179 protein-coding genes and 2 tRNA genes (2 of these 181 running past the window's edge) are annotated in these 230,686 nt (G+C 46.0%); 106 read left to right on the top strand and 75 right to left on the bottom strand.

The genetic code is table 11. The features are described 5' to 3' along the window. The 3 genes in view from B5Z18_RS18485 to B5Z18_RS18475 are tightly spaced (at most 55 nt apart) and all read left to right on the top strand, a layout consistent with a single transcriptional unit that may run on beyond the window. Positions 1–181, top strand: partial view of a helix-turn-helix domain-containing protein gene (locus B5Z18_RS18485; protein ID WP_159454354.1) — the 3' portion only. 161 nt of this gene lie to the left of the window's left edge; the window shows 181 of its 342 coding nt (coding positions 162–342); the start codon falls outside the window, past its left edge; the stop codon is at positions 179–181. 47 nt (positions 182–228) lie between these two features. Next, a complete protein-coding gene (gene rhuM, locus B5Z18_RS18480; protein ID WP_079470949.1) occupies positions 229–1,212 on the top strand; it encodes a virulence RhuM family protein/type II toxin-antitoxin system death-on-curing family toxin in 984 nt (327 codons plus the stop codon). Between the two features lie 55 nt (positions 1,213–1,267). Beyond that, positions 1,268–1,957, top strand: coding sequence for a hypothetical protein (locus tag B5Z18_RS18475; RefSeq protein ID WP_200817296.1), 690 nt, complete (start codon positions 1,268–1,270; stop codon positions 1,955–1,957). 82 nt (positions 1,958–2,039) lie between these two features. Here B5Z18_RS18475 and B5Z18_RS18470 read toward each other — a convergent pair whose 3' ends face one another. Then, positions 2,040–2,774 carry a DUF4262 domain-containing protein gene (locus B5Z18_RS18470; RefSeq protein WP_159454353.1) on the bottom strand — a complete coding sequence of 245 codons (735 nt, stop codon included), beginning with the start codon at positions 2,772–2,774 and terminating at the stop codon, positions 2,040–2,042. Between the two features lie 502 nt (positions 2,775–3,276). Between B5Z18_RS18470 and B5Z18_RS18465 the strand changes: the two genes are divergently transcribed. The 6 genes from B5Z18_RS18465 (at position 3,277) to B5Z18_RS18440 (ending at position 13,038) form a co-directional block, all read left to right on the top strand. Then, positions 3,277–3,873, top strand: coding sequence for an RNA polymerase sigma factor (locus B5Z18_RS18465; RefSeq protein WP_079470946.1), 597 nt, complete (start codon positions 3,277–3,279; stop codon positions 3,871–3,873). Positions 3,874–3,939: 66 nt separating this feature from the next. Beyond that, on the top strand, positions 3,940–5,091 hold the full coding sequence (locus B5Z18_RS18460; RefSeq protein WP_079470945.1) for a FecR family protein: 1,152 nt from the start codon (positions 3,940–3,942) through the stop codon (positions 5,089–5,091). Positions 5,092–5,380: 289 nt separating this feature from the next. Continuing rightward, entirely contained in the window at positions 5,381–8,758 is a 3,378-nt protein-coding gene (locus tag B5Z18_RS18455) for a TonB-dependent receptor (protein WP_159454352.1), read from the top strand. Positions 8,759–8,787: 29 nt separating this feature from the next. Beyond that, positions 8,788–10,575: a RagB/SusD family nutrient uptake outer membrane protein gene (locus tag B5Z18_RS18450; protein WP_079470943.1), complete on the top strand. Its 1,788-nt coding sequence runs from the start codon at positions 8,788–8,790 to the stop codon at positions 10,573–10,575. Positions 10,576–10,984: 409 nt separating this feature from the next. Then, on the top strand, positions 10,985–11,896 hold the full coding sequence (locus B5Z18_RS18445; RefSeq protein WP_079470942.1) for a DKNYY domain-containing protein: 912 nt from the start codon (positions 10,985–10,987) through the stop codon (positions 11,894–11,896). A gap of 17 nt (positions 11,897–11,913) precedes the next feature. Beyond that, positions 11,914–13,038 carry a tetratricopeptide repeat protein gene (locus B5Z18_RS18440; RefSeq protein WP_079470941.1) on the top strand — a complete coding sequence of 375 codons (1,125 nt, stop codon included), beginning with the start codon at positions 11,914–11,916 and terminating at the stop codon, positions 13,036–13,038. Positions 13,039–13,044: 6 nt separating this feature from the next. Here the strand turns inward: B5Z18_RS18440 and B5Z18_RS18435 are convergent, their stop codons facing one another. From B5Z18_RS18435 to B5Z18_RS18425, 3 genes are all read right to left on the bottom strand, one after another. Next, the gene (locus tag B5Z18_RS18435) at positions 13,045–15,429 is read right to left on the bottom strand and encodes a TonB-dependent receptor (protein ID WP_079470940.1); all 2,385 of its coding nucleotides are present in this window, start codon (positions 15,427–15,429) and stop codon (positions 13,045–13,047) included. A 127-nt stretch (positions 15,430–15,556) separates the two neighbouring features. Next, entirely contained in the window at positions 15,557–16,573 is a 1,017-nt protein-coding gene (locus B5Z18_RS18430; protein ID WP_159454351.1) for a helix-turn-helix domain-containing protein, read from the bottom strand. 164 nt (positions 16,574–16,737) lie between these two features. After that, positions 16,738–19,281, bottom strand: coding sequence for a TonB-dependent receptor (locus tag B5Z18_RS18425; RefSeq protein WP_079470938.1), 2,544 nt, complete (start codon positions 19,279–19,281; stop codon positions 16,738–16,740). 503 nt (positions 19,282–19,784) lie between these two features. On the opposite strand from B5Z18_RS18425, the gene B5Z18_RS18420 reads away from it, so the two are divergent. Next, positions 19,785–20,855: a PDDEXK nuclease domain-containing protein gene (locus tag B5Z18_RS18420; protein WP_079470937.1), complete on the top strand. Its 1,071-nt coding sequence runs from the start codon at positions 19,785–19,787 to the stop codon at positions 20,853–20,855. 126 nt (positions 20,856–20,981) lie between these two features. Here the strand turns inward: B5Z18_RS18420 and B5Z18_RS18415 are convergent, their stop codons facing one another. Further along, a complete protein-coding gene (locus B5Z18_RS18415) occupies positions 20,982–22,010 on the bottom strand; it encodes an aldo/keto reductase (protein WP_079470936.1) in 1,029 nt (342 codons plus the stop codon). A 447-nt stretch (positions 22,011–22,457) separates the two neighbouring features. Between B5Z18_RS18415 and B5Z18_RS18410 the strand changes: the two genes are divergently transcribed. The 6 genes from B5Z18_RS18410 (at position 22,458) to B5Z18_RS18385 (ending at position 34,430) form a co-directional block, all read left to right on the top strand. Further along, positions 22,458–25,640: a SusC/RagA family TonB-linked outer membrane protein gene (locus B5Z18_RS18410; protein WP_079470935.1), complete on the top strand. Its 3,183-nt coding sequence runs from the start codon at positions 22,458–22,460 to the stop codon at positions 25,638–25,640. Between the two features lie 11 nt (positions 25,641–25,651). Further along, positions 25,652–27,334 carry a RagB/SusD family nutrient uptake outer membrane protein gene (locus tag B5Z18_RS18405; protein ID WP_079470934.1) on the top strand — a complete coding sequence of 561 codons (1,683 nt, stop codon included), beginning with the start codon at positions 25,652–25,654 and terminating at the stop codon, positions 27,332–27,334. 33 nt (positions 27,335–27,367) lie between these two features. Next, entirely contained in the window at positions 27,368–28,501 is a 1,134-nt protein-coding gene (locus tag B5Z18_RS18400) for a glycan-binding surface protein (protein WP_143313634.1), read from the top strand. A 27-nt stretch (positions 28,502–28,528) separates the two neighbouring features. Continuing rightward, on the top strand, positions 28,529–29,131 hold the full coding sequence (locus tag B5Z18_RS18395) for an IPT/TIG domain-containing protein (protein WP_079470932.1): 603 nt from the start codon (positions 28,529–28,531) through the stop codon (positions 29,129–29,131). A 111-nt stretch (positions 29,132–29,242) separates the two neighbouring features. Further along, complete coding sequence (locus B5Z18_RS18390) at positions 29,243–33,400, top strand: hybrid sensor histidine kinase/response regulator transcription factor (RefSeq protein WP_079470931.1); 4,158 nt, start codon at positions 29,243–29,245, stop codon at positions 33,398–33,400. Between the two features lie 13 nt (positions 33,401–33,413). Beyond that, positions 33,414–34,430, top strand: a complete 1,017-nt coding sequence (locus B5Z18_RS18385) for a glycoside hydrolase family 5 protein (RefSeq protein WP_079470930.1) — start codon at positions 33,414–33,416, stop codon at positions 34,428–34,430. A gap of 6 nt (positions 34,431–34,436) precedes the next feature. On the opposite strand, the gene B5Z18_RS18380 is transcribed toward B5Z18_RS18385, so the two are convergent. Next, positions 34,437–35,075, bottom strand: coding sequence for a Pr6Pr family membrane protein (locus B5Z18_RS18380; protein ID WP_079470929.1), 639 nt, complete (start codon positions 35,073–35,075; stop codon positions 34,437–34,439). 104 nt (positions 35,076–35,179) lie between these two features. On the opposite strand from B5Z18_RS18380, the gene yhdJ reads away from it, so the two are divergent. Both yhdJ and B5Z18_RS32720 read left to right on the top strand, forming a co-directional pair. Beyond that, positions 35,180–36,007 carry an adenine-specific DNA-methyltransferase gene (yhdJ, locus tag B5Z18_RS18375; protein ID WP_079470928.1) on the top strand — a complete coding sequence of 276 codons (828 nt, stop codon included), beginning with the start codon at positions 35,180–35,182 and terminating at the stop codon, positions 36,005–36,007. A 10-nt stretch (positions 36,008–36,017) separates the two neighbouring features. Then, positions 36,018–36,872 (top strand): tetratricopeptide repeat protein, encoded by an 855-nt coding sequence (locus B5Z18_RS32720; RefSeq protein ID WP_143313633.1) that lies wholly within the window; start codon positions 36,018–36,020, stop codon positions 36,870–36,872. Here B5Z18_RS32720 and B5Z18_RS18365 read toward each other — a convergent pair. The 4 genes from B5Z18_RS18365 to B5Z18_RS18350 all read right to left on the bottom strand — a co-directional run bounded on the left by B5Z18_RS18365 (position 36,867) and on the right by B5Z18_RS18350 (position 43,465). Further along, positions 36,867–37,502 carry a DUF5710 domain-containing protein gene (locus B5Z18_RS18365; protein ID WP_079470927.1) on the bottom strand — a complete coding sequence of 212 codons (636 nt, stop codon included), beginning with the start codon at positions 37,500–37,502 and terminating at the stop codon, positions 36,867–36,869. The two genes, B5Z18_RS32720 and B5Z18_RS18365, sit on opposite strands and share 6 nt — an antisense overlap. Positions 37,503–37,581: 79 nt before the next feature. Continuing rightward, the gene (locus tag B5Z18_RS18360) at positions 37,582–40,239 is read right to left on the bottom strand and encodes a CHAT domain-containing protein (protein WP_079470926.1); all 2,658 of its coding nucleotides are present in this window, start codon (positions 40,237–40,239) and stop codon (positions 37,582–37,584) included. A 26-nt stretch (positions 40,240–40,265) separates the two neighbouring features. Beyond that, on the bottom strand, positions 40,266–42,251 hold the full coding sequence (locus tag B5Z18_RS18355; protein WP_079470925.1) for a DUF7849 domain-containing protein: 1,986 nt from the start codon (positions 42,249–42,251) through the stop codon (positions 40,266–40,268). 107 nt (positions 42,252–42,358) lie between these two features. Next, complete coding sequence (locus B5Z18_RS18350) at positions 42,359–43,465, bottom strand: hypothetical protein (protein WP_079470924.1); 1,107 nt, start codon at positions 43,463–43,465, stop codon at positions 42,359–42,361. 117 nt (positions 43,466–43,582) lie between these two features. On the opposite strand from B5Z18_RS18350, the gene B5Z18_RS18345 reads away from it, so the two are divergent. After that, positions 43,583–44,173, top strand: a complete 591-nt coding sequence (locus B5Z18_RS18345) for an RNA polymerase sigma factor (RefSeq protein WP_079470923.1) — start codon at positions 43,583–43,585, stop codon at positions 44,171–44,173. A 3-nt stretch (positions 44,174–44,176) separates the two neighbouring features. Continuing rightward, positions 44,177–44,911 carry a hypothetical protein gene (locus tag B5Z18_RS18340; protein WP_079470922.1) on the top strand — a complete coding sequence of 245 codons (735 nt, stop codon included), beginning with the start codon at positions 44,177–44,179 and terminating at the stop codon, positions 44,909–44,911. 10 nt (positions 44,912–44,921) lie between these two features. On the opposite strand, the gene B5Z18_RS18335 is transcribed toward B5Z18_RS18340, so the two are convergent. From B5Z18_RS18335 to B5Z18_RS18325, 3 genes are all read right to left on the bottom strand, one after another. Further along, positions 44,922–45,386: a VOC family protein gene (locus tag B5Z18_RS18335; RefSeq protein WP_079470921.1), complete on the bottom strand. Its 465-nt coding sequence runs from the start codon at positions 45,384–45,386 to the stop codon at positions 44,922–44,924. Between the two features lie 92 nt (positions 45,387–45,478). Continuing rightward, entirely contained in the window at positions 45,479–46,576 is a 1,098-nt protein-coding gene (locus B5Z18_RS18330) for a hypothetical protein (RefSeq protein WP_079470920.1), read from the bottom strand. A gap of 185 nt (positions 46,577–46,761) precedes the next feature. Continuing rightward, complete coding sequence (locus B5Z18_RS18325) at positions 46,762–47,265, bottom strand: hypothetical protein (protein WP_143313632.1); 504 nt, start codon at positions 47,263–47,265, stop codon at positions 46,762–46,764. Positions 47,266–47,359: 94 nt separating this feature from the next. On the opposite strand from B5Z18_RS18325, the gene B5Z18_RS18320 reads away from it, so the two are divergent. Then, a complete protein-coding gene (locus tag B5Z18_RS18320; protein ID WP_079471011.1) occupies positions 47,360–48,991 on the top strand; it encodes a TPM domain-containing protein in 1,632 nt (543 codons plus the stop codon). A 54-nt stretch (positions 48,992–49,045) separates the two neighbouring features. Here B5Z18_RS18320 and B5Z18_RS18315 read toward each other — a convergent pair whose 3' ends face one another. Further along, positions 49,046–49,876, bottom strand: a complete 831-nt coding sequence (locus B5Z18_RS18315; RefSeq protein ID WP_079470918.1) for a DUF6515 family protein — start codon at positions 49,874–49,876, stop codon at positions 49,046–49,048. Between the two features lie 131 nt (positions 49,877–50,007). Continuing rightward, positions 50,008–50,961, bottom strand: a complete 954-nt coding sequence (locus B5Z18_RS18310; protein WP_079470917.1) for an ADP-ribosylglycohydrolase family protein — start codon at positions 50,959–50,961, stop codon at positions 50,008–50,010. A gap of 1,487 nt (positions 50,962–52,448) precedes the next feature. Between B5Z18_RS18310 and B5Z18_RS18305 the strand changes: the two genes are divergently transcribed. Both B5Z18_RS18305 and B5Z18_RS18300 read left to right on the top strand, forming a co-directional pair. Further along, a complete protein-coding gene (locus tag B5Z18_RS18305) occupies positions 52,449–53,345 on the top strand; it encodes an aldo/keto reductase (protein WP_079470916.1) in 897 nt (298 codons plus the stop codon). Between the two features lie 66 nt (positions 53,346–53,411). Further along, complete coding sequence (locus B5Z18_RS18300) at positions 53,412–54,116, top strand: DJ-1/PfpI family protein (protein ID WP_079470915.1); 705 nt, start codon at positions 53,412–53,414, stop codon at positions 54,114–54,116. Here B5Z18_RS18300 and B5Z18_RS18295 read toward each other — a convergent pair. Together B5Z18_RS18295 and B5Z18_RS18290 are read right to left on the bottom strand one after the other, a co-directional pair. Further along, entirely contained in the window at positions 54,064–55,095 is a 1,032-nt protein-coding gene (locus tag B5Z18_RS18295) for a fatty acid desaturase family protein (RefSeq protein WP_079470914.1), read from the bottom strand. The genes B5Z18_RS18300 and B5Z18_RS18295 overlap by 53 nt on opposite strands. 45 nt (positions 55,096–55,140) lie before the next feature. Then, complete coding sequence (locus B5Z18_RS18290; RefSeq protein WP_235015955.1) at positions 55,141–56,022, bottom strand: lysophospholipid acyltransferase family protein; 882 nt, start codon at positions 56,020–56,022, stop codon at positions 55,141–55,143. Between the two features lie 156 nt (positions 56,023–56,178). Between B5Z18_RS18290 and B5Z18_RS18285 the strand changes: the two genes are divergently transcribed. The 4 genes from B5Z18_RS18285 to B5Z18_RS18270 all read left to right on the top strand — a co-directional run bounded on the left by B5Z18_RS18285 (position 56,179) and on the right by B5Z18_RS18270 (position 62,910). Further along, complete coding sequence (locus B5Z18_RS18285; protein WP_079470912.1) at positions 56,179–57,012, top strand: N-acetylmuramoyl-L-alanine amidase; 834 nt, start codon at positions 56,179–56,181, stop codon at positions 57,010–57,012. A gap of 189 nt (positions 57,013–57,201) precedes the next feature. Beyond that, positions 57,202–57,588: a hypothetical protein gene (locus B5Z18_RS18280; RefSeq protein ID WP_079470911.1), complete on the top strand. Its 387-nt coding sequence runs from the start codon at positions 57,202–57,204 to the stop codon at positions 57,586–57,588. Positions 57,589–58,283: 695 nt separating this feature from the next. Further along, on the top strand, positions 58,284–61,466 hold the full coding sequence (locus tag B5Z18_RS18275; RefSeq protein ID WP_079470910.1) for a SusC/RagA family TonB-linked outer membrane protein: 3,183 nt from the start codon (positions 58,284–58,286) through the stop codon (positions 61,464–61,466). A 13-nt stretch (positions 61,467–61,479) separates the two neighbouring features. Next, positions 61,480–62,910: a SusD/RagB family nutrient-binding outer membrane lipoprotein gene (locus B5Z18_RS18270; RefSeq protein WP_079470909.1), complete on the top strand. Its 1,431-nt coding sequence runs from the start codon at positions 61,480–61,482 to the stop codon at positions 62,908–62,910. A 59-nt stretch (positions 62,911–62,969) separates the two neighbouring features. Here B5Z18_RS18270 and B5Z18_RS18265 read toward each other — a convergent pair whose 3' ends face one another. After that, positions 62,970–64,208 carry a glycoside hydrolase family 88/105 protein gene (locus tag B5Z18_RS18265; protein ID WP_079470908.1) on the bottom strand — a complete coding sequence of 413 codons (1,239 nt, stop codon included), beginning with the start codon at positions 64,206–64,208 and terminating at the stop codon, positions 62,970–62,972. Between the two features lie 176 nt (positions 64,209–64,384). On the opposite strand from B5Z18_RS18265, the gene B5Z18_RS18260 reads away from it, so the two are divergent. Then, on the top strand, positions 64,385–64,996 hold the full coding sequence (locus B5Z18_RS18260; RefSeq protein ID WP_159454350.1) for a hypothetical protein: 612 nt from the start codon (positions 64,385–64,387) through the stop codon (positions 64,994–64,996). 4 nt (positions 64,997–65,000) lie between these two features. On the opposite strand, the gene B5Z18_RS18255 is transcribed toward B5Z18_RS18260, so the two are convergent. Beyond that, positions 65,001–65,786 (bottom strand): SDR family oxidoreductase, encoded by a 786-nt coding sequence (locus B5Z18_RS18255; RefSeq protein ID WP_079470906.1) that lies wholly within the window; start codon positions 65,784–65,786, stop codon positions 65,001–65,003. Between the two features lie 105 nt (positions 65,787–65,891). After that, positions 65,892–67,013, bottom strand: a complete 1,122-nt coding sequence (locus tag B5Z18_RS18250) for an acyltransferase family protein (RefSeq protein WP_079470905.1) — start codon at positions 67,011–67,013, stop codon at positions 65,892–65,894. Between the two features lie 187 nt (positions 67,014–67,200). On the opposite strand from B5Z18_RS18250, the gene B5Z18_RS18245 reads away from it, so the two are divergent. Further along, positions 67,201–68,256, top strand: a complete 1,056-nt coding sequence (locus B5Z18_RS18245; protein ID WP_079470904.1) for a glycoside hydrolase 5 family protein — start codon at positions 67,201–67,203, stop codon at positions 68,254–68,256. 44 nt (positions 68,257–68,300) lie between these two features. On the opposite strand, the gene B5Z18_RS18240 is transcribed toward B5Z18_RS18245, so the two are convergent. Then, entirely contained in the window at positions 68,301–69,131 is an 831-nt protein-coding gene (locus B5Z18_RS18240; RefSeq protein ID WP_079470903.1) for a YitT family protein, read from the bottom strand. A gap of 1,104 nt (positions 69,132–70,235) precedes the next feature. Here B5Z18_RS18240 and B5Z18_RS18230 point away from each other — a divergent pair. The 6 genes from B5Z18_RS18230 to B5Z18_RS18205 all read left to right on the top strand — a co-directional run bounded on the left by B5Z18_RS18230 (position 70,236) and on the right by B5Z18_RS18205 (position 78,754). Beyond that, entirely contained in the window at positions 70,236–71,078 is an 843-nt protein-coding gene (locus B5Z18_RS18230) for an energy transducer TonB (RefSeq protein WP_159454349.1), read from the top strand. A gap of 354 nt (positions 71,079–71,432) precedes the next feature. Beyond that, positions 71,433–74,012: a phosphoenolpyruvate carboxylase gene (locus B5Z18_RS18225; protein ID WP_079470900.1), complete on the top strand. Its 2,580-nt coding sequence runs from the start codon at positions 71,433–71,435 to the stop codon at positions 74,010–74,012. Positions 74,013–74,160: 148 nt separating this feature from the next. Beyond that, on the top strand, positions 74,161–75,579 hold the full coding sequence (gene gndA / locus B5Z18_RS18220) for an NADP-dependent phosphogluconate dehydrogenase (protein ID WP_079470899.1): 1,419 nt from the start codon (positions 74,161–74,163) through the stop codon (positions 75,577–75,579). Positions 75,580–75,603: 24 nt separating this feature from the next. After that, the gene (gene zwf / locus B5Z18_RS18215; RefSeq protein ID WP_079470898.1) at positions 75,604–77,109 is read left to right on the top strand and encodes a glucose-6-phosphate dehydrogenase; all 1,506 of its coding nucleotides are present in this window, start codon (positions 75,604–75,606) and stop codon (positions 77,107–77,109) included. Positions 77,110–77,154: 45 nt separating this feature from the next. After that, positions 77,155–77,880 (top strand): 6-phosphogluconolactonase, encoded by a 726-nt coding sequence (gene pgl / locus B5Z18_RS18210; protein ID WP_079470897.1) that lies wholly within the window; start codon positions 77,155–77,157, stop codon positions 77,878–77,880. A gap of 115 nt (positions 77,881–77,995) precedes the next feature. Further along, a complete protein-coding gene (locus B5Z18_RS18205) occupies positions 77,996–78,754 on the top strand; it encodes an amidohydrolase family protein (protein ID WP_079470896.1) in 759 nt (252 codons plus the stop codon). Positions 78,755–78,802: 48 nt separating this feature from the next. Here the strand turns inward: B5Z18_RS18205 and B5Z18_RS18200 are convergent, their stop codons facing one another. Beyond that, entirely contained in the window at positions 78,803–80,386 is a 1,584-nt protein-coding gene (locus tag B5Z18_RS18200; RefSeq protein ID WP_079470895.1) for an FMN-binding glutamate synthase family protein, read from the bottom strand. Positions 80,387–80,765: 379 nt separating this feature from the next. Between B5Z18_RS18200 and B5Z18_RS18195 the strand changes: the two genes are divergently transcribed. The 4 genes from B5Z18_RS18195 to B5Z18_RS18175 all read left to right on the top strand — a co-directional run bounded on the left by B5Z18_RS18195 (position 80,766) and on the right by B5Z18_RS18175 (position 88,939). Continuing rightward, the gene (locus B5Z18_RS18195; RefSeq protein ID WP_079470894.1) at positions 80,766–83,378 is read left to right on the top strand and encodes a family 20 glycosylhydrolase; all 2,613 of its coding nucleotides are present in this window, start codon (positions 80,766–80,768) and stop codon (positions 83,376–83,378) included. 174 nt (positions 83,379–83,552) lie between these two features. Then, entirely contained in the window at positions 83,553–85,736 is a 2,184-nt protein-coding gene (locus tag B5Z18_RS18190) for a DUF5916 domain-containing protein (RefSeq protein WP_079470893.1), read from the top strand. 198 nt (positions 85,737–85,934) lie between these two features. Beyond that, positions 85,935–87,302 (top strand): TlpA family protein disulfide reductase, encoded by a 1,368-nt coding sequence (locus B5Z18_RS18185; RefSeq protein WP_079470892.1) that lies wholly within the window; start codon positions 85,935–85,937, stop codon positions 87,300–87,302. Positions 87,303–88,243: 941 nt separating this feature from the next. Next, on the top strand, positions 88,244–88,939 hold the full coding sequence (locus B5Z18_RS18175; RefSeq protein ID WP_079470890.1) for a LytR/AlgR family response regulator transcription factor: 696 nt from the start codon (positions 88,244–88,246) through the stop codon (positions 88,937–88,939). Here the strand turns inward: B5Z18_RS18175 and B5Z18_RS18170 are convergent. The 4 genes from B5Z18_RS18170 to B5Z18_RS18155 all read right to left on the bottom strand — a co-directional run bounded on the left by B5Z18_RS18170 (position 88,929) and on the right by B5Z18_RS18155 (position 93,588). After that, on the bottom strand, positions 88,929–89,645 hold the full coding sequence (locus B5Z18_RS18170) for an AcvB/VirJ family lysyl-phosphatidylglycerol hydrolase (RefSeq protein ID WP_079470889.1): 717 nt from the start codon (positions 89,643–89,645) through the stop codon (positions 88,929–88,931). The two genes, B5Z18_RS18175 and B5Z18_RS18170, sit on opposite strands and share 11 nt — an antisense overlap. 62 nt (positions 89,646–89,707) lie before the next feature. Then, entirely contained in the window at positions 89,708–92,287 is a 2,580-nt protein-coding gene (locus B5Z18_RS18165) for a phosphatidylglycerol lysyltransferase domain-containing protein (protein ID WP_079470888.1), read from the bottom strand. A 247-nt stretch (positions 92,288–92,534) separates the two neighbouring features. Next, positions 92,535–92,975 carry a universal stress protein gene (locus B5Z18_RS18160; protein WP_079470887.1) on the bottom strand — a complete coding sequence of 147 codons (441 nt, stop codon included), beginning with the start codon at positions 92,973–92,975 and terminating at the stop codon, positions 92,535–92,537. Positions 92,976–93,015: 40 nt separating this feature from the next. Next, complete coding sequence (locus B5Z18_RS18155; protein ID WP_079470886.1) at positions 93,016–93,588, bottom strand: TetR/AcrR family transcriptional regulator; 573 nt, start codon at positions 93,586–93,588, stop codon at positions 93,016–93,018. Positions 93,589–94,255: 667 nt separating this feature from the next. Between B5Z18_RS18155 and B5Z18_RS18150 the strand changes: the two genes are divergently transcribed. From B5Z18_RS18150 to B5Z18_RS18130, 5 genes are all read left to right on the top strand, one after another. Further along, entirely contained in the window at positions 94,256–96,052 is a 1,797-nt protein-coding gene (locus tag B5Z18_RS18150; protein WP_079470885.1) for an alpha-L-fucosidase, read from the top strand. 23 nt (positions 96,053–96,075) lie between these two features. Then, complete coding sequence (locus tag B5Z18_RS18145; RefSeq protein WP_079471010.1) at positions 96,076–98,235, top strand: alpha-galactosidase; 2,160 nt, start codon at positions 96,076–96,078, stop codon at positions 98,233–98,235. A 37-nt stretch (positions 98,236–98,272) separates the two neighbouring features. Beyond that, a complete protein-coding gene (locus tag B5Z18_RS18140) occupies positions 98,273–99,616 on the top strand; it encodes an alpha-L-fucosidase (protein ID WP_079470884.1) in 1,344 nt (447 codons plus the stop codon). Between the two features lie 148 nt (positions 99,617–99,764). After that, the gene (locus B5Z18_RS18135; RefSeq protein ID WP_079470883.1) at positions 99,765–101,225 is read left to right on the top strand and encodes a sulfatase family protein; all 1,461 of its coding nucleotides are present in this window, start codon (positions 99,765–99,767) and stop codon (positions 101,223–101,225) included. A gap of 341 nt (positions 101,226–101,566) precedes the next feature. Continuing rightward, the gene (locus B5Z18_RS18130) at positions 101,567–102,169 is read left to right on the top strand and encodes a response regulator transcription factor (RefSeq protein ID WP_079470882.1); all 603 of its coding nucleotides are present in this window, start codon (positions 101,567–101,569) and stop codon (positions 102,167–102,169) included. Positions 102,170–102,180: 11 nt separating this feature from the next. Here the strand turns inward: B5Z18_RS18130 and B5Z18_RS18125 are convergent, their stop codons facing one another. Both B5Z18_RS18125 and B5Z18_RS18120 read right to left on the bottom strand, forming a co-directional pair. Further along, a complete protein-coding gene (locus B5Z18_RS18125; RefSeq protein WP_079470881.1) occupies positions 102,181–102,846 on the bottom strand; it encodes a siderophore-interacting protein in 666 nt (221 codons plus the stop codon). Positions 102,847–103,075: 229 nt separating this feature from the next. Next, complete coding sequence (locus tag B5Z18_RS18120; RefSeq protein ID WP_079470880.1) at positions 103,076–103,957, bottom strand: helix-turn-helix domain-containing protein; 882 nt, start codon at positions 103,955–103,957, stop codon at positions 103,076–103,078. A 460-nt stretch (positions 103,958–104,417) separates the two neighbouring features. Between B5Z18_RS18120 and B5Z18_RS18115 the strand changes: the two genes are divergently transcribed. The 4 genes from B5Z18_RS18115 (at position 104,418) to B5Z18_RS18100 (ending at position 110,326) form a co-directional block, all read left to right on the top strand. Beyond that, entirely contained in the window at positions 104,418–106,940 is a 2,523-nt protein-coding gene (locus B5Z18_RS18115; protein ID WP_143313631.1) for a glycoside hydrolase family 95 protein, read from the top strand. An 86-nt stretch (positions 106,941–107,026) separates the two neighbouring features. Continuing rightward, a complete protein-coding gene (locus tag B5Z18_RS18110) occupies positions 107,027–108,826 on the top strand; it encodes an alpha-galactosidase (protein WP_079470879.1) in 1,800 nt (599 codons plus the stop codon). Positions 108,827–108,830: 4 nt separating this feature from the next. Beyond that, a complete protein-coding gene (locus B5Z18_RS18105; RefSeq protein WP_079470878.1) occupies positions 108,831–109,988 on the top strand; it encodes an alginate lyase family protein in 1,158 nt (385 codons plus the stop codon). Positions 109,989–110,089: 101 nt separating this feature from the next. Beyond that, positions 110,090–110,326 (top strand): hypothetical protein, encoded by a 237-nt coding sequence (locus B5Z18_RS18100; protein WP_079470877.1) that lies wholly within the window; start codon positions 110,090–110,092, stop codon positions 110,324–110,326. On the opposite strand, the gene B5Z18_RS18095 is transcribed toward B5Z18_RS18100, so the two are convergent. Continuing rightward, positions 110,327–111,625 carry an RNA polymerase sigma factor gene (locus B5Z18_RS18095; RefSeq protein ID WP_079470876.1) on the bottom strand — a complete coding sequence of 433 codons (1,299 nt, stop codon included), beginning with the start codon at positions 111,623–111,625 and terminating at the stop codon, positions 110,327–110,329. Between the two features lie 99 nt (positions 111,626–111,724). Between B5Z18_RS18095 and B5Z18_RS32930 the strand changes: the two genes are divergently transcribed. Next, entirely contained in the window at positions 111,725–111,859 is a 135-nt protein-coding gene (locus tag B5Z18_RS32930) for a hypothetical protein (RefSeq protein WP_262488114.1), read from the top strand. A gap of 120 nt (positions 111,860–111,979) precedes the next feature. Here B5Z18_RS32930 and B5Z18_RS18090 read toward each other — a convergent pair whose 3' ends face one another. From B5Z18_RS18090 to B5Z18_RS18075, 4 genes are all read right to left on the bottom strand, one after another. Next, positions 111,980–112,450, bottom strand: a complete 471-nt coding sequence (locus B5Z18_RS18090) for a MarR family winged helix-turn-helix transcriptional regulator (protein ID WP_159454348.1) — start codon at positions 112,448–112,450, stop codon at positions 111,980–111,982. Positions 112,451–112,758: 308 nt separating this feature from the next. Beyond that, positions 112,759–113,934, bottom strand: a complete 1,176-nt coding sequence (gene uxuA / locus B5Z18_RS18085) for a mannonate dehydratase (protein WP_079470874.1) — start codon at positions 113,932–113,934, stop codon at positions 112,759–112,761. Between the two features lie 84 nt (positions 113,935–114,018). Beyond that, complete coding sequence (locus B5Z18_RS18080) at positions 114,019–115,404, bottom strand: glycerate kinase type-2 family protein (protein WP_143313630.1); 1,386 nt, start codon at positions 115,402–115,404, stop codon at positions 114,019–114,021. 10 nt (positions 115,405–115,414) lie between these two features. Beyond that, positions 115,415–115,858 (bottom strand): hypothetical protein, encoded by a 444-nt coding sequence (locus B5Z18_RS18075; protein ID WP_079470872.1) that lies wholly within the window; start codon positions 115,856–115,858, stop codon positions 115,415–115,417. A gap of 189 nt (positions 115,859–116,047) precedes the next feature. On the opposite strand from B5Z18_RS18075, the gene B5Z18_RS18070 reads away from it, so the two are divergent. Both B5Z18_RS18070 and B5Z18_RS18065 read left to right on the top strand, forming a co-directional pair. Beyond that, positions 116,048–119,095 carry an amidohydrolase family protein gene (locus tag B5Z18_RS18070; RefSeq protein WP_235015954.1) on the top strand — a complete coding sequence of 1,016 codons (3,048 nt, stop codon included), beginning with the start codon at positions 116,048–116,050 and terminating at the stop codon, positions 119,093–119,095. Positions 119,096–119,136: 41 nt separating this feature from the next. After that, positions 119,137–120,423, top strand: a complete 1,287-nt coding sequence (locus B5Z18_RS18065) for an amidohydrolase family protein (protein WP_079470871.1) — start codon at positions 119,137–119,139, stop codon at positions 120,421–120,423. Positions 120,424–120,489: 66 nt separating this feature from the next. Here B5Z18_RS18065 and tyrS read toward each other — a convergent pair whose 3' ends face one another. After that, the gene (tyrS, locus tag B5Z18_RS18060; protein WP_079470870.1) at positions 120,490–121,773 is read right to left on the bottom strand and encodes a tyrosine--tRNA ligase; all 1,284 of its coding nucleotides are present in this window, start codon (positions 121,771–121,773) and stop codon (positions 120,490–120,492) included. A 178-nt stretch (positions 121,774–121,951) separates the two neighbouring features. Between tyrS and B5Z18_RS18055 the strand changes: the two genes are divergently transcribed. Further along, positions 121,952–122,647 (top strand): TapB family protein, encoded by a 696-nt coding sequence (locus B5Z18_RS18055; RefSeq protein ID WP_079470869.1) that lies wholly within the window; start codon positions 121,952–121,954, stop codon positions 122,645–122,647. Between the two features lie 588 nt (positions 122,648–123,235). On the opposite strand, the gene rfbD is transcribed toward B5Z18_RS18055, so the two are convergent. Genes rfbD through B5Z18_RS18025 form a run of 6 tightly spaced genes read right to left on the bottom strand, consistent with a single transcriptional unit; the run spans position 123,236 to position 129,208 of the window. Continuing rightward, positions 123,236–124,102, bottom strand: a complete 867-nt coding sequence (gene rfbD / locus B5Z18_RS18050; RefSeq protein WP_079470868.1) for a dTDP-4-dehydrorhamnose reductase — start codon at positions 124,100–124,102, stop codon at positions 123,236–123,238. Between the two features lie 9 nt (positions 124,103–124,111). Beyond that, positions 124,112–124,672 carry a dTDP-4-dehydrorhamnose 3,5-epimerase gene (gene rfbC, locus B5Z18_RS18045; protein ID WP_079471007.1) on the bottom strand — a complete coding sequence of 187 codons (561 nt, stop codon included), beginning with the start codon at positions 124,670–124,672 and terminating at the stop codon, positions 124,112–124,114. A 53-nt stretch (positions 124,673–124,725) separates the two neighbouring features. Next, positions 124,726–125,781 (bottom strand): dTDP-glucose 4,6-dehydratase, encoded by a 1,056-nt coding sequence (gene rfbB / locus B5Z18_RS18040; protein ID WP_079470867.1) that lies wholly within the window; start codon positions 125,779–125,781, stop codon positions 124,726–124,728. Between the two features lie 14 nt (positions 125,782–125,795). Further along, positions 125,796–126,740 carry a UDP-glucuronic acid decarboxylase family protein gene (locus B5Z18_RS18035; RefSeq protein WP_079470866.1) on the bottom strand — a complete coding sequence of 315 codons (945 nt, stop codon included), beginning with the start codon at positions 126,738–126,740 and terminating at the stop codon, positions 125,796–125,798. 17 nt (positions 126,741–126,757) lie between these two features. Next, positions 126,758–128,071: a UDP-glucose dehydrogenase family protein gene (locus B5Z18_RS18030; RefSeq protein ID WP_079470865.1), complete on the bottom strand. Its 1,314-nt coding sequence runs from the start codon at positions 128,069–128,071 to the stop codon at positions 126,758–126,760. A 9-nt stretch (positions 128,072–128,080) separates the two neighbouring features. Then, positions 128,081–129,208 carry a DegT/DnrJ/EryC1/StrS family aminotransferase gene (locus B5Z18_RS18025; protein WP_079470864.1) on the bottom strand — a complete coding sequence of 376 codons (1,128 nt, stop codon included), beginning with the start codon at positions 129,206–129,208 and terminating at the stop codon, positions 128,081–128,083. 109 nt (positions 129,209–129,317) lie between these two features. Here B5Z18_RS18025 and B5Z18_RS18020 point away from each other — a divergent pair, with 109 nt between their 5' ends. Beyond that, positions 129,318–130,580, top strand: coding sequence for a 3-deoxy-D-manno-octulosonic acid transferase (locus B5Z18_RS18020; protein WP_079470863.1), 1,263 nt, complete (start codon positions 129,318–129,320; stop codon positions 130,578–130,580). Here B5Z18_RS18020 and B5Z18_RS18015 read toward each other — a convergent pair. Continuing rightward, the gene (locus B5Z18_RS18015) at positions 130,550–131,530 is read right to left on the bottom strand and encodes a hypothetical protein (protein WP_079470862.1); all 981 of its coding nucleotides are present in this window, start codon (positions 131,528–131,530) and stop codon (positions 130,550–130,552) included. The genes B5Z18_RS18020 and B5Z18_RS18015 overlap by 31 nt on opposite strands. A gap of 90 nt (positions 131,531–131,620) precedes the next feature. Here B5Z18_RS18015 and B5Z18_RS18010 point away from each other — a divergent pair, with 90 nt between their 5' ends. Continuing rightward, positions 131,621–132,190 carry a thymidine kinase gene (locus tag B5Z18_RS18010; protein ID WP_079470861.1) on the top strand — a complete coding sequence of 190 codons (570 nt, stop codon included), beginning with the start codon at positions 131,621–131,623 and terminating at the stop codon, positions 132,188–132,190. A 36-nt stretch (positions 132,191–132,226) separates the two neighbouring features. Here B5Z18_RS18010 and B5Z18_RS18005 read toward each other — a convergent pair whose 3' ends face one another. Together B5Z18_RS18005 and accC are read right to left on the bottom strand one after the other, a co-directional pair. Beyond that, positions 132,227–132,709 carry a GtrA family protein gene (locus B5Z18_RS18005; RefSeq protein WP_079470860.1) on the bottom strand — a complete coding sequence of 161 codons (483 nt, stop codon included), beginning with the start codon at positions 132,707–132,709 and terminating at the stop codon, positions 132,227–132,229. A 77-nt stretch (positions 132,710–132,786) separates the two neighbouring features. Then, positions 132,787–134,277, bottom strand: coding sequence for an acetyl-CoA carboxylase biotin carboxylase subunit (accC, locus tag B5Z18_RS18000; protein ID WP_079470859.1), 1,491 nt, complete (start codon positions 134,275–134,277; stop codon positions 132,787–132,789). Positions 134,278–134,402: 125 nt separating this feature from the next. On the opposite strand from accC, the gene B5Z18_RS17995 reads away from it, so the two are divergent. The 4 genes from B5Z18_RS17995 (at position 134,403) to B5Z18_RS17980 (ending at position 137,578) form a co-directional block, all read left to right on the top strand. After that, positions 134,403–135,071, top strand: a complete 669-nt coding sequence (locus B5Z18_RS17995) for a heme exporter protein CcmB (protein ID WP_079470858.1) — start codon at positions 134,403–134,405, stop codon at positions 135,069–135,071. A 145-nt stretch (positions 135,072–135,216) separates the two neighbouring features. Continuing rightward, positions 135,217–135,879 (top strand): cytochrome c biogenesis protein CcsA, encoded by a 663-nt coding sequence (gene ccsA / locus B5Z18_RS17990; RefSeq protein WP_079470857.1) that lies wholly within the window; start codon positions 135,217–135,219, stop codon positions 135,877–135,879. Further along, a complete protein-coding gene (locus B5Z18_RS17985; RefSeq protein ID WP_079470856.1) occupies positions 135,876–136,112 on the top strand; it encodes a CcmD family protein in 237 nt (78 codons plus the stop codon). Before ccsA ends, B5Z18_RS17985 begins: the two co-directional genes overlap by 4 nt. 47 nt (positions 136,113–136,159) lie before the next feature. Next, entirely contained in the window at positions 136,160–137,578 is a 1,419-nt protein-coding gene (locus B5Z18_RS17980; protein WP_079470855.1) for a Glu/Leu/Phe/Val family dehydrogenase, read from the top strand. Positions 137,579–137,633: 55 nt separating this feature from the next. On the opposite strand, the gene B5Z18_RS17975 is transcribed toward B5Z18_RS17980, so the two are convergent. Further along, complete coding sequence (locus B5Z18_RS17975; protein ID WP_235015953.1) at positions 137,634–138,038, bottom strand: type I restriction enzyme HsdR N-terminal domain-containing protein; 405 nt, start codon at positions 138,036–138,038, stop codon at positions 137,634–137,636. Positions 138,039–138,171: 133 nt separating this feature from the next. Between B5Z18_RS17975 and B5Z18_RS17970 the strand changes: the two genes are divergently transcribed. From B5Z18_RS17970 to B5Z18_RS17955, 4 genes are all read left to right on the top strand, one after another. Then, entirely contained in the window at positions 138,172–138,942 is a 771-nt protein-coding gene (locus B5Z18_RS17970) for an AMP nucleosidase (protein ID WP_079470853.1), read from the top strand. Positions 138,943–138,962: 20 nt separating this feature from the next. Beyond that, entirely contained in the window at positions 138,963–140,711 is a 1,749-nt protein-coding gene (locus tag B5Z18_RS17965) for an ABC transporter ATP-binding protein (RefSeq protein ID WP_079470852.1), read from the top strand. A gap of 98 nt (positions 140,712–140,809) precedes the next feature. Continuing rightward, the gene (gene queA / locus B5Z18_RS17960) at positions 140,810–141,859 is read left to right on the top strand and encodes a tRNA preQ1(34) S-adenosylmethionine ribosyltransferase-isomerase QueA (RefSeq protein WP_079470851.1); all 1,050 of its coding nucleotides are present in this window, start codon (positions 140,810–140,812) and stop codon (positions 141,857–141,859) included. Between the two features lie 67 nt (positions 141,860–141,926). Continuing rightward, complete coding sequence (locus B5Z18_RS17955; protein WP_079470850.1) at positions 141,927–142,604, top strand: 2-C-methyl-D-erythritol 4-phosphate cytidylyltransferase; 678 nt, start codon at positions 141,927–141,929, stop codon at positions 142,602–142,604. A 99-nt stretch (positions 142,605–142,703) separates the two neighbouring features. On the opposite strand, the gene B5Z18_RS17950 is transcribed toward B5Z18_RS17955, so the two are convergent. Continuing rightward, positions 142,704–143,690 (bottom strand): Gfo/Idh/MocA family protein, encoded by a 987-nt coding sequence (locus B5Z18_RS17950; RefSeq protein WP_079471006.1) that lies wholly within the window; start codon positions 143,688–143,690, stop codon positions 142,704–142,706. Positions 143,691–143,736: 46 nt separating this feature from the next. Then, positions 143,737–144,444 carry a RadC family protein gene (radC, locus tag B5Z18_RS17945; RefSeq protein ID WP_079470849.1) on the bottom strand — a complete coding sequence of 236 codons (708 nt, stop codon included), beginning with the start codon at positions 144,442–144,444 and terminating at the stop codon, positions 143,737–143,739. 277 nt (positions 144,445–144,721) lie between these two features. Here radC and B5Z18_RS17940 point away from each other — a divergent pair, with 277 nt between their 5' ends. The 4 genes from B5Z18_RS17940 (at position 144,722) to B5Z18_RS17925 (ending at position 147,655) form a co-directional block, all read left to right on the top strand. Further along, positions 144,722–145,690: a ribose-phosphate pyrophosphokinase gene (locus B5Z18_RS17940; RefSeq protein WP_079470848.1), complete on the top strand. Its 969-nt coding sequence runs from the start codon at positions 144,722–144,724 to the stop codon at positions 145,688–145,690. A gap of 40 nt (positions 145,691–145,730) precedes the next feature. Next, a complete protein-coding gene (locus B5Z18_RS17935) occupies positions 145,731–146,321 on the top strand; it encodes a 50S ribosomal protein L25 (RefSeq protein ID WP_079470847.1) in 591 nt (196 codons plus the stop codon). A gap of 87 nt (positions 146,322–146,408) precedes the next feature. Beyond that, the gene (gene pth, locus B5Z18_RS17930; protein WP_079470846.1) at positions 146,409–146,990 is read left to right on the top strand and encodes an aminoacyl-tRNA hydrolase; all 582 of its coding nucleotides are present in this window, start codon (positions 146,409–146,411) and stop codon (positions 146,988–146,990) included. 53 nt (positions 146,991–147,043) lie between these two features. Then, the gene (locus B5Z18_RS17925) at positions 147,044–147,655 is read left to right on the top strand and encodes a fumarylacetoacetate hydrolase family protein (protein WP_079470845.1); all 612 of its coding nucleotides are present in this window, start codon (positions 147,044–147,046) and stop codon (positions 147,653–147,655) included. 50 nt (positions 147,656–147,705) lie between these two features. Here the strand turns inward: B5Z18_RS17925 and B5Z18_RS17920 are convergent, their stop codons facing one another. Beyond that, entirely contained in the window at positions 147,706–148,140 is a 435-nt protein-coding gene (locus B5Z18_RS17920) for a MarR family winged helix-turn-helix transcriptional regulator (RefSeq protein WP_079470844.1), read from the bottom strand. Positions 148,141–148,219: 79 nt separating this feature from the next. Here B5Z18_RS17920 and B5Z18_RS17915 point away from each other — a divergent pair, with 79 nt between their 5' ends. After that, on the top strand, positions 148,220–150,349 hold the full coding sequence (locus B5Z18_RS17915; protein ID WP_235015952.1) for an alpha-ketoacid dehydrogenase subunit alpha/beta: 2,130 nt from the start codon (positions 148,220–148,222) through the stop codon (positions 150,347–150,349). A gap of 108 nt (positions 150,350–150,457) precedes the next feature. Here B5Z18_RS17915 and B5Z18_RS17910 read toward each other — a convergent pair whose 3' ends face one another. The 9 genes from B5Z18_RS17910 to B5Z18_RS17870 form a co-directional block, all read right to left on the bottom strand. Then, a complete protein-coding gene (locus B5Z18_RS17910) occupies positions 150,458–152,089 on the bottom strand; it encodes a RagB/SusD family nutrient uptake outer membrane protein (protein WP_079470843.1) in 1,632 nt (543 codons plus the stop codon). A 20-nt stretch (positions 152,090–152,109) separates the two neighbouring features. Then, positions 152,110–155,085: a SusC/RagA family TonB-linked outer membrane protein gene (locus tag B5Z18_RS17905; protein ID WP_079470842.1), complete on the bottom strand. Its 2,976-nt coding sequence runs from the start codon at positions 155,083–155,085 to the stop codon at positions 152,110–152,112. A 561-nt stretch (positions 155,086–155,646) separates the two neighbouring features. Beyond that, positions 155,647–157,047: an ABC transporter permease gene (locus B5Z18_RS17900; RefSeq protein ID WP_079470841.1), complete on the bottom strand. Its 1,401-nt coding sequence runs from the start codon at positions 157,045–157,047 to the stop codon at positions 155,647–155,649. 271 nt (positions 157,048–157,318) lie between these two features. Beyond that, positions 157,319–157,741 carry an inner membrane protein YiaA gene (gene yiaA / locus B5Z18_RS17895; RefSeq protein WP_079470840.1) on the bottom strand — a complete coding sequence of 141 codons (423 nt, stop codon included), beginning with the start codon at positions 157,739–157,741 and terminating at the stop codon, positions 157,319–157,321. A gap of 151 nt (positions 157,742–157,892) precedes the next feature. Continuing rightward, positions 157,893–157,964, bottom strand: a tRNA-Met gene (locus B5Z18_RS17890). Between the two features lie 260 nt (positions 157,965–158,224). Further along, on the bottom strand, positions 158,225–159,874 hold the full coding sequence (locus B5Z18_RS17885; RefSeq protein WP_079470839.1) for a family 2A encapsulin nanocompartment cargo protein cysteine desulfurase: 1,650 nt from the start codon (positions 159,872–159,874) through the stop codon (positions 158,225–158,227). Next, a complete protein-coding gene (locus tag B5Z18_RS17880; RefSeq protein WP_079470838.1) occupies positions 159,861–160,784 on the bottom strand; it encodes a family 2A encapsulin nanocompartment shell protein in 924 nt (307 codons plus the stop codon). The genes B5Z18_RS17885 and B5Z18_RS17880 overlap by 14 nt, the downstream gene beginning before the upstream one ends. A gap of 237 nt (positions 160,785–161,021) precedes the next feature. Beyond that, on the bottom strand, positions 161,022–161,816 hold the full coding sequence (locus B5Z18_RS17875; RefSeq protein ID WP_079470837.1) for an SDR family NAD(P)-dependent oxidoreductase: 795 nt from the start codon (positions 161,814–161,816) through the stop codon (positions 161,022–161,024). A gap of 266 nt (positions 161,817–162,082) precedes the next feature. Then, positions 162,083–162,853, bottom strand: a complete 771-nt coding sequence (locus tag B5Z18_RS17870) for an NIPSNAP family protein (protein WP_079470836.1) — start codon at positions 162,851–162,853, stop codon at positions 162,083–162,085. Positions 162,854–162,950: 97 nt separating this feature from the next. Here B5Z18_RS17870 and B5Z18_RS17865 point away from each other — a divergent pair, with 97 nt between their 5' ends. The 4 genes from B5Z18_RS17865 (at position 162,951) to B5Z18_RS17850 (ending at position 166,227) form a co-directional block, all read left to right on the top strand. Next, on the top strand, positions 162,951–164,066 hold the full coding sequence (locus tag B5Z18_RS17865; RefSeq protein WP_079470835.1) for a suppressor of fused domain protein: 1,116 nt from the start codon (positions 162,951–162,953) through the stop codon (positions 164,064–164,066). A 153-nt stretch (positions 164,067–164,219) separates the two neighbouring features. Next, positions 164,220–165,095 (top strand): TraB/GumN family protein, encoded by an 876-nt coding sequence (locus B5Z18_RS17860; protein ID WP_079470834.1) that lies wholly within the window; start codon positions 164,220–164,222, stop codon positions 165,093–165,095. Positions 165,096–165,107: 12 nt separating this feature from the next. Further along, positions 165,108–165,611 (top strand): RNA polymerase sigma factor, encoded by a 504-nt coding sequence (locus tag B5Z18_RS17855; protein ID WP_079470833.1) that lies wholly within the window; start codon positions 165,108–165,110, stop codon positions 165,609–165,611. Beyond that, on the top strand, positions 165,601–166,227 hold the full coding sequence (locus B5Z18_RS17850; RefSeq protein ID WP_079470832.1) for a hypothetical protein: 627 nt from the start codon (positions 165,601–165,603) through the stop codon (positions 166,225–166,227). Before B5Z18_RS17855 ends, B5Z18_RS17850 begins: the two co-directional genes overlap by 11 nt. A gap of 67 nt (positions 166,228–166,294) precedes the next feature. Here the strand turns inward: B5Z18_RS17850 and B5Z18_RS17845 are convergent, their stop codons facing one another. Further along, on the bottom strand, positions 166,295–167,191 hold the full coding sequence (locus B5Z18_RS17845) for a glycerophosphodiester phosphodiesterase family protein (protein WP_079470831.1): 897 nt from the start codon (positions 167,189–167,191) through the stop codon (positions 166,295–166,297). A 41-nt stretch (positions 167,192–167,232) separates the two neighbouring features. Then, positions 167,233–169,188, bottom strand: a complete 1,956-nt coding sequence (locus B5Z18_RS17840) for a glycoside hydrolase family 97 protein (RefSeq protein ID WP_079470830.1) — start codon at positions 169,186–169,188, stop codon at positions 167,233–167,235. Between the two features lie 646 nt (positions 169,189–169,834). On the opposite strand from B5Z18_RS17840, the gene B5Z18_RS17835 reads away from it, so the two are divergent. The 13 genes from B5Z18_RS17835 to B5Z18_RS17775 all read left to right on the top strand — a co-directional run bounded on the left by B5Z18_RS17835 (position 169,835) and on the right by B5Z18_RS17775 (position 185,117). Further along, complete coding sequence (locus tag B5Z18_RS17835) at positions 169,835–171,613, top strand: type VI secretion system Vgr family protein (RefSeq protein WP_079470829.1); 1,779 nt, start codon at positions 169,835–169,837, stop codon at positions 171,611–171,613. Between the two features lie 18 nt (positions 171,614–171,631). After that, positions 171,632–173,131, top strand: a complete 1,500-nt coding sequence (locus tag B5Z18_RS17830) for a zinc-dependent metalloprotease (protein ID WP_079470828.1) — start codon at positions 171,632–171,634, stop codon at positions 173,129–173,131. A gap of 1 nt (position 173,132) precedes the next feature. Then, positions 173,133–173,618, top strand: a complete 486-nt coding sequence (locus tag B5Z18_RS17825) for a hypothetical protein (protein WP_079470827.1) — start codon at positions 173,133–173,135, stop codon at positions 173,616–173,618. 10 nt (positions 173,619–173,628) lie between these two features. Beyond that, the gene (locus tag B5Z18_RS17820; RefSeq protein WP_079470826.1) at positions 173,629–174,576 is read left to right on the top strand and encodes a hypothetical protein; all 948 of its coding nucleotides are present in this window, start codon (positions 173,629–173,631) and stop codon (positions 174,574–174,576) included. Positions 174,577–174,582: 6 nt separating this feature from the next. Continuing rightward, positions 174,583–175,065, top strand: a complete 483-nt coding sequence (locus tag B5Z18_RS17815) for a DUF4280 domain-containing protein (RefSeq protein WP_079470825.1) — start codon at positions 174,583–174,585, stop codon at positions 175,063–175,065. 11 nt (positions 175,066–175,076) lie between these two features. Beyond that, positions 175,077–178,046 (top strand): hypothetical protein, encoded by a 2,970-nt coding sequence (locus B5Z18_RS17810; protein WP_079470824.1) that lies wholly within the window; start codon positions 175,077–175,079, stop codon positions 178,044–178,046. Positions 178,047–178,129: 83 nt separating this feature from the next. Further along, a complete protein-coding gene (locus B5Z18_RS17805; protein ID WP_133256171.1) occupies positions 178,130–178,996 on the top strand; it encodes a hypothetical protein in 867 nt (288 codons plus the stop codon). 153 nt (positions 178,997–179,149) lie between these two features. Then, positions 179,150–179,617: a hypothetical protein gene (locus B5Z18_RS17800; protein ID WP_079470822.1), complete on the top strand. Its 468-nt coding sequence runs from the start codon at positions 179,150–179,152 to the stop codon at positions 179,615–179,617. A gap of 10 nt (positions 179,618–179,627) precedes the next feature. Further along, positions 179,628–179,978, top strand: coding sequence for a DHCW motif cupin fold protein (locus tag B5Z18_RS17795; RefSeq protein WP_079470821.1), 351 nt, complete (start codon positions 179,628–179,630; stop codon positions 179,976–179,978). A 377-nt stretch (positions 179,979–180,355) separates the two neighbouring features. Further along, positions 180,356–180,916 carry a sigma-70 family RNA polymerase sigma factor gene (locus tag B5Z18_RS17790; protein WP_159454347.1) on the top strand — a complete coding sequence of 187 codons (561 nt, stop codon included), beginning with the start codon at positions 180,356–180,358 and terminating at the stop codon, positions 180,914–180,916. Between the two features lie 367 nt (positions 180,917–181,283). Continuing rightward, positions 181,284–183,575: a TonB-dependent receptor gene (locus B5Z18_RS17785; RefSeq protein WP_227024515.1), complete on the top strand. Its 2,292-nt coding sequence runs from the start codon at positions 181,284–181,286 to the stop codon at positions 183,573–183,575. 228 nt (positions 183,576–183,803) lie between these two features. Continuing rightward, on the top strand, positions 183,804–183,962 hold the full coding sequence (locus B5Z18_RS32545) for a chryseobasin-related MNIO class RiPP peptide (RefSeq protein ID WP_159454346.1): 159 nt from the start codon (positions 183,804–183,806) through the stop codon (positions 183,960–183,962). A gap of 33 nt (positions 183,963–183,995) precedes the next feature. Continuing rightward, positions 183,996–185,117 (top strand): multinuclear nonheme iron-dependent oxidase, encoded by a 1,122-nt coding sequence (locus tag B5Z18_RS17775; RefSeq protein ID WP_235015951.1) that lies wholly within the window; start codon positions 183,996–183,998, stop codon positions 185,115–185,117. Positions 185,118–185,177: 60 nt separating this feature from the next. On the opposite strand, the gene B5Z18_RS17770 is transcribed toward B5Z18_RS17775, so the two are convergent. The 5 genes from B5Z18_RS17770 to B5Z18_RS17750 form a co-directional block, all read right to left on the bottom strand. Continuing rightward, positions 185,178–186,494, bottom strand: a complete 1,317-nt coding sequence (locus B5Z18_RS17770; RefSeq protein WP_079470817.1) for a sensor histidine kinase — start codon at positions 186,492–186,494, stop codon at positions 185,178–185,180. Positions 186,495–186,496: 2 nt separating this feature from the next. Then, a complete protein-coding gene (locus B5Z18_RS17765) occupies positions 186,497–187,168 on the bottom strand; it encodes a response regulator transcription factor (protein ID WP_079470816.1) in 672 nt (223 codons plus the stop codon). Positions 187,169–187,172: 4 nt separating this feature from the next. Continuing rightward, positions 187,173–188,033 (bottom strand): hypothetical protein, encoded by an 861-nt coding sequence (locus tag B5Z18_RS17760; RefSeq protein WP_079470815.1) that lies wholly within the window; start codon positions 188,031–188,033, stop codon positions 187,173–187,175. A gap of 19 nt (positions 188,034–188,052) precedes the next feature. Beyond that, the gene (locus B5Z18_RS17755) at positions 188,053–188,340 is read right to left on the bottom strand and encodes a hypothetical protein (RefSeq protein ID WP_079470814.1); all 288 of its coding nucleotides are present in this window, start codon (positions 188,338–188,340) and stop codon (positions 188,053–188,055) included. Between the two features lie 62 nt (positions 188,341–188,402). Next, entirely contained in the window at positions 188,403–188,852 is a 450-nt protein-coding gene (locus B5Z18_RS17750) for a hypothetical protein (RefSeq protein WP_079470813.1), read from the bottom strand. 202 nt (positions 188,853–189,054) lie between these two features. Here B5Z18_RS17750 and B5Z18_RS17745 point away from each other — a divergent pair, with 202 nt between their 5' ends. Together B5Z18_RS17745 and B5Z18_RS17740 are read left to right on the top strand one after the other, a co-directional pair. After that, entirely contained in the window at positions 189,055–189,819 is a 765-nt protein-coding gene (locus B5Z18_RS17745) for an SDR family NAD(P)-dependent oxidoreductase (protein ID WP_079470812.1), read from the top strand. A 64-nt stretch (positions 189,820–189,883) separates the two neighbouring features. Further along, the gene (locus B5Z18_RS17740; RefSeq protein WP_079470811.1) at positions 189,884–190,792 is read left to right on the top strand and encodes a helix-turn-helix domain-containing protein; all 909 of its coding nucleotides are present in this window, start codon (positions 189,884–189,886) and stop codon (positions 190,790–190,792) included. 11 nt (positions 190,793–190,803) lie between these two features. Here B5Z18_RS17740 and B5Z18_RS17735 read toward each other — a convergent pair whose 3' ends face one another. After that, positions 190,804–191,511, bottom strand: a complete 708-nt coding sequence (locus B5Z18_RS17735; RefSeq protein ID WP_079470810.1) for a VOC family protein — start codon at positions 191,509–191,511, stop codon at positions 190,804–190,806. 435 nt (positions 191,512–191,946) lie between these two features. Between B5Z18_RS17735 and B5Z18_RS32320 the strand changes: the two genes are divergently transcribed. Then, the gene (locus B5Z18_RS32320) at positions 191,947–192,528 is read left to right on the top strand and encodes a hypothetical protein (RefSeq protein WP_143313629.1); all 582 of its coding nucleotides are present in this window, start codon (positions 191,947–191,949) and stop codon (positions 192,526–192,528) included. Positions 192,529–192,624: 96 nt separating this feature from the next. On the opposite strand, the gene B5Z18_RS17725 is transcribed toward B5Z18_RS32320, so the two are convergent. Further along, complete coding sequence (locus tag B5Z18_RS17725; RefSeq protein WP_079470808.1) at positions 192,625–193,746, bottom strand: glycoside hydrolase family 43 protein; 1,122 nt, start codon at positions 193,744–193,746, stop codon at positions 192,625–192,627. A gap of 366 nt (positions 193,747–194,112) precedes the next feature. On the opposite strand from B5Z18_RS17725, the gene B5Z18_RS17720 reads away from it, so the two are divergent. From B5Z18_RS17720 to B5Z18_RS17660, 13 genes are all read left to right on the top strand, one after another. Next, a complete protein-coding gene (locus B5Z18_RS17720; RefSeq protein WP_079470807.1) occupies positions 194,113–194,712 on the top strand; it encodes an RNA polymerase sigma factor in 600 nt (199 codons plus the stop codon). An 89-nt stretch (positions 194,713–194,801) separates the two neighbouring features. After that, positions 194,802–196,001 (top strand): FecR family protein, encoded by a 1,200-nt coding sequence (locus B5Z18_RS17715; protein ID WP_143313628.1) that lies wholly within the window; start codon positions 194,802–194,804, stop codon positions 195,999–196,001. Between the two features lie 263 nt (positions 196,002–196,264). After that, the gene (locus B5Z18_RS17710; RefSeq protein ID WP_159454345.1) at positions 196,265–199,822 is read left to right on the top strand and encodes a SusC/RagA family TonB-linked outer membrane protein; all 3,558 of its coding nucleotides are present in this window, start codon (positions 196,265–196,267) and stop codon (positions 199,820–199,822) included. A gap of 15 nt (positions 199,823–199,837) precedes the next feature. Next, positions 199,838–201,295: a RagB/SusD family nutrient uptake outer membrane protein gene (locus B5Z18_RS17705; RefSeq protein WP_079470804.1), complete on the top strand. Its 1,458-nt coding sequence runs from the start codon at positions 199,838–199,840 to the stop codon at positions 201,293–201,295. Between the two features lie 108 nt (positions 201,296–201,403). After that, complete coding sequence (locus B5Z18_RS17700) at positions 201,404–202,690, top strand: TlpA family protein disulfide reductase (protein WP_159454343.1); 1,287 nt, start codon at positions 201,404–201,406, stop codon at positions 202,688–202,690. A gap of 72 nt (positions 202,691–202,762) precedes the next feature. Then, positions 202,763–203,680 carry a TlpA family protein disulfide reductase gene (locus B5Z18_RS17695; protein ID WP_143313627.1) on the top strand — a complete coding sequence of 306 codons (918 nt, stop codon included), beginning with the start codon at positions 202,763–202,765 and terminating at the stop codon, positions 203,678–203,680. Positions 203,681–203,773: 93 nt separating this feature from the next. Then, entirely contained in the window at positions 203,774–204,922 is a 1,149-nt protein-coding gene (locus tag B5Z18_RS17690) for a redoxin domain-containing protein (RefSeq protein WP_159454342.1), read from the top strand. 231 nt (positions 204,923–205,153) lie between these two features. Then, positions 205,154–205,732, top strand: a complete 579-nt coding sequence (locus B5Z18_RS17685) for an RNA polymerase sigma factor (RefSeq protein ID WP_079470800.1) — start codon at positions 205,154–205,156, stop codon at positions 205,730–205,732. Between the two features lie 85 nt (positions 205,733–205,817). Next, complete coding sequence (locus tag B5Z18_RS17680) at positions 205,818–206,765, top strand: FecR family protein (protein WP_079470799.1); 948 nt, start codon at positions 205,818–205,820, stop codon at positions 206,763–206,765. Between the two features lie 98 nt (positions 206,766–206,863). Beyond that, positions 206,864–210,295: a TonB-dependent receptor gene (locus tag B5Z18_RS17675; protein ID WP_079470798.1), complete on the top strand. Its 3,432-nt coding sequence runs from the start codon at positions 206,864–206,866 to the stop codon at positions 210,293–210,295. 17 nt (positions 210,296–210,312) lie between these two features. Continuing rightward, the gene (locus B5Z18_RS17670) at positions 210,313–211,104 is read left to right on the top strand and encodes a hypothetical protein (RefSeq protein ID WP_079470797.1); all 792 of its coding nucleotides are present in this window, start codon (positions 210,313–210,315) and stop codon (positions 211,102–211,104) included. Between the two features lie 11 nt (positions 211,105–211,115). Beyond that, positions 211,116–211,859 (top strand): hypothetical protein, encoded by a 744-nt coding sequence (locus tag B5Z18_RS17665; RefSeq protein WP_143313626.1) that lies wholly within the window; start codon positions 211,116–211,118, stop codon positions 211,857–211,859. Positions 211,860–212,213: 354 nt separating this feature from the next. After that, on the top strand, positions 212,214–213,539 hold the full coding sequence (locus B5Z18_RS17660) for a hypothetical protein (protein WP_079470795.1): 1,326 nt from the start codon (positions 212,214–212,216) through the stop codon (positions 213,537–213,539). A gap of 263 nt (positions 213,540–213,802) precedes the next feature. Here B5Z18_RS17660 and B5Z18_RS17655 read toward each other — a convergent pair whose 3' ends face one another. The 3 genes from B5Z18_RS17655 to B5Z18_RS17645 form a co-directional block, all read right to left on the bottom strand. Further along, positions 213,803–214,570 carry a hypothetical protein gene (locus B5Z18_RS17655; RefSeq protein ID WP_079470794.1) on the bottom strand — a complete coding sequence of 256 codons (768 nt, stop codon included), beginning with the start codon at positions 214,568–214,570 and terminating at the stop codon, positions 213,803–213,805. 72 nt (positions 214,571–214,642) lie between these two features. Continuing rightward, on the bottom strand, positions 214,643–216,508 hold the full coding sequence (locus B5Z18_RS17650) for an ATP-dependent helicase (protein WP_159454341.1): 1,866 nt from the start codon (positions 216,506–216,508) through the stop codon (positions 214,643–214,645). After that, on the bottom strand, positions 216,495–218,360 hold the full coding sequence (locus B5Z18_RS17645; RefSeq protein ID WP_079470792.1) for an ATP-dependent nuclease: 1,866 nt from the start codon (positions 218,358–218,360) through the stop codon (positions 216,495–216,497). Before B5Z18_RS17645 ends, B5Z18_RS17650 begins: the two co-directional genes overlap by 14 nt. A gap of 816 nt (positions 218,361–219,176) precedes the next feature. On the opposite strand from B5Z18_RS17645, the gene B5Z18_RS17640 reads away from it, so the two are divergent. Continuing rightward, the gene (locus B5Z18_RS17640; RefSeq protein ID WP_159454340.1) at positions 219,177–220,127 is read left to right on the top strand and encodes a recombinase family protein; all 951 of its coding nucleotides are present in this window, start codon (positions 219,177–219,179) and stop codon (positions 220,125–220,127) included. After that, positions 220,093–220,797: a hypothetical protein gene (locus B5Z18_RS17635; RefSeq protein WP_079470790.1), complete on the top strand. Its 705-nt coding sequence runs from the start codon at positions 220,093–220,095 to the stop codon at positions 220,795–220,797. The genes B5Z18_RS17640 and B5Z18_RS17635 overlap by 35 nt, the downstream gene beginning before the upstream one ends. A gap of 195 nt (positions 220,798–220,992) precedes the next feature. On the opposite strand, the gene B5Z18_RS17630 is transcribed toward B5Z18_RS17635, so the two are convergent. Then, positions 220,993–221,066 (bottom strand) — tRNA-Met (locus B5Z18_RS17630). Positions 221,067–221,190: 124 nt separating this feature from the next. After that, positions 221,191–223,725 (bottom strand): mechanosensitive ion channel family protein, encoded by a 2,535-nt coding sequence (locus B5Z18_RS17625; RefSeq protein WP_079470789.1) that lies wholly within the window; start codon positions 223,723–223,725, stop codon positions 221,191–221,193. A gap of 180 nt (positions 223,726–223,905) precedes the next feature. Between B5Z18_RS17625 and B5Z18_RS17620 the strand changes: the two genes are divergently transcribed. After that, positions 223,906–225,474 (top strand): glycerol-3-phosphate dehydrogenase/oxidase, encoded by a 1,569-nt coding sequence (locus B5Z18_RS17620; RefSeq protein WP_079470788.1) that lies wholly within the window; start codon positions 223,906–223,908, stop codon positions 225,472–225,474. A 45-nt stretch (positions 225,475–225,519) separates the two neighbouring features. Here the strand turns inward: B5Z18_RS17620 and B5Z18_RS17615 are convergent, their stop codons facing one another. From B5Z18_RS17615 to B5Z18_RS17600, 4 genes are read right to left on the bottom strand one after another with little or no spacing between them, the layout of a single operon-like run. Then, a complete protein-coding gene (locus tag B5Z18_RS17615) occupies positions 225,520–226,110 on the bottom strand; it encodes a nitroreductase family protein (protein ID WP_079470787.1) in 591 nt (196 codons plus the stop codon). A 12-nt stretch (positions 226,111–226,122) separates the two neighbouring features. After that, positions 226,123–226,563 (bottom strand): acyl-CoA thioesterase, encoded by a 441-nt coding sequence (locus B5Z18_RS17610; protein WP_079470786.1) that lies wholly within the window; start codon positions 226,561–226,563, stop codon positions 226,123–226,125. Between the two features lie 20 nt (positions 226,564–226,583). Beyond that, a complete protein-coding gene (rdgB, locus tag B5Z18_RS17605; protein ID WP_079470785.1) occupies positions 226,584–227,168 on the bottom strand; it encodes an RdgB/HAM1 family non-canonical purine NTP pyrophosphatase in 585 nt (194 codons plus the stop codon). A gap of 21 nt (positions 227,169–227,189) precedes the next feature. Continuing rightward, the gene (locus B5Z18_RS17600) at positions 227,190–227,687 is read right to left on the bottom strand and encodes a hypothetical protein (RefSeq protein WP_079470784.1); all 498 of its coding nucleotides are present in this window, start codon (positions 227,685–227,687) and stop codon (positions 227,190–227,192) included. A gap of 132 nt (positions 227,688–227,819) precedes the next feature. Here B5Z18_RS17600 and B5Z18_RS17595 point away from each other — a divergent pair, with 132 nt between their 5' ends. The 3 genes from B5Z18_RS17595 (at position 227,820) to rpsG (ending at position 230,086) form a co-directional block, all read left to right on the top strand. Next, on the top strand, positions 227,820–228,920 hold the full coding sequence (locus tag B5Z18_RS17595; protein ID WP_235015950.1) for a branched-chain amino acid aminotransferase: 1,101 nt from the start codon (positions 227,820–227,822) through the stop codon (positions 228,918–228,920). 288 nt (positions 228,921–229,208) lie between these two features. Then, the gene (gene rpsL, locus B5Z18_RS17590; protein ID WP_012789278.1) at positions 229,209–229,589 is read left to right on the top strand and encodes a 30S ribosomal protein S12; all 381 of its coding nucleotides are present in this window, start codon (positions 229,209–229,211) and stop codon (positions 229,587–229,589) included. Between the two features lie 29 nt (positions 229,590–229,618). Next, entirely contained in the window at positions 229,619–230,086 is a 468-nt protein-coding gene (rpsG, locus tag B5Z18_RS17585; protein WP_079470783.1) for a 30S ribosomal protein S7, read from the top strand. 180 nt (positions 230,087–230,266) lie between these two features. Here the strand turns inward: rpsG and B5Z18_RS17580 are convergent, their stop codons facing one another. Beyond that, positions 230,267–230,686, bottom strand: the 3' end of a protein-coding gene (locus B5Z18_RS17580; RefSeq protein ID WP_159454339.1) for a collagen-like domain-containing protein. 2,988 nt of this gene lie beyond the right edge of the window; only the last 420 of its 3,408 coding nucleotides appear in the window; its start codon lies beyond the right edge, outside the window; the stop codon is at positions 230,267–230,269.

The raw sequence follows: 230,686 nt of genomic DNA, 5'->3' as shown, positions 1-230,686 counted from the left end.
TGCGAATACTATTTATAACAAGTGTGCGAGGGGGGAGATGCCGCATTTTAGAATGGGGAAGCTGTTGAAGTTTAAAAAGTCGGAGATATTGGATTGGGTGAAGGGATTGGAGAATGGTTCGGATTGTTCAGTGGATGAATATGTTAATCGTTATATGCAGCAAAGAGTATTTAAAAGTTAAAATCATTTTATAGGCAAATTGCTAGCCAAACTTAATAGTTACATTTTATGGAAAGTAATCAGATTCTTATTTATCAGACAGTGGACGGCGAAACGACTATCGATGTAAAACTAGAAGACGAAACAGTTTGGCTAAGCCTGAACCATATTGCGGAGCTTTTTTCGCGTGATAAGTCTGTAATATCCAGGCATATATCTAATATATTCAAAGAGAAGGAGTTAGAGAGAAATTCAGTTGTTGCAAAAAATGCAACAACTGGAGCAGATGGGAAAATTTATCAAGTTGAGTACTTTAATTTAGATGTGATCATCTCAATTGGCTATCGTATCAAATCTCAAAGAGGTACTCAGTTCCGTATCTGGGCCAATAAGACGTTAAAGGAGTATTTAACCAAAGGATATGTGGTCAATAAGAAACAACTGCAAGAGAAATCAAGTCAGTTGGAGGAATTGAAGCAGACAGTGAAGTTATTGGGAAATGTGATGGAAAGTAAGCACCTTAATTCAGATGAGGCCATTGGCTTATTGAAGGTAATTACTGATTATACTTATGCGCTTGATGTATTAGATAAGTATGACCATCAAGTTTTGCAAATTGAATCAACAACACCGGAGAATCTTTTTGAAATTACCTACCATTCAGCGATGGATGCTATCAAGGGACTCCGCGATAAATTTGGCGGCAGTTCGCTTTTCGGAAATGAAAAGGACGAATCTTTCCAGGGATCGCTGGCTGCAATATACCAGACATTTGGCGGTCAGTATCTTTATCCAAGTGTTGAGGAGAAAGCAGCGAACTTATTATATTTTGTAACTAAGAATCATTCTTTCTCGGACGGGAACAAGCGTATTGCTGCATTTTTATTTGTATGGTTTTTAGAGAAAAACGGAATTTTATATCATTTTGACGGTTCAAAGAAGATCGCGGACAATGCCTTAGTTGCGCTTACGCTTATGATAGCAGAGTCGAAACCGGATGAAAAAGAGATGATGATAAAAGTTGTAGTAAATCTTATAAATCTTAGGAATTAGTTTTTGTTTCCTGTTCGCGAATTACAAATTCAATTTGTGTTTATATTTAATAACCATGAGTATGATAGGGATGTCTTATGACCTAGAAAAGAGTATTTGGACGGAAAAGGACTTTGAAATTATGGGCTGGCATGATTCGCAGATTTATAAGATGGCCCTAAAAGAAGACCTTGAATTTGATATTGACTATATATTCAAATGGAATCAGCCGGACCTTGAGGGGTTACCTTTTACATTCTGGGTTGCACCTGCAACATTGGTTTTTAAAAAAGCGAAAATCCTTTCTTTCGACTTTGAAATAGCAATGGAAGATGTTTTTGAGATTGACTATATAGAAAGACAAGTGGAAGAGGATAAAGCTATATGGCTAATTGTTACTCAACGGGGTGAAATTGAATTTACCTGTGAGGGATTTGATCAGTACATTCGTCAGAAGCCACTATTTCAATTTGGCCAAACTGTTCCATACAGAGAAAGAAGAGGAACTTCCCTGGAAAGAGTGGAGCTTCAGAATAATAGCTATTTATCAAGTAAAGAGTATCTCGAGGCCCAGGCGAAAACCTTTGAGCATTATGAGAACGTCAAGAAAAGACACTTGAAGAGGCAGGAAATGAAGGAGTTGAATTTGCGTAGGGAAAATCATCAGGTAGAAACGAAGGACTATCTTCTTAAGAAAAAGGAAATAAATGAAATGATAGATTTTTATGACTATTGGTTAAAGGGAACAAACTTTGAAAAATGGTAGTAGATGCCAATCTGCCTGAATTTCAATTATAGGGCCTTTTGAATAACTTTGGAAATACCGCAAGAATTTTGAAATAACTCCTTTATTCCCAATCCCACGGATCATTGATAGACTCTCGCCGGGCGCTTTTTCCCAAAGGCAGGTGGTAAAGTTCATTCACACTGGGGTCGATTTTGGTTATTTTTTCAAGACTAATCAGTTTCGAATCTTTAAGATCTGGCTCCTTCTCACTATGAAACTGCCATGCCCCATCGTTATTGTGGTAAACATACAAAATCGGCTTTCCCTCTAAAACCTGGCTAGTTGTAAATATCGCTACGTTTCTCTCTTCATAGAATCTAAAATCCGTGTTTCTATCAAGGAGTGGCTGTTTAAATTTCCAATCGGGATTGAACCCAGATTCCCAGGGAAATAATGATTGCTTGTCCGGCCATACGATTTGCAGTGCAGGGTAATCATCTGTACGATAGAAAATATTGCATATTGCCATGTAGTCTGAATAATATGATTTATTTACATTCAGGAATTGTATGGGGTAGTTTTTTATGAACTCGTCATATAATACGCCTGCATTTAGCTTATTATCACTTGTTATTGACGCACAAGCATTATTTAATAAATCCCCTAAGAGGGCTGTTGATAACCCAAAGCATATGATCTCCGGATGTTTGAATTTTTGGTGTAACCCGATAGTATATGCGTAACCTGGCAAATAATCATTTGGCTCAACCAATACGATATAGCAGCCATATTGATCAATTTTATTTTGTATTTCTTTACGGGTAACAGGACCGTGATTGAGTGGATCTTGAGTCAAAGGCTGTGGTTTAAACGTTTTTATATAAATTATGTGGGCAGTGCTAAGGTATTTGCTCATCCCGGATCTTCCAAATATTCTCATTATTTAGTATATCGGGAAATAAGGGCTTTCTTATAGGGGCAAAAGTGTAAGGGCCATACTTCTTTAGGCACTACATGAGAAATAGCTATATCAACACCTTGAGCATATGCTAATTAGTAATGATTCATCAAATCTAATCCTGTACCAGCTTAGAATAAAGTAGACTTAATACTTTGTTAATACACCCTCTGTCGTTACCTACATGAACTGTGATTAGTTTTGAAAAATGTAAAAGGGCAGTAACCACATCAGGACTGATGTCATAAAATATTGAACCAAAAAAAATAAAATTTATTTACGCCCAGGCACTGATTCAACGTACTATTTATTAAAACGGAGAAGTTTTTAAAAGAGATCCTTATCTTAAGGTGCATCTGTAATTCGTAAAGTGGCTAATGGGCGACCAATAATCTTATTTGTGAAAGCTGTTGATTATCAAACATATTGCGATAAAGACCTGGTTGGACTCCTGCTGGAAGACGACCATTTGGCGTACCTGGAAATATACAACAGACATGCAAAAGGTTTGTATATAAAAGGGAGTAAGAAATTGGATAATAATGACGAAGCCAAAGATTTATTACAAGATGTGTTTGTTGCATTATGGCAAAATCGTTATTCACTAACAGTAGACACGCCATTAGCGGGATATTTACATGCCACCCTGCGATATATGGTCATAAAGCGTATTGTTCACAAGAAGGTACAAATCACCTATTTAGATTCGCTCAAATTTTCGACACCTATAAAAAGTAGTTCTGCAGATTATTTAGCCCGCGAAAATGAACTTAAGCGGATAATTGAAAGTGAAATTTCTTCATTACCCGAAAAGATGCAGGAAGTTTTTCGCATGAGCAGGGAGCATCACCTTTCTCACAAGGAGATAGCCATGCAGTTAGGCCTTTCGGAAGCTACGGTTAAGAAGCATGTCAATAACGCTTTAAAGTCGTTGCGTGTTAAGTTAGGCCCCTTATTAATACTATCGAGCATTTGCCTGACTGAACATTTTTTTTAATTTTCTTTACGCCCATCGATGTACTAATTGTACTATACTTATGCAAACAGCAATATTGTGATAAGTATGGAACAAAATAATATGCAGGATCTGTTGAAACGCTATCTGGCAGGAAACTGTACTCCAGAGGAGTGTGCGCAGGTGGAACTATGGTACGAGCTGTTGGAGTCAAAGAAAGCCGCGGTTAATGAGGAGGATTTGGAAGAGGATCTCATAGAAGTCCGAACCCGGTTAGTAAAGTCTCTCAGAAAGGAGAGAAGGCCATTTAGATATCCGGCAGTAGCCGCTGCTGCGGCTGTTTTGATTACTATCTCCATTGGAACTTATTTCTATGTTAATTACAGGTCTTCCGGCAACCCCCCGGAAACAAATAAGCTGCTTTCCAATGCTGCAGATATCGCGCCCGGCAGAAATATAGCCACGCTGCAGCTTGGGGACGGGACCGAAATAGCATTGGATGATCAATCTAACGGAGCTATTGCCAAAGCAGGAAGTAATACCATCTATAAAAATGCGAATGGTCAGTTGACCTATGTGGCTACTGAATCAAAGGGAGAGGAGACGGAAAACCCGGTGTCCAATAGCCTAAAAACCCCACGCGGTGGACAATTCCAACTTACCTTACCAGACGGATCAAAAGTTTGGCTGAACGCAGCTTCACAGCTTACCTATAAAATTAGCAAAACATCTCACGAACGCTTAGTCGAGTTAAAGGGAGAAGCATATTTTGAAGTAGCCAAAGATGCCAGCAGACCATTTAAAGTGCTCTCCAAAGGTCAGGTTGTAGAAGTACTGGGCACACATTTTAATGTTAGCAGTTATGATGATGATCCCAGTGTAAAAACGACTTTGGCAGAAGGAACCGTCAAAATAGTTGAGACAGACAGATACCGGAATGTTGTCCTGGAACCAGGGCAGCAGGCCACGCTCGATAGCGGCAGTCGGCTATCTGTGGCTCAGGTAGATGTATCGGATGCTATTGCCTGGAAAAATGGAAAACTCAACTTCAATCAATCTGATATATATGCCGTTGCACGGCAACTTTCCCGCTGGTATAATATAGACGTGGTATTTAAAGGTAAAGCTGCTAACGTACGCTTATCCGGAGAAGTGTATCGTAATACCAATGCTTCCAAAGTTCTTGAGATCTTATCGTTCTATAATCTGAACTGTAGGATTGAGACAGATAACGGTGTTAAACGTATTGTCATTGAATAAAGTAATTGCATCTATCACCTGAAAAATCAACTAGCTTATGGAACGAGAAACTTAAAAACCGCCCTAAGCTCAATGAAAAACGTCTTCTGACTGCAATCAGAAGACGCAAGCGTATGAGCGATCATTCAAAAGATTAGTGTACTAATTAAATATCAACTCAAACAATACAAAGTTAATGAAATTCAGATTTCATACAACCACCGTCTGGTCGGGATGGTTGTTTTTTGGCAAACACCTTCATCGGAAATTTATTATGAGATTTCAGGTAATAGTTGGCCTTACTTTAGTCATGTTGATTCAGGTCAGTGCTAAAAGTCTGGCGCAGAGCGTGTCCATCAAGGTAAGTAACACGCCTTTGGAAAAGGTATTCAAGGTTATTGAGCAGCAAACGGGTTACTTGTTTCTCTACGACGATGTGGAATTAAAGAAACAAAAAGTCAGTTTATCATTTCAGAATGCGCCTATCGAAAAAGTATTGGAAGGTTGTTTAGAAGGCCTCCCGATCACCTATAAAATCGTAGACAAGAACATACTTATTAAAAAGAGGGTTGAACCAGGTTTGCAAAAGGTTACATTGGACCCCAACCAACAGCATTTAATCTCGGGGGTGATTAAAGATAGTACAGGCGGCTATCTTCCAGGTGTACAAATTGTAGTTAAAGGAACCAATCGCGTTGCTGTAAGTGATGCTTCTGGCAGATACCAGATTGATGCCTCTCCCGGAGAAGTTTTGATATTCAATTTATTGGGGTATAAAAGACAAGAGATTGCTGTAACCAATAATGTTCGGGTTGATATTGTACTAAAGGTAATCTTAACGGACCTGGAAGGAGTTGTTGTAGTTGGTTACGGCACTCAGAAAAAAATTAACCTGACAGGTGCTGTATCCCAGATATCCGGTAAAAGACTGGAGAACAGGTCTGTACTAACACTCGGTCATGCCTTACAGGGAGCTGTTTCCAATCTTAATATCAGCTCCGCCGGCGGTGGTGCTCCCGGACAGGCTCCGTCATTTAACATACGGGGATATACAGGTTTCTCTTCCAATGGATCTACTTCCTCTCAGGCTCCCTTGTTTGTTGTAGATGGTGTGCCCGGAGTGGATATTAATACGATCAACATGAACGATGTGGAGAGTGTGAGCGTGCTGAAAGATGCTGCCTCTGCTTCCATATACGGTTCCAGTGCCCCCTACGGGGTGGTCATTATCACAACAAAGCAAGGAAAAGCAGGACAAAAACCTACCATCACGTATAACAATAACCTGATGTTAATGGAACCCATCAACCTGCCAAAGTATATGAAGTCAATTGATTTTGCCAATTTATACAATGAAGCAGCGGCCAACGCAGGAGTGACCAAACCATTTAATGATGATGCCCTCAGACGTATCCAGGAATACCTGGATGGTAAAATCACGGATGAAACCATTGCCAATCCGACTCCGGGCACCGATGCCTGGTTCGAGTGGGGTAACGCCAACGCAAATAATGATTGGTTTGATATCCTGTACAAAAAAGTACAGTTCAGTCAGCAGCATAATCTCGGTGTATCCGGAGGGACAGACAAGACACGCTACTATGTAGGCCTGGGGTATATTCAACAAAATGGGATGTACAATTATGCAACTGACACATATGCCCAGTATAATGTCCGCGCCAACCTCTCTTCTGTTATCACAAGCTGGATGAACTTCAATTTCAGAGGCTCCTTCTCCAGAGGTGCCACGGAAACCCCCACCGCAGAAAGTAACTGGATGCAGACCTTGGCTGCACGCAACTGGCCTACTGAACCGTTATATACTCCTGGCGGCAGTTTTGCTTCTGAAAACCGGATGGAGGGGCTTGTAAATGGCGCCCGTACTAAGTCGAATAATGATAAGGCACTTATTACGGGTGAATTAGTAATAAATCCTCTGCGGGGTTGGAACATTACTGCCAATTACACATTTGATGGCTCGTACTTTGATCTGAGCCGGCATAACAAAACAGTGTATGTGACCCGTCCAAGCGGTTCACAGCAAGCTCTCTACGCTCCCAACAGTTTTGAAAGACAGTATAACAGGAACCACCATTATACGATCAATACATTTACATCTTATGAAAATGAGTGGAGCGGACATGCCGTGAAAGGTTTGATCGGTTTCACACAGGAGCTTTATGATAACCTGTCTATGGGAGGTCGTAATCAGTTTTTATTTTCCAATGATATTCCATCTTTATCCCTCACCTATGGAACAACTCCTTCCTTGACAGACAATGCCTCACAGCTTGCTATCCGTGGCGGGTTTGGACGCATCAATTACAATTATAAAGAGAAATATCTTGTTGAGTTTAACGGACGATATGATGGTACATCCCGTTTTCTGAAAGACCGGCGTTTTAAATTCTATCCGGGTATATCGGCAGGATGGGTACTATCGAATGAATCGTTCTGGAAACCTATAGCACGGGTAGCCAATTCGTTCAAATTACGTGCATCATATGGACAGCTGGGCGATCAGAGTTTTGCCAGCAATTATTATCCTTTTTATCCGGCACTCAATAGTGTAGTGCCTACCGGTAGCCAGTATTTATTTTCCGGTGGTAAAGAAGCATTCATCAGTCAGCCTCCATTGATCGATGGATCGCTTACATGGGTAACGGTGAAGACGTTGGATTTTGGAACGGATATCACCGCATTATCCAACCGGTTGACCGCATCTTTCGACTGGTACCAGCGTACGGCAGATGACTTTGTAGGCCCTGCAGATGCCTTGCCTGCGCTGTTGGGTACGGCTGCCCCACAGGTCAATAACGCAGCGATGCAGACCAGGGGTATCGACCTTACCATCGGCTGGAAAGACCGGATTGGAAATGTACAATACGGAGTGGATGTTGTGTTCAGCGACTATCAGAGTAAAGTACTTCGCTATCCCAATCCGGCTGGCCTGAACACCACCTGGTACAAAGGGCGTAAGTTTGGGGATGTTTGGGGATATCAGACGGAAGGATTTTTCCAGTCCCAGGATGAAATAACCACTGCGCCGAATCAGAACAAGATCTATAGCCGCTGGAGCCCGGGCGACATCCGTTATGCAGACCTTAACGATGATGGCATCATCAATTGGGGCAACAATACATTGGAAAACCCCGGAGACCGTCGTGTTATAGCCAATACCACTCCCCGTTATTCTTTTGGTCTGAATCTGAACGCTCAATACAAATCATTTGATATCACTGTTTTCCTGCAGGGTGTTGGTAAACGGGACGCCATCTTTTCCAATGCCAACGTTTGGGATGGAGCTTATTTCTGGGGTATCACAGGCGATTTATATACGGGAATGCTGACTACCGCACAATACGACCGCTGGACACCCGAAACACCCAATGGCTACTATCCAAAATTCTACATGGGAGGTGAGATGCAGAAAAATTCGCAGCCACAGACACGATATGTGCAAAGCGCGGCTTATCTAAGGCTCAAAAACCTTCAATTGGGCTATTCTATGCCGCAGCATATACTTCGCGCTATAGACAGCCAGAAAGTGCGCTTTTTCCTGAACATTGAAAACCTGGTCACCTTCACCAAGCTGTTGCACACGATGGATCCGGAATTTTCGTCCACAGATGGCCGGGTTTATCCGTTGCAGAGAGTTTGGGCTATGGGACTCAATGTGACATTCTAGCCATTTCTTAATTATCCAACGATATAAGTATGAAACGATTTATATACGCATGGGCAAGCTTAATACTACTATTGGTTGCCTGTAACGACAAGTTTTTAGAACGCTTACCATTGGCCAATATCAGCGACGCAGACTATTGGAAATCCCCCAATGATCTAAAGCTATATGTGAACAATTTTTATAATCAGGATGCCCTGTTGCCCTCACGCAGAGCCTGGGGAGCCGGCCCTTATACTATTGATGCCGGCGATGGTAGCGAAACCAATATCGGGATCAATTACAATAGACGCATGAATGGTGAGGCTACTGTTCCTTCTTCCGGTGGCGGCTGGTCTGCGGATGATTGGGCTGTACTGCGTAATATCAATTACTTTATGGATCATTATAAGAAGGTGAATGCTCCCTGGGATAAAGTGAAGGAGTACGTAGGCGAAGCATTATTCTTCCGTGCGCTCTTCTACTTTGACAAGCTGAAGAAATTTGGAGATCTGCCCCGGTCGTCCACCACATTGTCTCCGGCATCAGATCAGCTTTATGCGGGACGACTACCCCGCAACCAGGTGGTGGACTCTATCTTATTAGATCTGGACAATGCCATCAATTATCTTCCTGTCAGAGGAGGTGGTTCCTGGACGGGGCATGTCACCAAAGAAGTGGCATTAGCTTTACAAGCCAGAATCGCACTGTATGAAGGTACCTGGGAAAAATATCATGGTCAGAAAGGAACGCCCTTCAAAGTAGCTGGTTCCAATGGCACCAAATTTATTCAGAAAGCAGCGGCTGCTGCCGGAGAACTGATCCGTATGTCTGAAACTAATGGCTTCCCGGCGCTGGACAATATCGGGGTACAAGATGGTTATTGGATGTTATTTAACAGGAAAGATTACGCTGCCAGCAAGGAAGTACTCTTGTGGCACAAATATTCGGTAGCTGACCAGGTGACTCACACCTGGACACGTTATTCTGTAAACGGCGCAGGCATGGGGCTTTCTAAAAGCATGGTGGACTCTTACCTTTGCCTGGATGGTCTTCCTATTGCAAGCAGCCCGTTATATGCCGGGGACCGCACTTTAAAAGATGTTGTAACCAATCGTGATCCCCGGTTGAACCAAACGATTTGGGTGGATGATGGTAAACATGTGAAATGGTATGAAACCAAACTCTTTTTTACAACGCCCACCTTCGAGATCAATGGTGCTAATAATACTTCCACCGGCTATCAGGTGTATAAAGGGCATACCGGAGACTATACAGAATTCAATGCATCTCAAAGTACACAGGGATATATATACATACGCTATGCGGAAATTTTGTTAGCATATGCAGAAGCCCAGGCTGAACTGGGAACCATCTCCCAATCCGATATAGACAAAACGGTTAATGCTTTACGCAAACGGGTAGGTATGTCTAACGGCTTGTTACAATTAGCTAATATTCCATCAGATCCCAACCGGGAGTTTCCTACGCTATCGCCTATCCTGAATGAAATTCGCAGGGAGCGCAAAATTGAACTGGCGGCAGAGTGGTTCAGGATAGATGACATTTTCCGTTGGGCGGCAGCAGATGAGCTGCTTGTTGGCAAGCGCCCTTTAGGAGCATACCGGAAACAATGGGAAAACTATCCCGGTGCCACAGCCGATTTTCTCAGGGCGCTGGCTACTGTCCCCGTTAATGCACAAGGATATATTGACCCTTACAAGACCTATGGGGCCATGGATCAGGGGTATAGATTCAATCTGAAACGGGATTATCTGTTGCCTATCCCGACAAATGAAACCACGTTAAACCCAAAATTGGGTCAAAATCCAGGATGGTAAGTGTCCTGAATGAATGTTGACATCAGGTTAGTACTTTGATTATAAACATTCCAAGCCCGGATGACAGGCCGAGCGGGGGCGGCTTTCAGGAGCCGCCCTCAAATCACCTTCAGCTGCTGCAATAAAGAGTTGTGGTAGTGAGCGTAAAGGGAAAAGGCATGTTAAATATGCCAGGAGGTAGTTACCTACCGCCACCGGTTCGACAGTAACACACACTGAAGACCACCTGACATGGACTGGCGATGCCGTCAGGGCTGTCTATTTTAAGAAGGGACTACTTTGTAAAAAATAGTCCCTTCTTCCTATCTATCATAAATTTATCCTGTAATTTTATTATCTCGCTTCATAACGGGCACCGGAAGAATCCAGTATATTTATTGCTTAAAATTTCCCCAATAAATATTAATCTATGTTCCGTTGGCTTGCTTTTCTTTTTTGTTGTGTGCCTGTTTGTCTCTTTGCACAATCCAATCTCACAGTAGATGTGGGAGATACAGAAGTAACCTTTCACAGTACGAGCGCATTCGGGCTCCGCGGAAGCCGGAGCCAAACCCTAAAGCCTAAAGATATTGCTTCCTTCAGGTACCTGGGCGGGGCTTTTTCAAAAGATAAATTCCAGGTTTATTTTTACAAAAGCATCGTACAGGAAGCCAATCCTGCTTCTTTTTTCTGCCTCGGCAGCCGCGATAGCCTGTATCCCGAATTCAATCTTTTCCCAAAACTAAAATCAGTGATAGGAGCCGATGAAAAGAACATTTACTTTATGCCCGATTTCGGCCCTGTAGGCGACTATGTTGATCATGTAACCGTAATGGATCGGAAGACGTTTGGAATAGTAACCGTATTGGATTCTATGAGCGGAAGCTACCTGGTGAGAGATGGGAAAAATTTATCTGTTGTAATGAGAGATATGTACGACAGAACCAATATCGTTCCTACCGACCTGGAGGAAAAGAATATTACGTTGATCGGTGGAGGATATTTCCTGAACGGGCAGATACTCTATTATCAGATCTTTCCGATCTATAAAGTAAAGCCCGGGAGTATGAAGGTATACGCAGGCTCAAAGTATATCACCGACGGGAAAAAGGTTTACTACTATCAATACAACCTCGATCCACTGGTGGCAGACCATCCTTCTTTTAAAGTACATCCCGTATATAAAGCATTTGCCAAGGATAAGAAGGATTACTATTTTAAAGGAGAAAAAATATCCTCCTCCTTTTATGCGTTTGAAGTAGCAAAGAAAGTATTCAGCACGGCTGATATTGAGCCGGCGGATCACCGGCGTTACCTGGATATGTGTGCAGAAACTAATTAACGGCTTATAACATATTTATGAACAGGATCATCGTAACCATACTGCTAACCTTCCTGGGGGCAACCGCCTTTGCCCAGGATAGCACTACTGCTGTATTACAGAAGTTAACAGACAGTAAGCAATTTGACGCAGTTATCGGGCAATACGCTCCGGCGCCGGAACGGCTGTCTGCGGCAGCATTGTACTACGTGGGTTATGCGTATTTTATGAAACAGGAAGATGATAGCTGCCTGAAGTTTATGGATCTTTCTATTGCTAAGGATGCCAATGATCACAGGCCGCATTTTATAAAAGGATCTACGCTGAACTACATGCAGCAGTTTGACCAGGCAATTAAATGCTTTAAGGCTGCTATTGCCCTGAAACCTGATACAGCGGAGTATTACAGCGGCCTGGGTGATGCTTATTATAACCTTCATCTTTATGAATCGGCGCTTGAAAACTATAAAACGGCAAGAGAAAAGAACAGTCCCGGTGAGCGACCGTTCCTGATGGTTCCCCAGGTATACTTTAGTCTGCGCCAGGAAGCAAAAGCGCTGGAGGCGCTCCATTACAATACAACAAAGCTTCCCCGCGGCAGTGAAGGATATACTAAGTCGTGGTTTAACATCGGCCAGATTGAATCTTTAAGCGGCAACTATGATAAAGCAGAAACAGCTTTTCTCGCGGTGATCCAGTCCGATTCATCAGATTATCACGCCTATGCAAAGCTGATCCAGGTGTATTATCATAATAAAACCTATGAAAAGGCAAAGGTGTACAGGGCCGGTTTATATGATGCGCACAAACAAGGACGGCTAAAAGAAAACATGGAAGATATGTTCTGCTTTGACCAGTTTAAGTGGAAAGACAAATCCATCCAGGCTTTTGAACGATATGAAGAAGGTTCCAAAAGGATTTATAACAAACAGATATTTTATGTTCTTGATTCCATAGGAAATGTGGATTTCACTATACAAACGGAATATTCGCCCATTTCCGTGGAAATGGGCGGCCCGAAGTATATTCTTTGCGGGTCGAAGGGTGGAACACATTTTAATTATGGTATCGGGTTTAATGATGACGTAAAGTATGATGATCTGAAAAATACGGTTATTAATATCCTGGAGAAGAGATACAAAACAGCTGCGGATAATAAATAGACATTTTTATATACCGGCCCTGTTTTCTTCTTCATTTTTTGCGCGCTGCTTGCTGCTGTGGGTAGATTTTCCAAAGCTGTAGTTTAGCGTTAAAGCGGCTCTCCGGGCGCCAACCCAGTGTGTGAAAGCATTATCAATAATTTTTTTCTCCCGGAAAATATATCTTACGCGATAGGTATCAAACATATCATAAAAATTGATCCCGGTGTTTAATTTTCCCTTCAACCAGCTTTTCCGGATGCCTGCATCCACGCTGGCTAAAGACCTGGACACATACAACCCCGTACCACTCAGCGAGCGGTAGTAATACGAGATATCGACGGTGATCTGCTGGGGCAAAGTAAATACCTGGCTGCCGGTTAAATTGTAGTCGAATATAGGTATCGCATAGGTGACGCCATGATAGGGTGTTTGTTCTTTTTTATACCCGCCCCTGATATTATGACTCATCCGCCACCACTTGTTAACCGTCAGCGGAAAACTTATTTCAATGCCGGCAAAGTCGTTATAGGGAAGGTTTTTGCCCAGGTATTGCAGCACGTTGGTAACACTGTCGTATTCCGGGTAACGGGTCATCGGGTCCGACTCTCTTCCAACCTGCAGGGATACCTGCAGCGCTTTCCTGGTATAGGCGATGTTTAACATTTGTGTAGTGGATGGCTGCAGGTACGGGTTGCCTACAAAATAATTAAGCGGACTGTTATAAAACCGGAATGGATTTAGCTGTGCAAAGTTAGGCCTTGTCACGCGCCGGCTGTAGGAAATATGAAGCTGCTGCGAAGCCTTCATGGGAATGGTGACGCTCAATCCCGGCAGCCATGTGAGGTAGTCTCTCGTGGTAACTGTATGTTCAGTGATGGCATTGGCGGTGCTGTGCGTATGTTCCGCACGCAGGCTTACCGCATAACTCAACTGACGGTAGGTATTTTCATAAGAGGCATACGCTGCTGAAATATATTCATCGTATTTAAAGTTGTTGGAGCGACTGGCATCTGGTGCAAATATGCCGGAGGTATGGAGCGTATCATAGTATAGGTTGTTTTTTGTAGTGGTAAACGCAAACTTGCCACCGGCGGCCCATTTGCCCTTGCCTGTATTCCCCGAAAGGTCTGCCTGTACCGATCGTATCAGGATGTTGTTATACAGGTTGGTTTTCCAGTAATCGAGCAGATGATCTGTGATCGTGTTTTTGGTTTGAATGTCTTCCTTTTGCTGGTTGCAGATCATAAGGAATGTGCTGAGAACCTCCAGCGTAGTTTTCCTGAATTGGCCGCTGTAGTTCAGGCTGGCGGCATAGTTATCCTGTAGCGGAGTGGAATAGGTAAAAGTATTTGTATGGGAAACCAGGTGTTGCGCTGTGGAGTCGGTGGTGTGAAGGGTATTAAAGGCATCGATTTGCCGGTTTTGCTGGTAAGCTCTTCCCACAATATTTACCTGGTGATCTTTTGAGAGATAATAATCTATGCCCAGTTGATAACTAAGGTTGTTGTTCCGGGTAATTGTTTGGGTATTAGTGGCCATTATATTGGTATTGGCCAGATGCTGCAGTCCTTTATACCGGTAAATTCTTTCACCGGTCACATAACCCAGGCGGGCACTGTATACCAGCTTTCCCGTTTTATAAGTCAGCGAGAAATTATTATCGGCCAGGGTGTAGGCATTTTGTTGCAGTACTATATTGGCATTGCCTTTCCAGCCGAGTGTAAGGTCCTGTTTCAGTTTTATGTCGATGATCCCTTTGTATTCACCATCGTACCGGGACGAGGGATTATTGATCACCTCAATGGATGCAATCATACCGGGCGAAAGACTTCCCAGGTATTGTTGCAGTTCTTCCGGGCTCATCTGGACAGGCTTGCCGTTGATGAATATAACCGGGGTTATCCTGCCGGACATCTGGATAGTGCCATCGCTGTTCACTTCCAGCCCGGGTACTTTTTTCAGGATATCAAAAGTATTGGCGGCGGTATGGAAAAGCGGGTTCCCGGAAACAGACACCGCGAGTTTATCGCCTATACGCTGAAAGGTAGGTTTTTGTCCGGCCACTACTACTTCGCTCAACAACGTGAGATCCGCGGACATGGGGATATTTCCCAGGCTAATAATATCTTCTGCCGGTATCACATCTTTATAAATTTTTTTATAACCGTAAGAAGATAACAGCAGGATATATTTCCCCGTCGGGATATTCTGAAACATAAAGACACCTGCCGAATCGGTGACCTGTCCTTTAACCAGCCCGGAATCTTTTGCAGATAAAATACTAACGGAAGCGAACCCTATGCCTTGCCCGGTTTTTTCATCTGTTACCTTTCCGCTGATGATCATCTGGCCGTGAATAGAGGAATATAGGATTAGCAGGATGCAGAGTATCCCTGAAAACTTTATCATCAATAATGGTTTTCCGCAAACCTAGAATTCGTTTAGCCAGCAGGAGTTTCATTTGCTGAATTCAGGCGTACGGATTTATAAAACCGTACTGTACGGAATTTTAACTGGTTGGGTATCAGGATTTTGATCAGGAGATATTTTCTTTGTACAGGGCAGGAGTGGTGTCTTTTATTTTCCGGAAAGCGGCATAAAAAGTAGATTTCGAGTTATAGCCAACCTCATATCCGATGGCTTCAAACGTAAGGTGGTCGTTAGTTGTGATCAGCCGGCAGGCTTCATTGATCCGGTATTCATTAATGTAAGTGGAAAACCCTTTTCCGAGGTTATCATTCAGTAACTGGGATAACTGGTGTACAGAGATGTTAATAATCTTAGCCAGGTCGTTGAGTTTAAGGTTGGGATCTTTATAAAGTTCTTTTTCGCGGATGGCTGTTTCCAGTTTTTCTATCCACACCTGCGCATCGGGTGCTGCTATTTTTTTCTTTTCAGATTTTACTGGCAGTCCGTTTTCATACCGTGCTCCCTGTAAATTATAAAAAATGCTGAGGTATAGCAGGAACGAAAAGAGTACCGGGCCAATAATATATATCCCGCAAATAATATTCGCTAACGACAACAGGTAGGCCAGGAAAACAAGACAGTTGCCGGTGTACAGCAACAGGCGGAATTTATCTGTACTATTTAACGCAGAACGGTTCACAAGAAAAGTTTTCAACACCGTTTTCAATACAAACCCGGTAGCAATAAGGTAAATCATCCACTCCAGGTAAATGATATAAACGATTACATTATTCCAGATAGCCGGATAAGCGGGATAAGGAAGAATACTGCCTGTTAGTATAATAATCCCCAGCAATATTCCCCATACCCACTTCCAGGAGGTGGGTATCTTAGTGACATTTTCCTGCACCGATCTGAAAAAATAATAGAGGGCCGGGCCTATGAGAAAGCAGGCAGACAAGCCTATCTGCAGGTATATCCTGGGTATGGAAGGATTGAAATAGAGGAAAACGGATTTGGATACCCGGATGCTGAGGGCCAACAGCAGCGTAATCAGGAAGATAGTGGGAACAGATCTTTTCTTCTTCCCTAATAATAAATAAACACTAAGAACAATACCGTTAAACGCACCTAAAGCGCTCACAAAAAATAATATTTGCTGGCCAATATTCATGGATGAAGCAGGATGAGTTTTACTAATGAAATATAGGTGAAATTTTAGTAAAAGTCATCAGTACTATTGGCCGGCATCTATTAACATGCTGCTGCAAAGCGGTAAACTTTGCAACAGCATGCCGATAAAATTATTTATAAAGAATACCGTATTGTTACGCCATAGGTGCGCGGATCACCCAGTACACCGGCATAGTGACCTGCATTCCCGGCTCCGGGTAACAGTTGTTCAAAATAATCTTTATCGAGCAGGTTGCGGCCCCAAACAAAGAGCGACAAGCCGTTTGGCGCCCGGAATCCCACCCTGCCATTGAGCAGTACATATGAATCCACTACCAGGTATTTGGAAGGAGTAGGATTAGAAGAGAAGGAAGAACGGTAGTAACTATCCAGCGCCAGGAAGAAGTTGCCATCGTGGCCCAGCAGCTTTCCGGCAGCGGTTACCTCTCCGCCTAAAGATGCGGCCCATTTAGAGATACCGGGTAATTCGCCACCGGAAATATCCTTGAACGTAGGGCCACCGGTTTCTTCAAGTGGCGGTGGTGCGTTTTTGAATGTCACGTATTTACCATCAGTGTAAGCCAACGCTCCATAGAAAGAGAGGAAGTCTTTGATTTTTATATTGGCATCCAGCTCAGCGCCACGTACGCGAACTTTTTCTGCATTGGCGAGGTAGCCACGGTTTACAGAAAGATCTGCCGCCTGTACCTGGGTCTGGTAGTCGGAAATATCGGTATTATAAACCGTGAGGTTTACGGTTGAATTGGGGCTGGGCGAGGTTTTGATACCCACTTCATAATGACGTACTTCTTCCGGTTTGATCACGGCCAGTTCCAGCATTGTTTTGCCGGAAGCGGTGGGCAATCCGCCGAGGTTAAGGCCAATAGGTTTGAAGCCCGTAGAGAAGGTAGCAAAAGTATTGATCCGGCTGTTCACTTTAAATGCCAGTGTTAACTGACCGGATAAGTTGGTATCGTCGATATCTGTTTTAAATGCCTGCGAGGTGTAAACCAGATTTTTAAGCGCAATCAGTTGCGGGTCTTCTGTTTGTAAACCGCCATAGGTATCGCGGCGGAAGTCCACTTTTTTATCATCATAGTTGAAACGTAGACCGGGCAACAGGTTCAGACGATTGGAAATTTTCCAGTCGAGCTGACCAAAGAAAGCGCCGCTAAAAGTTTTAAGCCGGGGATAGGATTTGATACCATATCCGTCAAAAAGTCCCGGGGTTTTCCACAGGTCGCTGGTAGTGCTTTGAGAGAAGCGCCACTGATCGCGGCCGGATTCTTCAGTGTGGGCGCCATCCGGATCCAGCTGCTGGCCGAAGGCAAACACGCCAAACACTGCGCTGAGGCGGGGATGCAGTGATCCTGCCCAACGTACTTCCTGCGACCATTGTTTATGTTTCGATGGCGCCTGCGACAGTGCCAAAGCCTGTAGTCCTGTAAAGTCCCGGTCGTTGGAAGGATCCCAGTTCCAGTACCGGTAAGCGGTAGTGGACGTCAGTTTTCCGGGTCCCAGCTGGATATCAACATTGAGCGACACGCCGCCGAAGTCCTGGTAGGATTGCCATGGGGTATCGTGGTCAATTACCCGGTCGAATGGGTTAAGCGTTGGCAGTTTATAATTGAGGTCTGTGATGATGCTGTTGAATTGCCGGTAGCCTGCACGCAGGGTAGGAGCGGTGCCTGCATATACCTGTGCATATCCGTCGGGGCGCTGCCGGGTGGCATCTGCCGCCAGGATGATGTCTACTTTCTCTGAAGGCTTGAATAATATTTGTGCGCGGGCGCCGAGATTATTAAGGTCATTCGTTGGTTTGTTTTTGGCAACATTGTAAAGCAATCCGTCGCGTTGCGTACCTGAAAACGACAAGCGTGCGGCTACTTTTTTTCCTAAAGGCCCGGTGAGAGAACTCTTCGCCTGGATGTATCCGTAGTTGCCATAACTAAGCTCAAAGCTGGCGCCCGGCGTGAAGCTCGGTTTACGTGTGGTTACGTTAAATGCGCCGGCGGTGGTATTTTTTCCAAACAGTGTTCCTTGTGGGCCGCGCAATACTTCAATTTGTTCTACATCGAGGAAGTCGATGGTAGTAGCGGCAGTGCGGGCATAATACACGCCATCTACATAAAATCCTACACCCGGATCAATGCCGTCGTTGGTAAGACCGAAGGTAGTGCCAAGTCCGCGGATGCTCAGCCCCGTGTTACGCGGGTTAGAGGAATATAGTTGTACGGAGGGAACCAGTTCTTTTAAGCGGTTTACATTGAATGCGCCGGCATCTTCCGCCAGGGCGCCACTGATCACAGATATGGGAATGGGCACATTTTGCAGTGTTTCCTTCCGTCGTCTGGCTGTGATCACCACTTCCGACAGCAAATCATTTTTCGTAAGCGCTACCTGCAGGGAACCGGATGGTTGTTTGGGAACATGTAGTTCCTTTGGTTTATGACCAATGAAGCTAACCAATAGGGTGAACGGGGGATCTTTTTGTGTTTCAAGAGAGAAGCGGCCAACAGAATCCGCAAGTGCATGCACGTTGGTGCCTTTTACTAATATGGTGGCTCCCGGTAAAGGTGTGCCCTCTCCGTTTTTTATCACGCCCTGTAGGGTGGTTTGTGCGGCTGCTATGTTAGCTGCTAATAAGATAGGCAGGAATAATGGTAGTAGTTTTATCATTGTGGTTGAATTAATTGTTTTCTAATATGCGCGAGCTTTTGACAGCAGAAGAAATAGGGATGCACTGTTATCAGCTCATAGAAATAGCCCGGTAAAAAGCCTATAGGTCTTATGCCATGTACGTACAGAATGAAATTGGTTGAGGGGCGTTATTCCCGGATTAAAAATACAAAATATAATTACATATCCTATAGAATTAGTAGAGTAATTAATATTTAGTATTTGTATATAGATGATATATAGTTTATTAATAAGATTTTTGGCTTAAAATAAATGTTAGCTTGATAAAAAAGATTGATTGGTTGAGAAAATAATGTGCGAGGGGATTTCATTTAGAGGGGGGCAGGGGAGTTTTATTGGGCTATGACACGCACAACATTGCCCTCAAAAAATATAACGGTATCCGCAAGGTTACAAATTAGAATACGCCGGTAGAAACTGCAGTGTACCTTTTCTTTCGCCAATGTGTATATGTACTGGGTTTAAAAACTAATACACAGCATATGACCAAAGTGAGAACAACTGCGATAACAAGTAATATATTGATCAAACAAGCTGTTGATCTGTTGGAAGCTGCCAGACATCAGGCGGTGAGGAACACCAATAGTCTGATGGTATTCACCTACTTTCATCTAGGTAGGCTGATCGTTGAACATGAACAGGGCGGAAATACTAAAGCAGTATATGGTCAGGAAACAATCAAGCAGCTTAGTAAAGAGCTTTGCAAAAAATTCGGTAATGGCTTCTCTCAAAGGAATCTGGAGCAAATAAGAACTTTCTTCCTGATCTATAGAAACCGGCAAAAGAAGTTACCAATTCCGCAGACACCGTCTGCGAAATCTTCGCTGAAATCAGAAACGGCGTTTCTGGCTTCTTTCGCAGAAGTATTCCCCTTGTCCTGGTCCCATTATGTAGCGCTTTGCAGAATAAAAGATACAGCTGAGCGTTCTTTCTACGAAATCGAAGTCACACAGGGTAACTGGAGTGTCCGCGAGTTGCAACGGCAAATCAATAGCGGGCTTTTTGAACGGCTGACATTGAGCAAGGACAAAAAAAGTGTAAAGGAGTTCGCCAGGAAAGGGCAGCTTGTTGAAAAACCTGAGGATGTACTGAAAACTCCTTACATATTGGAATTTTTAGGGCTGGAAGAGAAGAACAGTTATACAGAATCGGATCTGGAAAAAGCCATCATAAATAAAATTGAGCATTTTTTGCTGGAGATGGGAAAAGGTTTTCTTTTCCAGGGGCGGCAGGTTCGGTTTTCATTGGATGGAGAAGATTTTTTTGTAGACCTGGTTTTGTACAATCGCCTGTTACAATGCTTTGTATTAGTAGATCTGAAAATAGGAAAACTAAAACATCAGGATATAGGTCAGATGCAGATGTATGTCAATTACTACGATCGATATATAAGAACTAAATCCGAGAAGGCGACAGTAGGTATCATCATTTGTAAAGACAAGAGTGATGCAGTAATAGAAATCACCTTACCGGAAAACAATAGGACCATTTTTGCCAAAGAATATAGACTATATCTACCCACCAAGGCTGAACTGAAAAGAATTGTTGAATAAAAAACTCTTTCAAACAAAGTCGTAGTAAGTTATACTGGGAGATAACTAATTCGGATACACTATCCGGAAACTGCAGTTTATAAGGTAATTAAAATAACCCGGCCCCGGAAGACCGGGTTATTTTAATCACTTAATCAACCCAGCTGCCACATGCTGAGGATCTGCCAGGTTGTGATTAAACCAGTGCGGATATAACGGCCCCGGAGCCGTGAGGCTGTCCAGCAATTCCACTTCCGCACTGGAAAGCTCAATGGCGGCTGCTTTCAGGTTGTCTTCCAGCTGCGGCACTTTGGATGCGCCAATTATTACGCTGGATACCACTGGTTTGGTCAGCAACCATGCCAGTGATATTTGTGCCGCCGTGGCGTTATGTGCGGCAGCTATTTCTTTCATCCGGTCTACCAGTACAAAGCCCTTTTCTTTGTCGAACGGAATAATATCAAAACCGGAAAGACGGTTCCCTTCTTCTTTCAGATTTTCACGGGTGTATTTGCCGCTCAGGAATCCACCCGCCAATGGACCCCAAACCGTCATACCTATTCCGGCCTGTTGCATAAACGGCACCACATCGTATTCTACGTCACGGCCAACAAGGGTGTAGTTCATCTGGCCATTGCAGAAGGTAGTCCAGCCATTATCGCGCTGCATCTGCCAGGCAAGCGCCGATTTCCATACAGACCAGTTGGAGAAACCGATGTACCGCACTTTACCGCTTTTAACCAACCCGTCCAGTGTGGCAAGGGTTTCTTCCAGCGGGGTTACGGGGTCTTCCCGGTGAACAATATACAAATCGATGTAGTCGGTGCCCAGGCGCTTCAGGCTCTGATCGCAAGAGTAAAGGATATGCCTGCGGGAAAGCCCCGACTGCGTTATTGGCGCACCATTGCGGAACCCCACCTTCGTGGCAATCACTACTTCATGCCGGCGGTTGGCCAGCAACCGGCCAAGCATTACTTCCGACTGACCACCGGCATATCCATCGGCAGTATCAAAAAAGTTAATGCCTGCCGCCAGCGATGTGTCAATCATTTTACGGGCTTCCTCATCAGATACCTTATATATAGTAGGCATAGATGGATCACTGCCAAAGGTCATGGCGCCAAAGGATAATCTGGAAACAATCAATCCGGTATTTCCCAGGGTGGTGTATTTCATAAGAAACTAAATTGTTGGGTTCAAAATATGGTTAAGCCATCAAAAAGAATCACAAATATCGCCGGAAATTTTATTCTCAGATACTACTATTGTTAATACTTATTTATCAATAGTAGTATTTTTCTGACCCTGTAAACTACCATTTTTTTAAATATTTTTTACGTAAATAATTGATTTTAAGTTTGTTATCGCCGGTTAACATTTGTGTTATAATCGTTATCAAAGCTGATATGGATTCTTATGAAAGAACAATAGCTTCATCATGAATTCCAGACGTTATGATTTGTAAAATTGGCCTATACCACTTTTATGATGCATTGTATGAATGCCATAAAACGAACGATTTCCATCTTACAAATTCCACTTTTTATATCAACCAGATACCGTCAGTATGTTTAAAACAAACGTTATGAAACACTTATTACCTCACCTCCAAATCATTCATCAATGAAAAAAACTCTAACAAGGTTAAAACCCGTATGCTGTTTTTTCCTCTGCTATTCATTGTTAATGATCAGCTGCTCCCTGACTGCATACAGTCAATCCCGTGCTGTAAAGGGAGTGATTACAGGTGAATCGCAGCCCTTGCCCGGTGCAACCGTGCTTGTAAAAGGAACCAAAACAATGGCGCTCAGCAATCTTAATGGAGAATTCACCATTACCGCCGCGAAAGGAGATGTGCTGGTCGTTACCTACCTCAGTTATCAAACCCGGGAAGTCCGTGTAGGAGAGGAAGATGTTATCCGCATATCCCTTACTTCTGCTACCAGTAAGCTCGATGAACTGGTGGTAGTGGCCTATGGTAAGGCCAAAAGAGCTAATCTCACCAGCGCGCAAACTACGGTTACCTCCAAAGAAATGGACCGTACCGTGAATACCACGTTGGAACAGGCCATACAAGGACGTTCTGCAGGTGTATATGTTACACAAAATTCCGGTCAGCCCGGCGGTGGCATCTCCGTTAATATCCGTGGCGTGAACTCTATTAATGGTACCAATGAACCGTTGTACGTAATAGATGGTGTGCAGATGCCCGGCGCTGCCATTTCCTTTGGGTCAACCAGTTCGTCCAATCCACTGGCCGGCCTTAACCCTGCAGATATTGAAAATATTGAAGTGTTGCAGGGGCCTTCTGCCACCGCGTTGTATGGCTCCAGGGCCACCAATGGGGTGCTGATTGTTACCACCAAAAGAGGTAAAGCCGGCGATACTAAAATGGATTATGCCTTCCAATATAATATACAAACGCCGCCACCACATGTAGCCGTAATGGACCTGCGCCAGTATGCACAAATGGTAAATGAATACCACGCGCTGGCAGGTGGCAATACCCAGGAAGAGTTTAAAGATCCCTCCCTGCTGGGCAAGGGTACCGACTGGCAAAAGGAACTTTTCAGAAACGCCCCCATGAGCAAGCACCAGCTGAGTTTGAGCGGAGGTACCGAAAAAACAACCTACTACCTTTCCGGCGAATACATGAAACAGGATGGTGTTGCCCTGGGCTCCGGCTTTAACAGGTATGGGTTCCGGTTAAACCTCGACAATAAACCCCGCAACTGGATCGCACTGAACGCTAATCTCAGCTTCAACCAAACAAAGGAAAATCTCACCACCAGCCAGGAGAATATCATTTCCACCGCGTTGATGCTCACACCACAAATTCCCGTGAAAAATATGGATGGTTCCTGGGGCGGCGGCGATGTTACTAATGGCGCCAATATCTATACCCCGGTAAATCCTATTGCCATTGCCAACCTGAATATCAACAGGGCAATAAGACGGCAGCTGATCGGTGGCATCGGCGCCAGTATAAATCCAATCAAAGATCTCTATATCAGAACTACGTTCAACACCAATTTTGGCTTTGCCAACACGGAAAATTATCTGCCCACCTATTCTATTGGCTGGGCGGTAAACGACCGGGCTAGTCTTACCAACGGAAGCAATGTAAGCACCTACTGGAACTGGAACCAGCTGATTGAATACTCCAAACAATTTGGAAAGCACAATGTCAATCTCATGGTGAGCCACGAGGCACAGGAATCCAACTGGAAAAATTTAACCGGCGGCAGGAAAGGGTTTCTTACCAATGATATCCTGGATCTGAATGCCGGTGATGCAGCTGATGCTACCAACTCCGGCGGTCAGGGCGACTGGGCAATGGAATCTTATCTCGGAAGAATAAATTATAATTACGACGACCGGTATATCCTGTCGGGATCCGTGAGGAGAGATGGTTCAGCAAATTTCGGAGATGAAAATATATGGGGCACCTTCTCTGCACTTTCGGCAGCATGGCGTGTTTCCAGGGAACGCTTCTTCCAGGTACCTTTTATCAGCGATCTTAAACTGAGATTTGAAACCGGTATCACCGGTAACTCTGGCTGGAGCGCCGGTATCTATGCGCCTATGCAGGCCGCTGCCACACCAACCGGTACGGGATTTTTAACATCCCGGTATGCTAATCCGGGGTTACAGTGGGAGTCTACCCAAACCAATAATATTGGTATTAACCTGGGCTTCCTGAATAATAAAATCAGCATCGAGGCCGATTACTACATAAAAAATACCGACAACCTCCTGATGGATATTCCATTGCCCTGGTACATGGGTACCAACGGAATTGGAGCCGTAGGAGCGCCTACAGTAAACATCGGCTCCCTGGAAAATAAGGGCTGGGCCGTAACTATCAACACTACCAATATCCGCACAAAAGATTTTAAATGGGAATCCAGTCTCAACCTCTCTGGATTCAAAACGAAGATCAAAAAGTTCAATACGGAAGCAGGAGTGCTGAACCGCACTTCGTGGTGGCTGGACAACTGGACCCAGCAATCTGTGGTAGGCCAGGCGCCCTGGCTGTTCCTGGGCTACATCCAGGAAGGTATTTTCCAATCGGTAGATGAAATCAATAAAAGCGCGGTACCGGTAGATAACACCGGGCAGCGTCTTCCTACCAATGTGGACAATATTTGGGTGGGAGATGTAAAGTTCAAAGATGTGAGCGGTCCGCAGGGAAAGCCTGACGGTATTATTGATGTAAATGATCAAACTTATATAGGTAATCCTTATCCGAAAGTATTCGGTGGTTTTACCAATACGTTCTCTTACAAAGGATTTGACCTGAGCATTTTAATCACCGGTACTTACGGCAATGATGTATATAATTACCTGGCGCGGGTGAACTCCAATCCCAACCAGGTCAATCTTAGCCGCAACATGATGGTGGAGGCGATGGACTACGCTAAACCGGTAACGGATAAAGACGGCAATGTTACCTTATCCAATCCGGGAACAAATATCCCAAGGATATCCAATGGCCCGAATGGTAACTACGGCCGGATCACCGACCGGTACGTGGAAGATGGTTCTTTCCTGCGGCTGAAAAATGTTTCCCTCTCTTATAGTTTGCCTGCTTCCCTGCTGGCAAAACAAAAAATAGTCAGGGGTGCCAGGTTTACTTTTGGTGCGCAAAACCTGGCCACACTCACGGGCTACACCGGATACGATCCTGAAGTAGGTGGTTATGTAGGAAGGGATGCCAGCTCCGCAAATCAGGCTATAGGACTTGATTTTGGACGGTACCCGCTCACCCGCATCTACACTTTTGCCCTAAGCGTTAATTTCTAAAATTGCAGGTTATGAAAAAAAGTACACTCAATATATATCACGGAGCGCTGCTGTTATCTGTTTTTTTACTGGCAGCCTGCTCAAAAGAATTTTTAAGACGTCCTCCCAAAGATGCCATTGTGGATGCGGGATTTTATAAAACGGATGATCAGCTGATGGCAGCTACCGCTTTGCTATACAGTAAAGTATGGTCTGATTACAACGGCCGTTCCGCCATCAGCATCGGTGATTTCAGGGCAGGTACTGCTTATTCGGGATGGAATGATAAAGAGAATGTGGAATTTAATACCACCGCTAATACTACGGCCAACGGCGCATCCTGGCGATCTTTCTTTATTGTGATCGGCCAGTCGAATCTCACCATTTCCAATATCAACAAATATGCAGGTCCGGAAGTTTCTGCTGCTGCAAAAAGAATGGCTATTGCAGAAGCACGGTTTATGAGGGCGCTGGCTTACCGTTACCTGGTAATGAATTGGGGAGAAGTGCCTGTTATAGAAGATAACCTGAAGTTAATCTCTGATACTTCTCTCCGGAAAAACACGGTAGAAAGTGTGTGGAAATTTGTGATCAGCGAAATGCGCGCCCTCTCGGAAGATCTGCCGGAAGTGCCTGCCCGCGAAGGCCGCATCACCAAATGGACGGCGGAAGGCATGCTTGCACGGTTTTATCTCACCCGCGCAGGACTGGGTGCAAACGGCTCCGGCGCCCGCAACCAATCGGACCTGGACAGCGCCAAATACTTCTCCCAACGGGTAATCACCAAAAGCAAATATTCATTACTCAGAAGTTATTACGATCTCTTCCTCTTTCCTTATGATAACAATGCAGAGTCGATGTTCTCACTGCAATGGGTATACGCACCGGGCGACTGGGGCGCCTCTAATGCTGCGCCGTCTGACCTGAACTACGACAGCAAAATGTGTAACGGCGATGGCTGGGGAGGCGATAAAAGCGCCACCTGGTGGATGATCAGCAAGTACGAAGGGTTCGTGAATTCCGGTGATACGCTGATCAGCGGCAGAACACTGGACCAGCGACTGAAAGCCACCTTTTTTATGCCAGGCGCCTACTACCCGGAAATTACCCAGAAGCTGGCAGATGGTACCACTCCTAAATTAATTTACCCTTATAATACCGGCGATAATAATTTCCTCTGCATCAAGAAATATGTAACCGGCAGGGCCGCGGATGTTGGCGGACAGTCAGCGCAGCAAAATTATGGCAACGATACTTACATGATGCGCCTGTCTGAAATGTACCTGATCTACGCAGAAGCCGTACTGGGCAACAGCGCCAGCACTACAGACGCTACAGCCCTGGAATATTTTAATGCCGTGCATACCCGCGCCGGATTGCCCCGTTTTGAAGATCCGCTCACCGCTGATGTGATCTTTAATGAGCGCATTGTAGAATTTGCAATGGAAGGAATGGCGTGGTACGACCTCGTGTCTCTTCACTATTATAATAAAGCAAAAGCATACGCCATCTTAAACTCGCAGGACAGGGGCCTGTTTGCCACGGCACCTGATAAAATGCCAGATCCTACATCGTGGAAATGTGTGAAAACATCATGGGCCTCTTTCCGGAAAATTATCGCCAACGACGGTAACTTCCTGATTCCAATACCTGCAGCAGAATTAAGCCAGGCACCGAATCTGAAGAAGCCGGCGGTAGATTATTATAACAAGTAGGCCTATACGTTTTTTACAAAAAATAATATACTCATGCAAAAGATATATAGCTCCATCGTAGTTCTTATTATGTGTATAGGAATCTTTTCCTGTACCAAAGATAACCTTCCCAACAACGGCGAACCGCGTATCAGTTATGTGCGGCTAACAGATCCCGCTACCGCAGATTCCCTGCTGGTAGAAGCCGGGCAGGGCGTGCTAATTGCCATTGTGGGTGAGAACCTGGGAGATGCCAGGGAAATCTGGTTCAATGATCAGAAAGCAAGTCTTACACAACCCTACATTACTGCCACCGTTATACTCGTAAGTATACCTTCCCAGATCCCGGTAGAAGTAGATAATAAACTAAAGATCATCTTCGCCAGCGGAAAAAAACTCGAGTATAATTTCCCGGTAAAGATCAGCAAACCACTGGTTACCCGGATGGATTGTGAATATGTGGCCGCCGGAGATGTAGCAGTGATCACCGGTGATTTTTTCTATCCACCTGTAACGGTAGCATTCACTGGTGGCGCTACCGGCGAAATAGTAGAAACAACAGACAAGCAACTGAGAGTAAGAGTACCGGCCGGCGCACAACCGGGGCAAATCACTATTAAAACCAATTTCGGCGAAGCTATTTCCGATTTCTGGTTCCGCGACAACAGGAACATATTTATCAGCAGCGACCCCTTCACCGGTTGGTGGAATTACTCCTTTGTAGTTACCAATCCGGGCGCAGATGATCCCGCCGCTATCAATGGTAACTACATCCGCGTAAAACAACCCATCAGCAACTGGGGTTGGGTGGAACTGGCCGGCGGACCGGCAGATGCAATGGGTCCCATCAGTAAAAATATCCCGGATGAAGCCATCCTGAAACCGGAGAATTATAACCTGAAGTTTGAACTGAACACGAAGAAACCCTACAACAATAACGGGCTTAAATTCTGTATAGGCGTGAAGAATGATGGCCAGGGCGATTTCTCCTGGAAGCCTCCCTACGACACGAAAGGCGTTTGGCAAACGGTGGTTATCCCCTACGAAGAAGTGACCGCCGCCTACGCCAAACAAACGGTGCAACCCAACGGATACTACACCAGGATTGTATTCAACGGCGCGGGTGAACTCGATTGCGATATGTCGTTCGACAATTTCCGCGTAGTGCCAAAAGTGATTAAGAAATAAGTGTTCACAAGTATTCAACTCATTACAATGAAAACTATTTTGCATACGCCACTGCTTTGGCTGCTCCTGCTCACCGTGGGTTTGATGTCCTGCAGTAAAGACGACGATGACGCCGTTAAAACGGATAAGGTAACTTTGCTGAGCTTTGGCCCTTCGGGGTCAAAGCCCGGCGACAAGATCAGCTTTATCGGCACCAATCTTAATAAAGTAACCGCCATCGCGCTGAAAGGCGCTACCGTAGAAGCCGCGGCTTTCTCAGAACAAACAAGCGATCATATCGTGATCACGGTTCCGCAGGAAACGGAGAAAGGAGTGGTTACCCTGAAAGCACCCGAAGGCGATGTAGTATCCAAAACGGTATTAAACCTCAACGTGACGGTAACCATTACCACCGTTCCGGCTTCCGCCGCCAAAGGCGCAACCATCACCATTAAAGGCAATTTTGTAAACTGGGTAACCCGGGTCACCTTTGGTAACGACGATGCTGCCGTAACGGAATTTGTCAGTAAGTCGCTGACAGACCTGGTGCTGAAAGTACCGGCCACGGCCACTACCGGCACCCTGGTGTTCAGCACCGATGGTACTGCGCCAACCGATATTGAGTCGGAAAATCCGCTGGTAATTGAATAACCCGAAAATAGCATACATTTTAAACAGAGGAATCGTATTTTCATATCGCCCGCTGTCGCTACCGGCAGCGGGGATATACCATCATTTTTTCAATTACGTCCGCGTTATAAGATGAAACTTGCCAATATAAAATACCTGCTGTTGTTATGGATGTACTGCACATCTGTTGCTGCGCAGGATATGCCGTATGCTTTCTCTCACCTGGATGTAAATAACGGGCTGTCGCATAATGGAGTTACCAGTATCTTAAAAGATGCAAAAGGATTCCTGTGGATGGGTACCCTGAATGGGCTCAACCGGTTTGATGGTTCTAAATTTAAAGTATATAAACACCGGCTGAATGATGCCACTTCTCTCAGCGATAATTTTGTCACCCATATTTATGATGCCCCCGGAAACCGCCTCTGGATTACAACACAGCTGGGATTTTCTATCTATGATCCGGAAACAGACAGCTTCAATGATGATGTAGCCAAATTGCTGCACCCGCTGCAGGTGTATGGCTACCAGGTAGAAAAAGTACTGAAAGGCGCCAACGGCGAATTTTATTTTTTACATGCGGATCATGGCATTATCATTCTTAATGAACACACCAAACAAATAAAAGCTTATGGCGTTGTGGCGAACGACAGCACCACGCTTCATTCCACCGCTGTATGCGATATGGCACTGGACGAACGTGGCGATTTGTGGATTGCTTACCTCGATGGATGGGTGGAACAATTTGATACCCGCACCCGTAAAGTAGTGTACAGGGCCACGCCTTTGTATACAACCCTGGCTAAAAAGAAAGCCACCAGGTACCGGCTGTACGTCGACCGCCAGCAGGATATCTGGGTTTTTACCGGCAGCAGCGACGGACTTTACTATTACAGTCCCGCCGGCAACCTGCTGAAACACTTTTATAAAGATGCGCCGGAAAACAGGATCAGTGCAAATGTAGTAACTGCGGTGATGCAGGATAAACAAGGCAAAGTATGGATTGCCACCGATCCCGGCGGCATCAACCTGCTCGATAAATCCGGGTTTCATATGCAGAACCTGGTGATGGACGAACGTAATCAGAACAGTCTTTCCCAAAATAGTCTTACCACGTTGTACAGCGATGCAGCCGGTATGATCTGGGCGGGGACGTATAAAAAAGGCGTTAATTATTACTATCCGGATCTCTTCAAATTCCCCTTGTACAGCCATAATCCACTGAAACCAGAAGGACTCAACTACAGCGATATAAACGAATTCGCGGAAGATGCAAAAGGCAACCTGTGGCTGGCCAGTAACGGCGGCGGCCTTACCTATTTTAACCGGCAAACCGGCACCTATAAGGCGTATGTAAACGATAGATTCAACCCGCAAAGCATAAGCACCAACGTGCTGGTAAGTCTTTGTGTCGATCACAAACAGCATTTATGGATTGGAACCTACCTCGGTGGATTGGACTATTTCGACGGAAAAACGTTTACCCATTATCGTCATGATGAACAGGACCCCAATAGTTTGTCTAATAACAGTATCTATGAAATTATGGAAGACAGCGAACACCGCATCTGGGTGGGAACCCTGTCTGGTGGCTTGGATATTTTTGATCCGGGAACAAAAACATTTAAGCATTTAAGAAGAGAGGATTCCGTCAGCATCCGTTCAAACTACGTTTTCACCCTGCTGGAAGACCGGCGCAAAAATATCTGGATCGGCACATCGAACGGTATCGATGTGTTGGAGAAAAAGACCGGCAAGTTTGTGCATTATCAGCATGAAAATAATAATCCCAACAGCCTGGCGAATGATAATATCCTTTCAATGATTGAAGACAGCAGGGGATATATCTGTATTGGTACACGTGAAGGGCTGAATATTTTTAACCCCGATACCAAACGTTTTTTACAGTTCCGGGAAGAAGATGGATTGCCCGACAATAACATTCTTGGTATCCGGGAAGATAAAAATCATCACCTCTGGCTCAGTACGGCCAATGGCCTTTCTAATGCGGTAGTGTCAGTGAAGAATGATGTGTACAAGCTGAACTTTATTAATTATGATGTAAAAGACGGCTTACAGGGAAAGCAGTTTAATGAAGATGCTTCCCTGGTAACTGTCAGGGGAGAAATGGTGTTCGGTGGAGGCAGCGGCTTTAATCTTTTCGATCCGGCAAGTATCAAGATCAACAACATCTTACCGGAACTGGTATTTACAGATTTCCAGTTATTTAATCATACTGTAAAAGCCGGTGAAAAAATAAACGGCAGAGTGATTCTTCCTGCTTCTATTACTATCACCAAAGATATTGTACTGAATTATAATCAGAATTTTTTTTCGATAGAATTTGCCGCGCTGGATTACCTGAATCCGGATAAGGTAAAGTACCAGTACAGGATGGAGGGTCTCGATGAAAACTGGGTGGCCTCTGATAACAAGATCCGCAAAGCCACTTACACCAATGTGGATCCGGGCAACTATGTGTTTAAAGTGAGAACATCCATGGCACATGATACCTGGAATGAAAAGGTGCTGTCAATAAACATCCGTATTCTTCCGCCGTTCTGGAAAACACAGGTTGCCTACATCTCCTATGTGTTGCTGGCTTTAGCACTTTTATTTTACCTGAGATACCGGGGCATCAAAAAAATACGCACACAGTTTTTACAGGAGCAGGAAAAACAGGAAGCACAACGGAGCCGCGAACAGGAGCGGGAAGAAGCCCGGCGGCTGCATGAGCTGGACCGGCTGAAGATTAAATTCCTGACCAATGTAAGTCATGAGTTCAGAACACCGTTGTCGCTGATCATCGCGCCGCTCGATAAAATGCTGAAAGACCCGCAGCTGGCGGAACAGAACGCACAGGTAAATATGATCAAACGTAATGTAAGACGTTTGCTGAACCTGGTAAATCAACTGCTGGATTTCAGGAAGATGGAAGTGTATGAGCTGAAACTGGATGCCAGGCCGGGCGACATCATTCGTTTCATTAAAGAAGTATCCTTTTCTTTCATGGATATTGCAGAGCAGAAGAATATTAAGTTTGCATTTGATACCGATATTTCTTCCCTCGAAACCAGTTTTGATTTTGATAAGATAGAAAGGATTTTATTCAACCTGCTTTCCAACGCTTTTAAATTTACACCGGCAGGCGGCCATGTGGGCGTGTTCCTGAATTGTCTTCCGGGCGATGATAACAGTAATACCGTAACCCTTCGCATCAATGTAATGGATTCCGGCATTGGTATTCCCGCAGAAAAAGTAGATAGGATCTTTGACCGTTTTTATCAGCATGACATTCCTGCTTCTCTCATCAACCAGGGCAGCGGTATTGGTTTATCTATTACGCGGGAGTTTGTGAAATTGCATCAGGGCAGCATCCGCGTGGAATCTATTACCAATGGCGGCAGTTGCTTTATAGTAGAGTTGCCACTAAAAACAGAACTGACGGAACAAGAACCGGTGATCACCGAACATCAGCCATCTGCTGTTACGCAACGGGAAAAGAATAAGAAGCCCACCGTTTTGCTGGTAGAAGATAACGATGATTTCAGATTTTACCTGAAAGATAATCTGCAGGAGCATTTCTGTTTGCTGGAAGCCGCCAATGGCAAGGAAGGATGGCAGAAGGCGCTGGCGCTGCATCCCGACCTGATTGTGAGCGATGTGAGTATGCCTGAAATGAACGGGCTGGAGTTGTGCACAAAAATCAAACAGGATAAAAGAACCTCGCATATCCCGATTATCCTGCTCACCGCATTGGTAGGGGAAGAGTACCAGATGAAAGGACTGGAAACAGGCGCCAACGATTATCTTTGTAAGCCATTCAATTTTGAAATGCTGGTATCAAAGATCCGGAATCTCCTCACTTTACAAACCACCATCAAAAAGGTTTATACCAAACAGGTAGACGTGCAGGTGGCAGATATTTCCATCCAATCCGTAGATGAAAAATTTATTGCCGCTGCGCTGGCCTATGTGGAAGAAAATCTGCAGAATGCTAATTTGAGTGTAGCTGAATTAAGCAAGCATCTTTGTATCAGCAGGGTATCCCTTTATAAAAAGATGTTGTTGCTCACCGGTAAAACACCGGTTGATTTTATACGGTCTATCCGCCTCAGGAAAGCCGCACAGATGCTGGAGAAAAGCCAGCTTAGTATTGCGGAAATATCATACGAAGTGGGATTCAACACCCCGCATTATTTCACTAAATCTTTCAAAGCAGAATTTGGCGTATTGCCCTCTGCGTATATCAAGCAGTCGGGCAAGGACTCACCGAAGAAAGCAGTATAAATTTATCCGGAGCATGAAAAAGTATTCATTATATCTCCACTTTTTTACATTTTTTTTGTGCGCCTTTGCCTGCGCAAGGCCTGTCCGTTCTGATGCTGCGGATACACTCCATCTTCCGGCGGAGTCATCGGTACAGCGGTATGGCGCGTTGCATGTATCCGGCCGCTACCTGAAGGATCAGCATAACAATACCATATCCCTGCGGGGGCAGAGCCTCGGCTGGAGCACCTGGTGGCCGCAGTACTGGAACGCAGGCGTGGTGAACTGGCTGACGGATGATTTTAAAACAGATATTGTCCGCGCGGCAATGGGTATTGATGCAACGCCTGCTTACCTGAATGATCGTGCCCGTCAGCTTTCGTTGCTGAAAAAAGTAATTGACGCTGCACTGGCAAAAGGCAGTTATGTAATTATTGATTGGCATTGTGAAGCATTCCACCAGGAAGAAGCGGTCGCCTTCTTTAAATCAATGGCGCAAACTTATGGTCATCATCCGCACATCTTGTATGAAATCATTAACGAACCCAATAAAACGCAAACATGGGAACAGGTGAAATCCTATGCCACTGCGGTGATTGCCGGTATCCGCGCATATGATCCGGATAATATTATTATTGTTGGTTGCCCGTACTGGGATCAGAAGATCCGTGAAGTGGCAGATGCGCCTTTAACCGGTTACAGTAATATTATGTATACAGTACATTTTTATGCAGCCTCTCATGGTCAGTGGCTGAGAAATGATTGTGCTTATGCCCTCAGCAAAAATATCCCGGTGTTTGTAACAGAGTGTAATGGCTCGGAAGCTTCTGGCAGCGGGCATATCGACTATCCGCAATGGGAGGCCTGGTTTACTTTCCTGGAAAGCAACCAGGTGAGCTGGATTAACTGGTCGGTATCTGACAAGCGAAATGAACTATGTTCTATCCTGTTGCCGGGAGCGCCCGCAAACGGAGGCTGGACCGCCGCTCAACTGACGGAATCAGGTAAATATATCCGTGCAAAATTAAGAGGGTATAGCACCCGTCCCTGACAACAACTACTTCCGGCGCGACCACAATTTACCGATGCCGATAAAAGCCAGCGACATCACCATAAATAAAATGGCGATGCCTCCCGCATTTATCAATGTTTGCTGCATGCCTATTTCACCTGCATGAATAAACGGATACGGATAAAATCCGGAGAAAGCCCCACGGATCAGGATAAACACGAGATAAATAAAAGGATACCATAGCCACGGCAGGAAGTTGTTCCATTGCAGCGTATGTTTCTTAACAAATACGCACCAGTATAAAATGAAAAGTACAGGTATAATGGTATGTAGCAATTGATCCAGCACTTTCTGTAAACCCTGGGGCTGCCAGAGGGAACGAAGCACAATATTATAGATCAACGCTACAATAGTAATGTAAACGGTAATGGCCGTAGCCGTTTGTGTCCGGGAAAAGAACGCGCCCATACGACTGCCGGGCGCCAGCCACAAAACAGTGCAGTAAGCAGCTACCATTAAATTAGTGAGCAGTGTAAAATAACTAAAGTACCGGGTAACACTTTCGGGAACAGATACCTGGTGACTGCTGACATTAAGGTACAATTGTGTAATCAGGGCAAACCAGCCAAGACAGGACAAGATGGCAAGAAGAATTTTTTTGGGAATGGATTTTTGCATACTCATCTTCCATTAGTATTTATACGAATGTAATAATATAATCCCCACTTCATGCATACATCGCGTGGATCACCTTTTTTTAGCTAAATTTATCAGCAGAAAAGAAGGAAATGGAAGTATTCGGTACCCACAGTCATACAATAATACATGGAGATGCGTTGCAGGCGCTGCAAACGCTGGTGCCGGATCATTCAGTGGATCTCATCTTTGCTGATCCTCCCTATAATATCGGCAAGAACTTTAACGGGCATATAGAGAAATGGGATACGGAAGAAGAATACCTTAACTGGTGCTACCAATGGCTGGATCTTTGTATCCGGAAACTCAAGCCTGCCGGTAGTTTCTATGTAATGACCGCCACCCAGTTCATGCCTTATTTTGATATTTATCTGCGTCAGAAAATAAATATCCTTTCCCGCATTGTATGGAGCTACGACAGCTCCGGGGTGCAGGCCAGGAAATATTTTGGGTCTATGTATGAACCCATCCTGTTTTGCGTAAATGACAAAAATAACTACACCTTCAATGCTGCCGACATCCTCATTGAAGCCAAAACCGGCGCAAAAAGAAAACTGATCGACTACCGGAAAAGTACGCCAGCTGCCTATAATACACAAAAAGTTCCGGGCAATGTATGGGACTTCGCACGGGTGCGCTACCGCATGGATGAATATGAAAATCATCCCACCCAGAAACCCATCGCCCTGCTGGAACGTATCATTAAAGCCAGTTCTAATCCGGGAGACATAATACTGGACCCCTTCTCCGGTACCTTTACTACCTGTGCGGTGGCTAAAGAACTGGGCAGGAATTGCATTGGTATAGAAATGCAGGAAGAATATGTGAAGATCGGGCTGCGAAGATTGCAGCTCGCGGAAGAATATAAAGGAGAAAAATTACAACGTGAAATCCGCTCTTTTGAAAGCGGTATCATCTGAACGAACATATATGGAATTACACGATCAAAAAATTGTGGCAGCTATTGAAGCCATCTGGGAGGAAGCAGAGGTGTTGTTTGAAAACAATGATCCGGCCCGGTACGCATTGAAGCTGGAAGAAGCATGGGACCTGTTGCCAGCGCCCAAAGAAGTGTATGATGAGAGCTATCATATAGCCCTTGCCATTGCAGAAACCTATCTCATATTAAAAGATTACCCGGCGCTGCTTCGCTGGGCAAATATCTTACAACAATGTGATACGGGGCGTGCAGATGATGGCGAACGTGAATTTGTACTGGGTAAAGCCTTTTTTGAAAATGGGAATATGAAAGAGGCTGAAACATATTTTACTACGGCCATGCATAAATCCGCCGGACGTGTGTTTGAAGGCGTGGATGAAAAATACCTGCACGTGTTTCCCGGCCTGGCTTCTGTAGTGGAAGAAGAGCTGCCGCCACATATCTACGAACGGGTAGAGGCTTTGTCTGAAGCCGGTAACGAACTGGCAGATGCAGACGATTTTGATGGCGCCATTGCCCGGTTTACTGAAGCATTGCAACTCCTGCCGGAACCGGCGCGGAACTGGGAAGCCAGTACCTGGTTGTTTGCCAGCATCGGTGATATGTATTACTTTAAGAGCGACTACCAGGCCGCCGCCAATAATTTTTTTGAAGCATTAAATGGCCCGGATGCACAGGCCAACGGCTTCGTTAATTTACGTTTGGGAGAAAGCCTGTATGAGCTGAACCAGCATGATCAGGCGCTGGAGTACCTGTTAAGGGCTTATATGCTGGAAGGGACGGAGATTTTTGCAGAAGAAGATCCCCGCTATTTTGTTTTCCTGAAAACACGGGTGAAATTATAGATCCGCCCTTTCTGCAAATTCATTGATGAGTCGCGCATGATCTCCTAAAGAATAAACCGCATCAATCAATGGCGCATATTTCAGGGTGTGGTTCCTGATCGTCAGCCGGGCAGCTTCCTCTCTTTCTGTAGGATTAAACACGCTGCCTGCTTCGTCAAACAGGAACCAGTCGCCTTGGATGCTGTCGCAGGATTCGCAGTGGTTAGACCAGTAATAGTTCCCCAGCGTATTAGACCACGCCCGCTTATAACGTGGATAGTAATCATTCAGGAAAGTTTGCAGGTTATCTGAAATGGCAGATACCTGCTGGAATACAGTAAAGAAATCCTGCGCCCGCCATACCGACTCGTCCCGCTCATTTATATCTTTCTCATAAAAATAATTACCTGCAAGCGCTATCACACGGTTGTTGTGCTGGCATTTCCAGCACGGCCTGCCGGCTTGCACAACACTTATTTCAGTAGGCAGAATGATAGCAGGGTGCTTTTCCGGAATCCACCGGGCCACCTCTATCAGCCGGTCGTACTGGTCTTCCGGTAAATACCAGGTGTGCGACACCTGGTCCCATTGGGCGCCCATAGATGCAGCATGCTCTTTTTCCGCGTTGGGAACATTCAGTAGTAATGACATAAAAGCAGGGTATGACTAAAGACTCTCTTCAATGAATTTAAGGAAAAAAAGGCGAATTCGGTGGCGTGTTCATGATTCCTTAACGAATCCACTTGCGTATCAGCAGAAAGGCGGGTATTGCCAGCAGTAAAAGCAGCCAATACCAGGAGAAACGGGAGGAAGACAGGATCACGGCCCCGGTATTTCCCTGGAAGCTCAATGCAGCCCAGTAGTAGGGGAGTTTATGCATCTCCGTTACCTCCGGATCTTTGAGCCAGTTGAGTTTGGCCTGTTGCAATGCGGTGGCTGTATTGTGTTGTATGGTAAGCTGTTGATAGAATTGTTGCATCAGCAGGGGAGCGGTAGCATCGTTTACATTCCAGGAAGCAGCTACCACTGCAGGGGTGCCGCCGGCCATAAAAGCATGCGCCATACTCTGGATGCCTTCCCCGGTTACGGGGCGGCCGTCGCCGGTTTTACAGGCACTCAGCACTACCAGGGCCGGGTGGCGGATAACACCGTTCAACTCAAATAAATAAAACGGCGCATCATACAGCATGATATGCGGTGCGGCGGTACTGTCTTTTTGGGTGAACCCATGCGTGCTGATATGTACAATGCCGGATTGCTCCAATGCGTCCCTGAATTGTTTGCTGTTTGCCTGTTCATTCACAAACCACTGACCGTTATTGATCACCGGCGCCAGCAACTCTTTTTCTTTCATAACTCCCTGCAGTTCCGGTAATCCTGCCCGTTGCCGCGAAATAAAAAAGCCGCTGAATCCTTCCTGGTTGCTGTGCGCCTGCATCTGCAGGCGCCAGGTACGCAATGAATAGGCATAAGATACCGTTGCCTGTTTCAACAGGAAAGGCCACTGTCCGATAGTTGGTTTATACACGCTGTCGGTTATCAGCGCCTCCACCGGGAGGGTGTTGAGCGGTCCGTCGGGCATCAGCAGGTAGGTATAGCCGGGCTGCAACGGATGCCCCGCAAATATTTGCGTATACAAGTGATGTGCTGCCTGGTAATAAGCTTTCGGATGGTTTACCATAGCTGCGGGCCCTTCTTCAAAAAAATGCTGTTTAAAATAGCGGATAGCATCCGGGTCCAGCGGGGTGCTATCCGCATATCGTATGCCCTTGTGGTCCGATTCTATGGTGTATAAGGTACGCTCCCCGGCAAAGTAAGTGCGGATCCGCTGGCGGGGCGCCAGGCGGCGCAGCAGGCTGTCCGGCGAAAATATTTCGTTGCCGGTATGTTCTGTTTGCCGTACTTTTTTTCTCAAAGTAGCCAGGTCCCAGGCCAGCCGTTGCTCGCGGAGCTGTAATAGGCTGTCGCTTTTGCCGCCCTGCAACGCTTCTTTGCGGTAGTAGAGTTGCGCCTGCTCCAGCAGCCGGATCCGTTTATGAATAGTATCGTTGCCGGCGTGAATGGACTGCTGCTGCATTTCTTCCCATAATAACTGCGACTTACTGTCTTCCATAAATTGCAGGATAGCCAGCTGGTATGCTGCCTGGTGCGTGGTTTGCCAGCACTGCCAGGCTAGTGCAATGGCCGCTTCATAACGATAACGGCTATCCGATATAGCCGCTTCTTTGGCAGAAGGGGATATATACTGATGACGCAGCTCTCTTTCCGCGGCAAAGCTCAACCGGTATAATGCCAGCGCTGTAGCGGGTTGCCCGATCGACTGGTACACCGATGCCGCCGTGAAAAGAAGATCCAGCAGCGTGTATTCTCCATAAATATCACTTGGTGTAATTTTACGTATATCCTTTCCCGGTAGTAATATCTTTGCGCAGCTATCCAGCCAGGGACGCGCTTTTTCCGGCTGTTTTGCGGCTACCTGCAATTTCCCGATGCGCAGAAACAGGCGGGCCTGCTCCCTCTTTCGCAGGGTACGCTGGCTTTCCGGCATGGCCAGCGCCCGGAAGTAATACTGTGCTGCGGTTTTGGGATCAGTAAGATAAATGTCGCCTGCCTGCTGATAAGCCATAAACAGCCAGTGCGCCGCCTCCGGGTTGCCGGCAGGTTGCTGTTGCAGGATCCGGATACTTTGCGCAATACTTTGCCGTGCAGCGGAAAATTGGTGTAGTTGCTGGCAGGCATCCGCCTGCTCAGATAAGAGCAAGCCGTAGGTAGCACTGTGTTTATCCGCCAGCAGCAAGCCTTCCCGGCAGTAACGAAGGGATTGTTCCAGCTGCCCCATATTAGCGGCTGTGTTAGCGAGATTGCTGTAAGTAGCTGCAGTAGCCTGACGGTCGTTTAACTCACGCGCAAATTCCAACGCTATCCGGTGAATAAACAACGCCTGCTCATAGTCGCCAAGCCGGGTGTAATTGTTGCCCAGCGGCTTCAGGATGTATTCCAGTACCAGCCCCGGATCAGTAACAGCAGTGTGTTGCCGGCCCCATTCAAAGGCTTGCTGGTAGGCATCTGTTGATGAAATAATATCCCCGCTTTGCAACAGGGAATATCCCTGGTTGATGAGCAGGTCCATCCAGGCCTGTATTTCATCAGTAGTGCGGGGCGCCCGCCAGGCATTGACGACAGCCCTTTTCAGCTGTGCGGCCTTTTCCGCAGGCGTAGCGGCGGGGCATTGAATATAGGTGTAGATCCACTCATCCAGCCGGTTGGCAGCCTGGTGTTTTTTCAATACAGCCGGCTCAGGGTCCTGCCAGGAAATCAACAAACCGGATACCGCCAGTAACAGCAGTACTTTTTTCAGGTAAGTGATATATGATCGGGCTCCAGCCATTGTATAATGACTGAAGTTATGATTTATTACAGTTTGTAGATAGCGTATACAAAGAAACGGTCGGGTGTATTACCGGTAACCTGCCGCAGGTAGCGCAATCCAATAGCTGGTCCGCTTTTTATCTTTCCTATCTGTATATCGGCAAAGGGCGCGGCATTGATGCTGGCAAGCCATTGTGAATCATCTTTGAGCGTTTTACTGAGGGTGTTGGTTACCACGTTCGGTTGCTGTATGTCGGTCAGGTACACTTTTGATTCAGTAGTAGTTTTGGTGGCAATGTTTATCTGGGCCATCGCGCCAATGCCCACACCAATCCAGTTGTTGAGGTTATACCGGAAATGCAGTGGTACCAGTTGCAGCGATTGCCGGGTGGTAGTGGTCACCTCATTCCTGCCCCGGATCAGGTATACCTGGCCGTTTACAGAGGTGTCCCTTTTTTCGCGTATGATGGCTGTTGCCGAAGATTCCTTTTCCAGTAAACCGGCAAAGGCTTCCACCTGGAAGTAGGGCCGGTCAGGCGCAAAGGGCGCCAGTACTGCGCCCAGCTGCAACGGGCCTTTCAGCGTATTGTCGCCGCTGTTAGGAGAAAACGTATAGCCGGCAATGATACCGGGTGAAAATCCTTTGATGAACCTGGCGGTGGCGCGATTGGTATAAATAGGTTCGTTTTTATCGAAGATGATCGCTGCACTGCTGCTGAAAGGAATCTTTTTGGGTTTCTTTTTAAAGAGGATGGAGTACCGCACAAACCCTTTGGTGGAGTCGGGATCGGCAACACCTTCCTGCTGGAGACCGGGCAGGTAAATATTTCTGAAAACAAAATAGATGCTGTCTTTCGTACGCACGGTATCTATACAGCTTTGCGTCTGGTACGCGGAGTCGCAGGCGATGCAGGCCGGGCTTACTTCTTTCAGTTGTATGGTTTCGGTGTTCAGCTGCCGTGGCACGGCGATGCCGATGGCTACTCTTTTTGCGGGTCCTTTACCGGTATTCTGGAATTGAATTTTATAGGTTAGTTCTTTTTTCTTTCCCATAAAACGATAGTTGATCCGGTGTTTCCGCAGCTGCAGCCGGTTAGGGTCGTGAGAGTTTACCACGGCCATTTCCAGCTCATATACTTCAGGTTGCATCAACGCATTGTCGGGTACCAGCATGGCGGTCATGGTAACGGTGGCGTTGGTGTCCTGTACCATTTCCGGCAGCGTATGCATATTGAGGAAAAGGAATTGTTCTGATGTTTTGCCGGCATTGCTGAAGTGCAATACGGTATGACTATTATACGCGCCCTGCATGGCCTGTAGCATGGCTTTGGCGGCAGCATTATTTACAGCGGGTGCGTTAGCGTGAGGGCCACGGGCCAGTGCTGCGTCAGGTTCTGTATCGGGCGTTTCCAGTTTAACGAGTAAGGATTGAAGGGAGCTGCTGTCTTCCCCGTGATAGCTTCTTTTTTCTGTAAGATCAAATGCTGCATGACCAAACTGCTTCTCGTTATAAAACAACAGGATGGTGCCGCTGCCTGCATCGCCGGCCATATTCCGGTAGCCGATGAGTGCCATGAAGTCTTCACCTGGTTTGGGATTACGGTTGATCTTCATCTCTATATTCCCATTTCCATGAAAGAAACGGGAAGCCCAGGTGCTGTTTTTTATTGGCTTCTTTACTTTAATGGGCCTGGGTTTGGTAGGCGGCGCCTTGCCATCGTCGTAGTTATTGGTAGCGTACAGGCGTACCTGGTAGGTGCCGGTATCTTTGTAGTGCAGTTCCGGCGTTGGACTAAAGCTAAAGGTGCCATCTCCGAGTTCCCAGAAATAGGTGTAGAAAGAAGCGGGGGCGCCGGCTATCTGGCGCAATGGACGCAGCTTTGCAACGAGGTGCATACTATCGTCAGTACCCTGCACTTCAATTTCCGGCGGAAGGGTATCCTGCGGAAATGATGGAGGTACAGGAGATTGCGCCATCACAACGCTTTGAAAGAAAAGGAATAGTGCTACTAGGGAAGCTGTAGGTTGCATATAACATAAATATAAATAAATATTATATAGAAAGCAGCAATAAGCCAACCGGGGGATTGACTTATTGCCTTCAACTTTGGAGTACTTGTAAACGGATAACAGGCCGGTTATTTGGAATTCATACTGTTTATGAGTGACAACAAAGTAGCCGCATCCACAGCCTGCAGGTCAAAGCTCACGGTGGAGTAGTTATCGCTGCCTGCCGGTGTGCTGATGGTAACCGTTTTCTGTTCTGCATAGAACTGGCCATTTACAGCGCTGATAGCGAGGAAGGTGCCTTCCAGTCCTACCGGGATGGAAGTCTGATAACTATGAAAGCCTTCTTTACCAGCGGGAGGCGTCATAATAACGTTGTAGAATTTTACGAGTGTATTGTAGTTTTTGGGTTTGAAGAACAGCATGCTGGGTTGTTCGCCGCCATAGCTGCTGGCTGTTTCGTTATTAAAGTGATTGGTAAAATAAGCCATCACTGTGGTTTTGGGATTGGGCATGGCTGCCAGGCCATCACAATTCACCCACCGGATAAGGCTGTCCAAACGAAAGTTCATGGTACCGCTGGACGTATTGAACAGCGCATAACTGCTCTGGATCTGGTTCCACAACACGCCCCTGGTAATGGTTTGCTGGGTGGTAATGGTTACTGGCTGGTTAATGTAGTTAAAACCATGCTGCGTAACAGACACGGTGGTGTCGCCGGTCCACATGGGCACTTCTTTTACGCCATTCATCACGTTATCTGCCGGCCTTGCGGGTACCTGTACCATGATGCCTTTGCCGGTGTCATTCTTCGGTCGCAGGCCAAGGTCCTGGTTGTTCTGAACCGCTCTCACAAAAAACTCTCCGAATGATACCAGCATCTTCCCATCGGCAGTAACAGTTGCTTTGTCCGACAGGATCATACTGCTCACATCCCTGATCTCTTTGATACTGATATCCACTGCGCCCGTAACAGGTGCCCCGCCGGCAGTAATAAAAACATTGGGAGGAATATTGAATTTTGTTCCCTGGCTGGTGGTGATAACGCCACCTGCCGCTGCATTTATACTAAAGTGTTCAAATGGTTTGGCATGACTGTCGAGAAATTCCGCCAGCATTTTAGCGTCCTGTCCTTTTTCCGGACCGGGTACTTCCTGGCTGTTATTTTTTTTACACGAAGAAATAGCTAATGCGGCAGCTACCAGGCAGGTGATCGATGTTAAGGTAATCGCTTTCATAAAAGATATTTTTGTTTAGAAATGTTTTTGCTTGTTTGATAGTAGATCAACAGCCCTTTTATTTTGTTACCCCCTTTTCGGAATATTTTTTTAGAAAGATGTACTTTTAGTCACAGCATGTTCCTATCAACCCATGCGAAGCACTTCCAGATGAGTATTCACCCCGACCAGCGATACCTTGAGGGCCTGTTACAGAACGATACGTTGCTGGTGCAGGAGATCTATCAGCGTTTTGCGGGAAAGATCAAACACCATATCCTGCAACACCAGGGTACGGAAGATGATGCCGCCGATATTTTCCAGGAGTCTATTATAGATGTATATCACCAGGCAAAGCACAAACAGCTACAGCTTACCTGCCCTTTTGAACCGTTCTTTTTATTGATCTGTAAAAGGAAATGGCTGAATGAATTAAAAAAAAGAGGCCGCCAGCCGGTAACAAAAAGGCTGGATGATTTATATGATGTGGGAGAAGATGTATTTGCCGCGGCCGAACAGGTGGTAAAAGAGGAAGCCCAGGCTGGTATGTACCTGGCGCAGTTTGAGCGGTTGGGGGAAAAGTGCCGGGAAATTCTCCGGTTATCACTGACCGGGGAAGCCCAGGAAAAAATTGCGGCGGCGATGGGTGTTACCTATGGCTATCTGCGGAAGAAAAAATCGGAGTGCATGGCTACATTGTTATCCTATATTCAGGCTCAGAAAACTTAGTGTATGGCTGCTTATAACCAGGAAGATATTATCCGTTACGTGGAAGGCGACATGCAGCCGGAAGAACTGCTGCAATTTGAAGCGGCCCTCCGGGAAGATGCCGCTTTGTCGGCATCGGTACAGCAATACCGGGAGGTAGCTGCTACCTTATCGGAGCGCTTAAAGCCAGATCCGGGCCTTCACCAGCTGAAGGCCACCCTGCAGGAGCAGCGCGCTGAACATTTTCAACGCACAGGAAAAGTGGTGGGCTTTAAAAAGTACCTGGTCACAATCGGTATGGCTGCAGCAGTGCTGGGAGGAATTTTCCTGTTCCGCTTTTATTCCCGCGATACCAGCTATATGGACACCTATGGCAATATTGAAATGCAGGTAGCCGCTGAGCGCGGAAATAGTGAGGATACGTTGTTACAGTCTGCCGCATTATATTTTAACGAGAAGGCCTACACGAAGGTCATTCCTTTGCTGGACACTTATCTCAAAACAGATAGTAGCAGTCAAACTGCCCTTTATTACCGGGGCATTGCCTTTACCCAAACGGGCGCCGTGCAGGCAGGTATGAAAGATCTGGTGAAAGTATACGAAGGCGAATCCGTATTTAAATACGATGCCGCGTTTTATATTGCCCTGTATTATGCACAGGCACAGCATAAAAAAGAGGCATTGACCTGGTTAAAGAAAATCCCTGCCGATGCGGCTGCTGCAGCGAAAGCCGCCGCACTGGAAAAAGAATTGAAATAAGTGGGTATGATCAGTATTTATCGTCATTGATCTCCAGCCAGTAACCATCCGGGTCACGGAGGTAGATCTGCTGCACGCCGTCTACTCTTTTATTAATAGCGCCGGCTTTGCCTGGCCAGTCTTCAAAGGCAATCTGGTGCTTTTTCAATACTTCCACGAAAGCCTGCATATCAGGCACGCTGAAGCAAAGGTGCGTGTTTTTGTCGTGCGTGGTGGCTTTGGCTGCACCGGAAATTACGTGTACATGGCTGTTCTGCCCTACTCTGAACCAGCTGTGTCTCCCATCTTTAAAAGGTTCTTCCATTGGTTCCAGTCCAATAATATCCCGGTAAAAATCCGTGCTTGTTTTCAGATCAACTACATACAACGCCATATGGTTCAGCGATGGATACTTCTTTGCTTGTCCGCTCATGTGAATAGAAATACCGGTAAGCGCCAAAAAGAGGAGGCCGCCGGATAATAGAAATTGTTTCATACAAACAAGATAATCAGCACAAATGAAAAGTGCAAGCGCGGATGTTGTCTTTCTCCCTCTGATCCCGGGAAAGACAACATCCGCGGCGGTTTTTAATTCGCTGCTTTAAACGCCACTGATTCGATGATTACATCCAGCTTTTTCAGTGCCGGCATATCGGAGCGGAGAATTTTGTCGCCGGTGGCCTGGTCATATTGTTTAGGATCGCCGGTGTTATTGGCTTTCAGCACAATGATCACGCCTTTGCCTTCCAGGGCGCCGCCATTCCAGCTGGATACCATTCCGCCGTTGGTCCACTCAAAGGCGTTCAGTTTAAAGGGGCGGCCATTTACCTTGATGAGTTTGTCCAGCGGGTCGCCGGCTTTGATGCCATAGGGCGATTTCCATTTGGAAGGGTAGTGGGAGAAGGTGAGGATATTCCCGTTTTCTCCGTCAAACTGTACTTCCAGTTCGTTGTCGGTGTCAGGATAGATCAGGTAAGCCTCGCCTTCTTTTTCGCCGGAGAGGTTTACGGCATCGTGCTGGGTAACGTTATTGGCGCCGTACATTTCCACCAGTTGTTCCGGGGTGCGAACCTGGAACAGGGGGCGCACTTCCCAGTTGCGTGTATCCGCTGCCGGGGCAGTGGAGGTGGTCGCGTCGGTGTTGCCTGTTTCTGTAGTAGTGGCGGTTTCATTTCCGGTGGTGGTGCTGGCCGGCGCGTTGGCTGCTGCCTGGTTGGCGGCGGCAACTTCTGCAATGGTAGCAGGCGGCTTCTTACCGGTTACCGGTCCTGTATAGGTAGCCAGGAAATCAGTTTTATCTTCCAGGAGGGCTTTCACTTCGCCCTTGTACTTATTGGCTGTGTAGGTGGCAATGGGGAATACGCTGTTGGTTTGAAGTCCCATGCTGCGCAGGTTGGCAATAAACCGTTGCCGGTTACAATCACTGTACTGGTAAAGGTATTTCAGCGCGGCGTCGAAAGCTACCGGATCTTTTTTCAGATCAAAAACAGTAGAGTCGATATCCAGGCCGGCGTTACCGCTGCGGGTGAGCTGTTCGGCAATGTACCCGGTGATGGAGTCATGCGGCAGCTGGTAGTGAGCGGCTACCCGGGCGGAGAAATCGTCTACGATATTTTGACTGAGTTTCGTTTGCGCGGTGAGTACCACCGGAACGAGAAGGGCAACCAATATGAAAAACCTTTTCATGTGAGCTGTATTGAGAATCTTTAAAACTAACAACGTTAACTGGTTTGAGATCACTAATTTATGTAATCTTTGCCACAGCAGTTACCATTACCGCAATAATAGCGGGAATTAGTAAAACGTATGGATACTGAAATATAGTATTTTTAGGGGCAGGGTACGCCAAAGAAATGCAGGTACGCCATGTTTTATGGTTGAGACGGCACACTGTCGCGGGTTTTAATAAACGCTCCGTAGTACTTTTTTATTTCCGCATAGATGTCGTAGTCGGAGGCATTTTTAATAAATGAATATTCCGGCCGGTAGTACTGCATAAAAAGCCGGAGGCTGTCGCCATCAAGCCGGGTCACTTTATTCACCAGCGAGGGGGTATATACACTGTTTACATACATCTCCTGTTCTTTATCCAGCAACATATGTTTGAAGGCGATCTTCTTTTTATTCTTCTTAAACTGCGTAACCCGGTATAGTTTGTTGATATCCACGGCAGTGATCTTGTAAACTTCAAACCATTTCGGACGGCGGAAGGTCATCTCTTTACTATATTCCTCCCGGAAGGCAGCAGAATCTTTAAAAAAATTATACCGGACAATATTCACTGTTTTCAGTTGTACCGGAGGTTTTACGGTGGTGTCGGCAGTTTTGGCCTGTGCAAAACTGCGGGTCGCTGCAAAGCATAATATGATTATCAAGGTCGGTACAACGGGCTTCATCGGCGGTTAAAATACTTTCTTCTGTTGAAAGAAAAAATTAAATAAACATATCTTCGGCATAGAAAATATTCTGATGAAGTATCAACCGTTTTTATTGAGATGCTTGTTGCTGGCATTGCTGATTGGTTTCCTGGCGTCGTGTAATCAAAGCAAAAAACAAAAATTCAGTGTGGAAGATGTACCGGATCCGAAAAAATCCGGCGGTGGCTATGTGAGTAATCCCGACCACCTGATTTCCGACGCAACGGTAACGGAACTGAATGAAAAGTTATCTACCCTGGATAATGCCGGCAAGGCGCAGGTAGCGGTAGTAATATTACGCAGCATCGGCGACAATGAAACGCGCGATTTTGCCCATAAGCTGTTTAACTACTGGAAGATAGGAGATAAGGAGAAGAATAACGGGTTGCTGATCCTGATGGTGGAAGATGCCCGCAAACTGGAATTTGAAACGGGATATGGCCTGGAGGCAGACATGCCGGACATTATCTGTTTCCGTATCCAGCAGGAATACATGATCCCGCGCATTAAAGAGCACAACTACGATGCAGCGTTTACAGACGGCGTTAAGTCTGTCGCCTCCCTGTTCGACAACGGCAACTATGCGTATGATATGCTGCCGGATCTGCCAGGGGCGGATGCTTCCCTGATGGCTACCGATAGCGAAACTGTTGCAACAGATGAAATCCCGCCACCGGTGACCGCTGGAGACGCTATAGACGTAGCTCCCCAGTCATTTGCCAGTACAGAGGAAGCCACCAGTTCCGCTTCCAATGATTATACCGGCGATTTTTCCTTTATGGCCATTATTTTCTGGTTATTCATATCGGCGGCAATGATGCATGTTTTCTTCGGGAAAAAAGCAAAGCGGCGGAAAGAGAATGCTGATGAAGAACCATTGGCCGTAACGGCTGTTCCGAACGAATTCCTGCGTCCCCGCTGGATTGGACTGATCATTATCCACGCCATCGCTTTTTATACCATTTTCTATCTCATTACAAAACGGCATATGGATGTGGGATTCCTTAAAGTATGCCTGATCTATTACCTGGTGTGGCTGGTATTTATGCACGTGGCCGTACTGCTGATCATGCTCCGTACTGCGGTGATGCTGAAAAACGACGACCGCCACCTGAAATGGCTGCGGCTGGAGGTGTTGAGGAGGGATCTGCGGATTGCAGGATACATATTCCCGTTGCCGTATTTATGGCTGTATATCATGTGGCTGAAGAACAGGCTCAATCATCTGCGCAACGACGTATATGACTGCCCGCAGTGCGCCCAGGCCATGCACAAACTGGATGAAGCAGAAGATGATACTTACCTGGAAAAAGGCCAGGTAGTGGAAGAAAAGCTCGATTCGGTGGATTACGACGTATGGCGCTGCGATACCTGTAATACGCAAACGGTATTGAATTATACCAATATGCGGTCAGCGCTGGCAGACTGTCCTTCGTGCAAACATAAAACCTATAAGTGCAAGAAAACGGTGACTAAACAGCGCGCTACTACATCATCTGAAGGATGGGGCATAAAAGAATATGTTTGCGCCTTCTGTGCCTATGCGCATGATTACCAGTTTGTAATTCCGAAGATATCTGAATCATCATCTTCTTCCTCTTCCGGAAGTTCTTCGTCGTCGTCCTCTTCTTCCAGCTGGGGTGGCGGATCTTCGGGCGGCGGTGGCGCCAGCAGCAGCTGGTAAAAAAAAGAGCCGGTATAATACCGGCTCCCTGTTAATCTGAATAACTATATCGTTTTAATTATCGGCATTCATTTTACCAACCACTTTATATCCTGCGATAGAATTATCGCTGTTCAGAACAGGCTGATAGTACATGCCGTCTGGTGATAAATAGTACTGCTGACCGTTGATATTTACGGAACGGCTGTTATCCGGTAATTGTGAAATCATATCTGTATTACCTGTGCCGTTGTCGGGGTTGTTATTTCCCTGGTCATCAGTAATGGTCACTGTTTTATCGCCGATCTTACCATTTTTGCCCACTACTATATAACGTCTGCCGTTATCTGTCATGGACTCCTGGTAATAGGTACCATTCAGTTCGTAATAGGTGTTTCCGTCTACCTGTATTTCCTCTGCACCTTCCGGCAAATCCGGTACTGCTGCGCCGAGGGGAGCTTCTACCACTTTATAGCCTTTGGTATCGCCGGTCGACTGGTAATAAGTTCCTCCGTAATAGTACATCGGACCAAAGGAGGCGCCCAGGGAGAAGTAACCAAAAGGCAGTGAAGAAACATATAATCCTAATGGCGGGAAGAACGGGTTGTAGTAAGGCCTGTACCAGGGACGTCCGTAATATACGCGTCCGCCGTAAATGGGACCACGATAACCGTGATAATACCCCCTGTTTACGGGAGCCACTATGCGGGGAGAATACATACGTTGGGAAGTGTATACCCTGCCACTACCGCCGCCGGAACGGAATCCTCCGCCTCCGCCATAATGGTAGCCACCACCACGGCCTCCGCCCTGGCCTGAGCTAACACGTTGCGCGTAGGCGTTGCTTACTGTAAATGTGCCCAACAGGCCAACCAGCACAAACAGTATATAAATTCTGTTTTTCATTTTTTTAACATTTGGTAATCGTCTCTTCAGTTTCTCTTTCTCTGTCGTTTATTAGACGGTAAAAGGGGCTTGAAGTTTAACTGCATACCACTTATTGCAAAAATGCGGCCGGTTTACTGAAATATGCCTGCTTATTGAGGGCTGGTAGTATTAATGGCTGCCATAAAGCGTTTGGCGAGATTCCCTATTTCGGCCGACTTTACCACCTGGCTTATCCATTGGGCTGGCAGCTGGTCATAGCCGTAGTGGAGGCCCGCTGCGGCCCCCGCCACCGCGCCGGTGGTATCGGTATCTCCTCCCAGGTTTACAGCGGTAAGCACGCAGGTAGGGTAATCCGGTGTATTGAGCAGGCACCAGAGGGCGCTTTCCAGGGTGTATACCACGTATCCTGAGCTGATGATCTGTTGTTCGGGTACAGCGGCTATATTTTGCTGTAATACGCGCTCATAGAGCTTTATTTCCGTGGGGTTGAAGGGTTGTGTGCCCAGGTAGGCATTTACGCCCCGCTGCATCTGCAAATAGGCTTCCCGGAGATCTTTCAGGGACAGCAGGGCACGGAGGAATTCCACGTAAATGAAACAACCCAGTACTGAACGGAAATGCTGGTGCGTTATGCAGGACACTTCCCGGACGATCTGGTAGCGGATATGGATATCATTTTCGCTGGTGAGGAACAGGGCCAGCGGCATCATGCGCATTAAAGATCCATTGCCGTTTTCAAATTCCTCAAATCCGCCGCTCACCAGCGGGGAAGTGCCGCTACCCACCCTCAGCAACGCCCGGCGGGTGGTATGGCCAATATCAAATACCTCATTATGCGCGCCCCAGTAACCTTCTGATGACCAGCGTACAAACGACTGCGCCATGTTTTGAAGGTTGTAACCTGCTATGAGGCTTTCCGCTGTGCAGAAAGTGAGGGAGGAATCATCTGAAAAGGTGCCGGGAGGCTGATTCCAGCATCCGTACCCGGTGAGGGTGGTAATAGGATTTTCTGAGAGATAACTACGCGTTTTGAATTCTACCGGTACGCCCAGTGCATCGCCGATAGCGATACCGTAAAAAGCGCCTGTAATTTGTTGTTGCATGGGATAGAATATCTAACGTTAAAGTATGTATGAAATACGGTAATGAATATACGGTTGATTTGTTAATTCTGACAATCACGCTGCGATATTTATACAATAATTTTTTTAATCGCCGTTGTTCATTTTATTCAGCATTTTTGAGTTCCGTTCAGAATTGTTCATTGTTATAATGGCCATAGAACATGCTTTACGGTAATGATAACTTTCTACCTTTGCATTATCACGATGAACATATCGTTGAAAAGAATTACCGGAAATCTGTTTTTTAGTTTGTCAGGAGCATTATTATAACCTTGTTGTCACAGTTAACCCAGTCACAATAAAAAGGTTATTCAACCATTATTAGCAGCGCGAAACAGCTGGCTATTCCTTGCATTTATTTATTGAAAACGAAAATTAACCCACATGCAATCTTTTTTGTTCAACAGGCATTTTCAAACATGCACATTTCTTGGACATTACCACTACCAGTTATTTCTTTTTGTATTGAATTAGCGGAACAGCTGTTGCTTTCGGTAGGCCAGGTCCTGATCAGGGCTAAGGAAGATCAGGCATAGGAAGAGCGTGACAGATCACCGGCATTGATACGCCGGTAACTGGTCAGACCTGGTATTACCAACGGCCGGCAGGGAACAACATGCACACTTGCAGCTTAAGGTATTCATTGTTTGTTCCCGGCTACAGTTAACCAATCAAATCCTATTCACATGGGGTGATAGTACATACAAGAACGGACCGTTTTTCCAGGCAGTCCGGTTTTTTAAACATTGAGATGAACATTTAGTTGAAGTCTTTGCGACGCATGCTAAACGGGGCCACTTATTCAGGTAGTCCCCTGATTTTTAATCCCATAAAACTTTTATATGAAAACATTATTGGAGTGCAACATACACGATGGAAGCTTTATGCCCCGGACCGTTTTTCTAAGCGGTCCCCATTACCGGAATCACCAATATGAAGGCGCATACCCTGCATATTGTTTAAATATAAAGCCATACGTTAAAACGGTCAGTGTAGAAACGTGATCATTTATGCTGCGATTGATTCGGAAAACCGGGGGACTGTTTTTCCAGACGGTCCCCATCTTTAAAAATCAGGCTGGTAACAGTCTTACTCATAGAACGCTTTTCATAGGTTCAATTTGATTTGGGAAAGGAAGGGACCATCTTTCCAGATGGTCCTGATTTCTTCCTCCGGATCATAAAACAAATAACATTCAACAATGGATCGGACATACTAAAAAACAGGGGCTGTTTTTCCAGGCGGCCCCATCTCCTGACTAACACATGGTAATGCAGCGGTAATACCGTGCTTACTGCAACATAGCTCATTTTTGAGGTGGACGTAAATAGATACCGGGGCTGTTTATCAAAACAGCCCACTATTTTAAACCGGATTTATAGGAAAAATGAAAGTTTTGGTGATAACTTCGTTACCTGCACTTTCAAAGAAAGTGCCTGTTGATAACATCGTAAATCCGGAAACTCATGCAATATCATCTCCTCGGAAAATCAGACCTCTCTGTCAGTGAAATCGGATTCGGCTGTATGTCGCTCGGAAATGATGATGCCGCTAGTGCAAGCCTCATTCATCACGCCTGCGACCAGGGAATCAATTTCTTTGATACCGCCGACCTGTATGAGCACGGACAAAATGAAACCACCGTGGGCAAAGCCCTGAAGGACAGAAGATCATCCGTGATCATAGCCACCAAAGTAGGGAATCAGTGGAAAGAAGATGGCAGCGGATGGGACTGGAATCCCCGCAAAGCATATATCATAGCCGCTGTGGAGGCGAGTTTACAACGACTGCAAACAGATTATATTGATCTGTATCAGCTGCACGGCGGCACCATTGACGACCCGATAGATGAAACCATTGCTGCCTTTGAAACCCTGCAGCAGCAAGGAAAAATAAGGTACTATGGGATCTCTTCCATCCGGCCCAATGTGATCCGCGAATACGTACAGCGGTCAAACATCGTGAGCGTAATGATGCAGTACAGCCTGCTGGACCGGCGCCCGGAAGAAACAGCTTTCCCTTTACTACAGGAAAACAACATCGGCGTGCTGGCGAGAGGAAGTGTGGCGAAAGGCCTGCTGGTAAACAAACCCGCCGCGCCTTACTTGAACTATACCGCGGAAGATGTGGCTGTTGCCGCTGCTGCTGTAAAATCGGTAAGCAGCGCTTCACGGGATGCTGCGCAAACAGCCCTGCGGTTTGTATTGCAGCAACCGGCTGTAACCAGCGCTGTTGTGGGCATCCGCACACCGGCGCAGCTGGAGGATGCGCTGCGCGCTGTGCAAGCCATCGCATTATTGCCGGATGAAATAGAAAAACTGCAACAGGCAGTAGCCATCAACAGGTATGATCAGCACCGGTAGCAATATACGCTGCTCCCTGTCTTCATGCTGCCTGCATTATATTGTACCCCATTTAAAGCTGCTGTTATGCAAAAACTGAAAGTAGGAATGTTATTGTTCCCCGAGTTAACGGTCCTCGATTTTACAGGCCCTTACGATGTATTTGTAAAAGCGTCCTGTTTTGAGGTGGTTATTATCGGGGAAACAACGGATATCATCCGGGCGGAGGGCGGTTTACTGCTGCAGCCACAGGTGGCGTTGGCAAACTGTCCGCAGCTGGATATTATTTTCGTTCCCGGCGGAAGAGGTGTCAATGCATTGCTCACCAACCCGGTAGTATTACAGTTCCTGCGGGATCAGGCGGTAAAAGCAAAGTATGTTACATCGGTTTGTACGGGAGCATTGGTACTGGCGGCAGCAGGATTGCTGGACGGCTTCAAAGCCACTACACACTGGCGTTCGCTGGAACTGTTACGGATGTTTGGCGTGGAAACGGTAGAAGAAAGAGTAGTGCGGGACCGGAGCCGCATCACCGGTGGCGGCGTAACCGCCGGCATCGATTTCGGATTGGTGCTCACAGCCCTCGTAGGTGGAGATGAAGCGGCTAAAATTATTCAGCTGCAACTGGAGTATAACCCGGCGCCTCCGTTCAGGGCAGGATCGCCGCACACAGCCGGTTTGCCGGTATTACAGAAAACAAAAGAACTCACCGGGCTGATGCTGGAAACCAGGAAGAAAATTATCCGGCAACTATTGCAGGATCGCGCTCCCTCCGCAGCTGGGCCCTCCTGATAGTACGTACTTCACGCAGGCTGATCATCCGGTTCTGTTCCGGGTCCCATACCTTCAGCCGGAAACAGGCGCATACATCCCGGAAGCCCAGGCTGGTAGTTTTAACACGCTGCATGGCCGGGATCTTTTGCATTACTTCCGGCAAACGGTAAAAAGGAATACGTGCATTCAGGTGATGAATATGATGATAGCCAATATTACCGGTAAACCATTTCATTACCGGATTCATCACCATATAGCTGGAAGATAACAGTGCCGCTTTATCATAGCACCATTCCTTATTTACATTAAACGTAACGCCCGGAAAGTTATGCTGCGCATAGAAAAGATAAGCGCCCAGTCCGCACGCAATGGTAAACGGAATCAGGATAAACAGCAGCCAGCTTTCCCATCCGAGGAAATAAGCTACCGCTACGCTGCCACCGATATGGATGATCAGCGCCAGTAAAGAATCCAGGTGTTTACGCGGACTGCTTACAAAAGACTGCACACACATACCAATCATAAACATCGACAGGTAGCCGGCTGCAATGGTTAGCGGGTGACGGCTGAACAAATAAGTTCTCCTCTCCGCCGGTGTGATGGATTCAAATTTCTTACGGGTAATGATAGGGTAGGAGCCGATGCTGGCGCTGAACAACTTTGAATTATGTTTATGATGGTAATCGTGCGAACGCTTCCAGATACTGGAAGGCGCCAGTACATATATACCGAAGGTAACCATGATCGCTTCCGCTAACCATGATTTATGCAGAATAGCATGATGCTGATGATCATGATAAATAACAAACATTCTTACAATCAGCAATCCAGAAAGGATACTGGACATTATTTTCAATACCAGGTAAGGTAATACCAGGGTACCTGTTAAGGCCAGCATCAACAGTAATAATGTTGATATTGTATAGAGCCAGCTTTTGGCTCTCTCTTCGCGCGCATATGGCTTGGTAGCCAGTATCAGTTCTTTACCTTCCAGCATATTGTTGTAGGATAATCTATCTAAAGTTGTTGTTGCGTAAAATGATTAAATAACGGCAGTGCGTTTGTGTTTCCATCTTTTGTGCGACCAAAGCCACGTTGCCGGCTGGGAAACAATGTCCTCTTCCAGTTTGCGGGTATGTGCGGAGGTAATGGCGCCGTCTTTTTCTTCAGCGGGTGTGGCGGTCAGTAATTCTGCCGATACGGTGTAGTAGCCTCTCTTTTCGCGTTGCACGGTTACATACACCACCGGGTAATTCATTTTCTGTGCTATTTTTTCAGTACCCTTGAAAACAGGGGTATCCTGGTGCAGGAAGTTGAGCCATTGCGCTGTTTTAGGCTGTGGCGCCTGATCAGCGATAAAAGCAGTGGCATTTACTTCGCCACGGTTTTGCACCATGTCGCGGAAGGTATCCTGCATGGCAATCAGCTTGGTGCCAAAGCGGGTGCGCATGCGGTACATAAGACCGTTAAAGTGTTTGTTAGCCAGCGGGTGATAGATCACATACAACTGCTGACGGCACAGGATACTGAATGTATTTCCGGCCCATTCCCAGTTGCCTTTATGTCCCATCACCAGTACTGCGCTCTTTTTCTCTGCTTCAAGCCGGTTAAAAAGCTCCAGTGTAGCCGGTGTAAAGCTACAATGCTGCACCATTGCTGTTTTGCTGATGGTGAGGGTTTTAAACGTTTCCAGGAAAAGATCACACAGGTAATGATAGAAATCTTTACAGATGCGTTGGATCTCTGCGTCACTCTTTTCAGGAAAAGAATTCCGCAGATTCTGAAGAACCACCTTTTTGCGGTAGCCCATCACGTAATACAACAACACATATACTGCGTCAGAAACCAGGTAAAGCACACGAAATGGCAGCAGCGATAGCGCGTAAATCAGTGGTAACAGTAAGTAGTAGGCAATTGCAGACAATGTGGCACAGGTTTTTGATACTTCGAAAAGTATTATTGAAAATGTAAATGTATATCTTAAAGAACACTTTTCATAGCAGTATCCGTGAAAAAAACGATGCATCAGTTCATTTAGTATCTTTATCGGGTAGTGTTGTCTAAACTTTAACAGTTCCAGATGAAGACCATAGCCCGATTTGCGAGATACGGCTGCCTGCTGGCAGCGATTGGCGGCCTTTCTTATTGCGCCCGTAATCCATACGCCGGTACCAATAAGGTATACCGGCAGGAAGCTAAATCCTACGCGAAGGTGTTGCGTCAGCAACCGGGAGCGCTGAATGGCGCTGGTGGCGCAGAAGCTCCCTCCTGGGTAGGTACGGTGAACTTCAATATGCGGAAACCCAGTATTGTTATCATACATCATACCGCTCAGAATTCATGTGAACAAACATTGAAAACGTTTACCCTGCAAAGAACACAGGTAAGCGCTCATTATGTGATATGCCGCAACGGAGCCATTCATCATATGCTGAACGATTATCTCCGCGCCTGGCATGGAGGCGTTGCCAAATGGGGCAACCTCACGGATATCAATTCTTCTTCCATCGGTATAGAGCTGGACAATAACGGCAAGGAACCCTTCGATTCCGCCCAGATCCGTAGCCTGCTGGTGTTGCTGGATACCTTGCAGCACCGCTACAATATCCCTGCGGCCAACTTCATCGGTCATGGCGATATCGCGCCCGGCAGAAAGGTAGACCCCAGTGCCTGGTTCCCCTGGCAGCAACTGGCGGATAAAGGCTTTGGCCTCTGGTATAAAGACACCAGCACCACTGTTGTACCTGCAACATTCGATCCGATACTATCGCTCCGGATTATCGGATACGATGTGAAAGACTCGTCTGCCGCTATCATGGCCTTTAAACGCCATTTTATGCCAGACGACAGCCTCCCCGGTCTTAATGATGCCGGCAGGAAAATAATGTTCAATCTGCAGCAGCAATACCAATGATCTGTTAAGAAGACACCCAACTTTACTTTTACCCCTACGTCTCCACAAGATTATTTTGTGATGTGAGATAAATGTCATATTTTAATAATGAGTTAAAAAGAGATATAAACCAAAATCAGCAATCAAAGAGATCATTTTCCCGGACTTGTTATTATACCTATTCTCCATGTTATACTAATCTTTCTTGTTATGAAACGTTCATTTAAATTCCCGTTACTGCTGGTAGCAGCCAGTGCCGCATTGCTATGCTGGCCACGTGAACAGGCTGCCGCCCAAACAGATCATCCCGTAAAAGATTCTTCCTGCCTGGTAAAAACAGATGTCAGCTACGATTTTGCAGATAATATGCATAAAAAAGTAAACGACATCATAGAAGATAAACTCGCTGGTGGTATCGAAGAAAATGGTAAGGTTACCTGGGAAAATTCTCCCGACGCCCCGGAATACTACCAGGTAGTGTTACGCAAAACAAAGGTGACCATCAAATACAAAGGCACCATCTGCGAAGACAGAATGATCTGGCAGAATATTGAAGACTGTAAAGCAGCCCTCAAAAAACTGCTGGAAGCGAAATAGAATGATCTTTTAATTTTAATAAGATGGAATTTACCGGGAAAGCCCGGTAAATTTCCTGAAGTCGTTGTACCCCTCGTCTCACCTGCTGCCCTCACTCAAGGCCGCATAAGATTGCTGTCGCCTGCCGCCGCAACATGATCGCATAGAGTTGTGCATTGATATGTAAAATCTGTTATTTGAACCGGTAACAGGATTAAAATGCTACCCGGCAACGGGGCTTATCCCTCTTATGCGTTACCCCTGTCATACCCATAAACCTGGATTATTCACATTGCACCTATAGAAAAGACAGTGATAAGCCGTATCTCTATAGGTACGGGTTATCTACGGCTTAGATACGGGTTATATACGGCTTATCTACGGCTTATCCTATAATGGCGTACACCCAGGCACCAGGCAAGGCAGGTACTAATGATGCCGTTTTAGCTTTACATACACGTACTCATAATACCGTTTAAACTTTACATCATTGCCTGCAAATCACCTCCGGACGGCCCTTTTCAGCTAAATATTTAGCAACAATACAAAGCTGTTTTTACAATCTATATAGTCTATAAATTTTGTAGATTAATAATTGTGCCTTACTTTTGCCGCGATATCACCACTGATTATACACCAAAAAATAAATGCCAAAATCTGAACGGTGTAACCATCTCCGCAAAGATCTGAGTCAACTTATAAATCAAGTACAAAGCATGAATTACGTAAAAAGGCTGTTATGCCTGCTGCCCGGCTTACTGTGGCTGCAGCAGAGCATTGCCCAGGAAATCAGGGTAAACGGGGTAGTAACATCCCGCTCAGACGCACAACGCATACCCGGCGCAATTATTCAGGTAAAAGGAACCGGACGCGGTACACAATCCGATCCGGATGGAAAATATTCGATCAGCGCCCAGGTAAATGATACGCTGCAATTTTCTTCACTAGGCTTTGAAACAACGTTTGCCGTAGTTGGAAACAATAAAGTGATCAACATCTCCCTGGAAAACAGTAACCGGAAACTGGAAGAAGTAGTGGTTACTGCACTGGGCATTTCCCGCGAAAAAAAATCACTCGGATATGCGGTACAGGAATTAAAATCAAAAGATATTGCTGAAGCAAAGGAAACCAACCTGGTAAACGCATTGTCCGGAAAGATAGCAGGGGTGCAGGTTACAAACAGCCAGGGCAATCTCGGTTCTTCCCGTATTGTGATCCGTGGTGAAACCTCCATCGCCGGTTATAACCAACCACTGTTTGTACTGGATGGGGTACCGATAGACAACAGCCAGCTTGGTATTGGTACCGGCCGCGATTTTGCCAACGCCATTTCCGATATCAACCCGGACGACATCGCCTCCATCAGCGTGCTGAAAGGCCCGAATGCCGCGGCTTTGTACGGATCACGCGCTTCCTCCGGTGTAATTGTGATTAAAACAAAAACAGGAAAAGATACCAAAGGCGGCATGGGCGTTACCGTAAATTCTGGTGCCACCTTTGAAAAACTCCTGATCCTGCCCGACTTTCAGAACTCCTACGGTCAGGGTACCGGCGGACAATTCTCCTATAAAGACGGTAAAGGCGGCGGTATCAACGACGGTGTAGATGAAAGCTGGGGTCCGAAAATGGATGGCCGCCTCATCCCGCAGTTCTTCTCCAACGGTGAAGCAGTACCGTTTGTAGCGCATCCTGATAACGTAAGGGATTTCTACGTAACCGGCTATACACTCAATAACGGCTTATCGGTAGGCGGTACCAACGAAAAACTGGATTACCGTTTCTCTTATAACAACACCAAACAAGGCGGTATTTTACCAAACACTGGTATCACCCGCAACACTTTCACCGCCAGTAATACTTTCCGTATTACACCAAAACTTACTCTCAGCACCTACGCCAATTATGTGCGCAGCGCTGCAGATAATCTGCCCGGTGTGGACGGCCGCCGTGGTAACAGCGTTACCCTCCAGTTCATCTGGTTTGGCCGCCAGGTAGATGTGAGCAAACTGAAAAACTATAAGAATGCAGATGGTACCGATTACAACTGGAACCATAGTTACTATAGCAACCCTTACTGGATCCAGAATGAGAACACAGTAGGTATGCTGCGCAACAGGTTCCTCGGTAATGCCCGGTTGTCGTACCAGATCCAGGACTGGCTCACCGCCAGCTTCCGCATCGGTACCGATTACTACCAGGACAGACGCAAGTATAAAATTGCTTACTACACCAATGGTACGCCATTCGGTTCTTACACGGAAGATGCCTACGCGGTTAGCGAAACCAATGGTGAATTTACATTGAACGCAAAGAAAAAGCTGAACAGCGATTTTGATATCGATGTACTGGCCGGCGCCAACCTCCGCTCCAATCAGCTGGAACAAAACTACCAGCAGGCGCCACGCCTGGCTGTGAAAGGAGTATACACGCTGAACAACTCCCGCGATCCGCTCATCTCTACCAGTTTACTCACCAGGCAAAAAGTATACAGCGGCTTTGCGGCAGCACAGGTAGGTTTCCGCAATTACGCGTTTGTGAATTTAACCGCGCGTAACGACTGGTCCTCCACACTCCCACGGGGCAGCAACTCCTATTTTTATCCTTCGGTAAATGCCAGCCTGGTATTGTCTGAAGCGCTGCATATCCAGGGCGATGTACTCTCCCTGCTGAAGTTGCGCGGCGGATGGGCACAGGTGGGAAAGGATACAGATCCTTACCAGGAAATCAATACCTATCCTTTCAACCAGCCGTTTGGCTCGCTGCCGTTACTCACTGTATCGGATAAGTACCTGAACAAAGACCTGAAACCGGAAATTACCACTTCCACAGAAGTAGGTGTGGAAGCCGGGTTTATTGATAACCGCGTGCGACTGGATGTTACTTACTACAACTCCCGCAGCCGCAACCAGATCCTGCTGGCGGATGTAAGCTCCACTACCGGTTATCTGAAGAAATTACTCAACACAGGTGAACTCAGTAATCATGGTGTGGAAGTAATGCTGGGACTAACGCCTATCACTACACGCTCCGGGTTCCGCTGGGATGCGAACATCAATTATGCACGTAATGTGAGTAAAGTAATAGAACTGGATGCAGATGGATATCTCACAAACTATGTACTCGGCAGCTCCGGTAATATGCAGGTACTTGCCAGCAAAGGCCAGCGCTATGGCGCTCTTTATGGCACTGCTTATAAAAGAGACAGCGAGAACAGGATACTGGTAAATGCAGATGGTACGCCATCAGTAGATCCAAGTAAAAAAATATTAGGCTACTACACACCAAAATGGACTGGTAGCATCAACAATAATTTTTCCTTTAAAGGTTTTAACCTGAGCTTCCTGATAGATACCAAACAGGGTGGGTCCATCTGGTCGGGTACCAATGCCACCGGTATGAGTACCGGCGTGCTGGCGGCTACTATGCCGGGTCGTGACCAGGAAAATGGCGGGTTGCCTTACTATAACGATGGCACAAAAAATGTGCAGCTGCCGGATCATAACGCCACCGCACCAGGCGGCGCCACGGTAAAGCACGACGGGATCATCTTTGACGGCTACACGGCAGATGGCAAGAAGAACACCGCTATTCTTTCTGCACAAAACTATTATAAAGCCGTATACACCAGCAACCTGAACGAAAGTGCGGTGTATGACGCCTCCTTTGTTAAACTGCGTGAAATAAAAGTAGGTTATACTTTACCGGTTTCCCTGGTGAAGAAATGGGGATTACAGGCGGTGAATGTAGCGCTGGTAGGAAGAAACCTCGGATACCTGCACAAGAATACACCAAACATAGATCCTGAAACAGCCTTTAATACCGGTAATGGACAGGGACTGGAAACGCTGCAGATACCCACCACCCGCAGCTTTGGCTTTAACCTGAATGTTTCATTTTAATGATTGATTGATTATGAAAAAGTTGTTGATACCTTTCTCTTTAATATTCGCTACAGTATGGCTGGCCGGTTGCCAGAAAGACCTGGAGCGCACCAATATAAATCCGAACGAACCCACTGCCGTACAGCCGGATTACCTGCTGAGCAATGGTATTAAAGCCAACGTGGATACTTACTGGGGCAGCGATGCCACGATGGAAACATCCCTGTTGTATATCCAGTATTGGGCTAAAATCCAGTATCCGGATCCGGACCGTTATATTCCGGCCACTACCAACATCCAAACGGTGTGGAATAATTTCTATGCGCAGGGGATTGCTGATTTCACCAAGCTCGCGGAGCTGGGCGATACACTGCATAACCCCAATTATAAAGCTGTAGGCATTATCATGCGTTCGTGGATTTTCCAGGTGCTCACCGATTTGTACGGAGATATTCCTTACACACAGGCGGGCAATATTGATAAGTATCTTACACCGGTGTACGACAGTCAGCGGGTGGTATACAGAGGATTGCTGGCTGAACTGAAGAATGCCGCGAACACTATTTCGCCGTCAGACAATCCTATTCTCGGCGACTCTTTACTGGCCGGAAATATGAATGGCTGGAAGAAATTCGCTAACGGCCTGCGCTCACGCATTGCATTACGGCTGGCCGATCGTGACCCGGCTACCGCTAAAGCAGTGTTCGCAGAACTGGCTGCAGAAGGCAACTTTTTCCTCACTGCCAGCGATCGGGAAGTGAAACTGAACTATCTCACTTCTCCCAATCAGAACCCGGTTGGCAGAAACAGGGAAACACGGAACGACTACCGCATCAGTAAAACGGTAGTGGATAAACTGAAAGCGCTGAACGACCCACGGTTAAGCATATACGCAGCACTGCCGGCCGATACCAATGCATATATCGGCGTTACCAATGGATTGTCTGCCGACTCCGCCTCACGGTTGGGCTTCAGCAAAACTTCCGATGTGGGGGCTGCCTTCACCGCTACCCAGGCGCCTGCTTTTGTATTTACGTACGCAGAACAATTGTTTATCCTGGCGGAAGCGGCGCAGCGTAACCTGATCAGCGGCAATGCAGCCGATTTGTATGCACAGGCTATCCGTGCATCTTTCAAGCAATATGGCATTACCGGTACGCAGGTAGACACTTACCTCGCGCAACCTGCAGTAGCATACGACGCCAATAATTATAAGAAATCAATAGGAGAGCAGAAGTGGCTGGCGTTATTCAGTGAAGGTCTGGAGGCTTTTGCAGAATGGAGGAGACTGGATTATCCGCAGTTGAAGCCAGCTTACACCGGTGCGCTGCAGGGTAAAATGCCGCTGCGTTTAACGTATCCTTCCAGCGAGCAGGCGTTGAACGGCGCCAACTACAAAGCAGCGGTGGCCCGCCAGGGTGCGGATCTGCTGACGACAAAGGTTTGGTTTGATATGTACTAACAACCGTTATTATAAAAGAGGGATTTGCAGAAAATGATTTGCTGCAAATCCCTCTTTTTTTATTTTTTATTATTCGCGTGGTAGCGCATAATCTCAATGCCTGCTTCTATCACCGGTCCGATACCGTGAAAATCGTTCAGTTCTGTAGGACGGTTATAGTAAAAAGACAGATCCGCTGAAGTGTTTGTGCCGATGCAAACATCTTTCAGTTGTCCATCTTCCTGAATTTTCTCCTTTACCAATCCTTCCCAACCCCTTTCTGCTATGGAGATATAGCGTTTATCGAGCCATCCCTCATTTACGCCGCGTGCAATGGAATAAACAAACATTGCGGTGCAGGAAGTTTCCGTATAGGAATCGGTACGGTCCAGTACCTGGTGAAACAGGCCGCTGGCCGACTGGCATTTTGCGATGCCCAGGATTTGCCGGGTAACATCTGCAATCACCTCATTCCTGCCGGGATGATTGGCGGGCAGGTCGTTGAGCAGCTGTACTTTTGCCAGCATGATCCAGCCGTTGGCGCGGCCCCAGTGGGCAACGCCCTGTCTTTTCAGGTCTTCGTAATAATAGTGCACATACAATTCATTCCGTTCATCCCAGAGGTAGTGCGAAAAATGTTTTACCTGGGCTACGGCATCATCAAAATAAGCGTTGTTGCCGGTGAGCTTACCCATACGCGCGAGGAAGGGAACACTCATGTACAGATCATCTCCCCAAAGGGTCCATTTATAAGGCGTTGGACGGCATAAGGTGCCATCTGCCAGTCTTTCCTGTACCTTGCTGATATGATTGGCTGCTTTATCGATATAGGCCCTGTAATCGCTTCTTTTTACTTTTTGGTAGACGTCTAACAGGCTGGCCCCCATAGCGCCGCAATCGTCCAGTACGCGGGTATTGATTAGCTGATTGAACGGAAAGCCTTTGTACTTCACTCCTTTCTTGCTGAGGGCTTCAAAGTAGGCGTAGTTGTCGAAGGCAAAGGCAACATGTTGCTGCGCAAAGGCAGTGTATTTTTCGTCTTTCAGGTAATTGCCGAGGTCCGTCATGGCGATGTTCAATACCCCATTTGGATAATGCCATTCGCTCAGGTGGTCGGATATCCTGGCTGTTACGCCGGCTGGTATTTCCTTGCTGGTGTTCCAGGTTTGGTTGTTATCTCCTGTAAACCGGAAGGCGGCATGGGCAACAGCATAGTCTGCTACTTTTTTTACCACCGCTGCGTCAGCGGAATTATCCTGCGCCAGCCCGGCCAATGGCAGGCTGATGCCCAGGAATAAGAGAAGGGTTTGCTTTTTCATATGTGGAACTTTGTGTGTACAATATAGTCTGCATTCGTCATTTATGCAAACGATTGCAATAAAAATAACTTGCTTCTTAATATAATTTATTTTAATTATGTGTTCTGGAATTAAGTTTAAATTTTATCGGGATCATGCGGAATATACGGTATCGGCTGAACGAAAACAGAAAGCGCGTGTTCAGTATCGTCATGTTGCTGTCGTTAACAGCTTGTCAGCAAAGCAGAACAGAAGAAACGGATAACATCGCAGTAGCGGCGCCCTCGGAAACTATCCGGCCGCTTACGGAAGACGACGACTCCCTGCAGGAAATACAGCGGAATATTGCCTGGGAGCAGATAGAAGTTTTTCCCTTTGGCAAAGCGCTTATCAACAACAAAGTGCCGTTATTTACCAGCAGGCAGCGGCTGGAAGCTGCCATAGGAGTGGCCGACAGCATTATATCTGCCAATGGCGAGGATATTTGCGGATCGCAGTTTGACGAGGATTTTGATTTTTTCTATAAAGATGGATCTACTTTCGAACACTGTAAAGATTCACTGGCCTGTGAAGAATTTATTTTTACAGACAGTAATTCGCTGACCTCCGGTAAAATCACCCTTAGCCGCCGTACCACCTGGGAAGACGTAAAACGGTTGTATCCCAATGCCGTATTGCAGGCAGAAAATGAGGGTAAGAAAGATATGATCATCCTCCGTGATTCTTATAATAAAGACAGCGAAAGCAGCGTACAGTTATATTTTGAAAACGGCAGCCTGGTGCGCGTTGTGAATTTTATTCCCTGCTGATTAGTTACATCACCGGTGTTTTACCGCCGTCTACCGCGGTGCTGGTGCCTGTAATATAAGCCGCAGCGGGCGATGCCAGGAAGGCTGCCAGCGCAGCTATTTCACGGGCTTCTCCAAAACGCTGCATCGGAATTTCTTTCAGCCATTCTGCTTCTATTACTTCCGGAGATACGTTACGGGCGGCAGCGCTGCTCTTAAATAATCCTTCCAGTCGTGCGGTAGAAGTAGAACCGGGCAATACATTGTTCACCGTAATGCCATGCGGCGCCAGTTCTGTGGCAAGCGTTTTAGACCAGGCAGCCACTGCCCAGCGGGTAGTATTGGATACGCCGAGATTTTTTATCGGTGCTTTTACAGAAGTGGAAATGATATTGATGATACGGCCAAAACCGGCACTGATCATACCCGGCACAAATATCTGCGCCAATGCCTGGTTACACAGCAGGTGTTGTGAAAAGGCCGCGGTAAATGCTGTTGCGGTGGCTTCTAAAATGGGTCCGCCTGCCGGTCCGCCGGTGTTGTTAATGAGTATATGCACGGGGCCGCGAGCAGCTATCTTTTCCGCTGCTGCTGTAACCTGCGCTACATCTGAAAAATCGGCGATGGCATAACTGTGTTGTTGCCCGTTGGAAGTACTGAGTGTGGGCAGCACCGATTTTAAGCTGTCTTCATTTCTTGCAAATAGAATACACGTAGCGCCTAACAATGCCAGTTCCGTTGCAGTGGCCAGTCCTATTCCCTGTGAGCTGCCGCACACCAGCGCTGTTCTTCCTTTGAGTGAGAGATCCATCCGTGATAGTTTTATGTACAATTTAGCGAAAAATGTTTGATGCATATAAAAGCAAAGGGAAGGCCATTGAGCCTCCCCTTTGCTTTTATATTTAGTAAGATAACGTTATACGCGGACGTAGATCTTTTTCCTGTCGAGAATAAATCCTACCACCCAGCAGGTGAGCATGAAGGCCAGTGAAAACAGCAGCGATCCAAACTTGCCCGGCGACAGTGGCTGGAAGATGGTGTCGTTGATCCATTTATAGAGCGACACGCCATTGACCATAAAGAAATAGAACAGGATGGCCAGTACTTCCGACAGCAGGTAGAGGAACAACGGGTTTTTACCGAACACCGTAAAGAAGCCGGTGCCTTTGGTAACGCCGAGGATATCTATCACAAAAATCAGGAGTGATAACAGCAGCAGGTCTATCCCGATGGTGAGCAATACATAGGAGCTGGTCCACAATTTTTTATTGATAGGGAATACCGTGTTCCATGCATATGCCAGCAGCAGGAATAATACCCCGGCGCCAACCATACGGAGTAAGCCGGGTTTTGTTCTGCCCTGTTGCTGAACAAACAGGCCGGTGTAATACCCTGCCACCACGTTTACTACAGCAGGAATGGTGCTGAGAATACCTTCCGGATCAAAGGCAATGCCTTCGCCATGGTACATGTGGTTATCTCCCAAAATAAGTTTATCGAGCAGGATGCCGGCATTGCCGCCCATGCTGTACTGTTCGCCGGGAGTACCAAAATACCACATAACGCCCCAGTAACCCAGGAGGAATACGGCACTGACAATCCATACCACTTTCTTAGAGCAGTAGTGAATCAGGAGAGAAGCAATACAGTAGCACAATGCAATACGTTGCAGCACACCCAGTATGCGGGTATGACTAAATGGTTTGAATTGAAGTCCGGTATCGGTATGTTCTACAAACGGGAACCAGTACATCAGGTACCCCAGCAGGAAAATGATCAGGGTGCGTTTGAAAATCTTTCCCAGCACCGCTGAATTTCCCAGTTGTTCGTATTTCCTCATGCTGAAGCTCATGGCGTTGCCCACAGCAAAAAGAAAAGAGGGAAATACCATATCGGTGGGTGTCCAGCCATGCCAGGCAGCATGGTCAAGTGGCCAGTAAGTTCCACCAGTGCCGCCTGTGTTCACTATAATCATGAAACAAACAGTCAGTCCGCGGAATACGTCCAGCGGTAAAAAGCGTTGAGAGCTTTGTGTCATTTCCCTTTAATTGTATTGGTTGATAAGATGGTAAGGATAGAAAAGAGCGTTGAGCTGCCTACAATATATACATCTAAATGTCAAAATCCAAATATGAATTCTTTCCGGAAAAACAAATTGAGACATATCGGCTAACGTGAGACACGTATAATCACTATTTTGGAGACTCCACTAAAAAAGTTACGTTATGAATTACAGATTTATTGCGTTGTGCGTGGCCGTGCTGGTTCAGATGAGCTGTAAGCAACCCGAAAAGGGGCTGTGGTCAAAGGAAAGGGCCAATGCCTGGTATGCGGGTAAAGACTGGATCAGGGGAAGCGATTTCATTCCCAGCACCGCTATCAACCAGCTGGAAATGTGGCAGGCCGCTACTTTTGATACCGCTACAATTAACCGGGAACTGGGTTATGCAGAAGGGATCGGGCTGAACACCATGCGGGTGTATTTGCATCATGTGCCCTGGGTGGTTGACTCCGCGGGGTTTAAGCAGCGGATCAGTACCTACCTGGATATTGCAGACAGGCACCACATCTCCACTTTATTTGTGTTTTTTGATGATTGCTGGGACAGTACTTACCAGGCCGGCCCGCAGCGGGCGCCAAGACCGGGCATCCACAATTCCGGCTGGGTGCAGGACCCGGGATTGGCTATCCACCAGCGTCCTGCGCTTGTGGATACATTGGAGAGATATGTGAAAGATGTTATGACTTCCTTTGCCGACGACAAGCGAATCCTGTTATGGGACTTGTATAATGAACCCGGTAATTCCGGTCATGGTAACAAAAGTTTGCCCCTGCTGGAAAAAGTATTTGCCTGGGGCCGGGAGGTAAATCCTTCACAGCCATTATCCGCCGGGATATGGGACTGGAAGCTGAAGGAGCTCTCCAAATTCCAGGAAACACATTCCGATGTAATTACCTATCACAACTATTCCCCGCCGGAAGAGCATCAGCGGGATATTGATACCCTGCGTCCGTTGGGAAGGCCGCTTATTTGTACGGAATATATGGCCCGTACGCGCAGCAGCCGTTTTGATAATATAATGCCGTTGCTGAAAAAGGAAAATATCGGCGCCATTAACTGGGGGCTGGTAGCGGGTAAAACCAATACCAAATATGCCTGGAGCACGCCTATGCCGGATGGCAGCGAGCCTCCTACCTGGTTTCATGATATTTTCCGGCCGGATGGAACGCCTTATAGTGAAGAAGAAGTGAAGGTGATCCGCGGGTTAACCGGTAAGTAATGATGGTTGCCGGCTTTCCTGGTACAGGAAGCCGGCAGCTAATACTATTTTGAAAATCCTCTTCCCAGTACTTCATGTACTTCGTGTATTACCACAAAGGCCTCCGGGTCGGTTTCCTGCACCAGTGATTTAAGTCGCATCAGCTCCTGTTTGCCGATCACTACATACAACACTTCTTTGGGCGCGCCGGTATAGGCGCCATGCCCGTGCAATACGGTGGCGCCGCGTTTCATTTCGCCGGTGATTTTTGCCGCAATGGCTTCCGTGCGTGCGGAAATAATGGTGATGGCGCGTTTGGTGTTAAGACCATCCACGATATAATCCACCGTTCTGGCGCCAATGTATACGGCAATAAAAGTGTACATGGTTTTTTCTATGCCTATAATAAAGGAAGAAGCCATGATCACAACAATGTCGAAAATGAGCATGGCGTTGCCCAGTGTCCATCCGAAATACTTGTTAAATAGCCGGGCTACAATAGCCGACCCGCCGGTGGTGCCGCCGGACAGGAATACCAGGCCAATACCAATACCTACCAGCAGCCCCGCAAAAATAGCGGCCAGCAAAGGATTGGTGGTAACCGGGGCGAGTTTGTTTTCTGTGAGATACAGGAACAGGGAACAGAACAGGATGCCGAGGATGGTATATACCATACTTCTTTTATCCAGGAGCCGGTATCCCGTTACAATGAGGATAGCATTGATGATGAAGTTGGTTACACCCGGTGACCATCCCCAATAGTAGTAGGTTACAATGGTGATACCGATTACGCCTCCCTCAGATAATTTGTTGGGGATGGCCAGGTAGTTGATGCCTGCTGCAAAGATGAAGGCACCTGCTATAATGAGTAAAATGTTTTTCACATGCTCTTTCATGCCGCAAAAATACGCTTTTGTCGTACGCGGGCGCTGACTCCCCCTCCGGGATAAAACAAAAAATCACAAAAAAAATTGTGCAATTATTTGGAATTAATAAAACTCGATGTATATTTGTCTACCAAATCAGTAGACTAATAAGATCTACCACCACAGGGAAGCATCAGGCAAACGCTTCCGGCATCCTTTGACCACCAGCAAGGTGTTGCTGCCATCATTATTGAAAATGTGTAAATAAAAAATACACTATGAAAAGGCACACGCTAACTAGTGGAATGCGTTACCACACGCAAAATATCGTGGTAAATATCACCTGTCCCCGTTACATTCAAATGGCGGGCTGTTATTGCAGCCGCTGTTGAAAAGAAAATCTTGCGTTCTGTAAGCTGTAAATAGAATGCCTGGTCAGGCTTGCGGGAAAGGTGTGCTGCAAATTTATTGGTGGTAAATTTATCAGCAACGTACCTCCCCGCATCCTCCTGGCATTTATCAACTGAAATCTTAAACCGGTCTCTCTCATTTTATTTAACATGAAAGCAATCATCAACTGTTCAGCCTTGATGCCTTTACCCGGCAGACCGGTAATAACAGCTGTGTAAGATAATATAACGTATACGGATACACGTATTACGAGTGTATTGGTAACGGAATAGAATTGGGTTACTATCCATTGAAATTAAACGATCAACTTCAGTTCAAAAGGGGCGTTGTCTCAAACAATACTGGTGGGTTTTGTCGGCAATTGCCCCACGGACTGAAGCCATCATCGGATCATTAAAGACTGCTTCCAAACCAACTGTTATTAAGATATTATCCGGAAGCGGTCGGGCAACATACGAAGTAACGTATACGCCTATACTTTTTTCGGAAAGCCTAATTAAAATGAAGGAACCACTTGTTTTCAGGTAAGGTCCCCAGTGCCAGCAAGTCCCGACACGTGTCGGGACTTCTATTTTTAATACTATCTCCATTATATATATTATAGCCTGTTCCATTACCCCGGTTTCATATACCCCGCCCCGTTATCCATCTCCCTGAAAATATATTTTCAAAAACCTTATGGAAAATATTTTACTATCTCATCTAATTAAAAAACATATTACCATGGACTCAGCTAAAATCCCGGGGAATGATTTCCTCGACATTCTCTTCTATGGAAGGAACAAAGATTATGGGGCCTATGAATTACGCAGTCGCTACGACCGGCGTGTTCGCAACGCAGTAATGGGCACCGCTTCTATTATGCTGGTAATGATCGGCGGCTACGTGTTGAACAACACATTGATGGCCGCAGAAAATGTACACCGGCCTGTATTGGCAGAGAAAAAAATTGAATTACAGGCATTGGAGATCCCACCGGAACCTCCTGTTACCATTCCTCCTCCGCCAGTAACTTCAGCGCCGCCGCCAATGGCTGCTTCTGTCAGGGTAACTACACCGGTGATTGTTGATTCGGATGTTCCACCGGATGAAATGCCTCCGAAGAATGCCGATATTGGAACCAAAGTAGTAGGCTTTACTACCTCAGAAGGAGTGGAAGGAGGTATGGACATTGATCTGAACGCCAGTGGTAACGGCAATTCCGGCGTAATAACAGTAGCAAACAAAGCTGCCGATGCCGACGGCCCGCTTATTACCGTGGAAATCATGCCCGAATTCCCAGGTGGTGAACGTGCATTAGCAAAATATCTCGGTAATAATATCCGGTATCCACACCTCGCCCAGGAAAATGAAATACAGGGAATCGTATATATCCAGTTTGTGGTAAACCGTGATGGCACTATTTCACAGGTAAAAACAACAGGCGCAGCTAAAGGCGGTGGGCTTGAAGAAGAAGCGATCCGCGTAATCAGCAAAATGCCGAAGTGGAAGCCTGGTAGACAGAACGGACAATATGTGGCGGTATATTTTAACCTGCCGGTCAACTTCAAATTAAGCGGCAACTAAGTATCCAGGTAGTTTCACGTTTCTTTCATTTCAATAAACACTTTTATTAATAACCCGGAAAAGTTCTGTCATCGTTTGACGGAGTGACTTCCTATATTATTATCTCTTTAATTCTTAATTCCTGTTTATCCGGCTTACATCCATTTAACCTGCGCATTCTGATTCCTGATACCAGTCCCGGCCCGCATATAGCGGCCGGGATTGCTTTTTAATCCCTCTGCTTCTTATTAGATAATATTCAAACATTATCACTTTCTGTAAAACAAAAATCAAAAATCTAAGAAATTAACATAATAATTATTAATTTAACAGCCGCTTAGTCTTCTTCTTTAGCACTATAAACGGATAATTAGTATGGAAGCGCCGGTAAATAATTCGCTGCAACAGTTCAAAAACCTTGTTGGGACCAAGTTTCAGCTGTATAATAGCCTCTTCACCTCTTTGCCTTTCCACCGGGTGGAAAAGACAGGGATCTTCCTGTCCCTGTTCCTGCTTCACTGTGAAGAAGGATATGCCAAAGGCAACAGCCCCCAGGAAATTATGGACTCCTTTTTTTCCCAGTATACCACCTATACGGATGAAAAGCAACGAACAGACCTGTTGTTCCGCTTTGTGCAATACGCTGAAAGACAGGTAGTACTGTTTGATGCACTGGAAGATGCAGCGTTCCGGAATATCCGCGACCTGCAGGGCGCCGGTACTTTGCGCCACCTGCAGTCTGAAGTGATCCAGGAACAAGCCCAGGATAAACTAAAGGATAAACTGAAGGATTTTTCCGTGAGACTGGTGCTGACCGCGCATCCTACACAATTTTACCCCAGCGAGGTACTGGGTATTATCAACGATCTGTCTAAAGCCCTCATCGACGAAAATACCAGCCAGGTAAATATGTACCTGCAACAGCTGGGGAAAACACCGTTCTTCAAAAAAGAAAAACCCACCCCGTATGATGAAGCCATCAGCCTGGTGTGGTTTCTTGAAAATATATTTTACCAGTCGGCCGGCCGCATCCTGTCGTCCATCCGGGCGCAGTTTCCAGGCGCCATCAGCAGCGAGAACTCCGTGATCCGTATGGGCTTCTGGCCCGGTGGTGACCGTGACGGGAACCCGTTTGTGAAAGCGCCCACCACTGTGGAAGTAGCTGCCGCCCTGCGGGCATCTATTATGAAATGCTACTTCCGGGAAGTACGCAACCTGCGCCGCCGCCTTACTTTTAAAGGCGTGGAAAACGTAGTAGCTGCACTGGAATCAAAGTTATCCCGCAACCTCTTTATTCCCGGGCACAAAGCGGATATCAGCCGCCAGGAAATACTGGACACGTTGTCGGATATACGAAATACTATTATCGCCGATCTGAACGGGTTATTTGTTCATCTCGTAGATAACCTGATCAGCAAAGTGGAAATATTCGGATTGTTCTTTGCTTCCCTGGATATCCGCCAGGACAGCTCAGTTCATGAAGCCGTACTGGAAGCGGTAGCCGCTAAAACAACCGCGCTGCCGGATAATTATACTTCCCTGGGAGATAAAGAAAAGATCAGTGCATTACTGAATATAAAAGAAGCCGCAGATCCAATGGCATTGGAAAACCCGCTGCACCAGGATACCCTTCAAACCATTGCTTCCATTAAGGAAATACAGGCTGCCAATGGGGAAGAAGGCTGCAACCGTTATATTATCAGTCATAGTACCAGTGTACTCAATGTAATGGAAGTATACGGTTTGTTCCTCCTGAGCGGCTGGAAAAAAGAAGAGATGACGGTAGATATTGTACCGCTGTTTGAAACCATTGATGACCTGCGTCATGCAGGACAGGTGATGAAAGAGCTGTACGAAAACGCTGACTACCGCGAGCACCTGCGTCGCCGCCAGTGCAAACAAACCATTATGCTCGGCTTCTCGGATGGCACCAAAGACGGTGGCTATCTCATGGCCAACTGGAGCATCTATAAAGCAAAAGAAGAACTCACTACTATCTCCAAAGAATATGGAATCAACGTGGTGTTCTTTGACGGCAGGGGAGGTCCCCCGGCCCGTGGCGGCGGAAAAACGCACCAGTTCTATGCTTCTATGGGCAGGAATATTGCCAATAAAGAAATACAGCAAACCATACAGGGGCAAACCATCAGCTCCAACTTTGGTACCGTGGATGCCGCACAGTTCAATATGGAACAACTGATACACGCGGGGATCAGCAATGAACTGTTCTCTTCCCGTGAAGTAACACTGAGCAAATCGGAAGAAGATTTGCTGCAATCACTTGCGGATGAAGGGTATAAATCTTACAATAAATTAAAAACACATCCTCATTTCCTGGCTTACCTCGATCATGCCAGCCCGCTGCGTTACTATGCGGAGGCTAATATCGGCAGCCGTCCCAGCAAACGTAATGCTTCCGCCAAACTCAATCTCAACGATCTGAGAGCAGTGCCTTATGTAGGTGCGTGGAGCCAGCTGAAACAGAATGTACCGGGCTATTATGGCGTGGGCAGTGCGCTGGAACAGCTGGAAAAACAAGGTAAATGGGAAGAAGTACAGGCGTTATACGTGCACTCTCTGTTTTTCAGGACATTGCTCGATAACTGTGTAATGGCGATGAAGAAGAGCTATTTCCCGCTCACGGCTTATCTGGCTAAACATCCGCAATACGGCGAAGTATGGCAGATGATCTATAATGAATTTGAGCTGACAAAGAAATACCTGCTGTTGCTGACCAATGAGCCGGAACTGATGGCCGGCAGCCCGATTGACCTGCTGTCTATCCAGATGAGGGAAAGAATTGTGCTGCCTTTGCTTACCACCCAGCAATATGCGCTTACGCGTATCCGGGAGCTGGATTCACATCCCGACAACGGGCATGGCAGGGAAACCTACGAAAAGCTCATCATGCGTTGCTCTTTTGGTATTATCAATGCCGGCAGAAACTCGGCATAAAAATTATTCATAAATACAACTACGGAGTTATGTGGAAATAGTGACGGTGAACAACATCAGCTGCTATCTCCATATAACTCCGTAATTCGTAATTTGTATTTCGTAATTCTTCCCTACTTTTACACCTCCTTAAGTAACTTCTCTATATATGGCAAACAGCTTATATGACTTTGGAATGATCGGCCTCGGCGTAATGGGCAGAAACCTGTTACTGAATATGGCGGATCATGGCTTTTCCGTTATCGGCTTTGATAAAGACGCTGCCAAGAACAGCGCACTGGAAGCAGCCGCTACCCCCGGTACTACCGTTAAAGGTGTTGCAGAGCTGGCCACTATGGTACAGTTGCTGGAACGTCCCCGCAAATTAATGATGCTGGTACCCGCCGGTCAGCCGGTAGATGACGTGATAGCTTCCCTGTTGCCGCTGCTGGAGCAGGGCGACGTAGTAATAGATGGTGGTAACTCCCACTATACGGACACTTTACGCCGTGTGAAACAACTCCGTGAAAAAGGTATCCATTTTATGGGTATCGGCGTTTCCGGTGGTGAGCAGGGCGCGCGTACCGGTCCGAGCATTATGCCCGGTGGCGACCTCGATGCCTATGCAAAGGTACAACCCATGCTGGAAGCGATTTCCGCCAAAGTAAAAGGTACGCCTTGTGTAGCTTACCTGGGTAAAGAAGGCGCCGGCCATTATGTGAAAATGGTGCATAACGGCATTGAGTATGCCATTATGCAACTGATCAGTGAAAGCTATACCCTGTTGCAAAAGGGGGCTGGCCTCAACAATGATCAACTGCACGAAGTATTCAAAAGCTGGAACCAGGGCGCATTACAATCGTTCCTGGTGGAAATTACCGCAGATATCTTCCTCCAGAACGACGATAAATCAGACAAACGCCTGGTAGACGTGATCTCCGATAAAGCAGGTTCCAAAGGAACCGGTAAATGGACTTCACAGGATGCGATGGAATTGCCGGTAGCCGTTCCCGTGATTGATACCGCGGTAGCTATGCGCACCCTTTCCGGTTACAAAGAGCAGCGCCTGGAAGCAGAAGCGATCTATAAAGCACCGGAAAATACTATTCATGCCGACACGGAAATGTGGATTAAACAGGTACACGATGCCCTCTACTTTGCCACCATCCTGAGCTATGCACAGGGACTGGCTATGCTGAGAGAAGCCTCCTCTGACCTGAAAATGGAAATCCCGTTACCGGAAGTGGTGAAAGTATGGAGAGGTGGTTGCATCATCCGTTCTTCCCTGCTGGAAATATTTACACAGGCTTACCAGAAAAATGCTGATCTGGCCAACATCCTGCTGGATGAAGGCGTAGCTTATCTCGTACAATCAGTTGAAAGCAACACCCGCAGCGTAATTGCGCAGGCCGCCTCCGCAGGTATCCCTGTAGGCGGATTCATGTCTGCTTTATCTTATTTCGATGCGTTCCGTACCGGCCGCATGGCTACCAACCTGATTCAGGCACAGCGAGATTACTTCGGCGCACACACCTATCAGCGTATTGATATGCCAGGCACTTTCCATACGGAATGGCAGCAGCACTAAAAATGTTCATCTTTAATTAAACATATGCAGATCCATAAACGCCCGCCTGCATCCATCCTGTTCATATTCGGAGGCAGTGGCGATTTAAACTACCGGAAACTAACGCCTGCGTTATATAATCTCTTTTTAGATGACTGGATGCCGGAACAATTTGCTATTGCAGGTTTAGGCCGTAGTCCATACAGCAACGAAGACTATAATAAACACCTGCTGGAAGGAATCAGCAAGTTTTCCCGCCGGAAGGGTGAGCAGAATGGTCACTGGCAAGATTTCAGTAATCATGTTACTTACCTGCAGATGGATGCGGAAGATCCTGCATCTTACAGCAAGATCACCGATTTTGTAACGCAGAAGGAACAAGAGTGGGGCGTACATCCAACCGTTATCTTTTACCTGGCCGTAGCGCCGCAACTGGTACCGAATATAGCCACCCGTTTGGGTGAACTGAACCTTTGCTCCGATAAGCATTGCACCCGCATTGTAGTGGAAAAACCATTTGGTCATGACCTGCAAAGCGCGCATGAACTGAATGAACTGCTGGCGAAGAAATTTACAGAAGAGCAGATTTACCGTATTGATCACTACCTCGGTAAAGAAACCATTCAGAATATCCTGGCTTTCCGCTTCGCAAACGCATTGTTTGAACCGGTATGGAACCGCAACTATATCGATAACATCCAGATCACTGCTGCTGAAAGCGTGGGACTGGAAGGTCGTGGCGGTTACTACGAAAGGGCAGGAGCGCTGCGCGATATGGTGCAGAACCATATCCTGCAGATCATGTGCATCCTGGCAATGGAAGCGCCGGTATCTTTTGATGCCAATGAAGTGCGCAATAAGAAAGTGGATGTGCTCAACGCTATCCGCCGTATTACACCGGATAAGGTGCATGAGCATGCCGTACGCGGACAATATTCTGCTGGCTGGATGAAAGGAAATAAAGTGGCCGGCTACCGCGAGGAAAAAGGTGTGGATCCCAAATCCAATATCGATACTTACGCTGCCGTTAAATTTTATATCGACAACTGGCGCTGGCAGGGCGTTCCGATCTATGTGCGCACCGGTAAATACCTTCACCAGAAAGCTACCAATATCATTATCACCTTTAAGGAAGCACCTCCTTATTCCTTCCCGATAGAAGCTGCACAAACATGGCGCCCTAACAGGCTCACCATCAGCATTCAACCGGAAATGGATATACGGATCCGCTTCCAGGCGAAACGTCCCGGACAAACCATGACGCTGGACCCTGTAGACATGACCTTTAACTACGATGCCGCCAATGGCGAGCATGCACCGGAAGCATACGAAACTTTGCTGCTGGATGTAATGGAAGGCGATGCTACCCTGTTTATGCGCGGCGACCAGGTAGATGCTGCCTGGAAAGTGATCATGCCTATCCTGGAAACATGGGAAAACCGCACTCCGCAGGACTTCCCGAACTATGCACCCGATTCATGGGGCCCCGACGATGCAGACGCACTCGTTGCCCGCGACGGTCATACCTGGATTAATTTACCTACTAAATAATAATTACGGACCATTTGTGAAAATGGTCCGTAACTTTTTTATCTTATGGAACTACATATCGCAAAAGATCCTGCCCAGCTGAGTGAAAATGTAGCCGCGTGGATCAGCAACTACATACTGGAAGTATTACAAACACAGGAACGGTTTACGTTTGTGCTGTCTGGTGGTAATACGCCAAAGCAGCTATACAGCCTGCTGGCGAAAGCTCCCTACAACATGGTGATACCCTGGGAGAAAATACATTTTTTCTGGGGAGATGAAAGAGATGTGGCCTTTGAAGATGAGCGCAACAACGCCCGCATGGCATTTGAATCATTACTGGATAAAGTAAGTGTAAATCCTGAAAATATCCATGTAATGCGTACCGATATCGGCCCGGAAGAATCGGCTGCCGAATATGAAAAGATCCTGAAATCGTATTTCGGAAAAGATGATACCACGTTTGACCTGGTGTTACTGGGTATGGGAGACGACGGGCACACCCTGTCACTGTTCCCCGGATTACCCATTGTACACGAAAAGAAAGCCTGGGTGAAATCATTTTTCCTGGAAGCACAGAATATGTACCGCATTACCTTAACGGCACCGGTAGTCAATAAAGCTGCCTGTGTGCTGTTCCTCACCACCGGCGCCAACAAGGCCATTACGCTGAAAAGCGTGATCGAAGGCACTTTCGATGCTGAGAAATACCCTTCCCAGTTGATCAGACCGGAAGAAGGTGAGCTGCATTGGTTTGTAGACGAAGCTGCTGCCGGCGCAATGGAAATTTAACAAAACATAAAGCAATTGCTGTAAAGGGCTGAGCGGATTAAGAGATCCACTCAGCCCTTCTGCTTTCTGCTTTCAGCTATTTTCTGTAGCTTGTGATTGTAACAACGATGAGATTATGTTTGATAAGCCCATATTCGACGCACACCTGCATATCATTGATCACCGGTTTCCTTTGCAGCCAAACGAAGGCTTTTTGCCATCGGAATTTTCAGTAGCCGACTACCAGCAACAGGTAGCGCCGCTGAATATCGCCGGCGGGGCAGTGGTTTCCGGCTCTTTCCAGGGATTTGATCAGGGATACCTGCTGGAAGCGCTGAAGCAGCTGGGGGCCGGTTATGTTGGCGTAACGCAGATACCAGCCGGTACCAGCGACGAAGAAATTATAGCCCTGCATGAAGCAGGTGTACGCGCCGTAAGATTTAATGTACAGCGCGGCGGTTCCGAAAGTGTAAAACACCTCGAACGGCTGGCGTTACGTGTATATGAACTGGTGAAATGGCATGTGGAGTTGTATGTGGATTCCCGGCAACTTCCCGGGCTGTCTACCACCCTGCATAAATTGCCTGCCGTGGTAATTGATCACCTGGGTTTGTCAAAAGCCGGGTTCAAATATTTATTGCCATTGGTGGAGAAAGGAGCGAGGGTAAAGGCGACGGGGTTCAGTCGTTGTGATTTTGATGTATTAACCGCCATGCGCCAGATTACGGCTATTAATGCAGGCGCTTTATTATTCGGTACAGATTTGCCCTCTACCCGGGCGCCGCGGCCATTTGCTGCTTCGGATCTGCAACTGATCCTCCAGAATTTCCCGGCAGATATTGCCGCTAAAATATGCAGGGAAAACGCATTGGCGTTGTACCAGCCACGTGGTTAAGCATTCCGGCTTTTATCCCGCAAGGGATAAAAGCCGGAATCTTTTGTATTAAATCCAGGTATCAATTCCCACCGTTTCCATTTCTCTTTTCAGATGTTCCGGCATTAGTCCGTTTAACAAGGTACCCGGCGCAGTACTCGGGTATATGTCTTCAAAAGTTTTCACCTGGTTCATAAATACCCGGCGGAAAATATGCCGCCTGGTAATATCATGCGGATCCTTCAAACCTGCTGCACCAGCAAGTTCTATAGCGCTTTCAATAGTATCACGGTGATAGTTGGCTACGCGGTGTTTTTTGTCGTCCACCACCAGGCCGGCAGATAACCATTTATCCTGTGTTGCCACGCCGGTAGGACATTTATTGGTGTTACATACCAATGCCTGTATGCATCCCAGTGCCATCATCATTGCACGTGCGCTGTTGCAGGTATCGGCGCCCAGGGCCATTGCCCGCAGCATGTGATAGCCCGTGAGTATTTTACCCGATGCAATGATCTTCATATGATGACGGATATTGAACCCGGTAAGCGTGTCGTGTACGAAAGAAAGTCCATCCATGAGCGGCATACCCACAGAGTTGGAAAATTCCGGCGGAGCTGCGCCGGTGCCGCCTTCTCCACCATCTACCGTAATAAAATCAGGGTAGATATCTGTTTCTATCATCGCCTTGCAGATAGCGTAGAATTCGCGCTGCTGGCCAATGCATAATTTGAATCCAACCGGTTTGCCTTTGCTGAGATCGCGCAGGCGCTGAATAAACAGCATCATTTCCCGCGGACTGTTAAATGCTTTATGATAAGGAGGAGAGAATACAGTGGTATGTGGTTTTACATGACGGATGGCTGCAATTTCGGGCGTGTTTTTAGCCGCCGGCAATATGCCGCCATGACCGGGTTTGGCGCCCTGCGAAATTTTCAGTTCTATCATTCTGACTTGTGGCAGCGCGCTTTTTTCTGCAAACAAACTATCGGAGAAATTGCCATCATCATCGCGGCAACCGAAATAGCCGGTACCTATTTGCCAGATGATGTCGCCACCCTGTTTGAGGTGAGCTTCACTGATACCGCCTTCGCCGGTGTTATGCGCGAAGTTGCCTATTTTGGCGCCCCCGTTTAAAGCCTGCACCGCGTTGTTACTGAGCGATCCATAACTCATGGCGCTCACATTCAGGATGCTGCCGGAATAAGGTTGTTTACAGTCTTTCCCGCCAAAGGTTACACGCGGGTCCTTTTCCAGGTGATCAAAATTCTGTGGCTGAATGGAATGCGCCATCCATTCATATCCTTCCGCGTATACATTAAACTGGGTGCCAAATGGCTGGGAATCCAGTTCCCGCTTGGCCCGCTGGTAAATGGTGGAACGGTCTACCCGGTTGATCGGGCTGCCATCAATATCGCTTTCCACAAAGTACTGGTAGATTTTGGGCCGCAATGCTTCCATCCAGTAGCGCATCCGCCCCACTACAGGGTAGTTGCGGATAATAGCGTGTTTGGTTTGCAGGAGGTCAAGCACGCCCATCACAACAATGGGCAATACCAACACCAGTAACCAGAATACCCAGGGGAAAAATAATCCTAAAACGATGATAACACCTAAACTCACACATGAAAATCCGATAAATGCTTTAACCATAGACTTTAATTTTTTGATTTTTTGATGCTCCTGGTTACAGGAGATTGCCGAATACTTCCTTAGCTATTGTTCTTATAAATCTACTTAACGTATGGCAGATAAATTTGTTAAATCTTGCGGAGGTTGTCTTTCTCAGGATTAAACTTATTACATTGATTTAGGGATTTGATCACTTTTGATTTTAAAAGATTTGGGGAGATATAAGCGGATATTCGCTTATATCTCCCCAAATCTTTTAAAAATCCCAAAAAATAAAATCAAGCTAATCAGTGTAATAAGTTTAATCCTGAGAAAGACAACATCCGCAAAAATCTCTGCCTCAGTTTTTAAATTATTTTATTATCTTTCAAAATAAGCCAATCTTCAATCAATCCACCACATGAAAAGATACATTCATCCTGGTAAGCTGGTAGCAACTTGCCTGTTCTTATTTAGTACTGTAGCAGGTGTCCGGGCACAACAATCCACGCCTTATGATGCCGCCCGGCTGAAAACCAGTTGGGAAGTGATAGAAAACCACTACCAGGGCAGCGACAATTTCCAGTCGGCCTTCACCTTTGTAAATACAGCCGGTAAACCGTTTCCCTCCAAAGGATGGCAGTTGTATTTTAATTTTATCAGGATGGTGACACCGGGCGAATTGCCGGGTCATGTGAAAGTGGAACATATCAACGGTGACCTGTACCGTTTTACACCGGCAGATGGTTTTAACGGTATCGCCGCCGGCGACTCCCTGAAACTTGCCATTACCGGCGATGCCTGGGCGGTGAACTTCACAGACGCGCCTACCGGGTTGTACCTGGTATGGGAGGAACAACCGGAAAAAGGTTTCTCTATTAAAGACTATAGTATCCGTCCTTCTACCACCGCAAAACAACTGATGCGTTACCCCGGTGATAAAACCGCGGTAGTAACGCCAACGGATATATTTAAACAGAATGCTGCAGTGAAAGATATCCCGGCATCGCAGCTGCCGCTGGTTTTCCCTACACCAAAATCATATACAGCTACCGGTAAAGGCCTGGTGCTGGATGCTTTCCCGGAAGTGAAAGCCGATCCGCAGCTGTCTGCCAGCGCAGCAGCACTGGATGCTGAGTTGCTAACGTTACTGGGTAAACGAAAAAAGGGAACAACCGTTATTAACCTGGTGTATGACGCCGCTATTACTGCGCCGGAAGGTTACCGTTTGAAAGTAGCGCCCGAAGGAATTACCATTACTGCGGGTACTGAAACCGGCGCTTTCTACGGCATTCAGTCTTTAAAAACACTGATTCCTCCGGCCGCATTCGCAGGCAACCAGAAAGCCATCACCATACCGGGAGTAGAGGTTACAGATGAACCCCGCTTTGGCTACCGTGCCTTCATGATAGATGTGGCCCGTAACTTTCATAACAAGCGTGATATGTTACGCATCATCGACCTGATGGCCCTGTATAAATTAAACATATTACATTTTCATTTCAGCGATGATGAAGGCTGGCGCCTGGAAATCCCTTCCCTGCCGGAACTCACTACTGTGGGGGCTAAACGTGGTCATAGCAGCGACTGGAAAAATATGCTGCCGCCATCTTATGGCTCCGGTCCGGATACTACCAACACCGCCGGCAGTGGCTATTTTTCACGCAACGATTTTATAGAGATCCTCCGTTATGCAACGGCAAGGCATATACGTGTTTTACCGGAAATAGAAAGTCCGGGGCATGCCCGCGCTGCGGTAAAAGCAATGGAATCCCGCTACTACCGCCTCAAAGCGGCTGGCCGTGATCAGGAAGCCAATGAATACCTGCTCACCGATTTGCAGGATAAATCTGAATATCATTCTGTTCAATATTGGAACGATAACGTGATGAACGTAGCGCTGCCTTCTACTTATCACTTCCTCGATAAAGTGGTGGAAGAATTGCAGTCGATGTATAAAGAAGCCGGCGCTCCACTTGAATCCGTGCATATGGGTGGTGATGAAGTGCCGGGCGGCGTGTTTGAAAAATCGCCTGCCTGTATCGCATTGATGCAGCAGGATAAATCACTGAAAGATGTAAATGATCTCTGGTATTATTACTACCGGAAAGTGAATGATCTGCTGAAAGCCCGCGATTTATCAGTAGCCGGATGGGAAGAAGCAGGTATGCGTAAAACAACCGTCAGTGGCGCATCGCAGAGTATCCCTAACCCTGATTTTGTAAACGACCACTTCCAGCTGAATGTATGGAATAACGTGATTGGCGGGGGACAGGAAGACTTATCCTATCGCCTGGCAAATGCAGGATACAAAGTAATTCTGTCTGGTGTAAGCAACTTTTATTTTGATATGGCTTATATGAAATCTTTTGACGAACCCGGATTTTACTGGGGCGGTTTTGTAGATGTGGATAAGCCATTTTATTTTATTCCGTTCGACTATTACAAAAATTCAAAAGTAGATGGCAGGGGCAATCCTGTTACGCCGGAGTTGTTTGTGGGCAAAGACCGGTTAACAGGTTTTGGCGCTTCCAATATTCCGGGTATCCAGGGGTTGTTGTGGAGCGAAACAGTAACCAGTTCCGACCGCATGGAATATATGATGTTGCCTAAGTTGCTGGGCCTCGCAGAACGGGCATGGGCACAGGATCCGGAGTGGGCTACCGAAAAAGATTCCGCAAAGGCCGATGCACTGTATGCGCAGGCGTGGAGTGTATTCAGCAATGTAATGGGCAAGCGCGAAATGCCGCGCCTGGATTATTACGAGGGCGGTTTCAACTGGCGCATTCCTACTGCAGGCGCGAAAGTGGAAAATGGTGTATTGAGCGCCAACATCCAGATGCCGGGTTTGGTGATAAGGTACACTACTAACGGTGACGAACCTACGTTGAAGAGCCCGGTATATACTGCACCTGTTGCGGCGGGTGGTAAAACTGTGAAGCTGAAAGTATTCAGTACCAAAGGCCGCAGCAGCAGAACCACCACTATAAAAGTGCCGGTAGCTGATACACAGATGAAGAATAATAAATTATAATTTTCCGGGAGAAAGGAAGACGGTGAGCAACGTGGATCTCCTGTTGCTCACCGTTTTCATTTACCTTCTTATCCCGGCAGGATCATGTAAATCCGCTGCATTTACCCTTCATCCATTTTCTTCTTCCTCCTTTTGCAATTTTTGTATTTTGTTCGTTAAACCCATATCAACCTGATGTTTCGCATAATTCCACTTATTATTAGCTGTTGCGTTGTTGGTTTCTCCGTGTGTGCACAAAAGAAAAATGATGCTTATCAATTGCAGATCCGCAAGGCGGTTTTCCCTGTTAAGATAGACGGCGTAATAGATGAAGCCGCGTGGCTGCAGGCCGATGTTGCTACCGGTTTTCATATGGTGCTGCCAATGGATACCAGCGCCGCCCGGTTGCGTACAGATGTGCGTATGACCTACGACGATAAGAACCTGTACCTGGTAGTGGAAAACTATACCATTGGCGACGGGCCGTATATGGTGGAATCATTGCGCCGCGATTTTGCTTTTCTGAAGAACGATAACTTCCTTTTGTTCATGGACCCGTTTGATGATCAGACCAATGGCTTTTCGTTTGGCGCCAACGCTGCCGGAGCGCAATGGGACGGTTTAATGTACGATGGCGGAAAGGTGGACCTGAGCTGGGATAACAAGTGGACATCAGTAGTAAAAAACTATCCGGATAAATGGGTTTTTGAAGCAGTGATACCTTTTAAAACCATCCGTTATAAAAAAGGAATCACCAAATGGGGAATTAACTTCAGCCGGAACGATCTGAAAACAACCGAGAAGTCGGCCTGGGCGCCGGTGCCGCGGCAGTTTCCCACGGCTTCGCTGGCCTATACGGGCAACCTGGTATGGGATGCCGCTCCTCCGGCTGCAGGGGCAAATGTATCGCTGATCCCGTACCTGTTGGGAGGCATGTTAAAGGACTATGATAAGGCTACTCCCACCAAATACCGGCGGGATGCCGGTTTGGACGCAAAAGTGGCGGTTACTTCTTCACTGAACCTCGACCTTACAGTGAACCCCGATTTCTCGCAGGTAGATGTGGATAAACAGGTGACCAATCTTGATCGTTTTGAATTGTTTTACCCGGAGAAGCGGCAGTTTTTCCTTGAAAACGGCGACCAGTTTTCCAACTTCGGCTATTCTACGATCCGTCCTTTTTTCTCAAGGCGTATTGGTCTTGGCGGCGTGCCGATCCGCTTTGGCGCGAGGCTGAGTGGTAAGCTTAATAAAGACTGGCGTTTGGGCGTAATGAATATGCAAACCGGGAAACAGGAGGAAACCGGGCTGCCGGCGCAAAACTTTACCGTGGCAGCTTTACAGCGCCGGGTATTTTCCCGCTCCAACCTGGGTTTTATCTTTATTAATAAGGAGTCGGTAAATTATGATCCGGCGAAAGTAACAGATAAGCCTGTTTACAACAGGTATAACCGGAACATGGGATTGGAGTATAACCTGGCATCATCCAATAATTTCTGGACTGGAAAGGCCATGCTGCTGAAGTCGTATACGCCGAATAAAACCGGCCATGATGTTGCGCATGCGGCCAATCTGCAATACACCAGCAAACAGTGGAATATTGGCTGGCAGCATGAGTACGTGGGGCGCAATTATAATGCGGAAGTGGGATATGTGCCACGCCAGGGATATATCAAGATAGCACCGCAGGTGACCCGTCTTTTCTTCCCGTTATCCGGTTCTGTATTGAGCCACGGGCCGCAGGTAACCAGCACCTGGTTTTTTGATGAGGCGAATATGCATCGTACGGATAATGAAACCATGCTTAACTACGGCATTGTGTTCCGGAAGCGGAACACGCTCAATGTATGGGCGTCCAATACCTATATCAAACTGTTGCAACCTTTTGATCCGACCAACACCGGTAAGGATAGCCTTGTAAACGGGAGTCAGCATAACTGGAACACGGTGGGTGCTGATTACGTGTCCAAGCCACAAAGCTTGTTTACCTATTCATTGTCGGCCCGCTATGGAGGCTATTATGCAGATGGCAGCCGGCTGATGACCAATACCGAACTGGGATATCGTTTCCAGCCGTATGTGAGCATTGCATTGAGTGCTAACTATAACAATATCAATTTACCAAAGCCCTGGGGTAATAATTCTTTCTGGCTGGTTGGCCCCCGGTTGGATGTAACCATGACCAACACTTTGTTCTTTACCGGGTTTATGCAGTACAATGGTCAGCAGAAGAACATGAACCTGAATACCCGCTTCCAGTGGCGCTACCGGCCGGCGTCCGACCTTTTTATTGTTTATACCGATAATTACCTTCCTGAGCCGTTTTATGTAAGGAACCGGGCTTTAGTGCTGAAGCTGGTGTATTGGTTTAATCTCTAATAAATTCCGTTTCGTATTAACAGTTAAGATTCGATTAACACTTTCCAGTTTTATACCACTTAACATTGCACCACAAGTTTGGCGTAAGGAACGGGTATGTCCGTTAAGATATATATAAAGTTTTCATTTACTATCGTTGTGAATATTATCTCCCTGTGGTTTTTACTACGGGGATTTTCACCATTTTAAAATCTAATTATGAACCGTCCTCCTATGATGAAGCAGCTGCTGCGTATCAGCTGTATTTTTCTGATGCTGGCAGGAACAGCTGCAGCACAATCCGCCACGGTGATTACGGGCAGGGTAGTGGACCGTCCTGTAAGGAAGATATCATTGTCTTACTGGTATGACCCGGGAATATCTCCGGCAGTTACGCAGGATACCTTATTAAAAACGGATTCTTTTTATTTCCGTATATCCGTTCCGGTTGAACGGATGATATTTTTTTATGCAGATGCCGGTAATGGATATAATTTTTATGGGATGATCCGTGGGGGAGATAGTTTGCGGATGATGATGCAGGGCGACAGTATCCTGTTTGGCGGCAGTGCCGCAGTGCTGAACAGGGCGGTTTATACGGCTAAGCGGGAGCAGGCGGCAGTGGCGATGCCTGAATTGCCTGATGCGGCACGGCTGGCAACGGCTTACGGGAAGCGGTTACAGGTGGCGGGCAGGGTATTGGCTGTTTACCGCGATAGTATAAATACTGCCACATGGGCGTTGGCGAGAACACATGTGCTGGCGGAAGCTGCATCCGGGCTGGTGAGTACTTTATGGAAAGTGGCTGCTGCGCCGGATAGTACGCTGGAAGAGAGACAGGTGCTTTTTTATAAGGATAACATACTACCTGCATTACCGCAACTCATTTCTTCAGATACAACGGTAACGTCTATACGTTATTTGAGTTACCTGCTGCATAAAGCAGAGGCAGATTATTTTATTCAGCATCGTTATGAATGTAATAACAGGGCGATTTATGAATGGCTTAAAACGCATTACAGTGGCCGGTTACGCGACAGATTACTGGCGCATTCACTGATGCTGGGTTTTGCAGCAGGCAATTCGCCGGAGGAACAGGAGTGGTGTGTACGCGATTACCTGGAAGTGGTGCAGGATGAAGCATGTAAACAGGCCATCGCAAAGCTTTACGGACGATCCAGGAAAGGGATCAGCAAAGGTGTAATGGCGCCGGCTTTTAGTTTCCAGGATGTGCAGGGCAACCTGGTGAGCCTGCGGCAATTCAGCGGAAAGGTAGTACTGCTGCATTTTTACAGTGCAACAGATCCGCTGCAGCCTGTGCTTACAGAAATAAAAAATTGCTTTGATGATAACGTTACGTTTGTGAATATATGCTGCAATGGCAATGCTGTAAAGGATTTGCCGGGATGGTTATGGCAGCTGGATGAACAACATCGTGATGTGCTTACGCAATACAATATTAGTAAGTATCCCTCATTTATTATCGTTGGAAAGAATGGTAAAGTGTATGCTACGAGGCCTCCGGATCCCGCAGTGGATCACGGTACAGCCCTCACCAACATTATCTATGAAGCATTATTGCAGTGAGCTTTTTTTCAGCGTATTTAGCCAATAAAACCGATGTAAGAACGTTTAGTAAAAGTACGCAGCTAATCCGCATCAGCGCCATTGTTCCGCAGCTAAATTTTCGAAAACCCGTTTAAACCAGATTGTTAATATTTACGTTTAAATATATATATGATAATGCTGGTTTAATAAAGACACAAATCGTATATTCAGTAAATAACCGTTAAGACCCCTCTATGCCACATGCCAAAGCGTTATTTTGACAGACTACAGACCATTGATTACCTCATTAGGATCAAAGGGACCGGTAAGCCCGCTCAGTTAGCCAAGCGGCTTCGTATTTCCGAAAGAACACTCTATGAATTCCTCAAAATGATGAAGGAGTTAGGTGCTCCCATTGAGTACGACCGGTACAAAGAAAGTTACTTCTACTCAGAAAAAGGCGGCTTCAACGTCAGGTTCTCAAAAAATCTGATCGCCGCGAGTACGATGTTTCTTTTATGCTTCCTTATTTGGTAAACATGGTCCGCGCACTGACCAGTTAACCGGCCTCCCTGTTAGCTCTCCCTGCGCCCACGCTGCCCTTTCAGGGCCTTAGATCTGTTGCACAGCTGTGACGCAGCTGTTCCAGGATCTTTTATGTAATCTTCCTTAATGGGTGGACAGGGAAAGTATTGTCTTTCGGGACAGTGGCTTTATCTGTCCACTTTTCTTTTTCCAAAATACTTAACATTCGATTAACTGTTGTCCCCAGGAATAGATCCAATTTTACGACTGAAATTATTGTCAGCTTTGATGAAGATCTTATGTGAACAATAACTTTTTTTTCATAACGCGGTTTAGATTAGATTTTAGATTATACGCGGGTTTCTGTTCAGTCACCTGCCCTACTTGAATCGTCTGCTTCCGTGGCAACTGACTGGAGTAAATTTACGTACCCATATTTGACTTAAATCAGCTCTATGGTACTAAACTGTATTATTTTGGGTAATAACCCGGAGGGATTTGAAGAGCTGGAGGATTTTTTGTCTGCTATCCCCTATGTTTACCTGGTTTGCAGAAGCCGGACGATGGCCGAAGCACGTTTTTGGCTGGAAACGCAAACCATTCATGTACTGATAGCAGGAGATTATGACGATCCGCTTTCCCTTCCAATGACCATTACGGGCGTGTTGCCCGTTCTAATAATGGCGTACAATGATACACCACCCGGTGGATTTGATTTCCTCCCGGCGGCACTCATGCACCTGCCATTTACCGCCGAAGCCTTAAACAATGTGTTCTCTAAAATTTATAAGACTATAGAAATGAACGCAATCACTTACCCCACCAAATATTCAGCGGATTACTTCACGCTGAAAACACAGCACAGCTTTGAAAAAGTATTTTATGAGGATCTGCAATACGTAGAAGTAATGGATGATCATATCATGCTTCACCTCCGCGATCAGAAACTGGTTACTACCGAGAAACTGGACTGGATCATTTCACAGCTGCCAGCCAGCGCTTTTATGCGGGTGCATCACTGGTTTGTAATAGGATTCCGCCATATTACATCACTGGCCGATGATCATGTAATGATTGGAGCAGCCAGGATTGCCCTGACTAAAGAAATGAGAAAGGAACTGGCTAAAAGATATCAGCTGCCTATGGAGTAACACCTGCGTGTAGTGCCGCCAGTATCTTACCCGCCACGCCACCGGCATCTTCGTCGTAAGCATGCCCGCCGGGCAGGATCATTTTTTCATACCGGACATTCAACGCTGAAAAGTTGAAGTCTTTTTCTTCTGCCCCAAATACCAGCAGTAATGGCTTATTGATAATTTTATTGATCTCGGCCGGAACACTCATCCCTTTATTACCGGATCTGCCCAGCATATCAGAAAGATGTACTTCGAGATCTGTATAAAGAGACGGCGACAGGAATACCAGGTGCTTTACTTCCCCGGCTATTTCCGGTGGCAGGCTGGTGTAAATAAACGGCAGCACATCAGCGCCCAGCGAATACCCCACCAAAACCACTCCGCGGTGACTGCCCCACTGCGCCTGGTAATACGTAATCAGCGAGGTTATATCCTTTGCCGCCTGCTGCGGCGATTTTTTACTCCAGAAATATTTCAGTGCATTCAATGCCACTACGGGGTAATTCTGCTGACGGAACGATTCAATCACGTTCGCAGAAAACTTCTTCATGCCTCCGTCCCCGGTTATATACACGATCAATGGTGCGGTACTGCCTGCGGGAGGCGCTTTGATCACCACCGGCAGGTTATTAACCCCGCTTTGTGCCTTTAACTGAAACGCTGTAAAGAAGAGAAAAAAACTGAGCAGCTTTGCTGCATGAAATAATTTACCTGGTATCATATACTCAACTCAATTAACGCCTCTCTGTAAAACAAAATCCGTTCCGCTATTGTTCGTCGGCCTCAGGGCTGCATTACCTTACTGAGTGCAGAAGGTAATTGTATCAGGTCGAAATCATGTTCGTATACGAGGTATTTATTAGTCCACTCGGTGGCATATTTCTCTTTAAACTCCCGTAAACCCTGGTAATGCCGGAAGAAGCGCAACTTCTCATATGCATACTTCACCATTTTTTCCGCGGTATTTTCCGGCTGGATAATGCCGGACATCGGTACCATGCCCAGGTTCAGGTAATGCAGTTCTTTTTGCTGCGCATCCTGGATCAGTGCAATGATCAGCGCATCCATTACGCCACCCGGCGCATCGGCACGTTTGCGGATCAGGTCATAGGTGCATTCCCCCGGGGCATAGTCAGGGATAATATTGAGGAACGCCGCTACTTTTCCTTCTGCATCAGTTACGGTAATGATGTCCTGGTTACGGATCACATCTTCATCAAATAATCCCTGTGAAAAAGTGAGTTCCTTTACTTCATACTGATGCAGCCATTCATCGCTCACTGATTTTAAAGCATGCAGCATAGCGGGCGATTGCGGCGCCGCGTGAAAAGCAGTAACATAGCCCTTGTTAGCAAGACTGTTCAAGCCGTTACGCAGTGATTTCTTGTCTTTGCCACTCAGCGTGAAGTCCCGTATATCCATAATCGCTTCCTGTCCGATCAGCATCTTTTTCTTTTTAAGATGACTGAAATAATAGGTACTGTCTTCATCCACCCGGTAGAAAGCAGGTCGCAGGCCCATCTTCCGGCATTGGTGTTCAAATTCTTCCAATACCAGCAGCTTATTATCTTCGCTGCATACCGGTTCTTCCAGTACAATAGCAAAACTGCCTGCCACGCGGTAAGCGATGAAACCTTCGTATTGTTCAGACATAAACAACAGTTTGTCCTGTCCTATTTTGAAGTAATCCATTGGTGAATCGCCATACTGGCTCAGGTAAAACCGCGCTTTCTCCAAACTGGTATTAGTTTGCTGCGTAACATGCAGGTAAGGGCGTATAATAGTATAAAAGAGGAAAGCCCATGCACTCACGCCTAACACCCGGATCGCCGACATAAATTCCTTTCCGAACCTGGTAACGGGTTGCAGGCCGTCGTCTTCCAGCAACATAAAACAATGGAAAGCATGACGGATAGATTGCTGCCAGGTGAAATCGATCCCAAAATGTCTCACATCTAAAAAATAAAAACCGATGGTGCCAAAAATAAGGACGACGAACAGTGTCGCCAAAGCCGTAACCACGCCGATATTGACCAGCTGCGGATTACTCTTTACCCGGTATTGCCGCGAAGTGATGAGCAATATTATGCTGGTAACCAGTGCCAGCGAGGCTTCTTCATAATCCAGCGCCTTCCCGATATGACCAAATACCGATAACAGGGAAACCGCCAGCGCCACAATCCAGGCGCTGCGTAAGCCCCGGAATAAAAAGGTGGCGGTAACCAGCAGCACCAGTCCCAGGAATACCACCAGTAAGTTGGTAGCATGGATGGAAGTACCGGGAATATAAGCGCGCAACAGATGCATACGGTTGGCAAGGGGAGGGGTGAGTACAGAAAAAATATTCACCATGCCCAGCAGGAAGATCAGGATAGGAGGCAATAACCGTAATACCAGCTCTCTGCCTTTCAGGGCAAAGGCTATCATCCCTGCAATCAGCGGCAGCCAGAATTCAAACAACCGGAATAATAAAGTGATTTCCAGCGCTTCCAGCGTACTGAATCCATAGTTGCTGAGGATATAGGCCAGCGATAATTCGATGGCGCCCAGTCCGCGGAGAAAAGGGGAAATAATTAAAAAGATGGTAGCTACTATATATCCTACACAGGCCGCTTCCAGCGACGGTGTAACGCCCACTGCCAGCATACTCAGGTAAAGATGCCCTACGCCGGCTACTTCTATCAGTACGGATGCGAGTACGGTATTCATAAAAGAGGGCACCGACAATTGAAATGTAAATATTTCATCTGCCTGCCGTGCTGCTCCCGGAAAATATTTTACCAGCCACTGGTAGGCTTTGCCTTTCAATTGCATGGAACGTACCAGCCATACCACGCCGAGCAGCAGTGCACAGATGGCAATGAGTCCCCACAAAGCATCTTTCATAGTGGCTGCATGCAACATGGCATACGCTACTACCGGAATGCCCACCAGGAAAACAGACAGGATGCCTACAAAGCCATAGATGCCGGAAGCCTGGTGGATCTGTTGTTTATGTAAACCGGTGCGGCGTAAGCTTTGTGGCAGATAAGCCAGTGAGCTGATACCACCTGCCGGGAGGAATACAGATAAAAGATTGCGCTTCAGGAATAATTCGGTGCTTCTGCCGGTATCCAGTTTTGCGCCCACTGCACGGAAACTGAATACATACATGGCTGCCTGTAATAAAATATAGGCCATCGTTACCACCACTCCCAATACTACCCAGCTTCTGTGTGCTTTTTCAATAGCGGGGATCAGGGAATATAATTCATGACGCTGTGAGCGGAAAAAATAGATGGCCAGTAATATGAATAACACCGCCAACAGCTCTTTCAGGTGGAGCTTACGCAAAAATGCTGCAGTAAAAAATTTCTTTTTCAAAGGTTCGTGGGTTTCGTTAGATCTGTTGTTCGCATTGATTACAAAGTTATGCCAACTTTTAAACGAATCCCTGTAGCTGTGGGGAGTTTAAGGGTATTTTAATCTCCTGGCACCAGGTATAATTTTGCGGGAGTGATGTTTTTCATAGTAATGGTTTAAAAGTGAGGAGAAGCGTTTTGTGCGTAAAAAAACTCCCGGTAGCACCGGGAGTTTTCCACTGTTGAGTATCAATTGTTGCGTGTTGTGCTTAGTGTTCTTCCTGGTTATAGGGAACAACCAATACGGGTATACGGGAGTGGCGGATGATATATTCCGCATTGCTGCCCAGCAGCATATGATCCAGGCCGGTTCGCCCGTGGGTACCTACCACCAGCATAGTGGCGTTGCTTTCATGTGCCTGTACCAGTGTTTCATTTTTAGGATTCCCGGTGCCTACCACAATGCTGATGTTCTTGTTATCCGGGTAATTTTGTTTGTAGGCTTCCAGTCTTTCCTCCACTTCCCGGATACGTGCCGGAATATCGTCGGTAAATACCGGTCCGCCTTCCGGCAGGCCTATGCCGATGCCTATTTCTACTACGGAGAAAAGGGTAACGGAAGCATTCATTTTATCGGCCAGTTCCAGGCCGGTCCTGATCAGGTTTTCTGAAAAGCTGCTCAGGTCTACTGCGATCATGATGTCTGACATATGCAGAGGTATTAATTTGTGAACATTTATTCATTTATCATTATGCTTTCAGGGCATCCCAGCAAAGGTCGAAAGTACTGTTGATCCGGCTTCTGTTAAGAGTGATGCCACTGTAGTGCGTTTGTTTTACCAGTTCATTCATGGCGCCCAGCATAAAGATGAGCAATAGCCCCGTATCTGTTTGCTTGATAAGTTGTTCTTTCTGCCCTCTTTCCATCAATGCGTAGAAGGGGGCGGACAGTTGCTGGGCCTTTTCCCTTGTACCGGCAGTGATAAAGGGAGAATGATAACATTGCTCCATAAAAATCACTTCTTCAAAGTGTTGCAGCTTATAGCGCAGGATATTCAGCCAGATATTTTTAAACCCGGGTTTGAAGGGTAATTGCGGGTTGTAACCTTTAAAAGATACCTGTACCGAGTTTTCCCTGCAGGCGGCGAATAAGGCATTGATCAGCTCATCTTTCCCTTTGAAGTAAACATAGAGCGTGCCTGTGGCAATGCCGGCTTCCCGGGAGATGTCGCCCATTGTAACGCCGGACAAACCTTTTTTGGCCACCAGCTTGAGGGCTGCCTGGAAAATCTGGACTATTTTTTTATCGTCTTTCAGTTTCACCCTACAAAGATAAGCGAATAAATATTCATTTTCAATATCAAAAAAAGCCTCCGCAGTGGAAACCGCAGAGGCGCTGTAGCTAGATGATGATTAAATCAAAAACCCATTGATCGTGAAACCGGTGGGTGATTGTTTAAACGCAACCGGTGTTTACAAAGTGCACCGTCGGCCTGAAAAGGCCAACAGGTAAGATATTTATTAGTTGTATGCATTTCAGATACTACTGAACATAAAACGGTAAAACAATATTAGCCGGATAGCTGGTGCAGAGCGTTAACTAAACCTAAACAAGAATTGAAATAACGGGGGATGGGTTAAAAAAAGAAACCCCTGCTGATGACATACAGCAGAGGTCTTTAAAACATTCACATGGCACCTGCGGCATTGCGTCAGATGCTGATAACACATTATAGCCTGTTATTAAGCTAAATAAGATGATTGCTGAATTTGGAAAGTTACCATAATGCTTAGTTATTGTAACTTGTCTGGTATCGAAATTAAATATTACTACCCGGAATAATCGTTAATCATTGGTTAATGACGCGATGAGCCCGCCCATTACCTTTGATTGTAGCATTTTCCCTTTCCCTGATACCATTTTCCATGCATTTGCATATGCCGCGGGATATGTATATTTTTTACGGGTTGTACTACTAAACTTAGCTATATGTTTCACCGGATTCCAACGTTATTGCTATTCCTATGCCTGCTCACCCCGCTAAAAGGGAATGCCCAGGACATGCCGGATATGTGGAATAAAGGTGCCATAGCCAATAAGCTCCACCCGGGGCTGAAATGGTTCGGGGAAGCAAAATTCGGGTTGTTCATTCACTGGGGACTTTACTCTAAACTCGGTGGCCGCTGGAAAGACAGCAGTTACTACGGCAGCGGCGAATGGATTATGAACCGCGCAAAAGCACCGGCGGCAGAATATGCCAAAGTAGCGCAATCATTCAATCCTACCGGGTTTAATGCAGAAGAATGGGCGGAAACAGCCCGGCAATCCGGGATTAAATATATGGTGATCACCGCCAAACACCACGAAGGCTTCAGTATGTACGATTCCAAAGTAACAGACTTTGATATTGTGGACGCCTCTCCCTATAAAAAAGACCCCATGAAGGCGCTATCCGACGCCTGCCGTGCAAAAGGCATACAATTCGGATTCTATTACTCCCAGTTCCTCGACTGGCACGAACCTGACGGCGGAGGCAATAACTGGGATTTTAAAAATAAAGAGAAAGATTACCAGCAATACTATCGCACCAAATCGATCCCGCAGCTGAAAGAACTATTAACCAATTACGGCCCGCTTGGCCTCGTTTGGTTTGATATGCCCGGCGGGTTAACAGCAGCACAAACGAAACAAATGATCGATAGTCTCCGGTTACTGCAGCCAGGCTGCTTATTCAGCAGCCGTGTAGGTCATGATCTTGGCGACTACCGCGACTTTGGCGATTCTGAAGTGCCCCCGGTTCCCATCCCCGGCGCCTGGGAATCCATTTATACACATAACGACTCCTGGGGCTATATCCGGCACGACCTGAACTTTAAATCACCTGAGCAAATCATCCGGCTCCTCGGTAATGTGGCCTCCAAAGGAGGAAACCTCATGCTGAATGTTGGTCCCGATGGCAATGGCCAATGGCCCGCCTATTCCATAGCATACCTGAAAGCCACCGGTAAATGGCTGCAAACCTACGGCGAAAGCATTTACGGCACCACCTGGGGACTGATCCCGGCACAGCCCTGGGGCGTAACCACCAGTAAGCCCGGAAAGTTATTCCTGCATATCTGGCAAATGCCCGCCAACAGGAAGCTACGGGTACCCGGACTCACCGCAAAAATTAAATCGGTGAAAATTATGGGCACTAAAAACCTGCTTGTATGGAAACAGCTGCCGGAAGAAACCATTATCCACCTGCCGGTAACGTTGCCGGATACACGAAGCACCGTGTTGGAAGTGGAATATACGGGGCCGCAAACCGACTTATCACAGCTCCGCACGCAAACCGTGAGCAGCGAATATCCGCAGGCGGAAATCCCCGCCGTATGGGCCGTCTTCAATGGCGCCGCCAAAAGCAAACTCTTTACTTATTCTCATTACTTTGGCGACTGGAAACATGATAACTGCATCACCGGTATGGTAACCCCGGACGATGCCATCGTATTTCCGCTGGAAGTGCAGGACGCAGGCGACTATAAAATCATACTGGATTACGCGTGCGAACCGGGCAGCGCCTCGCAACAGGGACTGGTAACCCTCGGCGGACAACAACTGCCTTTCCTCACGCTGGTAACCGGTAGCTACGACAGCCACAAACCCATGAACTTTATTCAACACGCAATAGGCATTATACATATCGATAAGGAAGGAAAACAAAACCTGACAGTGAAACCGGTTTCCGGTAACAAAAATGAACTATGCTGGTTACGGAAAGTAATCCTGCAACCAGTGAAATAATAATTTATCAGAAGAACAAGAACATGAAAAAAACACAACTCCTGTTTGGACTGGTTACCAGTCTTTATTCCGGTATAGCGATCGCACAGGTGAAAGCCCCTGCGACCGACTGGCTCATCAGCCACCAGTCGTATACCGCCACGGTAACTGAAAAAGATAAGGAAATTACGCTCAGCAACGGGTTGCTGAGCCGGAGTTTTCGTATAACCCCCAACGTGATATGCACCGATTACCGTAACCTGGTCAGCGGTGAACAGTTGCTGCGCGCCATTAAACCGGAAGCCCGGCTTACTATTAACGGGCACGACTATATGATTGGCGGCGCACAAGGGCAGAAACAACAGGCGTACCTGCTCCCCGCGTGGCTGGACAACCTGAAAGCCGGTTCAACAGATTTTATATACAGCGGCCACCAGGTAACCTCCATCTCTCCCTATTTAAAATGGCAGGCAAACGGCTGGTGCAGCAATCCAAAGCAGCCCACCGGCAAGGAGCTTACCTTTTCCTATGAAGCGCAGGCGCCTGAGCTGAAAGGGATCCATGTTAAAGTACATTACGATATATTTGATGGTATTCCACTCATCTCGAAATGGCTGGAGATCACCAACCAGGGCGGGCTACCCGTAAAGCTGCAACAGGTAGTAAATGAAATACTGGCAACACCGGAAGAAGAATCTGCAGTAGTAGGTGGTGTGAATAAAATGCAGGTGCCGCACGGAATTTATATTGAAAGTAATTATGCTTTCAATAATGCCATGAAGGCAAATCTCAGTGATCAAACCACTCACTGGAAAGCAGACAGCACCTACACCTCCCAGGTAAACTACGATCTGCAAACGCCCTGCCTGCTGGAAGTATACCCGATTGTACCGGTAGGCATTACCTTAGCTGCCGGTGAACATTTTGAATCTATCCGCACCTACGAGCTGTTGTTTGATAGTTATGACCGCGAAAGAAATGGATTGGCTAAAAGAAGATTTTACCGCACCATCGCACCCTGGACCACAGAGAATCCCATTTTTATGCACCTGGTAAGTACCGAGCCCGTGAAGGTCAAGGCGATCATTGACCAATGCGCTGCAACCGGCTATGAAGGCGTGATCCTTAGCTTTGGCAGTGGTTTGAATATGGAAGATACCGGTGCTGCCAACATCGCTAAGTTCAAAGCACTGGCGGATTATGCACATAGTAAAAAGATACTGCTGGGCGGTTACTCCCTGTTTTCGAGCAGGCGTATCAGTGAGGAAGATGACGTAATTAACCCGGCTACCGGCAAAACAGGCGGCGCATTTTTCGGCAATGCTCCCTGTATGGGAAGTAAATGGGGCCTGGGTTATCTGCAGAAAATTAAAAGTTTTATCAGCGCTACCGGCTTCGATATTTTTGAAAACGATGGTCCTTATCCGGGAGATGTTTGTGCATCCACTACACACCCGGGTCATACAGGCCTGGAAGATTCCCAGTGGAAGCAAATGCAGTTGCAGAAAGGACTTTATCACTGGCTCAATGAAAAAGGCGTGTATGTAAATGCGCCCGACTGGTACTTCATGGATGGTACCAACAAAATAGCATTGGGTTACCGGGAAGTAAATTTTTCCCTGCCGCGCACAGAACAACTGATCCTGAACAGGCAGAATATTTTTGACGGCACCTGGGAGAAAACCCCTTCCATGGGCTGGGGCTTTGTACCGCTCAGCGAATACCAGGGTGGTGGTGCAGCTGCTACCCTTGAACCGCTGAAAGATCACCTGGATGCGTACGACCAGCTGATGGCACAGTACTACGGCGCCGGCGTTCAGGCATGCTACCGCGGTCCGCGTTTATACGACACCGATAGTACCAAAAACCTGGTGAAGAATATGATCACCTGGTATAAAAAGTATCGTAACATTCTTAATACTGATATCATTCACCTGCGCAGGGCCGATGGCCGCGACTGGGACGGGATTATGCACGTAAGCGCACAATTGCCGCAAAAGGCCTTTGTGATGCTGTATAATCCAACTCAACAGGCCATTGCCCGTGAAGTGGCTTTGCCCTTGTATTACAGCGGGCTCACACAAAGCGTACGTATCCGGGAAAAAGAAGGGGCGCTAAAAACGTATACCCTTGACCGTAGTTACAACGCGCATGTTAAAGTAACCATCCCGGCAAATGGTTACACCTGGCTGGTAGCCGAATAACCTTGTATCAAACCAAATTTGTATAATTTATTTAGTTATGAAGAAACTATCGCTTTGTATCCTCACTTTCCTGGTTTTCCTGTCGGCAGTAAATGCACAGGAGAAGAGAATATTCAATGAAACGGATGCACAAAAAGAACAGCGGCTGGCCTGGTGGGTGAACGACCGCTTTGGCATGTTTATTCACTGGGGACTGTATTCCATGCCTTCCCGCCATGAATGGGTAAAGAGTAATGAGCACATCACCGACAGCGCCTATCAGAAATATTTCGACCTCTACAACCCGGACCTGTACAATCCACGTGAATGGGCCCGGCAGGCGAAAGCCGCAGGTATGAAGTATGCGGTGATCACCACCAAACATCATGAAGGCTTCTGCCTGTTTGATTCCAGATACACCGATTATAAAGCGCCTAACACCGCAGCTAAAAGAGATCTGATCAAAGAATGGGTGGAGGCTTTCCGGGCAGAAGGATTGAAAGTAGGGTTTTACTATTCGCTGATCGACTGGCATCATCCGGATTATACCATTGATCGGGTGCATCCGCAGCGCCCTTCCGATCCAAAGGATTATGACAAGCTGAATAAAGGCCGTGATATGGAAAAATACCGTACTTACCTGAAGAACCAGGTGAAGGAACTGATGACCAATTATGGAAAGATAGACATCCTCTGGACTGACTTCTCTTTTCCCGGTGAACATGGGAAAGATCATAACGACTGGAATTCGCTGGATCTTATTAAAATGATCCGCAAACTGCAACCGGGTATTATCATCAACGACCGCCTGGACCTGGGCGAGTACGAAGATGGTGGTGATTTTGCCACACCGGAGCAATATAAAGTATCTGAATGGCCTACCCGCAACGGTAAACGTATCCATTGGGAAACCTGTCAGACTTTCTCCGGTTCGTGGGGGTATTACCGTGATGAAACATCCTGGAAAGATAACAAGCAGTTACTGGTGCTGCTGATTGAATCCGTGAGCAAAGGCGGTAACCTGCTGCTGAATGTAGGGCCAACCTCCCGTGGTACTTTTGATGCCCGCGCACAGGACAGGCTGAAAGGAATGGGCGAGTGGATGCAGGTGAATGGCCGTTCCATTTACGGTTGTACCGAAGCTCCCGCAGAGTTCAAACGTCCGGATAACAGTTTGCTTACTTACAATCCAACTACCAAACGTTTATACGTGCATCTGCTGGATTATCCGTTACAGCGTTTCGAGCTGCCGGGCATGAAAGGCAAAGTGAAATACGCGCAGTTACTGAATGATGGTTCGGAAGTGAAGATGCGTGGCACTGATAAAGGCGACCTGGCGCTGGAACTGCCGGTGCGCAAGCCTGATGTGGAAATTCCGGTAATAGAATTGATTTTGCAGTAAGCGAAGGTTGTCCTGGTTCAGGAAAATCAGCCTAATCCTGAACCAGGACAATTTACCATCGCCGAAGGCGATCTCATAAATTTTTCTAGAAAATCTCAGGAAGATGTATATTTTTATACTCACCATCTTTTATTGTTAAACGTCCTGGATGAAAAAAGCTTTTTTTTGCCTGAGTACATTAATACTGGCGGCTGTATTATTCAGCTTTGCATCACTGCCGCCGGTAGCAAAAAAGCCGAATATTGTAATCATCTTCATGGATGACATGGGTTATGGTGACCTTGAATGTTATGCCGGCACTCCCTGGCACACACCTAATATCAACCGTATGGCCGCACAGGGCATGCGTTTCACTTATTTTTATGCGGCGCAGGCAGTTTGTTCTGCATCAAGGGCGGGGTTACTCACCGGCTGTTATCCGAACAGGGTAGGCATTAATGGCGCCTTGTTTCCAATGTCTCCTATTGCGCTGGACACCGCCGAACAAACCATTGCATCTGTTTTAAAAGCACAGGGTTATCACACCGGCATGGTAGGCAAGTGGCATTTGGGTAGCAAGGAACCGTGGCTGCCTTTGCAGCATGGATTTGATGAGTACCTGGGGCTGCCTTATTCCAATGATATGTGGCCGGTGCATTATGATGGGAAGCCTTATTCGGATACCTCTACACATCCGCGGAGCAAGTTTCCGCCGCTTCCGCTGATAGAAGGTAACAAGCCACTGAGATATATTAAAACACTGGAAGATCAGTCGCAGCTCACCACGCTTTATACGGAAAGGGCCTGCCGTTTTATAAAGAATAACCGGCAGCAACCGTTTTTCCTGTACCTGGCGCACAGCATGCCGCATGTGCCTATTGCGGTTTCAGAGAAACATAAAGGAAAGAGTAAGGATGGACTTTTTGGAGATGTGATAACAGAAATAGACTGGTCTGTTGGCCAGGTATTAAAAACGCTGGAAGAGAATGGTTTATCTGATAACACCCTGGTGATTTTTACCAGTGATAATGGTCCGTGGTTGTCTTATGGTAATCATGCCGGAAACACTGGTGGCTTGCGGGAAGGCAAAGGTACTTCCTGGGAAGGAGGTACGCGGGTGCCGTGCATTATGCGGTGGCCCGGGAAAATTCCTGCTGGTACTGTTTGCAATAAGATGGCTGCTACTATTGACCTGCTCCCCACTGTGGCCAATTTATGCGGGGCTGCATTGCCGGTCCGCAAAATTGATGGAGTGGATATGAAGTCATTATTATTTAATGAACCGGAAGCAAACCCACGGGATGAACTGGCCGTATATTACCAGGTGAATAGTTTGGAGGCCATCCGGAAGGGGCCGTGGAAACTGGTACTCCCGCACAAAGGCAGAACGTATAAATTAAATCTGCCGGGATATGATGGTTTCCCCGGGGCACAACCGGAAGTAGATGTGCCCATGGCACTGTATGATATGCGACGCGATCCGGGTGAGACATTAGACGTGCAGAAGCAGTTTCCGGAGGTGGTGAAATCCTTGCAGGAAATAGCAGAAAAGTACCGGTTAGCGCTCGGAGACGACCTCACCGGGGCAAAGGGAACTGAGCGAAGAGCAGCCGGAAAGGTACAAATGTAATATATATGCTAAAGTATAATTTGTTTTAAATGAGAGAAGTGCCGACTTTTAAATAGTTGATTAGTAATTGATTGTATTCCCGTTAATCCTTTAAAAGACTACCAGATACCACGTTATATTTTCGTTTTATTGTTAATATAAAAGGAATTGTATATTAATATTTATTGAAAAACCATATATGTATCCGATTGACTGCTGCATCTAATTGTTTCAAATTTGTTACGGGTATGGGAACCGTGTAATCTTTCCATTTATAATTTATCAACCATACCAGCTTCCGGGAACTTGCAGTTATCAATGGGAGATTTCATATGAATTATATATAACCCAAAAGGAATATTATGAAAAAAGTGCGGCCTATAAGTCCTGGTAGTCTAGGAGGAGCGCGTGTTTTGGAAGTTTCAGGATTGCACAGCGAATCATCAGAAACGTTACAACAATTAGCAAAAGATATCTGCAACCTGGTTTTTATGGATATAGAGATACCCGGATTGACCGCGATAGAAGCCGCCAGCATAGTAAAAGCAGCTTACCCTGATATAAATGTGCTATTGCTTACCCTGAACGAAACGGAACAGGGATTAACGCAGGTGCCGGCAGCAACCGAAGCGTTTAAAATGGATCATGTACCGCCGGTCTCCCTGACTGAGTTTATTTCTCAGATTTATGAGACGGCCCTGCAGTCGAATTTAGTGGCGGTTAACAAAGTACTGGCCTTTTTTCGTAAAGAGAAACAGGTTTATCAGGATCCCTATGGATTATCGCCGCGGGAGAAGGAAATTTTACGTTGCCTGGTAGATGGCGACACTTACAAGCAGATAGCCGAAGGGTGTCATATCAGTGTGGGAACAGTTCGTTCCCATATCATGAATATTTATCGCAAGCTCGATGTAAATTCCCGCTCCAACGCTATTGTAAAGGCAATGAAAGAACACCTGGTCTGATGCCATATGCTTTAGCCCCAGAAACCCTGCGCCTTTACTTGCTTGCCTTGCTGACGTAACGATTTACGCACCTGTACCACCATCTGCTGATTACCTGCCACATAATAAGTTGTATCTGCCACCGGGAAATCATAATGGTACAACCATTCATGCAGATCGGTGAAATAATGTCCGTTATTGGAAAGCGGTTGCACCTGCATTTGTAATAACTGCTTCGTAGCTGGATCTTCCAATTGCAGGAAACAATGAAATTGCTGTTGGGCGGTTTTACGCAGATACAAAGAATGGAAGTGCCCTGCGGCGCTGGCATCGCCTATGCATACCAGGTGTTGTGCGCCGGAGGGCTGATGCAGGCCACCACCGGGTCCTGCATAATACACTTCATCACCCGGCTGAAGCCCCAACGCCCAGGAGCTGCCCGCCCCTTCATGTCCGCAATCCACTATCAATGTGGCGGTTTGTGCAATGGTATTCCAGGATGCAACGGTATAGTCGCGGTAAGTATATGGAGCCACCTCACATTTGAGGTGCTGGGTGCTGCGTTCGGGCAATGCCTGCGGCAGTTGCAGATCTATCTCTAATAAAAAATTTCCTATGCGCGCTACGCTTAGTACGTGCGCAGTTTTCCCTATGCGCGACATCAGTAAACTGGTCGCCCTGTCTTTAATTGAAGGCATTTATTAAATGTATTTGATGGTGATAATGCGCCGGCTTGCGGCGGGGTAAGCTTGCAGAACAAAGAGGCTGATATTTCCCGGGGCCAGTGGAAAACCGTTACAACGCTTCTTCCGGGGTTTGCCCGTTTATTTCCGCAGGGTTAGCATTGGCTATAAAAAGTACTGATGGTTTCATAAGTCAAAAATTATTTCTGCAAAGCTACCGGACCCGCGCTTCTCCGTTATTACACTATTCCGGGTTATAGTTATACTTTTCCCGGCTCGAGATCCGGAAGGCTACCGGCGTTTGACCAGTGTGCTGTTTAAAGAAACGGTTGAAGTACGTGACTTCGTTGAACTGCAGATACCAGGCTATTTCCTTGATGCCGTGCGTGGAATGCAGTAACATCCGCTTCGCCTCCAGTATCCGTCTTGCAGCCAGTAAAGCAGAAACCGTTTGTCCCGTTTCCTGTTTTACTACTTCATTCAAATGGTCTGTGGTTACATGCAACGCCCGCGCATAGTCTCCCGGGCTGCTCCAGCTCAATAAGTGCTGCTCCATCAGTTCACGGTAACGGGTTAATAACTCCGGTTGTAAGGAGGATCTCCGGGTACTTTCCGGAAGATAACGCATAAACTGGGTCAGCAATACCGCCAGGTAATGCTGTAGCACCTGCTCCTGCAGCGCCTTGCGCGTATTGAATTCCCGCAGCAGCTGGGCGCACAAATGCCATATTTCCTGGTAAGCAACACTGTCGGGCGTTACCGGGTGCTCCATACATAGAGGCAATGCAGGGAAGCCGGCAGGTAAAAAATCAGTAGTGAAAGAAATCAGGTACACATCCAGCACCTGGTCTTCATCCGTTGACAGGTGCACCTGCCACGGCGCCAATAAAAACATGCTCTCCGGTGGCATGTCTATCAGTCTGAAATCTACCATATGCCGGCTCCGCTGTTTGCCTGTTACCGCCAATGTGTAAAACTCGTGCCGGTGGGCCATTGTGAAATCAGCATTGGGGTGGTGGACCGGTTCCCCGGCCCGTTTATAATGAACATCTATCATCAACCCCGGAACAACCAAAAGCTCTTCCAGCCGGTATGATGCAATGATGGATTGTTTTCCTTTTTTCATAATAACATCCTCACCCTATTATCTGACGATTGAACAAAACAATTATTGTATAATTTTATTTTTTTGCTTTTGCAGAACAGAAAGATTACCTGATCTTTTCTTTTTGCGCTGTCTTAAAAAGATACCTGAAATGGGTAAAATTGCATACATTTATTTGCAACCGATTGCATAGTTTCGGACTATATTAGCACAACAAAGTTTTGGAATACCTGTAGAAGTGGTAGTAATGTTGATTTAAGATGCTCAACGATGTTGCAAACGTTTGCTGAAAACCGATGAATTCCATGATGAAAGAACGAATGTCAGGTAACTGATACACATTCCCCCTTTCTCCAACATGCCACGAAAAGAATTAATAAAGAATACCCACCTGCCTGATCACCATAGTTGGACGGTACAAAATCCGGCTGGTGCAAGGGAATGGAAACAGGCAGGACGCAACCTGAAAAATAATATATTGATGATAAAGTATCTGTTAGCAGTTTCACTGATGTTCCTGGCCGGAAACACCGGCGCCGCCACTCCGGCAGATTCCCTGCTAAAGCTCTGGTACCGGCAACCAGCCAAACAGTGGATAGAAGCGCTGCCCGTAGGAAATGGCCGTATTGGCGCCATGATCTTTGGAGGCGTACAGGAGGAAGAACTGCAGCTTAATGAAGGCTATCTCTGGTCAGGTGTTCCCCGCGATGGTAATAATCCGTCCGCTAAAGAACTGCTGCCTGTTATCCGCCGGCTGCTGACTGAAGAAAAATACATGGAAGCAGACCAGGTGGCCCGTAAAATGATGGGTACCTACAGCGCCCGGTATCTCACACTGGGAAGTCTTTTTATAAGTAATGATATACCGCAGGAAGCCACACAATATAAACGTGAACTGGACCTGAACAATGGAATAGCCCGCGTTAGTTACCTTGCTAACGGTATTGCCTATACGAGAGAAGTGTTTTGCAGTTACCCGGCGCAATTGCTGGTAATACGCTATACCGCCGGCAAAGCCGGGCAGCTTAGTTTCAGCACCCGCTTTGCTAACCCGATGCCACATACCAGCAGTGTAGTGAACCCGCATTACCTGGTAATGAAAGGCAGATGCCCGGAATACGTGGCTGCAAGGGCCTATGAGCCAAAGCAGATTGTTTATGGCGATAAAGGGATCAATTACGAAGTACATCTCGATGCCCGCGTAAGTGGGGGACAGGTGAAAACAGATACCGCCGGCATACACATTTCCGGCGCAACGGAAGCGGTGCTCCTGTTATCCATAGGAACCAGTTTTAAAGTTGGATTGCCTAACGGGAAAGATCCACATATGGCTGCTGTGGCGCCTTTGCAGAAAGCAGGCAATTACCTGCAACTAATGGGCGGACACGTAAACGATTATACGTCGTTGTTTAACCGGGTGTCGCTCAACCTCGGAAGCGACACCTCCGCATCGTTGCCAACAGATGAAAGGCTGAAAGTATATACCCTCCACGGTGGCAACCGCGATCCGCAACTCACCACCCTGTTATACCAATACGGCCGCTACCTGATGATATCCGGTTCCCGCAAAGGCGGACCAGCCATGAACTTACAGGGATTGTGGAATAAAGAAATGCAGCCGCCCTGGGGCTCCAACTATACCATCAATATCAATACGGAGATGAATTACTGGCCGTCCGAAACAGCAAACTTATCGGATTGCGGTAGTCCTTTGTTTGATTTTATTGGCCAGCTGGCGCAACACGGACGTGTAACCGCTGCCGTTAATTATGGCGCAAATGGCTGGACGGCGCATCATAATTCAGACATATGGGGTATGACTAACCCGGCCGGTGGCATTGATTTTTCAGACCCAAGCGGTAACCCCAAATGGGCAATATGGCCAATGGGTGGAGCCTGGCTAAGCCGCCATCTGTGGGAGCACTACCAGTTTACCGGCGATAAGAAAATGCTGCAACAGGTATATCCCGATCTGAAAGGCGCTGCGCTGTTTATGCTCGATTGGCTGGTGAAAAACAAAGACGGACAATGGATAACCAGTCCTTCTACCACACCGGAAAACAATTTTATGGTGAACGGCAAACGCGAAGGCTCTGTGAGTATTGCCACCACAATGGACCTTTCTATCATTCACGACCTGTTTAACAATACGATTCAGGCAGCCGAGGTGTTGCATCAGGACGCGGCGCTGGTGGCCCGCATCAGGCAAACCATGAAGGAAATGTATCCTTTCCATACCGGTCAGTATGGACAGTTGCAGGAGTGGTACAAAGACTGGGACGATCCAAAAGATTCCCACCGCCACGTATCTCACCTGTATGGCCTGTTTCCCGGAAATTTCATTTCGCCACGAAGAGATACGGTACTATCGGCGGCGGCTACACGTAGTTTGCTGCTGCGGGGCGATGGTGGAACCGGCTGGTCTAAATCATGGAAAATAAACTGGTGGGCGCGCCTGGAAGATGGCAATCATGCGTATACCATGTTGAATAAACAGTTGTTTCTGGCTGGCGGTCAAACCATGAGCGTAGCCGATAACAGCGGCGGATCTTATCCCAACCTGTTTGACGCGCATCCCCCGTTCCAGATAGATGGCAACTTTGGAGTAACTTCAGGCATTACAGAAATGTTGCTGCAAAGTCATGATGGTGTATTACACCTGCTGCCCGCATTGCCGGATGCCTGGCCTTCCGGCAGTGTGAAGGGATTAAAAGCAAGAGGTGGTTTTGAAGTAGATATGGAATGGAAGAACGGGCAGCTCACGCATGCCGTGATCCGTTCTGCACTTGGAGGCAACTGCCGTATTCGTACGCGCGTGGCCGTTAAGATAAACGGGAAGGCCGCAAAAGCGGCCGTTGGTAATAATGCAAATCCGTTTTACCAGTTACAGATCCCCGGAAACACCATTGTAAAAGATCCAACGAAATTACCGGTGTTGCAGTTGGAAAAAGTTTTTGAGTATGATTTTTCAACTGCACCTGGTAAAACTTATGATATCTTATGAAAAGGCAAATGATATAACAGGTAGGGAGTTGATGAAATTATTTAAACTCACCATGTATTGAACCCGCAACCAAAATAATATCCACGATGAAAAAAATGAGTTGGCTTTTAACTACCGGTTTATTATGGCATGCCTTCACCACGTTGGCCGGAACACCTGCACAGTTTGTACAGGCGCTGAAAAGCAGTGCCGCTGTGGTGTATACCTCCAATGGCAGCATAGCGCCGGATGATATTAAAGTGATCCGCAACTGGAAAAATGACCGCTGCGAAATACGTATAGTCAACACCGGTAGTACGGCGGTACGATTGAAAGAAGTAGTAACTGGTGTAGCAGGTAAGATTTTGTTGCCCTCCACACCCTTTTATGCAGAAGGTTTCCAGATGCTGACGCAAACAGCCGGTACCCTTGCTCATCCTGAAACATTGGGTAATTATACGGATGCCGGCCACTATAAAATTCCGCAGCCGGATGGATACCTGGCAGTATACAACCTGCTGCGTTTATATCCTTCAAAGGAAGAACAGGTATTATTAGGCTACACCTCCAGCAGGCGTTTTGTGGGTAAGTTTTATATTTCTGCAGATACCATCAAAACAGTAACTGATCTGGAGAACCTGGAACTCGTTCCCGGAGCCGATTTTAAGCTGGAAGAATTAATGGTGATCACTGGTAAGGATGGCAACGCATTGCTGGATCGCTTCGCCGCCAGGATCCAGGAACAACATCCGCGACTTGAATTTAAGCAGCCACCTACCGGCTGGTGCTCCTGGTATTGTTTTGGTCCGAAGGTAACGGCACAGAATATTTATGATAATCTTGATTATATAAAAAGTAATATTCCGGCGTTAAAGTATATACAGGTAGATGACGGCTATCAACCGCATATGGGCGATTGGCTGGAGTCGGGCAATTCTTTTGGCGGCAATGTACAGCAGGTGCTGAAAACCATCCGGGAAAAGGGTTTTGAGCCAGCCATTTGGGTGGCGCCGTTTATTTGCGACAGCAATTCCACTATTTATAAGAATCATAAGGACTGGCTGGTGAAAGACGCTTCCGGCGCACCTTTGCGCAGCGACCTGGTTACATTTGGCGGGTGGCGGCTAAAGCCCTGGTATGTGCTGGATGGTACGCATCCCGCCGTGCAGCAACACCTGGAGCAACTATTCCGTACTATGCGCAACGACTGGGGCGTTACTTATTTTAAACTCGATGCTAATTTCTGGGGCGCTATTCACGGCGGCAATTTTTATGACGCCAGAGCTACGAGGGTAGAAGCATACCGGCGGGGTATGGAAGCCATTCTCAAAGGCAGCAGGGATGCTTTTATACTTGGTTGTAACCACCCGCTGTGGCCATCATTAGGGCTGGTGCACGGGAGTCGCAGCTCTATGGACATCAAGCGCAGCTGGCCGGTATTTGAGCGTTCGGGCCGTGAAAACCTTTACCGCGCCTGGCAAAACGGCCGCTTATGGTGGAATGATCCGGATTGTTTGGTGCTTACCGGCAACATGCCCGGTAACGAATTTAATTTTCATGCAGCCCTGTTATATGCTACCGGCGGCATGTTATTAAGTGGAGATGACCTTACTAAGATATCACTGGAACGGCTCAACGTTTTGAAGAAGGCTTTGCCTCCCACCGCAAAGGCAGCTGCTTTTGAAGGTGCTGATTTTGAAATAGGAAGAGTTACTACGGACGCGGGTAAACAGGTAATTCTTCTCAACTGGCAATCATCTTCCAAAAAAATAACCGTAAAACTTGATCGGTCATACAAGGTATCAGACTATTGGACAGGCGCAGATCTTGGCACACACAACGGTTCCTTTGTGATGGAGTTGGCAGGACATGATGGCCGGGTATTATTGTTAACACCAAAAAAATAATTCCATGCGTACGTTCCTGGCAGCCTTATTCATTGGTATCTCCTGTATTCTACAGGCGCAATCGCCCTATCAGCAAACGGTGCTCAAAGATACACGGCCGGCAGTGATGAGACGGGCCGCATGGGCAATGCAACAGGCGCCTCAAACGATTACTGCCTTCCAATGTGATCGCAGCGCTGGCGGCATACACGATTTCTATTCGGAAGGGGATTACTGGTGGCCCGATCCGGCGAACCCCAACGGGCCTTACATTCAGCGCGATGGCCAAACCAATCCTGAAAATTTTGTGGCGCACCGGCAAGCCATGATCCGCTTCAGCCGGGTGATGGGCGCACTGGCGGCAGGATATATTGCTACCAGAGATAACACCTACCTGCAGCGGGCGTTGCAGCATGCAAAGGCATGGTTTGAAACACCTGCTACGCGCATGAATCCTTCGTTGCTGTATGCACAGGCTATCAAAGGAAAAGTAACCGGCCGGGGTATCGGTATTATTGATACCATCCACCTGATGGAGGTGGTACAGGCATTGAGTATTATGGAGAAAGCCGGCGCCATTCCGCCGGAAGATCTTGCAGCTTTTAAAAGCTGGTTCAGTGAGTACCTGCAATGGCTGACCACACATCCTTACGGGAAAGATGAAATGAATGCCGCCAATAATCATGGTACCTGTTGGGTGATGCAGGTAGCGGCTTTTGCACGTTTTGTGAATGATAAGGAACTACTGGCGTTTTGCAGCAACCGTTATAAAACTGTACTGCTGCCCCGGCAGATGGCCGCTGACGGCAGCTTTCCGCTGGAACTGAAACGGACTAAACCTTACGGCTACTCGTTGTTTAACCTCGATGCCATGAGTACCATCTGCCAGTTGCTGAGCACGCCGGATAATGATTTGTGGCGGTTTACAGCAGACAGTAGTAAAAGTATCGCCAAAGGGATTGCCTATCTCTATCCATATGTAAACAATAAAAACAGCTGGCCTTTTGCGCATGATGTGATGTATTGGAACAGCTGGCCGGTGGCGCAACCCTTCCTTATTTTCGGTGCGGCCGCTTTTCAGCACCCGGAATATTACCGCTTATGGCTGTCGCTCAATAAGGATCCGGAGGAAGAAGAGGTGCTGAGAAACCTCCCGGTGAGGAATCCTCTGATCTGGTTATGAATGCTTTAAAATTTACAATTATTTAAGATTCAGATGTTTTATTTTCTTAATATAAATCCTTAACTTTAGGAGACTATACACTATGTTTAAACTTTAGAGAAATGAGTTGGATGGACGACTTGTATGTTATTTACCAGAAGCTGGATGCCACCGGTTGTGAAGAGGTAAAACATGACATTTTAAAAGCCCAGATTGATGGCTGTAACCGCGGAGAAATCTATTTCCTGGTATTACAACAACTGGTACAGATCAAAACAGGGAAGGCGCCTGTTTATGAGTTAATTAAGGGAGAAGTAGAAAATATTATCCACTACAGTAAAGGACAATACCTGAGTTAATTATTTTAATTCTTCTATCAGTTTCTGCACTTTGAGATAATTAGGCGCGCCGGACGGGATTTTTAATAACCATTCGAGGCATTCCTGCTTACGTCCTTCTCTCAGGTAGCTCAACGCCATATAAAACGCTGCTTCATACCGGAGTTCGCTGCTGTTGTTAAAAACAGTCAGCAGATCCTGTCGTGCGCTCTCCATCTGGTTTTGGTCGATCAGCGCCACGCCGCGGTAGTAACGGGCGTATAAGTTGCCGGGGTTGGCCGTCAGCGCTTTATTCAGCAATAAAACTGCTTCGTTGAAGTGTCCGTGATTGAACTGTACAATGGCTTCTTCCGGAAGCCGCAGGCTGTCTATATCCGGGATCTGCATTTCTGTGGAGGCGAACTGCCGGTAGATATTCTTTCTCCAGGGACTTACATACAGCAATATGGCCATTCCTGCCGCTATCAGCGCAGTAAGGATCACATAGTTGCGGATGGGAATGGGCGAATTATCTTTTAGCGTGTACCAGGCATTGCGATGGGTAAACAGCAAATGTTGCAACTCATCCCGGTTGGTATCGTTACAGATCTTCTGAGCCAGTAGTTGCCGGACTGCATCAAAGCGTTTTACCTGTTGCGTAAGGAGAGCGTCGCCCTGTAGTCTTTCAGAGAATGCCTTGCGTTCAGTTTCGCTCATTTGTCCGCTGAGGAAACGGTCTGTTTCCAGCAGGTCTTTTTCAGAAAGGCTATTGGCTTTTAGTTTTATATCGATGTCCCTGAACAGGCTGCGGAAACAATCGGCTCTTCTGCCGGGTAGCTCGTTAACAGGGATATTGGTTTCTGCGGCAATGTCTTCCTGCAGGCAGCCATCTGTGAGCGACCAGCGGAGCAGCTCTTTACATTCGTCGGAGAGGGTCAGGTAGTAGTGATAGGCGAGTCTCCTTTTTTCCCCTTCTTTCAGCACATCTTCCACATCCTGGATATCGTCTCTGCTCATAGTGGAGAGTTCTTCTGCCTCCAGGCCGGGAATACGCTGTCCTCTTCTTTCCAGTTGCTGTTCCCAGATACGCTTGCATAACAGTTGCAGAAAGGGCTCAAAGTCGGTGACTTTCAGCGGGTGACGGCGGGCGAAGTAATAAATGTCCATCAGGGCTTCTTCGAAAATATGGGCCGCATCTTTTACGTGACCGCTTTTTTGCAGAATGAACCGCTTTTCTTTGGAAGCAAACCGCTGATAAATATTTTCAATTACTGCTGGTGTATGGTGAAGCAATCCCTCAATATATTCCTGGTCGTTATTTATTAATTGTTCAGGTGACATACATATCGTTTTTGCCGGTTCCTCTGTACTAAAAATATTAAACCTTGCCGAAGTGACCTAATTATTTATTCCGGTCTGTACAAATGCGATGCCTGTGCGGTGGAACGCATTCCCCCCGGTATCCTGTTGCTGCACCCGGGCTGTACCGTGGCGTTTCGTTCACGCTATGCTGCCTTTGGAAGAAATCATGGTGGTGAACAGCCGGGCGCCACCTTCTGCAGCCAGCCTGTATAAATGCAGCCTGATTGTTGACTTTGAAAATAAGTTTGCAGAAGAAACGCCGGAATTACTGCAAAAGATGCTAAAGGTACCTTTGGTGAAAGAGGTATTACATAACGTTGAACTAAAGAATGGTCAGCTCAGGTTTAAGCCTGCTGTTAATTGTTTAAGGATCGTTTTCAGCTGTGTAAATGCTTCTTCTCCTATGATGCCGGCGTACAGGTCCTGTACTTCATCTACCGCTTCATAGGCGTTGATCATAAACTCTTTTCCTTTCTCTGTCAGGAAGATAATGCTGGCGCGGTTGTCGGTATCATGTTTGCGGGTGCCGATATAGTTGTCTGCTTCCAGGTTCTTTACCACCTTGCTCATGGCTTGTTTGCTGATACGCGCTTTCCTGGCGAGGTCGTTGTTAATGGTACCCTGCGCATCGATGTGTACCAGGAGTACCATATCTCCCAGTTTAAAATTTTTGTATCCGCGCTCCAGTAGTTTTTGTGTAATACGCAGGTCTATATCTTTTTTGAACAAATTTATCAGGCGGGCGAGGCTATCCGGTCTTTTGGCCAGGCATGCCTCATATCTCGCATCTATAGTTGCGCTCATCATATTGTAGGTTTGGTAAAAGTGTACAGTTGATAAAATCTTGTCCTGATGCAATGCTACAAAAAAGCAGTGATTTTTTGCGCGCTGCTTTTTAAAATTTGTGCCTGCACGGTACTAAAAACAGGAAGACCCGCCGGTAAGGCGGGTCTTTAATATATTTTCAGGGTAGTGTTATTTGTACACGTAATCAGCCATTACGGTATATGTTCAAATACGCTTTCTGCCCTGGTGTAGCATCTCAGTCCGACGATGGTATTGCTTATCCCCACCTTTACTCTTTGTGCAGACCTGATACTGGTAGACGTCAGTCAATCAGAGCCTAAAGCCCCCGCGATACCCATTTCCAGTCCACGCAGTTCTGCCAGTCCGCGTAAACGGCCGATAGCGCTGTATCCCGGGTTGGTTTTCTTATGCAGGTCATCCAGCATCTGGTGGCCATGATCCGGGCGCATAGGAATGGAAACATTGCGGCGTTTCATGGTGAGCAGGATGTTTTTCACCACGGCAAACATATCTACGTCGCCTTCCAGGTGGTTGGCTTCGTGGAAGTTGCCCAGCGCATCCCGTTGTGTGCTGCGCAGGTGGATGAAGTAGATATGATCGCCCAGGCGCTCTATCATGCCGGGAAGGTCATTGTCGGCCCGTACGCCATAAGAGCCGGTGCAAAAGCACAAGCCATTGGAGGTATATGGTGCAGCAATGAGGAGTTCGCGGGCATCCTGTTCGGTGCTTACCACACGTGGCAGCCCGAAAATAGGGAATGGAGGATCATCCGGATGGATGGCCAGTTTAACGCCGGCTTCTTCTGCAACGGGCGCTATTTGCTGAAGGAAATAGAACAGGTGCAGTTTCAGCTGGGTGGCATCAATGCCTTTATATTTATCTAATGCGGTCTGGAACTGTTGCAGCGTAAAGCTTTCTTCAGATCCGGGTAATCCGGCAATGATATTTTTTTGTAAGAGTTCTTTGTCGGCCGCAGTCATGCTGTCGAAATGTTCCTTCGCGCGGGCCATTTCTTCTTCACTGTAATCTTTCTCTGCATCTGGTCTTTGCAACATAAACAGGTCGAATGCCATGAACGCTGCTTTTTCAAAGCGCAGCGCTTTGGAGCCATCTTCCACGGTATAGGACAGGTCGGTGCGGGTCCAGTCGAGTACCGGCATAAAGTTGTACGTAACGGTACGTATACCGCATGCTGCCAGGTTCCGCAAGGTTTGCTGGTAGTTGTGGATATAATCCCTGAAACGGCCGCTTTGCGTTTTAATATCTTCATGTACCGGCACGCTCTCCACAACAGACCAGGTAAGTCCTGCTGCTTCTATGATGGCTTTCCGCTTTTGTATCTCCTCCTTCGTCCATACCACTCCATTAGGCACATGGTGCAATGCGGTTACAATTCCGGTAGCTCCTGCCTGTTTAATATCAGACAAGCTAACCGGATCATTGGGCCCGTACCACCGCCATGTCTGTTCCATTCTCAGCATAATGCAAATACGTTTAGTAAATCCAGAATTTCTAGTTCCAAACCCCAAAAATATAATCTATCCACACATATACAAACTTTGATTTCAAATTTTAAGGCCGTCTGCGGTGATCAGGGTGATCATGAGGTCCATCACATTTGTTTGGGTTGGCCCCGTAATCATTAACCCGCCTGCTTTTGAGAAGAAATGCCATGCATCGTTCTGTTGTAAAAAACTATTTGGATCGAGCTGCATTTTTGCAGCATTTTTCATCGTTGATGCATCTACGATAGCTCCTGCAGCATTGGTAGGACCATCGCTGCCATCGGTACCACCGCTCAGGAAAGTAAGCGCAGGATGATGGGCAAGGGCGATGCCTGCTGCCAGCGCCAATTGCTGATTCCGGCCACCACGGCCATTCCCGGTTACTTCCACCGTAGTTTCTCCACCTGCCAGCAAACAGGCCGGCAAAGGACCGTTATACCGGAGCGCTGTTTGTACCAGGTCATCAGCTACGGCATGTACTTCTCCCGTAATAGTATCAGACAACAATACCGGGTGATAGCCCAGCTGCCGGGCTTTTGCAGCCGCAGCTTCCAATGCCACGCGGTTGGTACCGGTAAGATAGTTGTGGGTATGCTGCAGGGAAGGATCACCAGGTTTAGGCGTTTCAGGTACCCTGCCTGCAACACCGTTTTCAATATGTTGGAGGAGGGAAGCGGGTATTTTTTCCGGGAGATGATATTTGCGGAGTACATTCATAGTATCCGCAAAGGTAGACGGGTCGGCCACTGTGGGCCCTGATCCTATCACGCTGAGGTCATCGCCCACTACATCGCTGAGTACAAGGGTACATAACGTAGCCGGATATATGCTTTTTGCCAGCTGCCCGCCTTTGATACCGGAAAGATGTTTTCGTACCGTATTCATTTCCCGGATATCGGCGCCGCTTTTCAGTAAGGCATCAAACAGTTGTTGTACTTCGGGTAAACTGCTGTGTGCCGGTACATCCGCCAGCAGTGCGGAGGCGCCGCCGGAAAGTAAAAAGATCACGAGGTCGTGCGGCTGCACTTTAGAGGCCATGTCCAGCAGTTTAACGGAAGCGGCTACACTCTGTTCGTCGGGTACGGGGTGACCGGCTTCCACCAGTGCTACCTGCTGTAACGGTAACGCATGTCCGTACTTTGTAACTACCATTCCCTGTACCGGGAAATGCGCTATCAGTATGTTTTCCAGCTCCTGTGCCATTGCGGCGGCAGCTTTGCCCGCCCCCAGTATCCAAACAGCCGCCTGCTCCGGGATGGCGTAGCTATCTCCCGAAATATTAATAACACGGGTAGCAGGTATTACCTGCACATTTTTCCTGATCAGCTGCTGTGGATGCACTGCTGCTACGCCCTGCAGGAAAATATCTTTTATGTCGGCGGTGGTGTTGCTCATTTTTCCAGGCATAAAAAAAGCAGTGAGACAACTCACTGCTAATATCTTCAAGTTAAGAAATTTATTGCGGTTGGGTGGAGTCTTTGGCTTCCTTCTTTTGCCGCTTTTTTTCCATTTTTTGTTCGAGGTGTTCCTTTTTTGTCATTTCCCAGTCGTTCCACTTCTTATACTGTGCAGGCGTAAACACGGTTTTAAAGCGCTGGCTGCGTTCTGTATCCAGGGCTTTAAACTGTGTCATGCGCTCCTTTTTGGAGAGGGAAGGATTGTTTTTCACGGCATCCATCCTGCGCACAATATCCTGGTTGATCACCAGGATCTTTTTTTCCTGGTCTTTGCTCAGATTTACCTTGTGGGAAATCTTATCCGTTATTTTATCAGCTCTTCCTTCCGCAGTCCAGCGGCCTTTTGTATTGGTAGTATCTTTTACCTGGGCACTGGTAGTAAAGGTAGTTGCTGCAAAGAAAACGGTCAGCAGCATCCATGTATAAACAGAAATAAACTTCATAGTCAGCAAGTATTATACGAATTTAAACAAACTTAAGCTGTAAACCCTTTTCAAATTATCCCTTTTTCGTGTGAATCCAAAATACACTTACCACTCATAAAAAATATGCCGTTTTATTTAGTCCCGCCTTAATGATTTATTACATTTAGCCGATCAACTGAATCTGAACCGAAAAAATAAAAGATTTACATGAAAAGAGCTTTTGAGAAACCCGGGACAGCCCTGCTGTTGCGGTGTATTACCTATGCTATGAAGCGGCACCGCGGTAAACTGCTGTTACTGACCCTGCTGGCAACCGGCCAGGCAGCCAGCGCACAGGAAACCTATCCGCTCAACGGGATTGCCGATCCCCGCGAAGGGTGCTTTGCTTTTACACATGCAACCATTGTAAAAGACCCGCAAACCACCCTGAACAATGCCACACTGGTGATCCGCGACGGGAAAATAGTGTCTGCCGGTACATCGGCCGCTATTCCGAAAGATGCCGTGATAGTGGATTGTAAAGGCAAATACATCTATCCTTCTTTTGTGGATATCTTCAGCAACTATGGCTTGTCGGAGCCCAAACGGGGAGCTTCCGCATGGAATGCACCACCCCAGTTCCTGTCTAACACTAAAGGCGCCTATGGCTGGAACCAGGCCATCAGAAGCGAAGTGAATGCCGTGGATCTTTTTTCGGCAGATGATGGAAAGGCCGCGCCCCTGCGTGAAGCGGGATTTGGCACCGTGCTTACCCAACAGCCCGATGGCATCGCCCGCGGTACCGCTGCACTGGTAACCCTGGCCACCGCAAAAGAAAATAAAGTCATTATCCGGGAGAAAGCCGCTGCGGCCTATTCTTTTGATAAAGGCACCTCCACGCAAAACTACCCTAACTCGCTGATGGGCTGTATCGCCCTGCTGCGACAAACTTTCCTGGATGCGCAGTGGTATAAAACCCAGCCCGCAAAGGAAGGCGTGAACCTCAGCCTGGAAGCATGGAATGCCAGCCAGCAGCTACCTCAGCTGTTTGAAGTTACCGATAAATGGGATGCGCTCCGCGCAGATAAAATAGGAGACGAATTTGGTGTGCAATATATCATCCGGGCCAGTGGCAATGAATACCAGCGTATCAGCGAAATGGCTGCCACAAAAGCCACTTTCGCGTTGCCGCTTAACTTCCCCGGCGCTATTGATATGGAAGATCCCGCAGACGCCCGCTACGTTTCACTGGCAGAGATGAAACACTGGGAAATGGCGCCTACGGAGCCCGCCGCATTTGAAAAAGCAGGTATTCCCTTCTGTTTAACCGCTGCTGATCTGAAAGATGTAAAACAATTCCTGGCCAATGTGCGGAAAGCCATCAGCTATGGCCTCAGCGAACAGAAAGCACTGGAAGCATTAACAAAAACTCCGGCCACACTCATCAAGGCTTATGATAAAGTAGGTAGCCTGGAACCGGGTAAACTGGCGAACTTCCTCATTACTTCCGGTCCCGTTTTCAGCGAAAAAACTATCCTGTACCAGAACTGGGTACAAGGAAACCGCTACACCATTAAGGCCGACGGCTGGAATGATATCCGCGGTATCTATACCGTAAATCTCACTCCCGGCGGCAGCTACTCCGTAGAAGTGAGAGGCACCGCCGCGGCTCCTTTGCTGTCTGTTTTACAGAAAGATACCCTTCCGGGCCGCATCGATGTAAACGGAAAACTGGTATCGCTGTCGCTCGCGCTGGCAAAGAACAGCAAAAGCAATGTTCGTCTCAGCGGTATCATCGGCGATAACAGCTGGAACGGTACCGGCGCCGACACCAGCGGCAACCTCGTAAAATGGACCGCCGTATTTGTAAAGGCAGTCCCCGAGAAAGCTGATTCTGTAAAGAAAGAAACACCATTGGCCATAGGCCCGCTGTATTATCCGTTTAATGGCTACGGCTGGGAAAAACTACCCTCACAGCAGGATCTGCTGATCAAAAATACCACCGTGTGGACCGGCGAAAAAGAAGGGAAACTGGAAAATACAGACGTTTTAATCCGCAATGGTAAAATTGCACAGGTAGGTAAGAGCCTCGCTGCCGGCAACGCCCGGGTGATCGACGGTACCGGCAAACACCTGAGTGCCGGCATCATCGACGAACACTCGCACATTGCACTCAGCAGGGGAGTGAACGAATCATCGCAGTCGGTTACTTCCGAAGTAAGGATCGCAGATGTACTCAATCCCGATGATGTTAACATTTACCGCCAGCTGAGCGGTGGCGTAACAGCGTCCCATTTATTGCATGGCAGCGCCAACGCCATCGGGGGGCAGTCGCAGCTGATCAAACTCCGCTGGGGACAAAATGCAGAAGACCTGAAAGTGACCAACTGGGACCCTTTCATCAAATTTGCATTGGGTGAAAACGTAAAACAATCCAACTGGGGTGATCGTAATACCGTGCGTTTCCCGCAAACAAGAATGGGCGTGGAACAAATCTATACAGATGCGTTTACCCGTGCGCTTGACTATGAAAAGCAGGGCCCCGGCAAGCGCCGCGACCTGGAACTGGACGCACTCGTGGAAATATTACACCAGAAACGTTTTATTACCTGCCACTCTTATGTGCAGAGTGAAATCAATATGCTCATGCATGTAGCAGACAGCTTTCACTTCAAAGTAAATACGTTCACACACATCCTTGAAGGATATAAAGTAGCCGATAAAATGAAAGCGCATGGCGCAGGCGCCGGCACCTTCGCCGACTGGTGGGCCTATAAAATGGAAGTACAGGACGCTATTCCTTACAACGCCGCCATCATGCAGGGAGCAGGTGTGCTCACCGCCATCAACTCCGATGATGCAGAAATGGCCCGCCGCCTGAACCAGGAAGCCGCCAAGAGCATCAAATACGGCGGCATGACCGAAGAGGAAGCGATTAAGCTGGTGACCATCAACCCCGCTAAGCTGCTGCATGTAGACAACCGCATGGGAAGCATCAAAGTGGGTAAAGATGCGGATGTGGTACTGTGGAGCGATAACCCGCTGAGTATTTACGCCAAAGCAGAAAAGACTATCGTGGATGGTATCGTGGAATTTGACCGCGACAACGATCTGCAATTGCGCAAGCGTATTGCAATGGAGCGTAATCGTCTTACCCAGCTATTGCTGGCAGAAAAGAAAAAAGGCACGCCTACCCGCAAAGCATCGCTGACGCCGGAAGAAATTTATCATTGTGAAGATCTGCAGGGCGGACATCAGCAAGCTATTGGTTATTGATCTGTTAGAAATTTTTTAAGCACCGCTAAATGCTACAAGCGATGAAAAGACAATTAATTTTATTAAGCCTTACCCTGGGAATGTATACCGCCCGGGCACAGGAAACGATATCTCCGGCAGCCCCGCAAAACAAACCCGTATACCTTACCAATGCCACTATTCATGTAGGCAACGGGCAGGTAATTGAAAACGGCACCATTGCATTCAGCAATGGGAAAATTACTGCAGTAGGCAGTAACATCGCCGCTGCCGGTGGCGATGCCACGGTACTGGATATGAAAGGCCAGCATGTATATCCCGGTATCATTGCGCCCGAATCCAACCTGGGCCTGGTGGAGTTTGAGAGCGTACGTGCCACCATCGATGCGCGCGAGGTGGGAGAAATAAATCCTTCCGTACGTTCCATCATTGCGTATAATGCCGATTCCAAAGTAATCAACACCCTGCGTTCCAACGGAATCCTGCTGGCACAGGTAACACCGGAAGGTGGTATTATCAGCGGCGCTTCTTCTGTAGTACAGCTGGATGCCTGGAACTGGGAAGATGCCGCCTATAAAACAGATAATGCGCTGCACTTTTTTATGCCGCCACTGGCCCCGCTGGGTGGTGGTCGTGGCGCCGTTCCCAACGACCGGCTGAAAGCAGCACTGGAACAAATAGAAACGGTGAGAACATTTTTCCGCGAGGCGAAGGCTTATCAGCAGGAAGGCAAACATACTGCTACCAACCTGAAGTTTGAATCGATGCGGAAGCTGTTTAACAGGGAGCAGAAACTGTTTATCCACTGCGACCTGGTAAAAGAAATGCTCGTAGCGATAGACTTTGCCAAAGAGTTTCAGCTTGATGTAGTGATTGTTGGCGGAGCTGATTCCTGGCTCATTGCAGACATCCTGAAGCAAAATAATATCCCGGTAGTACTGGCGCAGCCACATGCTTTGCCGGTAATGCAGGACGATGATGTGGATCAGCCTTATAAAACTGCCGCGCAGCTGCAAAAAGCCGGTGTGCTGTTTTGCCTGAGCAACGAAGGCTTCTGGCAACAGCGTAACCTGGGCTTTGAAGCAGGTACTGCCAGCGCTTATGGTTTAACAAAAGAAGAGGCCCTGTCGGCAGTTACACTCAACGCTGCTAAAATCCTGGGGATCGATAAAACTACCGGCTCACTGGAAACCGGCAAGGACGCGAATATTGCCGTGAGTACCGGTGATATCCTGGATATGAAGTCGAGCGTAATTACACGGGCGTTTATCCAGGGCAGGGAAATAAACCTGGATAATAAGCAGAAGCAGTTGTATGAGAAGTATGAGAAGAAGTATGGATTGAAATAGCAGGAATGGCTTATAGAAAAGAAGGGCTGGTATCAATACCAGCCCTTCTTTTCTATAAGCCTAATTTTATACTGCTTTTACGAGATAATAGTTCTTCTTTCCTTTCTGAAAGAGAATATACTTATCACGCAGCAAAGCATTGGTATTGATAACGGTTTCTATACCTTCTATTTTATTTTTATTCATACTCACGCCGCCGCCCTGCACTGTTTTGCGGGCTTCTCCCTTACTGGGGAAAATACCGGTTTCCGCCAGCAGGCTTACTACATCTTTCCCGGTTTCGAGGTCGGCTTTAGCTACCTCAAATTGTGGTACACCGTCCATTACATCGAGGAGTTGCTCTTCTGTGAGAGATACCAGCAGTTCAGCAGTATCGTTGCTGAAAAGCAGGGAAGAAGCTTTTACTGCAAATTCATAGCTTTCTTCTCCGTGTATAAAAATAGTGACTTCTTTTGCAAGCCTTTGTTGTAACTGGCGTAAGTGTGGTGCCTCGCGGTGTTTGGCAATCAGTTCATCTACTTCCGGTTGTTCCATGAAAGTAAATATCTTAATATAGCTTTCTGCATCTACGTCTGTAGTATTCAGCCAGAACTGGTAGAACATATAAGGAGAAGTCCGCCTGGAATCCAGCCATACCGTTCCCTGTTCTGTTTTACCGAATTTAGTGCCATCTGCTTTTTTTATGAGCGGGCAGGTAAATGCGAATGCCTCACCACCAGCTTTACGGCGGATCAGTTCTGTACCGGTAACAATATTACCCCACTGATCTGAGCCACCCATCTGCAGTTTACAGTTTTTAACAGTATACAAATGATAGAAATCGTAACCCTGTATCAGTTGGTAGGTAAATTCAGTGAATGACATCCCGTTGTCGCCTTCGATCCTTTTCTTAACGGAATCTTTGGCCATCATATAGTTAACGGTGATGTGTTTACCGGTATCACGAATAAAATCGAGGAAGGAAATATGTTGGAACCAGTCGAAGTTATTCACCATCTCAGCTGCGTTTGGCTTGGCAGGATCAAAGTCGAGGAAGCGTTCCAGCTGGGCTCTGATACCGGCTACATTCTTCTGCAGGGTATCCAGGTCCAGCATTTTCCTTTCTTCCGCTTTAAAGGAGGGGTCGCCTACCATGCCGGTAGCGCCGCCCACCAGCGCCAGGGGTTTATGTCCTGCCTTTTGCAGGTGCACCAGTAACAGGATGGGTACCAGGCTACCGATGTGTAACGACTCTGCGGTGGGATCAAAACCAATATAAGCAGTGGTCATTTCCTTTTTCAGTTGCTCTTCTGTGCCAGGCATCATATCCTGTAGCATACCCCGCCAGCGCAGTTCTTCTATCAGATTCATGATTTTAATAACAATTTTTGCAAACCTACATAAAATTCGCAGGATTCGCCCATTTTAAGGATTCCGGCTGGTATTACAAATATCTATGTAAATTTATAAAGAAGACCGGCCGTTTGCACCTGCTGCCGGTTAGAGATACAGATGTGATCATATTCTTTCTTACCCCAAACAAAATATTATGAAAAAAGCACTCGTTTTTTTAGTGGCACTATGTTTTGCGATACCGGTACTGGCGCAGGATTGCAAAGGGTACTATTACCTGCTTAACAACGCGGAAATTGAAATGACCATCCTGGATGCGAAAGGCGTGGCCAGCGGGAAAACCATTTACAAGGTCACAAATGTGCGCAAAGATGGGGCTGGCACCGTGTCTGACTTTACCAATACTTTTTACGATAAAAGCAATAAGCAGGTAACCTCCGGCACCGGGCAATTTAAATGCAGTGGAAACGGCGTAGCCATAGACATGAAGATGAGCGTTCCCTCGATGCCTCAGATGAAAGACATGAAAATGGAAGGCAAAACCAACGCCTCTTTTCTTGATTATCCCTCCGGAATGCACGCCGGACAAGAACTACCAGGTGGTACCTTTGAAATGAACGGTAATGTGAAAGGAATGGAGATGGGTATCAGTTATGTGATCAGCAATAGAAAAGTGCTCGGAAAGGAAAAGGTAACCACACCCGCAGGCAGCTGGGATTGCTTCAAAATTGCTTATGATATTAATTTTGAGATGAAAATGATGGGGCAGGGGATTCCGATGAAGTTCAGTGCCATAGAATGGTTTGCCCCTGATTTCGGACCGGTGAAAACCTCCTCCAGTAAAGATGGAAAAGACATGGGAGGAACAATGATCACAGCGCTGAAGAAATAAAAAGAGCCCCTGATTACTTTTTGTGATTTTCGCGGAGGTTGTCTTTCTCAGGATTACCCTGATTTTACTGATTAACTTTTGTGATTATGGAGGGATTTGAGAAGATTAGTGCATTGGTGAGATTTTAATCCGGGTATTGATATTTTCTCTGGAGAATTGGTTTATTTTCGTTTTTTGTATGATTTCCGGAAAATTCAGTGAAGTTAAAAGGCTTTTATCATCGCCATCCCTAAAATAATTAAAAAGGGTGAGCGGCATTTAACGGCAATGATTTATTGAATACCGCTCACTTATTTTTGCCAGGATGTCAGTTTTATATGGCAGTGCCCGCATAAACACCCTGTGTGTTTTCGCCTGTAATGCTCTGTAGTAAAGGGTTTCATGATCAAGTCCACGTCCCCTCCACGTCCCCTCCGGGGAATCTCCATGTATTAAGCATCTGCTAAGCATCTGCTAAGTATCTGCAAAGCATCTGCTAAGTATAAATGAAGCATCCCCCAGTCAATCTTTAAGCATCCACTCCAATCTCCCAAGTCACAAAAAGCTAATCTGTAAAATCAGGGTAATCCTGAGAAAGATAACCTCCGCTTAGATGTTCTTGAGGCATTTGGCCAGACTGTCTCTCCAATAGGGGATAGTAATGCCAAAAGTGCTTTTGATTTTTTCCTTGTTTAATACGCTGTATGCCGGGCGTTTAGCGGCCGTTTTATATTTATCGGAAGTAACGGGGTATATGGCAGTAGTGGCGTTGGTCATTTCTTTAATGGTCACTGCAAAGTCGAACCAGCTGGTCACACCCTCGTTGCTGTAATGATATACGCCGCCGATGGCTGCATCCGGATTGGCAGATTTATACTGCAATACATCCAGGATCGTTTTTGCCAGGTCGCCTGCATAAGTAGGAGTGCCGGTTTGATCAAAAACAACATTCAGTTCCTGTTTTTCCTGCATCAGCTGCTGCATTCTTTTAACAAAGTTAACTGCGAATTCGGAGTAGAGCCAGGAGGTGCGGAGTATAATAGTGTCCGGGTTATAACCGGCAGCAGCGGCTTCACCACGCACTTTGGAAGCGCCGTAGATGCTTTCCGGATCAGTTTCGTCGGTTTCTTTATAAGGTACATTTTGTTTTCCGCTGAATACGTAATCCGTGGAAATATGCAGCAGCTGGGCATTATGCTGGGCGCATATTTCCGCCAGGCTTAATACTGCCTGGAAATTCAGCAGAAACGCTTTGTCTTCATCTTCTTCTGCTTTATCTACGGCTGTATAGGCGGCACAGTTGATACAGGCGTCGATCTGCTGAGCGGAAAAATAAGCTGCCAGGGCATCCGCGTCAGTGATATCCAGGTCCTGGTAATCGGTATATAACAGGTTGAATTGCGGATAATCGCCTGCCACTTTTTGCAGGGCTTGTCCTAATTGGCCGTTTCCGCCGGTAACAAGAATATTCTTCATAGCAAATGATCAGCTGTTAAAAATAAAATTATGTTGAATCTCTGCAAGTGTGGGCAGGATCAGGTCTTTGTCTGAAACTACCGCATCATCCAGGTTGATGCCCCAGTCGATGCCCAGGGCGGGATCGTTATAGATGATACCCCCTTCGCTGCCTTTATGGTAGAAGTTATCACATTTGTACATTACTTCTGCTGTTTCACTGATCACTGCATAGCCATGCGCAAATCCTTTAGGCACCAGTAGCTGCAATTTATTGCTGGCGCTTAATTCAATTGCAAAAGATTTCCCGTAAGTAGGAGAGCCTTTGCGGATGTCTACTACGGCATCAATAATGCTTCCTTCCAGTACCCGTACCAGTTTCGTTTGGGCATAAGGTTCCAGTTGATAATGCAGTCCGCGTAGCACACCATAGGTAGAACGTGCCTGGTTGTCCTGTACAAATTTGTACTCAATACCTTCCGCGCTGAAGGTGCTGGCGTTATAGCTTTCGAAAAAATAACCACGATGATCGCCAAAAACTTTTGGCTCGTAAATTAACAGATCGGGTATTCCGGTTTGTTGAAAAGGCATGTGTAATAAACTATAAGCTGTGAGCGGTCGGCTTAAAAGCCAACCGTTCATCGCTATCTTTTTTGATATTGTTCGTTATAATATTGTTGATAGTTTCCGCTGGTAACGTTGTTGAGCCAGGTTTCATTTGCCAGGTACCAGTCAACCGTTTTTTCCAGCCCTTCTTCAAACTGGAGAGAGGGTTCCCAACCCAGTTCTTTATTGAGCTTGGTAGCATCAATAGCGTAGCGGAGATCATGTCCGGCCCTGTCTTTTACAAAAGTGATCAGCTGGGCAGAAGTACCTTCGGGACGGCCCAGTTTCTTATCCATGATTTTACACAGTAACTGAATCAGGTCAATATTTTTCCACTCATTGAATCCGCCTACATTGTAGGTTTCACCTACTTTTCCATGATGGAAAATGGTGTCAATTGCGCGTGCGTGGTCGTTTACATATAACCAGTCGCGTATATTTTCACCCTTTCCGTAAACAGGTACCGGCTTACTATTTTTGATATTGTGAATAGCCAGTGGTATCAGCTTTTCAGGGAAATGATGAGAACCGTAGTTATTGGAACAATTGGATATAACAGCAGGTAAGTGATAGGTATGATAATAAGCCATTACAAAATGATCCGAACTGGCCTTTGAAGCGGAGTAGGGCGAACGAGGATCATAGGCGGTGGTTTCAAGGAAAAATCCTTCATCTCCCAGTGATCCGTATACTTCATCAGTAGATACATGATAGAAAAGCTTCCCGTTCATATCATCTTTCCAGTGTTTCCGCGCATTGTTCAGCAATACTGCAGTACCCAATACATTTGTTTTGATAAATGCCAGCGGGTCCATAATGGAGCGGTCTACATGGCTTTCTGCAGCCAGGTGAATAACGCCGTCGAACTGATATTTCGCAAAAAGTGCATCAACAAAGGATTCTTCCGTGATATCACCTTTCTCAAAAATGTAATTCGGTTTATCTTTTACATCTGTCAGATTTTCCAGGTTACCGGCATACGTCAGGGCATCGAGGTTTACGATCTGGTAATCGGGATACTTATTGACAAATAGCCGTACCACATGTGAACCAATAAACCCGGCGCCGCCTGTAATTAATAGTTTTCGCTTCATTCCTGAGAAAAGTTTTATTTTAATAAGGCTTCTTTAAAATATTCATAAGTGATCTTTAACCCTTCCTGTCTGCCTACTTTCGGCTCCCAACCCAACAGGGTCCGGGCTTTGGTAATATCAGGCTGACGTTGTTTCGGATCATCTTTTGGTAACGGATGATAAACAATTTTTTGCTTTGAACCCGTTAACGCGATAATTTCTTCTGCAAACTGGTTCAGTGTGATTTCCTGCGGATTACCGATGTTAACAGGCAGGTGGTAATCGCTTAACAATAAACGATAAATGCCTTCTACCAGGTCATCGACATAACAAAATGAACGGGTCTGGCTGCCATCACCAAATACCGTGAGGTCCTGGCCATTCAGCGCCTGGCTCATGAATGCGGGCAGTGCACGGCCGTCATTGAGTCGCATACGTGGACCGTAAGTATTGAAGATACGGATGATACGTGTTTCTACGCCGTGGAAATTATGATAAGCCATCGTAATAGATTCGAGGAACCTTTTGGCTTCGTCATATACTCCCCTGGGGCCAACTGGATTTACATTTCCCCAGTATTCTTCCGGTTGCGGATGCACGTTTGGATCGCCATACACTTCAGATGTGGAAGCTACGAGGATACGCGCCTTTTTTTCCTTTGCCAGTCCCAGCAGGTTATGCGTTCCCAGTGATCCTACTTTCAGTGTCTGGATAGGCATCTTCAGGTAATCGATCGGACTGGCCGGAGAGGCAAAGTTCAATATGTAGTCCAGCTTTCCCGGAATATGTACAAACTTGGTAACATCGTGGTGATAGTATTCAAATTCCGGCAAAGGAAAAAGATGTTCGATATTTTTGATATTGCCGGTAAGGAGGTTGTCCATGCCAATTACATGAAAGCCTTCTTTTATAAAGCGATCGCAAAGGTGGGAGCCAAGAAATCCGGCAGCACCGGCAATAAGTATTTTTTTCTTTTCCATGTTGTTGTTATAAATAGTTACAATATTGCTGGTATACGCCCTACACTTTCATAATGATAGCCAAGTTCTTTCATGCGGGACACTTCAAAGAGATTTCTGCCGTCAAAAATAGCCTGATTTTTAAGACTGGCTGAAATTTTATGAAAGTCAGGAGTCCTGAATACGCTCCATTCAGTAGCAATGATCAGGGCATCTGCGTTTTCCAGGCAGGTATATTGATGCTCGGCGTAAATAATTTTATCTCCCACTACCTGCTTTACATTTGCCATAGCTTCCGGATCAAAAACGCTTACAGTAGCGCCTTCGGCCAGCAGTGCTTCAATGATGTACAATGCCGGCGCTTCCCGGATATCATCTGTATTAGGTTTGAAGGCAAGGCCCCACAGTGCAAAGTGTTTGCCCTTCAGATCGTTTTTAAAGAAACTTTTTATTTTCGGGAGAAGGAACAGTTTCTGATTCTCATTTACATCCATTACGGCATTCAGTATCTTAAATTCATACTGTGCATCCTGGGATGATTTTACCAATGCCTGTACGTCTTTCGGGAAACAGCTGCCGCCGTAGCCGATGCCGGGGAAAAGAAAACGCTTGCCAATACGGTCATCACTACCAATACCCTTGCGTACCATATCCACATCTGCACCGAGTTTTTCACATAGCACTGCAATTTCATTCATGAAGGAAATTTTTGTAGCCAGGAAGGAATTGGCGGCGTACTTGGTAAGCTCCGCTGATTTTTCATCCATGAACAGGATAGGATTTCCTTGTCTTACAAAAGGAGCGTACAGTTCTCCCATTACTTTGCGCGCTCTTTCAGACATGGTACCAATTACAACTCTGTCTGGTTTCATGAAGTCATCTACAGCCACGCCTTCACGCAAAAATTCAGGGTTGGAAACCACATCAAACGGGGTTTTGCAATTTTGCGCGATGGCGGCGGTTACTTTTTCCGCAGTACCCACCGGTACGGTGCTTTTGTCTACAATTACCTTGTAGTCTGTCATAATTTTACCCAGGTGGGCTGCTACGTTCAGCACAAAGGAAAGGTCTGCAGCTCCGTCTGCTCCCGGCGGGGTAGGCAATGCCAGGAAGATTACTTCGGCATCTTTAATACCTTCTTCCAGGCTGGTTGTAAAGAACAAACGTTCCTCCTTGAGATTGCGTTCAAATAGTTTTTCCAGCCCAGGCTCATAAATAGTAATCTGACCTGAAGAAAGCTTTTTTACTTTGTTGGCGTCAATGTCTACACAAGTGACGTCATTTCCTGTTTCGGCAAAACATGTCCCGGTTACAAGACCTACATAACCAGTTCCTACTACTGTAATTTTCATGCGGGGTAATTATTTTAAAAATGATTTAACTGACTGGATAATATGCTCCAGCTGATCGGGATCCATTTCAGTGTGTATTGGCAAGGAAATCACCTTTGTGGTGAGACTATCGGTTACGGGGAGATTAAAGGCTGCGCCACCGAAATGCTCGAACATTTTCTGGCGGTGGGCAGGAACAGGATAATAGATCATGGCAGGTACTTCTTTTTCTGCCAGGTATTTCTGCAGCTCGTTTCTATCAGCGCCGTCTAACTGCAGCGTATACTGATGAAATACATGATAACTGTAAGGAGCGCGATAAGGTGTTGTTATCTGTGGCATATCTGCAAATGCAGCATCATAAGCATCTGCCACCGCACGGCGTGCCGTAATATATTCATCCAGTAATGGAAGTTTAATGCGTAATACAGCTGCCTGTACGGAATCAAGACGGGAGTTGCAACCTACCACATCATGATAATAACGTGCCGACTGCCCATGATTGGCTACCATGCGGATTTTTGCCGCCAGCTCGTCGTCGTTGGTGAAAATTGCGCCGCCATCTCCATAGCAACCCAGGTTTTTGGATGGGAAGAAAGAGGTACAGCCAATATGACCAATAGCGCCGGCCTTTTTCTTTGTGCCGTCACTAAAAGTATAATCAGCGCCAATAGCCTGGGCATTGTCCTCAATTACATACAGCTTATGTTTTGCGGCTAATGCCATCAATGGTTCCATATCCGTTACATGACCGTACAAATGCACCGGCACTATGGCTTTGGTTTTAGGAGTAATTGCTTTTTCTATGGCAGCTACATCCACGCAGTATGTCTGGGGATCTACATCCACAAAAACGGGCTTCAGTTGCAGCAAGGCGATTACTTCTGCGGTAGCTATAAAGGTAAATGAGGGGGTTATTACTTCATCGCCTGGTTCCAGTCCGAGCGCCATCATGGCAATTTGAAGCGCATCCGTACCATTTGCACAGGGAATCACATGCTTTACGTTCAGGTACGACTGCAATTCACTGCTAAACTTCTGAACCGCGTCACCATTAATAAAAGCGGAACTATCCAGCACTTCGCCGATGGCTGCATCTACCTGTGATTTAATCTTCGTATACTGGCGTTTCAAGTCTACCATCTGAATAGGAACCATATGATCGTATATTTTTATTTTGTTTAAAGTGTGCAAATTTACAAATTTTGGGATTGGCTGGGGATTATCTTTGCATTCAACTGAAAATTAAGTAAAAGTACGCAGGCGAATGATAGCAACAGGAATTTATAATGCAGGGCTTCAGTTATATAAAGCGGGAGTGTACCTGGCCGCACTGGCAGGTAAAACCAAAGCCAGGCGCTGGCTGGAAGGCCGGCAGCACTGGCAGTCGCGTATGCGGAAGAACGGAATCGGCTCGCAGCCGGTAGTATGGATCCATGCTGCCTCCCTGGGCGAATTTGAGCAGGGAAGGCCGGTCCTGGAAGCTATCCGTGCTGCCTGGCCCTCGTATAAAATTTTGTTAACTTTTTTTTCGCCTTCAGGGTATGAGGTCCGGAAAGACTATAAAGGCGCCGATTATGTTTGTTACCTGCCCTTGGATACCCGCGGCAACGCCCTGGATTTCCTGGATATTGTACAGCCCGCCCTGGCCATCTTCATAAAATACGAATTCTGGTATCACTACCTGACTACCCTGCACCAACGGAATATTCCTACACTGCTGGTATCAGGCATCTTCCGCCCCGACCAGGTGTTCTTTAAAGGTTATGGTGGTATGTTCCGTGGCCTCCTGCAGCAGCTGACACATATATTTGTACAAAATGAAGCGTCGCTCCAATTACTCCGCGGCATCGGGCTGCAAAATAGCAGTATCAGCGGTGATACGCGGTTCGACCGGGTAGCCGCATTGCTCAATGAACACCGGGAATTGCCTGAAATTTCCATTTTTGCCGGCGAAAATCGATTGGTCGTTGCCGGTAGTACCTGGCCAGCCGATGAAAAGATATTGAGCGACTGGTGGAAAGAAAAGGAAGAAACAGACATAAAGCTGATCCTTGCACCACATGAAATTGATGACAACCATATCCAATCGGTGCTGGCATTGTTTCCCGGCGCGCAGCGCTTTTCAGAATTGAAGAACGGGAATAGCAGGCCGGGCGACGTACTGATCATAGATAATATTGGCATGCTCACCACCCTCTACCGCTATGCGGTTATCACCTATGTGGGAGGCGGCTTTGGGAAAGATGGCATACATAACATACTGGAGCCGGCGGCTTACAGCAAGCCGGTGATCATAGGACCGGAGTTTGGAAAATACTTCGAAGCGGTAGAACTGGTGGCAGCGGGAGGGGCGTTGGTGGTTCATAATTACAGAAATCTCCACACCCAGATGGAACGACTCCTGGCCGACAGGAAGGCTTACGCCGAAACTGCCGCCATCGCCGGAAATTATGTAGCCGCCAATACGGGCGCTACTCAAAAGGTATTAAATTATATTCAGGAGAAACGCTTTCTGAGCAACGAATAGAAGTGCTGCACCAGGTGATGGTCATCTTCCCATCCCTGTATAATTTTTATTTCACGCTGGATCCAGTAATCTGCTTCCTGGAGGTTACCACACTCATTGATGGTTTTAATGGAACGTTCGTACAGGTCCCGGTCGCCCCGGAACAGCTCCTGTATAAACTGGTATTTTTCGTTGATGCCAATGGCCTGCCGCAGGTCATTAATGGGCATCTCCCCGAGTTTCTGCGCTACTTCTACCTGTTGTTGCCGCAAACGGTCGTTCAGTGAAGTGCCGTTGCTGCCAACAAGTTCATTGAGATCTTTTCTAAGCTCGCCGTTGTTGGTAACGGGCGCTGTATTTTTTACCGGTGGTATATCATCAAACAGGGTGGCTGCCTGTGCGGGTTTGGGTTTTTCCACAGGAGGTTGATTAACCGCCAGTGTAGGGATAGGTTGCGCTGTAACAACTGGTTCCGGTTTGGGAGGTACCAGGTCGGCCGCCGGAGGTACTGCTGCCATAGGCGTTTCCAACGGTGTTGTTGGTGTTTCTACAGGTTTGGGCGCTTCAGCCGGTTTAGCAGCCGGAAGTTCCTCCGTTCTGGACGCCCGGCCATTAATATCTTCCGTAAGGATTACCGTGTTACGGGTAGGCGTATCGTTTAGCCTGGCTGCGCGGGTATTGATATCTTCAGGTTCCGCGGCGGCAACTGGTGCTTCCGCCGGTTTATTTGAAGGTAATGTTGTAGTTTGCGGCGCAGTTGCTGCCGGTGCAGGTACGGTTACCGGTTGTTGTGCCGGCATGATCACCGCAATATTTCCCTGCGTGGATTGCACCTGTTGCTGATGTAGCTTGTTACGTGCATGCAGCACCTCTGCCTGGAGCAATTGCGCGTAATACGAAATTGCAGAAAGCTCAGCCCCGGAATTTTTTAATTCCTGTAGTTTTTCAATTAATGCATTAATTTTTTCCATGCCTTAATTGTTAACGGGTTAGTGATAGAAATTATTTTATTTTCATAAAATTAGAATATTTTAATTAATTAGTAATCAAATTAGTATAATATGTTTATTGAACCTTCTCTTGCAGGAGGGCGGAGGGGCTGGATTGAAGTAATTTGCGGCTCTATGTTTTCGGGAAAAACCGAGGAACTGATCCGCCGGCTCAAACGGGTACGTATCGCCAATTTAAAAGTGGAAATATTCAAGCCTGCGGTAGATACCCGGTATGATGAAGGCAATATTACTTCCCACGATGAAAATAAAATCATTTCCACGCCGATAGAAAATTCCCAGCAAATACTGCTGCTGGCCCAGGAAGTAGATGTGGTGGGTATTGATGAGGCCCAGTTTTTTGATGATGAGTTGCCAAATGTATGTGATCAGCTGGCGCTTCGCGGGGTACGTGTTATCATTGCCGGGCTGGATATGGATTTTACAGGGAAACCGTTTGGGCAAATGCCCTTCCTGCTGGCAAAGGCAGATTATATTACGAAGTTACACGCCATCTGCGTAAAGTGCGGTCATATTGCCAATTACTCTTACCGTAAATCGGCGTCGAAAGAAACGTTGCTGTTGGGGGAGAAAGATCTGTATGAGCCGAGATGCAGGCACTGTTATTATGAGAACGTATGATAAAGAAAAAGGAAGGTCAGCGACCTTCCTTTTTCTTTATGCCTGTTGTTTTACTTTAAACGTAAATTTCTTCTGGGTAAGATAGCTGAAAGTTACCACCAGCGCGGTAGTACATATCTTACCTACGGTGGCATAAAAGTGTAGCTGATCTACAAATATCTTCATTAATAAATAGTTCAGTACAATACAGATCCCTACCAGCATGAAGTAACGGAACAATTGCACGCGTCCGCGTAAATTGGATTCAGAGAACACTACATATTTGCTGAGCAGGAAACCGGTGGGAAAGGTAACGGCCATTGACATGAAGAGGGCGGCGATATGCGCGCTCATACTAACCGGTCCGAGATGCACCATCTGCTGGTGCAGTACAAAATTATAACACACATAATACAGGCATATATCCAATACAGTATTGCCCCCGCCACATGCGAGGTAGCGAAAGGTTTGCCAGGGCATCACCTTCGAAAAGGGCTGGTAAAAGAACTGAAGGATCTGTAATATGATGTTACGTAACATAATTAAAATTGGCGCAAAGTTATGCGTTTTCGGGTTTTTTCGGAAACACTTTAACGAAAGTTAACAACTGTTTTGGCTTATCTTAACATATTCCTTTTTTTCCAGGCAGATTCACGTGGATTGCTGCTGACAGCCGCTTCCTGTAAATTTATGTTGTTTTGCTGCCATACGTACGCAGCCAGGATGGCCGCCAGTTTATTGATATCTGTTTCGTTTGTAAGCAGCGACTGTGGCGTAAAGTATTTATTGATAAAATTGGTATCGAAATTACCTTCAATGAACGCCGGCTGCTGCAATGCCCATTTACCAAAGGGCAGTGTGGTTTTGATCCCTTTTACCTGGTATTCTTCAATAGCGCGGATCAGGCGAAGCCGGGCTTCTTCCCGGTTGCTGCCCCAGGCGATGAGCTTGGCAATCATAGGATCGTAGTAAATGGGAATATCCATTCCCTGCTCGTACCCGTCATCCACTCTTACGCCGTAACCCTGCGGACGGATATAGGTTTCCAGTTTACCGGTATCCGGCAGAAAGTTATTGGCCGGATCTTCCGCGCAGATGCGCAGTTCGATGGCATGACCGTTTATTTTCAGGCTTTCCTGGGTAAAAGACAGTTTTTCTCCCCGGGCTATTTTAATCTGTTCTTTTACGAGGTCGAGGCCGGTGATCAGCTCTGTAACCGGATGCTCTACCTGCAGGCGGGTATTCATTTCCAGGAAGTAGAAATTCAGTTGTTCATCCACCAGGAACTCCACGGTACCGGCGCCATAATAGTTACAGGCTTTGGCTACATCTACGGCACATTGTCCCATAGCAGCGCGGATAGCCGGTGTAAGACAGGACGACGGCGCCTCTTCAATCAGCTTCTGATGGCGTCTTTGAATAGAACACTCCCTTTCAAATAAATATACACAGTTACCGTGACGGTCGCCCAGTACCTGTATTTCTATATGGCGGGGCGAACCCACATACTTCTCTATAAATACAGCATCGTCGCCAAAAGCGCTAAGGGCTTCACTTTTAGCCATTCTGATCTGCTCATCCAGTTCTTCAGGTGTATTTACCACCCTCATCCCTTTACCGCCACCGCCGGCGGATGCTTTGATCAGGATAGGAAACCCTGTTTTCTTTACTACCTCCCTGGCCTCTTCCACACTGCGTAAAGGCGTTTCTGTGCCGGGCACCATAGGTACGCCAAATTTCTGCGCGGCCTGTTTGGCTGCCAGCTTGCTACCCATTACCTCAATGGAAGCCGCAGACGGCCCAATGAAGGTAATGCCGGCATCAGTTACCTGTTGCGCAAAGCGGGCATTTTCACTCAAAAATCCATATCCCGGGTGAATGCCATCCGCTCCTGTTTCTTTTGCCACGGCAATTATTTTTTCGCCCAGCAGGTAAGATTGATTGGAAGGTGCAGGACCAATGCAAACGGCTTCATCTGCATATTGTACAAAAGGCATGGTACGATCAGCTTCGGAATATACCGCCACTGTTTTTATACCCATTTCCCGCGCAGAACGCATGATACGTAATGCGATCTCTCCCCGATTGGCAACCAGAATTTTCTTCATCAGCAGTTTGCTTTTAACAAGGCCCCTTTGCTATGGGGATGTCATTTTTTAATGAGGGGCTAAATATACTTAAAAATGACTAACGGCTGAAAGCTAATTGTGAATAACTATCTTTGCGCCTGATCATGAAAAAAAGCAATCCTATACATCAGACATTCACCCTTGTAAAAAAGGATCTTACGCTGGAATTACGCCAGCAGTATGCTTTTTATGGGGTACTGCTCTATATCGTGTCTACTGTTTTTGTTATCAACCTGATGATGGGAAGACCAGACGACAAAGTATGGAACGCCCTGTTCTGGGTGATACAGCTGTTTGTAGCGGTGAATGCGGTCGCTAAAAGTTTTATGCAGGAAAGCCGGGGCCGGCTCCTGTACTTCTATTCCCTGGTGAATCCCCGTTGTTTTATTGCGGCCAAACTGATCTATAATGTGATATTGATGACCCTTATGAGCATTATTGCATTGGTTTGCAGTATTGCTTTCCTGGGGAATCCCATCATCAACCCCGTTTATTTTGTGGGCATGGTATTGTTGGGCGGTACCAGTATCTCCCTGCTGTTTACCATGCTGGCGGCTATTGCAGCCCAGGCCAATCATAATGCCGCCCTGATGGCGGTAATGGGTTTCCCGCTGATCATGCCGGTGCTGATGCTGCTGGCCAACATCTCTTTATCTGCCTTTGTAACGGTATATCAGCCGGAACTGCCTAAAATGTTCCTCTTACTCGGGGGAATGGATATACTGGTTATTGCCCTGACAATGATCCTTTTCCCTTTTTTGTGGAAAGACTGATATTAGAAATATCAAACAAAAAGCTCACTTCTGTAAAGGATATTTAACGGGGAATTACTGCCGTTGGATAAACTTAAAATCCCCGAAAATCTTTGTGATTAGGTTTAAAACGTGTAGGTTTGCCCCCGAATATAGCTATTAAAAAATGGCCAGACATTGGTGGAAAGCATTAGCGATACTGCTTCTTTTATATGTAATTATCGCCGGGTTCACTGTTAAAATACCTATAATAGGAACCAACGGACAATCATCCCGCGGATTGTTCTTTCACGTACCGATGTGGATATGTATGTATACCATGTACACCATATCTATTGTCAACTCCCTGCTTTATCTGTCGAAATATGATTTAAAGAGAGATGTACTTGCCTCCAGCGCTGCCGGAATAGGTACTTTCTTTGGCGTATTGGGTTTTGCAACGGGTACACTCTGGGCTACCTATACCTGGGGCGGCACGCTGACAGACGATCCCAAACAGATGTGTACGGCCATTGCCATTCTTATCTACATGGCTTATCTGGTGCTGCGCATGTCGATACACGACCTCGACAAACGGGCACGGATATCCGCAGTTTTTAACATTTTTGCCTTTGCATTGCTGATACCATTAACCTACATCATTCCCCGCATGGTGGATTCCCTGCATCCGGGAAGCGCTACCACACCAGGCTTTGCATCAAAAGATACTGATGGCTCCATGAAACTGGTGTTGTACCCGGCCTTTATCGGCTGGACCCTGCTGAGCGTGTGGATATTCACACTGGTAGTACGTTATAGGAAATTACAGCTTAAAAATATTTTTAAATGATCAATAGAGCGTTTTCATTTTGCCTGACCCTGGCCTTGCTATTCATTTCGGTACTGGCAAATGCACAACAGCAGAATACAGAGAAAGGACCGGTCAACGAATTCTTCCGCAGCAACGATAAAATTTATGTGATCGTTGGTGTTTTAGTGATCATTTTCCTGGGAATCGTGTTATTCCTTATCAATCTGGACAGAAAGATCGGTAAACTGGAAGAAAAAGATAAAAATCAGTAACCCAAAAACGTTTAAAATCTAATCGTTATACCAAAACAATAATTTTTATGTCGCAAGATCAGCATTATAGCTTCTTCCAGAGTGTGGAGAAAAGCTTCGACAAAGCAGCTGCATTCACCAAATGGGACAAAGGTATCCTGGAGCAGATCAAGGCCTGCAACGCCGTTTACCAGATTAAATTCCCGGTGAGAATAGGCGATTCTGTACAGGTAATTGAAGCTTACCGCGTACAACATTCACATCATAAACTTCCCTGTAAAGGTGGTATCCGCTTCAGCGATGAAGTAAACCAGGACGAAGTAATGGCACTGGCATCCCTGATGACCTACAAATGCGCCATTGTAAACGTACCGTTTGGTGGTGCCAAAGGTGGTTTGAAAATTAACCCCCGCAACTATACGCCCTTCCAGCTGGAAGCGATTACCCGTCGCTATACCGCGGAACTGGTAAAGAAAAACTTTATCGGACCCGGTACAGACGTTCCCGCTCCCGATTACGGTACCGGCGAAAGAGAAATGAGCTGGATCCTGGATACTTACATGAGCTTACGCCCGGGTGAAATAGATGGTTATGGTTGTGTTACCGGTAAACCTGTATCACAGGGCGGTGTGCGCGGTCGTACCGAAGCAACCGGTTTGGGTGTATTCTACGGCTTACGCGAACTGTGTAATATCAAGGAAGATATGGACCGTCTCGGTCTTACTACCGGTATCGAAGGAAAAAGAGTGATTGTGCAGGGTATGGGTAACGTAGGTTATCACGCTGCCAAATACTTCCACGAAGCCGGCGCTAAAGTAATTTGCCTGATCGAGTGGGATGGTGCTATCTATAACGAACAGGGTATGAATCCTGATGAAGTACTGATGCACAAAAAAGCTACCGGTTCTATCGTAAACTTCGCCGGCGCTACCAACCTGAATAAAAATACAGATGGTCTGGAACTGGATTGCGAAATCCTGATCCCTGCTGCCCTGGAAAATGTAATTGATAAACACAACGCTCCCAACGTTAAAGCAAAGATCATCGGTGAAGCTGCCAATGGTCCTTTAACACCGGAAGCCGACGAAATCCTGAATAAGAAAGGTGTGATCGTTGTTCCGGATATGTTCCTGAACGCCGGCGGTGTAACCGTTTCTTATTTCGAATGGCTGAAAAACCTCAGCCACGTGCGTTATGGCCGTTTGGGCAAACGCTTCGATGAGAATATGAACATTCATATCCTGCAAACCATCGAAGAGCTGACCGGCAAAACCGTTTCTGATAAAGAAAGAAAATTCATTGCGCACGGTGCGGATGAAGTGGACCTGGTATATTCCGGCCTGGAAGAAACCATGCACGCTGCACTCCATGAAGTACGCGACGTAATGATGGCTAATCCGCAGATCCATGATATGCGTACAGCCGCTTACGTAGTAGCCATTAATAAAGTAGGTGCTGCTTACGAGCAACTGGGTATTTTCCCTTGATGCGCAGCGACAGATAATTTTTGTAGAAGGGCCTCCGTGTATGCGGAGGCTTTTTTTATATAAATACCGGCAGCTGGTTCAGAAACCGCCATTTATTTTCGGTGGCCACATAGTTGCCGCAAAAAGTGTTCACACCGTTGGTGATCACGAGGTAAGTAGCCGGGATCACCATGTTATAGCGGATCACCTGCTGCATGGTATGCTCGGTGAGGGGCACATTCATTTCTTTGCATTCCACCAGCATCCAGGGTTGTGTGGCACGGTTGTAGATCACAATGTCGTACCGCTTTTTCATCTCTCCCAAAAAAATTTCCTTTTCAATACCTATCAGGGAAGCAGGATATGCCAGCACTTTTACCAGGTAGTTCAGAAAGTTTTGTCTTACCCACTCTTCCGGCGTGAGTACCACATATTTTTTACGGAAGCGGTCAAAGATGAGTTCTTTGCTGCCTTCTTTCATAATTTTAAAATCGGGTGGGGGGAAGCTGATAGCGATCAAGATATAACTGATTTTAATACTGCTGCGAAGATAGTTACATTAGGATAATATTGAGGTTAGCGAACAAAACCTTATATTTGCTTGTCAAAAAGCTATGAAGACAAAAGACGAAATTGTAGCTAACTGGCTGCCCCGCTACACGGGTGAGAAACTGGATCAATTTGGCTCCCACATCCTCCTCACCAACTTCAGTAATTACGTAACAATGTTTGCCGAATGGAACAACGTGGAAATCGTTGGTGCAGGCCGGCCTATGCAGTGCGCTACTGCAGGCGATATTACCATTATCAACTTTGGTATGGGAAGTCCGGGCGCTGCTACCGTGATGGACCTGTTGTCTGCCATCTCCCCGAAAGCTGTATTGTTTCTTGGTAAATGCGGCGGATTAAAAAAGAAGAATAACATCGGCGACCTCATACTGCCTATCGCCGCTATCCGCGGGGAAGGTACCAGCAATGATTATTTCCCGCCGGAAGTACCCGCACTGCCTGCATTTGCTTTGCAGAAGGCCATTTCCACCACTATCCGTGATTCCGGTTACGATTACTGGACCGGCACCTGCTACACCACCAACCGACGTGTATGGGAGCATGATGCCGCGTTTAAACAATATCTGGAAAAAATACGGGCAATGGCCGTGGATATGGAAACTGCCACTATCTTTTCTGTTGGTTTCTTTAATAAGATCCCTACCGGCGCTTTATTGCTGGTATCTGATCAGCCAATGGTGCCTGAAGGCGTAAAAACGGAAGAAAGCGACAAAAAGGTGACCACTAAATTTGTGGAACGCCATCTTAAAGTGGGTATCGACTCCTTACAGAAGCTGATTGAAAGTCACCAGACCGTGAAGCACCTGCGTTTTTAGAATTGTTGTATCTTCCGGGTATGCTTTCCACGCGGGTAGAGATACAGGACCTGGAAGTAACTTTCAGGTCCGGACAAACAACAACAACAGCTGTTAATCAGATTTCCCTTTCCATAGGCAAGGGCGAAATTGTAGGCGTAGTAGGAGAATCCGGGTCCGGAAAATCCGTTACCGCCCTTTCGCTCATGCGACTCATTGATATGCCTGGCACCATTTCCGGTGGGCAGATCCTTTACCAGGCAGCGGATGAAACAGCAGTTAACCTGCTGCAGTTGCCCGATGCTACCATGCGTAGCTACCGGGGCAACGAAATTGCCATGATTTTTCAGGAACCCATGACGGCGCTGAATCCCCTGCATACCTGCGGAGAGCAGGTGGCGGAGGCTATCCGTTTGCATACCGGTGTAAGCCGCAAAGCAGCACGGAATGAGGTAATCGCGCTTTTCGAAAAGGTAAAACTGCCTGATCCTGCCGGGATCATGGATCGTTATCCCCACGAAATTTCCGGTGGACAGAAACAGCGGGTGATGATAGCAATGGCTATCTCCTGTCATCCCCGCCTGCTGATCGCCGACGAACCCACTACAGCGTTGGATGTTACCGTGCAGAAGGCAATACTGGAGCTACTCCGCGAGCTACAGCAGCAAATGGAGATGAGCGTTATTTTTATTACCCACGACTTAGGCGTGGTGGCGGAAATAGCGGAAAGGGTAGTGGTGATGTATAAAGGGAATATTGTGGAAGAAGGAACAGTAAGAAACGTGTTCCTGCATCCGCAACATCCGTACACAAAGGGGTTGCTGGCCTGCCGGCCCCCGTTGGATAAACGTTTGGTAAGATTGCCTGTGATCCGTGATTTTATGGAGACGGACTCACGGGGACAGATACACGAAAAAGCCGGCGCCATCCGGGATGTGATGCAGTCGCTGGTAATTCCTGAGGCAGCCCTCCGTCAGCGGGAGCAACAGCTGGTTGCAGCAGCGCCTTTACTGGAGGTGCATCAGCTGAAAACCTGGTTTCCTGTGAAAAGGAGCATCACCGGCAAAGTACTGCAATGGGCCAAAGCGGTAGATGATGTGAGTTTCCGGGTGATTACCGGTGAAACACTCGGCCTGGTAGGTGAATCGGGTTGTGGTAAAACTACGCTGGGCCGGTCGCTGTTAAGGCTTGCAGAGCCAACAGCAGGAAGCATTATTTATAAGGGGCAGGATATACGAAGTTTGTCCGCCGGCGGGATGCGTGCGCTGCGGAAAGATATGCAGCTGATTTTCCAGGATCCTTATGCTTCGCTGAATCCGCGGAAAACCATCGGCGCCGCTATCCTGGAGCCGATGAAGGTGCACGGGCTGTATGGCACGGAGCGGCAGCAAAAAGCAAAGGTGCTGGAATTGCTGGAGAAGGTAAACCTGTTGCCCGAACACTTTAACCGTTATCCGCACGAGTTTTCCGGCGGACAGCGCCAGCGGATTGTAATAGCGCGTGCGCTGGCGGTGGAGCCATCTTTTATTATCTGTGATGAGTCGGTGGCGGCGCTGGATGTAAGCGTGCAGGCGCAGGTGCTGAACCTGCTGATCCGTTTAAGGGAAGAACTGGGCTTTACCTGTATTTTTATTTCGCACGATCTTTCCGTGGTGAGGTTTATCAGCGACCGGATGATGGTGATGCAGAAGGGAAAAATTGTAGAACAGGGCGCAGCCGACAGGGTGTATAATCACCCGGAAAATCCGTATACCCAACAGCTGATAGCAGCTATTCCTAAAGGGATATAATATATAATTACCTGATTGTTATGCATTATATATCATTTTTTGATGATGTAGATAATAATCGGTAACTTTGCACCTCTAAAATTTATTCATACCGTAATATGAAACTATCACAGTTCAAATTCGATCTTCCTTTAAATCTGATCGCCCAGCACCCTACCAAGACAAGAGATGAATCACGTTTAATGGTGGTACATCGCAATACCGGCAAAATTGAGCACAAAGTATTCAAAGACATCCTCGGTTATTTCAACGATAAGGATGTAATGATTGTGAACAATACAAAGGTGTTTCCTGCAAGGTTATATGGCCGTAAAGAAAAAACAGGAGCAAAAATTGAAGTATTCCTGCTGCGTGAGCTGAACAAGCAAAACCGCTTATGGGATGTAATTGTTGACCCGGCGCGTAAAATCCGTGTAGGCAACAAATTGTATTTTGGCGACGACGAGACGCTGGTAGCAGAGGTAATTGATAACACTACTTCAAGAGGCCGTACCATCCGTTTCTTATTCGAAGGTAATGACGAAGAATTCAAACAGGTGCTTGATCAGCTGGGAGAAACGCCGTTGCCTAAGTATATCAAACGTAAACCGGAAGATGAAGACAAAGAGCGTTATCAGACCGTGTATGCCAAGTACGAAGGCGCTGTAGCTGCACCTACTGCAGGTTTGCACTTCAGCCGTGAGTTGATCAAACGTTTGGAAATTAAAGGTGTTAAGTTTGCAGAAGTAACGCTGCACACAGGTTTAGGTACTTTCCGCCCTATTGAAGTGGAAGACCTGAGCAAACACAAAATGGATGCGGAGTATTTTCACATTGAAGAACACGCCGTGAAAGTGGTAAACAAAGCAAAAGAAGAGAACCGCAAGATCTGCGCTATTGGTACTACCTCTGTACGTGCCGTAGAATCTTCCGTAACTGCGCAAAACCACCTGAAAGCAGCTGAAGGATGGACTAACACGTTCATTCATCCGCCGTATGATTTTGCTATTCCAAATGCGTTGGTAACAAACTTCCACCTGCCAAAAACCAGCCTGCTCATCATGACCTGCGCTTTTGCAGGATATGATCTGATCATGGAGGCTTATCAGCAGGCGATTAAAGAGAAATACCGTTTCTTCAGCTATGGCGATGCCATGCTGATCGTTTAATTACAAAGCATTTTTCGGGGATTTTCTTATTCAGCCAGCTGGATAAGAAAATCCCCGATCTTTTTATATGGAATATAAAAAAGTTGCTATCATAGTTGCCGGCGGGTCCGGTACCCGGATGCAGAGCGCTGTTCCCAAACAGTTCCTGGAGCTATCCGGTAAACCTGTATTGTACCACACCATCGCCGCTTTTGCGGCTGCTTTTCCTGACATGGAAATTGTGCTGGTGCTTCCTGAAGCCCATTTTACTTTCGCCAACCACATTCTGCAGGCTTTTGACAAACTGCCGGACATCACCATCATAAAAGGGGGAAATACCCGCTTTCATTCTGTACAGAATGGCTTGCAGCAGGTAAAACACCCGGCTGTAGTATTTGTACACGACGGGGTGCGTCCGCTGGTATCAACTACGTTGATCCGTGCCTGTTATGAAGCCGCCATTATTCACGGCAGTGCTATCCCGGTGATTGATATGAAAGATAGTATCCGGGAGATATCAGGCGGTAACAATGCTGCTGTGGACCGTGATCGTTTCCGGATTATCCAGACGCCGCAAACTTTTCTTTCAGAATTGATCCTGCCTGCCTTTGAACTGCCCTATGATCCGCTGTTTACGGATGAAGCCACTGTTGTGGAACGGCTGGGGCATCCTGTGCATCTGCTGCCGGGAGAAGAATCCAATATTAAAATTACCAAACCACTGGACCTTGTTATTGCGGAGGTGTTGCTGCGGGAGCGGGGATAACCATCTACCGGAGGCCGCTGTCAGTACAGAAAGGATTCGTTTCATAAATGGTTTGTAATATGAAAACGGACCGACAGCGGCTTTCGTTATACGTAATAATTATTTAGCGGAGGCTGTTTCAGACAGACCCTTATTTATTTTTGCCAGGATCTGATGGGCTACATCCATTGCCTGCAGGCCATCGATAGCGTTTACGGCTACCGGTTTGTTTTGCAGGATGCTGTCGCGGAACATTTCCAGTTCCATGCGGATTGCATTGGATTGCTTTATTTCCGGGTTATCGATGGCGATGGTTTTTCTGCCGCTGTTGGTTTCAATATCCAGGGTGAATAAGCCTTCGTCTTCCGGTGTTTTGAGTTTAATGATCTCTGTTTTTTTGTCGAGGAAATCGATACCGATATAAGCATCTTTCTGGAAGAGGCGCATTTTGCGCATCTTTTTCAGGGAAATCCGGCTGGAAGTGAGATTAGCAACACAGCCATTATGGAATTCGATGCGTACATTGGCAATATCCGGTGTGTCGCTCATCACAGCTACTCCGCTGGCGGAGATGCGGCTCACGGTAGATTTTACGATGCTCAGCACGATATCGATATCATGGATCATAAGATCGAGGATCACGCTTACGTCTGTACCGCGGGGATTGAATTCTGCCAGGCGGTGTACTTCAATGAACATGGGTTTGAGATCATATCCCCTGAGTGCGAGATAAGCAGGATTGAATCTTTCCACATGGCCTACCTGGAATTTAATATTTGCTTCTTCCACCAGTTTAACCAGTGTTTTGGCTTCATCCATTGTATTGGTCATGGGTTTTTCCACGAATATGTGTTTGCCGTTGCGGATGGCCAGTTCACATAATTTGAAGTGGAGGGTGGTGGGCGCCACAATATCAATGGCGTCTACCGACAGTATCAGTTCTTCCGCGGTGGTATACCGTTGAATATTATATTGCTCGGAGATGCTGGCTGCATTTGCATTGTTGGGATCATAGAAGCCTACCACTTCTACGTCTTTCATAGTGGCCAGTTGAGAGAGGTGTATCTTACCTAAATGTCCTACGCCGAAGAGTCCTATTTTGAGCATATGGAAAATGAATAAATATGTGCGAAAGTAAAACACATTTCGGGATTTATATCATCCCTTCTTCCGCAAGGCTGTAATAGCCGGTTTCGGACACAATGATATGGTCCATCACCTGGATATCGAAGAGCATTCCCATATCTTTTATCCTGGTGGTAATCCGGAGATCGGCCTGGCTGGGGCGGAGGCTGCCGGAGGGATGGTTATGGCAGAGTAATAACTTGGTGGCGCCTGTATCCAGTGCTTCCCTGAAAATAATGCGGGGATCTACCACGGTGCTGGTAATGCCGCCGGTGCTGAGATGGCGGTAGTGCAGCACCTTGTTGGCATGGCTGAGAAACAGGACATGGAATGTTTCAAAGGGCTGATCTGCAAGCATGGGCTTGAAAAACATGGCGGCATCTGATCCGTTGTTGATCACTGTTTTTTTATGAATGGTACCGGCTTGCCGCCTGCGGGCCAGCTCCATAGCGGCCAGTATGGTAACAGCTTTGGCGTAACCCACGCCACGGAGTTTTTGCAGTTTTTTTACGTTTATTTTTCCCAGTTCGGAAAGATTATTATTGGCCAGGCGCAGAATTTCTTTTGCCAGTTCGAGGGCAGATTTGCTTTTATGCCCTGTATGCAGCAGGATTGCCAGCAGCTCAGCATCGCTTAAGGCTGTAGCGCCGATATTGATCAGTTTTTCTCTGGGCTTTTCATTATCAGGCCACTTATGAATAGCCAGGTGGGGAGCCGGGTTAACATCAACAAACATGACTTATTGCATTTGTTCAAATATACGAACCTATCATGACACCCTTCTTCTTCCTTCACATTTTTCTTTTCCTTTTTCCAGCGGATCATTATAAAATCGTTATATTCGATACTAATCGTTATGGGAATTTTCGGGACCTATTATCTTTTAAAACGTTATGATAATGTGATAATTATAGTTGCTTTTTAACAGCTATGTAATATGTATTTGAAAAAAAATCAGGCGGGTACTCCCAAAAAATCCTAGTTTTGCAACCTCTTTTCCACTAGTATCTAGTATGCAACCTTCAGTAAAAATTTTCACAGGCAACAGTAATCCGGCATTGGCCGAGAAAATTGCCAAGAAATATGGCAAGGGTCTTAATGGCGGTCTTGGCAAAGTAAAGATTCAGAAATTCAGCGATGGGGAAATCCAGCCTGTATTCCTGGAGAGTATCCGGGGTGATTATGTTTTCCTGATCCAGGGAACCAGCGCACCTTCAGATAACCTGCTGGAGCTGCTGTTGATGATTGATGCCGCAAAGCGGGCTTCCGCCGGCTATATTACCGCCGTAATTCCTTATTTCGGATATGCCCGCCAGGACAGAAAAGACAAGCCCCGTGTGGCTATTGGCTCAAAACTGGTGGCTAATCTGCTGACTTCCGCAGGGGCTAACAGGGTGATAACCATGGACTTGCATGCACCGCAAATCCAGGGATTCTTTGATATCCCGGTAGACCACCTGGATAGTTCAGCTATTTTTATTCCGTATATAGAGAATTTAAAGCTGGAAAATCTTACCTTTGCGTCCCCTGACGTAGGTAGTACCAATAGGGTACGTGAAGTAGCGTCCTACTTTAATGCTGAGATGGTTATTTGCGACAAACATCGTAAACGTGCCAATGAAATAGCATCCATGGTAGTGATAGGAGATGTGACCAACAGGGATATCGTGCTCATTGATGATATCTGCGATACCGCAGGAACACTTTCCAAAGCCGCTAACCTGTTAATGGAGAAAGGCGCCAGAAGTGTACGTGCATTTTGTACCCATCCCGTTTTCAGCGGAAATGCGTACGAAAATATCGAGAAATCAGTACTGCAGGAGATAGTGGTATGCGATACCATTCCTATCAAACCGCAGGGAGCCGGTTCCAAGATCAAGGTGATATCAGTTGCAGAGCTTTTTGCGGTAGCCATCCGTAATATGCACGAAAACAAATCTATCACCAGCCTGTTTATTCACAGCCACCGCCGGGGAGATTGATAACAACGTATTTTAATCATCAATATAAATTGTCTAAACAATGAACACAATAACCATCGAAGGACAACTCAGGAGCGAATTCGGCAAAAAAGCCACCCGCCAGATCCGTTCTGAGGAACAAGTGCCTTGCGTTATTTACGGGGGTGCAGAAACTGTTAATTTTTCAGCTCCTGCCAAAGCATTCAAAACACTGGTTTACACTGCAGCTTTCCAGATTGCAGAAATTAAGCTGGGTGCTAAAACTTACAGATGCGTATTGAAAGATATGCAGTTTGATGTAGTTACTGATGCACTTGCTCACATCGATTTCATGGAACTGGTAGAAGACAAACAGGTTGCTGTTACCATTCCAATTAAACTGGTTGGTTCTTCTGTTGGTGTTAAAGCCGGTGGTAAACTGGTTAGCAAACTGAAAGCGCTGAAAGTGAAAGCTTTACCTAAGCACCTGGTAGAAAATATCGAAGTTAACATCGATAACCTGGAACTGAACGCAAACATCCGTGTAGAAGACGTGAAAATTGAAGGTGTTGAAATCACCAACTCTCCGCGTATTCCTATCGCTTCTGTGGTAATGACCCGTCAGCTGCGTCAGGAAGAAGCAACTGCTGAAAAAGATGCTAAAAAGAAATAATCTTTTAGATATATTTTTCCAAAAAGCCTCTCTACTTTTAGAGGGGCTTTTTAATTTTGGAAATCTCCAGGTACGAAAACGACCCGTATGAAATACTTAATAGCAGGATTAGGCAATATCGGCGAGGAATACCGGCATACCCGTCATAATATAGGGTTTGATGTGGTAGATGATTTTGTTGCCAGGCATAAAGCCACTTTCAGGAACGACCGCCTCGCTGATGTGGCGGAATGTAAATGGAAAGGGAAAACATTTATTGTTATTAAGCCTACTACTTACATGAACCTGAGCGGTAAGGCTATCAAATACTGGCTGGATAAGGAAAAGATTCCCGTGGAAAACCTGCTGGTGATCCTCGACGACCTGGCCCTTCCGCTGGATGTGCTCCGCTTACGCCCCGGAGGCAGTGATGCCGGGCATAACGGGCTGAAAAGTATCCAGGAATCACTGGGCACCAATCAGTATCCGCGCTTGCGCTTCGGGGTAGGCAATAATTATCCCAAAGGCCGCCAGGTGGAGTTTGTACTCAGTAAATGGAAAAATACAGAAGAACGGACCGTAGAAGAGAAAATATGGAAATGTTCGGATATCATTGAAAGTTTTGCCAGTATAGGTATTGCCCGTACTATGAACGACAGTAATAAACTGACCTTCCCGTCTGTGAAATAAATTTGTTCATCTGATTCCTATCTGCTTTTTTTATACCTTAAAACAAACGCATTATGAAAATTATTTGCGTAGGCAGGAATTATGCCGACCATGCCAAAGAGCTGAAGAATGAGGTGCCTACAGAACCGGTGTTATTTATGAAACCAAAGAATGCGTTGCTGCAGAATGGCCACCCGTTCTATTACCCGGAATTTACCACCAACCTGCACTACGAATGCGAGCTGGTACTCAGAGTAAGCAAAAACGGTAAACATATCCAGGAAAAATTTGCAGATAAATACTACGATCATATCTCCGTAGGGATCGATTTTACTGCCCGGGATCTGCAGGATAAGCAAAAGGCGAAAGGGTTACCCTGGGAAATAGCCAAAGCTTTCGATAACTCCGCAGTAGTGGGTAATTTCATACCTATTACCCCTGAAATGGATAAAAAAGATATCAATTTCTGCCTGTATAAAAACAAGGCGCTGGCGCAATCGGGTAATACGCAGGATCTTTTGTTTTCCTTTGATTTCCTGGTGGCTTATATTTCCCGCTTCTTTACCCTGAACATCGGGGACCTCATTTTTACCGGCACCCCGGCCGGCGTAGGACCCACAGAAATAGGAGACGACTTCGAGGCATTTATTGAAAATGACAGCCTGCTGGAGTTTTCTGTTAAATAAGAAGAAATTACAGAACGGTGGTTTTGCCAGGATAAGACAAAACCACCGTTTTATGGAATATTTGCATAAATCGTGTCCAGGATCCGTGTTAATTCGGCATAATCCGTTTCTGTCAACGTTTTCCAGCCAATTTTACGCATATCATATACCAGCGACTTCACATCTTTATATTTTTCCACTCCTTCAGGGGTCAGCTGTAAATACACCTTCCTCCGGTCGTACACATCGGCTTCCCTTTTTACCAGCCCCTTTTTTACCAACAGTTCAATAATGCGGGAAATGGTGGTAATATCCTTCGAGGTATTACGGGCCAGTTCGTTATGGGTGGTTTTTTTGTGTTTGTACAGGTTCTCAATCAGTAGCCACTGGTCCACTGTAATGTCCTTCTGTTGGGCATCGAACGTTTTTTGCCAATAGTTGCGCAATTTTTTGAGCGTAGCATCCAACTTAAAAAAAGAGGGATTACTGACGAAAGTATCAGCCATATTAATTAATTTGCATTAGCAACTGTTGCTATGGCAACTATTGTTTTTAAATTACCATCATCACCAAAACAGTCTTATTGTGTTTAAAGATAGCACAAGCGTTTCAACTTTAAAAACGCCTGCCTCCAATACGGGTGGTAACGCCGGCGAACTGGCTGAATTATTAACAGCCTGGCGATTGATGTGTGAAGCCGGCAGTATGGCCGCCACCTATGAGGCTAACAGACCAATCTGTAAATATGTTCACTCTACTTCCCGTGGACATGAAGCCATACAAATAGCCACCGGACTGCAATTGCGGCCGTGGGACTTTGTAAGCCCCTATTACCGTGATGAGAGCATGCTGCTCGCCATCGGCTTTACGCCTTATGAATTAATGCTCCAACTGCTGGCGAAAGCAGCCGACCCTTTTTCTGCCGGAAGATCTTATTACAGTCACCCTAACAGCAACACGGCCGATAAGCCGCAGATTCCCCACCAGAGCAGTGCCACCGGTATGCAGGTAATTCCCACCACGGGCGTGGCGCAGGGACTGCAATACCTGGAACAAATTAATTCTCCCCTGCTGAAAACCGGTCCGGATGGAGAACTGCCGGTAGTGATCTGTTCCCTCGGAGATGGCAGCGTCACAGAAGGAGAGGTGAGCGAGGCCCTGCAATTTGCCGTGCTGAAACAGTTGCCGGTAATTTACCTGGTGCAGGATAACGACTGGGGCATTTCAGCCACGGCAGCAGAAGTAAGAACAATGGATGCGTATGAATATGCCGCCGGTTTCAAAGGACTGGAACGCATGCGGGTAGACGGCAGCGACTTTACCGCCAGCTACGCTGCTATGGAAACCGCTATCAGCTATGTAAGGCATGAACGCCGGCCCATACTGGTACAGGCCAATGTACCCCTGCTGGGACATCATACCTCCGGTGTACGGAAAGAATGGTACCGCTCTGCGGAAGACCTGGAAAAGCACGCTGCCAATGATCCTGTTCCAAAAATGAGAGCCTTGTTATTGAAACACGGCGTAACTCCGGAACGACTCGATGAAATTGAAAAGACCGCTGCCAGCGATATACAGGCAGCTTTTGATAAAGCGGTGCAGGCACCGGAACCATCACCGGAAACTGTGCAGGAACACGTATTTGCGCCTGCCGCAGTAACAGCAGAAAGCGGCACCCGCACACCAGCCGGGAAGGCCAAAGTAGTGATGGTAGATGCCGCCCTCCACGCCGTGGAAGAAATCATGCAGCAGTATCCCGAAGCTATTTTATTCGGGCAGGATGTGGGCGTAAGACTGGGAGGCGTTTTCCGCGAAGCGGCCACCCTGGGCGAAAAATTCGGACCACACCGCGTATATAACACCGCGATACAGGAAGCGTATATTATAGGCGCCACAGCAGGGCTATCTGCCGTAGGCGTAAAACCCATTGTGGAAGTACAGTTTGCCGATTATATCTACCCGGGATTCAACCAGCTGGTAACAGAAATATCAAAATCATGTTACCTGAGCAATGGTAAGTTCCCCGTACAAACGCTCATACGCGTGCCTGTGGGCGCCTATGGTGGCGGCGGGCCTTATCATTCCGGCAGTGTGGAATCCACGCTGTTAAGCATTAAAGGGATCAAAGTAGTGTACCCCTCCAATGCCGCCGATATGAAAGGACTGATGAAAGCCGCCTTCCTGGACCCCAACCCGGTTGTAATGCTGGAGCATAAAGGATTGTACTGGAGCAAAGTGCCCGGCACGCTGGACGCCATGACCATTGAGCCCGCAGCGGATTATGTACTACCGCTGGGAAAAGGAAATATCATACAACGCGCACATCCAAAAGATACGGCCCAGGGAAATGCGCTTTGCATTATTACTTACGGAATGGGTGTATACTGGGCCAAAGCGGCTGCCAAAGCCTATCCGGGGCAGGTAACCATTGTGGATCTGCGTACCCTTTTTCCAATGGATGAAGAACTGGTATTTGACATGGTGAAGCAACACGGGAAATGCCTGATCCTGACAGAAGAACAACTCAATAACTCTTTTATACAGGCACTGGCCGGACGCATTCAGCAAACCTGTTTCCGGTTTCTCGATGCACCGGTATTTACCGTGGGCGCGCTGGATCTGCCGGCCGTACCGCTTAATACCGGCCTGGAAGCAGCGATGTTGCCAACGCCAGCAAAAGTAGCCGCAGCTATCAGTGAATTACTGGCTTACTGACTATCATTCTACAAAATAGAAAACGGCCATCTCAGTTAAGAGACGGCCGTTTTAGGTTTTCCGCATCCGGGTTAAAGCTGTTTACTACTTTGCACCCAAATCAGTTTATCAGTAACCGGGGTTTTGAACCAGGTTAGGATTAATACTTGTTTGTTTGAAAGGAATCGGGAACAGCTTGTACTTATCAGCCGATGGCTGATGATCCCACCAGGTGCTTGTGGTAAATTTGCCAAAGCGGATCAGATCCGAACGGCGTTTGCCCTCAAAGATGAACTCACGGCCTCTTTCAGCGAGGAGTTCATTCATGGTGAGGCTGGTGGTTGTATAAGCTTCAGCAGCCCAGTCAGCCGCCTTAAATGCGCGTTTCTTGCAGGTGTTGATAAGGTCAACAGCATCTTGTGTAGCGATGCCGTTATTTTTTCTCATCAATGCTTCTGCCTTGTTGAAATAAATTTCTGTCAAACGGTATAACACAAAGTCATTGCCCCAGTAATTAGGATCGGCCTGTGTGCCGGGTACATATTTCGCAAAACGTGCCCCGCTGTTCTCTTCACCTTCCGTCATACTACCGGCGCCGCTTTCACCTTCAGAATTCCTGCGGATCTCTTTCACAAATACAAGTGGTTTGCCGTTGTATTCTTCTGTGCCGAGTACCAAACTGTCGCCAACGCTGGTGCGTAGCGCCGGATCTTTTTTCTGTGGTCCGATCAGCATCCAGTTTTGTTTGCGGAGGTCATTGTCTTTATACGCATCATAAGCAGTAGGAATAACAACGATACTGTTGTTTCCATCTACATCAGCGTTATAGATCTGGCGTTGACGGTAGTGCCAGAAATCACCCTGCCATCCAAAGCGGGAGTTACCGGCTCTCAGGTCATAGGCGAGCTGGAACAGGTCTTCCGGAGAGGTGTTATTATTGTTGGCAAAGGCGCGGAAAATATCCGGTTCCAGTGCAGGCACTGCGCCGCTCAGGGAACCGCCGTTACCAGCAATGATCTTATTGCAATAGTTGATACAATCATCCCAGCGTGGGGTGCCAGTCCATTCCTGTGCATTGAGATACAGTTCTACCAGCATGGCGTAGCCAGCTGCTTTAGTAGCGCGGCCCACCATATCAGCAGATAATGGTTTCAGTAGTTCCACATTTTCTTTCAGTTCTTTTTCAACGAACTCAAATACTTCCTTGCGGCTTTTGGTAGCCGGGGACGCCGGCGCACCTACTTCCGTTACGATGGGAATGTTACCATACAGGTCCATCAGTTTCAGATAATGCCAGGCACGCACCACTTTTGTTTCTGCAAGAAATGAGGCTTTGTCTTCATTGGTCATACCAATTTTGGTGAAGTCCATAGCCGCCAGATCTTTCAGCGTATTGTTACAGAAGCCCATTCCCCAGTACATCAGTCGCCACGGGTTCCAGGCATTGTCTTCATTAGCAATCCAGGTGTGGTTATGCAGGCGGATCCAGTTACCGCCATCATAGCCGTGCTTGCCTTTCTGTGGCCATGCCAGCTGATCGGCGGAGAGTTCCTGCAGGCGCCAGTAGCCGGTTTGACCGGTAGGTGCCGCCCATGCACCGGCATGGGTAAATGGCCGCAGTACGGCAGACAGGACTTCTTCTTTATTATGATAAAAATTATCAGAAATAATTTCGCTGTATGGTTTTTCATCGAGCTTGGTGCAGGCGCTCAATCCGAGAGCCAGCAGGGCTGCGCTGATATATGCTTTACTTTTTTTCATACGTTACAATTTTGCTGCTTTTAAAATCCAAGGTTCAATCCGATAGTATAGGAGCGGGTGCGTGGGTAAAATCCTCTTCCATCTATACCGGAATCCAGCGCGGTATCCTGCAGTTCAGGATCAAGGCCGCTGTATTTGGTAATGGTGGCGATGTTACGGCCGCTGGCATATACGCGCAGGCTGCGGATATATTTGGTTTTCAGTTGGAAATTATAACCGAGGGTGATGTTATCCAGTTTCACGAAATCACCTTTTTCCAGGTAGTAATCAGAGAACTGCGGATCGTCGTTCAGCTTATCATTTTTACCGATAGCAGATGATAACATATTATTCGGTTTCCATTTTTTGTTACCGAAGTACATATCCTGCAGGTTGAGGATATCGAAACCGAATTTGCCGCGGAAGAAGATACTCAGGTCAAAGTTTTTATAACGGAAAGTATTGTTCCAGGAAGCCATGTACTTGGGAATACCATTTCCGATCACTGTTTTATCGTCCGGATTAATTTCAGAGGTAGTGGCTTTGCTGCCGTCCTTTTTATAGAACAGCCATTTGCCATCGTCGGTAAGACCGGCATAGCGATAACCATAGAAGGTACCCAGCGGACCACCTTCTACTACGCGGATGGCCTGGCCAAGATTACCCGGAGAAGGGAGATCTCCATAAAATTGTTCCGTGGCTTTATAAATATCGTTGGAGAATGACACCATTTTATTCCGCTGGGAATTGAAGGCGACGTCACTGTGCCAGGAGAAATCTTTGGTTTTTACAGGTACGGTGTTGATCACTACTTCCACCCCGTTGTTGGAGATTTCACCTACGTTGGTAAAGATATTATCCAGGATGTTGGAAGGCAGCTGTGCGGTGTAATTGAACAACAGGTCTTTTGTTCTGCGGCTGTATACATCAACGGAACCGCCGATCCTGTTTTGCAGCAGGGAGAAGTCAACACCTACGTTGAATTCTTTCTTCTTTTCCCATCTCAAATCCGGATTCGGATTTTTGTTAGGTCCGTAAGTCTGGATCCATTTACCATACTGGAGATAAGCGCCACCTGTTCCTAATGTAATCAGCGACTGGTAGTTAGGAATGCCCTGGTTACCGGTAACGCCATAGCCGGCGCGGAGTTTCAGGTTATTGATTACGGTGATGTCCTGCATGAAGGCTTCTTTTGAAATTACCCATCCTGCAGATACAGCGGGGAAGTTACCCCATTTGTAGTTGGCACCGAAGCGGGAAGAACCTTCATGACGCAGGATAGCCTGCAACATGTATTTCTGTTTGTAGTTATAATTCAACCTGCCGAAAAATGCAATGAGGGTGTTGTCTACCTTGTTGCTGCTTTGTGAAGGGCGGGGCAGTTTTGGATCATTTAATGCGTTGCCGGCAGAAATGTTCCAGTCTTCAAACGCATCGGTGAGGAAGCCGTTGTTATCCATTGCATACTTTTCCAGGGTGCTGTACTGATAGCTGTAGCCACCGAGTACATTGAAAGTATGGTCTGAATTGACTGTTTTTGTATAGTCGACGGTAGCTTCAAAAGTCTTATCCATAGCGGCGTAATTGGCTTTATACGCATAACCGCCACCCTGGAAGTCCTGGATGGAAGAGCGGGAAGCCTTGCTTTTATACTGGCGGTCGGTGTATTCATCGCGGACAATAGCGCCGAAGGCAGAGAATTTCAAATCACGTATAGGCTCCAGCGTTATACGTGCATCTCCTGAGTAGGTTTTCTGATCCCTTTCATATAACTCCTGCTGTAAACGGGCCAGTGGATTATAGTTATTGAAACCGTTTGTTTCAACATATTTACCATCGGGCCCAAAGATGGGAGCTGTAGGATTCCGTTGTACTGCCTGCTCGAAATCGGCGCCTGCGCTACCGGCTTTGTCATCGCCACCACCGCTGTTTCCACCGTTTAAGTTGGCTTTGTTAAAATTACCTGCCAGGTTAAACTGCATGGTGAGCATACCCTGTAAACCGGTCTGGTTTACATTCACTCTTCCACCATATTGTTTACGGCCGTTTTCAATGGCAATACCGTTGGCATCGTTGTAATAAAGGGATGCACGGTAGTTGCTGTTCGCAGTACCGCCAGAGGCCGCGAAGTTGTGGTAATGACTAAGATTGTTTTTGTCGAGCAGGAGATCGTACATGTCTACATCGGCGCCCTGGTTGTTAGTGGCGCCGGCTACTTTTACATATTCTGCTGCGCTCAGTATGCTGGGTCTTTTGGCTACTGCTTCGCGTTGCAGGTAGGTAGAGTAGGTGTATTGCGGATCGCCTGCTTTACCTTTTTTGGTGGTGATGAGGATCACCCCGTTGTTACCACGGGTACCATAAATAGCCGCTGCGGAACCATCTTTCAATACATCGAAAGTGGCGATATCGTCCTGTTGCAGGAGGTCGAGGTTACCTCCGGGAATACCATCCACAACAATCAGCGGGTTCATATCGCCGGATATGGAACTGATCCCCCTGATTTGTATAGAGGCGCCGCTGTTAGGGTTATTACCCTGGGTTCTGGTAACAGATAAGCCGGCTACTTTACCCTGGATCAGATCCATAGGAGAGCGCGAACCGCCCTGGTTAAAGTTTTCCGCTTTTACGGTGGCTACTGAAGTGGTTACCTCATTTCTTTTTTGTGTACCGTAACCCACTACCACAATGTCTTGCAGCGATTTTACTGAAGCTGCCAGTTTTATGTTCATGGCGGTAGCTGATGCTGGTACTTTCTGTGGCAGGTAGCCAACAAAAGTAAATATCAGCACGGCGTTTTCCGGTGCCTGCAGGGCAAAGGTTCCATCGGCTTTGGTGATAGTTCCGGTGCTGGTTCCTTTTATCTGAACAGATACGCCGGGAACAGCGGTGTTGTCATTGGCATCCGTTACTTTTCCGGATACGGTTTTGCCTTGTGAAAAGGCAAACAGCGAGAAGAGCATCAGTACCATACTGGCAAAGCAGGTCCGTGCCCAAAACGTGGATCGTTTGTGCATATACGTTAATTGAAGTTGGTTAATAAAGAAAAGCCGGATCGGCTTATTGAAAAAACGATTTAGCAATAAGCCAGCAGGCTAATTTTTAAAATTTTTCAGATACTGGTTTAGTCATTTAAATAGTGAAAAAAATCTCCTGAATGAAGATGCTGCCTGGTTTCCGGTCAGGCAGACAATGGTTCCCATTATATTCGCATAAGCAAAATGTACGATTCTTTACAGTACTGTTTTAGTCAGTAGTATATCGATTTAGCAAACAATAAAAAATAACAAGTTAGTTTAGCTTTTTACCTGGAATATATTTTTAATTACAATACTTTTTTTCTTCATACACGGGTGGGTAATACATGGATTTCCCGGTGTTCATCCTGGTTCCTATTAAAAAATCGATTTAGCAATAGGTTCCAAAAAAAAGATTCGTGGGAATCTTATTGAATAACAAGTCAAAAATAACGCAGCACTTTTTCTCTTGCCCGGAATAAAAGTAATATTTATTTGTATTAAATGAAATCATTTTTAACATTTTTTTTAAGATCCGGATAAACAGGGGGATACGCCGGATTAATCGCCGCTATACATATCCCTGATTTCTTTCAGGATGTCATAAACGGTCTGCTGATTACCTTCATTATAACGTCTGGCCCAGAAAGAAACCAGCCAAACATTCATCCGGCGGGCATTCAGGTCATTGTTGTTGAGAGATGGATCTATACGGTCCATGTTATTCAGCACCTGTCTTACATCACCAATGAAATCTTCGGATGCAGTGTAATCTGTAGTGACAGCCATCTTTGTGTAGAGTTTTTCCAGCTTTACAGTTACATCTTCCTGTGCCTGCAAGGCACTATAAGTGAGCAATAATTTTTCCACATAGTAACGTACAAAAGAACGCTGGTAAGTATTATACGGCAGCATCTCGTGCAACAGGTTTTTATATCCGGCGAAGGACTCACGCAGCCGGGCTTCATCGCGGCCAGCCCAGGCAAATTGCCGGATAGCGGACTCCAGCCCGTGATTTTTCGTATAGGCGGGCGTGTCGTACGGATCTTCTGCTTCTCCTTCATAGTATAGGGGTTGTACATACGAATGCCACATCAGCGCGAGGTCCGAAGTTTGCCTTTTTTTCACAGCGGTGCTGTCCAGTTCAAGCTGTTCATGCAGCAGATAGGCGGCTGCTTCCCGGAGTTGCGAAACGCTGAGCGGAAACTCCTCTGGTGTTTTTATTTCATAGGTAACGCTGTCTGTCGCCAGGGCGGCGGCATCCAGCTCAGTCGCTGCAGCTGTTTCCACTCCGTCAAAAGGTGAATATTCCGGACGATCGCTTTTACGCACGGTTTGCACGGCAATAAAAATAACCACCAATGCAGCAATCCCCGCAGTGCTGGCGATAATGATACCAAACAACCGGTTGCGTGTCCATAATTTTTCAGCGGCCCACCACATCGTGCCCAGCAGGAACGAACAAAAGATGGTTAATCCAAGTACCCCCATATATAACAGGTAATTCCCACCGGTATCTCCATCCGTATTATGTTTGCTCAGCAGGAAGATAAACGTAAAAGAAACAAGGGAAATAAGAAGATCCGACAAGAATATTTTCTTCCAGTATTCGTTCCCGGATACGGGAGCAACAGCCTGATTTTTCTTCATCAGCGAAATCAGCCAGTAAAAAACACCGCACCACATACTGCAGGTTAACAGGAAAATAATGGGGGTCAGAAACGCGTCGGCCACGGAACCATTACTATCCTGAAGAGCAACTATATTCGTAAACCTATCCAGTTCATACAGCAACCCAAAAGGCAGGGTGAACGTACCGGCATTTTCTAAAATACGGTTGGCAAATCCCTCAACGGCGGCCGGCACCGCAACATGAACCTGGGAAAGGAACAGGGGCGCAAACAACAGGACAACTACCAATATCTTAACGATGATAATATGCTTATAGATCTTGTTTCCCATATGGATAAAAAGGTTAACTATCAACAAATATATTATAATATGGTACAAAAAAAAGTGATTAGCAGGAATACTGTTAATCACTTTGGAGATGTATTATAAGGGTGTTGGAGGATAGATATAATATTTGATACCCGCTTAAAGGGTGGTAATGCAAATGTACCGGCACAGCCATTGCCGGGGAAGACGATTCAGGAAAAGTATTTATAGATTCCGGAAAAACGGGGAGGGGAATAACAGGGAGACTGCTTAAGTCTCCCTGTAAAAGAAGGTATTAAATATCGCCGGAAGCAGGGGCATTGGTTGCTTTCGCAGCCTGGCTGTCGCGGGTATTTTTTTGTACGGTAATAGCGCCGAAAACGCTTAACAGAAATGCAAATGCATAAAAACCTTTTTCACTTGGAGCAAGGGTGGCATTCCACAATCCGATGGTGAGCAACAGGATGGTGAGCAACATGGATACCCAGCTGAGACCATAGTAAATGTCGGTTACAGGAACGCCTTCGATCCTGTCCCGTACGCACTTCTGGACAGATACCGCGGAGAACAGTCCGTACATTAATACTGTGAAATAATATCCTTTTTCATTCAGTTGCATAGTGGAGGCATTCCAAAGGCCGATGATGAAGCCCAGGATACCTGCAAATACTGCTACCCAGGAGGCCGCAATAAATGCCATTGAAGGTTTCTGTTTCATTGATTAAATAAAATTTATTTAGGGATTGGGTTGATGGCTAACAAAAACTGCTTTCAGATATTGATGGCCTGCTGTAATAATACTATTTATTTTTGATCTGAAGCAGTATAAAAAAAGTCCTGCACTTTCCGTACAGGACTTTTACTTTTTGTAGCGAGGAGCGGATTCGAACCACTGACCTTCGGGTTATGAGCCCGACGAGCTACCTCTGCTCTACCTCGCATTGTGGAGTGCAAATGTAGGTAAATAATTTAAACCACAAAATTTAAATGCTCTTTTTTATGAGCACAGCTGCATGTTTCAGGGGAATTGAATTTTTTAAGCGGAAATACATACTGATGTAATGTAGTGCTGTGGCGTGTTTGATGGGGTTGGTCTGTTGCGGTTTTTCTTTCCAGGAAGATGAAAAAATATTTTTTAAAGAAGAGATGACCAATAGTTTAATGCGAATAAACTGCCGGCCATCTCTTCTTTCTAAAAAAATTATATCCTGCTTCTGCGTAATCTCAATAGTGTATTTACGAGAATATCTATATCGGCGCAGCTGTTGTAGAATGCCAGTGAGGGCCTCACTGTGCTTTCCACGCCAAACCTGCGAAGGATAGGCTGCGCGCAATGGTGACCGGATCTTACGGCAATTCCTTCCTGGTTCAGCGCCGCACCAACCTGTTCGGTTGTGAAATCTTTAAATACAAAAGACAATACGCTTGTTTTATCAGGAGCTGTGCCTATCAGGCGCAAACCCGGCACGTCTTTCAATAACTGTGTAGCATATACGAGCAGGTAGTGTTCATACTGGTGTATAACATCAATGCCTATATGATTTACATAATCGATGGCAGCGCCTAATCCTACGGCGTCGGCTATATTACCGGTGCCGGCTTCAAAGCGCCCGGGGGCTGCGTGGTACTGGGTATGCTCAAAGGTTACGTCTTTGATCATATTACCACCGCCCTGCCAGGGCTGTGTTTCATTCAGCAATGCTTCTTTACCGTACAACACCCCGATACCGGTGGGACCAAAAACTTTATGCCCGGAAAATACGTACCAGTCGCAGTTAAGCCGCTGCACATCTGCACGCATATGCGATACAGCCTGGGCGCCATCTACCAGCACTTTGGCGCCGGCCTGGTGGGCGAGTTCCACTATTTGCTGCGCCGGCGTAACGGTGCCGAGTGCATTGGATACCTGTGTAAAAGACACCAGCTTTGTTTTAGCACCGAGCAGTTTCTGGTATTCAGAAAGTATGATCTGGCCATCATCATCAACAGGAATTACTTTTATCAGCAATCCCTTTTTGGCGGCCAGCTGTTGCCACGGTACAATATTGGCATGATGCTCCAGGTGGCTCAGAATAATTTCATCGCCGGCCTGCAGGAATTGTTCGCCCCAGCTTTTAGCTACCAGGTTAATGGCTTCTGTAGCGCCGCGAACAAATACAATTTCATTTACAGATGCGGCATTGAGGAAAGCCCTTACTTTTTCGCGGGCGCCTTCATACGCATCCGTGGCGCGTGCTGCCAGTTCATGAGCGGCGCGGTGGATATTTGAATTTTCGTGTTCATAAAAATAGCTGATGCGGTCAATTACGCTCCGCGGCTTCTGCGTGGTGGCGGCATTATCCAGCCATATAAGCCGGTGGCCGTTCACCTGTTCCTGCAATACCGGGAAATCGGCCCTCACCCGGTTAATATCCAGCGGGGGCTGGGTGGCGCCGGTGATACCTGCTGCTTTTTCCGGAAGGAAATAGTAGGAGGTACCTGCGGAAGGCAGCTGCGATGTATAGGTTGATGATGGTATACTTTTCAGCGCCCGTTGCAGTTCCTGTTCAAAAGAAGGATCATAGGCCGTTGTTGGATGCGTGAGCGCAGCCGGTGAAATACCGCTGCCTGCTACGGAAGCAGGAATGCCGCCGTTACCGGAAAAGTGAGGATCCGGTAAACTGGTAGGCGCCTGCGTAACATCGGTTACGCTTCCCTGTTGCAGCAGCGGGTCCTGGATGGGGGCAGCTGATGTGTAACCTGTGTAGGGCACATCATTACCGGATTGCAGGGAGGAAAACAACTGGTTGGCCAGTTTTTCCAATGCGGCAATATCCGGTAATCCATCGGGTTGGAAATTATTTGTATTCATGGTACTTACCTATTTCTACATCATCCAATACGGCAATGGCGTCATCTACCAATACTGCCAGTGAACAGTAAAGGGATACGAGATAGGAAGCAATGGCCTGGTGGTTAATACCCATAAAGCGTACAGATAATCCGGGCGATTGCTCTCCCGGTAAATTAGGCTGGTACAAGCCCACTACTCCCTGCCTGCTTTCGCCGGTGCGTAAAAGAATGATTTTTGATTTGCCGTTTTCGATAGGCACTTTATCGGATGGTATCAGCGGAATACCGCGCCAGGTAATGAATTGGGAGCCAAAGAGGGAAACGGTGGGAGGCGGTACGCCCCTCCTGGTGCATTCGCGGCCAAAGGCGGCAATGGTAAGCGGATGCAGTAAAAAGAAGCCGGGTTCTTTCCATACTTTGGTGATGAGCTCATCCAGGTCGTCCGGAGTAGGCGCACCGGTGCGTGTTTTGATACGCTGGGAAGCTACTACGCTGTTTAGCAACCCATATTCCTTATTATTAATTAGTTCGCTTTCCTGCCGTTCCTTAATAGTTTCAATGATCAGCCGCAACTGTTCACTGATCTGGTTATAAGGCTTACTGTAGAGGTCTGATACGCGGGTGTGTACATCCAGTACGGTATTCACTGCGCTGAGGTTGTACTCGCGGGGATTATCGATGTAATCCACAAAAGTTTGAGGTAGTTCGCGTTCATCTCTTCCGGAACAATCTACGGTTACATTGCTCTCGTCTTTTACTTTGTTAAGCCTGTACACGCCCGATTCTACCGGGATCCAGCTCATTAATCGCGTGAGCCAGCGGGGTGTAATGGTAGACATCTGCGGCACCGTACGGGTGGCAATGGCGAGTTGTCTTGCGGCGACGTCGCCGAGTGCAGTCTGGACTTTCTGTTGAGTTTCATCAGCCATGGGGGATCAGTTTTTGAATTTTAAAAAAATGTAGTCTGTTGCCAGATTGAAAATGTGTGGTGGCTCATTTTCAACCTGCTGGTGGGTGTAATAGGAGTTAAATTAAGTCTTTTTGTTTAATTATCGACGTACATTTTTAATCTGCGGGCACCCGGCAGGCGGGCGCCTGAAATTCCTCCCTGATAAGCCACCACAGTGCAGGTGCTTTCCGGGAACCGGGTATATTCAAGGGTACGTTTAGAAAATAGTTCTCAGCAAACCGCCATCGGCGCGGAGCGCTGCACCATTTGTTGCCGCAGAGAGCGGACTGGATATATAAGTAACGAGATTGGCGATTTCTGATACTTTCGCAAACCGTTGAATGAGAGAACTGGGGCGCATGTTTTTGAAGAAGTCTTCTTCTGCTTTTTCAGGGGAGACCATATCCGATTCAGCTAACTTTTTAATAAAATCATCCACACCTTCAGATTTGGTAGGGCCGGGCATTACGGTGTTAACAGTTACGCCGGTGCCTTTGGTAAGCTCTGCCAAACCGCGGCTCACCGCCAGCTGCGCTGTTTTGGTAGTACCATAGTGGATCATTTCTTCCGGGATCATCACCGCCGATTCGCTGGCGATAAAAATAATCCGGCCCCAGTTTTTTGCCAACATCTTCGGGAAAAAGTAACGGGAAAGACGTACGCCGCTCATTACATTTACTTCAAAGAAACGGAACCACTCGGCATCCGTGATTTCTTCAAACGGTTTGGGTTCAAATATCCCGGCATTGTTCACCAGGATATCTACTTCTTGCACTTTTTCCAGCAGCTGGTTCACTTCCTCTACTTTGGAGAAATCGGCTGCCACGCCGGTTACCTGCGCGTCCGGCACCTGCTGTTTCAGTTTTACAATGGCTTCGTCTATCCGGGCGGTGGTTCTTCCGTTGATAATCACCACGGCGCCTTCCTTTAGCAGTTGTAAGGCAATAGCCAGGCCGATACCCTGGGTGGAGCCGCTGATCAGCGCCGTTTTGCCCTTTAATTGTAAGTCCATAGTATAATGATGTTTAATCGTTTACCGCAAGTAAAATTGTCCTATAAAATAACTTTATACTTTATTGATAAGTATAAAGTTATTTATACTTTTATGCCATGATCAATTTTGAATGGTATCGTACATTTAAAGCGATCTGACAGTCAGGTACATTAACAGGCGCCGCACCGGAATTGTTGATTTCACAGGGGTAAACTGTTTTATACGCAGATCAGAAACCGGTATGATAAACGGAGCGGCGGGTAAAGGCCCGCCACTCTGTAGTATTACAAGTCTGAATAGTCTGTTGGTCTGAGGAACAGGATCTCTGATTTAGATACATTGTGACTGTATTCTTCCATCGCCGACAGCGTTTTCCATTTCGGATCTGCACTAAATGCTTTCCAGTGTTCATCACGATCTTCCTTATTGTTGAAAGTGGTCATGTACATCAGGTTGGGCATGCGTGGTCCTGAAATAACGGAAGCATAAAATACCGCATTAAAGTTGAGGTTCCGGAAGATACCGATTTCATCGCCGGTATTGAACATCTTCACTTTGTTAACATGGTATTTCTCGGAGGGACTTTCATAACTGCGCAGCTCATACACCCGCTCATTTTTGGGCGCTTTCAGAGCCGGCGCTTCCAGTACGGGCATTCCGGGAAACGCCTGTAGCAGGATGGATTCTATCCTGGTGTAAGGAATATTATTCCAGGCAGCATCCGTATAGTCTTTCCCGTTAGTCTGAAAAGATTTATCGGCCTGCAGGGTTTTATCCAGGTTGGCGAACTGTTCGAGCGACTGGAACGGGATCAGTACATAGATCCGGATCTCAGCAGTGTCGGCGGTAACCGGTTTGAAAACGCCGGCCTGTTTGATGCCTGCATGGTGTAAAGCCGGGAGGTATGTTTTCTCCAGGTAATTATCTACCAGTGTTTCCTGTGCTTTCGTTTTCAGGTGGTAGATTTTGATCTGGTAAAATTGCCGTTCTTTGGCGGTGAGTGTAGCTGAACCAAACATCATGAGTGCCATTAGCAAAGTGGAATATATCTTCATAGAAATTAATTGTATACCTGACAAAATACAGCAATTGAGGCAGGAATTATAGTGTTGCCCGAAAGCCTTATTTTGCGGATCTTAAAAAAGAATAATTATGTCTGAGCCGGTAATGTTGATAGACCAGCCTAATAACAGAGGAACTTTATATGCCGTAGTGGAGCAGGACGACAGAGTGGCTTATTTTTACCTGTATCCTTCGGAATTACTGACCACAAAGTATTCCCCGCGGCCGTGCTGGTTACGGAACCTGCAGCCGGCGCCGGCAAAAAAGGATGTTGCGGCCATGAAAGAGGGGATGGCGCCCATGCTCGAAGCTGCCTATTGCAACCACCCGCAGGGACTCGAACCGCTGGAAAAAGAGCGGTTGACAATTGTATGGACGGAAGAGGGAGATGGAGCAGCGGTATTGTATGATAATGAAATACTGGGGGTAATACCCGGCTGGAGCCTGTACAATGATGAACATGCAGTGGCCTATGCAGCAGATTGTACCGGCGCCGGCGAAAATGACCGGCTGATGCCGCTGGGCAAGCGTGGCGCGAATGCCATGTACGAGCGCATAGATCAGGCCATTGCCTTCTGGAAAGACTGGGAAGGGGAAGCCAGCCAGGCATGGAGCATTTTGCAGGACCAGTATTTAAAAGCATACGAAGCGGAGTTTGGCCCTATTCAGCAATACTATGCCATCGACGGTGGGCAATGGCCACCGATGGCATTGGGTAAATTTGAGAAAGAGGACGTGGTATACCTGCTCACCCTGGGAATCAGCATCCGCCCGATGCCGTGGGTAGAACTCCTGTACAGCGACCGCGCCCCCGGATTCCGCCGTATGGAACTGGCGATGGCGGTGAGCAAAAAAGATTTTACAGATAAAGAGATCATGGCAATGGCCGGCCTGATGTCCGGTATGGCCGACCGGCCCTGGAAACAGATTACCTGGCTGGGAGAAGGTCATACGGTAAGCTCGGAAGAGCTTCCGGCTCCCTTTGAAAGCGTAGTGGTGTCCTCGGCCTTATATAATGGTCCGGTCATCGGGCTGCCTGAGGTATATGGCGATAAGGTGAACTTATACTGGTTAGCCCCCATTACCAAACTGGAAAGGGAATATGCCCATTCCAGGCCCAACGCAGGCTATGATCTCCTGGAAAAAATGATTCATCATAACCTGAATCACATTGTTACCCGCCGGTCTGAACTGCCCTCCGATTAATGAGGATACCTCTTTTATATGAAAGGTCTGCCGCAAAGCAGACCTTTCTCTTTACTGGCAGCGGGTTTAAGAGATTTCTTAAAAAAAAGTTGAAATAATCTGTAACGAAGTGATTCCATCGCCTACTAATTCTGAAAAGAAAATCAAAAGCACATGAAAAATATCTTCAGAAATATAACAGCAGCTACACTGGTAATCACAGGCTTATTTGCAGGTAAAGCATCCGCACAGCAACCCACCACCCAGGACAAATCATTATTATGGGAAATCAGCGGTAACGGATTAGCAAAGCCCTCTTATTTGTATGGTACCATCCACATGATTTGCGAGAATGATTTTAAAGTAACAGAAAAAACAAAGCAGGCGTTAAGTAAATCGGCACAACTGGTTATTGAAGCCAATATCCTCGACCCCAATATCAATACCATTATGGCTAAAGCAATGGCGTCTGATGTGCCGTTGAGCAAAAAATTATCTCCTGCTGATTACCATGATGTAGATTCTATCCTGAAAAAGAAATGTGGTGTGCCTTTGGCGCCGTTTGAAAACTACCAGCTTGCAGCTACCATCTCGTTGCTGGCTATGAAATCATTTCCCTGCCAGGAACTAAAATCTTATGAAACTGTTTTTATACAAACAATGCAGGCAGATAAGAAACATATCGGCTACCTGGAAGGGCTGGAAGAACAGGTGGGATACCTGCTGAAATCATATACAGACAAACAAATTGTTGAACAGGTAAAGGCTTTCGACAGTACCAGCATGAACATGAACCAACTGGTAGCAGCCTATAAAGCCGAAGATCTGGCCGGTATGTACAACCTCATGACTACCCCCGACCAAATGGATGAAAATACCATTCACTGGATGCTGGAAGTACGTAACAAAAACTGGATAGATAAAATGCCTGGAATGATGCAGCAGGAAAGCACTTTCTTTGCTGTTGGCGGCGCACACATTGCAGGCCCCGTTGGATTGATTAAATTATTAAGAGAGAAAGGATATACTGTTACACCTATTCTGAACTAAAGCTATCACCGATTGGAAAACAAGGAAAAAGAGTTTCTTGAACTGGTTGAAGCACACAAAGGAATTATCCATAAGATTTCCAGGATGTATATGGATGCTGAAGACGATCAGCAGGATCTGACACAGGAAATTATCTACCAGCTATGGAAATCTTACGACTCCTTTCAGCATCAAAGCCGCTTCTCTACCTGGATGTACAGGGTTGCACTGAATACCGCACTGGTATTCTTCAAAAAAGAGAAAAGAAAAATGGCGGTTACAGACACCATGCCGGAACACATCGCAATGGAAGAAAATGTAACAGCCACCAAAGAACTGCAACTGGCGCACTTTTACAGGGCGGTACAAAAACTGGAAAGACTGGAAAAGGCATTGGTTTTTCTTCACCTGGAAAATTATTCCCATAAAGAAATCGGGGAAAACCTGGGTATCTCAGAAGGGAATGCAAGAATTAAACTCAGCAGGGCAAAAGACAAATTAAAAGAACTGATTAAAAAACAAGGTTATGAATTTTGATGATATAAAATCCGCATGGAATAACGACAATGAAGGCAGTAACATAGTTGTTCCTTCCAGCGTTGACCAGTTAAAAACGTTGCAGCTGCCGGTGGAAAAACTCCGTAAGGCGATGCAGATGGAATTTTTTGTACAACTTTTCAGCCTGATACTGATTGCATTCATGCCTAAAATTTTTTCACTCAACCAGGTGATGGTGATACCTTTCTATGCCGTGTACCTGGTGATAATAGCCATCTCTGTTCAATATTATTACAAGTTCAGAACTTTTTATAAGAGTCTTGGTACAAATACACTCAGCTCAAAAGATAATCTATATGCCCTGTATTACGAGGCTAAGCTGAATATTGAAATGTATAAAGCATACACCTATACGCTGCTTCCTTTTGCATTGATTATTGGCGTGATGTACACGGTAGGTCATAAAAGCGGTGAAATTACCCGCTTGCTGGCAAAGGCTGCTGATCATCAGGGAATCGCGCTGGGATTGGCTGCATCCTTTGTATTGCTGGTGTTAGCGATCACCGCCTTAACAGAAGAATGGATTAGCCAGGTTTATGGGAAATACCTGAAGCAGATAGGACAGGTACTGGAACAGTTTAAGGAAAATGCGTAGGTAAGATTTAAAATAAGAAGGGGGCTGATAATCATTTATCAGTCCCCTTCTTATTTTGAATTGAGTATTATTTTTGGTAGCTGCCCACCAGTTTTACCAGTTTATCAGGAGCATTGGAAATAATACCATCTACTCCCCAGGAGATGAGTTTTTTGAAATCGCCTTCGTCATCTACGGTCCACGGAATCACGGCAACTTTTTTATCGTGAGCTTCTTTTACCAGTGCCGGCGTTACCAGCATGTGATATGGGCTATAGATGGTGGGCGTGAATCCCAGTTTCTCAAGATTGACGTTGAAGCTGTCTTTATTGCCTATCAGCAAAGCCGTTTTCTGAGCGGGATAGGTTTTGTGTAATTCCTGGAGCGTCCGGATGTCGAACGACTGGATAGTAACCCGCTCCGTTATTTTTTTCCTGTTGATGACTTCCATTACCCGGGCTACAAATTCGGCTGGGCCAGGATTGTAGATGCCGTCACCATCGGGAGCGCTTTTTGTTTCCATGTTGTAAAACACCGGTTTGAGGTGATGTGTTTTTACATAGGTTTCCACGCTGTCTATCAGGTCCGTTAACAGTGGCCGGTGAACCATCATTTTTTCCTGTTGAGGAAAACGGGGATGTGGTTTTGTGCCAGCATCATATTTGCGGATACTGTCGTAAGACATTTTGTATAATGCCAGGCTTTTTTCCTCGGCTTTGGAGATGTCTGAGCCATCAGGCTTACGCATAAATTCTGCCGACATATACGCATCATGAGATACTACCACCTGTTGATCTGCTGTAATGATACAGTCGAGTTCCAGTGTTCTGGCGCCTAGCTTCACGGCGTTGATCATGGCGGGTATGGTGTTCTCCGGCATCAGGGCCATTCCCCCGCGATGTGCCTGTACATCTATTGGTTGTTGTGCTATTGCGCTGCCGGTAAACAGGCTACCCAGGACAGCTAAGAATAAAGTACGGTTCATAATTGCAAAGAGAATATAAATGGTTTATCCGCAATGTTATTTTATTGTTGCTTCACGATCCTTGCGGCCCATCCGCCGCCAATGTTCATTACTACGGGTACTTTCGAGTTTTTATCTACCGTTATCTGTTCCATTTTATAGTCCTGTGCATTCCTGTCGGCGTTGATCCCGTCTTTCCAGACATGCATGGTATAGGTACCTTCCGGCAGGAAAGAGCAATCCAGTGTTAAGGTACGTGGCGTGAAATTAGTCATGCCACCTACGTACCAATCGCCGGTTGCCGCTTTGCGTGCGGTGAGAATATAGTTGCCAACGCTTGCCTGCAGGGCAATGGTGGTATCCCATACACTGGGAACCGCCTGCAGGAATTGCATGCATTCCGGTTCTTTATAGTAGTGGGTGGGATTATCTGCCAGCATTTGCAGGGGGCTTTCATAAACCACGTACATTGCCAGCTGGTGGCAACGGGTGCCAATGCTCATCGGGTTGCTGAAATGAGGTGTCCAATCATTTTTTTGTGCATTCAGCATAGCGCCGGGAGTATAGTCTGCCGGACCTGCTGCCATGCGGATAAAGGGAAAGGTAACGTTGTGGTCCGGTCCAATGGATTTGCTTTGATCGCCTTTACTTTGTTCCATTCCGTATACGCCTTCAAAGGAAATTACGTTGGGGTATGTACGTTGGAGTCCCGCCGGTTTGTGGGCGCCGTGAAAGTCGACCAGCATTTTATGTGCAGCGGCAGCTTTGGCTACCCTTTCGTAATAATTTACCATCTGTTGGTCGTCGCGCTGCATGAAGTCAACTTTAATCCCTTTGATATTCCATTTGGCAAAGAGTTCCATTGCGGCATTCAGCTGCTGATCCAGTGCCAGCCAGGTTGTCCACAGGATGATGCCAACATTTTTGGAAGCTGCGTAGCGCGATAATTCTTCCATATCTATGTCCGGTACTGTTTTCAGGAGATTGCGGGTGTCGCTCCAGCCTTCGTCCAGTACTACATATTCCAGTTTGTATTTAGCGGCAAAGTCGATGTAATATTTGTAAGTGTCGGTGTTCACACCCGCCCGGAAATCCACCTGGTAAATATTATTATCGTTCCACCAGTCCCAGATGGCCTTGCCCGGCTTCACCCAGCTATAATCGCCGGTGGAGGGCTCCGCCAGCTGATAGGTGAGTTCATTAACCAGCAGGTCTTTATCTTCCGGCGCTATCATCACAATGCGCCAGGGTAGTTGGGAGGGGCCTTCTTTTTGGGCGATAAAGTTCTCCCGGGTTTCTACTTCTTCATCCCGGTCCGAGGTTACTTTTTTCTTTATGGGGTAGTGAGGAAATACGGCTTCCAGTGTGTTGCCGCCATTTCCCTGTAACCACATACCGGCGTGGTTAAGGAGTGCGGTTTCCGTGATCAGTATTTTGGTACCGTTTACGCTGAACAGTGCGGGCAGGCTGGCGAGGCTTTTGGGGCCACTGATATTATCTATAGTGAGCTTTTGATAAAGACGTTCGTTATGGGAGAAGAATCCGCTTTCCACCGGGTACCAGGCGCTGTCTTTTGCCTGGAGGGCAAAGCCGGCCTGCTCGTTCACCACCTGCCAGGCGCCTTTGTTGTTGATGAGCCAGCGCCATGCAATACCGTTATTGTACGCGCGCCATTGCAGGGAAGTACGGTTTTTAAAATTGATCTGCAACTGATCGTAATGATCTTCAATGAAGGTACTTTTCTGTTTTACTACCGGGCGAAGCGTTTGTGTTACGGATGATGCTTTAGTACCGGCAACTTTCCAGTTGCCACCAGGACTAACAGATGTAGCCACGCCGATAGTGGCCGGTTGCAGCAGTACTTTGCCATCGTAGGACAGGGAATACTGTATACTATCCCTTACGGATATACGTATGGTTGTTTTGCCATCGGGCGAGTGCAGGGTATATTCCTGTGCCACCGCTGCTATGCTCCCGGTGGTGGCTATCCATGCAAGTATCCATCCTTTCAGATTCATTATTTCCGTTTTAAGTTGTATAAAATATTGTTCCCCGATCCGGAGAAGAGGGGTTAATTTAATCGTTATTTTATAAACTTTACATGATAAATTACTGCCGGTAATTTCTTTCCGGAAGATGCTGTTGTTGCTGGTATTTTCCCGGATATGGACTCCGTTACAAAAGTTGAGTTCAAACGCCGCTACATCAAATCCCGGTTGTTCATGCCGGTATTTTATAAGTCTTGTTTTTGCTAGATAAGTTTATCCTTCACCGTTAGTCTGTTGTTCCTGTACTACAAACTGAAATCATTTTTGCAGCGATATAATGACAGTTATGAGTAATACGAAAAGTGCCACAGTACGGCTTTATATAACATGTCTTTAAGATTGTAAACATTAGGGATCCTTCTCATATTATTGAATGGCAGAGCTCTTTTGTTGCGTCCTTTCAGTGTGGTTATTTTTTTGTTTTTGAGTGATTGAAATTGTGACACTTGTTGTATATTAGTTGCTGATTATAAACCATGTCAATCTACTGTTGCATGTTTTAACCCGTTAATAGCAACAGCAGGTATTAATTCCAATTTTTTTGAAGTAATGACCCGATATCATTTCTGTGATGATAAAAGGTACTAACCATATTTAAAACCGTAAAAGCTGCGAAATGTCATTGTATACGCACACCTCATTTACTATTGGTGATCATCAGTTTACTTCTTTTCATTCCCTTGCCCTGCATCAGGCTATCCGCGGCCATCATAGCTTTGAAATCATGATCGGGTACGACTGGCTTACCAAACTTGGAAAAGGATTGTTCAATGCCGGCAAGGAATTCCTGGGAAAAGAAATTTCTATCTCCATAAAACCCGTTGAATCAAATGCCGTATACAAACCTTTGAATTTTAATGGTATCGTTAGCGGTATCAGCATGGGAAAGGAAACAGATGGCACGCATGGATTTTGCGTGATCAAAGGGCATAGCGTTACCATCCTGCTGGAAGACGATGAGCACATCGCGTGTTATGAGCAGAAAACATTGTCGGCAATTGTGAATGAAGCCCTGAAGGGATGCGGGCCTTATGCCAAATCACCCGCGGTAGATCCGGCACACACCGATGCACTGAAGTATATTGTACAGTATAAAGAAACCACTTATCAGTTCATAGACAGGCTTGCCGCCCGTTTCGGGGAATGGTTTTTTTATGATGGAGAGAAAGTAGTATTTGGAAATTACCGGCCGCAGAAAACAACGCTTACACACCAGGTGGACCTGATCGGGTTTAACCTCGACCTTACGGTGAAGTCCAACAACAGCCGCTTCTATGGCTACGACTACCGCCAGAACCAGGCGGTAAGCAATGATACCTTATCCGTGCCTGCGGGCAACACCGATGTATATACGAGCCACCTGAAAGAAGTAAGTGAGCGGCTGTATAAAAAAACATCGCAGTATAAACTGAACCAGTCGTTTGGCACTGCTGCGAAATCGCAACTGGATAAATATACGCAGGTACAGAAGAAAGGAAGACTTTCCCAGATGGCCATACTGAAAGGTACCAGCCAGCAGAGTGCCTTGCGCATTGGAGATATTATCACCGTTAATGAATCGGTACTTTCCAATGAGCATCATGGCGAATTTGTAGTAACCCAACTCGCGCATTACTGTACAGAAAACGGGTTGTATAAAAATACATTTGAAGCCATTCCCGCAGCAGCAGCCATGCCGGAGGTAGACCTGTACCGCACACCGGTATGTGAAGCGCAAAGCGCCGTGGTAACGGATAATAATGATCCCAAAGGACTGGGCCGCGTGCGTGTGAAATTTCAGTGGCAGCAACAGGGAGCTACTCCCTGGCTACGATTGGTGTCCCCGCATGGAGGTACTGAGAAAGGGTTTTATTTTATACCTGAAAACGGGGAGGAAGTATGGGTAGATTTTGAAGGTGGTAATCCTGAAGTGCCCGTAGTACTTGGCACCGTGTATAACGGAAACGCCAAAACGGGCTTCGGCGACGCACAGAATAACCTGAAGGTCATTAAAACCCGCAGTGGTCACCTCATCCGCCTGGATGATACCGATGGCGCAGAAAGCATCACCATCACGGATAAATCAGGCAACATCGTTACGATGGATACCAATGCACAAAGCATTAACATCGCCGCGATGGAAAACATCACCATCAATGCTAAAAACATCAGCTTTACGGCAAAAGAAAACATACAGGTGAGCGCAGGTAAAAACCTGTCGCAAACCGCGGTGAAAGACTTTAGCCTGCTTGCCGCCAATATCAAAGAGGTGGCGGATGATACGCTGCAGCGCACCGCTAAGAATATTGAAAAAACTGCCGAGAAAGTGAGCATGAACAGTACCAAAGAGAATATTGAAATGCACAGCGCCAAACAGATCGTGAATAAAAGCGGCGACAAGGCAAAAATGTTTTAACCCCACAACCAGGCACAGATGGGAAATATGATCTCAATAGCAAAAACAATTGTTGAAAGCTCCGAGCTGTCAACTACCTATGCCACTAATGGTGATATCAGTTTAAATGCCGCCAGCCAGGTAAAACTGCGCAGCACGGAGAAAATTATTTATGATCAGTATAAGGCGCCGGCAACAAAAGAAAAGGAACTGAAGAAATTCCTGGTGCACTTCAGGCGGCCGGCAGACTATAAAGGAGAATATGGGTTCGACTGGCTCCGGGATGAATACATCTATGCTATTAATTACATTGAACGAGATAATAATAACCAGCCCTGTAACAGTACAATGCCGCTGGTGAGCGATGTAGCCGCTGCTAAAAAAGAATACCTGAAAGATGTAAAAAGCCCGGTGAAGCCATACGGCGTGGATTATTACCCCGCCTGGCTGTCACTTTTTCCTTACACCAGCTCACAACAGTTTAAATATGGTTCTTCCATGAACAAAGACGGCGCCCGGCTGGATCTTGAACTGGAGGAAATAGAAGAAGTGATCAGCGATGGTACTGAAATTATCTTCGAATCAAAAAATCCTAACCTGAAAATAACCCCGCAGAAAGTAAACATTGCCGCATTAATGGGAAGCGGCCAGCAAACACGTTTCCGGCCAGGCGGAGTGAAGGTTAAGTACTATACGCTGAAAGGCGCTGTAACTGTGGTGAATGCCAATGCCCCGCTACAACAGCATGAGGAAATAAAAGTGTTTGCAAAGCTGGGTAATAAAAAAGAGGAGGTGGGAAAGCTGATGGTATATAATAATCACGTCATCCCTAAAATGGAACTGATACTGGTAAAAGTAGGCACGCAGGCGAACAGTCTTCCTGCTATTGATCAGCAACTGGTAAAGGACATAGAATACCAGTTTAAAAGAGGTTCCTATAACCAGGCGCTCATCAGGGCGGAGATTAAAACGGATACCATTTTTGAAACGGGTGTACTTCCTTTAACAGACCACGACGTTACCAGCTACTGGAATAATGTGTTAGGCGGAGCTGCATCTTTCAATGAGCAACAGTTCCTGGAGGAGGTGATCAAACTGTATGAAAAATATGGGCAACATAAACCCAATGGTGGCCGTATTAACGCGGATGCCAACAAACGTACCTATATATTCCTCACCGATTTGCCCGCCGGTTTTAACGGCATCGCTGCTGCCGCTAATGGTGATGTGATAAAGGAATTTGTATGGGGAAATGCGTTCGTTGTATTCCTCAAAGGACTGAATCAACGGCGTACCCTGTTGCATGAAGCCGGGCATTCCCTGGGGCTGCAGCATACTTTCAGCGCCGGGCAGCCTACCGCCGGATTAAAGCCGCCGCCCTATACTTTTTACCAGGGCCACACCGATAACATCATGGATTACACCTGGCAAACAAACGGTAACCTGAACCCGTATAATGCCAAAGATAATATGCGATCCTTTTTTAAGTTCCAGTGGGACATAATGAGACAGGACCGGAGTTTAATTTTAAATTATTAGTATGCGCGGTAGTTTGCTTGCCCTTTTATTGATGCTAACGGTAATGGATATACTACCGGCACAAACAAAGCCCACAACCAGTTCCGTGGCCTGGGTACACTTCGGTGTTTTCTCAACCGGTATCCGGGTGAAGTACCGCGTTACGCCCAATGTACTGGAGCGCTACTGGCTGGATACCACCGGTGTGAAAATAGATTCCTCCGTACAAACATTATCAACCGGCCAATGGCAGCGGAGTCGCTTTGTACTGGATTCTATCCCTTCGCTGTTGTTAACCGCCGGCACTACTACCTATAGCTGGGGCTGCCTGTATTGCGGAGAGCAGCCGGTGATAATCGTGGAAGTAGGATTTACAGATAAAAGACCTCCTATGTCGTACCAGATAGATGCCGACACCAGCCGGATTCCGGCCGCTATCAGGAATTACGTGGGAAACATAAAAAAAGAGGTGTCTCAACTGATTACCGAAGGGAATAAAAAAAAGTAGCTATACCGATATGAGTAACCGTTCATTCCGGTTTAACCCGGTACATCTCAGCAGGACTTATGGCGTAACCTATATTATTCAATCAGCCGGTACCGAACAGGCAATCAGTTATGAAATAACAGTAAGCTGTTCTAAAAGATTACCCGGTAATATGTTCCTGTTTGAAATCAATAAGGGACAGGTATACATTAATGACCAGGCGCCTGAAAAGATGATTGATAAGCTCGCGGAGCAATGTGGAAAAGTATTGTATCCATTACAGGTAAAGGTGAATGAAGCCGGACAATTTACCGGCATCGCCAACCAGTTACAGATTGCTGCTGCCTGGGCGGCGGCTAAACCCACTATTCAACAATATTATACCGGCGATATTACAGACGAAATAATAGCGTATATGGATCTGGCGGTAAGTAGTGAACCACATATTTACCAGTCGCTGTGCCGCGATTGGTTTATGGCTCTTTATTTTGCCGATCTGTATCAGCCAGGCAGCGATATCATGAAACGCGAGCTCACTGCGGCATTGCCCGTAATGCCTTATACAACACCGGTGTTGTTTAACGTTACCCAGCAACCCATTCAGCACAATACCGCCAGCGGTAGCCTGGTGCTTCAGCAGAAGGGCAACTGCAGCGATCCGCGTAGCGTGGAAGACATCTCAGCAGAAAAGGAAATCCCTTTGTCGCGGCAGTTACACGGTATTCACACCCCCATAAAAGGACAGGTGGATATCTCCTATAAATTATATCATACCGATTATTCTATCAACGCCATAACAGGAGAATGCAGTTTGCAGCTTGCGCCTGGCCAGGATAAAAAAGTAACATTCACCATCTATCATTTACGGGAGAAAGATAAAACGCAGGCGCCGGCAATGTCGGTGTTGCTGCCGGAAAAGGAGCCGTCCGGGAAAAAGAAAAGTCTCTTTTCCTACTTTTTCAACCGTGGAGAAAATTAAAAAGATATGAGCGAAAAACATCTGGTTTGTCAGGGTGCCGTTTGCAAGTGCCAGTTTGGTACAGCTTCCGATAAGCTGAAAGTGAAGAGTCAGCAGGTGCATTATATCAACGACAAAGACGGTGCAGAGAAACCGTTGGGGAATACCAAAGATATTGGTCAGCCTTTTGAAGCCAATACCTTTGGCAGTTGCAGTAAAAAGAATAATAACCCCTGTACTCCGTCGGTGACTGCCTGGAGCGGGTTTTATGATAAAGTGGTATTACCGGGAGATGCTTATATTTTGCTGGAAGACAGTAAAGCTACCTGTGCTACCGGCGGAAAAGATTGTATCTCTATCACCTTTCATGGGCAAACTGCCGACATGACAAAAAAAGATGCCGAGAAAGCTGATAAAGAAGTGCAAACGCACCTGAATCCAATGATGGATGTACAGAAAGTAGAAGAAGATTTATTTCTGATCCGGTTTCCACAGGGACAACCGTTTTAAAAATAGTTGCCATGTCTGATAATAAAAAGCTGGTAGTCACGATCCCGGCAGCCAAAGGATCGGTAGATGTAAAAACTTCCACCGCGGTATTAAATGAAGCGGGAACCGTGCGGGCAGAAATGAAACGCATTACCACGATGGTGGAGAAATTGCCGGCGCCTACGAAGCTCACCGTTCCCATGAAACTGCCGGAAGGCGATAAAACACCGTACCGCTGGATCTGGTCGATGTTGCGGACGCTTACATTTAAGAAAACCGATGTAAACGAAGCGCTGAACGGCCCCGTGGTGCATCCCAACTTCCCGAAGATAGTAGAAGGCGGCGGACTCGGCTGGCTGGAGCCTTTCCTCGATGGACATGAGCCTACCAATTCAGCGGCGCATGGTTACTTTATTGCTGCGCGCGGAAAGCCGGCGATCCTGTCGGCCGAGTGGCGGGAGTTTGCAGCCAATAATGACGGCAAAATTATTACCGGAGGCAGTAAAAAATTCAGGGAAAGCGTACAACTGCATATTTACACCCGCGCCATGTACGGCCAGGAATTACGGATCTTCCTGATGGACAATGACACCGCCACTGCCGATGATGATCTGCCGCCCTGGGAGCGGGTTGCGGGAGAAGCCCAGAAGGATAAAGGAAAAGAAACCCCCGATGATGCCATCAAATATTTCACGCGGCAGGTGAAAATAATGCCCATCCTGCCAGACGAAACCACCCGCGGAGAAGCTTTGCAGGTAAGTGATTACGTGGTAAAGGATAAATCAGGGAAAGATATGAAGGTGGCTGCCGGCTCCATCACCTACCAGAACTTTGTACAGAAAATAGTGGTAGACGTTTTCCTGGATGACCTCTGGAAGCCAGGTGCAGGCGAAGTCCTGGAAATATATCCTATCGTAAAAACACGCGATGGCAAGATCACTAAAACGTTGTCGAAGTGCTTTCTCAACGTAAAGGAAGATCCCCAGGTGAAGGAATCTCCCCTGATGTATGGCGGTAATAAACCCGTGCTGGCCGGTGATATTCCTACCAACACACGCAAGTTCCAGCCCTGTAAGTATGGCATGATCACCGTGGAAGATAAGGACGGGGTACAAACCATCTTTGATGAAAATGTACTGGATTTTAAAGCCCCGGAAAATCTTACTTATAACATAGTAGCAGGAAGTGAAACCGCAAAGAAAACCATCAAGCTCAGTGTACAAAGCCTGGTGACCCATGAAGATGAATGTACCGCGTCACCAAAGCATAAAGATCATGTAATAGACCTGAGCAGCTTTGGCGCCAAAGGATATAAGAAAGAAGATGTGAAGGCCGGCGTAAAACGGGAAAAGGAGAAAGAGAGCGCAGCCAAAGGGAAGTTTGAAATAAAAGCCAATAACTATAAATTTAAAAGAGATACCAATGCTTCTTTTTCCGGCGTAATAAAAGTATCGGATGAAGAACTTGAATTTGATGCACAGTATAAGTATAATTTCTTTGACGAAAACAATCATGTGCTTTTCGAGCGGATCCTGGGCTACCTTTGGATTCCCGCCGCACAGGCCGATCATTTCCCGGTAACCATTCAAACCTGCCGCTGGAAACATGTCATCGACTTTGCCGTGTACCCCGATATAAAATGGACCGCCGCCCTGGCGTTCAACATGGACAAAGCCGACTTTGACGCGCTGAAAACCAAATTCGCGGAAGCCAATAACGGTAAGGGAATAAAGAACGCGCTGCAACGGTTTACCATGAACCGGCTGGAAGGCGTGGAGAAGATCGGCGAAGCTGCAAAAGGCCGCTGGAGCAAACCCACGCCTACGCTGGATCGCCACAATGAGGAATTGGGCACCGAACTCGGTGAAATGTTCGCGCTGCCAAAAGATAAAAAGGCGGCGCCAAAACCTGTAAAATCGAAAGGTAACTTTGCAGAGCTGATTGAACTGCTGAAGGAATTCGATTTTTCCATCAAGGTGGAGTGGAATAATGATACCGAGAGCGTGGATCCCATCGAGGATATGATCGCCAAGTACTACAACATATTAAAAGCCGGATGGAACCTGGTAAAAGAGTTCAGGAACATTATTCATGGCAACCATACCAACAAAGCAGATACCTCCGGTGATGATGGAAAGGATCCCGACGAGTTTATCAATAAAAACAAAGGAAATCCCGATAAAAATATCCAGGGGCTTATCCAGCGGATGCAACGGAAACCGTTTGATTATGAACTGCAGTTTCCAAAGCTGGGTCTGGCCGCTTCATGGTACTACGAAACCATGCCACCCCAGAAAGGCGACAGCAAGTTATGGGGCGCCGGCAAAACCGTGCTGGTAAAGCTGGACGCCAAACCGCTGGTAGGTATCGATCTGAAATGGGACTTCCTGGAACTGCTTTGCCGCCGGCATCCCATTGCCTACGCCATCTTAAAGGCGGTGGATGCGCTGTTGTACATCTGCGCGGACGACGACAGTAAAGTAGACATCAGTGTAACCTTGTCCGGTAAAATAGACCTGGAGGCCACCTTTAAACACAACACGGTAGGAGGGAATGTATTCACCCGGACCGCCGGCGCTTCAGAAAAGAAAGAGGACCTGATAAAGGGCGGCGCTGCGGTGTCGGTGAAGCTGGAATGTAAGCTGTACCTCAGTAAAACAGCCACCGCATTTAAGGTAAAAGTAGTGGTAGCATTGGGGATAGGGCTGGAAGGAAGCTCTGGTTTGGGATTACAGGCAAAGATTGGTTCTGACGACGCGGGGTTGTTTGTAGGATTTGACCTGATTTTTGAAGGCATAAAAATTGAAGGGTATGTAGAGGCAAAAGTGAATGTAGGGGAGAAAACAAAAGAAGTAAAAAAGAAGAAAGGAGAACCGGAGAAGCCGGCCGAATACAATAAACTGGTGGAAGCCAATCCCAAAGCGTCTTTTGAAATCGGTATCGATGAGAAAAAGATCTCTTTGAAAAAAATATACTTAACAAAAAAAGAATCGGACGGATGAGTAAACCAGCAGTTATCATCTCATTAATTTTAATGATCGGCCTGCATAGCTGCGGGCAGGGAACAAATGCAAAAAAAGAAAGCATGAATCAGGGCATTAAGGAAAAATATCTGAACAGTTATAAACTGGTAAAGAAATATGACTATAATCCACGTTTTATCCTGGATTTTAACAGCTACAATTGTACTTATGAAATACTGGTTAATGATATGCCCGCCTATACGGACTTTGGCAGCGGGAACCAGGGTGGCGCAGTATGGCCCGTATCTCCCAATATCCTGAAAAGCGGTAAGCAAACCATTACTATCAGGGTATTTCCAAAAGTAAACGACGATGATAAAATGGATCCGTTTTTACTGGCGAAAAACTGTGGCCTGGAAGTAAAGGTGCTGTATGGCGATGAAGAAAAGGAAAAGCCGAAAGAATACAAACAACTCTTTTATTATAAAATGCCTGAAATAAAGCTGGATAACGTGCCGTATCTCGAATTTAAAGGCACCTTTGAGGCATCCACGCCTTACCAGCTGAAAGGATGGAGCCAGAGCCAGGATCTGCGGAAAGAAGATAAAGCACAGCTTACCAAAGAAGTGCTGGCCTTTTACAACCAGTACCGCAAGCTGATGGCAGACGGCAATATGAACGCCATAGCAGAGCAGATCTACAACCGGGAACTGGAAACAGAACAAGCTTATTTTCAGAACAAACCCGCCGATGCAGCAGAAACCTGGAACCGGTTTGACCAGATCAAGGCTTATCACCTGGAAATGCTGCCACTGGAGCATTATGAACTGCGTTTTTTTGGTGATGGCAGGGTGGTGGGATTAATCCGGACAGATGATGAACTGAGGGGAGAATCAGCCCTGGCAGGCATTACAGACAATAAGTATAAGATCTATAACCTGTTGCTGCATAAACCGGCAGGCAGCGATCAGCTGCAGGTAATCCGGTAATACAACCGATTTATGAAAGAAAGGGAACAACATATCCGTATGTTGTTCCCTTTTATTTGGCCGTATATTTTAAAATCAGCATCTTTTTATTAACCTTGTGTTCCGGCCGGAACGGGCTGTTATAATAACTTTTCACTCAAACATCTAAACGTTATGAACCTACGAATCCTCGCCGCTATTGGTATTATTGGATGGACTGTTGTTTCCTGCGCGGAAACCAAAAAGCCTGAACCCGCTGCTGCACTGTCTTTAACAGGTACCTGGAAATTAGCTTACAGTAAGATGATCGAGAACGGAGATACCACTGATACTTACCCGGTAAAAGGACAGGAGATGATCAAAATATTTAATGGCAGCCATTTTGCGTTTTTTAAGCATGATGTTTCAAAGGGAAGCGACAGCAGCACCGCCGTGTTTGGCTCCGGCGCCGGCACTTATGTGTTAACAGGTGATAAATACGAAGAACATCTGCAGTATTGCAATGCCCGCAGCTGGGAAGATATGCATTTCACTTTTACACTCAGTTTACAGCATGATACGCTGATCCAGCGGGGCATTGAAAAGATTGACAGTTTGAATGTAAATCACGAAATTATAGAGGCGTATATCCGTGTACGTTAAATCGTCTATCATGAATAACAATATTCCCTTTCAGACTATTGACTGGTCGGTAATTCCGAAGACCGTGCATCCGGGAGAAAGCGGCACGGCGTGGTGGCAAACCATACAGTTTCCCGGGCTCCGGATAAGGATCGTGGAGTATTCCCCCGGTTACCTGGCTGATCACTGGTGTAAGAAAGGGCATATTGTACATTGCCTGCAGGGCGCCTTTGTAAGTGTGTTGCAGAGCGGTGAAAACTTTGAATTATCTGAAGGCATGAGTTATGTGGTAACAGATGATCTGAGTACGCATCGTTCTGTTTCTGCCACCGGCGTAAAACTCCTGATCATAGACGGCGACTTTCTGAAGTCATCCGTGTAATTTCTCTTCTTGTTTTTCTTCTTCTTTCCGGCAGGCATTACCTGGTGATCCGTCCTCTTTTTGTGTGCTGTTTTCAGGTCTGTTAATCCCAACCGCCTGTATTTATATTATATTTTTAGTTAATGAATTTATTTCCCCCGCTAATCAGCCGTGGTATTGGATCTTACCACTTCTAAAACATTCGTGCTTAACAATGGATTAACCACTCACGATGCTTTATAGCGTTACTTTTATTCCAGATTTAGAAAAACGGAATGCAAAATAAACCACTTTCAGTCACTGTGTTAAACCATTAGAGAACTTGCTTTTTCTAACACTGTATTGTCAATAGAAGTCGAAATTTTTTTCCTAAACCAGTCTCTCAAAAGGAAATGAGAATGCAACATAACAACCAAGATGCCGTCCTGCTGGAACTGCTTAAAGATGGTAGTGTCGAAGCATTTACAAGTGTGTACAAAAAATATAGCCGCATCCTCCTGTTGCTGGCTGTAGACATGCTAAAGGACGAAGACAAAGCCCAGGATGTTCTTCAGGAATTTTTTCTGGATTTCTGGCAGAAGAAATTATTCCTGAAAATTGATGCTAACTACCAAAACCGGGACAGTAGCTGCATTATGAAGAGTTACCTCTATGCGAGTGTACGTAACCGCTGCCTCAACAAAATCACACGTGAAAGGAAATTTTCCTGTGTTATTCCGGACGAGGCCTTTGTACCAAGCGATCCGCTGGAAAGTAAAGAAATTTATTTCCAGGTGAATATCGCGCTGAATAAGAAAGTACCGCCTAAATCATCTACGGCCTTCCGTTTGAGGCATTATGACCAGAAAAGCCATAAAGAAATAGCGGAAGAAATGAACACCAGCATTCAAACGGTAAAAAACCAGATTGGTACTGCCGTGAAGATTTTACGCGGTTATTTTGCGCCTGCCCACCTGTAATCCGGGAAACCTTACTTTAAACAATTTGATGCTTGTTGCCTACCGCCCTTCAATGGGTAATGGCCGGAGTTTGCTTTATATGGTCATCCTGGTGGACCTTTTGGGGTTCACCAGGGGAGCTATCGTTTTGAGGGGGTGAAAAGGGTGGTATCCTTTATGGTGGCGTGTTTTGCGCAAATATGGGCCCAAATGCTGCCTTTATGGATAAATAATTATTTCCCGATTGCGTAAATAGTTTTCCCGATACAGTAGATAATTTGGTGCTTTCTCAATGCACCTTTGCATTGCAAACGATAAGACCAACATGACGAGGGCATACCTGTTTCTAACATTTTTTCTACTTCCATTTACCTTGATATATGCCGGCGTGCCGGACGAAGGAGCCAACAATACCATTCAGGGCATTATTACCACATCAGACGGACACCCGGCTACTAATGTAACCGTTATCCTGAAAGGTATTGCAAAAGGAATGATCACCAACCAGAGCGGCGAATTTCTCTTTAAAAATATTCCGGACGGCAACTATCAGCTGGAAGTATCTATGGTGGGCTTTGAAACCATCAGGAGAGCCGTATCTGTAGTAAACGGCAAAAGTGTACTGCTGCAGATAGAACTGAAAACATCTTCCCAAAACCTCGAAGAAGTAGTGGTAGCCACCGGGGGAAACCGCTTTGCCAAAAAAGAAAGCGAGGATGTATCCAAATTGCCGCTAAGAAACCTCGAAAACCCGCAGGTATACAGCGTGGTAGGGAAGGAACTGATGAAAGAACAACTGGTAACAGATTATAACAGCGCCTTCAAAAATATTCCGGGCGCAGGTATCCCCATTGTATACAACCAGGGGAGAAGCTCCGCTACTTCAAGAGGCTTCACCACCGCCAACCTGGTACGCAACGGCGTTGGCAGTTTTGTATATACCAATGTAGACCCGGCTAACCTGGAACGCATAGAAGTGATCAAAGGCCCCTCTGCTACACTGTTTGGCAGTACCCTTTCTTCTTTTGGCGGGTTGTTTAACCGGGTTACCAAAAAGCCATTCGACAGCTTCAAAGGAGAAGTATCCTACTCCGGTGGTAGCTGGGATCTGAACCGTCTCACACTGGATATCAATACCCCGGTAAACGAACAGAAAACAGCCCTGTTCCGCTTCAACGGCGCTATTCACAGCGAACGTAGCTTCCAGGATGCCGGCTTCAGCAAAAATTATCTGATGGCGCCCAGCTTCTCCTATAAGGTAAATGACCGGCTCACCATTTTACTTGATGTGGAAATGAGCGGCTACAAAGCTACTTCTCCAATGAGGGTAGCCCCTTATACCAAAGGAAAGGCGCACAGCGTAGAAGAACTGGGCATGCCCTATAAGCTCTCCTATGCCAATAATACCATGAGCTATAACAGCCAGCAGCTGAACGTTTTTGGACAGATAAAATATAAATTGTCAGATAAGTGGACGTCGCAAACGGTGTTTTCCCGCACCCGCTCCAGCTCCGACGGATTCACTACCCAGCTGAATATATTAAGCGACAGCACCCTGCGACAGGCAGTTACCTCGCAAACCTACCCTTACTACGGTACCGATATCCAACAAAACTTTATCGGCGATTTCCGTATCGGTAAAATGCGTAACCGGTTAGTGGTAGGCGTGGATTTTTATAGCCTGCGCGCTTCCCGGAATGATACCATCGTGAATATGCCGGCCATTAACTACAGAACGCCCGGGGATGCTTACTATAATTTTAACAAGGATAATGTAACCCCACTGTTCGCAAAACTGAAATTCCTGGCGTTCGACAGTAACCGCGAAAATACATACAGCGCTTATTTCTCAGACGTTATCAATATCACAGAACAGTTGCTGGTAATGGCAAGCCTGAGACTGGATAATTACCACAATCTCGGTGCTTATTATCCCAGTAAAGATCTCACCGTAGGTAATTACACGCAAACAGCGCTATCACCCAAATTCGGGATCGTATACCAGGTAATTAAGGACCGCTTTTCCCTGTTCGCCAACTATATGAATGGCTTCCAGAATCAATCAGGAACCGATTATAACGGCAATACTTTTAAACCGCAACAGGCTAACCAGATAGAAGGAGGTATTAAAGCGGATCTTTTTAATGAGAAGTTAAACGCCACGCTTAGCTACTACGATATTTCTGTTACCAACTCCGTATACGATGATCCCGCTCACAGCGGATTTTCCCTTCAGGATGGAACCCAGCTCAGCAAAGGCTTTGAAGCCGAAGTAATTGCCAACCCGGTTCCGGGATTAAACATCATTGCCGGCTATGCGTATAACGAAAGTAAAATGGATAAGGCGGATGCCAAATTCCAGGGATTGCGCCCATCTTCAGCCGGCCCAGCTACCACGGCTAACCTGTGGGTGAGCTACCGCCTGGTACGCGGCACTGCTAAAGGATTGGGCTTTGCTTTTGGCGGCAACTACGGCAGCCAGTCGTTTCAAACCAACACTAATACTTTCGCATTTACCATACCTTCCTACACTGTGCTGGATGCTTCCCTGTTTTACGACAAACCCGTTTACCGCATAGGAGTAAAAGTCGATAATATTACCAACGAAAAGTACTGGTCGAACCGGTTGGCAGCACAAAACCCAACAAGGGTAACGGCTAACCTTACCATTAAGTTTTAAGCAACAACTGCAGGGGAAGTGATGGCTCCTGCAGTTGCCATCTTTCTATAAACTACCTAAGTTTAGATGATCAAATCCGGAATGGAAACCCACCGGTATCATGATAATTACAGCCCGCTCCCCAATGTTAAGAATATATTTCCTGTAACTTTTCCATATTCCTCCCGTTTAACAGGTAACCTTGTTTTGAAAAACACTGTAGAATTTCATCCCTTAAATAAATATCAAATGAAGCTGCCAAAATCATTGCTCGGCGCCATCCTGCTCGGCATCACTGTTCAAACAACCACTTCCTGTAACAAGGATAAATCAGTTAAGCCAAAAGAAAAGAAAGAAGAAGTGAAAAAGCCATATGAAAATGGTTGTCCTGGCTGCGGAATGGGCTGATTCTCCCGTTATTATTAAACTTAATTCGAAAAGGTGCCGGAAATTTTATCAGCAGCCGCCTGCAACCTGGATGCCAACATACTGGCAGCATGTCTTCCGCTAATGGAAGAATCCCGGCTTGAAGCCATTGAATGGTCGTTTGATGCACTGTTTAAAGTACAGCAGATCCCATCCTGGTTTTTTGAATTGCTGACGGCCTACAGCAATGAACAGCGTCTCATCGGTCATGGCGTATTCTTTTCCCTCTTTTCCGGCAAGTGGCGCCAGGAGCAGGCCGACTGGCTGAAACAATTGAAAAAGGTCAGGGAGGAATTCCGGTTTGATCATGTGACAGAACATTTTGGCTTCATGACAGGCAGAGACTTTCATCACGGCGCTCCGCTGAATATTCCCTATACGAAAACCACACTCGACATTGGGAGAGACAGATTGAAACGAATCTATGAAGCATGTGAATGCCCGGTAGGACTGGAGAACCTGGCCTTTTCCTATTCTTTAGAAGAAGTAAAACGTCACGGCGGCTTTTTGGAACAACTCCTCGAGCCTGTAAATGGTTTTATCATCCTTGATCTGCACAACCTCTATTGCCAGATCCACAATTTTAATATTCCGTTCGAAGAAATAATTAGACACTACCCGTTAGATAAAGTAAGGGAAATACATATTTCAGGTGGCAGCTGGGAAAATGCGCCCAATAGCCCGTTGAAGAAGATCCGGAGAGATACACATGACGATGCCGTTCCGGCAGAAGTATTTCACTTACTGGAAAACACGATAGCCCGTTGTCCCCATCTTAAATATGTTGTGCTCGAACAACTTGGAAATGCCCTTACCACGGAGGAAAGCCGGACTATTTTTTATAATGATTTTGGGAAGATGGAAAATATTGTGAAGAAGAAAAACACACCCGGTATATCATCTTACCAATCCTTTTTACCATCATCCCCGGTAATAACAGGTAAGATTATTGAAGATGAAATTTTGCATCATCAGCAGCTGGAACTGTCTGCTATACTGGAATCGGCCACTTCCTGCGGGGAGGCCATCCAATCGCTCACCCGCTCTTCCCTTGCACATACCGCCTGGCAAATTGAAAACTGGGAACCTTATATGATTAATACCGCCATACAGATTGCACAGAAGTGGAAGAAATAGCCCGTTCACAATTGAACAGCAAAAAGGAATTGTAACTACCGGGATCTTACGAAAAAATTCTTAAACGAGCGGGAAGCTAACAGTAAAAGTACTCCCTCTATTAACTACCGAAGAAACAGTAATGCTTATTCCGTGATAGCGGGCAATAGTGCTGGCAATTGAAAGCCCTAGTCCATAGCCTTCCAGCTCCGTTCTGGCCACTTTTTTAAAGCGGTTAAAGATGGTGCTGATTTCCTGTTCGCTGATGCCAATGCCGGTATCGCTGATAATAAGCTGGTACATTTCACCGGGAAGCAGCTGGTCGCTCACCGTTATTTGCCCCTGGGGTATATTATATTTTATGGCATTATTGAGCAGGTTGTACACCAGCTGGAATATCAGGTCATGGTTGAGATGGTGAAGCATCATTTCACGGGAAACATTCATATTAAACTGCAGCTGTTTGTCTTCCAAACGGTGTTCCAGTTCTTCCATTACTTCTGTCAGCAGCAGGTGTGGAGATACGTTATCTGTTTTCGGAAACTGGTCGTTTTCAATACGTGAGATGAGTAGTAATGAATGGACAATTTTCTTCAGCCGGTTCAATGTCTTCATCATGCCTATGATTTTCCTTTGCAGTTCCTCATCCGGTGAATCTTCCGCTATCAGGTTTTCCATTTTATTCTGAAGAATGGTGATAGGCGTCATCAGCTCGTGAGACGCATTGGAGGTGAACTCGCGTTCTTTCTCAAAGGCTTCGTTGATTTTACTCATTAGCTCAATGAGGGAGTCGTCCAGGTACCGGAAGTCGGTGGTAGATGTTTTGATGGCAGGAACATGGTCTTTAAAAGGAAATTTCCGGTTAACCAGCCTGGTACTGATAATAACACCGAGCGGACGTAACAAAAGCCGGGTGAATATAAGATCCGCCAGGGTAGTGAGCACTATCAGGCCAAACAATACATACAGGGCCACTTTTTGCAAAGGGCGGTTATACTGGCTGATGGTGGCCGTTTTCTTTCCCACTTCCAGCATATACCGGTTGTGTTGATAAGTGAAAATATGGCTTAACACGCGGTAAGTGAGTGTATCGCCTTCCACTACACGTTGCAGGGTAGCGATGGTGTCGGGCAGGTTGGAGTTACCTGCGGGTTCCATCGAAATATACTCTTCCTTCAGCATGGTGTAGCTACCATAGTTTTCTTCGCCCTGGAGGTAAGCATCGATACCGTTTTTCCATATTACGCTCAGCACCTTTTTCTTTTGCTCCTTCAGGTAGTTGTCGTTGTACCTGAAAGCAATATCCTCTACCAGGAAAGGCAGCAGCAGTACGAACAGGATTGCGATCGCCATTTTCGACAAGGTGATGAAAAGAGTAAGTTTGGTAAACAGTTTCACGCTCAGAGCTTTATTTTATAACCCACATGCCGGAGGGTTTGCAACCATTCCACGGAGGCGAAGGCCGATAGTTTTTTCCGGATATTTTTAATATGCACATCAATATAATTGGAATCATAATCATCATCCGAAAAATTCCCCCATATATGTTCACTCAGCTGCATCCTGGTGAGCGGCCTGTTCTTATGCAGCAACATGTAGCTGAGCAGGTCAAATTCCCTTCTCGACAAAGAGATTTCCTGGTTTTCAAAAAACACGCTTCTCTGATGCAGGTCTATGTCAAAATCTCCCAATGCTATCTTACTGTCTGTTAGTCCAAACTTTCTCCGGGAAATTGCCTGCATTCTTGCCAGCAATTCCGGCAGGGAAAAGGGTTTTGGAAGATAGTCATCAGCCCCCATCTGTAGACCCCTGATGCGGTCTTCCAGCTGTCCGCGTGCGGTGAGAATAATGTAAGAAGCTTCCGGGCAGTTTTTCCTTGCCTCCTGCAATAGTAACAGGCCGTCTTTATCCGGCAGACCCAGGTCCAATAGAATAAAATCATATTGATTTTCGTCCATTTTTTCCAGTCCCTGCCTGGCTGTATAAGCCAAGTCGCAGCAATATGCTTTTTCGAGATAGGCAAGCATTTCCGCTGCCATCGCCTTTTCATCTTCTATGATCAGTACTTTCATCCTGTTAAAACTGGTAATAGAAACTGCAATTAAAAAATGAGTTGGCATCTCCGGCGCCGCTCAGCGCTTTATCGCTTAATACAGACAGCTGGTAAGCCAGTTCTACCATGTAGTGCGCCCTGTTGTAAGCCAGCGGCACTTTAAAACTGTAAGACAGCAGATCAAACTGTGTGGCTTCTTTTGTAACTGTTTCCGATGTGCCAGGAATACCTGATAAAATAGGTAATGGCAGGCCCAGTAGCTTTTTCTCCTGTACGTAAGTCTGGTAAAAATGCTGGGTGCCGCCTACTGCTTCTACTGAAGGCGTTAAAGTGATCAGGTCTTTTCCTTTGAAAATGCTGCCCAGTTGAATTGCTTTTTCGGTGCTCAGCGTTACAAATACATCCTGTTGTTTTCCAAAGGCATAATCTACGTTTACGCCGGTGGTCATCCAGTAGTGGTACTTCAGGCTGGCGGCGGCATTATCTGTGTTGGCAGCCTGCAGGAAGGGGGAGTTGGAAGGAAAAAAAGTATGGCTGTAGCTAAGGTCCGCGGCCAGTTTTTTCCCTATTTTGAATGCAATGCCTGCTCCGGCGCTGGTGGCCGAAACGGCTGCTCCCGAATCGTTTAGTAAGCGGTATCCCACTCCCGAAAAATAGATCCCCGAACGGAACTGTAATGTGGCGCTGGCTGCCAGGTAAGGCATAGGCGCTGCGGCAGTCTGACCATAGTAATTGGCATTATTGGAATATAATGCGCCCAGTGTCAGTGTAACTTTTTTGTTGTCGGTTTGTGTGCTGTCTGCCTGTGTGCGGGCCGTATCTGTTTGCGCCTGCGCACTGCTATAGCATAGCCAGAAAACTGGCAAAATCAATGCATATCTCATGTCATCATCTTTAACCCGGTCATAATATTTTTCCCGGAACGATCTTAGGCTTAATGATCCTGATGGGCTTTATGGGCAATGGAGAAGGAACAGCCATCGGTTTGATCAGGCGCCTCGATTTTGGTACTTCCTTTATCTCTGGTAAACGCTCCTGCAATGTTGCCACAGGTTTTTCAACCGGTTTGCCGGGTGCAGTCTGTACAGGCTGCAATGTATCGGCAACAGGTGTGTATCCGTAACAGGTGCGCGGTTTTAACAGCAACAGTGCCGGAACAATAATGAGCGTAGATAAAAGGAATTTGATCATTGCTATAAAAATAACAGATTTTTGCCGCTATTCTCCGGCAAAAATCTGTTTTTCTGTTGAAATTACAGGATACCAGATAGCACTCCCCCTGCAATATGTGTATTAATACGGATTGGTGCGGCCTGTATTTTCATGGCCTGATTCAAAGTAGCGTTGATCTGCGTGGCCGCTTTAACGTTGCTGGTAGCCGTATTTTTCAGCTCACTTCCTGTGGTGGCAGCGGTTTGTAACGTACTGTTTACCGTATTTTGAGCGCTTGTACTGCTGCTGGCAGCGGTGGCCGCAACCGTGTTTAATTGACTGCCGGCCGTTTGGGTGGCTTGTTCTGCGCCGTTGGATTGTACATGAACGGTAGCCGTGTTACTGGCACTTACACCGGTGTTTCCCGTAGCTGCATTGGCATTGGTTTGACTGCCCGCGCTTACTTTTCCTTCGGTTTTTACAGATGTTTGCTGGGCAAAGGCAGCGCCTGAGAATAAAAGTGCGATAGCCATTAATCCTTTTGCTTTCATGATCCTGGTTTTTAGGTTGTTCAATATTGTATGTCGGAACAAAACTAATACCGCAAGATGAAGCGAAAATGAAGAACGCATGAATAGGATGAGTTTGACTAAAAAAGAGCATATTATTTGAATTTCGCAAATAACGGATTGATATCTCCAAACAACGGACCTTACATCCGGGCTAACTTTGCTTCATCAAAAATTGTAAAAGATGGAGAACAAAAATAAAATAGCCCTGGTAACCGGCGGCAGCCGCGGTTTGGGCAGGGATATGGCACTCAGGCTTGCTGAAAAAGGGATTCATGTAATACTTACCTATCATAGCCGGGAAAAAGAGACGCTTGAGGTAGTAGCGCAGATTGAACAGGCCGGCCAAAAAGCTGCTGCCCTGCAATTAGATGCAGGTAATGTTAAAAGTTTTGATACTTTTTTTAATCAGCTGAAAGAAGTGTTGAAAAACACGTTCAACACCAACCGCTTCGACTTCCTGATCAACAACGCAGGCATCGGACGCAATGCGCCAATCGGAGAAGTGAGTGAGGAAATGTTTGATGAACTTATGAATGTACATTTCAAAGGAGTTTACTTTTTAACGCAAAAGTCATTGGATTTGCTGAATGACGGGGGCGGTATCATCAATGTATCTTCCGGTCTTGCCCGCATGAGCATCCCCCGGTATTCGGCCTATGGTGCTATGAAGGGCGCAGTGGAGGTATTTACCAGGTACCTGGCCGCAGAGTTGGGTCCGAGGGGGATAAAAGCCAATGCCATCGCTCCTGGAGCCATTGCCACGGACTTCTCCGGCGGGCACGTCAGGGACAATGAGCAGGTGAATAAACAAATAAGTGGTATGACGGCACTGGGGCGTGCAGGTTTACCGGAAGATATAGGCGGCGTTGTTGCCTTCTTATGTACGGAAGATGCCAGGTGGATTACCGCTCAACGTATTGAGATATCGGGAGGAATGAATCTTTAATATCATAAATAAAAGCAGGCCTATCAGCCTGCTTTTTCGTTAAATTTGAGTCTTATAAAATGATATGGTCAACAAACAAACCATAGAAGATTTTTATCAGAAAGCTACCGCAACACTGCCGGAAGGCATCACCCGGGAGATCGGCCATTTCAATATTTTTGAAACGGAGAAATTGTTTGATAAAAAGAACGGCACGCGCTTTATGCCCTATAGCAGGCGTGCGTATTACAAAATCAGTTTGATAAAAGGACATAACCGGGCTGAATATGCTGATAAAGTAATTGAGATTAAAGAAAGCGCCCTGCTTTTTGCCACCCCTAAGATCCCTTATCACTGGCTGCCCCAGGATGATAACCAGTCGGGCATGTTTTGTATTTTTACAGAAGATTTCCTGTCTAAAAACAAAGTCGGAATTACATTGGATGACTTACCCATATTCCAACCAGGAGTATTACCCATATTCCAGCTTTCAAAAGAGGAAACAAATGAATTGGAATACATTTTCCGGAAGATGTACAAAGAAATGGGTACGGATTATATTTATAAGTACGACCTGCTCCGCAATCTTGTACTGGAAGTAATCCACTACGGACAAAAGTTGCAGCCGCTATCGGCGCTTAATGCCACTAAAAATGCAGCAGACAGGATATCTTCTTTATTTATAGAACTGCTGGAAAGGCAATTCCCTATTGAGTCTACACAACAAAGACTGGGACTCCGCACTGCTAAAGATTATGCAGACAGGTTAGCAGTACATGTTAATCATCTCAATAAAGTATTAAAGGAAATTACTGGTCGCACTACCACCGACATTATCAGTAAAAGGATCATACAGGAAGCAAAGATTTTACTAAAGCAAACAGATTGGAATATTTCTGAAATATCCTACACATTAGGCTTTGATGACCTGGCACATTTCTCCAACTTTTTTAAGAAGCAGACTTCTATGGCGCCGATGGCGTTTCGTGAATAAAACTACGTATATCAGGAAACATCTACTGAATGCTTTCGCCTTAAATCGTTCAACTCTTCTTTTGAAAGAGATAATGTCTCCAGCTGCGATCTGCACGCCGCTGCACGATCCGGCTCATTCAGCGATTCGGCCAGTTCAATGCGGATCATCAGTGCTTCCGCAATATCAGTATTTGACTCATTACCAGGCCGGGCTAAGGCAACATCCAATGTTTTCGCAGCAGCCATATCATCATTTTTGTAATCCCGGAACCGGGCGGCAACCGCTATAGATTTTTGCAATGGACTTTGGTTTTTGTTATCCGCATGCTGCCACACTTCTTCATCCTTCTCCCCAAAACTAACAAAGATGATGGAGTTACCGGAAACATCAGTTAACGTAAACCGCGTTGCATCCGGTTTCATTCTCGAAATTCTCGGAATGCCGGTATTAGGCACTCTTCCCAGTGATGCTTTTAGTTTTCCGGTAAACTCTAAGTATACAGCCCTGGCATCGGTCACTGTTACAAGACACCCACTATAAGCGGCTCCCGTGCCTTTAACACGGGCGAAATGTAATTCATATCCACCCCGTTCAAGGATGCCATACTGGTAAGGGCGGGTTAGTTTATAGGTAATGCGGTAGCCCAGTATTTCCCAAAATGCCAGGGTTTCTTCAATGGAAGTACAGGAGAGTATAGGCGTTGTGATCCATTCTTTTTTAGTTTGTTGATTGTCCATAAGGGCTGTTGTTTTTTCCGGTAAATCTAAATGCTTTCTTAAAGCATCTTTCTTTATATACTTTTTTGTATATAACCAGCCCGTCTTTTTTGTTACCGGATTCTGTACAAAAACGGTAAATTGTATTACGAAAGGAAACGTATTATCAGAGACATGAGTAAAGGGAAAAATAAAGAGTTTGTTAACCCAACCGGCGCAGGCCCGGTCAGCAGTATAGTTCTTGCAATTGTGAGAATAGTATTGGGCATTAATTTACTGTATACAGATCCTTTGTCATCCAGGTTCAGATATCTCTTTATCATTCTATTCCTTATTTCAGTTGCAAGACACCTGCTTTATTACTTCAGTAAACCGAAGCCGGATAATATATATAATTTCCTGCTCGACCTGGTTACGCCATGCCTCTATGGATTCATATTGTTTCATGTTTTATCCGTGTATCAGTCAGAATTTTTGTCGCTTTCTGTCAGTATTTTTCTACCTGCTATCATTTATTGTTTTTTATTTGGAGGAGCTCCCGTTCCGGTAATGAGTAAAGGAATTTTTTGGGGTGGGTTGCTTTCTTATGTATTGACTTTCCTTCTCGCGGTAAATTATGCGTTCGACACTTCCAATCCTTCAGTTGAGAAATATTTTTTAGCAAACAAGTACTATACAACCGCACCATACGATCATGGAACGGCCGGAGGGAATGTTTATTATTTTGATCTTATCCACGCAGACAGCATTTCCAACCCCGCCCAATGGGTAGAAGTAAACCAGAAAACTTACGGTCAATACCGGAGTAGCCAGAAGTATAAAAGAATGAAAATTGAGGATGCAGAATTTATGATATTGGATAAGAAGGAAACGTCTTTCGCTAAACGACAGTATTATTTTTTATTGCAGGAAGTCAATGGTCCTTTTGAAGCTAAACATATGGAGGAGCCGGAATACGCAAAGTTTGAAGAAGGAGATACTTTTCATATTGAAAAGCATAAAGGGCTTTTGGGGGTGAGGTGGGTAACTTATTGGTGAATTTTTTTTAAGATAACTTTCAGTTAGATTGAAAGCCGCAGGTACTTTAAAGTATCTGCGGCTTTTAATGTGTAAGGAATGGGGTAAAGAATCACGCTACTTAACTCCACTGGGATACGCCTGTGGAGCTGTTGTTGGACCTTGCACCACTAATTTCCCATTTGATAATATATTCATCCGGTCTATGAAAACAACGCGCTTATCACCTGTTTCTGATGTGCGGCCGTGGTATACACAGAACATTTCTTTACCATCTGGTGAATACGTGATGCTATTATGACCAGTGCCTGTTACTACGCCGCCCTGCTCAGCGTTCTGTTGCAGCACGGGGTTGTTGGCTGCTTTTTTAAAAGGCCCCAATGGACTTTTAGAGGTAGCATACCCCACTGCATAATTTTTGCCGCCAAAGTAATTAGCAGAATACATCATGTAATAGGTATTTCCTTTTTTGAAGATGGAGGAGCCTTCTGTCCAGCGGCGATTCACTTCTTTCGATGTAACCGAGCGGCTTTCCCATTCAGCCTGTTTATCTTTCATGCTAACCGGCGGGCGCAATAGCAGTACCGGTTCACCGATTACGCCACTGAGATCTGGTTTTAATTCTACTCCATACACCCAGCTTTCTTCGATCTCATTGAACCAGCCTTTGTTTTTTGCCCAGGTAGCTATTTGACTCTGTACCGGATGTTTGTAGCAACAACGGGAATAATAGAGGTATACTTTCCCATTTGTTTCGAATAATACATTTGCATCGATGATAGGGTAGCCTGGGTCAAAAATGGGTTTGTTGTTTACATCGATAAATGGCCCGGTTGGTTTATCGGCTACTGCAACGCCAATGCGAAAGTTTTCAAGTTCCCTGGTTGGATTGTCCTTCCATTGAGCACTGTAAAACATGTAATATTTCCCATTTATAGCATATACTTCCGGCGCCCAATAAGCACCATCCCAGGCGGCTTTTGGATCGCTCCAGCCATTTTTGTTATCATGAAAATATACCTGGCCTTCATTTTTCCAATTAACCAGGTCGGTAGAAGAATAGGCCGCGAAGCCGTTCCTGGCGCCACCGGTTCCATACATATAATATTTGTCGCCTTTCACATGTAATACATAAGGATCACCCAAATCAACTTTCAGGGGATTGTTATACGTCAATTGCTGTGCGCTTAGGGATATAGCCGCTACTATTAAAAAGGAGATCAGCGTGATTTTTTTCATGCTTCAAGATATTAATTTTCTGTGATTGGACATAGGTAGTTTTGTTGATGTATTTTGGAAGCTTTTTTCGTAGCGAGATCGGGAGTTTGTTAGAACACCTTTATGATCTTGTCGTGCTTTACGAAGAAAGAAACAAACATATAGAAAATAGATTAATTCGTTGCATTGTTGCCCGTTGATACCATCTTGGATCCGGCAACCCAATTGGTAGCTGAATGAGAAGAGGCCCGGAAAGTCACTATCTTGTTTTAAGATCACAGATCTGATCTGCCGAAGAAAGATATTATGTTATGAGCCAAAGGCTAATACGAACTGTGTGAAATTTTTAATAACATTGTGGCTAATTCGGATCAATCAATTTATTAATTGTCAGGCATTAAACATAACAGTGACCGTCAACTGCTGCTGCAGATCTCTGAAGGGGATGAGCAGGCGTTTGCTATGCTTGTGAAAGCGTATTCCGGCCTTCTTTTTACATACCTGGTCAAAATTACCAAAGATCAGGATATAGCTTCCGATGTGGTACAGGAAATTTTCACCCAGCTATGGCTAACAAGGGAATCTCTGGGAGAAGTGGAAAGCTTTCGTTCCTGGTTATTCGTAATCTCGAGGCATCATGCAGTCAGGATGCTGAAGAACATCGACAGAGAGTACAAAAAACGGGAGGAGTGGCATCAGATTACACAAACTGCGGCCGACGGCCTGGAGGCACAGGACGAGGCCTCTTTAAAGGAAGCGTACGATATATTGGTGAAAAATGCGGTAGATCGGCTACCGCCGCAGCAAAAGAAGGTTTGGATGCTTGCCCGGTTAGAAGGGAAAAAATATGCCGAAATAGCCGAGGAAATGCAGATTAGCCGGGAAACTGTAAAAAAATACCTCCAGATTGCCTCTTCATCTATTGTTGACTACATCAGGAATAATGGCCTGCCAATCATAATTTCCTTCCTGATTATAAAATTGTAATTTTTTTTTCATTGGAATACCCCCTTTTTTACAAAAGCTTTCTCCTAAGATAAAGATGGATCATATCCGTTGAAATAAATTGATTGACTGTGAATAGCAGACTACAGTACCTATTGGAACGATGGTCAGATGACCGGTTTACCGAAGCAGAAAGACGGGAGCTTATTGATATGTTGCAATCGGCTTCTACTGAACAGGAAATTATTCCTGCACTGGAAGACATGTGGGAAAAAATACAGGATGAAGGTCTCTTTAGTGAAGCTCAGCAGCAAACGATGATCAAAAATATCCTGGATCGTTATCCCGGCAGGGAGTTCCCTGTTGATAAGGAAACAGGGAAGGGTATGCATGTTGCTCACAGGAATTCGTTCATACGGAAATGGAGTTGGGCTGTAGCATCTTCTGTGGCATTGATAATTGGTGTTGGTACTTATTATTTATATCACAAAGCGGAAACGCCAATTGGTGTTGTGCAGTCGATAACAAATGGACAACAGGGGGAAAGCAGCGTTTTACTTACCTTATCAGACGGATCACAGGTACTTTTGGATACTGTTAAAAATGGCCGGATAACATTACAGGGAGGAACAGTTGCCAAAGTTACCAATGGGGTATTTGAGTACGAAAGAACAGGTTCGGAAGTTCAGTATAATACAGTATCTACCCCGAAGGGAAAGCAGTTCCAGCTTAGGTTATCAGATGGAACCAGCGTGTGGCTGAACGCGGAAAGTTCCATTAAATACCCGGTAGTATTTACGGGTAAGGAAAGACTTATTAGTGTTACAGGAGAAGTGTACATGGAAGTAGCTCAAAACCCTTCCATTCCTTTCAGGGTAGCGGTTAGCGGCGGGACTTCTGTTGAAGTACTCGGAACAAGTTTTAACGTGAATGCATATAAAAATGAGCAATCTGTTCGAACCACGCTGCTGGATGGAGCGATACGGGTTGCAATGAAAGGGGCAGCCTACAAACTGCTTAAGCCCGGACAACAGGCGCTCACAACCACCGTAAACAGGCCTGTCCAGGTTTTTGACGATGTAAATGCAGTGTCGGTTGTCGCCTGGAAAAATGGTGTCTTTGACTTTAATGATGTTCCGCTGGAGGAGGCTATGCGGCAACTTGCAAGGTGGTATGATATTGAAGTAATTTATCAGCAAACAATTCCGAAGATACAGCTGGGTGGTACTATTAAGAGAAGCCTTCCCTTTACCGATGTTCTGTATTTTCTGAGCAACGTGGGACTTCACTACAAACTGGAAGGAAACAGGACATTAATTATACTTCCCTGATGGCTGTTGACTAACCATTCAGCAAGTGTCATTGATAACAAAATAATGCGCTGAGCAGGCTGCTAGCTGAAAAAACAAAGATGCCGGGAATCTCTCCGGTAATGACTTGGTATGCCAATAAAGCATCTTGTTCAGGATCAATAGAAACCAACCAAAATTATTTAGAAAGTATGCGTTTTTATGCTTTAAACCAGCCGTGGAGGCTAGGATTAGCCTGGCGTGGCTTCTCCTGCCGTCTGGTATCAACCAAAATACAGTTCGCGATGAAACTAACATTTGTTTTATTAACTGTCGTCTTAGTTCAGGCACAGGCCATAGGATTGGCGCAATCTATCACTACCAAACTACACAAAGAGCCTTTGCGTAATGTGTTTAAAATTATTGAGAAACAGACGGGAGTAACTGTACTCTATAATGATGAACATATTAAGAATGCGCATCCTGTGACTATTGAGGCACAGCAGATGCCATTGAATGATTTCCTTACCGCCATTTTGAAGCCGGAGAAACTTGCTTTCGAGATAAGGCAGGGCAATGTGGTAGTGATGCGCAGAGATAGTGGCGCATCAGGGAAAAATGGAAGTTTATCTGCTGCCGCGGAGCCTAAAACAAAAGTCACGGGATCAATCACCGACTCTGATAAAAATCCTCTGCCCGGGGCTACTATCCGTATTAAAGGTAGCCAGGTAGTAGCTGTGAGCGATGAAAAGGGGATGTTTCATATAGAAGCGGAAAAAGGTGCAGTGCTGATAATAACCTTCATAGGATTCAATGAAAAAGAGGTGAAGGTGACCGATGCAGAAATGATTTCGGTTATTCTGGTGCCTTCGGAACAAAAGCTGGGATCTATTGAAATTGTTTCTACGGGTTATCAGAATATTACCAGGGAACGAAATACGGGGGCAGTAGCAAAAGTGGACATGGGCACTGTTGCCAGCAGATCCAGCAGCACCAATATTCTCCAAAGACTGGATGGGCTTGTACCCGGCCTGGTGGTAAACAATGCACCGGGTGGAGAGCCGTTACTGGTTCGGGGTTTGACTTCCCTAAACTCTACCAGGTCGCCACTGATCGTGGTAGATGGCGTGGAATTACCGGGTGATAATACCAATGATGCATCCCGTAATAATATTATGAACACCTCTAACCCCATCGCCAACATCAATCCGCAGGATATTGAGGATATAACTGTTCTGAAAGATGCCTCCGCAGCTTCTATCTGGGGCGCAAAAGCGGCGAACGGGGTAATTGTTATTACTACTAAAAAGGGTAAAACAGGACAAAAATTACGGGTTGATTACGACGGTTATTATAATTTCCAGGGTAAACCGGATCTGTCCTATATCCCGAAAATGAACAGCAGGGATTTTATTGCTACTGCAAAAGAACTCTTTCCTCAATTTGCACCTTATTATAGCTGGAATACAGCACAGGTCTTTGCTCCGGTTCCTCCGCACCTGCAAATTCAATATGATGAGTATCGGGGGCTAATCACCGGTGCGCAGGCGAATAAGGCGCTGGATAGTTTGGCTGCCATCGATAACAGAAGTGAAATTTCCAGTATTTTTTACAGAAATGCAGCCTCAACTAATCATACAGTCTCGCTTTCAGGGGGCGGTGACATTTACAGTTTTTATGGATCGCTGAGCTATACCGGTATTCAAAGCAGCACGCCAGGTGAACGGAACAATTCGTATAAGTTGAATGTCAGACAGGATTTCAATTTCAATAAAAAATTGCAGTTCTCGGTGATCACTGATCTTACCAATACAGTAGCAAGTACTTCAAACCTGGGTATAGGAGTGCTGGCCCCGGATGTTTCCATCGTACCTTATCAGCGGTTCCGCGATAATGCAGGAAATCCGCTGGCAGTGAATTTCCTGGGAAATTACACCGATTCTCTCAGGCTTGATTATGCTGCCAGGAGCCGGGTTAACCTGGACTACGTTCCGCTTGATGAGTTTAACAGGGGATATTCAAAAAGTAGCAGTATATCCGGAAGAGTGGTGGGAAGCGCGAAAGTACAATTGCTGAAAGGACTTCGCTTTGAGGGTACTTATGGCTACCAGACATTTGCAAGAAACAACCGGACAGTTCAGTACCAGGAGAGTTACGCGGTAAGGGACCAGCTGGTAGGTTTTACACAGGCGCCAACTGTAAACAGCACGCCCAGGTATTGGTTGCCAAAGGATGGAGGGATGCTCAATGTAAATAATGCGTCTCAGAAAAACTGGACGGTAAGAAATCAGCTGATATTTGATCGGAACTGGGATCCGCACCAGCTGACTGTAATGGCAGGACAGGAAGCTACAAGTTCCACACCATTGACATCATCCGCTACCTACTATGGCTGGGATGATCAGTTGCAGGTTTCCCGTCCGGTAAATATTGATACACTCATGAAAGGGATTACAGGAACGGTATCCGGCCAGCTGGGACGAGTGTTGCCATCAAATAATGTGGGTGGAGGAGAAGGGGCTATCGCAAGAACCACCTCTTACTATTCCACATTGGGATACATGTATCAATGGAAGTATGCGCTGAATGCGAGCTGGAGGATTGATGAGAGCAATTTATTTGGCCTTGCCAAATCTGCTCAAAACAGGCCCGTTTATAGCATAGGTGGTAAATGGTTGCTGAACAGGGAAGACTTCATGAAATCATTTACATGGCTGGACCGGCTCCACCTGAGATTCACCTATGGCATAACAGGTAATGCACCCAAGCCTGCCCAGGCAGCATCATTCGATATCCTGCAATCCTCATCGAACGTAAACTATGTAACAGGAGTTGGTTTGGTTATCGGAACTCCCGGCAACGACAAGCTTACCTGGGAGGGAACCACTGTCTATAACGCAGGACTGGATTTTACAGTGCTGGGTGGCAGATTGGGCGGTTCTATAGACGGATATATAAAAAAGACCAGTAATCTGATCGGCTCATTGATGACGGCGCCGTTGACCGGATATGCAACTGTTATCGGTAATTACGGGGACCTTGAAAATAAAGGATTTGAGTTTAGTTTGACTTCACTTAATGTCATTTCCCGGGATTTTAACTGGAATACTGTCTTAAACCTAGCGTACAACAAAAATAAGATAACAAGGATGGCAACGGCAACCGCCATCACAACCGGTACAGGAATGATCGGAACATCCTTTGCGGAAGGCAAACCCGCATATGCTGTATTCGAATTCATCAACGGCGGACTTAACGCCGTGGGAGATCCACAGATCATCCAGGCCGACGGAAAAATACTGTCTGATAAAAATGGCTCCAAGCCAGAAGACGTTCATTTGGCGGGAACTTCTCAACCTATCGCAACAGGTGGATTATTCAATACATTTTATTACAGGCGGTTTCAACTGGGAATTAATATCAGCTTTAACTTAGGACATGTATTGTTCCGGGATTTTAATAATTTTTGGCAGGAGCCCCTTTATCAGAACACGCTTCAACCCGAATTTGCTAATCGCTGGAAGACGCCGGGAGATGAAAATAAAACCAATATCCCCAGGTATGCCTATAACACTACCATCGACAACGGCAGAAATATCTATTACTACACCTACTCCAACCTGAATTCATTTGATGCGTCTTATGCAAAGATCAGGGAGATCACGCTTTCCTATGATGTAGGTAAAACATTGGTTCGGAGACTACATGCTGAAGGATTGACTTTTAGGGCACAGGTATCTAATCTCATGCTCTGGAAGAAGAACAACCTCGGGATCGATCCGGAGTTTCAATCGCCTGCAGGTGTCAGAAATATCCGTATAGGGCAAGGTACATTCACAGTTGGCGCACACATTACTCTTTAATTAAACCTGCTTAAGATGATGAAATCCATTCATAGGGTATTATTACCCATTCTGTTTATATCGTTGATGTTTCAGACTTCATGCTCCAAAGACTTTTTGGAAATTGAGCCTAAAGGCTCCCGTGTGGCAAAAACGACGCTGGACTACGAGCAATTAATGAACGCAGTGAGCCTACAGGTTTCCTATCCTCCCTCTTTGTATATGGGTGATGAGATGGCAGCCCAGGCAACCTATATGGATGCGGCCCAGATCAGAACACAAAGGCTGTTCAGGTTTGAAGCAAGGATATACGATGAAGATCAGCTTCCCAATGAAACATGGCCACTAACCAACATTTATACCTTTAATAAGGTCATAAACGAAGTAATGCAATCAGAGGGAGGAACCGATCAGCAAAAACGTGCCATCCTCGCGGAGGCCAAAGTCGGACGGGCACTTTGCCATCTTTATTTTCTGAATGATTTTTCGTTGCCCTATAATGCTGCTACTGCTGCTACGGATTTGGGGGTGCCGCTGCTTACAAAGGCAGATGTGACGCAAACAACATTTGTACGGGCCTCTGTACAGGAATGTTATGATTTTATCATAAAGGATTTAACAGATGCCTTGCCAGACCTTGGCCCATTAACACACAGGCGGAAATTTTCCAGGCTGGCGGCAGAATTTATATTGGGCCGTGTTTATCTGTATATGGCAAAGTTCAATGAGGCCAGCACACATGTGGATGCTGCATTCGCGGAGCTTGGCAAAGCCGCAATGCCTCTCGCGTTATACGATTATAACATAGTGCTTGATCCTGATAGCGATAATTCATGGTTTCCTGACTTCGGTTTCGGACTTTCAAATTATCCGTTGGCTGCCAACAATGTGCAAGTGATATACAATCTCAGTATGGTTAATTTTCAGCTGCAACAAGCCAATACCTATGTGTTTTCTCCGGAAACGGCTGCCTTGTATGATCCGGCAGATAAACGCCTGGAACTGTTCTCAGGAATTGAAATGTTCAATCCCGACAAAACCTTTCCGGGAGGAATGAGGCGCTACTCCGCATCACTTTTTTCCGGGTTGGAAATCGGCCCCTCATTGCCTGACCTCTACCTGATGCGCTCAGAGCTTAAAGCAAGGGCAGGTGACCTTGCAGGGGCAAAGAGCGATCTCGAAATACTGCGGTCCAAAAGAATGCCCGCCAATATCGCAACTGTACCTGCAAGTATAGCGGAAAGCAAAGAGGCATTGGTTCGCTATATCCTTGATGAACGTATTCGTGAATTCGCCACCTCCGGCATGCGCTGGTGGGATATGCGCCGGCTTTCAGTTGACCCGGTGTATAGCAATACGGTTAAGTACACACATAAACTCTATGATGACGCCGGCAACGTAGTGGCAACCTATACGCTCAGCCCCGCGAGATTTGCCCTGAAGTTCGGGGAAAGGATGCTGGCCGCGAACAAGGGATTAGTGGAAAATGAATAGAACTGGTAAGTTAATGGCAGCATGCAGTTGTACCACATTTACCTGGCAGGAAATTTCAATGCTAATAATTCAAATTTTTTAATACCATTTAATCTGAATCTGATGAAAATGAAAATGTTAATCTTGTTGTTGCTGATTTCGGGGTCCGTCTTCGCGCAGCAATCGACATCCGCGAAGTATAACTTTAAGGATTTTACTTCAATAGTAAACGTGGAAGATCAGGAGAAGCAATACAATGAAATGTTGAAAGCAAATCCAATAGACCCTGCCAAACCATCCATGTATGAGGAATACCGCGCGCAGCTGGCTATGGGATGGCTTACCAAAGGAAACTTTGAACGTTATTGGTATTATAAAAACACCAGGCCGAAATTCAACGTACTTCAATTCCTGTATCTGACTTATGCACTGGACAACCTCTTTGATGCAAATACCAATCCGGGAGAAGTGGAAAAGGTGTCAGCCGGGATATTGGAAGATCTGGGCACAGGAGCTCTGAAAGATGGAATTGGCAGAACTCAGACCGTTTTGGAGATAAATGCTGCAACTAATGCCCAACTGGGAAACACAGATACGGCATTACAGTTATTGGCGAAATCTTCGGAAGTAAAAGACGGTATGCGCGAAATGCGCTATTTCAAAGATGCAAAATCCAATTACCTGAACCGGTATGGAGTAGTGATGTTTGCTGCCGGTAAGTATCAGGCGGCATTCGATACCTTAAGTAAAGCATTCAGGGAGGCGGAGTCAAACCCGGTTATGGTTAATACATTCAGGTTGGTATATAAAAAGGTAAAGGGTACCGAAAATGGATTTGAGGCATATCTTAAATCCCTGAAGGATGAAGCATACCATCACTGTTATAAGGAAGTGGAAAAGTTGTACATAGCATCACCGAAAACAACGCTCGACGGTGCAGTACCAGGCGCGGGAGGGGATGGTAAAATGTTTACGCTTTTTCACGCCACGAAACCTGTAAAAGAGGTATCGCTGCCGGACCTGGAAGGGAATATCGTTCATCTGAAGGATTATAAGAACAAGGTGCTGGCCCTGGATTTCTGGTCCACAGGATGTACTCCGTGTGTAGCTGCTTTTAGCGGATTTGAGCGCGTGGTGGCAGACTATAAAAAAGATGTATTTCAAATGTTTGTGGTAAGCCTGTTTGAAGACAGGGCTACTGTGAAATCTTTCGTGAAGAAAAAAGGGATTACCCTCGATGTTTTACAGGATGAAGAAAACAAGTTCTTTGATGTCCAGGGAACACCCACTAAAATCATATTTGACCCATTGGGTAATATAAGATTCTTTAGTTCTGGTTACGCTGGTTCCACAGACAGGGAGTATTATAAACTGAAGTCTATGGTAGAGATCACAAAATCCAGATATAAAGGGTAATGCAATTTGCGCCTGTCAGATGATAATAATTGAATTTAAACGAATGTGGCTTTTGCCCTGCAAAAAGTATTTATGAGAAGAGTGATTTTTTTGATATTGACCAGTCTGGCAGCTTTGTCCGGCATTGCGCAGGATAACCACCCCGTTTCGTGGAAATTCCGCAGTGACTCAATAGCGCCACTCACTTTTAAGATTGCCTTCGTGGCGTCTATCAACGAACCGTTTCATATTTATCCACAGTCTTATGATGGTGGAATGGGAATGCCTACTACTATTACATGGGGAGAAAATCCGAATGTTCAGTTGATAGGAGAGATGGAGGAAAAAGGAGCAGCATCTTCTGCCGGGGAAACTGTGGCTTATTACGCGAAGGGTGTTACGTTTTCACAAACTATCAAACTCAGGGCAGATGAGAAGACAGTATTGCATTTCCGGATCAGGTACATGGCATGCAATAATCAAATGTGTCTTCCTCCTTCATCAAAGGAGTATACGCTGATTGTAAATGATGCTAACGGTATTACAGTTACTGCTGAAAATGAAAAAAATGTACAGGCGCCGGGTATGCAGGAAGCAGTACAGTATGAGGACTTTGCGCTGCCGGATGTAAAAGGAAAAAAAATCTCCACCAAAACAATCATCTCCGGGAACAAATATACATTTATTGATTTCTGGGCCAGTTGGTGTTCGCCATGCAGAATGCAGGCAAAAGCGCTTGTTCCGCTTTATGCCAGGTACAGGACCAAAGGGCTGGGTGTAATTGGCGTTTCTCTCGATACGGATGCTGCTGCCTGGAAAAAGGCAATAGAGAAGGATGGTTATACCTGGACAAACCTGGCAGACCTGAAAGGATTTGATTCTCCCGTTACTAAAAAATATCAGATTAAAGCTATTCCCAGGAATTTTCTGATCGATAACAAAGGTGTAATTGTTGCCAGGGATCTCCATGGAAAAGAGTTGGAAGCAAAGCTGATGGAACTGTTTAACTAAATGAAAGGCGTTCCCCCTTATGGCAACGTATTAATCTCCGGTGGCAATTCATACCGGAATTCGATTTCTGAATCCAAATTAATCCTATTTAAATTGAGAAAGTTAATTATAGCCGGTTTGTCAATAATGCAGTTGACAGCTTTCGCCCAGAGTAATAATAAATTTACTATCAATGGCAAATATGGTACAGGCAACGCCCCTGAAAAGGCATACCTGGAGTATACGATGAAAGGTAAGTCCATCATTGATTCCGTCGGGTTAAAGGATGGCGTTTTCAAATTTGCCGGTGCGGTGTCCACTTCGCCCGTATCCGCTACATTAACCTTTGATACGAAAGGTGTTGGGAGAACTAACAGCCTTGAACAGATAACCGTTTATCTTGAACCGGGTAACATCCATATTAAAACGAATGGAGCTACAGTAGAAGGAGTGCAGGTAACCGGAACGCCCAGGAATAATGATTATAATGATCTTAATAACCTGGTTGATGCCGGCTTTTCACAAATGACCGATGAAGACAGGCAATTCATGGAAGGGAAGTTGTCGCCACAGGACACGCCGGATTACGAGGCCAAAGTGGAAGGCTTTCGAAAGCGGTTTAGTGACATGACCAAAGATGCCTATATTAAGTTCATCAGGTCACATTCTGCATCAATGCTTAGCTTGGAATTGTTTCCCAAAATCGCTTATGAGCAACGCTATGACGTAGTGAAGCCCTTGTTCGACAGTTTATCCTTCAAAATTAAAAATAGTAAGGAAGGTAAAAAAGTAGCCGCTAACCTGGATAAAATGAGAGTAACTGCAATAGGGCAACCGGCGCCGGACTTTGAAGTACCCGATGCAGAAGGGAAGCTGGTTAAACTTTCGTCATTTCGTGGTAAGTATGTATTGGTCGACTTTTGGGCTTCCTGGTGCGGGCCGTGCAGGGCAGAGAATCCAAACCTGGTTAAAGTCTACAATAAATTCAAGGACCAGAACTTCACAATTGTCGGTATTTCTCTCGATAAGTCTGACAGCAAGGCGTTGTGGTTGGCGGCAGTTAAAAAAGACGGACTTCTGTGGCTTCAGCTTTCTGATCTGAAATTTTGGGATAGTACGGCTGCGAAATCATATGGTGTCCAGGCAATCCCTCAGAATTTTTTGATCGATCCTGATGGAATTATAGTTGGAAAAACATTGTCAGGAAAAGCGTTGGATGAAACATTAAGCGAAATATTTTATCCTGCGCACAAGGCTAACTGATGCCGGGGTGTAGTGTATTGCTGCGTTAAGCTGCATGACGGCATCGCCTTTGATTATCAGAAGAGAATAGAACATAACTAAAAAGGCTTCTATAAAATAATAATAAAATAATACCCGTGACTCATCCTTATCTACAGCCGGAAATCGCCGGGGTAAGGCCTTCTCCAATCCGCGCCGCTAATATTTTGGCAAAAAACTAACTATATCTTTGCGTCCGCAAGATAATTTGTAATGGATAAAAACACTTTAAATGATGCCGAATTATGGCAACAAGTAAAGCAGGGTGATACAGCATCGTTTTCGTGTTTATTTGAACGGTATTGGGAAGAAATGTTTTCGATGGCTTACCGAAGGCTGGCTGATGAAGCCACCTCCAAAGATTTCGTACAGAATATTTTTATTCATGCCTGGGAAAACCGGCAACAGATCATCGTGGAGGATAAATTAAGCCCTTATTTGTTTACTGCCCTGAAATACAGTGTGATCCGTCATATATACCGGGAAGCCAAACAAGGCACCACTGATTTACCCTTATCTGTTTATAGTCTGCCCGATGAAACCGACCTGAAAAAACAGGACCACTACGATTTTGACCGCCTGAGAGATAAAGTACAGGCGGAAATTGCCGCCATGCCTGATAAGATGAGAGGGGTTTTCATCCTCAGTTATGAAAAGGAATTATCCATCAGGGAGATAGCGATGCGGCTATCCATCTCAGAGCAAACAGTTAAAAACCAATTACAAAACGCCCGTAAACGACTCCGGCTGCGACTGCAAAGCCAGGCGATCTTCCTGCCTTTTATTCTTTAACCAAAGGAATTCACAATTCGGTAACATTGGAACTATAGTACCACCTGCCTGAATCAGTATGTATATAGCAGGAGGACTGTTATAAATGAAATTACACAAACGGTTAAACCTGCTGCAACGCTACTTATCAGGTAAAACCAATGAACAACAACACCAGGTAATTGATGAATGGTATCACGCCGTAGATGATTCCAAACCCATCGGCCTATGGAACCAGCAAGGGAGAAAAAGCGCCGTTAAAGGCAGCATTCAGCTGCAGATTCTCGACAGGATCAATAAGCCCAAAGTGGTGGCTATACGTAGCAGGACCGCGGCAGCAGCCTGTATCCTCGTATTGGTGGTCAGCGCTCTATGGCTTTACATGATCAACCATAATAAACAGCCTGCTATCTATTATACAGTAAGCGCTCCTTTCGGCGATATAAAACAAATCCAGCTACCGGATAACTCACGTGTATGGCTAAAGTCCGGGACCACACTGAAATACAGCTCTCTGTACGGGATGAAAGCCAGGTACCTCGAACTAATAGAAGGAGAAGCATTTTTTGAAGTACAGCATGACATTACCCGGCCATTCATCGTGAAAGCAGGGCAGCTGGAAACCAAAGTCTTAGGCACTGCATTTAATATTAAAGCATACAGCGATGGCCCATCTATTCAGGTGTGGGTACAGCAAGGCCGTGTCCAGGTGAGCGACAGCATCCAGGTACTAACTGAACTATCCAGGGGCAAAAGATTTCAATGGGACCGTAAGGATGGTCATTCCCATATCGATAGCCTCGACTGGAAACAGGTGCAGGCCTGGCAGCAAGGAGTACTGCTGTTAGAATCAACCACCTTTAATGAACTGGCCTTTGAGCTGAGGGAAGTATATGGGGTGACGTTAGTAACCAACAACGCTGGTATCCGCAGGCTGCATTACGATGCTAAATTCTTCATACATAAAACTTCTGTAAACGACATTATAGCCACCCTGGCGGAAGTACACGATATACGATATAAAATACAAGGAAAAACTATCACACTGTATTAAAAGCAAAATCCCGCTGGTAACGGGATTTGCCAAAGTTTCCGGTAATGCCATTTTTGACGAAAGCAACATTACCATTTAATAAAAACAATTATAAAGATATGAAAAAAAAAGCACGAGGGACGATGATCCCTACCAGTCCGAGGCGCATCTTCATGATGCTGTGTTGCCTGATGCTGCTGGCATTAGGAATAGTCGCACAGTCGCCCGGAACGGTGAAACTAACTATTCGTTTTTCTAATGTTACACTGGACGTAGCTATGGAACAGTTGAAAGAAGCCAGCCCTGTCAACATTGCATACGATGCCGGTAAATTACGGCTCACACAATGGAGCATCTCCGCAAAAGAATTTAAACAAACCGACATATCCGACATCCTCCACTATCTGCTGCAAAAAGCAAACGTAGGTTATAAAGAAGTGGCTGGTGGGATCGTTTTATTTGAGAAACCACTGCCGCCAGCCACAAAAAAAGATGGCGGCCTTACCGGTAAACTTCTCGATGAAGAAAATGGCGATCCTGTAATAGGTGCTACCATTCGCATCGGCAGCACTGGCGCAATTACTGACGAAGCTGGTAACTTCTCCTTGCCACTACCTAAAGGGAACTATACCGTTCTGATCAGCGCCATTGGCTATGGCGCCAAAGAAGTTAGTGGCATTACCATCTCGGAAAATGGATTTTTCAACTTAAACGCCACCTTAAAAAGACGGAAAGGAAACCTGGCTATGGTAGTCGTGAAATCCTCTGTCAGCAAGGAATCTATAGCATCGCTGTATCTTCGTCAGAGAAATGATGCCGGTATCACCAATGGTATCAGTCGCGAACAGATTGCTGTTTTACCCGATAAAAATATCGGAGAAACATTGAAACGTATTTCGGGTGTCAGCACTACCGACAATCGCAGAGTGGTAGTACGTGGTATCGCTGAAAGATATAATATGGCCATGATGGATGGCGCCGCCCTCCCTAGCACCGATGTACAGGTGCGTGATTTTGAATTCGACATCGTGCCGAGTAATCTCGTAGATAATGTCGTTGTTTCTAAAACTGTTACACCAGATATGGGTTTCGGCTTTGGCGGAGGAATGGTACAAATCAATACCATGGCTATTCCTGAAAGTAATTTCACCACCCTCAGCTTCGGTAGTAAATATATCAACGGTAGTACCGGTAAAAAATTCATGGGTTACCAGCGGGGAAAAAGCGACTACCTCGGATTTGATGATGGTGGCAGAAATCATTTTCCTAAAGAGATCCTGACACTTACGCCGGGTAATTATGATCCCAGGAATCCCTATAATCATATCCCTCCTCCCGGCGTGGAGAAAGTTACCCCTGAAATGATCGCTGAGCAGAACAAAGCCATTGGCGGTCTGGAAAGATTAGGTACCCGCACCTTTAAAGCTGCACCCGGTCAGAATTACCAGTTTAGCCTGGGTCGTAGCTATAACCTGAAGAACAGTCGTATCGGGCTGGTAGGCTCCCTGAGCTACCGCAATGAACAGGCCATTGACGACATACAACACTTCGAGCGTGGCGCCTTCTCTATGGCAGGTAACAACCAGTATGATCTTCAAACAGGCAAAGAGATTCATGAATCAAAAGCCCAGCAATACAATTTCACTACTAGCTGGGGGGCCTTGCTCAATGCAGGATGGCGTATCAAAAACCATCAGATAACTTCCCGTAACTTTTATTCACGCGTATTTGCCAACCAGTTCTTTCGTATAGCCGGCTGGGGTGAAGATTTAGCAAAAGGTGATGATCCGATGATTAGTGAATACGACCGACCAAAATTCATCGACTTGTTACAGAACAGAATCAACGGTGAACATAACATTGGCCGTTTTAAGTTCGACTGGAGTATAGCCCGCAATACGGTTACCAACCACGAACAGGATGCGGTAGATGCAACAGTAGGACGTATAGAAACCCTGAATGGTGTTAGTTACAATTATTCACCAGGTCCAGGTAATGCTAATCCCGGACCCTTGAGCCGTTCTTCTTACAAATACGTGGAAACCAACTGGATGGCCGATGCGGCACTGAGTTATAAATTCAATATCGGTAAAACTGTGCAAGTAATTAAAGGCGGGTACCAGTACCAGGATAAAAAAGGCCACTATGATTGGAATGTTTTGCCAGTAGGGGTTGCAGGAAGTTTTAAAGATGGATACAAGCCGATACAACAATGGAGCATCGACTTTGCCAATCCGCTCACAGATATGTATTACTTCCCGGCAGCCTTCAATAACAACACTTACACAGGCAGGAATAATAACCAGGCTGGCTATGTAATGCTGGATAGCCGCTTTACCAAATGGCTTCGTCTGGTGTGGGGTATCAGAAGTGAATTTTATGAATACGAGAAGATAAAAGATGAAGCTGCAGATAAAGTTTCACAGGCCGACCTGGAAAATGCAGAAAAATACCGCTACGTAGATCCGGAAACCGGTAATCTTGTTCACAAAACACTTGATGCCAACGCTGAAGATAAAAAATGGCTGTACCTGCCTTCCGGTAACCTCACCATCACACCTATCCCTAACTTCAATATCAGGGCGTCTTACGCGCAATCAGCCATACGTCCGGCTCTGATTGAGAATTCCAGTTTTGCACGATTTAATTATCTCTATGGTCGTATACAACGTAATACAGGCGTGGTTTCTACGCTAATTACCCACTACGATCTGCGGGTTGAATGGTATCCATCCGCGGGAGAAGTCATCTCCGCTGGTTACTTTAAAAAACATTTCAGGAATCCGGTAGAAATGTACCTGGACATCACGAATACAAGTGGCGCCGTAGACCTGCTCACTGCCAACTCTGATTATGCAGATGTAAATGGCTGGGAAGTAGATGTCCGCAAAAGCTTTGGGTTCTTTGCTAAAGATGTAAAATTTTTAAACAACCTCTATTTCAGCGGTAACCTGACACTGCAGAACTCTGAAGTACAGGCCAGCGCCTTCCGTTACGAAACCATGGGCTCCGGCTCTGATGCAGAAGGTAACTCATATGCCTATCGCAGAAAAACTTACCTGAAAGAAAAACGACCGTTATACGGACAAGTCCCTGTACTGTATAATATCGGTCTGCAATACGCCGGAGATAGATTAGGTGCAAATATCGCTTTCAACCACGCCGGCTATAAAACCTTTACGGTTGGTATGCAACCGCATTATTCCGAAATGGAACGTCCGCGCAACCAGATAGATGCGCAGATAAGCTATAAATTCCTGAAAGATAGAAAATTACAGGTAAGGCTGAACATCAGCAATCTTACAAATAGTCCCTACCGCTTTTTTATCAACGGACAGAATACTTATGAGGTGAAGCCAGGCAGCGATAACATGACCATGAAAGAATGGTCGGATGTATACAAATGGGAATATGGCTTCTCACAAAATTATGAGGAAGGCTATTATCAGGATAGCCCTGATGGGAAAACGAAAATTCGTATAGGCGATACTGATACCTTCATCCGCAAAATAGGATCATCTTTCAGTTTATCCATTTCCTACAATTTATAACGACATAAACAGAAGAAATGAAATCAATTTATACAAACTGGATTTTGCTGAGTATGGCCGCTTCTTTGCTGGCCGCCTGCAATAAATACAATGATAATTTTCTCTATACAGACCAGGTGTTTCCTATCAGCATAAAGGGTTATAACGCCACCAAAGAAGTGCTTGCAGTAAAAGTGGACACCATCAGTTCGCCACGTATAGCAACCGGTGAAAGCGCATTTAACCTGGCGGAAGCTTACACTTTCAGAGGAGAGCAGCGTACTGTTAAGGTCAATGTCAGTGAAAAAAACACAGGAAAACTGGTATTAGAACAAGAATTCAAAAAGGAAGATGGCGCTGCCAGCTTAAATTTTCTTTATATGGATGGAAAGATGAGTGATATGCCGGAAAAGCCCGGGGTAACAGATAAGAAAATCAGCCTGATATACATGTTCGTTCCTGATGTAACCAAATACAGTGAACCGGTAGATTTAGTCATTGGTAAATACTATTCCACTCCTAAAGTTTTTGAAGAGATCACCCGACTCAAAAATGTGAAACCAAATGAATTCAGTGAGGCTGCCACTATCTCTACGTTTTCCACCGCCAGGCAGGAATACAATGGTGTGATGACTTCCGTTTCTTTTCAGGTGAGAATCTATAAAGCAGGTACCAACACGCCTTATATAGATGGCACCTCCTATACCTGGAACGATCTGTCCACCACTGCTCCTAAACCGGCTGCATCTGCAGCCTCTTCAAAAATATACATCTTCTCTGAAGCTCCCAGCGGAACGATCATGAGATTTAATACCCGTTTAGACTATTAAAATTTAAAGAGATGATGTCAAAATATAGATTACTAAGTTTGCTTGTTGTTCTGCTAGTGTTTATCTCCTGCAATAAGGAAGATGAAACAACAAGAGCAATCAATGTAGAAGTCTGGGGATATAATATTGGCGACGCCGAGCTGGAAACATCCATAGATACTACCATTTACCGCAACTTTACCACGCTGCCGAACAAGCCGGTTACGTTCAGTAAAATTTATACCTTCCATGCTTCAAAAAAAGAAAGCGCCTTAAAAATTAAAGATAAAACTTCCGGAAAAGATGTTTTTCAGCAACAGCTCAATCTGAGCAGTGGTAAGCTTGAGCTGTTTTTCCCGTTTGTTTACATCAACGGAAATGAACTGAAAATAGAAATACCTGCTGCAGATTCATCTACCAATAAACTAAGCTTTTATATTCACTATCCGAAAAGTAGTGATGCGCTGGATATCTTCCTCCAAAATGAAACAGGTCAGATAACCTACATCGCCAAAAACGTTAAACCAGGTACCTGGATCCATGCGGATTATATGCCGGAAGAAGGCTTTCAGGACAAGAGTAAATCTTATAACCTGTACTTTACCAAAACCGGTACCATAGATAGCTGGTACTTCGAAGACAGTGAATTGATCAGTAAAGTGGGAGAGGCGGGCTTACTTCTCCCTAAAAATGTTGAAAAAGGTCTGGTACGCACTTACTTTGTTACACCCGGCAACCTGCAGCTGGATGTTATACGTTTGTTTAAAAGGCCGTGAATTTAGTAGTGGCAGATTTAATTAGTGCGCGGTAGCGATGCCGCGCACTCTTCTTTTGAAAGTCGCCTGATAGAAGGGCGACTTTTTTTATTCGTTATAAAAGCATTAAAGACGAATCACGTCCAGGATGTTGTGCTAAAAGAAAGAAGGCTTTCAGGCAGATGCTTGAAAGCCTTCTTTCTTTTTTCGTAGCCCAGATGGGATTTGTTTGGAACCAGTGATGGCGTTTTTGGGTGAAATTCAGGGGGTGATGGTCCATCCGTAGACAGTTTAGATTTGCTATTGACGAGCTCCTCAATAAATACTATCTTCGTTTTCCTCCTTACCCTGAATGTTTATAAAATAGTGCTTGTAATGCAGGATATTTTTAACACGAGAGAATTAGCCCTTTTTACTTGGATCATCCCTTTTTTTTTATGGATAATGATGAAATCTTCCAACAGGCGGATGTTATTCGACATGGTCATATTAGCCATCGGTAGATCGTTTTGGGTGATATATGGATTAATGATTGTCTATGTGATGGCTGTCATTGGGATCATGTCGAAGATAGGTATTTGGGATGCAGGGCAAATAAAAAATACCATATTTTGGTTTATATCCGCTGGTTTGGTTTCGCTTTACAGTATTAACAAAATAAGAGAGGATAAAGGCTACTACGTGGATGCGATAAAAGACGTATTCAAGTTTACGGCTTTCGTGGAGTTTCTTATTGGGTTCCATACATTCAACTATTGGATCGAAATTTTCATTTTGCCGGTAGTCACCTTTCTGGTCTTGCTTGCAGTCTTTGCTAAGCGGGATCGAAAGAATACATTGGTCGCGAAATTCGCTAATGGATTGCTTTCGATCATTGGGCTTTTTTTAATTATCTATGCGTTATATTGGATAATTGCCCACTTTGAATCATTTGCATCCAAGGGCACCTTATCTGATTTTCTTGTACCATCGCTTTTATCTTTATTTTTTCTACCGTTTGTCTTTTTGTTGTCGGTATATGTCAGTTACGAAATGGCGTTTGTTGGGCTTCGTGTGGCTCTGCAAGACTCTGGATTATATTCGTTCGCTAAAAAAATGGCCATCTTTCATTTCAAGTTTCGGGTAAAGGATTTTGTCCGGTGGAAAAATTCTCTTTTTATCCACACGATCCAAACTAAGGAGGAACTGATACTTTCCCTGAAAAAAATGAAAGAGCTGAACAAAATTGAGGCAAATCCTCCAAATGTTGATATAAGCATGGGGTGGTCGCCTTATAAGGCAAAGGATCTTCTAAAAGAGGGCGGTGTGGAAACTGGATTTTATAATGATTGTGGAGATGGTGAATGGCAGGCCGCGTCTAACTTGATATATTTAAATGACAATGAAATTATTTCTAGTTGTATTTCTTACTACGTTATGGGCAGCAACGAGGTTGCCAATCAGTTAAAACTGATGCTTGCTGTTCACTATCCGGAATCCGCTATGGTAGCACATAAGAGAATGTTGGATTTAGCAGAACTTCTTCACAGAGAGGCTATGGGGTCTAACTTGCCCGAAGAATTAAAACGATCTATCCGAATAGGTCTCAATTTTACATTATCTGATGGTAATAGGAAAATATCAGTATCAAGACAGGCGTGGGAGGAGCATAAACTTGGAGGATACCACCTTATTTCGATTCTAGAGGTAGATAGCCCCTAACAAAGATTGCTAAAAAAGTTGAGCCAAATTATAGAATATCTTCCATTTACAGGAATTTGGCTAGGCCTGTCAGGATGTTGGACGTAGTTACATTGGCTAGTTTCTATGGTTACAAGCTTTTTCAAGATTGTTCCAACTGAACCGACTACTACATGTTGTTTCAAAGTATATAACTATATTTTCTTTTTGAAAGTTATTTATCAAAATAACATCTTCGAAACCAGATTAAAAGAATTTGTTTAATAGCAATGGTAACAGCCATTCTATATAGTATTATAGTCTATTTTCTGAAAGCGATTAGTTTGCTTTTCAAGTTGAGACCAGTCAAAATCATATTTTTCATCATCTGTCCAATCGTCAGGATACTTTATCCTAAAAAGCCCACCAATTGTAGAATCTAAGTCATGATAATCATACCCAGTGGACAGTCCAATGCCACCGGAGAAAGACATATCCCTAAATTGCGAAGTGAGTAAAACAAGGAGTCCTGTAACTGCGTTGAGTAAGTTTTCGAAGTTAGCTTGCTTAAATTCTTCCTTTCGATCATGCTTGCTGGCATTGTACGCCCTATACCAAGGTAGTGAATTACTCGTACCCCATTCTTCAAAAGGCTTAAATACTCTACCAACTTCATTCCAGATAGGGAGAACAACTTCATATCCAGAAAGATGATGTGTTGTATTGATTTTTTTATAGACGCCCATGTTATAAATGGGATTACCAAATCGATCATTTTGCGGAGTATAAATATTTTCGCTCAGAATTGCTTTAAAATTCGCTTCAATTTCAATACACGTCCGCATAAGCAATTCATGAATTCTATAAGAATATATTTTTAGAGCTTCGTCAGAAGGCTCAATGTATTCAAAGAGTAACTCAAGATCACTTTGAATTAACTTATATGCCCTAACGTAGTGAGCAGGGAAGATTGCGTATTCTTTGTCAATGATGTAAGCCCAATCACTATATCCAGAATTCGGTCCGTCTTTTACAGATCTATAATTCCGATAGTATGGTTTCGTTATACTCATTTCTGATTTTCTTTAAGTTGAAAAATTATGGACCAGGTTCAAAAAATATGTTTTGATATCTTAAGGATATTGCTAAGGTTGATATATAAACCCTAAATTTATTAATCGATTTAGTTCGTCTTGGCTTAAGACAGGAGTGGCTATGACTAACAGGTGTTTAGGTCTAGAACATGCAACATAAGCAAATCTTATATGTTCTTCCTCATGATTTCCATCTCTTAGCCAATGAGAAAAATGCCCTCCCTTGCTTAATCTATTTTTATGGGACACTAATAGGACAGCATCTAAGGTTTCCCCTTTTACGCTGTGGATTGTAGTAGTTCTAAACCGATTTTCTATAACAGCATTTTGTAGAGCACTTTTTACAGAATTATTTCCTTCGCCATTGGGAACTCTTATTTTCCTCGCAATTTGAGCAAACTCTTTGGTCCTTCCCCTTAGCTCATGCCAGACAGTAGGTAAAAACGTTTTCAGCTTTGGAATCCATGAATTCCAGTTGATGTCATTCCCATTTTCTTCGAAAGGATATAAATCGACACATTGGCAGAGTATCTTCTTTAACAATTGCCGCCACTGTATATTGTTAAAGCTATCCGGACGATATTGTTCTCGGAAACTGCCATTACCATCATAGCCTAACATACAAAAGAAGCGTCCAAGGTATTCTAATGCATTCATTAGGTCCGTGGCATTTCGACTGGGTTTATACCAAGACTCAATTGCTGCTACAAATAGTTCTACTTTTGAATAGTCTTTTTTACCACTTTGTGATTTTAATGGCGAAATAGTAGACTTTCCACGAGCAAGAATGGCGCATTTGTCAATTGATAAATCATGTGCAGCAACCAAATTGTCAAATCTGGTTGGTAATTGCGAAAACGAAGTATCGTCATATTGCCATATTATACATGGGGTTTGACTTATCGCTGTTAGATTTGCATTTACCCTTATTCGTTGGCCAATAACAGTATTGGAAATATCAACTATTTGTTGACAACTTCTATAGTTATTAGTTAACTTTAAATTTACAAATTGATGTTCATCAACATATTTCCGTGTTTCGCTGGGATCAACCTTTCTAAAGTCATAAATGGCCTGATGAAGGTCTCCGATAAAGTGAAGATGCACTCCCCGAGACTTTAATATATTTAAGATTTCAATCTGGCTGTGTGAAAGATCTTGGCATTCATCTATAAATATTATGGGAAATCGAGCGCTAATTTTCTCTCTAAGATCGGGATATGCTGATAATAGCTGATGGCAGACCATTTCAGCATCTGAATATGTGGCAAACCCAGCTGTTATAAACTTTTTTTTGTTTGCGATTAAACTTGCTATCTCTCCTCGTGTGAGAGGCTGTGAGGTTAATAAACGGCTAATATCTTCATCAAAGCTATCAAAATTATCCCAATTGGGGGAGCAATAATACTGAGTGGCTCTAATGGGTCTGGATTGGCCCCCCCTTGTAAGATTGACCGTATAATTTGTAAGAAAACCTGCATGCTTGTCTTCTAGAATAATTCTTATGCTTTTATCGCCATCTTTTCCAGCGTATCTCGTTAGATAATGGGAAAACGGTTGCAATAAATAGCTATGAAGCCAACTGTCAAAAGTTCCAATGAAATGAGGGAATAAGCTGGCTGATATTCCAGCATATTTTTTAACTCGGTTGTCTAATTCATTGGCAGCGCTGTTGGTAAAGGTGATTATAGCTAGTCCTCCATTTGGATTCACCCAACGTTTGATCTCATATGCTGTTTTTAAACCGATAACTTCAGTTTTCCCTCCTCCTGCACAAGCCTCCAAAAAGGTAGATTGAGAAGTGCGGTAGTTTATATAGTTAGTTTGTTGTTCGCTTAATTTGTTCAGTTCTTCCAAGCTACATTTTAGCTTTTCGGAAAGCTTTCCTATTATAGTAAGTTTTTTATTCTTCTTCATAGCCAACAAGCCATTTAAATGCATTCAAAATATATTCAGGAATTACAAATTGTATATTGGGATTAGATAATCTTATAGCTAATTCCTGGGCAAATTCTCCTTTGTCGATATGATTTAACAAATAATAGGCAGCATTTGCTTTATCTGTAATTTCCTCTTCTCGCCAATTTGTTTGAATGTATCGTTCAAAAGTATCCCGAATCTCTCCATTTGTTGTTATAAAACTTAATGCTACGTCAGACATTAGAGCCAAGTTGTTACCTTCTAGTGCTAGGTCATACTCCAAGGTTTTCAAATTGCTGAATAGTCTACAGTTTTGAGAGTTGGCAATTAATTCGGGAATCAATGGAAGCAGTCTATTGGAGCCCTGAATGGGGTTCTGTGATGTTGGTTGTGAGATTTTCGGAGGATCGTTATCTGTTAAGCCTGCGCATTTTATTGGAATACTTGCGCTAGGGCTAAATGTGTTATTCGCAAGTTTGTAGTATCCCTGAAATAAAGGGAAAAAATGATCAAAATAAATCCCATTCATGTTGATTATCGAAATTCCATACTCATCTAGTGTATTATGAAATATTCTATCGGGTTTTTCCAACTTAAACTGTTGTAGAGCTTTGTTTGATAGTTCTTTTACAATTAGTCCTTCAGCAATTCCCTCAACAAATAATACACCTTTCGCAAATAATAGTACCGACTTTGTAATATCCAGCCATCTTTCTATAAACTTTTTAGAGTTAGGTAGAAGACCACAGTCCACTAAAGACGTGTATATGGGATTTTCTTTTAATGATATTGGTGTGACGACTTTTATAGTATCTAAATCGACACTGGATGCTAAAGTTGGAGAATGCGTAGTTACGATGATTTGAATTTTATCTTCAATTGATTTTTCTTGGAGATATTTAAGCAAACGAATTTGCAATTGTGGGTGTAAGTGTGCCTCCGGCTCCTCAATAAGTAATATTTTATGAAACGAATTGAGGTTCTCTGTTCCTTCTAACTCTGCGAGAATTGTTGCCAGATAAAGGATGTTGTTATGGCCTAAACTATTTTCACTTAGTTCTCGGAACATACTAATTTCCGTTTTTTCATTTGGCCCAGGTAGTAACGGATAGAAAAGAAGCCGTATTCTTTCGACAATTCTATCAAAATTAATCTCAGTAAATTGTAAAGATGTATCTTGACCAAAAACGGCCCCGACAGATTTTTTTATGTTGTCTTGAATGTATTTATTGGCTATTTGGACGGAGGAGTCACGTAGTAGTTCTTTGTTGAGATTAGCAAATTTCTTTTCCAATGGATGATCCTCCTCTTCTTCTTTTCTAAGATTCTTTAGCAGTCGAGCAATCCTGGACCCTTTGTATCCTCTTAGCTTGGCCTCAGCATCTCTTAAGGGAGGTAAGTAGATACAATTGATTCTGTGAAGCAGTTCCCATTCAAATAATCCTGTTTCTGATTGATTTCCCCACATTTTTCGCTTGAAGTTTCCTCGAATGTCCTCTTTGTTTTCAATAATAAGATTTAGTTTAGCTTTTTGCATATCATTTAAATCGAGCCACGGTAAATACGCAACCTGTTCATCTTCAGTTAACTCATTAAACTCACAGGAGATGGAGATTCTATCAGCTCCTTTGCTTTTAGAAGGGGTATCTATTGGTCGGTGAAAATCAACTTCACTGATGCCTGTTCTACTATATTCGTCCTCATGTAATATTAGCCTTATTGCATCTATTATGGTACTTTTTCCAGACGCATTTTCGCCAACTATTACATTTAATCCTTTATTAAGAGCGACCTTGAATTCTTTATTGAATGCTCTATAGCCTGATATTTTAATAGTTTTAATATACATAAGATTGTATCCTTGTAGTTCGGATTATAAATGCTAGTAATTGAAAAGCCCATTGATGAAGACTGTTTCGGTTGATGATATTTAAAGCGTCTTCGTTTTATAACAGGGCTAATGTTCTCGAGTATGCTCAATAGTATCCAATGGAATATCCATTTATTGCTGAAATATTTTGGTATTTTTTATTTGCATGGATATCCGTGAATTTTTCCTTTTCATAAGGTACTTCATGAAATTTATCATGGCACTAATTAATCTATGTTAAATTAGTTTGTAAATGAAGTGTGGGCCTACGTCTGGACACCAATATAGGTTCAATATATGGTCAAATTTTGAGTGTATTAACCGGTGGAGCTAGACGACATATTGTATTATGTATTGTGCGAGTCATCTATCTAGAATTTGAATTTAAGCTATTTATACGAGTTTTTCCGTTAAGTATTTTTTAAGTTTAATATTTTCAGGATAAAAAGGGAATTTACAAATCGCAAACTTGTCTAGTTGATTGTGGGATTTAAATGCTATTATATAGGAGAAATGCTTTCCTGAATTTTCGCCATTGCCGAAAAACCTGATTTGTTGGCTATAAGTCTGAGGGCTCAATTTATCAATGCTCTACATAAAAATTTCATGTACCTGTCCATGTTATTTGAGTTAATTCTCAAGATTAATCAACAGGTAATATCTCCCAGTCAGGCTTTATAACAGAAGTCATGTTTTCTCTTGGTTCTTCATTCGAGTATCAATTATATACTTGGAGTGGAGACGTGTTTTCAAGGCATCAATTTCATTTTATGAATTCATAAAAACTAAATGATTATGAAAAACACTCCCACCAATGACGCAATTGGCTACGCCAGAATCTCCACCAAAGACCAATCTACTTACTCCATTCCTTACCAGCGAAAAGCCATCATAGACTATTGTGCCCATTACACGCTAAATCTACTAGCTGTTTTTACAGATGAAGGTGAAAGCAGCTATTCTTTTGATCGACCGAATTGGCAGGCCCTGGAGAGGTTTATCAAGCAACATAAAGGAGAAGTGAGTTATCTCATCATCCTGGACCATGACCGGTTTAGCCGCAATCTCTCGGAGGCGTTAATGAAGATAGACCAACTTGCAAAGAGCCTTAATGTAAAAGTGTTATCCGTTTGCGAGCCGACAAATACAGATACCAGGTCGCCGGATACTTTTTTGAGCCGTGCCTTCAAACTATTGTTAGCCAATAATGAACTGCTTCGAATCAGGGAGAGAACCAGGCGGGGGATAAGGTTGGCGCGGGAATCCGGAAGAGTCGTTAATACCGCACCATTTGGCTATAAGAATAAAAGAGATGAAAACGATAGGCCTATCATTGTTGTCGACCCGGCGAGGGCGCCTATTATTGTACAGATGTTTGATGATTTCGTAACAGGACTACCTCATAAGCAAATTACAGAAGATGCCAGAAAGAAAGGATTTACGTTAAAAGGGAAGAGTGCACTGGTTAGAGTATTGACGAACTCGGTGTGTGCCGGACTTATTAAGATTCCTGCTTACGATAAAAAGCCGGAGAAATTCGTTCAAGGATTACATGAGCCATTGATCAAAGAAGACGTTTTCTGGAGGGTTCAGGAATTATTAAACAGTAAGCCTAAGCCGAGAGTAACACCGACAGACGAGATTTTCTTACGGGGTCCTTTATTGTGCATGTGGTGCAGCTTATACCGGATCATTCAGCAGGGGCAAATCAATGCAATATTATTTGTATTACAGGTGTCTCCGTGAAGGAAGGCCTAATTACCGCGCTGATGCCTTGCATGCGGTCTTCCTGGTCTTGCTGAGTAAGTTGATTTTCTCGCAGCATTTGAAGGCTGCTATAGAAGGAGCTACCAAGGAACAACTAGGAAGCATGTTAAACGTTGAAATTTTGACCACAAAAAACAATCAAAAGGAAATTGCAGAAATAGAGCAGAAGTGCGAAAGGTTGGAGGAGTGTTTATTAAATGACCAAATAGAGCCTTCTTCATATAAGAAATGGTACAGCAAATTAAGAGAACAAAAGTCTGTTTTGCAGAAAGAAATTGATGATCTGGCAAGGGAGTTGCAGGCCCTTCAGGAGAAATTCGGGAGAATTATTCCCTTATTACTAAACGCAAGGAAAGTCTTTGACCATTGCAAGATGGCTTCCAGGCAAAGGTTTATGCGGAAGATATTTGAAGCAGGGCTGATTTATGATGGAAAAAAATTCAGTGCCTCGTACCTGCATCCGGCGTTTATGCATTTAAGTGAGGAGCTGAAGGAGGAGAGCTTATTGCAGCTGGTATCCGTCGTTTCTGCTACTAATTGGCTCTCTGATTGTAGCGTAGAAATAGCGATTGATGAGGACAAACTACTGGCAGCAGAAAATCAATTAGCCACTTTAATTGTTGAGTTAATCGCTGAAACTATTTGCTAATTCTATTCGATTTTTCAGCTAAGTTTTTTAGATACCCCTAATGGGAGTTGAAAACATTGTACGTTGAAAATTAATATTTTATGAAGGTAAGAAAAACTGTAATTGTGTGGGAGCTAGGAGAGGGAAAAACTAAATAGGTCTTAATCAGCTACTTAGAAAATAAGAAAGCCGCATCATATGATGCGGCTTTCTTCGTAGCGAGATCGGGAGTTGAACCCGAGACCTTTGGGTTATGAATCCAACGCTCTAACCACCTGAGCTACCTCGCCTTATTCTCCATCCGGACCGCTGTAACTACTATCAGTAGCGCCTGCTGCTCCAAAACGGGAGTGCAAAGATAACGGCTTAAAAATGAAAATTCAAAATGAATCCAACGTTTTTTTATAATTTTTTTTAAAGCGTGCCGCCCGGAGCCGGCTTATCCCATTTTTTTAATAAGGATTCATCTACAGACCGGATATGCAAATCCCGCTGTGGATAAGGAATTTCAATACCTGCCTGATTAAGGGCCGTGTAAATGAACGACATCACCTCATTTTGAAGCCTGCCCGCATTATCCAGGTCGCCTACCCAGAAATACACCTTGAAATTCACGGCGTTATCTCCGAAGTCGGTAAGTTGTATAAACGGGGCCGGAATAGTAAGCACATCTTTACGATCGGTAAAGGCAGATTGAATAATCTCCGTAACCTGGTCAATATTGCTGCCATAGCCAACACCAAGAGCAAAGGTGATTCGTTTATTCCGGTTGGCCCTGGTCCAGTTGATCAGTTGTTGCGATATCAGGTCACCATTGGGAACAATTACTTCGGAGCCATCGTAGGCACTGATCTTACTGGAGCGGATGCCTATTTCTTTTACAACGCCGGAGCGGGGTCCGAGTTCTATCACATCTCCAATTTCTATCGGCTTTTCAAAAGCAAGGATGATACCGGATACGAGGTTATTTACCACGTTTTGTAAACCAAAGCCGATACCTACACCGAGGGCGCCTATGATGATGGTGATTTTATCCATCGGGATGCCGGAGGCAGCAAATGCCAGTAATACACCACCGGCCAGTACGGCCAGCCGCAATAACAGCAGGGCGGAACCGAATTTTGTTTTTTTATTGGGATTGGCACTTTGACCGGTATTTCCAAACATATAGGCAATCAGTTGGGAGGCCACCGTGGCTACCCATATCACCAGTATAAAAATGATGATGCTGCTGAAGGTGAAATCTGAATTACCAAGCTTATGCCGGGAAGAAAGGAAATCGACAATAACATCGTAAATGGTATCATACAAATAAACGCAGCGGGATATGATCGCCAGCCATCCTACAAAAGCCAGGATGGTGAGAAATGTTTTCAGCTTTTTCTGCACTTCCTGGTAGTCCATAAAAGATATGAATGTGCTGGAATCTTTATTGGCTTCTACCTGCAGGTAAACGGATTCCATCAGTATCTTCACGAGGATAAACAGGCTCAGGGCCATCACGGCACTTACAACAGCGGTAGATCCCATAATTTTGGCAGTGCCTACCCTGGCTAAAATAACCATGATCAGGGAAAACGCGCTGGTGAGCATGAATAGCATCAGCACCGGCCGGGTGAATTTCGGTTGTGCAAAGGTGGTGAGGGAAGATTCTTTCAACAGGCGGTTCCCGAGCAGGAGCGAAAGAATGGCGCCGATTAATAATCCCCATTGTTCTGCATAAGTAATTTCTATCAGCAGGTTATTCAAACTGTAAACAAACAGTAAGCCGATCAGTAACAGCCAGCTTTTGAATAATGTTTTAGGAAGATGTGTGCGGAAGATAATGGTCAGCGCAATCACATCTAAACCCCAGGTGATTTCTGTAAAAAGAATAGGGTAACGTACAGATAATACGGACGATAGCGAAGCAATCAGCACAACGGTGCAGGCCACGGGGTAGCGGTAGAGGTACCGGGCGTGCTGCAGGATCGTTTCCCCTTCCTGTTCGTTGTGGTTATGCCGGATGCGCCTGATATTGTTGTATACCCACCAGGAAAACAATACAGCGAGCAACAGCCACACAAAAAATATCGGCCACTGTATGGAAAAGAAGATGGCTAACACCTTGGTGCTTTTATGCAGCGAGTTTTTCAGCACCGGGAAAAACTCAAGAGGGTTGATGCTGTCGCGGTGAGGCTTCCACAGGTACCGGTAGTCGCGCACAAACATATTGGAAGCAAACTGCTTCAGGCGGTAGTCCATGTCCTCGTAAAGATTGGAGACTTCAATATACCGGTTGGCCACCCTGTTTTGCAGCAGCCCTATCTTAATAAGACTGGCCTTATTCGCACTGTCTACCGAGCGGAATTTAAGAATGAGGTTGGTTACCTGGCCTATATAAAAGCCGTACAGTTCATCTTCGGAAGGAATGTTGCGCATGGCGGTATCGCCCCGGATTGTGTGGATGGTGTCATTAATGTTTATCAGTTTGTCATAGTAGGAAAAGAGGGCGGTTTGCCAGGAGGTGAGTTTGCGCTGCAACTGCTCCAGCATTACTTTGTTGGTATATATATCGTTGATGTTGGGGGTGCGGCCCAGGCTGGCAATATTGTATTTTATCAGCGCGAGGGACGTATCTGTCAGCGGCAGTCCGTCGCTGATACGGGAGGTATCAAATCCGCGCCGGAGGGAACTCATAAGATCGTTCAGCGTCAGGGTGTAGCTTTCAATACGGTTGATCAGGATGGATACAGACGTGTCCGATTTTTTTACCCGGCTGGTATCTTTTGACAGGGCCTGGATATTTTTGCTGATGGTGGCGCTGTCAACAGCTACCATGTGAATGGTATCGGATTTTGGTTTTCGCTTGCTGCGCTGTGCCGTGGCGTTGTAACTGCCGGTAATAACAACCGTGAGTATCAGCAGCTGTAGAAAATATCTGTAATTGAGTTGAATCCTGGTAAACATACGAAGCTATAAAGTTGAATGATCTCTATGGAGGAACATTTTTAATGCCTAAATGTTCCTGAATTTAAAACTTTTAACCCTCCCGGCCGTTAAGTTTTCTGGAATCGGCCGCTTTGATTTGTCCGGTATCCGATTCCTCAGTATTTTGTATATGATTGGCAGACCAATGAAAACTAGCTTATGAACAGAGAAATGCTTGTTGCCTCATTAAAAAAGGATCTCGAACCCTGGGACATAATAGTGATTGGTGGTGGGGCTACCGGCCTCGGCGCCGCACTGGAAGCGGTAACACGGGGGTACAGAACTTTATTGCTGGAGCAGGTGGATTTTGCAAAATCCACTTCCAGTAAAAGCACGAAGCTGGTACACGGAGGCGTACGTTATCTCGCACAGGGCGATGTATCGCTGGTAAGGGAAGCCAGTGTGGAACGCGGATTGCTGGCTGCCAATGCCCCGCACCTGGTACGTAACCTGGCTTTTGTTATTCCTACTTTTAATTTCTGGGAGAATCTGAAATATACGATTGGCCTCAAAATGTACGACTGGCTGGCAGGCCGGCTCAGTCTGGGGAAGTCGACGCATATTTCCAGGTCAGCTACCCTGGCGCGGTTGTCTACGCTGAAGCAGGAGCACCTCGCCGGTGGCGTGCTGTATCACGACGGACAATTTGATGATTCACGCCTGGCCATCAACCTGGCACAGTCTATTTCAGATAACGGCGGTACGGTGCTGAATTATATGAGGGTTACCGGTTTACGAAAAGATGGCTTTGGAAATATCAGCGGACTAACGGTAAAGGATACCCTGGGCGGAGGAGAGGAAATATATCTCAATACCCGCGCGGTGATCAACGCCACCGGTGTGTTTGCGGATGATGTACTGGAAATGGATAACCCGGCAGCGCCAAAATCTATTGCGGCCAGTCAGGGTGTACACCTGGTACTCGACAGCGATTTCCTGCCCGGCCATAACGCCCTCATGATCCCGTCTACCAGCGATGGAAGGGTGCTCTTTATCGTTCCCTGGCATAATAAAGTGGTGATGGGTACTACCGATACCCCCGTTAAGCATATCAGCCTGGAGCCCCGAGCACTGGAAGAGGAAATTGCTTTCATTCTCCGTACGGCCGGTCAGTATTTATCGAGGGCGCCGCAACGTTCTGATGTACGCAGTGTGTGGGCTGGTCTTCGCCCGCTCGCCGCCGCCAGGGCGGAAGGGCATAAAACAAAAGAAATCTCCCGCAGCCATAAAATAATTGTGTCCAAATCAAATCTTATTACCATTATTGGTGGTAAATGGACTACCTACCGCAGGATGGCGGAAGATGTAATACATAAGCTGGAAGTGGTGCTGAAGTGGAAGGAGACAGTCTCGGCTACCCCTCACCTGAAAATTCATGGCGCCACCGATAAGGTGAACTGGGAAGATCCGTGGTATTTCTATGGCAGCGATGTATTGCACCTGCACCAAATGGTGGCGCGTCAGCCGGATTTGCAGGAGGAGCTGAGCCGGGAATATCATATCATTAAAGCACAGGTGGTATGGGCCGTGAAAGAGGAGATGGCCCGCAACATTGAAGATTTTCTTGCCCGCCGTACGCGCTTGTTGTTCCTCGATGCAAAGGAAGCACTGCGTATAGCCCCTGCCGTAGCCCGGATTATGGCGGAAGAATTACATAAAGATGAACATTGGGTAGCTACACAGATCAGCAGCTTTGCGGAAGAAGCGAATGGGTATCTGTTAAAATAATTTATAAGAAGATGGGGATCAACAGGTCCCCATCTTCTTATAAAATTACATCCATCTGAACTTCTCATTAAATGGTTTCATTCTTCTTCCCGGTTGCGCAGGCTCGTCTGTATAGCCCATATAAAAGAAGCCCAGTACCAGGTCTTCTTCTCCCAAACCAAAATATTCCTGCATGGCAGGGTGGTAGGTCATTCCGCCGGAACCCCAGTAGGCGGCAATACCCAGGGCGGTAGCGCCCAGCCAGATATTTTCCACTGCGCATGATACCGCGGCAATTTCCTCCAGCGCCGGGATCTTCGGATTGTTCCCGCGTTTCATACAAATGGCCAGTACATGCGATGCCAGGTTGCCCTGCGTTTTCAGTTTATCGTAGTTGCCCGGAATATATTTGTCGGCGGGGGTATGCTGCTTGTACATATCCGCATGATCTGCACAAAATTGTTGCACTTTATCACCGCTGTACACCACAAAGTACCAGGGTTCTGTATACCCGTGTGTGGGCGCCCAGTCGGCGAGTTGCAACAGTTGCTGTACCGTTTCATCTGCAATCTTCCGGCCGTTCATGCTGGTGGGTTTCACCGTACGGCGTGCTGTAATCACCTGTTCCACTGCAGTGGGTGTTGCTGTTATATCCATAATCTGTTGGTTTTATTTTCCTGTTTCCAGGCGTGCCTTCATATCGGCCGGCAGTTTTGCTATTTTATGTGCGTTATAGTCAAAGCATATCATACCGGTTTTAGCTTCGGCGATGGTAATCGTTTGTCCGTTACGGTTAGTGGTGATGAGATAAAACAATTCAAAACCCAGGGCATTAAATTCGCCCGCCGCAACGGCTATATCAAATATATCTCCATAAAATCCTTCCCCTTTGTAAGCAATGGCCACATCGGCCATAATGAAACCTGCGCCGGCTTCATGATCCAGCTCTTTATAGCCCAGGTTGCCGAGGAACTGTATCCTGGCTTCATGTATAATAGACAGGATGGCATCGTTGCCTACGTGGTTGCCATAATTAATATCCCGGATCCGCACAGGAATTTGTACGCTGAAAGGAAATGTTGCAGGTAAATCTATCTTGACTCTTGCCATACTTATTTTTTAGGGAGATGCTAAACGTTTGCTGTTTGTTTCAGGAAAGCCACAAATTTCTCAAAGGCCCGTGCCCGGTGACTGTACCTGTTTTTTTCCGTGAGATCCATTTCTGCAAAGGCGCGCGTTTCGCCTTCCGGAACAAAGATCGGATCGTAGCCAAATCCCTTTTCTCCTTTAACGGATGTTGTAATATGGCCTTTGCTCACTCCTTCAAACTGGTGTTCCTTGCCATCCAGTATCAGGGAAATAACAGTGCGGAACTGCGCACTGCGGTTGTTCTGGCCTTCCAGCTCCTGTAATACTTTGGCGATGTTGTCGGCGGCTTCTTTCTGCTCCCCGGCGTAGCGGGCAGATAAAACACCCGGCGCGCCGTTGAGGGCTGCTATTTCCAGGCCGGTATCTTCGGCAAAACAGTTTTCCCCGGTCATCCGGTGAATGGTGGCCGACTTTTCGGTGGCATTGGCTTCCAGCGTATCGTGTGGCTCCGGGATGTCTATATCAATGCCGGCTTCCAGCAGGGTAACGATCTCAAACTGGTTACCGAGTAACGACCGGAACTCTTTTACTTTGTTTGGGTTATTGGTAGCGAATATCAATTTCATATGATTGCAAAAGAAGTTTATTTAAATGCCTAATAATTGTTTTAACCCGGCCCATAGCCTGGCTTTCAGTACTTTATCGCTGCCTATCAGGGATAGCTCATCGGAAAACAATAACGTGGTACCGTTTACAGTTACCAGCTGATACAATGGAATATCATTTAACCCAAGTTGTTCCGGTGCAATCCCAAATACAACGCTCCGTTCTATCTTCACGGCAGCCTGCCAGGCGGGAAACGCGAGGGAAGGGTAGTGGATTACGTTAATAAGCGATACATCCTGCATCCCCAGTTTACAGGCATTTAATATATTAGTGAGGAGGTTGAATAATTCTTCGTTTAAGTACGCTTCGTTTTCGTTTTGTATGAAGAGCGCAATGTTTTTTTGATTTTCTCCTAAATATTTGACTTTGGGCGCCACTTTTTCTACGGCTTCAGCCGGCATGCTTTTCCCGGGAATGATTGGCTGGGTAAAGATTTTAGCCAGAAAGTACGGATCAAGTTGGGTTTGCTCAAGCGACATATTTATTATCGTTTAGTTTAATGTGAAAACCCCCTCTGGGGAAAAATCAGTTTATTTGCACTGCCGGTCCTGATAGGGTTCCGGTGGCACAGCGATTAAAATGTAAAAATATTGAGATAAAATCGATTAACCATGATGGTAGATAAATCAACAGTTAAGGAAGAGGCACTTCAGAAGATCAAAGTCACCAAAACTACGCGAAGCAGGCTGAGTGAGGTTGATTTCAACAACCTGGCATTTGGTAAAATGTATGCCGACCATATGCTGGTGGCCGATTTCGATGGAAAAGAATGGAAAAATGCGGAGATACTGCCTTTCCAGAACCTGTCTGTAAGTCCTTCAAATGCAGCCTGGCACTACGGGCAGGCCATTTTTGAAGGAATTAAAGCTTATAAAGATCCGGAAGGTCACCCCATGATCTTCAGGCCATATGATAACTATAAACGCTTTAACACCTCTGCCGAAAGAATGGGGATGCCCCAGGTACCGGAGTGGTTGTTTATAGGCGGATTGGATTTACTGATAGACCTGGACCGCAACTGGGTACCCACCGGTGAGGGCTGTTCCCTCTACCTGCGTCCTTTTATGATTGCGGCAGATGAATTTATTGGTGTCCGCCCTTCTGATACCTATAAGTTTGCCATCATCAACTCACCTTCCGGCGCTTATTTTAATAAACCCATCAAATTACTGGTGCAGGATAAATATGTACGCGCTTTCCCCGGTGGCGTTGGTTTCGCCAAGGCTGCGGGCAATTACGGCGGTACCATGTACCCCACCATGCAGGCAAAGAAACAGGGCTACGACCAGATCCTCTGGGTGGATGGCTACGAACATAAATACCTGCAGGAATGCGGTACCATGAACGTTTTCGTCATCATCGGCAATACGGCCATTACACCGGATCTCACCCAGGGCACCATCCTGGAAGGCGTAACCCGCGCCAGCGTAATGGATGTGCTGGCAGACATGGGACTTAAAGTGGAAGAAAGACCCATCTCCATCGATGAGGTGGTAACTGCCTATAATAATGGAACCCTCCGGGAAGTATTTGGTACCGGCACCGCCTCCAGTGTTGCCTACGTAGAACAGCTCGATTACCTGGATACCAAAATCAAACTGGATACGACCAAATATGAAGTAGGGGCGGAAGTAATCCAGCGCCTGGATGATATCCGTACCGGCCGCACCACCGATATCCGGCACTGGAATTACATAATAGACAAGAAATAAGCGTTTTATATATTATTATCGTCATGAGAATAGGGCCGATAAAAAGGCCCTATTTTTTTATGGTAGTTTCTAACGGATATCATACCTTTGCAATCCGGTTTTTGGTAATCCTGAGCTGCTACCAGAATAATAAGACCTTTCCCTGTTTACCCAGGAGATCATTCCGGCAAAAATATTTTCGAAACAATTTTGTTATTCACACATATAGTTTTACCTTTGCCGTCCCAAATTCCCTTTGTGGGGAATTTGGATGTCATTGTAAACCGACATAAAAAAACTAGGTAAAGAATGCCTACTATACAACAATTAGTAAGAAAAGGAAGAGAAATTATCCGGGCTAAGTCTAAGTCCAGGGCATTAGATAGCTGCCCTCAGCGTCGTGGCGTTTGTACTCGTGTATACACTACCACGCCTAAGAAACCGAACTCCGCTCTGCGTAAAGTAGCGAAAGTGCGTTTAACCAACAAAGTTGAGGTGATTGCCTATATCCCTGGTGAAGGTCACAACTTGCAGGAGCACTCTATCGTACTGATCCGTGGTGGAAGGGTAAAAGATTTACCAGGTGTTCGTTACCACATCGTTCGCGGTTCCCTGGATACTGCAGGTGTGAAAGACAGAAAGCAGAGCCGTTCCAAATATGGTACTAAAAAGGAAAAGGCTAAAAAATAATAATTATAAATAGTCGTAATTTTCAATAAATGAGAAAGCAAGCTGCAAAGAAATTGCCTCTGGCTCCGGATCCTCGGTTCAATGACAAGCTGGTAACCCGCTTTGTTAACAACGTAATGGAACAAGGAAAAAAGAGCATTGCCTATAAAATTTTCTACGATGCTGTGGATAAGGTAAGCACGATGACCGGTGAAAACGGTTACGAGGTTTGGAGAAAAGCATTAGCTAACGTAACTCCGGGTGTAGAAGTTAGAAGCCGCCGTATCGGTGGTGCTACCTTCCAGATTCCTGCGGAAGTTCGTCCGGACAGAAAGATATCCCTGAGCATCAAATGGTTGGTACGCTTCGCCGGCGAAAGAAACGGTAAAAGCATGGCTGATAAGCTCGCAAACGAAATCGTAGCAGCAAGCAAAGGTGAAGGCGCAGCATTCAAGAAGAAAGAAGATACTCACCGTATGGCAGAAGCGAACAAAGCTTTCTCTCACTTCAGAATCTAGTTATAGCCCTCACAGGCAACTCAATATATTTGGCAAACAGTTCCTTTTGGAGCTGTTTGCCTTTTTGTGCTGATACCCGGAGACGGACACGCGCGTTAAGTATTACAGCATTAACCCGGGATACCGGCATAAAAAAGGCGGACATCCGGAGATGCCCGCCTTTCGTTATTTCAGACTCACTTATTTTACACTCACCAGCACATTGATCTTGCCTTCTGCACCGCTGAATTCCTGCAGCGCCTTGCCAAGTACCTGACCTGGCTTTACTTTATCAATATCCGCCTTCATCGCATAACCGGCCCTGCTGGAAGTGACCAGCAGATCTCCGCGACGGATAGCGCCATTCTCATTACAAACTTTGGTAGGTATTACGCCTATCACACCCATCGGTACTTCTTCATCTAAATTCGCATCAATGTCCTTTTCAGTTAACAACAAACCTGGTTTAGTAGCAAATACCCCCGCTACCAGGGTAGAATAGGGCTCAGATGATTTTTCCACCATCCGGTCTGTATGGGTGGAAATCACCAGTACATCCCCGGCTTCGTAACCCATACGCGCTCCGGCTACTGCAAATGATTCCGCCACATCGGCGCCACT

It is taken from the genome of Chitinophaga ginsengisegetis (assembly GCF_900168065.1).
In the GTDB taxonomy this organism is placed as follows: domain Bacteria; phylum Bacteroidota; class Bacteroidia; order Chitinophagales; family Chitinophagaceae; genus Chitinophaga; species Chitinophaga ginsengisegetis.
Note: the sequence above shows the minus strand (reverse complement) of the source record. Positions and strands in the feature narration are given on the sequence as shown.

What these genes read in the sequence shown, in the direction of transcription:
- accC (WP_079470859.1), bottom strand. Translation starts at nt 134,277, where the DNA reads ATGAAGAAAATTCTGGTTGCCAATCGGGGAGAGATCGCATTACGTATC.
- B5Z18_RS18195 (WP_079470894.1), top strand. Translation starts at nt 80,766, where the DNA reads ATGAAAAGATACATTCATCCTGGTAAGCTGGTAGCAACTTGCCTGTTC.
- B5Z18_RS17840 (WP_079470830.1), bottom strand. Translation starts at nt 169,188, where the DNA reads ATGAATCTGAAAGGATGGATACTTGCATGGATAGCCACCACCGGGAGC.
- B5Z18_RS17660 (WP_079470795.1), top strand. Translation starts at nt 212,214, where the DNA reads ATGCAGGATATTTTTAACACGAGAGAATTAGCCCTTTTTACTTGGATC.
- B5Z18_RS18070 (WP_235015954.1), top strand. Translation starts at nt 116,048, where the DNA reads ATGAAAAGAGCTTTTGAGAAACCCGGGACAGCCCTGCTGTTGCGGTGT.
- B5Z18_RS18270 (WP_079470909.1), top strand. Translation starts at nt 61,480, where the DNA reads ATGAAAAAGTTGTTGATACCTTTCTCTTTAATATTCGCTACAGTATGG.
- B5Z18_RS18280 (WP_079470911.1), top strand. Translation starts at nt 57,202, where the DNA reads ATGAAACGTTCATTTAAATTCCCGTTACTGCTGGTAGCAGCCAGTGCC.
- pgl (WP_079470897.1), top strand. Translation starts at nt 77,155, where the DNA reads ATGGAACTACATATCGCAAAAGATCCTGCCCAGCTGAGTGAAAATGTA.
- rfbC (WP_079471007.1), bottom strand. Translation starts at nt 124,672, where the DNA reads ATGCCTTTTCAACAAACCGGAATACCCGATCTGTTAATTTACGAGCCA.
- B5Z18_RS17705 (WP_079470804.1), top strand. Translation starts at nt 199,838, where the DNA reads ATGATGAAATCCATTCATAGGGTATTATTACCCATTCTGTTTATATCG.
- B5Z18_RS18385 (WP_079470930.1), top strand. Translation starts at nt 33,414, where the DNA reads ATGAAAAAGTATTCATTATATCTCCACTTTTTTACATTTTTTTTGTGC.
- B5Z18_RS17925 (WP_079470845.1), top strand. Translation starts at nt 147,044, where the DNA reads ATGAAAATTATTTGCGTAGGCAGGAATTATGCCGACCATGCCAAAGAG.
- B5Z18_RS18300 (WP_079470915.1), top strand. Translation starts at nt 53,412, where the DNA reads ATGCAAAAACTGAAAGTAGGAATGTTATTGTTCCCCGAGTTAACGGTC.
- B5Z18_RS18345 (WP_079470923.1), top strand. Translation starts at nt 43,583, where the DNA reads ATGTTCCTATCAACCCATGCGAAGCACTTCCAGATGAGTATTCACCCC.
- B5Z18_RS17940 (WP_079470848.1), top strand. Translation starts at nt 144,722, where the DNA reads ATGCAACCTTCAGTAAAAATTTTCACAGGCAACAGTAATCCGGCATTG.
- B5Z18_RS17640 (WP_159454340.1), top strand. Translation starts at nt 219,177, where the DNA reads ATGAAAAACACTCCCACCAATGACGCAATTGGCTACGCCAGAATCTCC.
- yhdJ (WP_079470928.1), top strand. Translation starts at nt 35,180, where the DNA reads ATGGAAGTATTCGGTACCCACAGTCATACAATAATACATGGAGATGCG.
- B5Z18_RS18420 (WP_079470937.1), top strand. Translation starts at nt 19,785, where the DNA reads ATGACCAAAGTGAGAACAACTGCGATAACAAGTAATATATTGATCAAA.
- B5Z18_RS18110 (WP_079470879.1), top strand. Translation starts at nt 107,027, where the DNA reads ATGAAAAAAATGAGTTGGCTTTTAACTACCGGTTTATTATGGCATGCC.
- B5Z18_RS17850 (WP_079470832.1), top strand. Translation starts at nt 165,601, where the DNA reads ATGAATTTTGATGATATAAAATCCGCATGGAATAACGACAATGAAGGC.
- tyrS (WP_079470870.1), bottom strand. Translation starts at nt 121,773, where the DNA reads ATGAATCTGATAGAAGAACTGCGCTGGCGGGGTATGCTACAGGATATG.
- B5Z18_RS18425 (WP_079470938.1), bottom strand. Translation starts at nt 19,281, where the DNA reads ATGATAAAACTACTACCATTATTCCTGCCTATCTTATTAGCAGCTAAC.
- B5Z18_RS18225 (WP_079470900.1), top strand. Translation starts at nt 71,433, where the DNA reads ATGGAAGCGCCGGTAAATAATTCGCTGCAACAGTTCAAAAACCTTGTT.
- rfbB (WP_079470867.1), bottom strand. Translation starts at nt 125,781, where the DNA reads ATGAAGCGAAAACTATTAATTACAGGCGGCGCCGGGTTTATTGGTTCA.
- gndA (WP_079470899.1), top strand. Translation starts at nt 74,161, where the DNA reads ATGGCAAACAGCTTATATGACTTTGGAATGATCGGCCTCGGCGTAATG.
- B5Z18_RS18100 (WP_079470877.1), top strand. Translation starts at nt 110,090, where the DNA reads ATGAGTTGGATGGACGACTTGTATGTTATTTACCAGAAGCTGGATGCC.
- B5Z18_RS18355 (WP_079470925.1), bottom strand. Translation starts at nt 42,251, where the DNA reads ATGCAACCTACAGCTTCCCTAGTAGCACTATTCCTTTTCTTTCAAAGC.
- B5Z18_RS18365 (WP_079470927.1), bottom strand. Translation starts at nt 37,502, where the DNA reads ATGTCATTACTACTGAATGTTCCCAACGCGGAAAAAGAGCATGCTGCA.
- B5Z18_RS17755 (WP_079470814.1), bottom strand. Translation starts at nt 188,340, where the DNA reads ATGATCAAATTCCTTTTATCTACGCTCATTATTGTTCCGGCACTGTTG.
- B5Z18_RS18145 (WP_079471010.1), top strand. Translation starts at nt 96,076, where the DNA reads ATGAAAAAAACACAACTCCTGTTTGGACTGGTTACCAGTCTTTATTCC.
- queA (WP_079470851.1), top strand. Translation starts at nt 140,810, where the DNA reads ATGAAACTATCACAGTTCAAATTCGATCTTCCTTTAAATCTGATCGCC.
- B5Z18_RS18125 (WP_079470881.1), bottom strand. Translation starts at nt 102,846, where the DNA reads ATGCCTTCAATTAAAGACAGGGCGACCAGTTTACTGATGTCGCGCATA.
- ccsA (WP_079470857.1), top strand. Translation starts at nt 135,217, where the DNA reads ATGGCCAGACATTGGTGGAAAGCATTAGCGATACTGCTTCTTTTATAT.
- B5Z18_RS18475 (WP_200817296.1), top strand. Translation starts at nt 1,268, where the DNA reads ATGAGTATGATAGGGATGTCTTATGACCTAGAAAAGAGTATTTGGACG.
- B5Z18_RS18435 (WP_079470940.1), bottom strand. Translation starts at nt 15,429, where the DNA reads ATGATAAAGTTTTCAGGGATACTCTGCATCCTGCTAATCCTATATTCC.
- B5Z18_RS18400 (WP_143313634.1), top strand. Translation starts at nt 27,368, where the DNA reads ATGCAAAAGATATATAGCTCCATCGTAGTTCTTATTATGTGTATAGGA.
- B5Z18_RS18320 (WP_079471011.1), top strand. Translation starts at nt 47,360, where the DNA reads ATGAAGTATCAACCGTTTTTATTGAGATGCTTGTTGCTGGCATTGCTG.
- B5Z18_RS18360 (WP_079470926.1), bottom strand. Translation starts at nt 40,239, where the DNA reads ATGGCTGGAGCCCGATCATATATCACTTACCTGAAAAAAGTACTGCTG.
- B5Z18_RS17820 (WP_079470826.1), top strand. Translation starts at nt 173,629, where the DNA reads ATGAGTAACCGTTCATTCCGGTTTAACCCGGTACATCTCAGCAGGACT.
- B5Z18_RS17620 (WP_079470788.1), top strand. Translation starts at nt 223,906, where the DNA reads ATGAACAGAGAAATGCTTGTTGCCTCATTAAAAAAGGATCTCGAACCC.
- B5Z18_RS18065 (WP_079470871.1), top strand. Translation starts at nt 119,137, where the DNA reads ATGAAAAGACAATTAATTTTATTAAGCCTTACCCTGGGAATGTATACC.
- B5Z18_RS17765 (WP_079470816.1), bottom strand. Translation starts at nt 187,168, where the DNA reads ATGAAAGTACTGATCATAGAAGATGAAAAGGCGATGGCAGCGGAAATG.
- B5Z18_RS17650 (WP_159454341.1), bottom strand. Translation starts at nt 216,508, where the DNA reads ATGAAGAAGAATAAAAAACTTACTATAATAGGAAAGCTTTCCGAAAAG.
- B5Z18_RS17685 (WP_079470800.1), top strand. Translation starts at nt 205,154, where the DNA reads ATGGATAAAAACACTTTAAATGATGCCGAATTATGGCAACAAGTAAAG.
- rfbD (WP_079470868.1), bottom strand. Translation starts at nt 124,102, where the DNA reads ATGAAGAATATTCTTGTTACCGGCGGAAACGGCCAATTAGGACAAGCC.
- B5Z18_RS18440 (WP_079470941.1), top strand. Translation starts at nt 11,914, where the DNA reads ATGAACAGGATCATCGTAACCATACTGCTAACCTTCCTGGGGGCAACC.
- B5Z18_RS18450 (WP_079470943.1), top strand. Translation starts at nt 8,788, where the DNA reads ATGAAACGATTTATATACGCATGGGCAAGCTTAATACTACTATTGGTT.
- B5Z18_RS17800 (WP_079470822.1), top strand. Translation starts at nt 179,150, where the DNA reads ATGAACCTACGAATCCTCGCCGCTATTGGTATTATTGGATGGACTGTT.
- B5Z18_RS18130 (WP_079470882.1), top strand. Translation starts at nt 101,567, where the DNA reads ATGAAAAAAGTGCGGCCTATAAGTCCTGGTAGTCTAGGAGGAGCGCGT.
- B5Z18_RS17955 (WP_079470850.1), top strand. Translation starts at nt 141,927, where the DNA reads ATGGAATATAAAAAAGTTGCTATCATAGTTGCCGGCGGGTCCGGTACC.
- B5Z18_RS17865 (WP_079470835.1), top strand. Translation starts at nt 162,951, where the DNA reads ATGTCTGAGCCGGTAATGTTGATAGACCAGCCTAATAACAGAGGAACT.
- B5Z18_RS18175 (WP_079470890.1), top strand. Translation starts at nt 88,244, where the DNA reads ATGGTACTAAACTGTATTATTTTGGGTAATAACCCGGAGGGATTTGAA.
- B5Z18_RS17985 (WP_079470856.1), top strand. Translation starts at nt 135,876, where the DNA reads ATGATCAATAGAGCGTTTTCATTTTGCCTGACCCTGGCCTTGCTATTC.
- B5Z18_RS18075 (WP_079470872.1), bottom strand. Translation starts at nt 115,858, where the DNA reads ATGAAGTTTATTTCTGTTTATACATGGATGCTGCTGACCGTTTTCTTT.
- B5Z18_RS17910 (WP_079470843.1), bottom strand. Translation starts at nt 152,089, where the DNA reads ATGAAAAAAAGTAAAGCATATATCAGCGCAGCCCTGCTGGCTCTCGGA.
- B5Z18_RS17980 (WP_079470855.1), top strand. Translation starts at nt 136,160, where the DNA reads ATGTCGCAAGATCAGCATTATAGCTTCTTCCAGAGTGTGGAGAAAAGC.
- B5Z18_RS18380 (WP_079470929.1), bottom strand. Translation starts at nt 35,075, where the DNA reads ATGAGTATGCAAAAATCCATTCCCAAAAAAATTCTTCTTGCCATCTTG.
- B5Z18_RS18005 (WP_079470860.1), bottom strand. Translation starts at nt 132,709, where the DNA reads ATGTTACGTAACATCATATTACAGATCCTTCAGTTCTTTTACCAGCCC.
- B5Z18_RS18185 (WP_079470892.1), top strand. Translation starts at nt 85,935, where the DNA reads ATGAACCGTCCTCCTATGATGAAGCAGCTGCTGCGTATCAGCTGTATT.
- B5Z18_RS18140 (WP_079470884.1), top strand. Translation starts at nt 98,273, where the DNA reads ATGAAGAAACTATCGCTTTGTATCCTCACTTTCCTGGTTTTCCTGTCG.
- rdgB (WP_079470785.1), bottom strand. Translation starts at nt 227,168, where the DNA reads ATGAAATTGATATTCGCTACCAATAACCCAAACAAAGTAAAAGAGTTC.
- B5Z18_RS17845 (WP_079470831.1), bottom strand. Translation starts at nt 167,191, where the DNA reads ATGAACCGTACTTTATTCTTAGCTGTCCTGGGTAGCCTGTTTACCGGC.
- B5Z18_RS17695 (WP_143313627.1), top strand. Translation starts at nt 202,763, where the DNA reads ATGAGAAGAGTGATTTTTTTGATATTGACCAGTCTGGCAGCTTTGTCC.
- B5Z18_RS17615 (WP_079470787.1), bottom strand. Translation starts at nt 226,110, where the DNA reads ATGGATATAACAGCAACACCCACTGCAGTGGAACAGGTGATTACAGCA.
- B5Z18_RS17870 (WP_079470836.1), bottom strand. Translation starts at nt 162,853, where the DNA reads ATGAAGATATATTCCACTTTGCTAATGGCACTCATGATGTTTGGTTCA.
- B5Z18_RS18095 (WP_079470876.1), bottom strand. Translation starts at nt 111,625, where the DNA reads ATGTCACCTGAACAATTAATAAATAACGACCAGGAATATATTGAGGGA.
- B5Z18_RS17670 (WP_079470797.1), top strand. Translation starts at nt 210,313, where the DNA reads ATGAAATCAATTTATACAAACTGGATTTTGCTGAGTATGGCCGCTTCT.
- B5Z18_RS17725 (WP_079470808.1), bottom strand. Translation starts at nt 193,746, where the DNA reads ATGAAAAAAATCACGCTGATCTCCTTTTTAATAGTAGCGGCTATATCC.
- B5Z18_RS17745 (WP_079470812.1), top strand. Translation starts at nt 189,055, where the DNA reads ATGGAGAACAAAAATAAAATAGCCCTGGTAACCGGCGGCAGCCGCGGT.
- B5Z18_RS18405 (WP_079470934.1), top strand. Translation starts at nt 25,652, where the DNA reads ATGAAAAAAAGTACACTCAATATATATCACGGAGCGCTGCTGTTATCT.
- B5Z18_RS18150 (WP_079470885.1), top strand. Translation starts at nt 94,256, where the DNA reads ATGTTTCACCGGATTCCAACGTTATTGCTATTCCTATGCCTGCTCACC.
- B5Z18_RS17760 (WP_079470815.1), bottom strand. Translation starts at nt 188,033, where the DNA reads ATGAGATATGCATTGATTTTGCCAGTTTTCTGGCTATGCTATAGCAGT.
- radC (WP_079470849.1), bottom strand. Translation starts at nt 144,444, where the DNA reads ATGTTTGTTGATGTTAACCCGGCTCCCCACCTGGCTATTCATAAGTGG.
- B5Z18_RS17610 (WP_079470786.1), bottom strand. Translation starts at nt 226,563, where the DNA reads ATGGCAAGAGTCAAGATAGATTTACCTGCAACATTTCCTTTCAGCGTA.
- B5Z18_RS17825 (WP_079470827.1), top strand. Translation starts at nt 173,133, where the DNA reads ATGCGCGGTAGTTTGCTTGCCCTTTTATTGATGCTAACGGTAATGGAT.
- B5Z18_RS17875 (WP_079470837.1), bottom strand. Translation starts at nt 161,816, where the DNA reads ATGGACTTACAATTAAAGGGCAAAACGGCGCTGATCAGCGGCTCCACC.
- B5Z18_RS17680 (WP_079470799.1), top strand. Translation starts at nt 205,818, where the DNA reads ATGAAATTACACAAACGGTTAAACCTGCTGCAACGCTACTTATCAGGT.
- B5Z18_RS18030 (WP_079470865.1), bottom strand. Translation starts at nt 128,071, where the DNA reads ATGAAAATTACAGTAGTAGGAACTGGTTATGTAGGTCTTGTAACCGGG.
- B5Z18_RS17625 (WP_079470789.1), bottom strand. Translation starts at nt 223,725, where the DNA reads ATGTTTACCAGGATTCAACTCAATTACAGATATTTTCTACAGCTGCTG.
- B5Z18_RS17675 (WP_079470798.1), top strand. Translation starts at nt 206,864, where the DNA reads ATGAAAAAAAAAGCACGAGGGACGATGATCCCTACCAGTCCGAGGCGC.
- B5Z18_RS18250 (WP_079470905.1), bottom strand. Translation starts at nt 67,013, where the DNA reads ATGACACAAAGCTCTCAACGCTTTTTACCGCTGGACGTATTCCGCGGA.
- B5Z18_RS18170 (WP_079470889.1), bottom strand. Translation starts at nt 89,645, where the DNA reads ATGATACCAGGTAAATTATTTCATGCAGCAAAGCTGCTCAGTTTTTTT.
- B5Z18_RS18020 (WP_079470863.1), top strand. Translation starts at nt 129,318, where the DNA reads ATGATAGCAACAGGAATTTATAATGCAGGGCTTCAGTTATATAAAGCG.
- B5Z18_RS18015 (WP_079470862.1), bottom strand. Translation starts at nt 131,530, where the DNA reads ATGGAAAAAATTAATGCATTAATTGAAAAACTACAGGAATTAAAAAAT.
- B5Z18_RS18120 (WP_079470880.1), bottom strand. Translation starts at nt 103,957, where the DNA reads ATGAAAAAAGGAAAACAATCCATCATTGCATCATACCGGCTGGAAGAG.
- B5Z18_RS18265 (WP_079470908.1), bottom strand. Translation starts at nt 64,208, where the DNA reads ATGAAAAAGCAAACCCTTCTCTTATTCCTGGGCATCAGCCTGCCATTG.
- B5Z18_RS17965 (WP_079470852.1), top strand. Translation starts at nt 138,963, where the DNA reads ATGCTTTCCACGCGGGTAGAGATACAGGACCTGGAAGTAACTTTCAGG.
- B5Z18_RS17710 (WP_159454345.1), top strand. Translation starts at nt 196,265, where the DNA reads ATGAAACTAACATTTGTTTTATTAACTGTCGTCTTAGTTCAGGCACAG.
- B5Z18_RS17595 (WP_235015950.1), top strand. Translation starts at nt 227,820, where the DNA reads ATGATGGTAGATAAATCAACAGTTAAGGAAGAGGCACTTCAGAAGATC.
- B5Z18_RS18350 (WP_079470924.1), bottom strand. Translation starts at nt 43,465, where the DNA reads ATGAAAGCGATTACCTTAACATCGATCACCTGCCTGGTAGCTGCCGCA.
- B5Z18_RS17655 (WP_079470794.1), bottom strand. Translation starts at nt 214,570, where the DNA reads ATGAGTATAACGAAACCATACTATCGGAATTATAGATCTGTAAAAGAC.
- B5Z18_RS17815 (WP_079470825.1), top strand. Translation starts at nt 174,583, where the DNA reads ATGAGCGAAAAACATCTGGTTTGTCAGGGTGCCGTTTGCAAGTGCCAG.
- B5Z18_RS18205 (WP_079470896.1), top strand. Translation starts at nt 77,996, where the DNA reads ATGTTTGATAAGCCCATATTCGACGCACACCTGCATATCATTGATCAC.
- B5Z18_RS18310 (WP_079470917.1), bottom strand. Translation starts at nt 50,961, where the DNA reads ATGCAACAACAAATTACAGGCGCTTTTTACGGTATCGCTATCGGCGAT.
- rpsG (WP_079470783.1), top strand. Translation starts at nt 229,619, where the DNA reads ATGAGAAAGCAAGCTGCAAAGAAATTGCCTCTGGCTCCGGATCCTCGG.
- B5Z18_RS18315 (WP_079470918.1), bottom strand. Translation starts at nt 49,876, where the DNA reads ATGAAAAACAGAATTTATATACTGTTTGTGCTGGTTGGCCTGTTGGGC.
- B5Z18_RS18160 (WP_079470887.1), bottom strand. Translation starts at nt 92,975, where the DNA reads ATGTCAGACATCATGATCGCAGTAGACCTGAGCAGCTTTTCAGAAAAC.
- B5Z18_RS17885 (WP_079470839.1), bottom strand. Translation starts at nt 159,874, where the DNA reads ATGAATACAAATAATTTCCAACCCGATGGATTACCGGATATTGCCGCA.
- B5Z18_RS18330 (WP_079470920.1), bottom strand. Translation starts at nt 46,576, where the DNA reads ATGAAAAGGTTTTTCATATTGGTTGCCCTTCTCGTTCCGGTGGTACTC.
- B5Z18_RS18275 (WP_079470910.1), top strand. Translation starts at nt 58,284, where the DNA reads ATGAATTACGTAAAAAGGCTGTTATGCCTGCTGCCCGGCTTACTGTGG.
- B5Z18_RS18285 (WP_079470912.1), top strand. Translation starts at nt 56,179, where the DNA reads ATGAAGACCATAGCCCGATTTGCGAGATACGGCTGCCTGCTGGCAGCG.
- rhuM (WP_079470949.1), top strand. Translation starts at nt 229, where the DNA reads ATGGAAAGTAATCAGATTCTTATTTATCAGACAGTGGACGGCGAAACG.
- B5Z18_RS18200 (WP_079470895.1), bottom strand. Translation starts at nt 80,386, where the DNA reads ATGGTTAAAGCATTTATCGGATTTTCATGTGTGAGTTTAGGTGTTATC.
- B5Z18_RS18410 (WP_079470935.1), top strand. Translation starts at nt 22,458, where the DNA reads ATGAAAAAAACTCTAACAAGGTTAAAACCCGTATGCTGTTTTTTCCTC.
- B5Z18_RS17810 (WP_079470824.1), top strand. Translation starts at nt 175,077, where the DNA reads ATGTCTGATAATAAAAAGCTGGTAGTCACGATCCCGGCAGCCAAAGGA.
- B5Z18_RS18135 (WP_079470883.1), top strand. Translation starts at nt 99,765, where the DNA reads ATGAAAAAAGCTTTTTTTTGCCTGAGTACATTAATACTGGCGGCTGTA.
- B5Z18_RS17900 (WP_079470841.1), bottom strand. Translation starts at nt 157,047, where the DNA reads ATGGGAAACAAGATCTATAAGCATATTATCATCGTTAAGATATTGGTA.
- B5Z18_RS18035 (WP_079470866.1), bottom strand. Translation starts at nt 126,740, where the DNA reads ATGGAAAAGAAAAAAATACTTATTGCCGGTGCTGCCGGATTTCTTGGC.
- B5Z18_RS17830 (WP_079470828.1), top strand. Translation starts at nt 171,632, where the DNA reads ATGGGAAATATGATCTCAATAGCAAAAACAATTGTTGAAAGCTCCGAG.
- B5Z18_RS18340 (WP_079470922.1), top strand. Translation starts at nt 44,177, where the DNA reads ATGGCTGCTTATAACCAGGAAGATATTATCCGTTACGTGGAAGGCGAC.
- B5Z18_RS17795 (WP_079470821.1), top strand. Translation starts at nt 179,628, where the DNA reads ATGAATAACAATATTCCCTTTCAGACTATTGACTGGTCGGTAATTCCG.
- B5Z18_RS17700 (WP_159454343.1), top strand. Translation starts at nt 201,404, where the DNA reads ATGAAAATGTTAATCTTGTTGTTGCTGATTTCGGGGTCCGTCTTCGCG.
- B5Z18_RS17970 (WP_079470853.1), top strand. Translation starts at nt 138,172, where the DNA reads ATGAAGACAAAAGACGAAATTGTAGCTAACTGGCTGCCCCGCTACACG.
- B5Z18_RS17835 (WP_079470829.1), top strand. Translation starts at nt 169,835, where the DNA reads ATGTCATTGTATACGCACACCTCATTTACTATTGGTGATCATCAGTTT.
- B5Z18_RS17635 (WP_079470790.1), top strand. Translation starts at nt 220,093, where the DNA reads ATGCAATATTATTTGTATTACAGGTGTCTCCGTGAAGGAAGGCCTAAT.
- B5Z18_RS17920 (WP_079470844.1), bottom strand. Translation starts at nt 148,140, where the DNA reads ATGGCTGATACTTTCGTCAGTAATCCCTCTTTTTTTAAGTTGGATGCT.
- B5Z18_RS18455 (WP_159454352.1), top strand. Translation starts at nt 5,381, where the DNA reads ATGTTGATTCAGGTCAGTGCTAAAAGTCTGGCGCAGAGCGTGTCCATC.
- B5Z18_RS17975 (WP_235015953.1), bottom strand. Translation starts at nt 138,038, where the DNA reads ATGAAAGAAGGCAGCAAAGAACTCATCTTTGACCGCTTCCGTAAAAAA.
- B5Z18_RS18055 (WP_079470869.1), top strand. Translation starts at nt 121,952, where the DNA reads ATGAAAAAAGCACTCGTTTTTTTAGTGGCACTATGTTTTGCGATACCG.
- B5Z18_RS17790 (WP_159454347.1), top strand. Translation starts at nt 180,356, where the DNA reads ATGCAACATAACAACCAAGATGCCGTCCTGCTGGAACTGCTTAAAGAT.
- B5Z18_RS18240 (WP_079470903.1), bottom strand. Translation starts at nt 69,131, where the DNA reads ATGAAAGAGCATGTGAAAAACATTTTACTCATTATAGCAGGTGCCTTC.
- B5Z18_RS18115 (WP_143313631.1), top strand. Translation starts at nt 104,418, where the DNA reads ATGATAAAGTATCTGTTAGCAGTTTCACTGATGTTCCTGGCCGGAAAC.
- B5Z18_RS17805 (WP_133256171.1), top strand. Translation starts at nt 178,130, where the DNA reads ATGAATCAGGGCATTAAGGAAAAATATCTGAACAGTTATAAACTGGTA.
- B5Z18_RS17740 (WP_079470811.1), top strand. Translation starts at nt 189,884, where the DNA reads ATGGTCAACAAACAAACCATAGAAGATTTTTATCAGAAAGCTACCGCA.
- B5Z18_RS18295 (WP_079470914.1), bottom strand. Translation starts at nt 55,095, where the DNA reads ATGCTGGAAGGTAAAGAACTGATACTGGCTACCAAGCCATATGCGCGC.
- B5Z18_RS18390 (WP_079470931.1), top strand. Translation starts at nt 29,243, where the DNA reads ATGAAACTTGCCAATATAAAATACCTGCTGTTGTTATGGATGTACTGC.
- B5Z18_RS17645 (WP_079470792.1), bottom strand. Translation starts at nt 218,360, where the DNA reads ATGTATATTAAAACTATTAAAATATCAGGCTATAGAGCATTCAATAAA.
- B5Z18_RS18415 (WP_079470936.1), bottom strand. Translation starts at nt 22,010, where the DNA reads ATGAAATACACCACCCTGGGAAATACCGGATTGATTGTTTCCAGATTA.
- B5Z18_RS18305 (WP_079470916.1), top strand. Translation starts at nt 52,449, where the DNA reads ATGCAATATCATCTCCTCGGAAAATCAGACCTCTCTGTCAGTGAAATC.
- B5Z18_RS18190 (WP_079470893.1), top strand. Translation starts at nt 83,553, where the DNA reads ATGTTTCGCATAATTCCACTTATTATTAGCTGTTGCGTTGTTGGTTTC.
- B5Z18_RS17735 (WP_079470810.1), bottom strand. Translation starts at nt 191,511, where the DNA reads ATGGACAATCAACAAACTAAAAAAGAATGGATCACAACGCCTATACTC.
- B5Z18_RS17950 (WP_079471006.1), bottom strand. Translation starts at nt 143,690, where the DNA reads ATGCTCAAAATAGGACTCTTCGGCGTAGGACATTTAGGTAAGATACAC.
- B5Z18_RS18090 (WP_159454348.1), bottom strand. Translation starts at nt 112,450, where the DNA reads ATGAGCGCAACTATAGATGCGAGATATGAGGCATGCCTGGCCAAAAGA.
- B5Z18_RS18335 (WP_079470921.1), bottom strand. Translation starts at nt 45,386, where the DNA reads ATGAAACAATTTCTATTATCCGGCGGCCTCCTCTTTTTGGCGCTTACC.
- B5Z18_RS17935 (WP_079470847.1), top strand. Translation starts at nt 145,731, where the DNA reads ATGAACACAATAACCATCGAAGGACAACTCAGGAGCGAATTCGGCAAA.
- uxuA (WP_079470874.1), bottom strand. Translation starts at nt 113,934, where the DNA reads ATGCTGAGAATGGAACAGACATGGCGGTGGTACGGGCCCAATGATCCG.
- B5Z18_RS32720 (WP_143313633.1), top strand. Translation starts at nt 36,018, where the DNA reads ATGGAATTACACGATCAAAAAATTGTGGCAGCTATTGAAGCCATCTGG.
- B5Z18_RS17665 (WP_143313626.1), top strand. Translation starts at nt 211,116, where the DNA reads ATGATGTCAAAATATAGATTACTAAGTTTGCTTGTTGTTCTGCTAGTG.
- B5Z18_RS17600 (WP_079470784.1), bottom strand. Translation starts at nt 227,687, where the DNA reads ATGTCGCTTGAGCAAACCCAACTTGATCCGTACTTTCTGGCTAAAATC.
- B5Z18_RS17750 (WP_079470813.1), bottom strand. Translation starts at nt 188,852, where the DNA reads ATGAAAGCAAAAGGATTAATGGCTATCGCACTTTTATTCTCAGGCGCT.
- B5Z18_RS17860 (WP_079470834.1), top strand. Translation starts at nt 164,220, where the DNA reads ATGAAAAATATCTTCAGAAATATAACAGCAGCTACACTGGTAATCACA.
- B5Z18_RS17905 (WP_079470842.1), bottom strand. Translation starts at nt 155,085, where the DNA reads ATGCACAAACGATCCACGTTTTGGGCACGGACCTGCTTTGCCAGTATG.
- B5Z18_RS18460 (WP_079470945.1), top strand. Translation starts at nt 3,940, where the DNA reads ATGGAACAAAATAATATGCAGGATCTGTTGAAACGCTATCTGGCAGGA.
- zwf (WP_079470898.1), top strand. Translation starts at nt 75,604, where the DNA reads ATGCAGATCCATAAACGCCCGCCTGCATCCATCCTGTTCATATTCGGA.
- yiaA (WP_079470840.1), bottom strand. Translation starts at nt 157,741, where the DNA reads ATGAAACAGAAACCTTCAATGGCATTTATTGCGGCCTCCTGGGTAGCA.
- B5Z18_RS18025 (WP_079470864.1), bottom strand. Translation starts at nt 129,208, where the DNA reads ATGGTTCCTATTCAGATGGTAGACTTGAAACGCCAGTATACGAAGATT.
- B5Z18_RS18105 (WP_079470878.1), top strand. Translation starts at nt 108,831, where the DNA reads ATGCGTACGTTCCTGGCAGCCTTATTCATTGGTATCTCCTGTATTCTA.
- B5Z18_RS32545 (WP_159454346.1), top strand. Translation starts at nt 183,804, where the DNA reads ATGAAGCTGCCAAAATCATTGCTCGGCGCCATCCTGCTCGGCATCACT.
- B5Z18_RS18010 (WP_079470861.1), top strand. Translation starts at nt 131,621, where the DNA reads ATGTTTATTGAACCTTCTCTTGCAGGAGGGCGGAGGGGCTGGATTGAA.
- B5Z18_RS17880 (WP_079470838.1), bottom strand. Translation starts at nt 160,784, where the DNA reads ATGGCTGATGAAACTCAACAGAAAGTCCAGACTGCACTCGGCGACGTC.
- B5Z18_RS18255 (WP_079470906.1), bottom strand. Translation starts at nt 65,786, where the DNA reads ATGGATCTCTCACTCAAAGGAAGAACAGCGCTGGTGTGCGGCAGCTCA.
- rpsL (WP_012789278.1), top strand. Translation starts at nt 229,209, where the DNA reads ATGCCTACTATACAACAATTAGTAAGAAAAGGAAGAGAAATTATCCGG.
- B5Z18_RS18445 (WP_079470942.1), top strand. Translation starts at nt 10,985, where the DNA reads ATGTTCCGTTGGCTTGCTTTTCTTTTTTGTTGTGTGCCTGTTTGTCTC.
- B5Z18_RS18395 (WP_079470932.1), top strand. Translation starts at nt 28,529, where the DNA reads ATGAAAACTATTTTGCATACGCCACTGCTTTGGCTGCTCCTGCTCACC.
- B5Z18_RS18230 (WP_159454349.1), top strand. Translation starts at nt 70,236, where the DNA reads ATGGACTCAGCTAAAATCCCGGGGAATGATTTCCTCGACATTCTCTTC.
- pth (WP_079470846.1), top strand. Translation starts at nt 146,409, where the DNA reads ATGAAATACTTAATAGCAGGATTAGGCAATATCGGCGAGGAATACCGG.
- B5Z18_RS17995 (WP_079470858.1), top strand. Translation starts at nt 134,403, where the DNA reads ATGAAAAAAAGCAATCCTATACATCAGACATTCACCCTTGTAAAAAAG.
- B5Z18_RS18245 (WP_079470904.1), top strand. Translation starts at nt 67,201, where the DNA reads ATGAATTACAGATTTATTGCGTTGTGCGTGGCCGTGCTGGTTCAGATG.